Below are 228,761 nucleotides of genomic sequence, written 5' to 3'. Positions count from 1 at the left end.
GCGGCATGATGACGGCGATGGGCGTGAAGCCCGAGATCGAGGCCTTCGACACCGGCCATCTGTGGTTTGCCAAGCAGCTGGTGGAGGAGGGCGTGCTCGCGCCCGACGCGCTGGTGCAGCTGTGCATGGGCGTGCCGTGGGGCGCGCCCGACGACCTCAACACCTTCATGGCTATGGTCAACAACGTGCCGAAGAGCTGGACGTTTTCGGCCTTTTCGCTCGGCCGCAACCAGATGGCCTATGCGGCGGCGGCGGTTCTCGCCGGCGGCAATGTGCGCGTCGGCCTCGAGGACAATCTCTGGCTCGACAAGGGCGTGCTCGCCACCAACGCGCAGCTGGTCGAGAAAGCGGTGACAGTGGTCGAGACCTTGGGCGCACGGGTTATCGGGCCCGAAGAGGTGCGCAAGAAGCTCAACCTCGTCAAACGCGCGCCGCTGGCCGCCTGATCACCGCAAGTTCAAATCTGCCGGGAGGGGCTGTTCATGAGCACAATTTCCAAGGCAGCCGCCATTGGCGGCGGAGTGATCGGCGCGGGCTGGGTGGCGCGGTTGCTGCTCAACGGCATCGACGTGTCGATCTTCGATCCCGACCCGGAGGCGTCGCGCAAGGTCGGCGAGGTGATGAAGGGCGCGCGGCGTGCCTACAAGCAGATGGTGCCGGGAGGCCTGCCCAAGGAGGGCAAACTGACCTATGCCAAGACCATTGCCGAGGCGGTGGCAGACGCCGATTTCATCCAGGAAAGCGTGCCCGAGAGGCTCGACCTTAAGCACAAGGTGCTGGCCGAGATCGACATGCACGCACCCGCCAACGCGATCATCGGTTCGTCCACCTCGGGCATCAAGCCGTCCGACATGCAGGTGGCGATGAAGAAGCACCCGGAAAGGCTGGTGGTCGGGCATCCGTTCAACCCGGTCTATCTGCTGCCTATCGTCGAGATCGTCGGCGGCGCGCAAACTTTCCCTGAAGCCATCGAGGTCGCCAAGGAAATCTATTCCTCGATCGGCATGAAGCCGGTGGTCATCCGCAAGGAGATCGAGGCCTTCGTCGGCGACCGCCTGCTCGAGGCCGCCTGGCGCGAGGCGCTGTGGCTGATCAAGGACGGCATCTGCTCGGTCGAGGAGCTCGACGACATCATGCGCTATGGCTTCGGCCTGCGCTGGGCCCAGATGGGCATGTTCCAGGTCTATCGCATCGCCGGTGGCGAGGCGGGCATGCGCCACTTCATGGCCCAGTTCGGCCCGTGCCTGAAATGGCCGTGGACCAAGCTGATGGACGTGCCGGAGTTCAATGACGAGCTTGTCGACCTGATCGTCGGCCAGTCCGACGACCAGTCGTCGAAATGGTCGATCCGCGAGCTGGAAAAGATTCGCGACGACAATCTGGTCGCGATGATGGACGCGCTGTCGAAGCAGAACAAGGGCAAGGGCTGGGGCGCCGGCGCGCTGTACAAGGACTACACCAAACAGCTGGCGGCGCAGGCGAAGCCCAAGGTTTCGAAGGCGGCAGAGAAGGCCAAGGCGAGCAAGCCGGTGAAGAAGGCGGCGAAAAAGCCCGCCAAGAAGGGCTGAGACGATGCATTTCGGTCTGTCCGAGGAACAGCAGCTGATCGTCGACACGACGCGGGCCTTCGTCGAGAACGAGATCTACCCGCATGAGCAGGAGGTCGAGCGCACCGGGCATCTGCGGCGCGAGCTGATCGAGGAGATCAAGGCAAAGGCGATTGCCGCCGGGCTCTATGCCGCCAACATGCCGGCGGATGTCGGCGGCGCCGGGCTCGATACGCTGACCTGGCTGCTCTACGAAAAGGAGCTTGGCCGCGCCAATTATGCGCTGCACTGGACCTGCGTGGCGCGGCCGTCCAACATCCTGCTCGCCGGCACGCCGGAGCAGCGCGAGAAGTATCTCTTCCCCTGCATTCGCGGCGAAAAGTCGGACTGCCTCGCCATGACCGAACCGGGCGCCGGCTCCGACCTGCGCGGCATGAAGGCGAGTGCTGTCCAGGACGGCAGCGACTGGGTGCTGAACGGCACCAAGCATTTCATCAGCCACGCCGACATCGCCGATTTTGCCATCGTCTTCATGGCGTCCGGCGAAGAAGACACGCCGCGTGGCAAGCGCAAGAAGATCACGGCGTTTTTTGTCGACAAGGGCACGCCGGGCTTCACCGTGCGCGATGGCTATCGCAACGTCTCGCATCGCGGCTACACCAATTCGGTGCTGGAGTTCGACGATTGCCGCCTGCCGGCGAGCCAGGTGTTGGGCGAGGTGCACAAGGGTTTCGAGGTCGCCAACAGCTGGCTCGGCGCGACTCGCCTGCAGGTGGGCGCAACCTGCCTCGGCCGTGCCGAACGCGCGCTCGGCCACGCCATCGAATATGCCGCGAGCCGCGAGCAGTTCGGCCAGCAGATCGGCAAGTTCCAGGGCGTGTCATTCAAGCTCGCCGACATGGCGACCGAGCTCAAGGCCGCCGAGCTGATGGTGATGGAGGCCGGCTGGAAATACGACCAGGGCACCGTCACCGACCAGGACATGGCGATGGCCAAGCTGAAGGCCACCGAGGTGCTGGCCTTCGTCGCCGACGAGGCGATCCAGATCCATGGCGGCATGGGCCTGATGGACGACCTGCCGCTGGAGCGCATCTGGCGCGACGCCCGCGTCGAGCGGATCTGGGAAGGCACGTCGGAAATCCAGCGGCACATCATTTCGCGCGCGCTGCTCAGGGCGGTGGGCGGATGATGCGGCTGCTTTCAGGTTCGACCCTCCCCCTTGTGGGGAGGGTGGCCCGCAGGGCCGGGTGGGGGTGAAACAATGTCTTGCTCGACTTCTGACACCCCCACCCCGAAGCCTGCCGGGCGGGCGCGGCTCGAGCGCCTGCTGCGGCCGAAGTCGATCGCCGTGTTCGGTGGCTCGCAGGCGGCGGCCGTCGTCAAACAGTGCCTGAAGATGGGATTTGCCGGCGACATCTGGCCGGTGCATCCGACCAAGGATGAGGTCGAGGGTATCAGGACCTTCCGTTCGGTGGCCGAGCTGCCCGGTGCGCCCGACGCGGCTTTCGTCGGCGTCAACCGTTTCCTGACCATCGAGGTGATTGCGCAACTTGCCGCGCGCGGCGCGGGCGGGGCGATCTGCTTTGCCTCGGGTTTCCTTGAAGCCGGCAACGACGATGCCGACGGCGAACGGCTGCAGGCCGAACTGGTGACGGCGGCTGGCGCGATGCCGGTCATCGGGCCCAATTGCTACGGCCTGATCAACTATGCCGACGGCGCGCTTTTGTGGCCCGACCAGCATGGCGGCCAGAGGCTTGCATCGGGTGGGCGCGGCGTCGCCATCATCACGCAATCGTCCAACATCGCCTGCAATCTGACCATGCAGAAGCGCGGCCTGCCGGTGGCGTTCCTGATGACCGCGGGCAACCAGGCGCAAACCGGCTTGTCCGAGATGGCGCTGGGGCTGATCGAGGACGAGCGTGTGTCCTGCCTCGGCCTGCACATAGAAGGCTTCGACACTGTCTACGGCTTCGAGCGGCTGGCTGTGCGGGCGCGCGAACTGAACAAGCCGATCGTCGCCATGAAGGTCGGCCGCTCCGAGCAGGCGCGCAAGGCGACGATCTCGCACACGGCGTCGCTGGCGGGCTCCGACGCCGCCTCGGACGCCTTTCTCAAGCGGCTCGGCATCGCCCGCGTCGACACCATTCCGTCGCTGCTCGAAACGCTGAAGCTGCTGCATGCGGTAGGACCGCTGCCCGGTTTCACGCTGTCGTCGATGAGCTGCTCCGGTGGCGAGGCGTCGGTCATGGCCGATAGCGCCGAAGGCCGGCGGTTGCGTTTCCCCGCGCTCGCGCCCGAGCACTATGCGCGGATAAAGTCGACGCTCGGCGCCTTCGTGGCGGTCGCCAATCCGCTCGACTACCACACCTTCATTTGGAACGACGAGCCGGCGATGACGACCACCTTCACGGCGATGGCCTCCGGCGGCTTCGACCTTAACCTGCTGGTGCTCGACTTCCCGCGCAACGACCGCTGCTCGGACGCCGACTGGTGGCCGACCGTGCGCGCCTTCGAGGCGGCGCTGAAGGCCAATGGGGCGCGGGGTGCCGTGGTGGCGTCGATGTCGGAGAACCTGACCGAGGAGCACGCGGCGGATCTGTTTTCGCGCGGCATCGTGCCGTTGCAGGGGATTGCGGAGGCGATGGACGCGGCGGAGGCTGCGGCGGCGATCGGCGAGGCGTGGCGGCGCAATCCCTCCCCCTTGAGGGGAGGGTCGATCGGCGGAGCCGATCGGGGTGGGGTCGTGCGCGCCGCTTTGGCGGCGCCTTCTGAGACTACCCCCTCCACCCGCTTCGCGGGCACCTCCCCCTCGAGGGGGGAGGATATCCAGCTCGACGAGGCCGCCGCCAAGTCCCTGCTGCGCGACGCCGGCCTTGTCGTGCCGGCCGGCCGCCGCGCGGCGAGCGTGGCCGAGGCCATCGCGGCAGCCGAGGCGCTGGGTTATCCTGTCGCGCTCAAGGCGCTCGGCGTTGCCCACAAGAGTGAACTCGGCGCCGTCAGGCTCAATCTGATGACCAGCGAGGACGTGCGAGCCGCAGCCGCGGCCCTGCTGCCGCTCGGTTCCGGCCTCTATGTCGAGAAGATGATCTCAGGCGGCGTGGCCGAGCTGATCGTCGGCGTCATCAGGGACCCGCTGTTCGGCCCGGTCATGACCATCGGAGCAGGCGGCGTGCTGGTCGAACTGATCAAGGACAGCGCCACGCTGCTGTTGCCTGCCTCGCGCGACGAGGTGGAGGCGGCGCTGAAGAGACTGAAGATGTATCCGATGCTCGACGGCTATCGCGGTCGTGCCCGGGCGGATGTCGGCGCTGCCATTGATGCGATCATGGCAATTGCCGACTTCGTGTCGGATCATGCCGATGCGATCGAGGAACTCGACATCAACCCGCTGATCGTCTGCGGCGAAGGGCAGGGCGCCTGGATCGCGGACGCGTTGCTGGTCGTTTCAAATGGCCCCTCATCCCCTGCCGGACCTTCTCCCCGTGAAGGACGGGGAGAAGGAGGCTGGCCGCGAGGTTGACGCCTCCCTCTCCCCGTCTTTCACGGGGAGAGGGTAAGGGTGAGGGGCGATTCTGGCCGACGGTCTTTAAAGGTTGTCCGGGCTTAGGCTGGACAAGGCGCAATGGAGGAAAAAATGTCCGACGTCGTGAAAACCCGCAGGGAAGGCGTGATCCTCGAAGTCACGCTCGACCGGCCCAAGGCCAATGCCATCGACCTCGCGACGTCGCGGCTGCTCGGGCAGACTTTCAAGGCCTTCCGCGACGATGACGGCCTGCGCATTGCCGTCGTCAAGACGGCGGGCGAGAAGTTCTTTTCCGCCGGCTGGGACCTGAAGGCAGCGGCCAATGGCGACGCGGTTGACGGCGACTATGGCGTCGGCGGTTTCGGCGGGCTGCAGGAACTGCGCGACCTCAACAAGCCGGTCATCGCCTGCGTCAACGGCATGGCGGTGGGCGGCGGCTTCGAGCTGGCGCTGTCCTGCGACCTGATCTATGCCTCCGAGCATTCGAGCTTCGCGCTGCCCGAGATCAAGGCCGGGACGCTGGCGGATGCCGCGACCATCAAGCTGCCCAAGCGCATTCCTTATCACGTGGCGATGGACCTGCTGCTGACCGGCCGCTGGATGGACGTCGTCGAGGCGCATCGCTGGGGCCTGGTCAACGAGGTGCTGCCGGCCGACAAGCTGGAGGAGCGCGTCTGGGAGATCGCCCGCCTGCTGGCAGACGGCCCGCCGCTGGTCTTTGCCGCCATCAAGGAGGTGGCGCGCGCGGCCGAGGTGATGGGCTTCCAGGAAACCATGAACCGCATCACCAAGCGGCAATTCCCCACGGTGGACGAACTCTACGCCTCGGAGGACAATCTCGAGGGCTTCAAGGCGTTTGCCGAGAAGCGCGATCCGGTGTGGAAGGGGAAGTAGGGCGTTTGGCCGGGCACTTACCCTCCCCCCCTGTGGGGAGGGTCCGACCGCAGGTCGGGGTGGGGGTGGCTAGGTGTGAGCTTGAGGACCCCCACCCCGCTCCGCTGCGCGGATCGACCCTCCCCACAAGGGGGAGGGTAAGGGAGAGCCAATGACCGACTACACCAAACTCATCGACGCCGAGACCTGGGCCTTCATCGAGCGGACCAGTTCCTATTATCCGCCCGATACCATCGACTACACGATCGCCCAGCAGCGCGAGATCTATGACCGCATGTGCCGGGAGTTCTTCGCCGGCTATCCCGCGGGCGTTTCGGCCGAGACGACGGCAATCGCGGCTTCGGGGCGCGACGTGGCGATCCGCATCTATCGGATGGCCGGACAGTCTTCGGAGGCGGTGGTGCTCTATTTTCATGGCGGCGGCTTCATCCTTGGCGGGCTCGACAGCCATGACGACGTCTGCGCCGAGCTGTGCGGGCGCACCGGCTACGAGGTCGTTTCGGTCGACTACAGGCTGGCGCCCGAACACAGGCATCCCGCCGCCTTCGACGACTCCATGGCGGCATTCGAATGGGCGACAGGCAAGTACAGTCAGCCCATCGTGCTCGCCGGTGACAGCGCCGGCGGCAACATCGCGGCTGCGGTCAGCCATGCGACGCGGGGGCACAAGCGGCATCCGGCCGGGCAGCTCTTGGTCTATCCCGGCCTAGGCGGCGACCGCACGCGCGGTTCCTATGTCCGCCACGCCGAGGCGCCGATGCTGACGATCCGAGGCCTCGAATTCTACAAGGACATCCGCACCGGCGGCGAGGACCGTACCGGCGACATCACGTTGTCGCCGCTGGCCGACGCCGATTTCGCCAACCTGCCGCCGACCGTGATCATCACGGCCGAATGCGACCCGCTGTCGTCAGATGGCGAGGCCTACGGCGAAGGCATTGTCGCCGCCGGCGGCAAGGCGTTCTGGTTCGAGGAGCCGGGGCTGGTGCACGGCTATCTGCGCGCCCGCCACAGCGTCGGGCGGGCACGCGCCAGCTTCACGCGCATCGTCGATGCGGTTGCGGTGCTGGGGCGGGGCGAGTGGGTTTGGTGAAGCGCTAACCAAGAGACTCGTATCCCTTCGCACCCCCTCTGGCCTGCCGGCCATCTCCCCCACAAGGAGGGAGATTAGTCGCTCCGCCGGCGGTGCCTAACCTGCTCGTTTTGCAGAGGGCATATCTTGCGGCGTTGGCGCTTGGCCACGACTCGATGAAGGCGTGATCTCCCTCCTTGTGGGGGAGATGGCCGGCAGGCCAGAAGGGGGGCGAAGGAATGGAATAAGGGGTTGATATCCTCCCGCACCACACTCAAAGGCCAGAACTCAGTTCCCCGCGCTTGCCATCCGGCGCCCTCCGATGGCCTTTTCCAGCCAGCCGATCTCCATTTCCGGCACCGACGACAGCAGCAGGTCGGTGTAGGCGTCGAAAGGCGGTTTCAGCACCTCCGACTTCGGCCCGTACCGCACCACCTCGCCGCGGTACATGACGGCGATGGAGTCGGCGATTGACTTCACCGTCGCGAGGTCGTGGGTGATGAACAAATAGGCGACGCCTTCCTCGGCCTGGAGCCCGAGCAGCAGCTTGAGAATGCCGTTGGCAACGAGCGGGTCAAGCGCGCTCGTCACCTCGTCGCAGATGATCAGCCTGGGCTTGGCGGCAAGCGCACGCGCAATGCAGACGCGCTGCTTCTGGCCGCCGGAAAGCTCGGCCGGATAGCGGTCGATGAAGCCGCGCCCCATCTCGATCTTGTCGAGCAGCTCGGCAACCTTGGCATCGCGCTCACGTCCGCCCATGCCGAAATAGAACTCGAGCGGGCGGCCGATGATGGTGCCGACGGTCTGGCGCGGGTTCATCGCCACGTCGGCCATCTGGTAGATCATCTGCAACTCGCGCAGGTCGTCGCGGCTGCGGTCGACGAGGCGGTTGGACAGCGTGCGCCCGGCGAAGGTGATGCTGCCCTCTTCGGGCGGCAACAGGCCGGTGATGGCGCGCGCCAGCGTCGACTTGCCGGAACCGGACTCGCCGACCACGGCAAGCGTCTGGCCGGGCAGGATGTCGACCGAGACGTTCTTCAGCACCTTGATCTTGCCGCCGCCATAGGCGGCAGTGATGTTGCGGACCGAGAGGAACGGGCTCGCGCCCGGCTGCTTCTCCTGGTGCTCGATCTCGTGCACCGAGACCAGCGCCGAGGTGTATTCCTGCCGAGGCTCCTTGATGATCTGGCGCGTGCCGCCCCATTCGACCAGCCGGCCATGGCGCAGCACCATGATCTCGTCCGAGACCTGGGCGACGACGGCGAGGTCGTGGCTGATGTAGAGGGCGGCGACGCCGGTGTCGCGGATCGCTTCCTTGATGGCGGCGAGCACGTCGATCTGGGTGGTGACGTCGAGAGCGGTCGTCGGCTCGTCGAAGACGATCAGGTCGGGCTCGGAGCACAGCGCCATGGCGGTCATGACGCGCTGCAACTGCCCGCCCGAGACCTGGTGCGGGAAGCGCTGGCCGATTTTCTCCGGATCGGGAAGGCTGAGCTTCTTGAACAGCGCCACTGCCCGCCTTTCGGCTTCCTCGCGGGTCGCCACGCCATGCAGGATCGAGGCTTCCACCACCTGGTCCATCAGGCGATGGGCAGGGTTGAAGGCGGCTGCCGCCGATTGCGCGACATAGCAGACCTCGCGGCCGCGCAGGGCGCGCACGCCCTGGGTGCCGCCCTTCAGGATGTCGCGGCCGTTGAGCAGGACCTCGCCGCCGGTGATCTTCACGCCGCCGCGGCCATAGGCCATCGACGACAGGCCGATGGTCGACTTGCCGGCGCCGGATTCGCCGATAAGCCCAAGCACCTTGCCCTTTTCCAGCGACAGCGACACGTCGTGCACCAAGGTGATGGTGCGCGGCGCTTCGCCGGGCGGATAGACCCTGGCCTCGATCCTGAGGTTGCGGATGTCGAGCAGCGGGCTGGAGCCGTTCCTGGGTGCCTTAGCCATTGCCACGCCCTCCCTTGAGATCGGTGGTGCGGTTGAGCACCCAGTCGGCAACGAGGTTGACCGAGATCGCAAGGGCTGCGATCGCGGCGGCAGGGATCAGGGCTGCCGGGATGCCGAAGACGATGCCGTCCTTGTTTTCCTTGACCATGCCGCCCCAGTCGGCGTCCGGCGGCTGGACGCCGAGGCCGAGGAAGGACAGCGCCGACAGGAACAGCACGGCATAGATGAAGCGCAGGCCGAGTTCGGAGACCAGCGGCGACAGCGCGTTGGGCAGGATCTCTCGGAAGATGATCCAGCCCTTGCCTTCGCCGCGCAGCTTGGCCGCTTCGACGAAATCCATGACGTTGATGTCAACGGCGACCGCTCGCGACAGGCGGTAGACACGGGTGGCGTCGAGGATGCCCATGACGAGGATCAGGGTCAGCAAGGTCGAGGGCAGCACCGACAGCACGACGAGCGCGAAGATCAGCGTCGGGATCGCCATCAGGAGATCGACGAAGCGCGACATGCCCGTATCGAACCAGCCGCCGACGACGGCGGCGGTAAAGCCCAGGATCGCGCCGAGCGAAAACGACAATGCGGTGGCCATGACAGCGATGAAGATCGTCGTGCGCGCGCCGTAGATCATGCGCGAAAGCAGATCGCGGCCGAGATTGTCGGTGCCGAGCAGGAACTGGCCGGAGGCAGGCGCCCAGACGTCGCCAACGATCTCGCCGAGGCCATATGGTGCGATCAGCGGCGCGAAGATCGCCGCGATCAGGAACAGCGTCGTCAGGATCAGGCCGATCCAGGCGCCGATGGGGATGCGTTTCAGGTCAAGCATGGCGCGCCCCTCACTTCGGATGCCGGAGGCGTGGATTGGCGACGATGGCGGCAATGTCGGCGATGATGTTGAGGCCGATATAGACCGCTGCGAAGATCAGCCCCACGGCCTGGACCACCGGCACGTCGCGCTTGGCGACATGGTCGACCAGATATTGCCCCATGCCTGGATAGACGAAGATCACCTCGATCACGACCACGCCGACGATTAGGAAGGCGAGGTTGAGCATGACGACGTTGATGATCGGCGCGATCGCATTGGGGAAGGCGTGCTTGCGGATGATGTCGAAGGGCGACAGCCCCTTGAGTTCGGCCGTCTCGATATAGGCCGACTGCATGACGTTGAGGATGGCCGCGCGGGTCATGCGCATCATGTGGGCCAGCACCACCAGCGTCAGCGCGGTCGCCGGCAGGGCGATCGCCTTCATGCGTTCGAGGAACGGCATGCCGTCATAGACGGTGGAGATGCCGGGGAACCACTGCAGCTTCACGGCGAAGAAATAGACCAGGAGGTAGCCGATGAAGAACTCGGGCAGCGAGGTCGATGCCAGCGCCAGGCCGGAGATCGACTTGTCGATCCAGCCATTGCGGTAGCGCACGGCCAGCAGGCCGAGGACGATCGCCAGCGGGACGGAAACGACGGCTGCCCAGAAGGCGAGGAACAGGGTGTTCCAGAGGCGACCGCCGATCGAGGTGGCGATGTCCTGCCGGCTCGACAGTGCCGTGCCGAGGTCGCCGGTGAGGACGCCGCCGAGCCACCTGAAATAGCGAACGATGGCGGGGTCGTTGAGCCCCAGCTCCTCGCGCAGATTGGCAAGCGCCTGGGGCGTGGCCGACTGGCCGAGGATGGATTGGGCGACATCGCCGGGCAGGATCTGGGTGCCGGCGAAGATCAGGACCGAAACGGCCAGAAGCAGGAGAAGGCCCAGCGCAATGCGCTGGGCGATCAGTTTCAGGATTGGATTGGACATGTGCTCAACGCCCTTGTCAGGCGTTCAGCCAGCACTTCGACAGCGCGTAGCCGCCCATCATTTCCTGGTTGCCGTCATCGACCCAGCCGCCGACCTTGGCGCTGGTTGCGTCGATGAAGTCGTTGAACATCGGGGTGATGACGCCACCCTCGTCGCGCACGATCTGGCCCATGTCGGCGTAGAGCTTCTTGCGCTTGTCGTTGTCGAGCTCGGAGCGAGCCGTGAACAGCATCTTGTCGAAGTCCTCGCGCTGGAAGCGCGTGTCGTTCCATTCGGCCTTGGAATAGTAGGCGGTCGAATACATCTGGTCCTGGGTCGGGCGGCCGCCCCAGTAGGATGCCGAGAAGGGCTGCTTGTTCCAGACCTCGGACCAGTAGCCGTCGCCCGGCTCGCGCTTGACCTCGAGCGTGATGCCGGCCTTGGCCGCGCTCTGCTGGTAGAGCTGGGCAGCGTCGACAGCGCCGGGGAAGGCGACGTCGGAGGTGCGCAGCAGCACCGAGCCGGAATGGCCCGACTTCTTGTAGTGGAAGGCTGCCTTTTCCGGATCGTACTTGCGCTGCTCCATCTCGGTGAACAGCGGATAGGCCTTGTTGATCGGCGTGTCGTTGCCGACCGAGCCGTAGCCCATCAGGATCTTCTGCAGCATCTCCTCGCGGTCGAGCGCGTATTTCAGCGCCAGCCTGAGGTCGTTGTTGTCGAAGGGTGCGGTGTTGCAGTGGGCGATGAAGACATAGTGGCCGCGGCCGGCGACGTTGCGGATGACGACACCGGGAACGCGCTTGATCAGTTCGACGATCTTCGGCTCGACGCGGTTGATGATGTCAACCTGGCCGCCCTGCAACGCAGAGGTGCGGGCCGTGGCGTCGTTGATGACGATGATCTCGATCTGGTCGGCGAAGCCGCGGTCGTCACGCCAGTAGTTGGCGAACTTTTCGCCGCCGAGGCGCACGCCGGCCTCGTTGACCGTGATCTTGTAGGGCCCGGTGCCGATGCCGGCGTCGGGCTTGTCCTTGCCGCCATTGGGCTGGATCATCAGATGATAGTCGTCAAGCAGGAAGGGCAGGTCGGCGTTGGCCTCCTTGAGCTCGAAAACGACGTTCTGGCCGTCGGCCTTGACCGAGGCGATGCCGCCCATCAGGCCGAGGGCGCCGGACTTCGCCTTCTCGTCGGAATGGCGTTCGATGGTCGCCACGACGTCGGCGGGGGTCATCTCCTGGCCGTTGTGGAACTGCACGCCCTTGCGGATCTTGAAGGTCCAGGACTTGGCGTCGTCGGATGCGCCCCACTCCTCGGCCAGCGCCGGCTTGGGCTCGCCCTCCGGCGAGATCTGCACCAGCTGCTCGGCCCACTGGCGGCCGAAGAAATAGGGAACCTGGCTCGACCACGAGGCCGGGTCGAGGCTGTCGGTGGCAGCGCCACCCTGCATGCCGGCGCGAAGGATGCCGCCCTTGACGGGGCCCTCGGCCTTGGCGGCGCTGGCCAGCAACGAATTCGCGAAAGTTGCCGCGACACCCAGGGCCGCGGCGCGGCCCAGGAAGTCACGGCGGTTCATTTTGCCCGCAGCGACTCGGCGGCTCAGATATTCCAGTTCATTCGACATTGGAAAGGCTCCTCACTCTGGCGGTCGTTATTGCTCGACTTCTGGTGGCAATATTGACCGTAACGTAAGGGCATCGGCAAGGCCGAATGCGACATCATGTGGCGCAATCGACATGTCGCTTTTGGTACAAGGGCCTTTCGCTTCAGATGTGGTCGCGGGCGATGGTTTCGGCGAAATCGCGCTCGAAAACCAAGCTGCCGCCTTCATAGGCCTCGATCCGGCCGGTGAGATGGAAGTTTTGGCTGTCGGAGCGCATCGTGGTGAAGGCTTCGGTTCGGACAGCCCAGTCGTTTCTCGACAAAGTCTGCGTCCAGTGGGTCTCGCCATGGGCCGACAACGGGTCTGCGGGGTCGATTGTCCACGTCTCCCGAGCGACCTCGCCGACCGCCAGACCATGGTCGAGATCGCGGGTCTCGCCGAAGTCGTCGACGATGCGCAGCGTCACCTTGCCGTCCACGCGTTCGACCTTGCGGATGTGGCTGTCCTCGCGCAGCGTCTCGATCTGCCAGGGCGCAGCACCCTCCGGTTCCTCGAAGCTCCATTCGTCGCCTTCGCCCGAGGGGCGCACCGGCAGCTCGATCGAGCCGCCGTGGATCGTGAGCGTTACCTCGTCCGGCGACGGCCAGACGAGCGGCCAGTAGGTCGACGAGACGGAGACGCGCAGCCGGTTGCCTGGCGCGACGCGGTAGGCGATGTCATCGAGCTTGAACGCGATCTCCATCGTCTCGCCCGGCACCACGTCCTGGGGGAATTCGTGGCTGTTGCGGTGGCAGAGATTGAGCACGCCATAGGTGATGCGGGTCGAGGCGCCGTCCGGCTGGACGTCGCACAGGCGCACGGCGACCATCGCCCGCTTGCGGTCGGCGGCAAGCTTCAGGCGGATCAGCGGGCTGCCGACGATGTCGAGCGGGGCGTCGAGCACTGCGCCGTCGAAGCAGGCCGACTTGGCGTCGTCGGCGCGCTGGTCGCCGGGCAGTTCCGGCCCGAGCCAGATGGCGCAATATTCGCCGCCATCCATGCCGCAATCCTGGGGCGAGGCGATGGATACGGGACGGTCGAGCGTAGCGTTTTCGGCCAGGGTGCCGTTCGCGCCGAACGCCAAGGTGCGGGTGGCGATGTCAGGCGAGGGCCATTGCCGTTCCGCAATCCAGCGCCCCTGGCGTTCGAGATACCATTCGCGCGGCGGCTCGGAATCCATGACGTAGAGCCGCATTGCCGGGTCGTCCTCGACGCCGGTTTCCTTGCCCTTGAGCCAATGGTCCCACCAGCGCAGCGCCTCCTGCAGGAAGCCGATGGCCGGCTTGGGTACGGCGAAGTGCGGGTACTTGTGGACCCATGGTCCGGCAATGCCCTTGACCGGCGCCTTGAGGTTGCCGACCAGCCGCGCGACGGTGTTCTTGTAGGAATCGCCCCAGCCGCCGATGGCGAGCACCGCGGCCTTGATGGCGGAATAATCCTCGTTGACCGAGCCGCGCTTCCAATAGGCATCGCGGCGCTGGTGCTTCAGCCAGACGGCCGGCAGGAAGGGCTCGTGTTCGAGCCGGTCGAGCCACATGTCGCGCCAGGCGTCGCCGACGAGTGCCGGATCCGGCGGACGGGAGGAGTAGGACAGCATGGTTGCGCCCCAGCCCATGTTTTCGTTGAGCAACAGGCCGCCCTTGTAGTGGATGTCGTCGGCATAGCGGTCGTCGGTCGAGCACAGCGTGATGACCGCTTTCAGCGCCCTGGGCTGGAGGGCCGCGACTTGGAGGCCGTTGAAGCCGCCCCAGGAGATGCCCATCATGCCGACCTTGCCGTTGCACCAGGGCTGGGCTGCGGCCCAGGCGATGACGTCGCAGGCGTCCTGCCACTCCTGGCCGGTGTATTCGTCCGCCATCAGGCCCTCGGAATCGCCGTTGCCGCGCATGTCGACGCGGATCGAGGCATAGCCGTGGCCGGCGAAATAGGGATGGGTCAGGCAGTCGCGCGTCGTGGTGCCGTCGCGCTTGCGGTAGGGCAGGTGCTCGAGGATGGCCGGCACCGGGTTCTGGTCGGCGTCAGCCGGCATCCACACCCGCGCCGACAGCCGCGTGCCGTCGGGCATGACGATGCCCATGTCGGGAAACTCGACGATGTCGCGCGGAAACTCGGTGACGGTTTTCATTGGCATTCCAGTCTTGTGCTTCGCTATTTGTGCACGCCGGTGCCGCCGCTGGCTAGCGTGGAAACGTCATCGACGGGCTCTGGGCACAGCGGATTGAAAAGACCTGTTAAAGGTACTATTTATAGTTCTTGAAACGAGGTCGGGAAAATGCCGAATACCGTTCTTGCCGAAGTGACAGCCAGCGTCTCGGAGCTGAAGAAGAACCCGATGGGTACCGTGGCCGCAGGCGAAGGGTTCCCTGTCGCTATCCTCAACCGCAACGAACCGGCATTCTATTGCGTGCCGGCCAAGGCTTTCGAGGCGATGATGGAACGGCTGGAGGATATCGAACTCAATGCGCTTGCCGACGCCCGCAAGGGCGAAAAGCGCATTCGGGTCGATCTCGATGCCTTATGAGGTCGAGTTCCTCGAAACTGCACTGAAGGAATGGAAAGCGCTCGACGCCAACACGCGCGAGCAGTTCCGTAAGAAGCTGAAGGAGCGTTGCGACACGCCGCGCGTTCCCTCAGCCAAGCTGCACGGCGCCAAGGATCGCTACAAGATCAAGCTGCGCAGTGCCGGCTATCGCCTCGTCTATGAGGTAGAGGACGGCCGGCTGGTGATATTGGTCATCGCCGTGGGCCGGCGGGACCGCCTTGAGGTCTATGCCAAGGCGGCTAGGCGCTGAACTAGTTCAACGGGATGTCGTTGTCGCCCTTGCTGGCCTGATAGGTCCCCGACATGTCGTCGTAGAGCTTGGAGATTTTCGCCACGCGCTCTTCCAACCGCTTGCGGTCGGCTTCGGGCAGGTCGCGCACCAGCTTGCGCAGGGAAAAGCTCTTCCAGTAGGCGTTCTCGGCGTTGTAGCCGCCCGGTTCCAGCGTGAAGACCTCTTTCAGGATCTTGAGGTCGTGGGGAATGGCGAAGCTGTCGCGCGAATCCTCGTGGCTGAAGAGATAGTAGAAATTGTCGAAGCCGGCCCAGGTGATGGCCGACAGGCACAGCGAGCAAGGCTCATGGGTCGACAGGAAGATCAGGTCCTTCGTATCCGCACGGGTTGCCTTGGGCATCTCGTAGAAGCGCTTCAGGCAATGCATCTCGCCATGCCAGAGCGGGTTTTCGAGCTCGTTGTTGGTCTCGGCCAGCACCAGCGAGCGATCGTCTTTGGCGAGCAGCGCCGCGCCGAACAGCTTGTTGCCCCTGGTCACGCCTTCGGCCGTCTTGGGCACGATGTCGTGTTCGATGACGTCGAACAGGCGTTCGATAAGGGAGAGTTCGGCCATTCGCTCAGCAGCCTTCCGGGAGGACGATTTCGTATGGGTGCGAGAAGTGGAATTCTTCGAGATTGGGGCCGGTGCCGCCACGGTCGACGACGACGAAATCCTGGTCCTCGCCGATAGGCGTCAGCACGCCGTGCCAGAGATTGCGTGGATAGTTGACGCCCTGGCCGGGCGCGGTGACGAAGGCGTGCGGCTCGCCCGGTCCATCGCCGATGTCGTGGCAGACGACGACGAGATAGGGCCGCGGCGACAGCGGAATGAAGGCCTGGCTGCCGAAGGGGTGGCGCTCGACCATCGAGAGCTTCAGCGGGAACGGATAGGGCGTGCCCTTGAAGATGTTGATGATGACGTGGCCGTCGGGGCCTGCCGCCTCGGCGCGGGCGAGCGCATGGTAGCGCTCGCATTTGCCTGCGTTGATCGGGTAGTGGGTGTCGCAGTTGGTGTCGATCACCTCGCCGAATTCGGCGAAGTTCTCGCGCGTCAGGGGCCTGGCGACGATCCGTTTCATTTCACCCGACATGGGCTTGTCCTCAGCGACGGTGCGTGGCGTTGAAGGCGCCGAGCTGCATGTGGCGGTTGACGTCCTTGTAGAGCAGGTAGCGGAACTTGCCGGGACCGCCGGCGTAGCAGGCCTGCGGGCAGAAGGCGCGCAACCACATGAAGTCGCCGGCCTCGACCTCGACCCAGTCGTTGTTCAGCCGGTAGACCGCCTTGCCTTCGAGCACGTAGAGGCCGTGCTCCATGACATGGGTTTCCGGGAACGGGATGATGCCGCCGGGCTCGAAGGTGACGACGGTGACATGCATGTCGTGGCGCAGGTCGTTGGGGTCGACGAAGCGGGTGGTCGCCCACCTGCCGTCCGTGTCCGGCATCGCGTTCGGCTCGATGTCGTTGTCGTTGAGGAACAGCGGATCGGGCGCGTCGAGGCCGTCGACATATTCATAGGCCTTGCGGACCCAGTGGAAACGCGCGGTCTCCGAGCCTGCATTGCGCATCGTCCAGCCGCTGGCCGGCGGCAGGTAGGCATAGCCGCCCGGGGTCAGCACATGGCTCTTGCCGGCGATCGTCACGGTCACTTCGCCTTCGACGACGAAGAACACGCCTTCGGCGCCGGCGTCCGGCTCAGGCCGCTCGCTGCCGCCGCCCGGCTGCACTTCCATGATGTATTGCGAGAAGGTCTCGGCGAAGCCCGACAGCGGGCGGGCGATGACCCACAGCCGCGTCTTGTCCCAGTGCGGCAGGAAGCTGGTGACGATGTCCGAGAACTCGCGCTTCGGAATCACCGCATAGGCTTCGGTGAAGACGGCGCGATCGGTGATCAGGTCCGTCTGGGGAGGCAGGCCGCCTTTCGGCGCGTAGTAGGAGCGTTTTGTCATTGTTCTTAACGGGGCAGGAGGTCGTTGAGGCGATACCAGGCGATGCGTTCCACCTGCTTGCAGGCGGTGGCGAATTCCTGGTCGCGGCTGTTGGCGATGCGGGTCTCGAATGCCTTGAAGATGCTTGCCTTGTCATTGTCGCGCACGGCGATGATGAAGGGGAAGCCGAATTTCTCGACATAGGTGGCATTGAGCTCGGTGAAGCGGGCGCGCTCGGCGTCGGTCAGCGCGTCGAGGCCGGCAGAGGCCTGTTCCCTGGTCGACTCTTCGGTCAGGCGCTTGGCCTGGGCCAGCTTGCCGGCGAGGTCGGGGTGGGCGGTCAGCACGCCGAGCCGCTCTGTTTCGCTGGCCGAGCGGAAGGCGCGGCACAGCGCGTTGTGCAGGCCGCCGGCGCTGTCATGCGCCGGTCCGAGCTCGAATTCGAAGGCGCGTTCGGCGATCCACGGCGAATGCTCGAAGATCGAGCCGAAGCGCTGGACGAACTCCTGGCGCTCCATGCGCGAGGGGCGCAGCGCCTGCGGCTGGTATGGATGGTTGTCGCGCCAGTGCCTGGCGATGTCAGCGCGGCGGGCGATCCAGACCTTGTCGTGGCCCTGGACATATTCGATGAAGCGGCGCAGCGCCTCGGCGCGGCCGGGGCGGCCGACGAGGCGGCAGTGCAGGCCGATGCTCATCATGCGCGGCCGGCCGGCAGCACCCTCGCGGTAGAGCGTGTCGAAGCTGTCCTTGAGATAGGCGTAGAACTGGTCGCCCGAGTTGAACCCTTGGGCGGTCGCAAAACGCATGTCGTTGGCGTCGAGCGTGTAGGGGATGACCAGTTGCGGTGGTATCGCGTTGCCGTGGCCGTCATGGTCGAGCCAGTAGGGCAACTCGTCGTCATAGGTGTCGGAGATCCAGTCGAAACCGCCTTCGGCCGCCGCGAGGCGCACCGAATAGACCGAGGTGCGGCCGAGATAGAGGCCGGTGGGGCGCTCGCCGACGACTTCGGTGTGCAGGCGGATCGCTTCGACAAGGTCAGCGCGTTCGTCAGCTTCCGCGTGGTCGCGGTAGTCGATCCAGCGCAGGCCGTGCGAGGCGACTTCCCAGCCGGCGTCCTGCATCGCCGCGACATGGTCGGGTGAGCGGGCGAGGGCCGAGGCGACGCCATAGACGGTCACCGGCGCATTGGCTTCGGTGAACATGCGGTGGAGCCGCCAGAAGCCGGCGCGGGCGCCGTATTCGTAGATCGATTCCATGTTCCAGTGACGCTTGCCCGGCCATGGGGCCGCGCCCACGACCTCGGACAGGAAGGCTTCCGAAGCGGCATCGCCGTGCAGGACGTTGTTTTCGCCGCCCTCTTCGTAGTTGACCACGAATTGAACGCAGACGTTGGCGCCGCCCGGCCATTTCGGGTCTGGTGGGTTCGCGCCATAGCCGCGCATGTCTCTTACGTAACGCATGATCCCTCGAAAGCGGTCGATTACTGCCACTTGAGCAGGATAGCGAAAGGAGCGGCAGACATTCCCTCGAAAAATTTTGAAAGTCTTTTTGTAGCGGTGTTCTCGACCGCACCTTATGCAATGGCCTTAAATGGCGCAAAATCCAAGATGATGGCGCATGTCGCCAGTAGGGAGAGCGAATGACAAAGGCCGAAGGCGGACGCCTTACCACCCATGTCCTTGACACTGCATCCGGCAAGCCTGCCGAGGGGCTGTCGATTTCGCTGTTCCGTATCGAGGGCGATGTGCGGACGCTGCTGAAGAAGGTCGTGACCAATTCCGACGGCCGCTGCGACGCGCCGCTGCTCACCGGCGATGAATTCCTGACCGGCGAATACGAACTCGTCTTCGCGGCCGGCGACTATCTCCGCCGCCGGGGCACAGAGCTGGCGAAGCCGGCTTTCCTCGACATCGTGCCGATCCGCTTTGGCATGGCCGAGCGGACGCACTATCATGTGCCGCTGTTGATCTCTCCTTACAGCTATTCCACCTACAGGGGCAGCTGAGCCATGGCGACGGTCAAGACACGCAACCATATCCGCTTCATCCTCAACGGCGAGGACGTGAGGCTGTCGGAGGTCGCGCCCGACGAGACGCTGCTCGACTATTTGCGCCTGCGCCGGACGTTGCGCGGCACCAAGGAAGGTTGCGCCGAAGGCGACTGCGGAGCCTGCACCGTGCTCGTCGGCCGGCTTTCCGCCGGCAAGCTGGTCTATGAAAGCGTCAACGCCTGCATTCGCTTCGTGGCGTCGCTCGACGGCTGCCATGTCGTCACCGTCGAGCATCTGGCCGGGGAGGCCGGCAAGCTGCACCCGGTGCAGCAGGCGATGGTCGACTTCCATGGCTCGCAATGCGGCTTCTGCACGCCGGGCTTCGTGATGTCGCTCTATGGCCTGTGGATGGGTTCGCCCGAACCGTCGGACGAGGCGATCGAGAAAGCGCTGCAGGGCAATCTGTGCCGCTGCACCGGCTACGAGGCGATCATGCGCGCGGCGCGCGCCATCTCCGACTACGGCAAGGTGGCCAAGGATCCGCTGCTGGTCGAGCGCAAGGCGATCACCGCCCGCCTCGAAGCCTTCAAGGACGGCACTCGCGTCGAGGTCGGCGAGGGCAAGGACCGCTTCGTCATCCCGGCCACAGTAGATGACCTGGCCGACGTGCTCGAGGCAGAACCGACCGCAACCGTGGTTGCCGGCTCGACCGATGTCGGCCTGTGGGTCACCAAACACATGCGCAACATCTCGCCGGCCGTGTTCATCGCCAACATCGACGGCCTGCATGTGCTCGACGAAGACAAGGGCGTCATCTCGATCGGTGCCGGCGTCACCTACACCGAGGCATTCGAGATGCTGTCGAAGCGCATTCCGGCTCTCGGGCCGTTGATCGACCGCATCGGCGGCCAGCAGGTGCGCAACATGGGCACCATTGGCGGCAACATCGCCAATGGCTCGCCCATCGGCGATACACCGCCGCCGCTGATCGCGCTCGGGGCGCGGCTCACGCTGCGCAAGGGCAAGGCGCGGCGGACCATATCGCTCGAGGATTTCTTCATCGCCTATGGCAAGCAGGACCGTGCGCCCGGCGAATTCGTCGAGGCGGTCCATGTGCCGGTGCCTGACAAGGGCGATCACTTCGCCGTCTACAAGGTCACCAAGCGTCGCGACGAGGACATCACCGCCACGCTCGGCGCCTTCTGGCTGAAGGTCGCCAAGGATGGCACGGTGGCGGGTGTGCGCATCGCCTATGGCGGCATGGCGGCGACGCCGAAGCGTGCCAGCGCGGTGGAAAAGGCCCTTGTCGGCCAGCCCTGGAGCGAGGCTACGGTGGAGGCGGCAATGGCAAGATATGCCGAGGACTTCACCCCTCTGACCGACATGCGCGCCACCGCCGAATACCGCGCGCTGGCAGCGAAAAACCTGCTGCTGCGTTTCTACACGGAAACCACCGGCACCAAGGCACCGTTCACGGTGTCGCGATACGAGGCTGCGTGACATGACCCAGCACCAACCTAACCTCAAGGCGGCGAAGATCACCGGTGGCGTGCACACCGACCAGCGCCACGATTCCGCGCACAAGCACGTTGCCGGCGAGGCCGTCTATATCGACGACATGCCGGAACCTGCTGGCACGCTGCATGTCGGCCTCGGCCTGTCCAACGTCACCCATGGCACGTTGAAGTCGGTCGACCTGTCCGCCGTCCGTGCCGCACCCGGCGTCGTCGACGTGCTGACCCATGCCGACGTGCCGGGCGAAAACGACATTTCGCCGAGCGGCATGCATGACGACCCGGTCCTCGCCGAGGGCAAGGTGGAGTTCCACGGCCAGCCGATCTTCGCCGTCGTGGCCAATACCCGCGAGCAGGCCCGCCGCGCCGCGCGCCTGGCCAAGATCGAATATGACGAGCTGCCGGCCGTCATCAGCATCTGGGACCTCGACCCGGAGACGGACAAGCAGGTGACGTCGCCGCTGACGCTCAGCCGAGGCGATGCTGCGGCGGCAATAGCCGCGGCTCCGCGCCGGGTGAAGGGGCGGATGAAGCTCGGCGGCCAGGACCATTTCTATCTCGAAGGCCAAGTTTCGCTGGCGGTGCCCGGCGAGGACGACGAGGTCATCGTCTATTGCTCGACGCAAGGGCCGAGCGAGACCCAGCACCTCGTTTCGCATGTGCTCGGCGTGCCGAGCCACGCGGTGACGGTCGAGGTGCGGCGCATGGGCGGAGGCTTCGGCGGCAAGGAAACGCAGGCCAACCAGTGCGCGGCGATTGCCGCCATCGCGGCCAAGAAGCACAAGCGCGCTGTGAAGGTCCGCCTCGATCGCGACGAGGACATGACCGCCACCGGCAAGCGCCACGACTTCGCCATCGACTACGATGTCGGCTTCGACGACGCGGGCAACATCCTCGGCGTCGACTACATGTTCGCGCTCAATGCCGGCTTTTCGGCCGATCTGTCGGGGCCGGTGGGCGACCGGGCGCTGTTCCATTGCGACAACGCCTATTTCTATCCGAACGTGCATGCGAAGTCGGCGCCGCTCTACACCAACACGGTGTCGAACACGGCGTTCCGTGGCTTCGGCGGGCCGCAGGGCATGGTCGGCGCCGAGCGCGTCATCGAGGAGGTGGCGTTTGCGCTCGGCAAGGATCCGCTCGAGATCCGCAAGCTGAACTTCTACGACGCCATCGGCGTTGCCGGCGAACGCAACCTGACGCCCTATCACCAAAAGGTCGAGGACAACATCATCCACCGCATCGTGGCGGAACTGGAGGAGAGCGCGTCCTATGCGCGCCGCCGGCGCGAGATCGCGGCGTTCAACGCCAACAGCCGCTTCGTCAAGCGCGGACTTTCGCTGACGCCGGTCAAGTTCGGCATTTCCTTCACCAAGACCGAGTCCAACCAGGCCGGCGCGCTGGTGCATGTCTATGCCGACGGCTCGGTGCACATGAACCATGGCGGCACCGAGATGGGCCAGGGCCTGCATCTCAAGGTGGCGCAGGTGGTGGCGGAAGAGTTCCAGATCGACCTCGACCGGGTGAAGATCACGGCGACGACCACGGCCAAGGTGCCCAACACAGCGCCGACGGCGGCGTCCTCGGGCGCCGACCTCAACGGCATGGCGGCACAGGACGCGGCGCGGCAGATCCGCAAGCGGCTGACCGACTTCGCCGCCGAGAAGTACCAGGTGCCGGGCGACCAGGTGGTGTTCCTGCCCAACAGGGTGCGCGTCGGCAACCAGGAGATTTCGTTCAACGACATGGTCAAGCAGGCCTATCTCAACCGTATCCAGTTGTCGGCCGCCGGCCACTACAAAACGCCGAAGATCCACTGGGACCGGAGCAAGGGCAGGGGCCACGCCTTCTATTACTACTCCTATGGCGCGGCCTGCTCGGAGGTGTCGATCGACACGCTGACCGGCGAATACGTCATCGAGCGGGCCGATATCCTGCACGACACCGGCCGCTCGCTGAACCGGGCCATCGACATCGGCCAGGTCGAGGGCGGCTTCGTCCAGGGCACGGGCTGGCTGACTACGGAAGAGCTGTGGTGGGATGGCAAGGGCCGGTTGCGCACGCATGCGCCGTCGACCTACAAGATCCCGCTGGCTTCCGACCGGCCGAAGATCTTCAACGTGGCACTGACCGACTGGTCCGAGGCCTACGAGCCGACCATCCACCGTTCGAAGGCCGTCGGCGAGCCGCCGCTGCCGCTCGGCATCTCGGTGCTGCAGGCGCTTTCGGATGCGGTCGCCAGCGTCGCCGACCACAAGGTCTGCCCGCGCCTCGACGCGCCGGCTACGCCGGAGCGGGTGCTGATGGCGATCGAACGCCTCCGGGCCGAGGCGGCCCAGGCCAAGTGAGCAAGACCGCCAGGAGCCTGCGCGCATTCCTCGACACGGCGTCCTCGGCGGCGCTGGTCGAGGTGGCCGAGGCCAAGGGCTCGACCCCGCGCGAAAAGGGCGCGTGGATGCTGGTGTCGCCCGAGCGCATCTTCGGCACCATCGGCGGCGGGCAACTGGAATTCATGGCAATCGACGCGGCGCGCGCGATGCTGTCTGCGCCGGTGCTCTCCCCCCTCGAGGGGGAGATGCCCGCAAAGCGGACGGCAGAGGGGGTAACCTCAGGACGAAGTGCCCAAGGAGCGTTGAGCCCGGCCGCAACGACCCCACCCGACGGCTTCGCCGCCGTCCTCCCCTTGAGGGGGAGGGAAAACCTCACCCTCGACATTCCGCTCGGCCCCGAGATCGGCCAGTGCTGCGGCGGGCGGGTCGAGGTTGCCATCCGCCCTGTCGACGCGGCGATGGCGGCCGACCTGGTGGCATCGGCCGAGGCGTCGGACGCGGCCCTGCCGCAGGTGCTGGTCTTCGGCGGCGGCCATGTCGGACATGCGCTGGCATCGGCCTTCGCGTTGCTGCCGCTGAACGTCGTTGTCGTCGAGACTCGCGCCGATGCGCTCGACGGCATGCCCGGGGAGATCGACACCAGGCTGACCCCGGTACCGGAGGAGATGGTGCGCGAGGCGCCGGGAGGTTCGGCTTACGTCGTGCTGACCCACGACCACGCGCTCGACTTCCTGATCGTCGCCGAGGCGCTGAAGCGCGACGACACCGGCTATGTCGGCATGATCGGCTCGAAGACCAAGAAGGCGACGTTCAAGAGCTGGTTCCTCAAGACCGCCGGCGGCAGCGAGGCGCAGTTTGCGCGGCTGGTCTGCCCGATCGGCGGCGATGCGGTGAAGGACAAGCGACCCGCAGTCATCGCCGCCCTTGCCGCAGCCGAGATCATGACTGCCCTTGCGAACAGGCCAGCCTGAACGAAACGCCCTGAGCTATTCGCTTTCCTGGATGTGGGCCTCGAGGAACCACAGCGACTTGTCGAGGGCGCGCGAATAGGCGGTGAAGATGTCCGTGGTGTCGGCATCGCCGGCTTCGTCGGCCTCGTCGATGGCAGCGCGGACGCTCTTCGCCGCATCGGCATAGCGGTCGATCAGCGCGGCGATGTGATCCTTGGTCTTCGAGATGTCGGTCGGATAGGGCTTCAGCTTGCTCGTCTCGGCAACGACCTGCGTTGTGCCCAGGGCCGCGCCGCCGAGCTGTGCCGCGCGCTCGGCGATGGTGTCGACATGAACATCCAGTTCCTTGCGGAAGCCGTCGAGCATTTCATGGATGGCGATGAAATGCGGTCCCTTGACGTTCCAGTGCGCCTGCTTGGTCAGCAGGGCAAGGTCGATGGCATCGGCCAGCCTGGAGTTGAGCAGTTCGATCGAGACCTTCTTGGCATTGGACTTGAGGTCGTTGCGTGTCGGGTGGGAAATCATCGGCTGCTCCTTGATCCTCGGGTCGTACCGCCCGGCCGGGCCGGAAGGCACACGCAGCCTACAACAGCCACATGACGGTTCGGTTCCGGGCTGGACCAGTCGAAAATCAGCGAGCGGCGGCGTTGCGAGCGACGACTTCGAGATAGGCGGCCTGCAATTGCTCACGCACCGACAGGCGCTTTTGCGCGGCGTCCGACAGCGGTTCGCCGAGATGGGAGGCACGCAACTCCTCCATGAAGCGCTGCCACATCTCGGGGCCGCCCTTTTCCAGAAGCTCGGCGCGGATGCTGAGTTCCTCGCTGACCGGCAGCCACTTGCGGCCCCAGGCGCCGATACTGGCGAAAACCGGCAGCAACTCGATCGCCATCTCCGTCAGCGAATAGATCGCCTTCTGCTTGTGGCTGGGATCGTCGGCCTTGGTGATCAGGCCGTCCTCGACAAGCCGCTTCAGCCGGTCGGCGAGGATGTTGGAGGCGATGCCTTCCTCGGAGTTCGTCAGCAGTTCGCGAAAATGCCGGCGGTTGCCGAACATCATGTCGCGCAGGACGATCAGGCTCCATTTGTCGCCGACCACCTCGAGGGTGAGGTTGATCGGGCAGCCCGACCGTTGATGCTGGTTCATGCCGTGTCTCCAAAAACTGGTTGCAACATAAAATCAGTTGCGCTAGCCTGCAACTGGTTAGTAAATGCAACTGGTTTTAAATCTGGTTGCCATACCCACGGAGGAGGAACGACATGTCAGGCACATCGCATTCGACCTTCAGCAGCGACCGCATCTACCCGGTGGCACCGGCGGAGCTGTTTTCGGCATTCTCGCAGGCCGAGCGCAAGCGCCGCTGGTTCGTCGAGGGCGAGGGCTGGCAGGTAGACGAATTCGCAGCCGACTTCAGGCCCGGCGGCTCCGAGCGCAGCAGCTTCCGCTTCGGGGGCGGGGCCTCGTATTCCAACGACACGACCTATCTCGACATCGTCCCCGACAAGCGAATTGTCTTCGCCTATGTCATGGCGACGGAGGGCAAGCCGTTCTCCGCCTCGCTGGCAACCATCGAATTCGTGGCGGAAGGCAAGGGCACGCGCCTGGTCTATGCGGAGCAGGCGGCCTATCTCGACAGCGACAACGCCGAGGCCCAGACGGCCGACCGCAAGGCGGGCTGGGCCGAACTGCTCGAAGCGCTGGCCAGGCATCTGGACGAGACGGCGGGCTGACGGGCTGCCGCCGGCGCGGAGGACGCTCGAATGGGCACGATCTCGGGAATGGATCGCCGTACAGTCATGAAGGGCGCAGTGCTTGCAGCCGTGCTTGCCCCGGCAGGGGCAGCGGCGCAGCAGGGCGAACGGAAACGGGTTCAAGGCCAGGGAGCACGACGATGAGCACCGACAATTTCATACCCGACCGGCTTGAGCGGATGCGCAAGGTGATGGCCGGCCATGTCGAGCGCGGCGCGTTGCCGGGGCTCGTCTGGGCCGTCAGTCGCGGCGGCGAGACCCATGTCGAGGCCGTAGGCACTCTCGCGCTGAACGGTTCGGTGCCGATGCGGCGCGACAGCATCTTCCGCATCGCCTCGCTGACCAAACCGGTTACGGCAGTCGCGGCGATGATACTCGTCGAGGAGTCGCGGCTCCGGCTCGACGATCCGGTCGACAAATGGCTGCCCGAACTTGCCAACCGCAAGGTTCTCAAGTCCGTCGACGCTCAGCTCACCGACACGGCTCCCGCCAGTCGGGCGATCACCTTGCGCGACCTGCTGACCCTGCGTTTCGGGCTCGGCGCGATCATGGTCTATCCCTTCGCTTATCCGGTGCAGCATGCGATGGCGGAGGCTGGCATCGTGCCGAGCGCCGACCTGTTCCGTGGCTCGGCAGACGCCTTCATGCAGGCTGTCGGCTCCCTGCCGCTCGCCCATCAGCCGGGCGAGGGCTGGCTCTACCATACCGGCCTCGATGTCGCCGGCGCGCTGATCGCGCGTGCTGCCGGCCAGCCGCTGTCTGTCTTCATGCAGGAGCGCATCTTCGGCCCGCTCGGCATGAAGGACACCGGCTTCCATGTGCCAGCAGACAAGGTCGGCCGGCTCGCGACCGCCTATTCCAGGGATTTCCAGACCGGCAAGCTCGGCGTCTACGACGAGGCGAAAGGCGGATTGTTCGCCTCGTCGCCGAGCTTCGAAGCCGGCGGCGGCGGTCTGGTGTCGACGGCCGACGACTATCTTGCCTTCCAGCGGATGCTGCTCGGCAAGGGCAGGCTCGGCAGCGAGCGCATCCTGTCGCGCGCCTCGGTCGAGTTGATGACGACGGACCAGCTTACAGAGGAGCAGAAGGCGAGCGCGCCGATGTTCTTCAACGGCAATTCGGGCTGGGGCTTCGGCATGTCGGTGGCACTCAAGCGCGACAATCTCTGGCAGGTGCCCGGCCGCTTCGGCTGGGATGGCGGTTACGGCACCTCTGGATATGCCGATCCCGAAAACGACCTTGCCGGTATCCTGTTGTCCCAGCGGCTGATGGATTCGCCGCAGGCGCCGGCGCATTACACCGACTTCTGGACTTCGGCCTACCAAGCCATCGTCTAGGAGCTGGTGCGAGCGGACTACTTGCCGGCCAGGATTTCCTTGATCAGCTTGTGGCAGCGGTCGGCCATGAAGTCGAGCAGCAGCCGGACCTTTGGGTCCTGCAGCTTCTTGTGCGGGTAGACCGCGGCGAACTGCACCGGCGTCGGCGGTGTCTGCGGCAGGATCACCTGCAGCCGCCCGTCGCGGATGAAGGGTTCGACCTCGAAGCGCGGCTTGTTGATGATGCCGCGTCCGGCCAGTGCCCAGCCGGTCAGCACGTCGCCGTCGTCGGAATCGAACGGCCCGTGGACCTCGAACTTGGTCGGCCCGGCCGGCGTCTCCAGCATCCAGTAGAATTCGCGCGAGCCGGGATAGCGCAGCATCAGGCAGTCATGCTTCCTGCCGATCAGGTCGTTGGCGCTCTCGGGTTCGCCACGCTTTTCGAGATATTTCGGCGCGGCGACCAGCACGCGCTCGCATTCCATGATGCCGCGCATCCTGAGGCTCGAATCCTCGATGACACCGAGCCGGAAGGCGACGTCGATGCCTTCCTTGAGGATGTCGACATTGTGGTCGGACAGGCGCAGCCGGACCTCGATGTCGGGGTATTTGTCATGGAATTCGGGAATGCCCGAAGCCAGCAGCCGGCGGCCGAGGCCGAGCGGGGCGGTGACGCGGATGGTGCCGCGGGGCTGGCCGGAGAGCGCCGAGACCGCGGCCTCGGCCTCGGTGATCGCCTCCAGCACCTGCTTGGCACCGGCGTAGAAGACGTTGCCATGCTCGGTCGGCATCAGCTGGCGCGTCGTGCGGTTGAACAGGCGCACGCCGAGATGCTTCTCCAACTCCTTGATTCTGTTGGAGGCGACGGCAGGCGAAATGCGCATGTCGCGGCCCGCGGCAGAGAGATTGCCGAGTTCCACGACGCGAACGAAAACGGCGATGTTGTCGAGATATGCCATGCGATGCCGAGGTTCCATAGCCGGCTTTTGCCGCGCCGCGCTACGCTAGTATTTTCCAGATTTTTTTGAAAGTCATCGCGAATCCTTTCACTTCCCACATGCATCGGGCATCGTAAGATTGCTGCTGCTGCGGAAAAGGGACGGCGGATGTACGACTTGGCGTTTTTCATGGACTGGGCAAGCTTCGCCGTGCGGTGGCTGCATGTCATCACCGCGATGGCGTGGATCGGCTCGTCCTTCTACTTCATCGCCCTCGACCTCGGGCTGAGGAAGCATGATGGACTGCCTGCCGGCGCCCATGGCGAAGAATGGCAGGTCCATGGCGGCGGCTTCTACCACATCCAGAAATACCTGGTGGCGCCGGCGCAGATGCCGGAGCACCTGACCTGGTTCAAGTGGGAATCCTATGCCACCTGGCTGTCGGGCTTCGCGCTGCTCAGCCTGGTCTATTACGGCGGCGCCGAACTGTTCCTCATCGACCGCAATGTGCTCGACGTCTCGGCGCCGGTGGCGATCGCCATTTCGCTCGCCTCGATCGGCATCGGCTGGGTGATCTACGACCAGCTGTGCAAGTCAAAGCTCGGCGACCACGACACGCTGCTGATGATCATCCTCTATGTCATCGTGGTGTTCATGAGCTGGGGCTACACGCAGTTATTCACCGGTCGCGCCGCCTTCCTGCACCTTGGCGCCTTCACGGCGACGATCATGTCGGCGAACGTCTTCATGACCATCATCCCGAACCAGAAGATCGTCGTCGCCAATCTCATCGCCGGCCGCAAGCCCGATCCGAAATACGGCAAGATCGCCAAGACACGCTCGACGCACAACAACTACCTGACCCTGCCGGTCGTGTTCCTGATGCTGTCGAACCACTATCCGCTGGCGTTCGGCACCGAGTTCAACTGGGTCATCGCCGCGCTGATCTTCATCATCGGCGTGCTGATCCGCCACTACTTCAACACGATCCACAAGCGCGAAGGCAATCCGCACTGGACCTGGCTCGCCGCCGCGCTGCTGTTCATCGTCATCATGTGGCTGTCGACCGTGCCGAAGGTGCTGACCGGCGAGGACAAGAACGCCTCGGTCACGACCCAGCCCTACATCGCCGCGGCACAGTTCGAGAAGGTGCGCGACACCGTGCTTGGCCGCTGCGCCATGTGTCATGCCAACGAGCCGTCCTACGAAGGTGTCTATTATGCGCCCAAGGGTGTCGTGCTGGAGACCGACAATGCGATCGCCGAGCACGCCCGCGAGATCTACCTGCAGGCCGGCCGCAGCCATGCCATGCCGCCGGCCAATGTCACCCAGATAACGCCGGAAGAGCGGGCGTTGCTGGTCGCCTGGTACGAGCAGGCACGGAAGTAGCGCCTGCAGCATGATGCTGAAACGGGGCGGGCAAGAGCACGCTCCGGCCAAAAGACAGCGACACGCAGAGGTTCAGGGCGCAGCTCGTTGCGCCCATTTCGACGCGCGGCGACAGCCGCGGTTTCGCCACGCCAGAAAGCTTGTAGAGTCCGATCATGACCACCACTCTTCTTCGCGGCCGTACCTTGTCCTTCCTGCGCTGGCCCGACAGCGCCGACGACCATGGGTCCTACGCCTATGAGGAAGACGGCGCCGTGCTGATGCGCGACGGCAAGATTGCCGCCGTCGGCGCCTATGCCCAGGTTGCCGCCCAGGCCGGCGGCGCCAAGGTCGTCGACCATCGCCCGCACCTTATCCTGCCCGGTTTCATCGATGCGCATGTCCACATTCCACAGATGCAGATCATCGCCGCCTATGGCGCCGAGCTACTGGAATGGCTGAACAAGTATACCTTTCCCGAGGAAACGCGCTTCATCGACGCCCAGCACGGCCGTCGCATCTCGCGGCTGTTCCTCGACGAGATGGTGCGTCACGGCACGACGACGGTCGCTGCCTATTGCTCGGTGCACAAGCAGTCGGCCGAGGCTTTCTTCGCCGAGTCGCACGACCGCAACATGCTCAACATCGCCGGCAAGGTGATGATGGACCGCAACGCGCCGGACGGCGTGCTCGACACGCCGCAGACGAGCTATGACGACACCAAGGCGCTGATCGCCGAATGGCACGGCAGGGGCCGCCAGCACGTCGCGATCACCCCGCGCTTCGCCATCACGTCCTCGCCCGAGCAGATGGAAATGGCCGGCCAGCTGGCGCGCGAGCACCCCGACCTGCACATCCAGACGCACCTGTCGGAGAACCACGCCGAGATCGCCTTTACCCAGGAGCTCTATCCCTGGTCGCGCGACTACACCGACGTCTACGAGCACTACGGCCTGCTCGGCAAGCGCACGCTTCTGGGCCACTGCATCCATCTTAGCGAGCGCGAGTCCGACGCGATCTCCGAGCATGGCTCGATCGCGGTGTTCTGCCCGACCTCCAACCTGTTCCTCGGCTCGGGCCTGTTCGACTACCAGCGCTATCGCAAGCGCGACAAGCCGCTGCGCATCGCGACTGCGACCGACGTTGGCGGCGGCACCAACTATTCGATGCTGCGCACCATGGACGAGGCCTACAAGGTCATCGCGCTCAATGGCGAGAAGCTCAACCCGCTGGCCTCCTACTGGCAGCTGACGCGCGGCAACGCCGAATCGCTGTCGATTTCGGACAAGGTGGGCACGCTGGATGTCGGCACCGACGCCGACATCGTGGTGCTCGACGCCCGCGCAACGCCGGGCATGCGGCTCCGGATGGAACGCACTGCAACGCTGGCCGAAGAGCTGTTCCTGTTGCAGACGCTCGGCGACGACCGCGCCGTGGTGGAGGTTTATGTCGCAGGCAAAGCCGCCAAGACGACCATGGATCGCGCCGCCTGACCTTGCGTCATTGGCCCGGGTCTGCCATGTGAGCCGTGTCTGATGGAGGAACGGACGATGGCAGCAGCCGAGGATCTGAGCAAGATCGCCGAGCAGGAGGACCGACTGGTCTTCGACCGCTTCGACGAGGCGGTCGCCTTCGACATCGGCTCGGCCATCCGTGCGCGCGGGCTGTCGGAAAACTTCCCCGTCATCATCGACATCCGGCTTTGGGACCGTGCGCTGTTCTACTGCGCGCTGCCCGGCTCGACCGTTAACAACACCGAGTGGGCGCGGCGCAAGATCAACGTCGTCAGGACCTTCCACCGCAGCAGCTACCGCATGGTGCTGCAGAAGGCGCGGCCGGACCGCACCTTTGCCGTCGGCGAGGCTCTGCCGATCGACGACTACGTGCTGGCCGGCGGCGGCTTTCCAATCCGCGTCAAGGGTGTCGGCGTCGTCGGCGCCATCGCCGTTTCGGGCCTGCCCGAGCGCCAGGACCACGAAGTCGTGGTGGCGGCCATCTGCGACCATCTCGGCATTCCCAGATCGGAGCTTGCGCTCGGGCCGGCATGATTTGGAACTTTGCGCCGCCCCTCATCCCCCTACCGGGACCTTCTCCCCGCAGAAACGGGAGAAGGGACAAGCGGCAACGTTGCGGCCAGCCTCCTTCGCCCCGTTTACGGGGAGAAGGTCCCGGCAGGTGGGATGAGGGGCCATGCTGCATGAACAGACGAAGCGACTGATATTGAGAGTACCGATGGCCATGACCGACCCGAAGCAGTTTTTGACCAAGATTTTCGAGGCTGCCGTCGCGGCCGCCGATCCGGAACTCACGATCCGCCGCCATCTGCCGGAAAAGCCCAAGGGTCGGACTATCGTCATCGGCGCCGGCAAGGGTTCGGCGCAGATGGCGGCCGCCTTCGAAAAGGCCTGGGAGGGCCCGCTGGAGGGCGTCGTCGTCACCCGCTACGGATTTGCGGCACCCTGCGAACGCATCAGGATCGTCGAGGCGTCGCACCCGGTGCCCGACGCCAACGGCCTCGAGGCGGCGAAGCTTCTGCTTGAGACGGTTTCCGGCCTGACCGAGGACGACCTCGTCGTGGCGCTGGTCTCTGGTGGCGGTTCGGCCCTGCTGCCATCGCCGGCAGGCAGCCTGACGCTGGCCGACGAGATCGCCGTCAACGAGGCATTGCTCGCTTCTGGCGCGCCGATCTCGGCGATGAACACCATTCGCAAGCACATTTCCGGCATCAAGGGCGGCCGGCTGGCTGCAGCGGCGCATCCTGCCCGCGTCGTTTCGCTCGTCGTGTCCGACATCCCCGGCGACAACCCGGCGCTGGTCGCCTCGGGTCCGACCGTGCCTGACGAGGCGTCTCGCGCCGACGCGCTCCGGCTCATCGAGACCTACCGGATCGCCTTGCCGGAAAATGTCATGGCGCACATCAGTTCGACCGCAGCCGACGCGCCGCAGCCTTCCGACCCGCGCTTCGCCCGCAACGAGGTGCATGTCATTGCCTCCGCCGCCGTGTCGCTCGACGCGGCGGCCGAGGCGGCACGCAAGCAGGGCGTCGAGACGGTGATCCTGTCGGACGCCATCGAGGGCGAGGCGCGCGAGGTTGGCGGCGTGCATGCCGCGATCGCACGCGAGGTCGCCGTGCGCAACCGTCCGTTCAAAAAGCCGGTGCTGATCCTGTCCGGCGGCGAAACCACGGTCACGCTTCGCGCCAAGGGCAAGGGTGGTCGCAACAGCGAATTCCTGCTGGCGTTTGCCATTGGCATCGACGGCCTGACAGGCATCGACGCGCTCGCCGCCGACACCGACGGCATCGACGGTTCGGAGGACAATGCCGGCGCCTTCGCCGACGGCTCGACCGTTGCGCGGATGCATGGCGCCGGCGTCGATGCCAAGGCGATGCTTGCCGGCAACAACGCCTGGACCGCGTTCAATTCGGTGGGCGATCTCTTCGTCCCCGGGCCGACCGGCACGAACGTCAACGATCTCCGGGCGATCCTGGTTCGCTAGCCAGCCATTATCTGGCGCACCGTCCTGATGTCCTCGGCGAAGCGGGCGCGCTCCGCCGCTGCCTGTTGCGGGTCGTGAATGCGCAGGATGTAGGACGGATGGATCGTCAGAAACACGGCGAGGCCGTCGTCGCGGGTGATGGCCTGGCCGCGCTGTCTGGTGATCGCCACAGGCGCTTCCAGCAGCGACTGGGCCGCGGTCGCGCCGAGCGCCACCACCAGCTTCGGCTTCAGCAGCTTGAGTTCCTTTACCAGCCACCAGCGACAGGCCTGCACCTCGCCGGCATTCGGCTTGCTGTGGATACGGCGCTTGCCGCGCGGCTCGAACTTGAAGTGCTTGACGGCATTGGTGACGTAGACCGATGAGCGGTCGATGCCGGCTTCGCCGATCACGGCGTCGAAGATCTTGCCGGCGGGGCCTACGAAGGGCCGGCCCTGCAGATCCTCCTGGTCGCCGGGCTGCTCGCCGACGAACACCAGTTCGGCATCATCAGGACCTTCGCCGAACACCGTCTGGGTCGCCTCGCTCCACAGCGCGCAGCGCCGGCACTGACTTGCCTGCTGGCGCAAAGCGTCGATGCTTTGGGCCTCCGTCTCGGCAGCAGCTTCGGCTGCGGGCCAGTGCTTCGCCTGTATGGCCTGGTGATGCGGTGCGGGCATTGTCGGCATCCTTGCGATCATTTCCCTGGCGGCCTGGTCGGCGCCAGCGATCAGTCCCGGAATAAGCGAGGCCTCGGGAAGGTTCCGCCAGTATTTCTTGGGCATCTCCGATTGCATCGCCTTCACCTTCAGGCGCGCCGGGTTGAAGATGTTGACGAAATAGGTCCGCCACATCTCCTCGGACTGGTCTGAAGCGAATGCATCCTCCTTCGATGCCGCCGGGCCGAAGGCCAGTTGGTCACGGTCCCACTCGGCCGAGCCGTGCGGCGTCAGGATCGCCCAGTGCATGCCGGTGAAGCGGCGCACGAAGAAGGGCGCGGCAAGTTCGAGGATGAAGTGGTCGGGCTCGAACCAGGCGACGAAACGTTCGCCGTCGCCGATCTTCCGGAAGCGGACGAAGGCATGCATCTTGTGCTCGTCGCGCCGGACCGCCTTCTCCATCGCCTCGAAACGGCGCACGTCCGGGTCCGAGGCAATCCGAAACAGATGGGGCTCGCTGCGCTGCCGCCACAGCAGGCGGTAGAGCAGGGCGAAACGTTCGCCGTTGGAATGGCAGGCGACGATGGCCGCGCGGTCGATGAATTCTCTCGAGACCCTGAGCTCGACACCTGGGGTCGGGGCTGGCAATTCGGTCGCATCGCCGCCGACAAGCCACTCGATGTCCTCGGGCTTCACCTCGTTTGTGATCAGCCGCCGCGCGGCATCGCGCCAGCCGTCGAAGTCGGTCGGGTTGGCCAGATGCACGGCGTATGCGGCCAGTGAGAAAGCCCGCTGGCCGGCCATCAGAACAGCTCGAGCTGGCGCGGCTTCGGCGCGATTGTCTCGCGCAGGCGGGCGGCGTCGGTTGCAGCACCTGGCGACCAGCCTTCGGCGACGATGAACGGCCGCACCTTGGCGACGGACTGGCACAGCCGGCCGATGTCTTCGAGGCGCAGCCGCCTGAAGCGGCGGGTCTCGATGATGCGTTCGACGGCGCGCGTGCCAAAACCCGGGATGCGCAGCAGCATCTCCCTGTCGGCGCGGTTGACGTCTGCCGGAAACATGGCGCGGTTGCGCAGGGCCCAGGACAGCTTGGGATCGATGTCGAGATCAAGCATGCCATCGGGCTGGCCGTCGAGTATCTCGCCCTGGTCGAAGCCGTAGAAACGCATCAGCCAGTCGGCTTGGTAAAGCCGGTGCTCGCGCATCAGCGGCGGCCTTTTCAGGGGCAGGGCTGAGGAGGCGTCGGGGATCGGGCTGAAGGCCGAGTAGTAGACGCGGCGCAACTGGTAGCTGCCATAGAGCCGGGCGCTGGTCTTGAGGATGCGGGCATCTGGCGTGGCGTCGGCGCCGACGATCATCTGCGTCGACTGGCCACCAGGCGCGAAGCGTTCGCGCGTCTTCGTCCTCAGCGTCGGCTCCGCCTTCTCCTCGATCTTCGAGCGCAGTTTTGCCATCGAGACACGGATCGTCTCCGGCCGCTTTTCCGGCGCCAACCTTTTCACGCCCTCGTCGGTCGGCAGCTCGACATTGATCGACAGGCGGTCGGCATAGAGGCCGGCCTTCTCGATCAGCTCGGCCGATGCCTCGGGAATGGCCTTGAGATGGATGTAGCCGCCGAATTTCTCGTCGAGCCGCAGCCGCCGCGCCACCTCCGCCATCTCAGCCATGGTCTCGTCGGGCGAGCGGATGACGCCTGACGAGAGGAACAGCCCCTCGATGTAGTTGCGCTTGTAGAAATCCATGGTCAGCCGCACCACCTCGTCGACGGTGAAGCGGGCACGCCTGACATTGGAGGACGAGCGGTTGATGCAGTAGCTGCAGTCGTAGATGCAGAAATTGGTCAGCAGGATCTTGAGCAGCGAGATGCAGCGGCCGTCGGGCGCGTAGGAGTGGCAGATGCCCATGCCCTCGGTCGAGCCGATGCCGCCAGACTTCAGCGAGTTGCGCCCACCGGCGCCCGAAGAGGCGCAGGAAGCGTCATATTTCGCGGCGGCGGAGAGGATCGCGAGTTTCTCGCGGGTCGAAAGAACTGGCATCTGTTCATGGTATGTTCTTGCAGGATAAAAATCCAGAGCCTCAACTGCGTGATGAAGAAATGTGATCGGGTCACAATCCAGTAGGCTCGATCCTAGCCCAGCAAACAGGTGCAGGTGTAAACCATAGTTCACGTCGGCGTTGACTTCTGGATGTCTGTGAACTATGGTTCACATATGTTCGAGGTCCGTCAGACCGACATTTTTCGGGAATGGATTGATGGGCTTCGGGACGTGGCAGCCCGGCGCAAGATCGCCCAACGCGTGGTTCGGCTTGAGGCCGGTCTGTTTGGCGATGTCAAATTCTTCGACGGCATCGGCGAACTGCGCGTGGACTTTGGTCCCGGCTACCGCGTCTACTTCGTACAGCGCGGACGAATTCTGGTCATCCTGCTGTGCGGCGGAGACAAGTCGAGCCAAGGCCGCGACATCAAGCGGGCCTTGGAACTGGCCAAGGAGGTGTAAGCATGGTTCTCAAGACAACTCCATTCGATGCTGCGGCGTATCTCGATACGCCTGAGTCCCAGGCCGAGCTGATTTCCGACGCCTTTGAAACAGGTGATGCTGCCTACATTACGCATGCGCTCGGAGTCGTGGCGCGCGCGCGAGGCATGAGCCAGATCGCCAAGGATGCCGGAGTAACGCGTGAGGGCCTTTACAAGGCCCTCAGCGCCGACGGCGATCCGCGGTTGACGACGCTGCTCGGCGTCGTCAGGAGTCTCGGCCTGACTGTGACGGTGCAGGCGGCGCCCAAGTCTTAGCCAGCTTCTGCCGTCCTCACACCTCGTGCAGGTAGAGGTGGTAGTCGAGTTCGCTGACCGTGCGGGCAACACGCAGGTATTCGGCTTCCTTGATTGCCGTAAACGTGCGGTGCAGGTCGTGGCCGAGCGCTTCGCGCAGGAATTCCGATTGCTTGGCCACCTCGATCGCCGTGCGCCAGTCCGGCGGCATGACGCTTTCGGTGCCTTCGGCCTGTTCGTAGCCATTGCCCGAGGTCTCGGGGCCGGGATCGAGCTGTTCCTCCAGCCCTTTCGAGATGCCGGCGAGGATGGTCGCGGCGACCAGATAGGGGTTGGCGTCGACGCCCGAGGGGCGGTGCTCGATGCGGCGGTTCCTGGCGTCGCCCGCCGGCACGCGCAGCGCCACCGAGCGGTTGTTGACGCCCCAGGTCGGCGCCACCGGTGCGTAGGACTGCGAGACGAAGCGGCGCCAGGAATTGGCGTGCGGGGCAAACACCAGCATCGATTCCGCCATGGTGTCGGCGAGGCCGCCGAGCGCATGCAGCAGCTTCGGCTCCCAGATGCCTTCCCTCGCTTCGGCGAAGACGTTGGTGCCGTTGCTGTCGAGCAGCGAGGCGTGGAAGTGCATGCCCGAGCCGGCATATTTTTCGATTGGCTTGGCCATGAAGCAGGCGGTGACGCCATGTCGGCGCGCCTGCATGCGGACGATGCGCTTCAGCATGATCAGGTCGTCGGCGGCCTGCATCACGTCCTTGCGGTAGCGCAGTGTGAGCTCGTACTGGCCCGGGGCGTATTCCGAGATGACGGTTTCCGCCGGGATGCCCTGCAGCTTGGCGGCGGCATAGATGTCGGAGAACAACGGCTCCATGCCGTGCAGATGGTCGACCGAATAGACCTCGGTCTTGCCCGAGGCGCGGCCGTCGAGCACGGCGCGGGCCGGCTGCACCTTGCCGTCGCCGTCGCGCTCGTTGGCCAGCAGGAAAAATTCGAGTTCGAAGGCGCCGGCCGGATGCAGGCCCTTTGCCGCCAGCTTGTCGACCTGGCGCTGCAGCGCCAGCCTCGGGTCCGAAGTCATCGGCGCGCCGTCGAGATGGTACATCGACATCAAAAGCTGGCCGCGGGCGGGGCTGGTGGCATGCATCGGCTTCAGCGTGCCGGGGATCGGCCAGGCGCGCAGGTCGCCGTCGCCGGAATCCCAGATCAGGCCGGTCTCGTGCACGTCCTCGCCGGTGATGTCGAGGCCGAGGATGGAGATCGGCAGGTGGCGTCCGCCTTCGTAGAGGCCCATCAGCTCGTGGCGGCGGATGATCTTGCCGCGGCCGACGCCATTGGCGTCGGTCAGCACGATGTCGAAGGCTTCGACGTCTGGGTTCGCGTCGAGGAAGGCCCTGGCCTCGTCGACGGTCGAGCCGGAAGGTGATGTCATGATGTCACTCGATTGTCCTTGTGCCTTGTCTCATGCCGCAAGACGGGCGGCAATATCGCCGAAAGCTGCGACCAGCCTGTCGACCTGCCGCGCGGTCGTCACCGGCGAGACCAGCATCATGTTGTGGAACGGCGCGATCAGCACGCCGCGATTGACCAGCGCCACGTGCACGGCAGCCTCGAGCCGCGAGGCATGCGCGTGCTCGGCCTCGCCGCCATTGCGCAGCGGGCCTGGCGCGCAGATGAACTCGACACGGGCGCCGACACGCATCACGTGCCAGGGCAGCCTGCGTTTTCGGATCGCCTTGTCGAGGCCGGTGGCCAGCCGTTCTGCCAGCTTTTCCATGTGGGCGTAGTTCGCTTCCGTCATCACCTCTTCAAGCGTCGCCCGCATCGCCGCGAACTGGAGGGGATTGGCCGACAAAGTCGTGCCCATGCCGGAATAGCCCGGCTCCTTGGTGGCGTTGTAGGCGGTGTAGCGGGCGGCGAGCTCTTCGCTCATGCCCCAGACGCTCGCCGGCACGCCGCCGGCGACGGGCTTGCCGAGCACGAAAAGGTCGGGCTCGAGATCGTGCTTTTTGGTGTAGCCGCCTGGGCCGGTCGAGATGGTGTGGGTCTCGTCGATGAGCAGCAGCGTGCCGGCCTTGCGGGTCAGCGCACGCACGCCTTCGAGGAAGCCGGGTTCGGGCAGCACCATGCAGGAATTGGTCAGCACCGGTTCGGTGATGACGCAGGCGACGTCGTCATGGCTCAGCGCCTCTTCCAGCGCCAGCAGGTCGTTGAACTCGACGATGCGGGTGCGCTCGGTGAGGTCGCGGAACTCGCCGGCGAGGCCGGGCCGGTTGATCGGCTTGCCACCGTCCAGCCGCACCATCGTCTCGTCGACGGCGCCGTGGTAGCAGCCGTTGAAGACGAGGATCTTGTCGCGGCCGGTGACGGCGCGGGCGACGCGGAGGGCGAAGCGGTTGGCGTCGCTCGCCGTGGTGGCAATCTGCCAGTGCGGCAGGCCGAAGCGCTCGGCAAGCAGCAGCCCGAGGGTGAGCGAGTCCTCCGACGGCAGCATGTAGGTCAGGCCCCGGCCCGCCTGGCGGCGGATGGCGCGGGCGACCGGGGCAGGCGAATGGCCGAACATCGAGCCGGTGTCGCCGAGGCAGAAATCGGCGAGCCTGTTGCCGTCGACGTCGGTGATGGTGGCGCCGCTGGCCTTGTCGACCAGGATGGGGAACGGCGTCGGCCAGTCCTTCATCCAGTGCATCGGAACGCCGTTGAAGAAACCTGCCATGCCGTTGCCGAGGGAGGCCTGCGATTTCGGCCGCGCCCTGGTGAAGATTTCGGCCTCGGCGGCTGCAAGCTCGGCGATGCGCGACAGCGCCACGCCGCCTTCGGTGGCTTCCGGACGTTCGATGCGGTTCATCATGGCTCCCGACTGATACCGGGGCACTCTAGCCAGAGCGGATGCGAAACCGCAATTGGCCGTGCTTGCGGCGTCGATTGGCTCAGCCCTGGGGCACTTGACCATCCCCGGGCATCGGCGATCATGACACTGTGCTTTGGGGATGGATGCCGATGCGTGTTATGATGGTGCTTATGTCGATCCTGCTTGCGGCGGGCCCGGCCGTTGCCTCTGGCGGGCTGTCATGCGGTGCCAAGGATGAGGCAGTGAAACTGACCATCGAGAGTGGCGTCACTCGCGGCATGGGCAGTCCGGTGTTCGATTTTCGCGGCGAGATCGAGATTGCCAACAAGGCCATTGAGGCGGACCTGCGCAAGATTACCTTCGGGCGCGAGCACCTGGCGCAATACTGGCTCGATGGTGAAGAGCTGCGCATGGTGGTCTACCGCGAGCGCGACGGCGACAAGCCGCATGGCTATGTCGAGGTCACGATCAGGACCAAGTCGGGCGAAGAGGGCGACTACATCGGCCAGTATTCCGTCACGGTGTTCGACATGACGGGTGCTGCCGGCGGCGACGGCAGGACCTACAATTTCACCGGCCGGGCGACCTGCCTGGTCGAGTAGCCATCGAAACACGTTGAGTACGCGCGTCAATCCTTGTGCATGGAGGCGATCGCGCGTCGCATGAGCGCCAGGAATGCCTGGCGTTCGTCCTCGGAGAAGTCGGCCAGCGCCGCCTCGTTCTGCGCGCGGGCCGCAACGGTGGCGGGATCGCGCAGCGCTTTCGCTTTTGGCGTCAGGTGGATGGCCTGGGAGCGGCCATCGCCGGGATTGGCGCGCCGCTCGATCAGCCCGTCGCGCTCCATCCTCGTCAGCGTGTTGGCCATCGTCGCCTGCTCGACATCGAGACGCCGCACCAGTTCGCTCTGGGAAATCCCGTCCTCGTCCCACAGCGGCAGCAGCGTCATGAACTGCGCCGGCGCCAGCCCGAGGGGCCGGATGCGCTCGTGCAGGCCCTTGGCGAAGAGGCGCGCCATCTGGTTGGCGAGGTAGCCGGCGGAGCGTTCTTTCTGGAAAGCCATGGCCGAGAGATAGAGCTTGAATAGCATGCTATGCAATGATATATAGCTTGCTATCAAAATCGGAGGCTCGACAATGAAAGCGAAGCTCCATGCGGCGGCCGGGACGGTCGCCTTGATCACAGTCACCTGTTTCTGGATTTCCACGGCTGCAGCCGAACTCAGCGGCAACGCCGAAACCATAGCCATGGTCAAGGCAGCCATCCTTGGCGGCATGGTGGTGCTGATCCCGGCCATGATGATCGCCGGCGCCTCGGGCTTCTCGCTCGGCAGGGGTTGGAGAAGCCCGGTCGTGCAGCAGAAGAAGCGCCGCATGCGCATCATTGCCGCCAACGGGCTTCTGGTGCTGCTGCCCTCGGCCTATGTGCTCGCCGGCTGGGCCGAAGCCGGCCGCTTCGATGCGGGTTTCGTCGTCGTGCAGGGGCTGGAACTGATCGCGGGTGCGATCAACATTACGCTTCTGTCGCTCAACATGCGCGACGGCCTGGCGCTCCGGCGCAAGCCGGTGAGGGTTGTCCGCGCCGGCTGAATTGAGGGTGTCTGACGTTGCTTCGAACGGAAGACGTTTCACGGTCTCCCTGGAGTTTCTAGCCGGCGATGTCGATGACGCCGCAGTCGCCGGTGGCACTGCCGAAGGCGAGGCGGCGCTCGTCCTTGTCCCAGGCCATTGCGGTAATGGCGCCCTTGCCGGGGCGGCGCAACAGCACCTCCTTGGAGTCGGCGAAACGTACTGCCATCACCATGCCGTCGTCATAGCCGATGGCGACGATGTCTTCGCTGGGATGGCAGCAGACCGACGTCACCATGGAATTGCCGCGGGTGCCGAGTTCGAGCGGCGCCTTGCCCATCGGGCCGTCCTTGCCGCTGAACGGCCAGACGATGGCGGCGGGCGCGCCGGAGCTTGCCAGCCACTTGCCCTTGGCGCTCCATGACAGGCTCTTCACCTTGGCGGGGTAGCCGGTCATGCGCATGTGTTTGCCATCGACCAGCTTCCAGCCGTGCAGCGCGTTTTCCTGCATCGTGGTGACGAGGAAGGCGCCGTCGGGCGAAAACGTGATTCCGGTATGGGCGCCCGCCCATTCCAGTTCCACCGGCTTGCCCTCGGCGGCGGGGAAATGCAGCGTCGCGCCATTGTAGCGGGCAATGCCGATGCGCATGCCCTTGGGCGAAAAGGCGACGCCCTCGACAGAGCGCGGGTGAACGAATTCCTTGGTCTTGCCGTCGGCGAAGCGCACCCAGGCATTGCGACCGCTGGCATAGGCGACGGCGCCCTGCGGGCCCGAGGCGACAGCGGTGACCCACTTCTTGCCGGCGCTGGCGAGTTCCTGGGCGGTGCCCGACGATCCCAGCGACATCACCTTGCCGTCCTCGCCGCCCGTGATCAGCAGGTCGTTGCCGGCGCTGGTCGTCGCCGACAGCAGGCCGTCATGCAGCTTGACCGATTTCTGGCCGTGGTCGAGCCAGTGCACCATGCCGTCGGCGAGTGCGAAGAAGGGGATGTTGTCGATGAAGGCAGCAGCGATGCAATGGCCTTCGAGGTCAAACGGGGCGACTGTGGGCATGAGAAAGGCTGGTTCCGTCTTCGATGTATCTTTGCCCCTCACCCTTACCCTCTCCCCGCAAGCGGGGCGAGGGGGGCGTCGGCATTGCGGCCATCTTCCTTCTCCCCGTCATTTACGGGGAGAAGGTGCCGGCCCTTCGACAAGCTCAGGGTCGGATGAGGAGCAGAATATCCGGTAACTAGTTTGGCGGCCTTACGCCGCCTGGCAGGCCTCGAAGCTGCGCTTGAGGCGCTCGGCGTCGAGCTCGCGGCCGATGAACACCAGCCGGCTCTCGTGCTTCTCGTCGTCCTTCCAGGCGCGCTGGTGGTCGCCCTCGATGATCATGTGCACGCCCTGGATGACGTAGCGGTCCGGATCGTCCTTGATGGCGATGATGCCCTTCAGGCGCAGGATGTTCGGGCCTTCCATCTGGGTGATCTTCTCGATCCAGCGGAAGAATTTCTTGGAATCCATCTCGCCGCCGCGCAGCGACACCGACTGCACCGTCACGTCATGGATCGGCGACACGGCGCCATGGTCGTGATCGTGGTGGTCATGGTCATGATGGTGGTGATCATGATCGTGGTGGTGATGATGGTGGTCGTGGTCGCAGTTCGGGCCGCATTCATGGTCGTGGTCGTGATCGTGGGCATCGAGGAAATGCGGATCGTCGGCCAGCACGCGCTTCAGGTCGAAGGCGCCGCGGTCGAGTACCTGGTCGAGGGCAACGCCGGCGCGGGTGGTGCGATGGATCCGGGCCGAGGGGTTGATGGCGCGGACGGCGGCCTCGACGTCGCGCAGCTCGTCGGCATTGACCAGGTCGGTCTTGTTCAGCACCACGACGTCGGCAAAGGCGATCTGGTCCTCGGCCTCGCGGCTGTCCTTGAGGCGCAGCGGCAGGTGCTTGGCGTCGACCAGGGCAACGACGGCGTCGAGCTTGGTCTTGGCGCGCACGTCCTCGTCCATGAAGAAGGTCTGGGCGACCGGCACCGGGTCGGCAAGGCCGGTGGTCTCGACGACGATGGCGTCGAAGCGGCCGGGACGGCGCATCAGGCCCTCGACGACGCGGATCAGGTCGCCGCGCACGGTGCAGCAGACGCAGCCATTGTTCATCTCGTAGATTTCCTCGTCGGATTCCACGATCAGGTCGTTGTCGATGCCGATCTCGCCGAACTCGTTGACGATGACGGCATAACGCTTGCCGTGGTTCTCCGACAGGATGCGGTTGAGCAGGGTCGTCTTGCCGGAGCCGAGATAGCCGGTCAGCACGGTGACGGGGATTTGGGTCTGAGCTTCGGTCATGGTCGTCCTCGGGATCGAATAGAGGCTCCATATAGGATGCCGGAAAGGCTTTTGCACGTCTCAAACGGCATCGCGGCAGCGCGTTGCGCACATTACGGAAGTTTCATTGGGATGGCGGCCGGGCAGTGCCTAGATTGATGGCCGGGCAAGGGGCTTGCCGCCCCATTTTCGGAGACAGACGACGATGCCGAAAGCATCTTTTTCCAGCATACTGAGCCGCCGCCGGGCGCTCGGCCTGATCGCAGTGACCGCCGGTGGCGGCGCGCTGGTGCCGGTCCAGCTGTTCGCCCAGCAGGCTTCGCCGGCAGGCGGCGCCTCGTTGCTCATGCCCGAGGCCGGGGTGTGCGCGATCACGCCGGAAACGACCGAGGGGCCCTATTATTTCGATCCGGCGCTGGAGCGCGCCGAGATCACCGAAGGACGCGAGGGCGTGGCGCTGACGGTGCGCCTGCAGGTCGTCGACGAGGCCTGCGTGCCGATCGAGGGTGCGCGCGTCGACCTCTGGCATTGCGACGCGACCGGCCACTACTCCGGCTATCCCGGCCAGGGCGACGGCCGCGACGTCGACACTACCGGCGAAAAATTCCTGCGTGGCTGGCAGCGTACCGGCAAGGACGGCATCGCCGCCTTCAAGACAATCTATCCCGGCTGGTATCGCGGCCGCACCACGCATATCCATTTCAAGGCGTTCCCGAGCGAGGGCAGCGCGATGACCGGCCAGATGTTCTTTCCCGACGACCTCAGCGAGCATATCTTCACCACCGTCGCGCCCTACAATCAGCGCAGCGGGGCACGCGACACGACGAACGCCGACGACGGCATCCTGCGTCGCGCCGGCGAGGGCGTGCAAAGCGCGGTCCGGGAGGTTGCGTCGGCCTACGAGGCGCTGATGATCGTCGCGGTGAAGCGGGCGGGGTAAGGGCCGCATCCGGAAATTTGCCGGCGAAGGGTATCTGTCATCGAACTGTAACATCCGTCTGGCAATAGCGCTCATGCGGATGGGTTGCCGGCAAAGCGTGACGGCAACAATCTCCCGCAGGGTCGATTGCCAAGGGCTACGCAGCAACTATTCTCGGCCACTACGGCACGGGGGCGTGGCGCAGGAGAGGGCGGATGTCCAAGTCCAACAAAGGCGCGGCGATGAGCCGGCTTCACCAGGTGGCCCGGCTGGCGCGCACCTCGCTTGCCGCACGGCTGCTTGCCCACGGCTTCTATGCCGGCCAGGACCAGATCATGCTGTCGCTGCACGACGAGGACGGCCAGACACCCGGCCAACTCGCCTCGCGGCTCGGCGTGCGCCCGCCGACGATCACCAAGACCATCAACCGGCTGCAGGCCCAGGGATTCCTTGAGAAGCGCGCCTCGGACACCGATGCCCGCCAGGCCCACATCTTCCTCACCGAATCCGGCCACGATGCCATCCGCGCCGTCGAGAAATCGGTCAAGAAGACCGAAAAGCAGGCTCTCAAGGGCTTCGACAAGAAGGACCTCAAGCAGCTGTCCAAGCTTCTCCTGCGCATCGAGGCCAACCTGTCGGACCTGACGCTCATCGACGAAGAGGCGGCTGCCGACGTCGAGGGCGCTACCGAGGTCGAGCCCGAAGCGGAAGCCGAAGCGGCGGAATAGGCGCTTCATGCGCCGTACCCACGAATTTTGCCTTGCCGGGCGGCGCCTATTGGCGCAATAGCGAGGGATCCTCCGTCCTATCCGGCCTGCCAGCGTGACTCCTCAAAAACCAGCAGAGACTGCAACGCCGTCATCGGCGATCCTGCTGATATTCGCTTCCGGCCTGGTCTTTTCCTTCCTCGACACCAGCGCCAAGCACCTGGTGACGTCCGGCATGGCCGCTCCCTTCGTCACCTGGGTGCGTTTCGCGGTCCATGCGGTTCTCGTCATGGTGCTGTTCAGGGCCTGGAGGCGGCCCGAGCGCCTGGTGCCGCAGAGCATATGGCTGCAGATCCTGCGCGCCGTGTTCATGTTCGGCTCGACCATCTTCAACTTCATGGCGCTGCAGACGCTGCAACTCGCCGAGACGGTGTCGATCAACTTCGCCAGCCCGATGGTGATCACCGCGCTGGCGGGGCCGCTGCTCGGCGAATGGGCCGGCTGGCGGCGCTGGCTCGCCGTCTCTGTCGGCTTCATCGGCGTGATCGTCATCACCCGGCCGGGCTTGGGCGGTTTCGGCATCGGCCACCTGTTTTCGATCTGCGCGATGCTGAGTTCGTCGCTCTACACCATCATGACGAGGCAGATGGGCAGCCGCGAAACGGCCGAGAGCCTGATCCTCTATTCGGCTGTCGTTCCAGCGGTCTTCATGCTGCCCGCCGTGCCGCTCGCCGGCTCGATGCCTGCCCATCTCTACGACTGGCTGGTGCTGTTCGGCCTCGGCGTGTTCGGCGGTTTCGGTCACTGGCTGCTGATCAAGGCCTACCAGCGCGCCACCGCCACCGCACTTGCGCCATACCCCTATCTGCAGATGGTCTGGATGATCATCCTCGGCTGGCTGGTCTTCGACCAGTTGCCCGACCGCTACACGCTCGCCGGCGCTGCGATCATCGTCGGCAGCGGCCTCTACATCATCCACCGCGAGCACAAGCTGCGGGTCAGGAACCGCGCCGCGCCGAATGCGGAAGCCGAGGAGCTGGCAAAAAAGCTTTGATTTGCCGTTGAACAATGGCATACGGCTTTAAACGGTTTAAAAGACCGTCCGTTCACGCTTGCGGATGGAGGGCCCGCTGGCTCAGAAGATCAAGCTTTCGACGATTGCCGACGCGCTCGGCGTTTCGACCGCCACCGTGTCGCTTGCGCTGCGTGACAGTCCGCTCGTCGCCGATTCCACACGCGACCGCATCAAGCAGCACGCTCGCGAGATCGGTTACATCTACAATCGCCGTGCGGCCAGCCTGCGCACGTCGCGCTCGGGCATCGTTGGTGTCGTCGTGCACGACATCATGAACCCGTTCTACGCCGAGATCCTGCGCTCCATCGAGAGCGAACTCGACCGCAGCCGGCAGACCTTCATCCTGTCCAACCACTATGACGACCTGGAGAAGCAGCGCACCTTCGTCGACACGCTGCTGCAACTCGGCGCCGACGGCGTGATCATGTCGCCGGCCATCGGCACGCCGGCCGAGGACATCATCATGGCCGAGGAAAACGGCCTGCCGGCGGTGCTGATCGCGCGCTCGGTCGAGGGCGCGGAAGTGCCGGTGTTCCGCGGCGACGACGCCTATGGCACGGCGCTTGCCACCAACCACCTGATTTCGCTCGGGCACAAGCGCATCGCAATGATCGGCGGCACCGACCAGACCTCGACCGGCCGCCACCGCTACCAGGGCTATGTCAACGCCATGGAGGCGGCCGGGCTCGAAGTGCTGCCGTCGTGGCGCATCGCCGGCCCGCGCACCAAGCAGGGCGGCTTCGAGGCGGCCGGGCAGTTCCTGGCGCTCAAGGACAAGCCGACCGCGGCCTGCTGCTGGAACGACCTCGTCGCCATCGGCCTGATGAACGGCATCGCCCGCGCCGGCCTCGTGCCCGGCATCGACGTGTCGGTCACCGGCTATGACGACCTCGAGGAAGCGCAGATCGCGACGCCGGCCCTGACGACGGTGTGGAACGGCCAGCGCGAGGTCGGCCGCCGCGCCGCGAGCGCGCTGCTCGACAAGCTCAACGGCCAGTCGGTGCGGCCGTCGCAGGAACTGATCAAGCCCGAGTTGCATGTCCGGCAGTCGACCGGCAGGCCGAAGGAACGCGGCTAGTCCGGTCGTGTGATAGCTGGGGGGACGGAGCCGCATCGGGAGGCGCGGCCGAGTGCAATTGGCTGCGAATGGGATCGGAGCGCCGGCTCAAGATTCATGGTTCGACGGGCTCACCATGAGGGTTTCGGAGGGCATCGCCTGGACCAAGGTCAGGGCGGGTGCGGGCCAGCTTCAAGATACTGAAGTCGCACGATGTAGGCGCCACGCCTCCGTATCCCTCATGGTGAGCCTGTCGAACCACGAGGGCGCGCCGGGCGCGCCTGCCACGCTCCCAAAGTGCCGGGCCTTGCGAGCCTACTCCGCCGCCGTCCTCGCCGCCTGGCGGGCGACGGCATGGGCGCGGGCGGCATCGCCGAACGCCTTGAAGATGCGCTGCGAGACGTCGTCGGACTTCACCCAGTATTCGGGATGCCATTGCACGCCGACGGCGAAGGCCCTGGAATCGCGCACCGACACCGCCTCCACCGTGCCGTCGGGGGCGACGGCCTCGACCTGGAGCTTGGGGCCAAGCCGCTCGATGGCCTGGCGGTGGACCGAGTTGACCATGATATCGCCGGGTCCGAATACGCCTGCCAGGCAACTGCCCGGCTTGATCGTCGCCACCTGGCGGATGGCGAAGCGTTCGTCCTGGTTGTCGCTGACCGGCGCGCGATGGTCGGCAATGCCCTCACGCTCTTGGATCTCGGTGCCGAGCGAGCCGCCGAGCGCGACGTTGAGTTCCTGGATGCCGCGGCAGATGGCGAGCAGCGGCACGCCGCGCTCGATCGCCTTGCGGATCAGCGGCATGGTGGTGGAGTCGCGGGCGAAGTCGTAAGGGCCGTTGGCCTCGGTCGCCTCCTCGCCATAAAGGCGCGGGTCGACGTTCGACTTGGAGCCGGTCAGCATGACGCCGTCGACGGACGACAGAAGCTCGTCGAGGTCGAGCCGGTCGCCGAAGGACGGCACCAGCACCGGCAGCACGCCTGCCCCGGTGATCGCTGCCTCGAGATATTGCTGGGGCACCGCATGCCAGGTGTAGTTCTCGAACTGCTTGACGTCTGACGACACGGCGACGAGCGGCTGGTGCATGATGAGGTTCAAACCCTTGTGGGAAGCGAGCTGTTTCCTTGCCCGTAAAATAGGCGATCGGATGGCTGTTTTCCAACACAAGTTTGTGGGCCACGCATGCGGCCGGAAATCGGGATTAGACTATAGTTTTAGATGCTTGGGCTGCCGCAGCGTTTTCCTAGGCCAAACTCCGGGCGCCCCGCCGGGCGCGCTTTACTCGCACCCTTCGCCGTGTATTGTCGCGGGCGGCGTAGTGGTGGGAGGCCAAAATTTCCCCAGCGTCGCATAGGTTCTTTCGGTCCAGCATGGGAGGATTTTGATGGATCGCCGTTCATTTATCAGAAAAGCTGGCGCGACCGGCGTGGGGGCAGCGGCGGCTGCCGCGACGCTTGCCGCACCGGCAATTGCCCAGTCCAATCCAAAGGTCACGTGGCGCCTGGCGTCGTCGTTCCCGAAGTCGCTCTCCGACACGATCTTCGGCGGCGCACTGACGCTTTCGAAATATGTGTCCGACGTCACGGACGGCAATTTCCAGATACAGGTTTTCGCGGCAGGCGAAATCGTTCCCGCGCTGCAGGTGGCGGACGCCGTCACCGCCGGCACCATCGAAGCCGCGCACACGGTCTGCTACTATTTCTGGGGCAAGGACCCGACCTGGGCGCTCGGCTCGGCGGTGCCCTTCTCGCTCAACGCGCGTGGCATCAATGCCTGGCACTACCAGGGCGGCGGCATCGACCTGTTCAATGAGTTCCTCGGAACCCAGGGCATCGTCGGCTTCCCGGCCGGCAATACCGGCGTCCAGATGGGCGGCTGGTTCCGCAAGGAGATCAACACCGTCGCCGACCTCCAGGGCCTGAAGTTCCGCGTCGGCGGCTTTGCCGGCAAGGTTCTCGAACGCCTCGGCGTCGTTCCCCAGCAGCTCGCCGGCGGCGACATCTACCCAGCGCTCGAAAAGGGCACGATCGATGCTGCCGAGTTCGTCGGACCGTTCGACGACGAGAAGCTCGGCTTCGTCAAGGTTGCTCCGTTCTACTACTACCCCGGCTGGTGGGAAGGCGGCCCGACCGTGCACGCCCTGTTCAACAAGGCCAAGTTCGACGAGCTGCCGAAGCAGTACCAGTCGGTGCTCAAGGTGGCGGCGCAGGCGGCTGACGCCAACATGCTGTCCGCTTACGACTGGCTCAACACCGCGGCCCTGAAGCGCCTGGTCGCTGCCGGCGCGCAGCTCAGGCCATTCAGCCCCGAGATCATGTCGGCATCGTTCGACGCGGCGAACCAGACCTATGCCGAGATCGAGGCAGGCAATCCGACCTTCAAGAAGACCTGGGAATCGATCAAGGCCTTCCGCAAGGACTACTACCTCAACATGCAGGTCGCCGAATACAACTACGACACCTTCATGATGGTCCAGCAGCGCGGCGGCAAGCTCTGAGCTGACCCGCATCCATTGAGGAAACCCCGGGCTTCGACCCGGGGTTTTTCTTTGTCCGCAGCCAAGGCCGAAACAGGAAAGGGCACCCATCGGGGCGCCCTTTCTGCTTGTCTGCCTGGTCAGTTAAAGCTTGGCGGCTTGGACAGGTCCGGAGCCGCCGGCTGGGCCGGGGCGGGTGCCGTGCCTGGTGCCGTTCCCGGCTGGGCGGGTGCGCCGAGCGGTGGCAGGCCGAATCCGCCATCGAGGCTCGGCATGTCGGGCATCTTGATCTCGATGCTGCCCGGATCGACCGTCGGGCCCTTGTAGTGCATCACCATCTGCGGGAAGGCGATGGTCAGGCCGATCATGATGACCTGGATGCAGACGAAGGGAACGGCGCCCCAGTAGATCTGCCCCGTCGTCACCGGCTGGATGTTCTTGCCGGTGATCTTGTCGAGATAGGGCACGCGCGCCGCGACCGAACGCAGGTAGAACAGCGCGAAGCCGAAGGGCGGGTGCATGAAGCTGGTCTGCATGTTGACGCCGAGCAGCACGCCGAACCAGATCAGGTCGATGCCGAGCTTGTCGGCGGCCGGTGCCAGCAGCGGCACGACGATGAAGGCCAGTTCGAAGAAGTCGAGGAAGAAGGCGAGCAGGAAGACCAGCACGTTGACGGCGATGAGGAAGCCGACTTCGCCGCCGGGCAGCGACACCAAGAGGTGCTCGACCCAGAGATGGCCGTTGACGCCGTAGAAGGTGAGCGAGAAGACGCGGGCGCCGATCAGGATGAAGATGACGAAGGACGACAGCCGCGTGGTCGAGGCCAGCGCCTGCTTGACGACGTCGAAGTTGAGCCGGCCCTTGACGGCGGCCATGATGAGCGCGCCGACCGAACCCATGGCGCCGCCTTCGGTCGGCGTGGCGATGCCGAGGAAGATGGTGCCCAGCACCAGGAAGATCAGCGCCAGCGGCGGGATCAGCACGATGATGACCTGCTGGGCCAGCCGCGACATCATGTTGAACTTCAGGCCGCGGTCGGCGATGGCGACGACATAGATGAAGATGACGCCGACGCAGGCACCGAGGATGTCGGCGTTGGCGCCGTGGGTGGGCGACAGATAGACGTGCGCCGCATAGGCGATGACGGCAGCGACCGCCAGGGCCACGAACAGCGACATCACGCCATGGCCGAGCGTGCGGGCCTCCAGCGGCAGGGCCGGCATCGACTTCGGCCGGACGATCGACATGATCAGGATGTAGCCCATGTACAGGCTGGTCAGCACCAGGCCGGGGATCAGGGCGCCCTTGTACATGTCGCCGACGGAGCGGCCGAGCTGGTCGGCGAGCACGATGAGCACGAGCGACGGCGGGATGATCTGGGCCAGCGTGCCCGAGGCGGCGATGACGCCCGAGGCGAGGCGACGGTCGTAGCCGTAGCGCAGCATGATCGGCAGCGAGATCAGGCCCATGGCGATGACCGAGGCGGCAACCACTCCGGTGGTCGCGGCGAGCAGGGCGCCGACGAAGATCACGGCATAGGCCAGGCCGCCACGGATCGGTCCGAACAGCTGGCCGATTGTGTCGAGCAGGTCCTCGGCCATGCCGGATCGCTCGAGCACGATGCCCATGAAGGTGAAGAACGGAATCGCCAGCAGCGTCTCGTTCGACATCACCCCCCAGAAACGTTCCGGCAGGGCGTAGAGCAGTGGCCAGGACAGGTTGATGGTGCCGTTGGAGATCGGCGCCAGCTCGACGCCGATGAGGAAGAACAGCAACCCGTTGGCGGCAAGCGAGAAGGCGACGGGATAGCCGAGCAGCATGAAGATGATCAGCGAGAAGAACATGATCGGCGCCATGTTCTGGGCGATGAATTCGATCATGAGCGCACCTCGTCGGCGAGCGCCTTGCCTTCGAGCTCGGCGGCCTCGTGGGCGGAAATGAAGGGGTTGGGATCTTCCATGTCGCCGCGCATGATGGCGATCTTCTTGATGATCTCCGAAATGCCCTGGAAGCCGAGCTGCACGAAGCCGATCAGCAGCAGCGCCTTGGCCGGCCACAGGATCAGGCCGCCGGCGCTCGACGACACCTCGCCCGAGCGGAACGACAGGCTGACATAGGGGACGAAGTAGAAGATCATCAGCAGCACGAAGGGCATCAGGAACAGCAGGTGGCCGAGCAGGTCGATCCAGTGCTGCACGCGGCGCGAGAACATGCCGTAGACGACGTCGATGCGAATGTGCTCGTTCTGTTTGAGCGTGTAGGCGGCGGCCAGCATGAAGGCGGCGCCGAACAGGTACCACTGCAGCTCCAGCCAGGAGTTGGACGACATGTTGAACGCCTTGCGGACGATTGCGTTACCCGCACTGACGAGGATGGCGACCAGGATCGCCCAGGCGACCATCTTGCCGATCGCCTCGTTTATGCGGTCAATGGCTCTGGATAGAGCGAGCAGCCCTGCCATGCATTCCTCCCTGATTTTTGATGGGGCAGCCGTTGTCCCCCGACGTTCTTTTTCCGGCGTTCCCGTTGTCCATGGGTATGCCGGTCATGGGGGCCGCGTCAACATAACAGCGCTATGGCGTCAACCGCCGCGAAGGCGTGAAAACAGGGGAAAAGCTTCCGTGACGCTGCGGCATACAACCAAAGTCGCAGGCGAAATCCGGCGCTTTCAGACCGTGCCGGGCGCGTCCCGGCGATCGCCGGCCAGCACCAGCATGGCGGCCAGCAGGCCATACATCCAGGCGTCGCGCCATTCGATCGGGAAATAGCCGGCCCACAGCGCCTCGACCATGCCGAAGGCGGCGGCACCGAGTGCTGCCTTGCCGGGTGCGTAGTAGCCGCCGACGGCTGTGATGAACAGGATCTTCAGGCCGTAGACGAGGCCGGCGCCGAAACCGATATTGCCATAATAGAGCGCGGCCAGGATGCCGGCCGCGCCGGCGCAGAACCCGCCATAGAGTAGCGCGCGATGGAAGATGCGGCCGGTGTGGATGCCGCAAAGCTCGGCAGCGAGCGGATCGTCCGATACCGCGCGCCAGTGGCGGCCGAAGCGCGAACGCGCCAGATGGATCGCGCCGCCGGTGACGATCGTGGCTGCAATCGCCGTGTTGACCAGCTGAATGACCGTCAGGGTCGCCAGGAACCCGCCCTGGGCGGCGAAGACAACCGGCGTCGCCAGCATCGGCGGCAGCCAGTAGTCGTGGGTGTCGGCGGCGATGCGGCTGACCTCCATCAGGACGATGAGCAGGCCGAGCGTGGCGGCGACGATCGCATTGGGCGAACGGTTGGCAAGGGGGGCAAGCACGGCACGCGACAGCAGCCGGGTGACGAAACCGGCATAGGCAATTGCCACCAGGGTGCCGAATGCGATTGTCGCCGGCAGGGTCAGCCACAGTACCTGCCAGCCATAGACAGCGGCGAGGATCATGGTCTGGCCGCAGAAGGCAAAGATGCCGCCATAGGCGAGGTTGGTGCGCCGGAGCAGGCCGTTGCCGAGCGCATAGCCGAAGGCCAGCAAGGCGTAGATCGCTGCCGAATGCACGCCGTTGAGGAGTTGCTGCAGGAAATAGAGCATGCGCTGTCCGGCCGGGCGGTAGGTTCCGCACCGGCCAGACGTTGCGCTCTCGAATCTAACTTGTCAAACTGGCTTTACCAGTTAGATTTGAGGCATGTCAGTTTCCTGGACCCGACATCGGTTTTCCGGCGGCGTGCTTGCGCTCGATACCGCCAACACGGTCGTGCTGCGCGGCGACGCCGAGCGCGGCTTCGATCGCTTCGACGATCCGGTCGAGATCGCCCGCTTCGCAGTGGCGGCGACGACGTTTCGCGCCGACGAACTGAAGGGCAGGGCGCTTGCCGCAGTCGACCCGCACGCGATCGCCGGCAAGGTCATCGCCATCCGCGAGACAACCGACCGGCTTTTCCGCGGCGCTGCCGCGGCGGGCACGCTGGCATCAGCCGATTTGCCCGCGTTCCTCGACGCTTGTGCCCAAGGGCTCGCCGGATCGCATGAGATCCTGAGTTCCGCCGCGCCCTTTGGCCTCGCTGCGGAACCGCTTGCCTTCGAGGCCGCAATTGCCGTTTCGGCGCTGTCGCTGATGTCGTCCGATGCGCTTTCCCGGCTCAGGATATGTCCGAACTGCAACTGGCTGTTCGTCGACCGCAGCCGCAACGGCAGCCGGCTGTGGTGCGACATGGCCGTCTGCGGCAACCGCCAGAAGGCCAGGCGTCACTACAGCCGGCGCAAGGAGGAGGTGGAGAATGTCTGAGCGAAAATTCTTGCGCAGTGCCGCAGCGCTTGCCGGATTGGCACTTTTGGCGCTGGCCGGTTGCCGTGACAGCGGCGGCGAGGGCGAACATTTCGAACTGTCCGGCCGCCTGTTCGTGTTCAACTACCGTGTCGCCACTGTGCGCTACATGGTGACGTTGAGGCCGCTCAAGCCGGCCGGCGAGGGCGAAGTCGCGGTGGCGAGTTTCGAAAACCCCGCAGGCGGCCAGGCGATCGCCGTGCGCCAGAAGATCTGGCCGCTGAGCGAGAAGGTGACGATCGAAAGCCCGCCGCTCGAATGCGTGGTCAAGGACCGGCCCTACAAGGTGTCGATCGTCATCGAGGGCGCGAAGGGCGAGCAGATGCAACTGATCGAGACGACGATGGTCTCGTCTCAGGACCAGTCGATGGTGCCCGACAAGCCGCTGGTCGTCGGCCCGTTCTACGATCTCAATCCCGAGGTCAAGGGACATCCGGACGGTCGCCTGCCACAGGGGCGCGGCGTGAACTGCCCACCTCCGGCCTGAGCCGGGGCGGCAGCTCTAATATTCGCGCGCGGTAGCCCGTTGCGTTCAGATTGCTTCGCGGCAAGCCGCCAAAAGCATCTTTGATTGTTCTTTTCCCCGTGCAAAGAAATTCGTTTGACGCGACAGCCGTGCCCGGAAAAGCTATCCCTAAGCTACCCAAGGTCAGCCGCCCGAATCGGGGGCCGGTTCGGGCACAGGAAATGCTGATGACGCTTCACGACGTCGCTCTCGATGACAAGTTCGATCTCGGCAAGGAGCGGATCTTCCTCTCCGGCGCGCAGGCGGTCATCCGGATGCTGCTGATGCAGCGAGAGCGCGACCGGCTTGCCGGCCTCGACACGGCGGGTTTCGTCTCAGGGTATCGCGGTTCGCCGCTCGGTGGCCTCGACCTGCAGTTGTGGAAGGCCAAGAAGCAGCTTGCCCAGTCCAACATCGTCTTCCAGCCCGGCCTCAATGAGGAGCTGGCGGCGACTGCCGTGTGGGGCTCGCAGCAGACCGAACTGCTCGGCGAGGGCAAGCATGACGGCGTCTTTTCGATCTGGTACGGCAAGGGCCCGGGCGTCGACCGTTCGGGCGACGTGTTCCGCCACGCCAACCTTGCGGGATCGTCGAACAAGGGCGGCGTGCTGGCGCTGATGGGCGACGACCACACCGCCGAATCCTCGACCAACGCGCATGCTACCGAGTTCCTGTTCGTCGACACGATGATCCCGATCCTCAATCCGGGCGGGGTGCAGGAACTCATCGACTACGGCCTCTACGGCTTTGCGCTGTCGCGTTTCGCCGGTACCTGGGCGGCGATCAAATGCGTCAAGGACAACATCGAGTCGACCGCCTCGGTCGATGCGTCGCTCGACCGGCTCAACATCGTCATCCCTGAATTCGACATGCCGCCCGGCGGGCTCAACATCCGTCACGAGCTCGACCAGCTCGGCCAGGAAGCGCGGTTGCACGAATACAAGCGGGCCGCCGCCGCTGCCTTCATCCGCGCCAACGGCATCAACCGCATCGTCTATTCCGGCGGCCGCAAGCCGAAGATCGGCATCATGACCGTCGGCAAGAGCTTCCTCGACGTGCGCCAGGCGCTCGACGACCTCGGCATCGACGAGGCGCGGGCCAACCAGCTCGGCATCCGGTTGTTCAAGGTCGGCTGTCCCTGGCCGCTCGACATCGAGCACATCAGGGACTTCGCCAGCGGCCTCGAGATGATCGTCGTCGTCGAGGAAAAGCGCTCGCTGCTCGAGACCCAAGTGCGCGAGGAGCTGTATGGCACCTCGATGCAGCCGAAGGTGGTCGGCAAGCGCGACGAGCGCGGCGACTGGCTGTTTCCGGCCAAGGGCGCGCTCGACCCCAACGACATCGCCATCGCGCTGGGCGAGCGCATCCTCAAGGTTATCGGCCCGTCGGAAGAGATTGCCGCCCGCGTCAGCAGGCTGCGCCAGTACCAGGCGATGCTTGCTGACACCAAGGACGTGGCCTCGCGGACGCCGTTCTTCTGCTCGGGCTGCCCGCACAACACGTCGACCAAGGTGCCGGAGGGCTCGATCGCCGGCGCTGGCATCGGCTGCCACTTCATGTCCTTGTGGATGGACCGCAGCACCATCGGCTTCACCGCCATGGGCGGGGAGGGCGCGCAGTGGGTCGGCCAGGCGCCGTTCACCAAGCGCGGGCACATCTTCCAGAATCTCGGCGACGGCACCTACAACCATTCGGGCACGCTGGCGATCCGCTTCGCGCTCGCCTCGGATGCCAACATCACCTACAAGATCCTCTACAACGATGCCGTCGCCATGACCGGCGGCCAGCCGCACGAGGGCAGCCTGACCGTCGACATGATCGCCCGCCAGGTGCGCGCCGAGGGCGTCGAGCGCATCGCGGTGGTCACCGACGAGCCGGGTAAATATGACGGGCGTTCGCAGTTTCCCGTCGGTGCCACCTTCCATCACCGCGACGATCTCGACCTCGTCCAGCGCGAACTGCGCGACATCAAGGGCGTCACCGTCCTGCTCTACGACCAGACTTGCGCCGCGGAAAAACGGCGCCGGCGCAAGCGCGGCACCTTCCCCGATCCCGACAAGCGCGTGTTCATCAACGAACTGGTCTGCGAAGGCTGCGGCGACTGCGGCGTCAAGTCGAGCTGCGTCTCCATCCAGCCCGTCGAGACCGAGTTCGGCCGCAAGCGCAAGATCGACCAGTCGAGCTGCAACAAGGATTTTTCCTGCGTCAACGGCTTCTGCCCGTCCTTCGTGACGGTCCATGGTGCCAAGATCCGCAAGGCCGACGGCATCGCCGGCACCAGCGACCCGCTCGAGGGAGTGCCGGCGGCGAGGGAGTTCACGCTCGACCGCGACGGCTGGGCGGCGATCATCGATGGCGTCGGCGGCACCGGCGTCGTGACCGTGGGTGCCGTGCTCGGCATGGCCGCCCATCTCGAAGGCAAGGGCTGCGGCATGATCGACATGGCCGGCCTCGCCCAGAAGGGCGGCTCGGTGTTCACCCATGTCCGCATCGCGCGCACGCCTGAAGACATCAACGCCATCCGCGTTTCGGCCGGCAAGGCAGACCTGATCCTGGGCTGCGACCTCGTCGTTTCGGGCGCCAAGAAGGTGCTGGCGGCGGTCCGCGAAAATCACACCATCTTCGTTGCCAATACCGCCGAGATCATGCCCGGGGAGTTCACCCGGTCGGCCGATTTCTCGCTGCCCACCGAGCGGCTCAAGAAGACCATCAAGGAGGCGGCAGGGGATACCAGGGCGCACTTCTTTGACGCCACCCGCACGGCCGCCGCCCTGTTCGGCAATTCGCTCGGCGCCAACATGTTCATGCTCGGCTTCGCCTTCCAGCATGGCGGTTTGCCGCTGTCGTCCGAGGCGATCGAAAAGGCGATCGGGCTCAACGGCGAAGCGGTGGCGATGAACGTTGCCGCCTTCCGCTGGGGCCGACGTGCTGCGCATGAGCCGGAGTTCGTCCGCGCGATGATCGACCGTTCCGGCCGTGGCGCGGAACCTGCGGTGGCGCAAACCCTCGACCAGGTGATTGCGCGCCGCGCCGAATTCCTGACAGCCTATCAGAACGCCGCCTACGCCGAACGCTATGTCGGGCGCATCGCGTCGCTCCGCGCTGCCGAGGACAGGGCCAGACCCGGATCGACCGTTGTCGCGGAAGCGGCAGCGCGCTCCTTGTTCAAGCTGATGGCGATCAAGGACGAATACGAGGTCGCGCGGCTCTATACCGACGGCTCGTTCAAGCGCGAACTGGCCAGGCAGTTCCAGGATTACGACCGGCTCGAGTTCCATCTCGCGCCCCCGATCCTTGGCCGCAAGGGGGCGGACGGCGTGCCGCGCAAGTCGAATTTCGGTGCGTGGATGATGAAGGGCTTCAGGCTGCTTTCGGCGCTGAAGTGGCTGCGCGGCACCGCGTTCGACATCTTCGGCTACACCGCCGAGCGCCGCATGGAGCGGCAGCTGCTCGACCGCTACGAAGCCGATCTGGAGATGATCCGGGGCGCGCTGACGGGCGACAACATCGAGGCGGCAACGGGCCTCGCGTCGGTGCCGCAACTGATCCGCGGCTATGGCCACGTCAAGCACGCCAGCGTCGAAAAGGCTGCGGGCGAGCGCGAGCGTCTGGTCGCAAGATTGAACACGCCGCCGGCAAGAACTGAGCTTCAAGCCGCCGAATAGTTGATACCACTTGTTTACCTGAACCTAAGGTAGCAGCTCTATTCGGCGCCCGATGCGCAAGCAGACGCTGGCAGCGCGGGGTTTCTAAGCCTTTCTTAAGGCGGATGTGGCAGTCCTTGGCCTCCTAGGCAGGCCTCGGATGCGCAGAAGAAACAACGAGATACCGGTCGACGTCTACATACCATTCGTGGAAACGCTTTTCCGCGACGGCTCGACGCTGGCTATCGGTATGGTTGCGCAGACGCTGCTGATCGGCGTCGTGTGGTGGAAGACCGCTCATCCGCTCTATCTCGTGGTGGCGCTGCTGATGGTGCTGGTTGCCACCCTGCGGCTGCGAAACTTCCGCAAATACAACAGGCTGCCGTCTCCAACGACGTGGGAAGAAGCGCACCAGCGCGAGAACGACTACATTCTTTACGGCTCGCTTCACGGCGCAACGCTGGGCGCATTTTGTCTTGCGGGCATTTACTTTGCGTATGACACATTTGCCGAAATCGCCTCAGTTTGCGTGACGCTCGCCACGGCTACGTCCATCGCCGGTCGCAACTACGGCTCACCGCGTATGGTGATCATCCTGATCATCGCCCTGACGTGGCCAATCTCGCTCGGGTTCCTGCTGCGCGGCGACGCTTACCATGTCTTCCTGGGCCTGCTGTCGGCGCCGTTCCTCTTTGCGATCCGAAAATTCGCCAATACGGTCCGAGACGTGCTGTTCACCGCCGTTTCGGAAGAGAAGAAGGCCAATCGCCTGGCGCAGCGCTTCAACCGTGCGCTCAACACCATGTCGCATGGGCTGGTCATGCTTGGCCCGGACGGACGCGTGGCGGTCGCCAATGCCGAGGCCGCGCATCTGATGTCGGTCAAGTCGCCGGAGGCGCTGCTCGGCCGCTCGATACATGGCCTGCTGATGCGCGGCGTGGCCGGCGGCCAGCTTGCGCTGAAGGATTGCCGCTACATCGAGGCCCAGCTGACGAGGGCGCTGCGCGAAGGCAAGGACCGCAAGGTCCTGGTTGCTCTAGCCAATGGCCAATGCCTGGAGTTTTCCGCCCGCGAAGGCAGCCAGGAGCTCGGCGTCATCACCTTCGAGGACGTGACCTCCCGCGTCGCGGCGGAGGAGAAGATCCGGTTCATGGCGCGCTACGACAGCCTGACCGGCCTGCCCAACCGGGCCTATTTCCACGAGGTCGTCGCGGAATGCATCCATGCCGGCGACCGCGACCGGCTCTGCGCCCTTGCCGTCCTCGACCTCGACGACTTCAAGAGCGTCAACGACACGCTCGGCCATCCCGTCGGCGATGGATTGATCTATGCCGTGGCGGAACGGCTTGCAGCGTTTGCCAGCGACAATATCAAGGTCAGTCGCTTCGGCGGCGACGAATTCATGATCTATTTCGACAGGGTCGACGACGAGGCGCACCTAACGGCGGAGCTCGACCGGATCTTCGCCGAGATGCAGGGCGAGGTCGACGTCGCCGGCCATGCCCTGCGCATCCAGGCGAGCGGTGGCGCCGTCCTGGGACAGGTGCGCGACTCCGAGGTCGACGGGATGATCGTCAAGGCGGATCTCGCGCTCTACAAGGCCAAGGACCTTGGCAAGAACAGCTGGCACCTGTTCGAGGCGGTGATGGACGCTGCCTTCCGCAGCCGCCAGCTGATGAAGGCCGATCTGCGCAACGCCGTCGAGGCCGGCGCGCTGCGCGTCGTCTACCAGCCGATCGTTTCCATGGCCACGATGCGGATCGCCAGCTGCGAGGCGTTGTGCCGCTGGGATCACCCCGAGCTCGGGCCGGTTTCGCCGGCCACCTTCATTCCGCTCGCCGAAGAGATGGGCATCATCTCCGACATCAGCACGTTCGTGCTGCATGCGGCATGTGCGGAATGCGCCAAATGGCCGGCCAAGATCAGCGTCTCGGTCAATCTGTCTGCCAAGGACTTCCGCAGCCGCGACGTCATCGACAAGGTGAGGGACGCGCTGGCGGCCTCGGGCCTTGCGCCGCATCGGCTGGAGATCGAGGTCACCGAGACCGCGCTGCTCGACGACAAGTCGCTGACGCGCAGCTATGTCGAGGAACTGAAGAGCATCGGCGTGCGCATCGCGCTCGACGATTTCGGCACCGGCTATTCCAGCCTGAGCTATCTGCACAAGCTGCCGCTCGACAAGGTCAAGATCGACCGCAGCTTCCTCGCCGACGTCGGTCAGAACCCGCGCTCGCTGCAGTTGCTGAAGGGCATCGTCGACCTGTCGCGCCCGCTCGGGCTGACCGTCACCGTGGAAGGGGTCGAGACCTTCGAGCAGCTCAAGATCCTGGCCGTCGAGGTGCAGCCGGACCTCGTGCAGGGTTTCCTGTTCGGATCGGCGCTGTCCTCGTCCGGTATCGAGACGATGTCGAACACCGTCTGGCCCTTCGCCAAGGATATCGGTCTCGCCCGGATCACCGCCACTCGCTAAAATGGCTGCGGATACATCGCCGAAATCGCGAAACTTCTTAATTTTCCGTTAATTATTAACCTTAACGGAAGGTAAACAGGAACAGTTTGATTTTCATCTTTACATAACTCCGGCCTCCGCTACCCTTAAGTCGGGCGGAATTACGGGGAATACCATGACCATTCATCAGGCGACGTCCGGCGGCGACGCTGACGTCAAGAGTAGCAGTGCGTCCGAACCGGGGTCGTCATTTGCACGGCACGTTTCGAGCTTGCTCGAGCGCACCGAGTACCGCCGTTGCGACAAGGGCGAGGATCTCGAAGACATCTACCGTCTGAGGTACAAATCGTACCGGTCCAACGATATGGTCCCGGACAACGAGAGCCATACGATCAACGATGAGTTGGACGAGACCCCCAACGCGTATCGTTTCGGAGTCTATGTCGACCAGCACCTGGTAAGCACACTACGCATCCATCACGTCACCCTGGCGACGCCCTTGTCACCGTCGACCAAGGCATTCGGCGACATTGTCATGCCGATGCTGGCCAAGGGGCTGACGTTCATCTGCCCCAGCCGTTTCGCATCCGACCCCGAATGGTCGCGCGTCTACCCTCAGATCCCCTACATCACGCTTCGCCTCGCAGGAATGGCGTGTTTCCACTTCAACGCGCCTTATTGCCTGTCGACAGTTCGCGAAGATCACGCCGGCTTCTACAAGCGCATCTATTATTCCGAGCGGATCAGTGAGCCGCGCTCGTATCCGGGCGTGTTCAACAAGGTGGTTCTGTATCGAGCCGACGTGAACGCCATCCGCGAGCGCTCGTTCCAGCGCTTCCCCTTCTTCAAGTCGACGCCGATGGAGCAGCGGCTGATGTTCGGCAAGCCACCGCTGGGCGAGCTGGCGCCGCTGACCATCCTGCCGACGGCGAAATATTTTCGCGAAGCCGCCTGAGCTTCGCGTAAGGTCGCCGGGCAGGCGAGACCGACAGCAGGGAAGAATGACGACGTCGAGACACAGGTCCCTTCTTCCTGCGATCCTGCTGGCGGCGGGGCTGGCAGCGCCGGCATTCGCCGAGGACGCCATCGGCATTACCAACCTTGCCTTCCGCACCGGCCCGTTCGCCACCGCGGGCACGCCACTGGCTGACGGCCAGCGCGACTACATGCTGATGCTCAACGAGCGCGACGGCGGCGTCAACGGCATCAGGCTGGACTACAGCGAGTGCGAGACCGGCTTCAACACCGACAAGGCAGCCGAGTGCTACGAGCGCACCAAGGCTGCCAGCCTCGTCACCCAGCCCTCGTCGCCCGGCGCCACGCTGGCGATCCTGCCGAAGGCAGCCGCCGACAAGCGGCCGATGCTCGCCCCCGGCTACGGCTTCTCGGCGTTGTCCGAGGGCAAGGTGTTTCCCTGGGCGTTCAATCCGCCGGTCACCTATTGGGACGGCGCTTCGATGATGCTGAAGAGCATTTCGGGGGGCGATCTCGACAGTCTGCGCGGCAAGAAGATCGTGCTTCTCCACCTCGATGCCCCCTATGGCGAAGAGCCGATCCCGTTGCTGCAGGAATATTCCGACACGTTCGGCTTCACCCTGCTGCCGATCCCGGTCGGCGTGAAGGAGATGCAGAGCCAGTCGGCCCAATGGCAGAAGATCGAAAGCGAGCGTCCGGATTTCGTGCTGTTGTGGGGCTGGGGCGCGATGAATGCCGGTGCCTTCGCCGAGGCGATCAAGACCGGCTTTGCGATGGACAGGCTGGTCGGCATCTGGTGGGCGGGCCATGACGAGGACCTGAAGGCGATCGGCGACGCCGGCAAGGGGTATCGCACGCTGTCATGGAACCTGCCGGCGCCGAACGCCGGGGCCATGCAGGACATCCGCAAATATGTCGTCGAGGCCGGCAAGTCGCCGACGCCGCCGGAACAGCTCGACCAACTGTTCTACCAGCGCGGCGTGCTGATCTCGATGCTGTCGGTCGAGGCGATCAAGGCGGCCCAGGAGCACTTCGACGCCAGGATCATCACTGCCGAGCAGCTGCGCTGGGGGCTGGAAAACCTGAAGCTCGACGCCGACAGGCTCGCCTCGATCGGCGTGGAAGGGATGATCGGGACGTTCTCGACCTCATGCGGCGACCATGCCGGCCATGCCTCCGCATGGATGCTGTCGTGGGATGGCGCAAAATTCGTCAAGGCGTCCGACCCGCTGACCGCAGATCGCGAGATGATCGCGCCGCTGGCCGATCTGGAGGCAAGGAAGTACGCCGAGGCCCACGCGCCGTGGGCGATGAACGAAGAGTGCAAGATGTAAGGCGGAACGCTCTTCCGGGGAACGCGGGAGGCCGGACGGAAGCAGCGAATCGAAACACAGGCCGATGCCGTGCGGTCGACGCGCCATGACGGATTGGGGTGGCGCGGCCGATTTCTCTTTTGATTGATTATCTTGTCGCAGCCTGTGGGCAATCTTACCATTGCCCTGCAGCGCGCATTTCGCTATGTGCGCTTGAACTTGTTTTCCGGAGGGACTCTCATGGCTGACAACACGCCGACCGGCCCGGTCGAACTTGGCGCGCAGATGGACTACGCCGAGCATGAAGGCACCTACAATCTTTTCATCAAACTCTCCAAATACGCCACGCTCGTTTGCGTCGCGCTGATGGTCGCCATGGCGTTCGGCTTCTTTACCCCGGCCGGCTTCTTCTCCTCGACTGTGCTGTTCCTGGTGCTCGTCGCCGTTGGCGGCTTCCTGCTCCGCGACCTGCCTGCCCATATCAGCTGATTCTGATTTCTACGGCAGCGAGGCCTTCGCGGTCGTCATAGTTCCAGCCTAGGGGGAGTTGGAACCGGTGATTTTCGCTTCAGATAATACAGACGCGAACGCGCCGCACGCAGCAGCCTTGCCGGTCATTTGTCTGGCAAGGGCAGGCTTTGGCATAGCCAAAGGGACGGGTGCGTCGGCGGTTTCAGCCTCCGTTAGTGTCCAGAGTATTTTTCGTTGGTAAGGCGCCGACGCGTTTATCTGCGTCCGGCACCTTACGTTTGGTAAGGTTCCAGCCGAAAGGATCTAGCGGTGGGCCAGACGATATTCATACCGAGAGAGATTGACGCGATTGAGAGCCGGGTTGGGGCTTCGCCGGAGACGGTGAAACGCCTTGTCGGGCTTGGCTTCGAGGTCGTGGTGGAGAGCGGGGCGGGGACGTTGTCGCGCATTCCCGATGCCGAGTTTGCCGCGGTCGGGGGCAAGATCGGCAAGGCGTCGGATGTTGCCAAGGCAGATGTCGTGCTGAAGGTGCGCCGTCCCTCCGAGGCCGAACTCAAGGGCTACAAGTCAGGTGCCGCGGTGCTCGCCACCATGGATCCCTATGGCAACGACGCCGCGGTGGCGGCGATGGCCAAGGCCGGGGTGACGGCATTCGCCATGGAGTTCATGCCGCGCATCACGCGTGCCCAGGTGATGGACGTGCTGTCGTCGCAGGCGAACCTCGCCGGCTACCAGGCGGTGATCGACGGCGCCGCCGAATATGACCGCGCCTTGCCGATGATGATGACGGCGGCGGGCACGGTGCCGGCGGCCAAGGTGTTCATCATGGGTGTCGGCGTCGCCGGCCTGCAGGCGATCGCCACCGCGCGCCGCATGGGCGCGATCGTCACCGCCACCGACGTGCGCCCGGCGGTCAAGGAACAGGTGGCGTCGCTCGGCGCCAAGTTCCTCGCCGTCGAGGATGAGGAGTTCAAGGCGGCCGAAACCGCCGGCGGCTACGCCAAGGAGATGTCCAAGGAGTACCAGGCCAAGCAGGCGGCACTCACCGCCGAGCACATCGCCAAGCAGGACATCGTCATCACCACCGCGCTGATCCCGGGCCGTCCGGCGCCGAAGCTGGTGTCGGCCCAGATGGTCGCCTCGATGAAGCCGGGTTCGGTGCTCGTCGATCTCGCCGTCGAGCGCGGCGGCAATGTCGAAGGTGCGGTCGCGGGCAAGGTGGTCACGACAGCCAACGGCGCCAAGATCGTCGGCCACCTCAACGTGCCCGGCCGTGTCGCGGCGTCGGCCTCGCTGCTCTACGCCAAGAACCTGTTCGCCTTCCTCGAGACCATGGTCGACAAGACGAGCAAGCAGATCGCCATCAACCGCGACGACGAGCTGGTCAAGGCAACGATGCTGACCGACGCCGGCAAGGTGGTCCACCCCAACTTCGCCAACGCGGCAGCGGCTGCGGCCGTCGCCGATAAACCAAAACCGGTCGTTGCCGGCCACAACCGCGGCGACGACCCGGCGGCAGATGGTGCGGCTACCAAACCGGCCAAGTCCGCCGCCAAGAAGCCCGCCGCCGAGAAGCCCGCCGCGCCGAAGGCCAGCGGGAAGAAGTCGTCCAAGCAGGGAGACGCGTGATGGAAGGTCTTCAGAAAGCCCTCGACCAGCTCGACCAGGCGGTCGCCGCCGTCCGGCTCGGCATCCAGGATCTCGCCACCAGCCAGGGCGCGGCGGAAGCCGCGGGCGACGCCGCGCATGCGCTGAGCGGCGGGGCGATCGACCCGTTCGTGTTCCGCTTCGCCATCTTCGTTCTGGCGATCTTCGTCGGCTACTACGTCGTCTGGTCGGTGACGCCGGCGCTGCACACGCCCTTGATGGCGGTGACCAACGCCATCTCCTCGGTGATCGTGGTCGGCGCGCTGCTCGCCGTCGGCATCGCCGCTTCCGGGCTTGCCACCGGCTTCGGCTTCGTTGCCCTGGTGCTCGCCTCGGTCAACATCTTCGGCGGCTTCCTCGTCACCCAGCGCATGCTGGCGATGTACAAGAAGAAGGACAAGTGACGTGACCCTGAACCTCGCTTCCTTCCTCTATCTGGTCTCCGGCATCCTGTTCATCCTGGCGCTGCGCGGCCTGTCGCATCCGACCACGTCGCGCCAGGGCAACACCTACGGCATGATCGGCATGGGCATCGCCATCGCCACCACGCTGGCGCTGGCCAAGCCCACGCTCGCAGGCCTCGGCCTGATCGTGCTCGGGCTCGCCATCGGCGGCGGCGTCGGTGCGGTCACCGCCCGGCGCATCGCCATGACCTCGATGCCGCAGCTGGTCGCGGCCTTCCACAGCCTCGTCGGCATGGCCGCCGTGATGGTGGCTGCGGCCGCCGTCTATGCGCCGGAAAGTTTTGGCATCGGCACCGTCGGCGCCATCCACGGCCAGGCGCTGGTCGAGATGAGCCTCGGCGTCGCCATCGGCGCCATCACCTTCACCGGCTCGGTCATCGCCTTCCTCAAGCTCGACGGCCGCATGTCGGGCAAGCCGATCATGCTGCCCGGCCGCCACGTCATCAACGCCGCACTGGGCATCGCGCTGGTGGTGCTGATCGTGCTGCTGGTGACGACCCAGTCGACGACCATCTTCTGGCTGATCGTCGCCGTGTCGCTGGTGCTTGGCGTGCTGCTGATCGTGCCGATCGGCGGCGCCGACATGCCGGTGGTCGTGTCGATGCTCAACTCCTATTCGGGCTGGGCGGCAGCCGCTCTCGGCTTCACGCTCGGCAATCTGGCGCTGATCATCACCGGTGCGCTGGTCGGCTCCTCGGGCGCGATCCTCAGCTACATCATGTGCAAGGGCATGAACCGCTCGTTCATCTCGGTCATCCTCGGCGGCTTCGGCGGCGAGACCGCTGCGGTAACCGACGACGGCATCGAGCGCACCGTCAAGCAGGGTTCGGCCGACGACGCCGCGTTCCTGATGATGAATGCCCAGAAGGTCATCATCGTGCCGGGCTACGGCATGGCGGTGGCCCAGGCCCAGCATGCGCTGCGCGAGATGACCGACAAGCTCAAGGCCAATGGCGTCGAGGTGAAGTACGCCATCCACCCGGTCGCCGGCCGCATGCCTGGCCACATGAACGTGCTCTTGGCCGAGGCCAACGTGCCCTATGACGAGGTCTTCGAGCTCGAAGACATCAACTCGGAGTTCGCCCAGGCCGACGTCGCCTACGTCATCGGCGCCAACGACGTCACCAACCCGTCGGCGCGCGACGACAAGGCCTCGCCGATCTACGGCATGCCGATCCTCGACGTCGACAAGGCCCGCACCTGCCTGTTCGTCAAGCGCAGCCTCGGCTCCGGCTATGCCGGCATCGACAACACGCTGTTCTACAAGGACGGCACCATGATGCTGCTCGGCGACGCCAAGAAGATGACCGAAGAGATCGTCAAGGCCATGGACCACTGAGCCGCAAGCTCGGAGCGTCAAGCCAAAAGCAACTCGGAAAAGCCCGGCTCACGCCGGGCTTTTTTGCATATCGGGACGTTTCTGCTGTTGCGCGACGTGTCAGTGCGTTCCGTCGTGCCATGCCCCTCATCCGCCTGCCCGCACTTTCTCTCCGTGAACGGGGCGAAGGAGGCTGGCCGCGACTCTGGCGCCTCCCTCCCCCTTGTGGGGAGGGTAAGGGTGAGGGTGGACGATGGGCGGAACGGGTCTGTCCGTGGAAAGGCGGTTACCCCCACCCCTAACCCCTCCCCACAAGGGGGAGGGGAATCGCTACCGCTGTGCTTCCGTCGCCATCTTCACGGCAAGGCCGGCCAGCACCGTGCCCATCAGCCAGCGCTGGACGGCTACCCAGCCGGGATTGCCGGCTAGGAAGGTCGAGATCGAGCCGGCCGAAATGGCGATGATGGCGTTGACGGTGATGCTGATGGAAATCTGGATGGCGCCAAGGACCAGAAGCTGGGTGAGCACGCTGCCGTCGGCGGGGTCGATGAACTGCGGCAGCAGCGACAGATAGAGTACGGCGACCTTGGGGTTCAGCAGGTTGGTCAGGAAACCCATGGCAAACAGCTTGCGCGGCGTGTCGCGGGGCATGTGGCGCACCTGGAACGGCGAGCGGCCGCCGGGGCGCAGGGACTGCCAAGCGAGCCACAGCAGGTAGGCGGCACCGGCGAAGCGGATGACGTCGTAGGCATAAGGCACGGCAAGCACGAGGGCCGTGATGCCGAAGGCGGCGCAGAGCATGTAGACGACGAAGCCGAGGGCCACGCCGCCAAGCGAAATCAGCCCGGCTTTCGGGCCCTGGCTGAGCGAGCGCGACACGAGGTAGATCATGTTCGGCCCCGGCGTCAGCACCATGCCGAGGGCAATTGCTGCAAAGGCAATGAGGCTTGCGGTGTCGGGCATGCGCGTTCTCTCCGGGACTGGCCATCCAGTTGGTGAAGAGATGCCGGGAAATGGTCAGGCGCGACAGGGGCAGGTGACGGCAGTCAATTGCGGCAGCCAGCCTCGACATTGTTGCCGTCGGGATCGAGGACATAGGCGCCGTAGTAGTTCATCTCGGCCGGGCCGCGCGGTCCGGGTGCGCCATTGTCGGTGCCGCCATGGGAGAGAGCGGCCTTGTGGAAGGCGTCCACCTGCGCGCGCGTCGCGGCCTTGAACGCCAGGTGCAAGGGGCTTGCGGAGGTAATGTGACCGTCAGTCCAGAAGGCCGGCCGGTCGGTGCCCACCCACAGGAACGGGATGTGGTCCCGGGCGCTCCGGCAGACCAGGAACGACGTTTCGGAGTTGTCGATCGTCGACAGGCCAAGGCTCTGCGCCACCGCGTCGTAGAAGCGGCGGGAGGCTTCAAGGTCGCGAACGCGAAAGCCGAGATGGTCGAACATCGACGATGTCCTCAAGCGAAAAATCCGCGCCCGAAGCACGAGGCCCGGGCGCGGATGGATGGCGCCGGTGCGCTTACTTGAGCGGCGCCGTCAGCTGCAGTGCGCCGATCGCCAGGGCGGCGTTCAGGCCGGTCTGGTTGGTCACGCTGAGCGGCTGCAGGGCGATCGAGCGCGCCGAGCCGCCGACGAGCACATTGGCGCCAAGGCCGACGGCGATGGTCGCTTCCGCGGTTGCGCCGACATAGTTGCCGGCGAGGCCGCCCGGGTCATAGACGTCGCGGCTCGGTGCCAGCACCAGCCACTCGAGGGCACCGCCGGTGGTGGTGCCGATGTCGACGCCGTATTTGTTGATCCGGCCGGAATAGATCTCCTGCGTGCGGCTGCCGAAAGCCGGCGTGAACGTGCACTGCATGTCCTTGCTCGAGCCGATGATGAAGCCGGTGCCGCCATTGACGGTGCAGCTCAGCATGCCGAGCTTGGCGCCGAACTGTGCGTGCGCAGGCACTGCCAGCGGCACAAGGGCGAGAGCGGCGAGGAGGGCGAGTTTTTTCATGGGAGAATCCTTTCAGGCATGAAGCGATATCAACCGGATAGCCGCTGAAAGGTTCCCTCTGGCGCGGCTAGGCGATCTTGCGCATTTGCCGGCGAATCGCGTCGGCGAAGCGCATGACGCGCGCCGGCTGCGGCTTTTCTGCGGCATGGAAAGACAGCATGGCAAAGCTGGCTTTCGGCGCGCAGGCCTTGAACACGCCCCATTTCAGGATGCGGCGGACTGGGCGGCGCATCACCAGGCGGTCGACCCACCAGGGGCTGCCCAGCGTAGTGACGGCGACGACATGGCGGAGCCTGTAGAGCAGCGGCCTGATCGGGCCGAAATCGGTGCCGTGGTCGAAGGCGATGCCGGGTGAAAACACCCGGTCGACCCAGCCCTTCAGCATCGCCGGAAGGCCGAACCACCATGTCGGGAAGACCAGCACCAGGATTTCCGCCTCGCGCAGGGCGGCGGCATGGCTCATCAGCGCGCCGGCCTCGAAGCGTTCGCCATAATAGGAGCCGCGTTCGGCCTCGCTCAGCCGCGGGTCGAAGCCGCTGGCGTAGAGATCGAGCAGCGTGACTTTGTGGCCGGCGGCTTTGAGTTCCTCGATGGCCGCGTCGGCGAAATGCCGGTTCAGGCTTTCGGGCAGCGGGTGCGACAGGACCACGAGGCAGTTCAAGGCGAAGCCCTGTCTTTGCGCCGGTGCGGAGATCAGGCGCCGCGTGTGCGGGCCAGACCGTCGACAGCCGGCTTGTAGTTGGGGTCGAGGCGAACCGCCTCGGCATAGGCCTTGGCGGCCTTGGCCTTGTCGCCGCGACGCTCGTAGATCAGCGCCTGGTTGGCCCAGCTCTCGGCGATCTTGCCGTCGAGCTTGATCGCCATGTTGATGTCGGTGAAGGCATTCTCGTCGTCGCCGGTGGCGAGATAGGACAGGCCGCGGCCGTTGTAGGGCTCGGCGGCATCGGGCGACAGCGAGATCGCCTTCGAGAAGTCCTCGATGGCGAAGGCGTGCTGGCCCTGCTGCTGATAGATCAGGCCGCGGTTGTGGTAGGCGCGCGGGTCGGTGGTGTCGAGCTCGATCGCCTTCTGGAAGTCGTTGAAGGCGTCCTGGGTGCGGCCGGCCTTGCGGTAGAGATTGCCGCGGCCGATATAGGCGGCGTCGTAGGAGGCGTTGAGCTGGATGGCCTTGTTGTAGTCGGCCAGCGCCGCCGGCTGGTTGCCCATGAAGCGGTGGATCAGCGCCCGGTTGGAATAGGCCTGGTAGAAGTTCGGGTTGAGCTGCAGCGCCCGGTCGAAGTCCTGGAGCGCCTCGCGGTACTTGCCGCCGCGGCCATAGGCTGAGCCGCGCACATTGTAGGCCTCGGGGTCGTTCGGGTTGCTGGAGACGACGGCGCTCAGCGAGGAGATGTTTTCGCTCGAACCCTGCATCGTGTCGATGCGGGTCAGCTCGCCGGCGGGACCCGACGACTGGCAGCCCGCAACGGCCATTGCGACGAGCAAGAGAGCGGTCATGGTGCCGCCGCGCAGGAGGGAGTTGCGGTTGCTCATGACTGCATTCATCGCGGTATCCCTCGCATGCGCCCCGGGCAGGTGGCGCGGCGTCCGGCGGGAAGCCGAACAAAACAAAAAGGTGGCGGCGATGTTTAGTCGCCCCACCTTGTCGTTATCCTCCGAAAAGGACCAAAAATTGGCAGATCAACGTGCCGGACGAGCACCAGCGCCAGCAGCAGCTGCCGGGCGCGGCGTGCTGGGCAGCAGGCCTTCGCGCTGGGCGCGCTTGCGGGCCAGCTTGCGGGCGCGGCGAACGGCTTCTGCCTTTTCGCGGGCGCGCTTCTCGGAAGGCTTCTCGTAGTGACCGCGCATCTTCATTTCACGGAAGATGCCTTCGCGCTGCATTTTCTTCTTCAGCGCGCGAAGCGCCTGGTCAACATTGTTATCGCGGACGAGTACCTGCACGTGTGATCCTGTCTTTCGGGTTCGAAATCCTAAGGCTAGCGGCAATAGCCACGATGCCTCCGCGATGGTTCCACCGCGAATTGTGGGCGGCTGATAGCAGAATCAGGCCTGCTTGTCCACTGCAAAGGCCGCATTTCCTGCGCTGCGTGGGAAAACGGCGCCGGGCTGTGCCCACTTCCGCCGCAATCGTTGTCGACGAAGCCTGTCCCATCTTCCGGTCCCACATGCAAGGCATTCCATGCGCTCCCTGATTTTCGCCCTGGCGCTCGCCGCCGCCATCCCGCAGGCACATGCCGCCGATCTCATCGGCTTCTGGGACCAGCCGCAGCATGGCGGCAACAGCTTCAACCGGCTGCCGCCCGACCAGGCCTATTTCGATGCGCTGCGCGGCTATGGCGCGACCTGGGTGCGGCTGTCCTATGACAAGTGGAAGCCGGAGAAGCGCGATTTCCTGATCGGCAGCGCCGACAAGTACGAGGGGCTGGTGGCTGCCGATGTCGAGACGCTGAAGCAGGTGCTCGACCGCGCCGACAAGGCCGGGCTCAAGGTGGTGATCGCGCCGCTGTCGCTGCCGGGCATGCGCTGGGCCCAGAACAACGACAACACGTTTGACGGCCGGCTGTGGGCGGACAAGGCCCGGTGGACCGAGGCCGCCGCCTTCTGGCGCGATCTTGCCGCCGAGCTCAGGGATCATCCGGCGGTCGCCGCCTACAACATCGTCAACGAGCCGGCGCCGGAAAAGGAGGGCGGGCTCGCCGAGCACGCCTCTGTCGCCGAGATGCGCTCGTGGTACACCGGGAACGCCGGCAGCTCGCGCGATCTGCTCGCCTTCTACGAAACGGTGATCAAGGCGATCCGCGAGGTCGATCCGGTGACGCCCGTCATGGCCGACGCCGGCTGGTATGCCGCGGCCGACGCCTTTTCCTACTGGCCGGCCAAGCTGACAGACCAGCGCGTGCTTTATTCCTTCCACATGTACGAGCCCTACGCCGCCACCAGCGCGCCGAACATGAAGCGCGACAAGCCCTTTGCCTATCCGGGCAACGTGCCCTTCGGCGACGGCGAGCCGCAGAAATGGGATGCCGAACGGGTAAAGGCCTATCTCGGTCAGCCGGTCGAATGGGCTGACAGCCGCGGCATCGCCCGCAACCGCGTCGTCGCCGGCGAGTTCGGCTGCATGCGCCGCCTGCCGTTCTGCACGCAGTATCTCGAGGACGTGTTGACCAGTCTCGACGCCGAGGGGCTACACTGGGCGTTCTACAGCTTCCGCGAGGACGCCTGGGACGGCATGGATTACGAGCTCGGTTCGGCCAAGGTGAACTGGAAGTACTGGGAAGCGATGGAGAACAATGCGCCCGATCCGGTCAAGCGCAAGCCGACGCCGGAGTTCGAGCCGATCTCCAGGCGCCTGGCTGCCGGCAAGTAGACGCCGCCGGGCAATCGCGGACGGCGATCTCGTATCTGAGCGCTCAGGCCAGGAACTTCAGGCCGTTGACGATCTTGTCGACGAGCTTGCGCTCGCCATGCAGGCCGAGCCCGACAAGATCCAGCTCGGCCGTCGGCGTGGCCGCAACCGAGGCGCGGTTGTCGGCGTCGTTGCTGGTGGCAAACAGGGGCCGCGTGTAGATCGAAAACGGGATGCCGCGCGAGCGCGCCCGCTCGAAAGTGCGCCGCATCGTCTGGGCGTCCGCGCCGTAGACGAAGACCGGTTCGCGGATCGTGGCGAGATAGTAGTGGTCGTCGCGGTCGCGATAGGCCTCGCCCGCCATTTCGGGAAAACCGTGCATCAGCCCTCCGGTCAGGAAGGCCGCGATGTTGACCTTCTGCCAGGCGGCGAGGTCGTCGAGGAGGATCAGGGCGGTCTTGGTCGGATACATCATCGCCGGAGGCTAGCCGGCGCCGGCTCTTGGGGTCTTGAACGTTTGTGCAAGGCCCACGACATTGCATCGACGGCACCAGGATCCGCGCATCGATGATCACTGACTTCATCGCCACCGACGAACCGGCCCAGGGGCTCCAGCGCCTGGTCGCGCGTTTCGGGGGCCATGCCTACGACCCGCACCGCCACGAGACCTATGCCGTCGGTCATACCCTGTCGGGTGCGCAGGCATTTCGCTATCGCGGCAGCGATCGGATCAGCGTCCGGGACGAGTGCATGGTCATTCATCCCGACGAGGTGCATGACGGCCATGCCGGTGCGCCTGAAGGCTTCACCTACCGCATGCTCTACGTCGAGCCGTGGCTTGTCTGCCGGGCGCTCGGACGCGAAAGTCTCTTGCCCTTCGTGCCTGGCGTGGTCGAGCACGATGCCGAACTCGCGGCCCTGATCGACGATGCCTTTTCCGACTTTCCCAACCCGATGGAACCGCTGCAGGCCGATGCCTTCGTGGCCGATGTCGCTGCGCATCTTGCCCGGCGCAGCGACGATGCCAGGCCTTTGCGCGCAGCCCCCATGCCAATGGAACAACTGGCGAGGGCGCGTTCGTTCCTGTCGGAGGAGTTCGATCGACCCATTTCCTCCGGCGATCTCGAGCGCATCACCAGTCTCGACCGCTTCGAACTGGCGCGCGCCTTCCGCCGGCTCCTCGGGACTTCGCCACATCGCTATCTCGTCGGGCGAAGGCTCGCCCATGCGCGCTCCCGCATGGCTGCGGGCGAGGGATTGGCCGAGGCTGCTGCGGCCTCGGGCTTCGCCGACCAGAGCCACATGACACGCCATTTCCGTGCCCGGTTCGGCATCACGCCGGGGCGGTTCGCCGCGCTCGCGGGTGCTGCCAAGGCCTGACAACTGGACCGCACAGTACCGCATCGTGCACCATGAAAGCGGTGTCTCCGGGGTTTATGTCAGCCGGAAGACCAGCCGGAGTGACCGCCGTTGACCGACACAGCCATGCCCAGCCGCCCATCGGGTGCCGATGCAACCGTGTTCGCGATCCTGCTTGCGGTCAGCTTCAGCCACTTCGTCAACGACGTGATGCAGTCGCTGCTGTCGTCGCTCTATCCGATGCTGAAGACCGACTACCAGCTCGATTTCTGGCAGATCGGGCTCTTGACCATGACCTTTCAGGTCACCGCGTCGATGCTGCAGCCGCTGATCGGCATGTATGCCGACAAGAAGCCGCTGCCCTATTCGCTGCCCGTCGGCATGGGGTCGACGCTGGTCGGGCTCTTGATGCTGGCCTTCGCCCACAGCTACACCATGCTTCTGGTCGGCGCTGCCTTCATCGGCTTCGGCTCGGCGATCTTCCATCCTGAGTCGTCGCGCGTTGCGCGGATGGCCTCGGGCGGGCGCTACGGTCTGGCGCAGTCGCTGTTCCAGGTCGGCGGCAATTTCGGTTCGGCGATCGGGCCGCTGCTCGCCGCCCTGATCGTCGTGCCGCAGGGCCAGACCGGCATCGCCTGGTTCGCGCTCGGCGCCATCGTCGGCATCATCGTGCTGACGCGTGTCAGCGGCTGGTACAGCCGCCATCTCATCGCCACGGCCCGGCCGGCTTCCTCGACGCTGTTTCCGCCGCTGCCGCGCCGCACGGTGATGGTGGCTCTGGTCGTGCTGGCGCTGCTGGTGACGACCAAGAACATCTATACGGCGAGCCTGTCGAGCTTCTACACCTTCTATGTCATCGAGCGCTTCGGCGTCTCGGTGCAGGAATCGCAGTACCTGCTGTTCCTGTTCCTCGGCGCTGCCGCGCTCGGCACCTTCCTGGGCGGCCCGATCGGCGACCGTTTCGGCGCCAAGACGGTGATCTGGTTCTCGATCCTCGGCGTGCTGCCGTTCACGCTGATGCTGCCCTATGCCGACCTGTTCTGGACCAAGGTGCTGACGGTGGTGATCGGCCTGATCCTCGCGTCCGCCTTCTCGGCCATCGTCGTCTTTGCGCAGGAACTGGTGCCGGGCCGCGTCGGCTTGATCGCCGGCATCTTCTTCGGCTTCGCCTTCGGCGTCGGCGGCATCTCGGCTGCCGTGCTCGGCGTCGTCGCCGACAGCCACGGCATCGCGTTCGTCTACAAGATCTGCTCCTACCTGCCTTTGCTCGGGCTGCTCACCATCTTCCTGCCCAACATGAAGGCCGCGCGCGCAGGCGCGGCCTGACATGCCGTGCCCGGTCAGACGCGGTTGATCGAGACGCCACCGTCGGCAAGCAGCGCGGCACCGGTGGTGAAGCTCGACGCCTCCGAGGCGAGATAGAGCGCCGAGCGGGCGATCTCCTCGGGCCTGGCGATGCGCTTCAGCGCATGCAGCCCCTCGATGAAGGCGCGCTCGTCGGCGGTCTTGAAGGTGGCCATCGGCGTGTCGGTGCCGCCGGGCAAAAGCGCGTTGACGCGGATGCCTCGCGAGCCGTACTCCGCCGCCAGAACCTGGGTGAGGCCGATCAGCCCGGCCTTGCTCGCGGCATAGGCGGCCATGCCGGGCATGCCCACCGTGTGGCCGACGAAGGTCGAGGTGAAGATCAGCGAGCCTGAGCCGCGCCTCAGCATTGCCGGGATCTGGTGCTTGGCGCCGAGATAGGCGCTGGTCAGGTTGGTCTCCATGACCTCCGTCCAGCTTGACAGTTCCAGTTCCGTGACCGGGCCCATCTCGCCGACGAGGCCGACATTGTTGAAGGCGATGTCGAGGCCGTCGAAATGGGTCTCTGCTTTTTCTACCAACGCGCGGGCAAAAGCCTCGTCCCTGACGTCGCCGGAAACCGCGACCACTTGACCCCCGTCGGCGCGGATTTCCGTGGCGAGCGCTTCCAATGCGGGGGCGCCGCGCGCGGCAAGAACCAGGCGCGCGCCCTGCCGTGCAAACAGCCGCGCCGTTTCCCGGCCGATGCCGGAACTGGCCCCCGTGACGATCGCGACCTTTCCGTTCAAATCAAACATGCGTCTTGCTCCTGTGCGCTCAGCGGCGTCTGCCGGCTGCGCTGGCACAGGTCGCAATTCGGCGGTCGGCGGGCCACCCGATACATGCGGCACAAACGGGCGGCACAAAACGGCAGGCCCCGTCGCAAACAGCGCAAGGCTGGTCGTCGGATTTCGCTAGTGCTACACCTCGCGCTCTGACGCTTCCGGCATCTGCGAGGCCCTGAAAAAATGCGGAAATATTCGGTTTTTGCCATAGCCCGCGAGGCGATGCGCGGACACAAGGGCTGGGAGGAGCAGTGGTCCTCGCCCGAGCCGAAGAGCGAATACGACGTCATCATCGTCGGCGCCGGCGGCCATGGCCTCGCCACCGCCTATTATCTCGCCAAGGAACACGGCATCACCAATGTGGCAGTGCTGGAAAAGGGCTGGCTCGGCGGCGGCAATACCGGCCGCAACACCACCATCATCCGCTCCAACTATCTCTACGACGAATCGGCCGGCATCTACGACCATGCGCTGAAGCTGTGGGACGGGCTGAGCCAGGACCTCAACTACAACGTCATGTATTCGGCACGCGGTGTCATGATGCTGGCGCACAATGTCCATGACGTGCAGGTGCTGAAGCGCCACGTGCATGCCAACCGCCTGAACGGCATCGACAATGAATGGCTGACGCCGGAGCAGGCGAGGGAATTCTGCCCGCCGCTCAACATTTCCGCTTCTGCGCGCTATCCGGTCGTCGGCGCCTCGCTGCAGCGCCGCGGTGGCACCGCCCGCCACGACGCTGTCGCCTGGGGCTATGCCCGCGGCGCGTCGGACCGCGGCGTGCACATCATCCAGAACTGCGAAGTGACGGGCGTGCGCCGCACCCCCGACGGCCGCGTCTCGGGTGTCGAGACCTCGAAGGGCTTCATCGGCGCCAAGAAGGTCGGCGTCGTTGCTGCCGGCCACACCTCGGTGATCATGAACATGGCCGGCGTGCGCATGCCGCTGGAGAGTTACCCGCTGCAGGCGCTGGTGTCGGAGCCGGTCAAGCCGGTGTTCCCTTGCGTGGTGATGTCCAACACGGTGCACGCCTACATTTCGCAGTCCGACAAGGGCGAGCTGGTGATCGGCGCCGGCACCGACCAGTACATCTCCTATTCGCAGACCGGCGGCCTGCACATCATCAACCACACGCTCGACGCCATCTGCGAGATGTTCCCGATGTTCACGCGCATGAAGATGCTGCGGTCGTGGGGCGGCATCGTCGACGTCACGCCGGACCGGTCGCCGATCCTGGCCAAGACGCCGGTACCGGGCCTCTACGTCAATTGCGGCTGGGGCACGGGCGGCTTCAAGGCGACGCCGGGCTCGGGCAACGTCTTTGCCCACACCATCGCGCGCGACGAGCCGCATCCGATCAACGCGCCCTTCACCATCGAGCGCTTCCGCACCGGCCGTCTCATCGACGAGGCGGCAGCGGCTGCGGTGGCGCACTGAGCGGAGGGGCCGACATATGTCCGAAAGGCCGGTCAACCTCGCCGAGAAGCTCGGGCTGTTTTCCGAGCACTGGACGCCGAAGATCGTCGCCGGTTTCAACGGCAACGACATCATGGTCGTTAAGGTCAAGGGCGAGTTCAACTGGCATTCACACCCGGATACCGACGACTTCTTCATGGTGCTGAGCGGCAGGCTGCGGATCCAGATGCGGGACGGCGATGTCGTTCTCGGACCGGGCGAACTCTATGTCGTGCCGAAGGGCATCGAGCATTGCCCGCTTGCCGAGGAAGAAACCCACCTGTTGCTGATCGAGCCCGCCGGCGTGCCCAACACCGGCGACCCGACGACCGCCGTGATCAAGAACCGGATCTGACCCCTATGGTTCCGACGCATTGCCATCCCAGCGACCTGCACGCCGCCCGTGCCGCGGTCGCCTGTGCCATGGTGCGCCGATGACCATGCTCGCGACCACACTGGCCGCTGTCGCTGCCCCCTTCGTCCTCGCCGAGGAAAAGGGCATGTTCCACATGCCCGACGCCAGCGAGGTGCGGCTTCAGGCGATCAGCCGCACCGGCAACGAGGACGAATGGCCGTTCTCGGTCGCCTCGGGCATTCTCGCCTGCGTGTGGAGCGGCGGCCGCAGGGTCGTTTCGTTCATCGAGCAGCCCGAAGCCCCCGACGACGAGCACGAGCCGGCGCCCGGACGTCATGTCATCGTTTCGGCCAACCCGTTCGAACTGACCTTCCTCAACATATCGAGCCGCGACCTGTTCTTGCCGGCGGACACGGTGGAGGCGCTGATCAAGCGCGTCGCCCCGTTCGAGGCATTGGGGCGACGGCTCTGCGACCAACCCCAAGGCTCCAACATCGGCCCCGGCGAACTCTAGGGATCATCCAGATGCTTCTCATTCACTGCCCCTATTGCGAGGAAGAGCGCCCCGAGCTCGAGTTCCGCAACGCCGGCGAGGCGCATATTGCGCGCTCCACCAACATCGCCGCCGAAAGCGACGAGGATTTCGAGAAGTTCTTCTTCATCCGATCGAACCCCAAGGGCGTGATCTTCGAGCGTTGGCGCCACATCCATGGCTGCGCGCGCTTCTTCAACGCGGCCCGTGACACCATCACCGACCGGTTCCTGCTCACCTACAAGGCCGGCGAGCCGAAGCCCGACGTCTCGACCCTGTCGAGCGAAGGCGGGCCTGCGGCATGGGCGAACCGGCCGCCGGACCAGCTCAACGAAAAACCCAAGAGCAAGCGCTCGACCAAGGGAGAGGCATGATGGCCGGTTCCTACCGCATTTCCGGCCAGGGCCGCCTGACGCCTGCCAAGACCGCGCGCTTCACCTTCGACGGCAAGGCGATGACCGGTCTCGCCGGCGACACCGTCGCCTCGGCGCTGCTTGCCAATGGCGTGCATCTCGTCGGCCGCTCGTTCAAGTATCATCGTCCGCGCGGCATTCTTTCGGCCGGCGCCGAGGAACCCAATGCGCTGGTGACCGTCACCCGCGATGCCGCGCGCAAGACGCCCAACGTCCGCGCCACGGTGCAGGAGCTCTATGACGGGCTCAACGTCGCCTCGCAGAACCGCTGGCCGTCGCTCTCCTTCGACGTCGGTGCCGTCAACGACATCGCCTCGCCGTTCTTCTCGGCAGGCTTCTACTACAAGACGTTCATGTGGCCGAAGGCGGCGTGGAAGAACTTCTACGAGCCCAACATCCGCTCGGCTGCCGGCCTTGGCGTCGCGCCCGACCAGCCCGACCCCGACCACTATTCGGCGCGCTACGCGCATTGCGAAGTGCTGGTGCTCGGCGGCGGTGCCGCGGGCCTCGCGGCGGCGCTTGCGGCGGCCGAGACCGGCGTGCGGGTCATCATCTGCGACGAGCAGGCCGAATTCGGAGGCGCGCTGCGCTTCGAGAAGGGCGCGGTCATCGACGGCCAGGACGGCTGGAGCTGGGCGCAAGGCGCTGCCGCAAGACTCGCCGCGATGGACAATGTCACCGTGCTGCCGCGCACGACGGCCTTCGGCTACTACGCGCAGAATTTCGTCGGCCTCGTCGAACGAGTCACCGACCATGTCGCGCGCCCCGGCCGCGACGAGCCACGCGAGCGGCTGTGGCAAGTCCGCGCCCGGCGCGTGGTCATCGCCACCGGTGCCATCGAGCGCCACATGGTGTTTGCCAACAACGACCGCCCGGGCGTCATGCTGGCCTCGGCCGCACGCACCTTCCTCAACCACTACGGCGTCGTCGTCGGCAAGAATGTCGGCGTCTACACCGCCAATGACAGCGCCTATGGCGCGGCGATCGACCTCAAGAAGGCCGGCGTCGGCGTTGCGGCGATCGTCGACCTGCGCGACAACCCCACCGGACCGCTGGTCGACGAGGCGCGCGCACTGGGCATCGAGGTCAACCATGGCCGCGCCGTCACCAGCGCCAATGGCAGCCAGCGCATCAAGTCGATGACCGTGCAGGCCAAGGGCGGCGGTGCCGAGCGCACCATCGCCGTCGACGCGCTCCTGATGTCGGCAGGCTGGACGCCGTCGGTGCACATGTTCTCGCAGTCGCGCGGCAAGGTCGCCTTCGACGACGCCACCAAGCGCTTCCTGCCCGGCACCTACGCCCAGGATTGCGTCTCGGTCGGCGCCTGCAACGGCTCCGACTCGCTGGAAGACACCGTCGGACAGGCGCTCGAGGCTGGCGCTGCCGCGGCGCGCGCCTCCGGGGCCAAGTCGGCGAGCGCCGTCACGCTCAAGATCGACGCCTCGGAAGGCTGGCACGGCGGCATGCTGGGTTCGGGCCCGGGCGCCGGCGCCGGCACCACGGTCAAAGCCTTCGTCGACTTCCAGAACGACGTCACCGCCAAGGACATCCGCCAGGCGGTGAAGGAGGGCATGCGCTCGATCGAGCACGTCAAGCGCTTCACCACCAACGGCATGGCCACCGACCAGGGCAAGACCTCCAACATGCATGGCCTGGCCATCGCCGCCGAGGCGCTGGACAAGGACATTCCGCAGGTCGGCCTGACCACCTTCCGCGCGCCCTACACGCCGGTGACCTTCGGCGCCATCGTCAACCACGCCCGCCACGGCCTGTTCGACCCGACGCGCAAGACAGCGACCCATGCCTGGGCGGAAGCGCATGGCGCCGTGTTCGAGGATGTCGGCCAGTGGAAGCGCGCCTGGTATTTCCCGCGCGCCGGCGAAGACATGCATGCCGCGGTCAACCGCGAATGCGTGACCGTTCGCAAGTCGGCCGGCCTGTTCGACGCCTCGACCCTCGGCAAGATCGAGGTCGTCGGCCCGGATGCGGCGAAGTTCATGGAGTTGCTCTACACCAACCCGTGGGAGAAGCTCGAGGTCGGCCGCTGCCGCTATGGCATCATGCTGCGCGAGGACGGCTTCATCTATGACGACGGCGTGGTCGGGCGCCTGGCGCAGGACCGCTTCCATGTCACCACGACCACGGGCGGTGCCGCGCGCGTCATGAACCACATGGAGGACTACCTCCAGACCGAGTTCCCCGACCTCGACGTCTGGCTGACGTCCGTTTCGGAGCAGTGGGCGGTGATTGCCGTGCAAGGTCCCAATTCGCGGAAGATCATCGAGCCGCTGGTCGAGGGCATCGACATGTCGGACGAGGCGATGCCGCACATGTCGGTGCGCGAGGGCAAGGTCTGCGGCGTGCCGACCCGGCTGTTCCGCATGTCGTTCACCGGCGACCGCGGCTTCGAGGTCAACGTCCCGGCCGACTACGGCCGTGCCGTCTGGGAGGCCCTGTGGGCCGAGGGCCAGAAGCACGGCGCCTGTGCCTATGGCACCGAGGCAATGCACGTGCTGCGCGCCGAGAAGGGCTACATCATCGTCGGCCAGGACACCGACGGCACCGTCACGCCCAACGACGCCGGTCTCGACTGGGCCGTCGGCAAGAAGAAGACCGACTTCGTCGGCATTCGCGGACTGATGCGCCCGGACCTTGTCGCCAAGGGCCGCCGCCAGCTCGTCGGGCTCAAGACCAGGGATCCGCGCACCGTGCTCGAAGAGGGCGCCCAGATCGTCGAGAACCCCAAGCAGGCGATCCCGATGAAGATGATCGGCCACGTCACGTCGAGCTACTGGTCCGAGAATTGCGACCGCTCGATCGCCATGGGCCTGGTTGCCGGCGGCCGCGACCGCATCGGCGAAACGCTCTACGTGCCGATGCCCGACGGCGTCATCGAGGTGGAAGTTACCGGCACCGTGTTCTTCGACGAGAAGGGAGACCGCCTCAATGGCTAAGGTCGCAACCGCCATCCGCAACCCCGCCCTTGCCGGCCACAGCGTCGGCGGCCACGGCGTGTCGCTCAAGGTGCTGGGGCCGGCCAGCCGCATGTCGTTGCGCGCCCGCCCGGCTGCCGTCGCCGCGCTCTCCAAGGCGCTGGGCGTGAGCCTGCCGGACAGGGCCAAGACCTCCGCGGCGAAGAGCGGCCGCACGATACTCTGGCTCGGCCCGGACGAATGGCTGGTCATCGACGAGGCTGGCGGCGATCCCGTTGGTGACTGCGCGTCGGTCAAGGGCCTGCACTCGGCGGTCGACGTGTCGCATCGCAACGTCGCCATCGCGGTGACCGGCCCGAATGCCGCGGCAACCGTCAATGCCGGCTGCCCGCAGGACCTGTCGCTTCAGGCTTTCCCGGTCGGGGCCGCCTCGCGCACCGTGCTCGGCAAGGTCGAGATGGTGCTGCTCAGGACCGGCGAGGACGCCTTCCGCGTCGAGTGCTGGCGCTCGTTCTCCGACTACGTCTATGGCTTCCTGTCGGAGGCCGCGCGCGACTAGTCCGGGCCCGGATGAGGTGGTGGAAGGTGCCATGCCCCGGAACCCACGGGGCAGGGCAGGCGTTTGTTCTCGACATCGACGAGAGGACAATGCGATGCCATCCATGCCCAATCAAAGCCCCGGGCAGATGCGGCCGAAGCGCGAAAGACGCGCCCGGCGCAGCGACGCCAGGCCCAAGGACCAGGATATCCTGCAGGAAGAACTCGACGAAGGTCTGGAAGACAGCTTCCCGGCGAGCGACCCTGTTTCGGTGACTTCGACGACGATTTCCGGGGCGCCTAAGCCTGCCGGCGAAAAGTGACCGTCCCGATTATCAATGAAAAAGCCGCCCCTTTCGGGCGGCTTTTTCATTGATATCGCTCAATCAATCAGTTGAAGCTGGGCACGATCCAGGGATTGATGTCGATGCCGACCCTGGGCTTGTCGCTGGTTCGGATGCTGTTCGTGGTCAGCGGTCCCCGATCGTCCTTGATCCCACCGGTTGCGCCGCAGTCCAGCTTGCCCGCCATCTCCGTGCATGCGGCGGGGGCGTGCGGTTTGGTCGTGTGCGTGTCTTTTGCCATTGCAAGGCCGCTCGTCGCGAGCAACGCCGCGAGCGCCAGTACAGTCCGTTGCATTGTCCATCTCCGTAAAATTTTATCCGTACATGTACGGTATGCCTTACAGATACGACCGCACCTCACGCATCGCAAGGGGTATTCCGTACGTGTACGGAGATTTTGTTGTCGAGGCACTGAAAGCACTGAATGCTGCCCCGGCAGGCGCTAGCAATTGCCGGGTTCGTCGGTGAGCGGGGTCACCTCGGTCGCTGCCAGTCCGGCAAGGGCGAGGTCGCCGATCCGCAATACATAGGCCTTCGGGTCGCCGAACGGATAAAAGGGAAACGTGATCAGCAGCGAGATCGCGCCATGGGCCACCGTCCACAGGGAGGTGGCTATGGCGCGCGCGTCGCCCTTCAGCTTGCCCGCCGTGATGCAGGCTTCGACCCGTTCCGTGATCACCTGGAAGGCCGGGTTTCCGCGTTCCATCTCGGCAAAGGTTTCTTCGACCGGCGGCTTCTGCTTCTCGGTCATGAATACGGTCCGGTATTCATTCGGATTGCCAAGGCCGAACTCGGCATACTCGACAAGCGCCGCGCGGACCGCTTCGAGTGGATCGCGAGGCCGGTTCTGCCGCATCCGTCGCGCAAGGTCGATGAAGGCATTCTCGGCGAGCGCCATCAGGATCTCTTGCTTGTCGGCGAAGTAGGAATAGACCGACATCGGCGCATAGCCGACCCTGGTGGCGAGCTTGCGGATCGTCAGGCCTTCATAACCTTCTTCCCGCACCAGCGCGTGAGCGGCTGCCACCAGTTCGGCCCTGAGTTCGGCCTTCTGGAGCTCACGTCGGTTTGCGGCAATAGTGGACAAGGATACGCCCTGCTGACTTCACGTACTCGAAGCCAGCGACTCTATACGCCGCTCCCAAGGGCAGCAAGGTAACCGGCCATAGCTCATCAGGACTAATCCCAGGAGGAGAGGGCCGGGGCGAATGAGGACGGTGTCAGGCGGTCTCGCGCTTCGGCTCGACGAATGTCAGTGTCAGCCAGCGCGCGGTCAGCGCGGGCTTCTTCTGGTCCTCGATCTCCATGGTCACGTCGTGCGTCGCCTGGATCCAGCCCGACGGGCGGATCTTGAGGTCGGCGAGCACGAAGCGGGTGCGGATGCGGGATCCGGTCTTCACGGGGGCCGCGAACTTCAGCGATTCGAAGCCCTGGTTGATGCCCATGTCGCCGCCCTCGACAGGCGGGACTGTCTCGAACGTCATCGCCGACAGCAGCGACAGCGTCAGGAAGCCATGCGCGATGGTGCCGCCGAACGGCGTTTCCCTGGCCGCCCGCTCGGGGTCGCAATGGATGAACTGATGGTCGTCGGTGGCGTCGGCGAACTTGTCGATCATCTCCTGGGTGACGGTGCGCCAGGGCGATACGCCGATCTCCTTGCCGACGGTGGCCTGAAGTTGCTCGAGATTGATTGGTTTCAGGCTCATCGCATCCCGTCCTGCATAAGAAAAAGTCATGCACCGCGCACCAGCGACAGACTGATACAGAATCAGACAGGCCCTGTCATCGCTTGCAGCGGCAAATCCGTCGCAGATTGGCCAACCAAATAACCGACAACTATTCCGCAGGTTCCACGCCGGTGTAGGCGGCTTCCTCGAGCTCGCGCTTGAGGCGGCTTTCCTCGGCGACCTTGGGCGTGATGAAGCGGCCGAGCAGCAGGTAGGCCACAGGGGTCAGGAACAGCGTCGAAACGGTCGCCAGGCCGAGGCCGCCGACGATCACCCAGCCGAGCGCGATGCGCGCCTCGGCGCCTGCGCCTTGCGCCAGCACCAGCGGCAGGCCGCCGAGCACGGTACAGATCATCGTCATCAGCACCGGCCGCAGGCGGATGCTCGCCGCGTCTTCAATGGCCTGGCGCACGCCCATGCCGCGGTCGCGCAACTGGTTGGCGAACTCGACGACGAGGATGCCGTTCTTGGCCATGACGCCGACAAGCAGCACCAGCCCGATCTGGCTGTAGGCGTTGAGCGAGGTGCCGGTCAGGATCAGCGCGAAGACGGCGCAGGCGAGGCCCAGCGGCACGGTCGCCATGATGATGACCGCCGAGACGAAGCTCTCGAACTGCGCCGCCAGCACCAGGAGGATGATGACGATGGCGAAGCCGAAGATCGTCAGCATGCTGCCGCTGGTCTCGTTCAGCGTGGCGGCCTCGGCGAGCGGCAGCAGGCGGCTGCCGGCGGGGAGCACGGGTGCGGCGATTTCCTCGACCCGGTTCAGCGCGTCTCCGAGCGCGAAATCGTCGGCCAGGCTCGCCGTGATGGCGATCGAGCGCTGCTGCTGTTCGCGCGACAGCGACGGCGCGACAGCGCGCTCGGTCAGCGAGGCAATGGTCGAGACCGGCACGAAGCGTCCGTCATTGGCCCGGATGAAGATGTTTTCGAGGTCGGTCGAATCGTTGATCGGGTTGGTCGTCGAGACCAGCTTCACGTCGTAGCTGCGGTCTTCGATGAAGACGCTGGCGATCTTGCGGCCGTCGAGCATCGCCTGCAGCGCCGGCGATAGCCCGTTGATGTCGATGCCGAGGTCGGAGGCGCGGTCGCGGTCGACGGTGACGAAGAGCTGCGGCTGGTTGGCGTCGGTGGAGAGGCGCGGCTGGCGGAAGCGCGGGTCCTTTTCCATCTCGGCCAGCACCTTGGCGGCGGCGACGCCGAGATCGGCATAGCTGTTGCCGACGAGGGCGAATTGCAGGCCGTTACCGGCGCCGCGGATGCCCAGGCTGTTGGGCTGGCCGACGGTGGTGCGCACGCCCGGCACGTCGCGCGTCCGCGACAGGATGTCGGCGGCGATCTGCTGCTGGGTGCGGCTGCGTTCGCTCCAGGGTGCCAGCGACAGCACCATGAAGCCGCTGTTGTTGTTGTTGCCCATGCCGGCGCTGACGAAGGTGCTCTCGATCTCGCCCGACTTGCGCAGCGGCTCGATCAGTCCTTCGATGCGGCGCAACTGCGAAGCGGTGTAGTCGAGGCTGACGCCTTGCGGGGCGGAGATGCGCAGCATCACCATCGAACGGTCTTCGGTCGGCGTCAGTTCCTGGCGCACGCTGCCGAAGGCGATGTAGGCGGCGCCGGCAAACAGCACGGAAACGACGATGACGATCCATGGTGCGTTGAGGCAGGCGCGCAGGCAGCGCGCGTAGATGGCGGCGAGCTTGCTGCCGAGCTTGCCGAGCGCGCCGCCATGGCTGTGCTCGATGCTCTTCTCGGTCAGCATGCGCGAGGCCAGCATCGGACACAGCGACAGCGCCACCACCGACGACAGCAGCACGGCGATCGCCAGCACGAAGCCGAATTCGCGGAACAGGCCGCCGGTCTGGCCGGGCAGGAACGAGATCGGGATGAACACGGCGGCGAGGGTGGCGGTGGTGGCGACGACGGCGAAGAACACTTCCTGCGTGCCGAGCACGGCTGCGGCGCGCGGGCCCATGCCTTCGTTGCGGCGGCGGACGATGTTTTCGAGCACCACGATGGCGTCGTCGACGACGAGGCCGGTCGCCAACACCAGCGCCAGCAGCGTCAGGATGTTGACCGAGAAGCCGGCGAGATAGATGCCGGCGATGGTGCCGATCATCGCCACAGGCATGGCGAAACCGGGGATCAGCGTCGCGCGCCAGTCCTGCAGGAACACGTAGATGACCAGCAGCACGATGGTCACTGCCAGGACCAGGGCGATCTCGACCTCTTCGATGGCGCCCTTGACGAAGGTGGCGTCGTCCGAGGTGACGCGGATGGTCATGCCCTCGGGCAGGGTCTGCTGGATCTTTTCCGCTGCCGCGCGCACGCCTGTCGAGATGTCGAGCGTGCTGGACTGGGCCTGGCGCACGATGCCGATGCCGATGCCGGTCTTGCCGTCGGAGCGCAGCGAGGTCGAGCCGGGATCGCCGCCCAGCGTCACCGTCGCCACGTCGCCGAGCCGGGTCTTGCCGTTGATGATGATGCTCTCGAAGGCTTCAGGCGTCGTCACCGCCGCGCTGGCGCGCACGATGATGTCCTGGTTGCCGACGGTCAGCGACCCCGCCGGCGCGTCGAAGGAGACGCTCGCCAGCGCGTTGGAGATGTCGGCCAGCGTCAGACCGAGGCTGGCGACCCGGGCCTGGTCGATGTCGACACGGAACACCTTGGCGCGGTCGCCATAGGTCTGCACGTCGGCAACGCCGTCGACGGCGGCGAGCGCGTCGACGATCTGGTCCTCGACCAGGATGGTCATGTCCTCCACGGGCATGGTGTCGGAGGTCACGGCCAGGCGCATCACCGCGTCGGCATTGGCGTCGGCCTTGACGATGCGCGGCGCATCGGCGTCGTCAGGCAGCGTGTTGGTCACCCGGCCGACGGCATCGCGCATGTCTGATGCCGCGACGTTGAGGTCGACGCCGTCGTTGAACTCGACGGTGACGCGGCTGTTGCCGTAGGACGAGCTCGACGAGATCGATTTGACGCCGGTGACGCGCGCCACCGCGCCCTCGACCACCGCCGTCACCTCGCGGTCGACGATTTCGGCGGCGGCATCGGAATAGGTGGTCGACACGGTGATGACCGGGCGGTCGACGTCGGGCAGTTCGCGCACCTCGACGCCGTAGAGGGCGGCGAGGCCGGCCACCACGATCAGCGTATTGATGACGAAGGCCAGCACCGGCCGGCGCACGAAGAGTGCGGTGATGCCTTTCTCGGCGTTCTCGTTATGGACGGTGCTCATGTGCCGCGCTCCGCTCAGGAGCCGCTGCGCGTGGCAGCTTCGCTGCCGGCGATGAGAAGTTCGGCGCCCTCGCGGACGGTATGGATGCCTTCGGTGACGACCTGGTCGCCCGGCACCAGTGCTGCCTCGACCAGCACGCTGTCGGTGTTGCGCTGGATGATGCGCACGGGCACGCGCTTGGCCTTGCCGCTGGCCAGCGCCCAGACGAAGGCGCCGTCGCCGCCCCACTGGATCGCCAGAGGATCGACGGAGGGGAAGGTGTCGCCGGGAAACTGCATCACCACCTGGAACGACATGCCGGCCCGCAACTGGTCGCCGTCATTGTCGAGGCGGGCCTGGATGCGCAGCGTCCGGCTCTGCTCTTCGAGCCTGTTGTCGATGGCGCTGACGACGCCGTTGAATATCTGGCCGGGGCGCGCGACCGAATTGGCGGTCAGCGGCGCGCCGACCGCGATCAACCCGGTGAAGCGCTCGGGCACCCAGAAGTCGACGATGATGCGCGAGCGGTCGTCGATGGTGGCGATCGTCGTCTGGCTGGTGACGTAGTTGCCGGCCTCGACCGGCAGGATGCCGACGATGCCGGCGATGGGAGCACTGATGGTGCGGCGGTCGAGCGCAAGGGCCGCGTCGCGCACGGCGAGGCGGGCGTTCTCGACGGCGAGTTCCGCTTCCTTGAGCTGGACTGTGGTCGCGGTGTTGGTGGCGCGCAGGGCCTTGATGCGTTCCAGCGAGGCCTCGGCGTCGCCTTGCGCGATGCGGGCGCGCTCGAGCGCGATCTCTTCGGAATCGGCATCGAGCCTGGCCACCACCGCGCCGGCCTCGACCTTTTCGCCGGCTGCGACGGCGATCTCGGTCAGGCGTCCGGAGGCGTAGGGGTTGATCACCACCGAGTTCAGCGCGCGGCCGGTGCCGATCGCAGACAGCCTGTCGTTGATGGTGCCCGTGGTGACCGGCTGGGTGACGACGGGCGTCTGTGCCTGTCCGCCGCGGCCGCCGCCGCCCTGGCGGCCAGCACCGTTGCCGCCGTTTGGCTGTGCAGTGTTTTCCGTCGCGGCCCGGGCCCAGTCGATGCCCCAGCTCGCCAGCACGTCGCGCGAACCCGGCACGAACAGCACCCAGCCGGCGGCGGCTGCGAGCACAATGACGGTTGCCAAGACAATCTGCTTCCAGGCGGCCATGCGTACTCCGGTCTGCTGCGTTTCGTTCCGCTTCGGGAACACGTGGCGTTTCGTTCGTTGCGATGGCGCAGCCTTCGCCGCGCGGCGCACACAAATCGCTCTTCGGCGTCAGGCCTGCTCAGCCGCGTAGTATAGCCTAGTTCGATAGCGGAGACTTATGGCAATTCTCCACCTGTCGCACATTAAATCTGCGTAATCTTTGCAAGAATGGCGCTCGGCCTCAGCGCAGATCCTCGATCGCGCGGATGCGCTTGGCGCCCTCGGTTTCGAGCTTTCGCGTCAGTGCGCCGATCAGCGTCTCGGCGGCGACGAACAGGGCCGCGGACGAGTCCCACGCCGAAGGCACGGCGGTGCGGCCAGCAACGACATGGCGGGCAAAACGCGCGATCGGCGACAGCCACTGGTCGGTGAACAGGATGATCGTCGTGCCCCTGTCGTGCGCCTTCTCGGCCAGCCGGATCAGGCTGTCCTGGTAGCGGCGGATGTCGAAGATCAGCAGCGTGTCGCGCTTGCCCATGTCGATCAGGCGGTCGCGCCACAGGATTTCCTGGCCGACGAGGTGGCTGACGTTCGGCCGGATCAGGTTGAGATGGGCGGCCATGTAGCGTGCCAGGGGATCGGTGAAGCGGCCGCCGACCAGGTAGACATGCGCCTTCGGATTGGCGAGCTGGGCGACGATGTCGGTCAGTTGCCGATCCGAAATATGCCGAAAGGTCTCGCGGATGTTTTCGAGCACGGCTTCGAGGATCGGCGCGGTCGAGGCGGGCAGGGGCGACTGCGCCGCTGTCGTGCGCGAGGCCGGGGACTGCAACTGCGCAGCCAGTTCGTCCTGCAGGGCGGACTGGAACTCAGGATAGTTCTGGAAGCCGAGCCGGGCGACGAAGCGCAGGATCGTCGGCGACGAGACACCGGCCTGCTGGGAAAACTCCGCCACCGTCTTGAGCCCGATCAGCGGGTAGGAGGCGATCAGGGTCTGCGCCGCGCGGCGCTCGCCGGCAGGCATGGTGTCGATCTTTTCGGTGATCAGTTCGGCAATGCTCGAAACCATTCGTCTCCCCGTCTCGGTCCTGCACCGGTCAGCTCTGTTCTGGCACAGCGCTTGGGCCGGTGCATGCCTTAAAATGGCATTTGACAAACTCTCATGATGTGTATGAAATCATCCATACGGGCGCAATGAACAAAAATACGTAACATACGATACGTCCCGGGGATGAACGAATGGGAACTGCCAAGGCCGCCGCGCGCGCCATGTCGAATGCCGTCCGGGTGACAAACCGGGACGGGCGCAGTCCTTACGTCATTCTCTGCGACCACGCCTCCAACCATCTTCCCGCGAGCGTCGGCACGCTCGGGCTCGACGCAGCGGAAATGCTGCGCCACATCGCCTGGGACCCGGGCGCGCTGCCGGTGTCGCAGCGCGTGGCCGAGGGCCTCGACGCGACGCTGGTCGAGTCCTGCGTCTCGCGCCTCGCCATCGACTGCAACCGCCCGCTCGGCGCGCCCGACCTGATTCCCGAGATCAGCGAGACCACCATCATCCCCGGCAATGCCGGGCTTTCGGCCACTCAGCGGCAGGCGCGAATCGCGTTATCATGGCAGCCGTTCCACGATGCGATCGACGACATCGTTTCGGAGCGGCGCCGCGAAGGGCGGGAGACGAGACTGGTGTCTGTCCATTCCTTCACTCCGGTCTACAAGGGCGTTTCGCGCCCCTGGCACATTGGCATCATCCATGACGAGGACAGCCGTCTCGCCGCGCCGCTGGTGACAGCGTTGCAGCAACTCGATGGCGTCACCGTCGGCGTCAACGAGCCTTACTCGCCAGCCGACCGCGTCTACTTCACCCTGGAACACCACGGCAGGTCGCGCGGCCTGCCGTGCGCGATGATCGAAATCCGCAACGACGAAATTTCGGCTCCGGCCGGGCAGCGGAGATGGGCGGATCTGCTCACGGGCATCTTTGCCGAACTCAAACCCGAAGCGGGCGAAGCGGCCGCGTTCGGGCTGGGCAACGGTCGCGCAGCACAGACAAAGGCATAACAACAAGGGGACATTCACATGACATCGCCTGGTTATTCCGATCACGACAAGAGCGAGGACGTCAAAGTCCTGCACAGCATGGGCTACGCCCAGGAACTCGAACGGCGAATGAGCCAGTTCTCCAATTTCGCCGTTTCCTTCTCCATCATCTGCATCCTGTCCGGCGGCATCAATTCGCTGGCGCAGGCGACGTCCGGCGCCGGCGGCGCGGCGATCGGCATCGGCTGGCTGATCGGCTGCTTCGTGTCGCTGGTGTTCGCAGTGGCCATGGCGCAGATCAGCTCGGCCTATCCGACGGCCGGCGGCCTCTATCACTGGGGTTCGATCCTCGGCAACCGCTTCACCGGCTGGCTGACCGCATGGTTCAACCTGCTCGGCCTCGTCACCGTGCTCGGCGCCATCAATGTCGGCACCTACTACTTCTTCATGGGCGCCTTCGGCACGACCTATCTCGGGCTCGAGGACACCACCACCACGCGCATCATCTTCCTGGCCATCATCACCGGCCTGCAGGCGCTGGTGAACCACATGGGCATCGGCTTGACCGCCAAGCTCACCGACTTCTCCGGCTACCTGATCTTCGCAACGGCTATCGCTCTGGCACTGGTCTGCCTGGCTGCGGCCGACAGCTACGAGATCGGCCGCCTCTTCACCTTCGCCAACTATTCGGGCGAGGCGGGCGGCAATGTCTGGCCTGCAAACTCGTCGATGTGGGTGTTCATGCTCGGCCTGCTGCTGCCGATCTACACCATCACCGGCTACGACGCCTCGGCGCACACCTCGGAGGAGACGCTGAAGGCCGCACATTCGGTCCCGCGCGCCATGGTCGGCTCGGTGCTGTGGTCGGCCTTGTTCGGCTACATCATGCTGTGCTCGTTCGTGCTGATGCTGCCGAACATGGACGAAGCCGCCAAGCAAGGCTGGAACGTGTTCTTCTGGGGCATGGAACAGCAGGTCAATCCAGTGGTGAAGGACATCCTGTACCTCGCCATCTTCGTCGCGCAGTGGCTGTGCGGCCTGGCGACGGTGACGTCGACCTCGCGCATGATCTTCGCCTTCTCGCGTGACGGCGGCCTGCCGGGCTCGAAGGCTCTGGCCAAGGTCAGCCCGACCTACCGCACTCCCGTCGCGGCGATCTGGACCGGCTCGATCCTGGCCGTCCTGTTCGTCTGGGGTTCGTCGCTGGTCTCCATCGGCGACACGCCGGTCTACACCATCGTCGTCGCCTGCACCGTCATCTTCCTGTTCTTCTCCTTCACCATTCCGATCGCGCTTGGCCTGATGGCCTGGGGCACTTCGAAGTGGGACAAGATGGGTCCGTGGGATCTTGGCGAAGGCGTCTTCAAGCTGTTCGCCGTGCTGTCGATCATCGCCATGGTGCTGATCTTCGTGCTCGGCATCCAGCCGCCGAACGACTGGGCGCTCTACATCACCGTCGGCTTCCTGGTCGTCACCGGCATCGTCTGGTTCGCGTTCGAACGTGGCCGCTTCCAGGGCCCGCCGATCGGCGACGAGGTGGGCAAGCGTGCCGCCGAGATCGCTGCTGCCGAGCGCGCCGTGGGCGAAACCGGACACTGACAGTCCCCGACATGGCCGTGGCCGGCCAAGCGCCGGCCACGTCTCGTTTGAACCCTAGAACGATCGTCCAAAACCTGAAGCGGCATTGCCCGGAGCGGAACAAAAATGGCTGGAAATCTCTCATTCGATCAGTTGAAGAAGGCTGTCGCCGCAGGCGAGATCGACACGGTCCTCGCCTGCGCCGTCGACATGCAGGGCCGTCTGGTCGGCAAGCGCTTCCTGGCCAGGTATTTTGTCGAATCCGCCTATGACGAGACGCATGGCTGCAACTATCTGCTTGCCAACGACATCGATATGGAGCCGGTGCCCGGCTACAAGGCGGCAAGCTGGTCGAAAGGCTATGGCGACTTCGTCATGAAGCCGGACCTGAACACGATCCGGAACGTGCCGTGGCTGGAAAAGACGGCGCTGCTGCTCTGCGACCTGCAGGACCATCACACCCATGAGGACCTGCCGCATTCGCCGCGCGGTATCCTGCGCAAGCAGGTCAAGCGGCTGCAGGATCGCGGCTATCTCGCCTATTTCGCATCCGAGCTCGAATTCTACCTGTTCTCCGAAACCTACGATTCCGCCCGCGCAAAACACTGGCAGAACCTCGACACCGCCTCGCCCTATATCGGCGACTACCTGATCGGCATTACCACCAAGGAAGAAGGCGTCATGCGCCGGCTTCGCAACGAGATGGAAGCCGCCGGCATTCCGATCGAGAACTCCAAGGGCGAGTGGGGCCCGGGCCAGGAAGAGATCAACGTCCGCTACGCCGAAGTGCTCGAGATGGCCGACCGGCATGTCATCCTGAAGAACGGCGCCAAGGAGATCGCGGCCTCGGAAGGCAAGTCGATCTCGTTCATGTCGAAGTACAATTACGGCTTGGCCGGCAACTCCAGCCACATCCACAACTCGCTGTGGAGCGCCGACGGCAAGACGCCGCTGTTCTATGACAAGGGCAGCGAATGGACGCTGTCGAAGCTTGGCCAGCAATGGGCCGCCGGACAACTCAAATACGCCAAGGAGTTCACCTGGTTCCTGGCGCCCTACATCAATTCCTACAAGCGCTTCCAGGCCGGCACGTTCGCGCCGACCAAGATCATGTGGAGCGAGGACAACCGCACCGCCGGCTTCCGCCTGTGCGGCGAGGGCACCAAGGGCATCCGCATGGAGTGCCGCATCGGCGGCGCCGATCTCAACCCGTATCTCGCCTTCGCCGCCCTGATCGCCGCCGGCCTCGCCGGCATCGACGAAAAGCTCGAGCTGCAGAAGCCCTTCGTCGGCGACGCCTATCAGGCCGCCAGCCTGCCCGAAATTCCCAAGACCCTGCGCGATGCCACCGAGACCCTGGCGTCGTCCAAGATGCTGATCGAGGCGCTCGGGGAGGACGTCGTCGAGCACTACGTCCACACCGCGCGCTGGGAGCAGTTCGAATACGATCGCCGCATCACCGACTGGGAATTGCATCGCGGTTTCGAGCGATACTAAAGTCGTCACCACCCGCCAGGACCCTCTGGCCGATGGCCGGAGGGATTTGAAATATTGGAAGGACCCAGAAAAATGACCGAAACGGTCAAGCTCAAATCCCCCATCGACGGTTCGATCTATGTCGAGCGCCCGTTTGCCGAGGACAAGGCGGTTGGCGCCGCCGTCGAGCGCGCCCGCGCAGCCCAGGTTGCCTGGGCCCAGACGTCGATCGCCGAGCGCGGCAAATACATGCTTGCCATGCTCGAAAACCTCGTGGCGATGAGCGACGACATCGTGCCCGAGATCGCCTGGCAGATGGGCCGCCCGGTGCGCTACGGCGGCGAGTTCGGCGGCGTCAAGGAACGCACCAACTACATGGTCGAGATCGCCGAGCGCGCGCTCGCGCCGGTGCCTGCGTCCAACCCCAAGGATGGCTTCCGCCGTTACGTCCGCAAGGATCCGCTCGGCGTCGTCATGGTGATCGCGCCATGGAACTATCCGTACCTCACCGCCGTCAACACCATCGTGCCGGCGCTGATGGCCGGCTCCACCGTCATCCTCAAGCATGCCGCGCAGACGCTGCTCGTCGGCGAGCGTTTCCAGCAGGCCTTCGACAAGGCCGGCCTGCCCAAGGGCGTGTTCCAGAACCTGGTGCTGAACCACGCCCAGACTGAGAAGCTGCTCGGCTCGGGCAAGATCGACCACGTCAACTTCACCGGCTCGGTCGCCGGCGGCCGAGCCATCGAGAAGGCGGCTGCGGGCACCTTCATGACGCTCGGCCTCGAGCTCGGCGGCAAGGACCCGGCCTATGTGCTGGCCGACGCCAAGCTCGACCATGCGGTCGCCAATCTCGTCGAGGGCGCGTTCTTCAATTCGGGCCAGTGCTGCTGCGGCATCGAGCGCGTTTATGTCCACGAGAAGGTCTACGACCAGTTCGTCGAGGGCTTCATCGCCGAGACCAGGAGCTACGTGCTCGGCAATCCGCTGGAGCAGGCGACCACCATGGGGCCGATGGCCCAGGCGCGGTTCGCCGACTTCATCCGCGAGCAGAAGGCCGAAGCCCTGCGCAAGGGCGCTGTGGCGCACATGAACACCCGCGACGCCCAGGACAAGGAAGGCTCGCCCTATCTGCCGGCCGAAGTGCTGACCAATGTCGACCACCAGATGTCGGTGATGCGCGAGGAAAGCTTCGGCCCCATCGTCGGCATCATGAAGGTGCGCAACGACGAGGAGGCGATCGCGCTGATGAACGACAGCCCCTACGGCCTCACCGCCTCGATCTGGACCGCCGACACCGAGCACGCCATCTCGATCGGCGACCGCGTCGAGACCGGCACGGTGTTCATGAACCGCTGCGACTATCTCGACCCGGCGCTGGTCTGGACCGGCGTCAAGGACACCGGCAAGGGCGCAGCCCTGTCGCAGATCGGCTACGACAACCTGACCCGGCCGAAGTCGTATCACCTGCGCGAGAAGATCTGACCATTTCCATCCGTCCCCGCCAGATGTGTGCGGGGACGCTCCCAACTTTTTTCGGAAAGCAAAAATGTCCAAACTCGTTTCCAAGTGGAACTACCCGACCACCGTTCGTTTCGGCGCCGGCCGCATCGCTGAGCTGCCCGACGTGCTTGCCGCCACCGGCATCAAGAAGCCGCTGTTCGTCACCGACCCAGGCCTCGCCAAACTGCCGGTCGTTGCCAGCACACTGAAGATCCTCGACGACGCCAAGATCCCTTACGGCGTCTTCTCCGAGGTCAAGCCGAACCCGGTCGAATCGAACCTCACCGCCGGCATCGCCGTGTTCAAGAAGGGCAAGCATGACGGCGTCATCGCCTTTGGCGGCGGCTCGGCGCTCGATCTCGGCAAGCTGATCGCCTTCCAGGCCGGGCAGACGCTGCCGGTCTGGGATTTCGAGGATGTCGGCGACTGGTGGACCCGCGCCAACTCCGACGCCATTGCGCCGATCATCGCCGTGCCCACCACTGCCGGCACCGGTTCCGAGGTCGGCCGCGCCGGTGTCATCACCAATGAAGAGACCCACACCAAGAAGGTCATCTTCCATCCCAAGCTGCTGCCGGCGATCGTCATCGCCGATCCGGAGCTGTCGGTCGGCATGCCGTCCTTCATCACAGCCGGCACCGGCATGGACGCACTTGCCCACTGCCTCGAAGCCTATTGCGCGCCGGGCTACCACCCGATGGCCGATGGCATCGCCGTTGAGGGCGTCCGCCTGGTGTTCGAGAACCTGCCCAAGGCGTTTGCCAACGGCAAGGACCTGACCGCCCGCGCCCACATGATGAGCGCTGCCGCGATGGGTGCCGCCGCCTTCCAGAAGGGCCTCGGCGCGATCCACTCGCTGTCGCACCCGATCGGTGCGCTCTACGACACGCACCACGGCATGACCAACGCCGTCTTCATGCCTTACGTGCTCGCCTTCAACCGCGACGCCATCGAGGAGAAGATTGCCCGTCTGTCGGCCTATTGCGGCATCAAGGGCGGCTTCGACGGTTTCGCCAAGGCGGTGATCAAGCTGCGCAAGGAACTCAAGGTGCCGCATGCGCTGCCGGGCCTGATCAAGGGCCTCGACATGGACAAGAAGCGCAAGACGCTGATCGCCGACATGGCCGTTGTCGACCCGACCGCCGGCGGCAATCCGGTCAAGCTCACCAAGAAGGCAGCACTCGGCTTGCTTGAAAACGCCATCGAAGGGACGGTTTGAGACTAGTGCAGGAAGGTATTCCTGCTTTCTATAGTCGGCAAAATAGAGGGAGGGGCTTGGGGAGGGATGCGAAATTTAATTAGCCGGTAAACAACGGCGACGATTGCGACAACCGATTAAAAGTAGTTAACTTTTTGCACTGCGGGCGCGGGCTTCACGTAACCTTCATGCGACTGTCACATGCAGCCATTACCGCATCGCAGGCGTCTCATGGCGTCAGTTCAACGGAGAGAACAACATGTTCAAGTTTGCAGGGAAGGTGCTTTCCCTAAGCGCGGCGTCGCTGATGGTGACGACGGCTATCGTCTCGGCCCAGGATATGGCCGCGCTCGAGGCTGCCGCGAAGGCGGAGGGCCAGCTGACCACCATCGCGCTGCCGCATGACTGGTGCGGCTACGGCGCCGTGATCGAGGGCTTCAAGAAGAAGTACCCCGAGATCACCGTCAACGAACTCAACCCCGACGCGGGTTCGAGCGACGAGATCGAGGCCATCAAGGCCAACAAGGACAACAAGGGCCCGCAGGCGCCCGACGTCATCGACGTCGGCCTCTCCTACGGCCCGCAGGCCAAGGCCGACGGCCTGATCCAGCCCTACAAGGTCGCGACCTGGGATTCGATCCCCGATACCGCCAAGGACGCCGACGGCTTCTGGTATGGCGATTATTACGGCGTGCTGTCCTTCGAAGTGAACAAGGACCTGGTGCCGAATGCGCCGACCGACTGGGCCGACCTGCTCAAGGACGAGTACAAGAACTCGGTTGCCCTCGCCGGTGATCCGCGTGCGTCCAACCAGGCGATCCAGGGCGTCTACGCTGCCGGTCTCGGCACCGGCGGCACCGACGCCGCTTCGGCTGCCGAGAAGGGCCTCGCCTTCTTCAAGGAGCTGAACGCCAAGGGCAACTTCGTGCCGGTCATCGGCAAGTCGGCCACCCTTGCACAGGGCCAGACCCCGATCCTGATCACCTGGGACTACAACGCCCTTGCGGGTCGCGATACCCTCAACGGCAACCCGCCGGTCGAGGTCGTGGTGCCGAAGTCCGGCGTCGTCGCCGGCGTCTACGTCCAGGCGATCAGCGCCTACGCGCCGCATCCGAACGCTGCCAAGCTGTGGATGGAGTACCTCTACTCCGATGAAGGTCAGCTCGGCTGGCTGAAGGGCTACTGCCACCCGATCCGCTTCAACGATCTCGCCAAGAACGGCAAGATCCCGCAGGAAATGCTCGACAAGCTGCCGCCGGCTGCTGCCTACGAACAGGCCGTGTTCCCGACGCTTGACGACCAGGCCAAGGCCAAGGAAGCGATCACCAAGCAGTGGGATGCCGTGGTCGGCGCCAACGTTCAGTAATTGAGCAATTGCCATCGCGGGCGGCTTAGCGGCCGCCCGCATTTTCTCTCCAGACGGCGGCCCGATGACCCAAGCCAGCATATCCACCACGGCTGATGCCGCGCGCTCCGCGCCGCCGGAGGCGAAGAGCGGTTTCCGACTGCCGACCCATTGGCTCGGCGTGGCACCGTTCTTCATCTTCGCCCTGATGTTCCTGATCCTGCCGACGCTCTATCTCGTCGTCGGCGCCTTCCAGAACGACCAGGGCCAGTACACACTCGACAACATCCGCCAACTCTTCGCCGACCAGTCGATCCGCGATTCCTACTGGGTCTCGATCAAGATCAGCTTCTGGTCGGCCACCATCGGGGCGCTTGTCGGCCTCGCCATGGCGATTGCCATCGTCCGCGGCGGCCTGCCTGCCTGGGTGCGCTCGTCAACGATGACGTTCTCGGGCGTCGCTTCCAATTTCGCCGGCGTGCCGCTGGCCTTCGCGTTCCTCGCGACGCTCGGCCGCCTCGGCCTCGTCACCGTCATCCTGCGCGACGTGTTCGGCATCAACATCTACGCGATGGGCTTCAACGTGCTCACCTCGTGGGGCCTGATCATCGTCTACCTGTTCTTCCAGATCCCGCTGATGATCGTTATCATCACGCCGGCGATCGACGGGCTGAAGCGGGAGTGGGGCGAGGCTGCCGCGACGCTCGGCGCCACCACCTGGCAGTATTGGCGCATGGTCGTCATCCCGGTGCTGTGGCCGAGCTTCCTCGGCACGGTGATCCTGCTGTTCGCCAATTCCTTCGGCGCCATCGCCACGGCCTATGCCTTCACCGGCTCGTCGCTCAACATCGTGCCGATCAAGCTCTACGCGCAGATCCGCGGCGACGTGCTGCACAATCCGCATCTCGGCTACGCACTGGCCTTCGGCATGATCGTCGTCACCGGCCTCGCCAATATCTTCTACATCTGGTTCCGCACCCGCTCGGAGAGGTGGCTCAAATGAAGACCGGTCGCTTCTGGGCCTGGCTCGTCTTCGGGCTTGGCACCGCCTACTTCTTCATCCCGCTGATCGCGACCTTCGAGTTCTCGCTGCGCATGCGGCGCGGTGAATATTCCTTCGACGCCTATCGCGTGGTGCTCGGCGACAGCCGCTTCCAGGAAACCTTCGCCTATTCGGTGACGGTGGCGGTGTTCACCATCCTGCTCGGCGTCCTGCTCGTGGTGCCGACCGCCTACTGGATCCGGCTGCGCATGCCGCATCTCAGGCCGGTGGTCGAATTCATCACGCTCTTGCCGCTGGTCATCCCGGCGATCGTCATCGTCTTCGGCTACATCAGGATGTACGGCTCGAACTCGCCGCTGCCGTTCCTCGGCTCGGCGCGCGGCACCGATGCACTTCTGGTCATCGGCTACGCCACGCTGGCGCTGCCCTACATGTACCGCGCCGTTGACACCGGCCTGCGCACCATCGACGTGCGCACGCTGACCGAGGCGGCGCAGATCCTCGGCGCTGGCTGGACCACGATCATCGCCCGTGTCATCCTGCCCAACGTGCTGATCGCCGTGCTGTCGGGCGCGTTCCTGACATTCGCCATCGTCATCGGCGAATTCACGCTGGCCAGCCTGCTCAACCGTCCGGCCTTCGGTCCCTACCTGCAGAACATCGGCGCCAACCGCGCCTACGAGCCGGCGGCGCTTGCGGTCATCGCCTTCGCCATCACCTGGGGCTGCATGTCGGTGATCCAGATCCTCGCCCGTTTCGCGCCGAAGTCGGCAAATCGCCCGAACTGAACAAGAAGAGCAAACGCCAATGGCCGATCCCTTCCTTTCCATCCAGAACGTCAAGAAGTCGTTCGGCAACGTCGCCGTGGTCAAGGACTTCAACCTTGACGTCGGCGCCGGCGAGTTCGTCTCGTTCCTCGGGCCGTCGGGCTGCGGCAAGACCACAATGCTGCGCATCGTCGCCGGCTTCGAGGAACCCAGCGCCGGCAAGGTTATGATCGGCGGCAAGGACGTCACCGGCCTCAAGCCCAACCAGCGCAACATCGGCATGGTGTTCCAGGCCTATGCGCTGTTCCCCAACCTGACGGTGGCGCAGAACATCGGCTTCGGCCTCAAGGTCGCCGGCATGCCCAAGGCCGAGGCCCAGGCGCGCATCGCCGAGATGCTCAATATCATCAAGCTGCCCGATTTCGGCGACCGCTATCCCTACCAGCTGTCGGGCGGCCAGCAGCAGCGCATCGCACTTGCCCGCGCGCTTGCGCCCAAGCCCAAGCTGCTTTTGCTCGACGAGCCGCTGTCGGCGCTCGACGCCAAGGTGCGCATCTCGCTGCGCGAGGAAATCCGCTCGATCCAGAAGAAGCTCGGCATCACCACCATCTTCGTCACCCACGACCAGGAAGAGGCGCTGTCGATGTCCGACCGCATCGTCGTGATGAACGAGGGCCGCGCTGACCAGACCGGCACGCCGTTCGAGATCTACAACCGCCCCTCGACCAAGTTCGTCGCCAATTTCGTCGGCACGCTCAACGTGCTCGAAGGCACGGTCAGCGATGCGACGACCGGCACGGTCAAGATCAATGCCGAGGAGATCGGCCTCAAGGGCAAGCTCAACGGTTCCAAGTCGGGCGACACGCTGTCGCTTGCGCTGCGTCCCGAGGCGATCTCGCTCGGCCGCCGGCCCGGCAACGATGCCAACCTCACGGGCCAGATCGCCGACGTGCATTTCCTCGGCTCGGTCATCCGCGTCCGCGTCGGTGTCGGTCAGAACTTCGTCTCGCTCGACACCTTCAACAATTCCTCGACCCCGCCGCCGGCTGTCGGCGAAAAGACCGAAATCAGTTTTTCCTCCGGCGACGTGCTGGTGCTGCACTAGGCGGCGCCGGGCGGCTGCGGCCGGATCACGGTCCATCGAACTGGGCTTGGCTACGAGGCGGGACTTTCCCGCCTCGTATGCGTTTTTGGGGCGTGTTTTTGCGGCCGACCTTTGCCGGTGCGACGGATCGGGAGGTTGAACATCTGCCTGCCGTCAACGAGAGAGAATCCCAACGTCACGACGATGGATCTGTCTTCTCTCGCAAGGGAACGCCACCCCTTCCCAAACACCCTGCCGCCCTGTCTACTCCGGCCATGGCCTTCACGCTTCGCCAGCTCCAGTTCTTCGTCGCCGTCGCCGAGCAGGGCACGATCTCGCGCGCGGCGCAGAACCTGTCGATCTCGCAGTCGTCGGTCACCGAGGCGATCAAGGAACTGGAGGGCGATCTCGGCGTCGAGCTGTTCGAGCGCCATCCGCGCGGGCTCAACATCACCCACAAGGGCCACCAGTTCCTGCGCCACGCCACCAAGATCCTGGCCGACGTCTCCGACGCGCGGCGCACCTTCTTCGGCGGGCAGGCAACCGCCACCGGGCAGCTCAAGCTCGGCGTCACCTCGCTGGTGGCTGGCTATGTCCTGTCCGACCTGCTGGCGCGCTACCGCCGCGCCCATCCTGCGGTCGAGATCTCGGCGATCGAGGACAATGGTGACTACCTCGAGCACCTTCTTGTCGGCGGCAAGCTCGACCTCGCCGTCATGGTCACCTCCAATTTGCGCGACCGCATGGCGCTGCAGTCGGAAATCCTGGAGGTCTCCGCCTATCGCCTGTGGCTGCCGCTCGGCCATCCGCTGGCGTCTGCCGAGATCATCGGCGTCGGCGACATCGCGTCCGAGCCGCTGATCATGCTCTCGGTCGATGAAATCGAGGAGAACACCGGCAAGCTGCTTTCGGCCATCGGCGCCAAGCCGCATGTGGCCTTCCGCACGCGCTCGGTCGAAGCGGTGCGTTCGCTGGTGGCGACCGGGGCAGGGGTGGCACTGCTGCCCGACCTCGTCTACCGGCCGTGGTCGCTCGAAGGCGACCGGATCGAATCCCGCGACGTCTCCGGCTCGCTGCCGGTGGTGCAGGTCGGCATGGTGTGGCGGCGCGGCTCGTCGCTGCCGGCGGCGGCGCGCGATTTCATCGGCATCGCCCAGGCGCAACGGACAGTCCGCCAAAGGCTTTGACGTGCCCGTTAGATATCGGAAAAACCGATATCACCCATCTTTCGAATGAAATTGCGAAACCTGCGCTTTCGCCGCACCTTTCGTTCCAGGGCAACACCGCCGATGGGAGAGCGGTTCCTGCACATGGGAGGATCGAGATGAAGGCATTTCTGAAGTCCTGCACGGCAATCGCCTTGGCCTGCAGCTTTTCCGGCCAGGCTGTTGCGCAGGTCAAGGAAATCGGCGCTGGCGAGGGCCAGGTCAACATCATCGCCTGGCCGGGCTACATCGAGCGCGGCGAGACCGACAAGAATTACGACTGGGTCAGCGATTTCGAGAAGGCGTCGGGCTGCAAGGTCAACGTCAAGACAGCCGCGACCTCAGATGAAATGGTGGCGCTGATGAACGAGGGCGGTTTCGACCTCGTCACCGCCTCGGGCGACGCCTCGCTCCGCCTCGTTGCCGGCAAGCGCGTCCAGCCGATCAACACCGACCTGGTCAAGAGCTGGTCGACCGTCGACGATCGCCTCAAGGATGCGCCGTGGTTCACCGTCGACGGCCAGCACTATGGCGTGCCCTACCAGTGGGGCCCGAACGTGTTGATGTACAACACCAATGTCTTCAAGGAAGCGCCCAAGAGCTGGAGCGTCGTGTTCGAGGCGATGGACCTGCCCGACGGCAAGCCCAACAAGGGCCGCGTCCAGGCCTATGACGGCCCGATCCACATCGCGGATGCCGCCAACTACCTGATGGCGCATAAGCCCGACCTCGGCATCAAGGATCCCTACGAGCTCAACGAGGACCAGTACAAGGCCGCGCTCGATCTGCTGCGCGTTCAGCGCACGCTGGCCGGCCGCTACTGGCACGATGCCATGATCCAGGTCGACGACTTCAAGAATGAAGGCGTCGTCGCTTCCGGCTCGTGGCCGTTCCAGGTCAACCTGCTCAAGTCGGAAAAGCAGCCGATCGCCTCGACCATTCCGGAAGAGGGTGCCACGGGCTGGGCCGACACGACGATGATGCATGTCGAGGCGGCCAACCCGAACTGCGCCTACATGTGGCTCGAGCACTCGCTGAACCCCAAGCTGCAGGGCGATCTCGCCTCCTGGTTCGGTTCGAATCCGGCAGTGCCCGCCGCCTGCAAGGGCAACGCGCTACTCACCGACAAAGGTTGCAAGACCAACGGCTTCGAGGACTTCGCCAAGATCAAGTTCTGGAAGACGCCGGTGTCGAAATGCGCCAGCCAGAACGACCAGTGCGTGCCCTACTATCGCTGGGTGTCGGACTATATCGGCGTGATCGGCGGCCGCTGAGGTTCTTACCCTCCCCCTTGTGGGGAGGGTCGACTCGCAGCGTCGGGGTGGGGGTGCTGACGCGCGTCCACCAACCCCACCCGCGCCTTCGGCGCGACCTCCCCACAAGGGGGAGGTGGGCCGCGACCGCGGCCGTGCCAGCCTGCCTGAATTGCAGGCAAGTTACTCGATTTTCCAAGGTCGAAAGCACAATGACCCCAGCAGTCGCCTTTCAGAAGACCTCCCGCCACTTCGGCACGGTACGCGCGGTCGATGCCGTCGACCTCGAGATCAAGCCCGGCGAGTTCTTCGCCATGCTGGGGCCGTCGGGTTCGGGCAAGACCACATGCCTCAGGCTGATCGCCGGCTTCGAACAGCCGACCTCGGGCAGCATCTCGATCTTCGGCGAACGTGCCGAAGGCGTGCCGCCCTACCGGCGCAACGTCAACACGGTGTTCCAGGACTACGCGCTGTTTCCGCATCTCAACGTGCTCGACAATGTTGCCTACGGCCTGATGGTCAAGGGCGTCGGCAAGGACGAGCGCCACCGCGCCGCCGAGGATGCGCTCAGGCTGGTGCAACTGCCGGGTTATGGCGGGCGCAAGCCGGGCCAACTGTCGGGCGGTCAGCGGCAGCGCGTGGCGCTGGCCCGTGCGCTGGTCAACAAGCCCAAGGTGCTGCTGCTCGACGAGCCGCTCGGCGCGCTCGACCTCAAGCTGCGCGAGAGCATGCAGGAAGAGCTCAAGCAATTGCAGAAGGCGCTCGGAATCACCTTCGTCTTCGTCACCCACGACCAGGGCGAGGCGCTGTCGATGGCCGACCGTGTCGCCGTCTTCAACGACGGCCGCATCATGCAGGTCGGTGCGCCGGAGGAGATCTACCAGCGGCCGGCCTCGCGCTTCGTCGCCGATTTCGTCGGTTCGTCCAACGTGTTGCCGCCCGATTTCGTCCAGCGCCATGCCGGCCAGCGCCGCTGGGGCAGCCTCAGGCCGGAGCAGATCCGCGTCGGCCGAGACAAGAGCGGCGACGGCGTCGCCGCCCGCGTGCTGTCCCGCCATTATCTCGGCGCCGCCACCAAGCTGGCGCTCGATGTCGAGGGATTGAGGCTGCACGCCACGGTGCCCTCGGGCACGGCGGTGCCCGAGGATGGCGAGCACGTCGTGCTCAGTTTCAACCGCGACCAGCTCCACCTGATGGAGGAGCAGGCATGAGCGTCCAGGCCGTCACCGGGACGTCCGACGTGACTGCTGCTATCCTGCCGAGGCGCGGCGGTTTCGCCGGCTCGCTGTCGGACCTGTTGTGGCGCCGGCCGGGCCTGCTGCTGTTCGTCATGCTGGCGCCGCCGCTGCTCTGGCTCGGCGTCGTCTATATCGGCTCGCTGATCGCGCTTTTGGCACAGAGCTTCTTTTCGATCGACGAATTCTCCGGGCTGATCAGCCGCGAGCTGACGCTCAAGACCTATGGCGACCTGTTGCAGCCGGCCAATCTCGACATCATCATCCGCACGGTGACGATGGCCGCGATGGTTACGCTGGCCTCGGCGGTCGTCGCGTTTCCCATCGCCTACTATGCGGCGCGCTATGCCCGCGGCAAATGGAAGGCGCTGTTCTATCTCGGCGTCATGCTGCCCTTGTGGTCGAGCTACCTGGTGAAGGTCTATGCCTGGAAGCTGATCCTCGCCAAGGAAGGCATCCTGACCTGGCTGTTCGCCAAGCTGCATCTGTCGTGGCTGCTCGACAGCTGGCTGTCGCTCCCCGTCGTCGGCGGCAACTCGCTGTCGGTGTCGTTCACTGGCACCTTCATCGTCTTCGTCTATGTCTGGTTGCCGTTCATGATCCTGCCGATCCAGGCCGCGCTCGAACGCGTGCCCGGCAATCTGGTCGAGGCGTCGTCCGACCTTGGCGCGTCGCCGGGACAGACGTTCCGCAACGTGCTGTTCCCGCTGGCGCTGCCCGGCATCGTCGCCGGCTCGATCTTCACCTTCTCGCTGACGCTTGGCGACTACATCATCCCGCAGATCATCGGCACGTCGCGGCTGTTCATCGGCCAGGCCGTCTATGCCCAGCAGGGCACCGCCGGCAACATCCCGCTCGCCGCCGCCTTCACCGTGGTGCCCATCGTCATCATGGGCTTTTATCTCTGGGGCGCCAAACGCATGGGGGCCTTCGATGCGCTGTGATGTAGTAGGTCGGCGCTGCCCCTCGACCTTACCCTCTCCCCGAAATGACGGGGAGAGGGGGGCTTGGATGTCGCAGCAGCGCATCCTCTCCCCGTTGTTACGGGGAGAGGATGCCGGCAGGCAGGTGAGGCGCGGCGCAAGCCCGGCAGCAGGAGACGCTCATGCGCTCTGACCGTTCGCAATCGGCCCCGCGCGGCCTGAAGATAGCCGCTGCCACAGGACTTGCCTTTCTGCACCTGCCGATCCTGCTGATCTTCGTCTATGCCTTCACCACCGAGGAGAAGAGCTACCAGTGGCCGCCGCCCGGGCTGACGACGCAATGGTTCGCGGCCACCTGGGCGCGACCCGATGTCTGGCAGGCGCTCGGGCTGTCGGTGCAGGTGGCGGCAATCTCCACGGCGATCGCGCTCGTGCTCGGCACGCTGTGCGCCGCCGCCGTCAGCCAGACGCGCTTTTTCGGCCGCGAGGCGATCTCGCTGCTGGTCATCCTGCCCATCGCGCTGCCCGGCATCATCACCGGCATCGCCTTGCGCTCGGCCTTCAGCCTGGCGGAAATCCCGTTCTCGTTCTGGACGATCGTGCTGGGACACGCGACCTTCTGCGTTGTCGTCGTCTACAACAACGCGGTGGCGCGGTTCCGCCGCACCTCGGGCTCGCTGATCGAGGCGTCGATGGACCTCGGCGCCGACGGCTTCCAGACCTTCAGGCACGTGATCCTGCCCAATATCGGCACGGCACTTCTGGCTGGTGGCATGCTCGCCTTTGCGCTGTCGTTCGACGAGGTCATCGTCACCACCTTCACCGCGGGGCAGCAGCAGACGCTGCCGATCTGGATGCTGGAGGAACTGGTGCGGCCGCGCCAGCGCCCGGTCACAAACGTGGTCGCCATGGTCGTGGTTCTCGCGACCCTGCTGCCCATCCTCGCCGCCTACTACCTGACCCGCGAAGGCGACCAGATCGCCGGGGCGGGGAAATGAAAACAGCGAATAGGGAGTAGCGAGTAGCGAATAGGGGCCGATCGATCTGTTTCTACTTGCTATTCGCTACTCCCTATTCGCTCTCTTGAGACACACAGGGAGAGCTTACATGGACACCCAAATGCTGATCGGCTCGAAGTTCGAGCGCGGAACCGAGACGGAAGAAGCGATCCTCAACCCGCGCACAGGCGAGACGATCCTCAGCCTGCCGGAGGCCTCGCCGGCGCAGATCGAGGCAGCGGTTGCGGCGGCACAGGCGGCGTTCGTGACCTGGTCGAAGACCACGCCGGCGCAGCGCTCGGGCTACCTGCTCAAGATCGCCGACCGCATCGAGGCGGAGGCGGAAGGCTTCGCCAGGCTCGAGGCGCTCAATTGCGGCAAGCCGATCAACGCCGTGCTCAACGACGAGATCCCGGCCATTGTCGACTGCTACCGCTTCTTCGCCGGTGCGGTGCGCTCGATGCCCGGTCTGGTGGCGGGCGAATACCTGCCCGGCCATACATCGATGATCCGCCGCGACCCGGTCGGCATCGTCGCCTCCATCGCGCCGTGGAACTATCCGCTGATGATGATGGCGTGGAAGCTGGCACCGGCGATCGCGGGCGGCAATACGGTCGTCTTCAAGCCTTCCGAGCAGACGCCGCTGACGGCGCTGAAGCTGGCGAAGATCCTCGCCGACGTGTTGCCCGAGGGCGTGGTCAATGTCGTGCTCGGCCGCGGCGAGAGCGTCGGCAATACGCTGATCAATCATGCTGCGGTCAGCATGATCTCGATCACCGGCGACGTTGCCACCGGCAAGAAGGTGCTGCAGGCGGCGGCCAAGTCGGTCAAGCGCACCCATCTCGAACTCGGCGGCAAGGCGCCGGTCATCGTCTTCGACGACGCCGACATCGATGCGGTGGTCTCCGGCCTGCGCGCCTTCGGCTACTACAATGCCGGGCAGGATTGCACCGCAGCCTGCCGCATCTATGCCGGCAGACGCGTCTACGACAAGCTCGTCGCTGATCTGTCGTCGGCGGTGTCGACAATTCGCTTCGGCCAGGCAGACGACACCGAAAACGAGATCGGGCCGTTGATCTCAAGGCGCCAGCGCGACCGCGTCGCCTCCTTCGTCGAGCGCGCCTCGGAGCTCAAGCACATCGAGATCACCACCGGCGGCAAGCCGGGCGAGGGCGGCGGTTTCTACTACCAGCCGACTGTCGTTGCCGGCGCACTCCAGGAAGACGAGATCGTGCGTCGCGAGGTGTTTGGGCCTGTCGTGTCGGTGACGCGCTTCTCCGACGTCGACGAGGCGGTGAACTGGGCCAACGACAGCGACTACGGCCTGGCATCGTCGGTGTGGACCAAGGACATCTCGCGCGGCATGTCGACGGCGGCGCGGCTGCAATATGGCTGTACCTGGATCAACACGCACTTCATGCTGACCAACGAGATGCCGCATGGCGGCCTCAAGCAATCAGGCTACGGCAAGGACATGTCGGTCTATGCGCTGGAGGATTACACCGCCGTGCGGCATGTAATGATCGCGCATGGGTGAGCCCGACGCCCTTGCCTTCTCCCCTTGTGGGAGAAGGTGCCCCGAAGGGGCGGATGAGGGGTGTTGGAAGGAATGAAGAGGCTCAGGATGGGGAGCGACAAGACGTCCTCGGATGTCGCACTCCTGCCAACACCCCTCATCCGACCTCGCTTCGCTCGGTCACCTTCTCCCACAAGGGGAGAAGGGAAGGTCGTTCAACTCGGGAGGAAAAGACATGCATCGCCGTCAGTTTCTCGCATCTGCAGCCGTTGCAGCATTTCTCGCAGCGGTCCCATCCGTTGCGCTGGCGCAGGACACGCCACAGGTCGTGGTCGAGGCCTATCTCGCCGCCTGGAACGCGCATGATTCAGCCAAGGCGGCCGAGCATTTTGCCGACAATGTCACCTATTACGACGCGTCGGTCGGCAAGCCGGTCGAAGGCAAGGACGCTGCCAAGACCGGCGTCATCGACAATTTCCTCACGGCCGTGCCCGATGCCGTCTGGACGATGAAGGGTGCGCCCGTGGTGCAGGACGACCGCGTGTCGTTCGAATGGGAATTCTCCGGCACCAACAGCGGCGACTGGGCCGATGGCACCAAGGCGACCGGCAAGAAATTCTCGTTCACCGGGGCCTCGATGTTCTCGGTCAAGGACGGCAAGATCGCCAGCCAGAGCGACTATTACGATGCGCTCGGCTTCTACAAGCAGCTTGGGCTGATGTAGCCGCTCAGGCGCAGCCGTATTGCGTCATCAGCGCCGTCGTGCGTCCGACGGCTAGGTCGGGCTCGTCGAGCACATTGGCTTGGTCGGCGAGGCGGAAGATGTCGGCGTAGTGCAAGGCACCACGCGCCGACTGCATGCCGGCGGGCATGGTGAAATGGCTCTGGTGGCCGTTGAGCCAGGCGAGGAAGACGACGCCGGCCTTGTAATACTGCGTAGGCGCCTCGAAGATTTTCCTCGACAACGGCACCGTCGGTTCGATGGTGTCGCGGAAGGCGGCGAGATCGCCTTTGGCCAAGGCAGCCAGCGCCTTTGACGCCTGCGGTGCCACGGCATCGAAGATGCCGAGCAGGGCGTGGCTGTGCCTTGTGCCGTCGCCCTCGATCAGGGCGGCATAGTTGAAGTCGTCGCCGGTGAAGCAGATCACGCCCTCCGGCAGGCGGCGGCGAAGCTCGATTTCGCAGGCCTGGTCGAGCAGCGAAATCTTGATGCCTTCGACCTTGTCCTTGTGCTCGGCGATGATGGACAGCACCGTTTCCAGCGTCTTCTCGAAGCGGTCGCCGCCCCAATAACCCCTGAGCTCGGCGTCGAACATGTCGCCCAGCCAGTGCAGGACGACCTTGTCCCTGGCCTGGCCGAGCAGGCGGCCATAGACCTTGCGATAGTCGTCAGGGGATTTCGCCACATGGGCGAGTGCGCGGCTGGCCATCATGATGGTGCGGCCGCCGTGCTTCTCGATGAAGCCGAACTGTTCTTCATAGGCCGCGATCACGTCGTCGAGCGACCTGGCATCCTGCTTGGACAGTTGGTCGGTGCCAGCGCCGCAGGCGAGGTCGGCGTCCGGAACCGTCCGCGCCTCGGCCAGAGAGCGGCGGATCAGCTCCTGCGCGCCGGCCCAGTCGAGCCCCATGCCGCGCTGCGAGGTGTCCATCGCCTCGGCGATCCTGAAGCCGAGCGACCAGAGATGATGGCGGAAGGCCATGGTCGCGTCCCAGTCGATGGCCGGCTTGTTCCATGGCATCGAATCCGCCCACGGGTCGGACACGACATGGGCAGCCGCGTAGGCGATGCGGTTGAAGATGGGGGCGTTTGCCGGCCGTTCGGTGGGCGTGCCGACAAGCGTGTAGGTTTCGACCGTGCGGTCCGCTCGCGGAAGTTTCACTGACCTTGCCATGGGTTCCTCCCCTGATCGGCTGCATCTCGTAATTTAGATCGTTCCAAATTTCAAGTCGGAAACTCGCCCGACTGCGCGCAGGTGCCGAGCAATATAGGGACGAGGCAATGAATCGAAGGGTTTTCTGGTGCATCTGGCGGGATAAATCGTTTGAAGCGCCGAGATGTGTACAGTTGCGTCATTCCGGGTGCTGTGAATTGCAGGTCCTGCCCGGCGAGGGATAGCCAGCGATTGGGTTCTTCCGCGCTTGACAGTTTGGAACGTTCCAATTATTGGACTCGGAAACGGGAGCCAGAAAGACGCTCCCTCGGGAGGATCGTCTTGAAGCAGCCGAAGGTGACAGTCGTCGATGTTGCGCACGCCGCCGGCGTGTCGAAGTCGACCGTGTCGCTGGTGCTGCAGGGCAGTTCGCTGGTCAACGAGGCGACCCGCGCCAAGGTGGGCGCCGTCATTCGCGAGCTCGGTTATGTCTACAACCGCAGTGCCGCCAATCTGCGCCAGTCCAAGTCGAAGATCGTCGGCATCGTCGTCAACGATTTGACCAACAGCTTCTTTGCCGAGCTGGCCGTCGGCATGGACATGGTGATGCAGTCGGCCGGCTACATCCAGTTCATGGCCAATTCGGCCGAGAATGCCGATCGCCAGGCCGAGGTGATGGCCTCGATGCGCGAGCACGGCATGGCCGGCCTGATCCTGTCGCCGGCGCGCGGCACGAGCGCCGCCGACCTGCGGCCGCTGGTCGACAGCGGTATCCCCGTCGTGCTGGTGGCGCGCAACGTGCCGGGGCTCAAGGTTTCGTCGGTCGTTTCCGACGGGCATGCCGGCGCCATGGCTGCCGTCCGCCATCTCATCGACCTCGGGCATCGACGCATCGCTTTCCTCGGCGGTTTCAACGACACGGCCGTGTTCGACGAGCGCATGCGCGGTTGCCGCGACGCTCTGCTGGAAGCCGGCCTCGATGCCTCGGACGATCTGGTCATCAGTTCGGCGCCGTCTCGCGCCGGTGGCGTGGCGGCGGTCGAGCGGCTGCTGTCGATGGCCGACCGGCCGACGGCAGCGCTTTGCTTCAACGATGCCGTGGCCTTCGGCGCCTGCGACGGGCTGCGCAGCGCCCGCATCGAGCCGGGCGTCGATTTCGGCGTCATCGGCTTCGACGACGTGATCGAGGCAAAGACGGCGGTGCCGGCGCTGACCACGGTTTCCGTCGATCCGCAGGGCATGGGCCGGCGCGCGGCTCAGCTTTTGCTCAAGCAGATCAATGCAGGACATTTCGAGCCCGAGGCGCTGGTCGCCTCGGCGAGGCTGGTGGTGCGCGAGAGCTGCGGTGCGCCGCAACGGGTCAAGGAGTTGATGGCATGACACGCTGGGGTCTGGTCGGGGCGAGCACCATCGCCAAGGAGTGGGTCATCGGCGCCATCCGCGCGACCGGCGGCGAGGTGGTGTCGGTGATGAGCGCCAATGCCGAGCGCGGACGCGCCTATGCCGAAGCGAACGGCATCGCCAGGTCGGTGACGTCGCTCGAAGAGATCGTCGGCGATGCCGGCATCGACGCCGTCTACATCTCCACCACCAACGAGTTGCATCGCGAGCAGGCGATTGCGGCGGCGAAGGCCGGCAAGCACGTGCTGTGCGAGAAGCCGCTGGCGCTGACCCTCGACGATGCGTTGGCGATGGTGAAGGCAGCGCGCGACGCCGGCGTGGTGACGGGCACCAACCATCACCTGCGCAATGCGGCGAGCCACAGGGCGATGCGCGATGCGATCGCGGCCGGCCGCATCGGCAAGCCGCTGGCGGCGCGCGTGTTTCATGCCGTCTATCTGCCGCCGCACCTGCAGGGCTGGCGCCTCGACAAGCCCCAGGCCGGCGGCGGCGTCATCCTCGACATCACGGTGCATGACGCCGACACGCTGCGTTTCGTGCTGGGCGACGATCCGGTCGAGGCCGTTGCCTTCAGCCAGAGCGGGGGCATGGGGCAGGCGGGGCTGGAAGATGCCGTGATGGGCGTGCTGCGCTTCAAGTCGGGCGTCATCGCCCAGTTCCACGACGGCTTCACGACCAAGTTCGCCGAGACGGGTTTCGAGGTGCACGGTACCGAGGGCTCGCTGATTGCGAAGAACGTCATGACGCAGAAACCGGTCGGATCGGTGGTGCTGCGCAACGCCGAGGGTGAGCACGAGCTCAAGCTCGACCAACTCAATCTCTATGAGGCGGGACTGCAGGCGTTCCACGACGCCATAGCGGGCAAGGGCCAGCCCTCTGCGACGGGCGAGGACGGCGTGTGGTCGCTGGCGACGGGGCTTGCCGTGGTCAAGTCTGCCTCGACCGGCAAGGCCGTCGCCATCGAGGCGGGGCTCTGACCATGGGCAAGCACATCACGCCTGCCCAAGCGGCAAGCCTGATCCCGGACGGTGCAATCGTCTCGGTGTCGTCGTCGAGCGGGCTCGGCTGCCCCGATTTGATGCTGAAGGCGATCGGCGAGCGCTTCGAGGCGACCGGCCATCCGCGCGAGCTGACCACGCTGCACCCCATTGCCGCCGGCGACATGAGCGGCATCAAGGGCGTCGATCACATCGCCAAGAGAGGCCTGCTGAAGAAGATCATCGGCGGCTCTTATCCCTCGGGTCCGTCGAGCGCCGAGCCGCCGCTGATCTGGCAGATGATCGGCAACGAGGAGGTGGCGGCCTACAACGTGCCGTCGGGCATCATGTTCGACATGCACCGCGAGGCGGCGGCCAAAAGGCCGGGCGTGATGACCAAGGTCGGGCTCGACACCTTCGTCGATCCGGAACAACAGGGCTGCGCCATGAATGCGCGCGCCGCGGCCGAGCCGCTGGTCAAGAAGGTCAGCTTCGAGGGCGAGGATTGGCTTTTCTTCCCTGTCATCAAGCCGCAGGTGGCGATCATCCGGGCAACCACGGCGGACGAGCGCGGCAACCTGACCTACGAGCATGAAGGTGCCTATCTCGGCGGGCTCGACCAGGCGCTCGCCGCCCGCAACAATGGCGGCATCGTCATCGCCCAGGTCAAGCGCATCACCAAGGACGGCTCGCTTCGTCCCCATGACGTGCGGGTGCCCGGCATGCTTGTCGACTACATCGTCGTCGACCCCGAGCAGAAGCAGACGACGCAGACGGCCTACGACCCGGCGATCTCGGGTGAGATCATGCGGCCGCTCGACAGTTTTCGCGTGCCCGAATTCAATATCCAGAAGGTCATCGCGCGCCGCGTGGCGCAGGAGCTTGAGGCGGGCAGTGCGGTTAATCTCGGCTTCGGCATCTCGGCCAACGTGCCGCGCATCCTGCTCGAAGAGGGACTGCATGGCGACGTCACCTGGGTGATCGAGCAAGGTGCGGTCGGCGGCGTGCCGCTGCTCGACTTCGCCTTCGGCTGCGCGTCGAATGCCGACGCCTTCATGCCGTCGCCCTACCAGTTCACCTATTTCCAGGGCGCGGGCTTCGATGCCTCGCTGCTGTCGTTCCTTGAGATCGACCGTAGCGGCTCGGTCAACGTCTCCAAGCTTAGCTTCCGGCCGCATGTGACGGCGGGGGCGGGCGGCTTCGTCGACATCACGGCGCGGGCGAAAAAGATCGTGTTCTCCGGCATGTTCAATGCCGGCGCCAGGCTCGGCATCGAGGCCGGCAAGCTGGTGGTCGAGAAGGAAGGCAAGCTCAAGAAGCTGGTCAACGAGGTCGAGCACGTCACCTTCTCGGGCCGCCGCGGCGTCGAGCAGGGACAGGACATCACCTATGTCACCGAGCGATGCGTCATGAAGCTGACGCCCCGAGGCATCGTGCTGACCGAGATCGCGCCGGGTGTCGACCTGCAGGCACATATCCTCGACCAGTCGGAGTTCCCGCTGATCGTTTCCGACAAGCTCAAGCAGATGGATGCGGCGCTGTTCGCCGAGGCGCCGATCGGCCTCAAGCTGCCGCGCAGGCCGGTGCGAAAGCTGGAGGTCGTCCATGGCTGACCAGCGCATCAAGGTCGAATTCGACGGGCAGATTGCGGTCATCACGGCGGCCCGGCCGGACAAGCTCAACGCCTTCGACATCGACATGCTGAAGGCGCTGTCGGCAGCCTGCGACGAGGTCGAGGCCAATGCGGAGATCCGCGTCGCCATCCTCACCGGCGAGGGCAAGGCATTCTCGGCCGGAGGCGACATCAAGGCCTGGGGCGGCATGACGGCCAATGAATTCGGCCATGCCTGGGTGCGCTTCGGCCATCGTGTGTTCGAGCGCCTGGCGACTTTGCGCGTGCCGCTGATCGCCGCCATCAACGGCCATGCGCTGGGCGGCGGGCTGGAACTCGCGATCGCCGCCGACATCCGCATCGCCGAGCGCCACGTCAAGATCGGCCTGCCTGAAACCGGGCTCGGCATGGTGCCGGGCTGGTCGGGTACGCAGCGGCTGGTGCGCCGAACCAGTGCACAAGTGGTGCGGCGCATGGCGCTGGGCGGCGAGGTGTTTTCCGCCGACGAGGCGGCGGCGCTCGGGCTGGTCGACCATGTCGTCGAGACCGGCGGGGCAGTGGCTGCTGCGCGCGACTATGCGGCGCGGATCGCGGTCCGCGGTCCAGCGGCAGTCGAGGTCGCAAAACTGATGATCGCGACCGCCAGCGGCGAAGACAATGGCACCGCCGTCGAGGCGCTGGGTTCGATCCTCGTGGCCAAGACCGGCGACCTCAAGGAAGGGCTTGCGGCTTTCAGCGAGAAGCGTGCCGCCAAATTTGCAGGAGAATGGTGATGACGGTCCTGATGCGCCCCAAGCCGCTCGTCGGCTTCAAGGTCCGCGAGTTCCAGATGCTGATCGACGGCAAATGGACCGCCGGTGCCGAAGGCAGGACCATCGAGCGCGCCAGTCCCGGCCATGGCGCTGTGGTCAGCCGCTATCAGGCCGCGACCGCCGTGGACGCGAACCGCGCCATCGCGTCGGCGCGCAAGGCCTTCGACGACGGCCACTGGTCGCGCATGACCGGCGCCGAGCGCTCACGCATCCTGCTGCGCGCCGCCGACATCATCGACGAACGTGCCGACGAACTCGCCTTCCTCGACTGCATCGAATCCGGCAAGCCGATCTCGCAGGCCAAGGGCGAACTCGGCGGCGCTTCCGACATCTGGCGCTATGCTGCGGCGCTCGCCCGCGACTTGCATGGCGAAAGCTACAACACGCTGGGCGACGGCACGCTGGGCGTCGTGCTGCGCGAGGCGGTCGGCGTGGTGTCGATCATCACGCCGTGGAATTTCCCGTTCCTGATCGTCAGCCAGAAACTGCCATTTGCGCTCGCCGCCGGCTGCACGGCGGTGGTCAAGCCGTCGGAGCTGACGTCGGGTTCGACGCTGGTGCTGGGCGAAATCCTGGAGGCCGCCGGCGTGCCGGCAGGCGTCGTCAACATCATCGTCGGCACCGGCCCGGAGGCGGGCGCACCGCTGACCAGCCACCCCGACATCGACATGGTGTCGTTCACCGGCTCGACCGGCATCGGCAAACTGACCATGGCCAACGCAGCGCAGACGCTGAAGAAGGTATCGTTGGAACTCGGCGGCAAGAACCCGCAGATCGTGTTTCCTGACGCCAATCTCGACGACTTCGTCGATGCGGCGGTGTTCGGCGCCTACTTCAACGCCGGCGAATGCTGCAATGCCGGCTCGCGTCTGATCGTGCATCGCGACATCGCCGACGAGGTGACGGGCCGCGTCGCGGCCCTGTCGGCCAAGGTCAAGGTCGGCGATCCGCTCGACCCGGCGACGCAGGTTGGTGCTATCATCACGCCGCAGCATCTTGCGAAGATCGTCACTTACGTGAAAGGTGCGAGCGCGAACGGCGCGAATGTCGCCATCGGCGGGTCTGCCGCCGATCTCGGCCTCGGCCAGTTCATGGAGCCGACGATCCTGTCGTCGGTCGCCCCCGACATGGCGGTGGCGAAAGAGGAGGTGTTCGGACCGGTGCTTTCGGTGCTTGCCTTCGAGACCACGGACGAGGCGATCCGCATCGCCAATTCGATCGACTATGGCCTGTCGGCGGGCGTATGGAGCCGCGACTTCGACACCTGCCTGACGGTCGGGCGGAAAGTCCGCGCGGGCACCGTCTGGATGAACACCTTCATGGACGGCGCCTCGGAGCTGCCCTTCGGCGGCTACCGCCAGTCGGGCATCGGCCGCGAACTCGGCCGCCACGCGGTCGAGGACTACACCGAGACCAAGACGCTCAACATGCATATCGGACCGCGCACCGGCCACTGGATGCCGAAGGAGGCGCGGACCTGAGGAGGAATTCCCCGAGGCGGGGCCAAGGGGAACTTATGTCACGCAATGATGCGTGAGGAACTTGCAACCCGGGAGGAACTGGAATGCGTAAGTTTTTGATGAGTACGGCAGCTGTTGCGGCACTGTTTGCCGCGCCGATGCCGATGGCGCATGCCGAGGAAAGCGTCGAAGTGCTGCACTGGTGGACGTCGGGTGGTGAGGCTGCCGCCCTCGACGTTCTCAAGAAGAACCTCGAAAGCCAGGGCGTGACCTGGAAGGACATGCCGGTGGCCGGCGGCGGCGGTGAAGCGGCGATGACCGCGCTGCGCGCCCGCGTCACCGCAGGCGATCCGCCCACCGCCGTGCAGGCGCTTGGATTCGACATCACCGACTGGGCCAACCAGGGCGTCGTCGGCGATCTCGGCGAAGTGGCCGACAAGGAAGGCTGGGACAAGGTCGTTCCGGCGGCGCTGCAGAACTTCGCCAAGCATGACGGCAAGTGGATCGCAGCACCGGTCAACGTGCACTCGACCAACTGGGTCTGGATCTCCAAGAAAGCGCTCGATGCTGCCGGCGGCAAGGCGCCCGAGACCTGGGACGAACTGGTCGCCGTGCTCGACAAGATGCAGGCCAACGGCATCACGCCGCTCGGCCATGGCGGCCAGGCCTGGCAGGATGCCACCATCTTCGACGCCGTCGTGCTGTCGCTCGGCACCGACTTCTACAAGTCGTCGATGATCGACCTCGACCCGGCGGCGCTGGGCGGCGACAAGATGGTCGAGGCCTTCGACCGCATGACCAAGCTCAAGAGCTATGTCGACAAGGACTTCTCAGGCCGCGACTGGAACCTTGCCTCGGCGATGGTCATCGAGGGCAAGGCCGGCATGCAGATGATGGGCGACTGGGCCAAGGGCGAGTTCCTGAAGGCCGGCCAGAAGCCGGGCACCGACTTCGTCTGCATCCGCTTCCCCGGCACGCAGGGCGCTGTCACCTTCAACTCGGACATGTTCATGATGTTCAAGGTCGGCGACGACAAGAAGAAGGCGCAGCTGCAGATGGCTGCCGACATCGAGGACCCGGCCTTCCAGTCGTCGTTCAATGTGGTCAAGGGCTCGGTGCCGGCGCGCACCGACGTGCCGGACACCGCCTTCGACGATTGCGGCAAGAAGGGCATCAAGGACCTGGCCGAAGCCAGTTCCGGCGGCAAGCTGTTCGGCTCGATGGCCCATGGCTATGCCGCACCGGCCGCGGTGAAGAACGCGCTCTACGACGTCGTCACCCGCCACTTCAACGGCGAGCTCGACTCCAAGGCTGCCGCCACGGCGCTGGCCGAAGCGGTTGCCGCTGCCAAGGGCTGAGACGGCGCCAAACTGCCCCTCACCCTTACCCTCTCCCCGTGAACAACGGGGAGAGGGGGCATCAACGCCGGAGCCTACTCCTTCTCCCCGTCTTTCACGGGGAGAAGGTCCGGCCCTTCGATGAACTCAGGGCGGATGAGGGGCGGCGCTACCAGGGAATGATTGGAGATCGACGCATGGCCGAACTCACCACGACCGCACCCCGCGCGGTAACGAACCCGCGCGCGACGCTGCAGGACCTTCTGCCGAAGATCGTCCTGGCGCCAAGCTTCGCGTTGATCCTCATCTTTGTCTACGGCTTCATCGTCTTCACGGCATTCCTGTCGTTTTCCGGTTCGAAGCTCTTGCCCGACTTTTCGACCTGGGTCGGCCTGAACAACTATGTCAGGCTGTTCAACCATCCCAACTGGATCACGGCGCTGAAGAACCTCGCCATCTTCTCGGTGCTGTACATCGTCATCTGCAGCTTCATCGGACTGGCGCTGGCGATCTTCCTCGACCAGAAGATCCGCGGCGAGGGTTTCCTCAGGCCGATCTATCTCTACCCGATGGCGCTGTCCTTCATCGTCACCGGCGTGGCGTGGAAATGGTTCCTCGACCCCGGCATCGGCCTCGAGCACGTGATGCAGTCATGGGGCTGGGAGAGCTTCTCGTTCCGTTGGATCAAGGAGGGCCAGATGGCGATCTACACCATCGTCATCGCGGCGGTTTGGCAGTCGTCCGGCTTCGTCATGGCGATGTTCCTCGCCGGCCTGCGCGGCGTCGACAACGAGATCATCAAGGCGGCCCAGATCGACGGCGCCTCGACGCTGACCATCTACCGCCGGATCATCATCCCGCTGATGCGGCCGGTGTTCCTGTCGGCCTTCGTGGTGCTCGCCCACCTCGCCATCAAGTCCTACGACCTAGTGGTGGCGATGACCGACGGCGGACCCGGCACGGCAACGTGGACGCCGGCGCTGTTCATGCAGAAATTCACCTTCGGCCGCAACGAAATGGGCATGGGTGCCGCGTCCGCGATCATCATGATGATGATGATCTTCGCCATCATCGTGCCCTATCTCTACTCCGAACTCGGGGGGAAGAAGAAATGAGCGCCGCTTCTCAGGACGTCGCCACCCGCAACGGCATTTTCGTCCGCGCGCTGATCTATGCCGTGCTCATCCTGTTTGCGGTCTACTACCTGCTGCCGCTCTATGTGATGGTCGTCAATTCGCTGAAGCCGCTGGACGAGATCCGCCAGGGCAACATGCTGGCGCTGCCGCAGCAATGGACCATCGCGCCCTGGCTGTCGGCATGGTCGACGGCGCAGATCGGCGTGCAGCCGACGGGCCTGAAGCCGTATTTCCTGAACTCGGTGATGATGGTCGTGCCGGCGGTGGCGCTGTCGACGATCCTCGGTGCGCTCAACGGCTATGTGCTGACCAAATGGCGCTTCAAGGGCGACAACATCGTCTTCGGGTTGATGCTGCTTGCCTGCTTCATCCCGTTCCAGATCGTGCTGATCCCGTCGGCGCGCATCCTCGGCATGACCGGGCTTGCCGGCACCATCACCGGGCTGGTGCTGATCCACGCCATCTACGGCCTCGGCTTCACCACGCTGTTCTTCCGCAACTACTATGAGGCGTTCCCGACCGAACTGGTGCGGGCGGCGCAGATCGACGGCGCCAGCTTCTTCCAGATCTTCCGCCGCATCCTGCTGCCGTCGTCGGGCCCGATCATCGTCGTCACCGTCATCTGGCAGTTCACCAACATCTGGAACGACTTCCTGTTCGGTTCGTCATTCTCGGGCTTCAATTCGATCCCGCTCACGGTGGCGTTGAACAATCTCGTCAACTCGTCGACCGGCGTGAAGGAATACAACGTCCACTTCGCCGGGGCGATCCTCGCCGCCCTGCCCACCCTCATCGTCTACATCGTCTCCGGACGCTACTTCGTGCGCGGCCTGATGGCCGGCGCGGTCAAGGGGTAAGCCCATGTCGTTTCTCAAGATCAGCAATCTCTACAAGAATTACGGCCAGGTGGAGATTCTCAAGGACATCAACATCGAGATCGACAAGGGCGGCTTCCTGGTGCTCGTCGGCCCGTCGGGCTGCGGCAAGTCCACGCTGCTCAACACGATCGCCGGGCTCGAGCCGATCACCTCGGGCGACATCGCCATCAACGGCAATTCGGTCGCCGGGCTGCATCCGTCGAAGCGCGACATCGCGATGGTGTTCCAGTCCTATGCGCTCTACCCGAACATGACGGTGGCCGGGAACATCGCGTTCGGCATGGAAATCCGCGGCGTGCCCAAGGACGAGCGCGAGAAGGCGATCAAGCAGGTGGCCGACATCCTGCAGATCGGGCACCTGCTCGACCGCAAGCCGAGCCAGCTCTCCGGCGGCCAGCGCCAGCGCGTCGCCATGGGCCGGGCGCTGGTGCGCAACCCGCAGGTGTTCCTGTTCGACGAGCCGCTGTCCAACCTCGATGCCAAGCTGCGCGTCGACATGCGCACCGAGATCAAGCGCCTGCACCAGCGCATGAAGACGACGATCGTCTACGTCACCCACGACCAGATCGAGGCTATGACGCTGGCGACCAAGATCGCCGTGCTCAAGGACGGCCTGCTGCAGCAGTTCGGCACGCCGGCCGAGATCTACAACAGCCCGGCCAACATGTTCGTCGCCGACTTCATGGGGTCGCCGGCGATGAACCTTCTGAGCGCGCGCCTCGAAGGCGGCGAGGGCGGGCTCAACGTCGTGCTCGACCGGCCGAGCGACAAGCCGCTGGCACTGCCGATCAAGATGGCCAATGGCGCGCTCGGCGCCTATTCGGGCAAGGAGATCATCTTCGGCGTGCGCCCGGAAGCGCTGACCGACCCTGACGGTGCCGACCGCAACGCCAAGTCGCTGGCCGAGGGCGAATGCCTGATCGAGGTGGTCGAGCCCGCCGGTTCCGACACGTTCGCCGTCACCAAGCTCGGTGGCAAGGAAGTGGTGGCGCGGCTGCGTGCCGATGCGGCGATTCATGCCGGCCAGAAGACCAGGCTCGCCTTCAACCTGGACAAGGCGGTGTTCTTCGACCCCAAGAGCCAGTTGCGCATCGCCTGACATGTCCCGACAGCCTGACATCGTCATCATCGGTTCGGGGGTCGGCGGGGCGACGGTGGCCGCCGGGCTCGCCGCGACCGGTGCCGAAATCCTGATCCTCGAAGCCGGCGGCCATATCGAGGACCGGCCGGAGAACCGCGACCAGCGCGCCATCTTCCAGCGCGGGCACTTTCGCCCCGACGAAACCTGGTACGAGGCCGACGGCACCGGCTTCAACCCCGGCAACTACTACAATGTCGGCGGCAACTCGAAGTTCTACGGCGCCGTGCTGACGCGCTACCGGCGCGAGGACTTTGACGAGATGCAGCATCTCGACGGTGTGTCGCCGGCATGGCCGATCGCCTATGAGGAACTGGAGCCGTGGTACGGGCTCGCCGAGACCCTGTACCAGGTGCACGGCACGCTCGGCGAGGACCGGACCGAGCCGGTGCATTCGCAGCCCTATGGCCTGAAGCCGGTTGCCGACGAGCCGGCGATCTCGAAGGTGCGGGCGAGGCTGAAGGCCAAGGGCGTGCACCCGTTTTCGCTGCCGCTTGGCGTCGACATCGAGCGCTGGCTGGCCAAGGGCAAGACGCCGTGGGACGCGCAATCCCAACAGCTTCGACGGCAAGATGGACGCCGAGACGACGGCACTGGCGGCGGCGCTGAAGTATCAGAATGTGAAGCTGCAGACCGGCTCGCGCGTGACGCGGCTGGAGGCGGGCCCGGACGGGCGCATAGCTGCCGTTCACTACATGCGCAACGGCGAGGCAGCTGTGTTGCGGCCGAAGCTGGTGATCCTGTCGGCGGGCGCGGTGCAGTCGGCCGTGCTTTTGCTGCGCTCGGCCAATGACAGCAACCCCAACGGGCTCGCCAATCGCTCCGACCAGGTCGGGCGCAACTTCATGAACCACAACTCGACGGCGGTGATCGCCATGAGCCCCTGGTTCCGCAACGACTCTGTCTACCAGAAGACTTTTGGCTTCAACGATTTCTACCTCTCCGACGGCGAGGGCGGGCCGCCGTTGGGCAACGTGCAACTGCTCGGGCGCATTTCGGGAACGATCCTGAAGGGCTCGATGCCTGCCGTTCCGGAATGGCTGCTCAACCGCGTGACCGCGCATTCGATCGACTTCTACGCCATGAGCGAGGACCTGCCATCGCCCGAAAGCCGCATCATGGTCGACGGGAACCGCATCGTGCTGAAATGGGTGCGCAGCAACTGGGAGGCGCATGAGCGGCTGGTGGCCAAGCTCAAGCAGGTGCTGCGCAGCGCCGGGTTTCCGGTGGTCGTCTCCCGCGCCTTCGACAAGCGCACGCCGTCGCACCAGTGCGGCACGGTCCGTATAGGAACCGACCCCAAGCAGGCGCCGCTCGACGTCTTCTGCCGCGCCTTCGACCACCAGAACCTGTTCGTCGTCGACGCCGGTTTCCTGCCGACCTCGGCGGCGGTCAATCCGGCGCTGACGATCGCCGCCCAGGCGCTGCGCGTCGCCGACCACATCGCGCGGAAGGACCTGGCGGCATGAGCGCGGAGGCGAAACCCGTGGCGCTGGTGACCGGCGCGCGCCGGGGCATCGGGCTTGCCGTGGCGAAGGCGTTGGCCGAAGCGGGCTTCGACCTCGCCATCACCGACCGCGAGGAAGACGAGGCCGCCGCCGAGGCGGTGTCGGGGCTGGAGAAGCATGGGGCAAAAGTGCTGTTCGTTGCCTCCGACCTCGCCGACATCACGGGGCAAGCCGGTACGGTCGAAAGGATCGTCGAGCATTTCGGGCGTCTCGACTGCCTGGTCAACAATGCCGGCATCGCCTCGAAAGTCCGGGGCGACTTCCTCGACCTCACGCCCGAGAATTTCGATGCCATCATGGCGGTCAATCTGCGCGGCACGGTGTTCTTCACCCAGGCCGTGCTGCGCGCGATGCTGGCCATGTCGCAGCCGGGCCAGCGGCGTTCGATCATCAACATCACCTCGATCTCGGCCGAGATGACCTCGCCGGAGCGGCTCGACTACTGCATGTCGAAGGCCGGCCTCGCCGCGTTCACCCAAGGCCTGACGCTCCGGCTGGCGAGCTCCGGCATCGACGTGTTCGAGATCCGCCCCGGCATCATCCGCTCCGACATGACGGCCAAGGTCCAGGACAAATACGACCGGCTGATCGGCGACGGGCTGGTGCCGGCCGGGCGCTGGGGCGAGCCCGACGACATCGGCCGCATCGCGGCAGCCCTTGCCGGCGGCAGCTTCGGCTTTGCCACGGGCACCATCATCAAGGCCGACGGCGCATTGTCCGTCGCGCGTCTCTGAGAGTTTTCGGGATGACCTACGACTACATCATCACAGGTGCAGGCCCCGCCGGCTGCGTGCTGGCCAACCGGCTGAGCGAGGACGCGGATGTGCGCGTGCTGCTGCTCGAAGCGGGCGGCGGCGACTGGAACCCGCTGTTCCACATGCCGGCGGGCTTTGCCAAGATGACCAAGGGCGTGGCCAGCTGGGGCTGGGAAACCGTGCCGCAAAAGCACATGAAGAACCGCGTGCTGCGCTACACCCAGGCCAAGGTGATCGGCGGCGGCTCCAGCATCAACGCCCAGCTCTACACGCGCGGCAACGCGGTGGATTACGATCTCTGGGCCCAGGAGGACGGCTGCACCGGCTGGGACTACCGCTCGGTGCTGCCCTATTTCAAGCGCTGCGAGGACAACCAGCGCTTTGCCGACGACTACCATTCCTATGGCGGGCCGCTGGGCGTGTCGATGCCGTCGGCGGCGTTGCCGATCTGCGATGCCTATATCCGCGCCGGGCAGGAGCTGGGCATCCCCTACAACCACGATTTCAACGGCCGCCAGCAGGCCGGCGTCGGCTTCTACCAGCTGACCCAGCGCAACAAGCGCCGTTCGTCCGCCGCGATGGCCTATCTTTCGCCGATCAAGGATCGCCGCAACCTGACCGTCCGCATGGGCGCGCGGGTCAATCGCATCGTGGTCGAAAAGGGTAGGGCCGTGGGTGTCGAGGTGGCGCGTGGCACCGGTACCGAGATCATTCGTGCCGAGCGCGAGGTGCTGGTGTCCTCGGGCGCCATCGGCTCGCCGAAGCTCCTGCTGCAGTCGGGCATCGGCCCGGCCGACCACCTGAAGAGCGTCGGCGTGCCTGTCGTGCACGACCTCAAGGGCGTCGGTGAGAACATGCAGGACCATCTCGACCTGTTCGTCATCTCCGAATGCACCGGCGACCACACCTACGACAACGTCGCCAAGCTGCACCGCACGCTGTGGGCCGGGCTGCAATATGTGCTGTTCCGCACCGGCCCGGTGACGTCGAGCCTCTTCGAGACGGGCGGATTCTGGTATGCCGATCCCGAAGCGCGTTCGCCCGACATCCAGTTCCATCTTGGCTTGGGCTCCGGCATCGAGGCCGGTGTCGCCCGGCTCAAGAATGCCGGGGTGACGCTGAATTCGGCCTATCTGCACCCGCGTTCGCGCGGCACGGTGCGGCTGGCTTCAAGCGATCCGGCGGCGGCTCCGCTGATCGACCCGAACTACTGGGCCGACCCGCACGACCGCAAGATGTCGATCGAAGGCCTGAGGGTCGCGCGCGAGATCATGCAGCAGGCAGCCCTCAAGCCGTTCGTGCTGGCCGAGCGGCTGCCCGGGCCGAATGTGGTGACGGAAGACCAGCTGTTCGACTATGGCTGCGCCAACGCCAAGACCGACCATCATCCCGTCGGCACTTGCAAGATGGGCACCGACGGCATGGCCGTCGTCGACCTCGAGCTCAAGGTGCACGGCATCCAGGGTTTGCGCGTCTGCGACAGCTCGGTGATGCCGCGCGTGCCGTCCTGCAACACCAACGGGCCGACGATCATGGTCGGCGAAAAGGGCGCCGACATCATCCGCAACCGCGACCCGCTGCCGGCTGCGATCTTCGCCCACGAGCGCAACGATATCAGGCCAAGGGCGCGCGCCGAGGTGCGGTAAGGCGGTGCGGCTCCGGCATGCGCCGGGCGATGCCTAGCCCGAAACGCGGGCGCTATCTTGCAGGGGGGCTTGGGTTGCCTTGTCGCGCTCGACCAGACGCGACATCTGCGCGAGAAGCTCGTCCTGCTCGAAAAAGGCGATGCGTCCGCGGCCAAGGTCCTTGGCACGATAGAGGGCCTGGTCGGCGCGCTTGAGATAGGTCCGGATATCCTTGCGCTCGCCGTCCAGCAGCGTGATGCCGACGCTGGCGCCAATGACGATCTCGTGGCCGTCGATGTCGTAGGGCTCGCACAGCGCTTCGACCAGCCTGGTGCCAAGCGCTCCGGCGGCCTCTGGCTGGTTGGCGTCCATCTGAACGATCGAGAATTCGTCGCCGCCGATGCGGGCGACGCAATCGGCAGCGTCGGTGCAGTTTCGCAATCTGTCGGCGACCACGCACAGGAGGGCGTCGCCGACAGGGTGGCCAAGCGTATCGTTGACCTGCTTGAACCTGTCGAGGTCGAGGCAGAGCAGGGCGCTTTGCATCGTGCCGGCTGCCTGTTCCGCCGCGGCCTTGAGCCGCTGCCGGAACAGGGTGCGGTTGCCGAGCCCGGTCAGCCCGTCGTGATGGGCCATGTGGGCGATGCGGGCCTCGTCGCGCTTGCGCGCATCAATGTCCTCGATGACCCCGACCCATTCGCTGACATTGCCATCGTCGCCGATGACCGGAGAGCCCTGCGAGCGCACCCAAAGCCAGCGGTCATCTTGCACCTTCAGGCGGAACTCGACATCCAGCGGCGTCGTCTCGGCCATGGCCTTGCCCCAGGCGGCCGACGTCACCGGCCTGTCCTCGGGATGGATGGCATCGACCCAGTCCTGACCCACGACCTCGCTTGCAGGCCTGCCGGTCAGTTGCTCCCAGCCGGTGGCCGAGCCGACCCCGTCTGCCATCGAGCGCCGCCAAAGCACGATGGCGCCGGCCTCGGCGATGACGCGGTAGCGATGCTTTTCGTTGCGCAGGGCCTTTTCGGCCCTTTCGAAGCTGAGCCTCAGGATCTCGAACTCGCGGATGGATGACGGCGGCACCGGATTGCCGGGTTGGGAGCCTTCGGCGATGGCATTGCTGTGCGCGACCAGCGCCTGCACCGGCTGGAGGATGCGGCGGCCGAGCCAGACGGCGATGGCCAGCGCCAGGCAGATCGCCACGGTTGCGCCGAGCAGGAGTCCCATGATCGGGTCGCGCCAGCGCGCGGTGAAAACGCCGACAGGCTCGCCGACGACGACCACCCAGCCCGGGGTGCCCTGCAGCTTGTGATACGACAGCACGATCGGAAAACCTTCGATCGTCTTTGCCTCGAACAGCCCGGAATCGGTGCTCTTCGCCTCAACCTTCGGCCAGTCGGGAACGAGCTCGCCGACGTACTTCTCCGGATTTCGCGAGCGGGCGACGATGCGGCCGTTGCCGTCGGTCACGGCAACGAGGATGTCGGTCAGCGAGCGCTCCCCTCGCTGAAGTGTCTGCACGAGCTCGGTGGGGGAGGTCGAGAGGACGAATGCGGCACGGTCGCCGTTGGCGCCGGCGACGGGCAGGGCCAGCGACAGCACTGGCTTGTTTTCCTTGATGACGATGTTCGAGATGACAGGTGCCTGGCTCTGCAAGGCGGCCAGGGCAGCCCCCGCCACGGTCGGTGCGACCGCCGGCAGATAGTCCGCCCGTTCCTCCTCGACCAGCGCCACGTCCCCGCCAAAGCCGATCCTGGAGGCGACGTCTGCAGGCATCGGCGACGAATCTGCGGGAGCCTGCTCCCAGGACGAAGCCAGGGCCGCAAAGGTGGCGATGCGCCCTTGCAATTCGCCTTCGATGGCGCCGGCGAGCGTGCGGGCGGTGTCGTTCAGCCTGGCGACGGCCGTCTTCTTGTAGGCGTGTCCGGCGTGCCAGACCGCGAGACCGGAGATCGCGACGACGGGGAGGAGGCAGACCAGCGCCAGCGCAAAGAGATGGCCGTTCAGACCGCGTTGCCCGACCTGTCTTGCTTGCATGGCCAACTTGCACGTACTCCCGAGAATGCAACCCAGTTTGCGCCGCTACCAGAAGTGGCAATGGACCGAAAAAGCCTTCCAAATTGTCAACGTCTGCAGCCGTGGAAGCCGATGCGTTGGCCGTCCTGCACAAAGAGTTGGGCCAGCCGGCACGGACGCCGACAGGGCCGGACGGGGCGACAATTGCGTTTGTTTGGGCTATCGACATATTGACATAAAGATGTCTTTATGTGACCTGACGGCTTTGTCGCCGAAAGGACTTAAAATGTCGCAAAACGCTTCCCCCCTCGACGCTCTTTTCGGAGCCGTGTCCGCCAAGTCGGATGGGGCGGAGGTGATGGCTGCGCTCAAGGCGGCGGCACGCGAACGCATACTCGTCCTCGATGGCGCCATGGGCACCCAGATCCAGGGCCTGGGCTTCAATGAGGACCATTTCCGCGGCGACCGCTTCGGCGGTTGCGCCTGCCACCAGCAGGGCAATAACGACCTCTTGATCCTGACCCAGCCCAGGGCGATCGAGGAGATCCACTACAAATACGCCAAGGCCGGCGCCGACATCATCGAGACCAACACGTTTTCGTCGACCTCGATCGCCCAGGCCGACTACGGCATGGAAGACATGGTCTACGAGCTCAATCGCGACGGTGCGCGGCTGGTGCGCCGCGCGGCGATCCGCGCCCAGCAGGAGGACGGCAAGCGCCGCTTCGTCGCCGGCGCGCTCGGGCCGACCAACCGCACCGCCTCGATCTCGCCCGACGTCAACAATCCCGGCTACCGCGCCGTCAGCTTCGACGACCTGCGCATCGCCTATGGCGAGCAGTTGCGCGGCCTGATCGACGGCGGCTCGGACATCATCCTGATCGAGACCATCTTCGACACGCTGAACGCCAAGGCGGCGATCTTCGCCTGCGAGGAGATCTTCATCGAAAAGGGCGTGCGCCTGCCGGTGATGATCTCCGGCACCATCACCGACCTTTCCGGCCGAACGCTGTCCGGCCAGACGCCGACAGCGTTCTGGAACTCGGTGCGCCACGCCAACCCGTTCACCGTCGGCTTGAACTGCGCGCTCGGCGCCAATGCCATGCGGCCGCATCTGTCCGAATTGTCCGACGTCGCCGAGGCCTTCACCTGCGCCTATCCCAATGCCGGCCTGCCCAACGCCTTCGGCCAGTATGACGAGAGCCCGGAATTCATGGCCGCCCAGGTCGAGGAGTTCGCCAGGGAAGGCCTGATCAACGTCGCCGGCGGTTGCTGCGGCTCGACGCCGGAGCACATCCGGGCCATCGCCGAAGCGGTGGCCAAGCATCCGCCGCGGCAATTGCCGGAACTGAAGCCGCAGATGCGGCTGTCGGGCCTCGAGCCGTTCACGCTCACCGACGAGATCCCGTTCGTCAATGTCGGCGAGCGCACCAACGTCACCGGCTCGGCCAAGTTCCGCAAGCTGATCACGGCGGGCGACTATGCGGCGGCGCTCGAAGTCGCGCGCGACCAGGTCGCCAACGGCGCCCAGATCATCGACATCAACATGGACGAGGGCCTGATCGATTCGAAGAAGGCGATGGTCGAGTATCTCAACCTGATCGCCGCCGAACCTGATATCGCGCGCGTGCCGGTCATGATCGACAGCTCCAAGTGGGACGTCATCGAGGCCGGGCTGAAGTGCGTGCAGGGCAAGGCGATTGTCAATTCCATTTCGATGAAGGAAGGCGAGGAAGCCTTCCTGCATCACGCACGCCTGTGCCGCGCCTATGGTGCAGCCGTGGTCGTCATGGCCTTCGACGAGCAGGGCCAGGCCGACACCAAGGCGCGCAAGGTCGAGATCTGCACCCGCGCCTACAAGCTGCTGACCGAGCAGGCCGGATTCGCGCCCGAGGACATCATCTTCGATCCCAACATCTTCGCGGTGGCCACCGGCATCGAGGAGCACGACAATTACGGCGTCGACTTCATCGAGGCGACGCGGGAGATCACCCGCACCCTACCGCACGTCCACGTGTCGGGCGGCGTGTCCAACCTGTCCTTCTCGTTCCGCGGCAACGAACCCGTGCGCGAGGCGATGCATGCCGTGTTCCTGTACCACTGCATCCAGGCAGGCATGGACATGGGCATCGTCAATGCCGGCCAGCTGGCGGTCTATGAATCGATCGATCCGGAACTGCGCGAAGCCTGCGAGGACGTCGTGCTCAACCGGCTGCCCAAGGCCGGCGGCACGGCGACCGAACGCCTTCTCGAACTGGCCGAGCGCTACAAGGGCACGGCCGGCAAGGAAGCCAAGGAGCGCGACCTCGCCTGGCGCGACTGGGCGGTCGAGCAGCGCATCAGCCACGCGCTGGTCAACGGCATCACCGAGTTCATCGACGCCGACACCGAAGAGGCCAGGCTGAAGGCGGAGCGTCCGCTGCATGTCATCGAAGGACCGCTGATGGCCGGCATGAACGTCGTCGGCGACCTGTTCGGCGCCGGCAAGATGTTCCTGCCCCAGGTGGTGAAGTCGGCCCGCGTCATGAAGCAGGCGGTGGCCGGGCTGCTGCCGCACATGGAGGCAGAAAAGGCCGCCAACGCCGCCAAGGGCATCGACACCGGCGAGCGCCGGAGCGCCGGCAAGATCCTGATGGCGACGGTCAAGGGCGACGTCCATGACATCGGCAAGAACATCGTCGGCGTGGTCCTTGCCTGCAACAACTACGAGATCATCGATCTCGGCGTCATGGTGCCGGCAACCAAGATCCTGCAGGTCGCGAAGGACGAGAAGGTCGACATCATCGGCCTCTCCGGCCTGATTACGCCGTCGCTCGACGAGATGGCGCATGTCGCCGCCGAAATGGAGCGCGAGGGCTTCGACATTCCGCTGCTGATCGGCGGCGCCACCACCAGCCGCGTCCACACGGCGGTGAAGATCCATCCGCGCTACGAGCGCGGCCAGGCAGTCTATGTCACCGATGCCAGCCGGGCGGTCGGGGTGGTCTCCAACCTGCTTTCGCCGGAGGCCAGGGGCGGCTACGTCGAAACCGTGCAGGCGGAGTACAAGAAGGTCGCCGACGCCCATGCCCGCTCGGAGGCCGACAAGCAGCGGCTGCCGCTGGCAAAGGCCCGCGCCAATGCGCACAAGGTCGACTGGACCGGCTACGCGCCGCCGAAGCCGCGCTTCCTCGGAACCAAAGTGTTCGAGAGCTGGGACCTCGCCGAGCTCGCCCGCTACATCGACTGGACGCCGTTCTTCCAGACTTGGGAGTTGAAGGGCCGCTATCCGAAGATACTCGAAGACGAGCATCAGGGCCCGGCGGCGCGCCAGCTGTTCGAAGATGCCCAGGCGATGTTGAAGAAGATCATCGATGAGAAGTGGTTCGCACCCAGGGCGGTGATCGGCTTCTGGCCGGCCAATGTCGTCGGCGACGACATCAGGCTGTTCACGGATGACAGCCGCAAGCAGGAACTTGCGAGCTTCTTCACCCTGCGCCAGCAGCTGACCAAGCGCGACGGCAGGCCGAATGTCGCGCTGTCCGACTTCGTCGCGCCGCTCGACAGCGGCAAGGCCGACTATGTCGGCGGCTTCGTGGTGACCGCGGGCATCGAGGAAGTGGCGATTGCCGAGCGCTTCGAACGCGCCAACGACGACTATTCCTCGATCCTGGTCAAGGCGCTGGCCGACCGCTTCGCCGAGGCCTTTGCCGAGCGCATGCACGAGCGCGTGCGCAAGGAGTTCTGGGGCTATGCCACAGACGAAAACCTGTCGGGCGACGAACTGATCGGCGAGGCCTATCACGGCATCCGCCCTGCGCCGGGCTACCCGGCGCAGCCGGACCACACCGAGAAGACGACGCTGTTCAGGCTGCTCGATGCCGAAAGCAACGCCGGCGTGGCGCTGACCGAAAGCATGGCGATGTGGCCGGGCTCGTCGGTGTCGGGCCTCTATCTCGCGCACCCCGAGAGCTATTATTTCGGCGTCGCCAAGGTCGAGCGCGACCAGGTCGAGGACTATGCCAGGCGCAAGGGCATGTCGCTCCAGGAGGCCGAGCGCTGGCTCGCGCCGATCCTCAACTACGTGCCGGCGGCCTTCGCCGAGGCTGCCGAATAGCCGCTTGACTTGGCGGCGCGCGCCTATAGCTTGCCGCACGGTTATGGTTCTCCCGCCTCCGGGCGGGAGCTAAGAGGGAATTCGGTCAAAGCCGAAGCTGCCCCGCAACTGTGAGCGGTCGGGACATGTTTTTCGGAAAGCGGTGTCCGCTTTCGGGAAAGTTTATGCCCCAATGGTGAATAGCCACATTGCCCACCACGTCACTGGCATGGATGCCGGGAAGACGGGCGATGAAGCAACGACCCGCGAGCCAGGAGACCTGCCTGACCATGTGAGGTTCCGTGGGCGGGGTGTACCACTGGAGCGCGGTTGAAACGGTTGCCATCCCGGCGCCGGCTTCTGCCTGCGTTGCCGCAATCCCGCCACGGCTGGTCAGGGATTGCAGGTGTCGAACACAACCGAAAACAATGCCGCGCCGCAAAGGCACGTGCTGCTGGTCGCCAAATCGGCCTTTGCCGCCGCGCCCTACAGGCAGATGCAACAGCTTGCCGATCTGGTAGCCGCGCTGCGGGGCGTCGCCGGTGCCAGTTTCGGCTTCACCGAGCAAGGCACGCCGTCGCTGCGCGAGGCGCTTGGTTCATTGCGCGCGGCCGGCGCCTCCGATGTGCTCATTTTGCCGCTGATGCTGCCCATCGAGCCGAGCTTCACCGCCTGGCTCACCAAGTCGCTGCGCCGTTGGCAGGCCGAGGACGGCGTGGCGTGGCCCCAGGTCAGGATCGCCCAGGGCCTCGCCGACAGTCCGCTTCTTGCCGCCCTCATGGCCGGGCTCGTCGAAGGCGCGCAGGCTGCCGCTCCCGTGCCGCCCGCCGAAAGGCTGGTGCCGGAAGGTTCGCTGGTCCCGGCGCAGAAGCGCCGCGTGCTGGTCTGCCAGGGCGGGCCGTGCAACGCCGCCGGCGCCGATCTCATCTGGGGCCATCTGCGCAACCATCAGGACCGCCAGAAGCTGCGCACGACCGGCGACGGCACCATGAGCTGCAAGTCGACCTGCCTCGGCCCGTGCAACTTGGCCCCTGTTATCCAGGTCTATCCCGAAGGCACTTATTACGGCGGCGTCACGGAGGCGGCCATCGACCGCATCGTTGCCGAGCACCTGCTCGGTGGCCGCGTCGTCGACGCGTTCGCCTACGAGCCTACCGGTCGCAAGCAGACGCTGCGCCCGGCCGCTTCCGCCGAACCGGCCAAAACCTAGCGGGGCGGAGGTTCAGGCCAGTTCATGCCCGGCACGGCCCAGGCCGTGCCGCGCCTGCCGCGTCTCGCGCGGAAGCTCTCCGAACTCATGGCGGTATTCGGCGGCGAAGCGGCCGAAATGGGTGAAGCCCCATTTCAGCGCGACATCGGTGACGGTGGCTTCGGTTGCCACCAGGTCGAAGCGGGCGCGGCGCATGCGCTCGCGCGTCAGCGCGCGCAGCGGCGAGATGCCGAAGGCGTTCCGGTAGGCGAGTTGCAGCGTCCGCGGCGCCACGCCGGCGGCCCCGGCGATCTCGTGCAACCCGATCGGCAGGGCGGCATGGGCGCGGATGAATTCCTCGGCGCGCTTGAGATGGCGGGGGGCGGCTCCCTGCCTGTGGTCATCGAAGAACAGGCTCATGTTGCTGGGCTGGCTGCGCAGGAACAGCTCCAGCAGATGCTGTTCGTAGAGCACGTTCTGGATGCCTGAACCGGCCGAGGCTGGCCTCATCTCCGCGGCCTGGAACAGCGAGTTGGCCAGGCGGCGCCATGCCTGCATCTCGGGCCGCGAAAAATCGACGAGCGGATCGAAGATCAGCGGCCCCGGTATATCGCGGTCGAGCAGGCGCATGGCGAAAGCATGCAGCGGCGCCTTGCGCACCTGGATGAGCAACTGGGCGCAGCCCTGCCACCACTTCATCCTCGTCGCCAGGTCGGCGTTGAGCACGGAGGCGATGCTGCGGTCGGTGAGGAATTCTTGGCTGCCGTTGCGGACGGTCGCCGTGCCCGAAACCGGCATCTGGATCAGATAGAAGTCGCCAAGTTCGCCCGGGTCGATCAGCACGTCGGCGCCGTAGCTGATGTAGTTCAGCGAGATCATCTCGCCGGGGGCATGATTGTGCGTGACGCGAAACGGTTTTCGATCACCGATGATGTCCAGTCGGTGATTGCAGAACTTCTGGGCGACCCGCTCCCTGGCGCAGTCGAGATCGTTCGACTGAAACAAGACATGATCGGAAAGCGGGACCCTTCGAACGGACGCCTCTTCCATCAGCATGCGGCAGACTAGCACCGATCTTGCGGCTGCCAATGAAAATGAAGGGCAATGCATCCGCGCTGCCGCATTTTTGCGTTTTGTGGATAGTCGCCGCGCATTCCGGCTAGTGTCTCTGCGATCTCTGCAGCACTCTTTGGGGTGGAACAAATGAAAGGGCCGCCCTGGGCAGGTCCTTCGAACAGAGGGAACATGAAATGAGCAAGGAACTCGCCAAGGGCATCACGCGCAAGGGCGACGGCTATGCCGGCAAGACCTGGAACATCCTTGGACAGGTCTATTTTCCCAAGGCGGTGTGCGATTCCACCTTCGCCTTCGAGACCAACAGCGAGCCGGGCCAGTTCGTGCCCGTGCACATTCACCCGACCCAGGAAGAGTTCATCCTGGTGCAGGAAGGCGAACTCGACCTGAAGCTCGACGGCGAATGGGTCAAGGCCAAGGCGGGCGACCTTGTGCGCATGCCGCGCGGCATCCCGCACGGCTATTTCAACAAGTCCGACAAGCCTACCAAGGCCCTGTTCTGGGTGTCGCCGGCGGGCATGCTGGAAGAGCTGTTCAATAAGCTCGACAACCTCGCCGACCCGGCCGAGGTGGTGAAGGTCTCGGCCCAGCACGAAGTTAACTTCCTGCCGCCGGAAGCCAACGACTAAACCACCGGATCACACGCCGCCGCTCGTTCGGGCGCACGCGACATCTGTCGCGTGCGCGGGCGAGCCCGCGTCCTGACGACAAGGAAAAGCAAATGGTCGAGAAGAAGAAAGTCTGCGTCGTCGGCGCGGGCGTGAGCGGGCTCGCGGCTGCGCATGCCTTCAGGCTACGTGGCCACGAGGTCCACATCGTCGAACGCGGCGACGACCTGGGTGGTGTCTGGGAGCCGTCGCGCTCCTATCCCGAGGTCCAGACGCAAAGCCCCAAGGATCTTTATCGCTACACCTCGATGCCGATGCCGGACGACTATCCGGAATGGCCCAAGGGCACGCAGGTCCACGCCTATCTCAGGACCTATGCCGAGCGGAACGGGCTGGTGCCGCTCATCCGCTACCGCACCAAGGTGGTTTCGATGCAGCGGCGGCAAGGAGCCAGGGGCTGGAGCGTCGAGCTTGCCGCAGGCGGAAACGTGGCGAGCGAGGATTTCGACTTCGTCGCGGTCTGCACCGGCAATTTCAGCGAAAAACGCGAACTCGTGCATCCGGGCCAGGATGATTTCACCGCAGCCGGCGGCCAGGTGCTCCACTCCTCGGAATACACCGATTCCGCCACCGTGAAGGGCAAGCGCGTCGTCGTGCTCGGCTTTTCGAAGTCCGCCACCGACATCGCCGTCAATGCGGTCCATTCCGGGGCCAGCGGCGTCACCATCGTCTATCTCGAGCCGGTCTGGCGCATCCCGTATTTCATCGGCGGCCTGATCAACTTCAAGCGCATCCTCTATGTCCGTGCCCAGGAGGTGATGTTCCCGAACTGGGACCAGCCGCTGCTGGCGCGGCTCGCGCACAGCGTCGCCAAGCCGTTCGTCTGGGCCAACTGGCGGGCGCTCGAAAGCCTGCTCTCGCTGCAGCTCAAATTGAAGAAGACCGGGCTCAGGCCGACCAAGCCGATCGAATCGACCATCAACTGCTCGGTCCCGATCGTCACGCCGGGCTTCTTCGACATGGTGGCGGACGGGCGAATCAAGGCGATCCAGGGCACGATCGCGAGCTACGAGCCGGGTACGGTGATTCTGTCGGGCGGCGAGCGCGTGGCGGCCGACATGGCGCTCCTTGCGGTGGGCTGGAAATCCGGCGTGCCGTTCCTGCCGGAAGAGTACCGGCGCAAGCTGGTCGAGCCCGACGGGCAGTACAGGCTCTACCGGGTCATCGCCAATCCCGATCTGCCCGACATGGGCTTCGTCGGCTTCAACTCGTCGTTCTGCACGGTGCTGAGCGCCGAGCTCGCCGGCACCTGGCTGGTGCGCTACGCCGACGGCATGCTGGGGCGCCAGCCGACGCGCCAGGAAATGAACGACAACATCGACATGATGCTGCACTGGAAACGCAACGACCGGCCGGCGGCCGGCGTCTATGGCGGCCTGTGCGTGGCGCCGTATCATTTCAAGCACTTCGACGAGTTGTTGGCCGACATCGGCGCCAGAAAGCGGCGACGCAACGCACTGGCTGAAAACTTTACCCCGCCAAACGCCGACGCCTATGCAGGCTACCTGGCAAGCGCGCCGGACTATCGGGCGGCATAGGACTGAAGCGTCGGGCAACAGGCGAGCGCCAGCCGGCGCTTGCCGGATCGCGGCCATGCGGACATCGGCGTTGGCTTGTGCCGTTTTGAGTTTGGATGGTGGGCGTGACAGGGATTGAACCTGTGACCCCTGCAATGTCAATGCAGTGCTCTCCCGCTGAGCTACACGCCCATCCGATGGGGGCGCCTCCAAAAGACCTAAGAATTCAGCTGCTTATGCGCTTCTACAGGTTATTGCGGGTTGGCGCAAATGCCCAACGCAACCGCAGATCCTAAGTCGAGTGTGACCAGAGTGTGACCGCTAGGCAGTACTCGATATGCGCGTGGGCACACCAGCTTTTCGCACAACATCGGCGATATGGCTTGTCAGTCCCACGTCTCCAATGAACGACAGGCCTTCATTCGGCGAAAGGCCTTCAATGGTCGTCCTCAAGGCAGCGAGCCCCCTGCTGACGTCAAAAAGCACCCAGTGTCCTGCTTCACCTGGCACAATCGTGCTAGCTAGGCTCTGCGTAACACCGCGGTGTAATTGTACGACCCAAACTTGCTGCCCGTCATATACCCATTCAAATCTGACTGGTCCGAGTACTCGCTCTGCGCTGGCATACAGTTCAAGCACAGCATTTTTTACATCCGTAGGTAGAAGTTGGGGGCGGTTTTCTCCCATCATGAAGCGGTCACCCTCGCCTTCATTTCCCTCGATTATCAAACGCCCGTCTGAGCCTACTATGGCAGCGCCAGAATAGACCGCGCCGATAGCAGCTTGGGACAGCACTGAGGCAATACTGCTATTTTCCGGATCCTCAGCTTGGAGCAATGCGAACGGATCCATCCATCCCTTGATAGTGGTGTACTTCCCTGGAACCTGTTCGCGAGGGCTCGTGCGTAACCAGTGTTCGAGGTGACCGGTGCGTCGGCCAAACGCGAAAGGCGCTATACGTCGACTGATAACTTCGGTGTATGGGACTGGAAGTCCTGCTAGATTGGCAATAAGCAATCCATACGTCTTGTCACCAATCATCCGACTGAAGTTGTTTGGCCAAGTGAGCCTTGGGGAGAGTTCGACGGTAGGGTCGGCGCCCAATTCCCATCCTAGGGTGTGGGATGCGCGCCATCCCCTCGGCTTTGGATGTACGCTGAACTCGAGCCGAAAGCCGTCCGGAACTGCGATGTCGGGAACGAAGCCGTAGACGGTCGCTAAAAGATCATTCGCCCACCCAAAAGGAAGTGATGCGGTGCCGGGCTTCTCAACACCCCGAGGCGTGTCGTCAGGTGTGAATTCTACAACTTCTGCCAGAGCGACGCCAGAAACGCCCCCGTCGCTGACGTCTACCGTTTCATTGGCGATGACATACAGGCCCTCACTGCCGAGTCGCTCTGCGGAGCCGACGGCTTCTTCAAGCGAACGAATGCCATAAATAAACTCGCGGCTCTGGGGACTGTCCGGAGTGTAGCTGCGCAGGTTGATGGATCCATCCGGGCTTCGTTCAAGGAGCGTGCCGAGAGCATGTCGGGTACTGGCAAACTTTTTGTTCGGTGAGTACCCAATCACGCGGGAGTACTCCTGTTGAAGTTTTCCGCGGTCGGGGGAGAAACTAACGAACTGGGCTACGTTAATAAGGTCGGCAAGTCTGTCGAGGGATTGATCTTTTCGTACTGTTTGCAGGTTCCCCAAGATATTCTGGGTGCGATTTTTAGAAATCGCCTCTATACTATCAGCAAAATCGGCGATGGAAGACCGAAGAGGATCAAGTGATGTGCTTTTTAGTTCATGTGCTGCAACTTGTAATAAATTTCTAGCTTTGCGGGGTGTGATATGAATTCCATCGATTGTGGTAACTGGTATACCCGCTCGAAAAGCACTGGCTATTTCAGTTGCGCATCCAAAGCTGTACTGCCAACCCGGCATCATGATCATACGTGCCACGAGCGTCTCGATGACTTTGTTCCAGAGCGAAAGGTAATCGTTCTGCCGCCAGCCTGAGACGTTCAAGGTCGCAGGCTCTAAGACCGGAACTCTGTACTGTCGACGCAGACGACCTGCTTCCTTCTGAATATCTGCGCTATTCGGAGCAATTACATGATGTCCAAGTTCTTTGCGGTACTCTTCCCCTGTACTGTCGAGCAGATGCCCTTCGAGAGCGTGCCACTGGACGAATCGTGGCCCAGTTGTAATTGGTCCACTCAAATAGATGGCCGAAGACTTCTCCATCACGCTTTCCCAAGCGCTTAGCAGCAAGCCCTGCTGGGTAGCCAGTTCAACGGTGCGATTTTCGCTTGGTTTGGTCACTAGCAACGCTCACACTTCTTAGATGGACTCTAGATAACTGGCTACAGCCGCTCGGACCTCAAGTTTGATGTCGGGAGCTGCCATTTCGACCATTTCCGAAATGTTCGTTAGCCCGAAGTATTTGCCTGCCCGAATAAAATTCTCACAGGCACTTTTGTCTACAAAGCCGTTATGATGGGCGGCGTCTGGGCCTTCTAGGGCCAGCGCCAAAAGGCAGATAAACTCCTCCAGGGGCCATTTTCCCTTCTCTTCGCCGCTTTTAAAATCACGACCAGTAGGAAGCCGATTTGTGAAGGACGCGATGCGAGTCGTTCGACCCATACTTTTCATATTCTGAGCGACCTGGACCGCGTTCTCTTGGGTGATCTTGCTAGGTACGGCATTGCGAAGATCGCCGTAGCCCAAGAACAATGAGCTTTCGGCAATTTCGTCGGATACTGAGTTGGCCGACTGCTCCCCTGCCAAGGAACGGATTGTTCTGCTACGTCCCCCTTTGTCGTACGGGAGTAGCAGGTACTTCCTATCGATCCTGCCGGTTCTCTTTATGGCTGGGTCAATTCGGTTCTCATAATTCGTCGCGATTACAAAAATAAGACGCTCAGCTTTGCGCAGGTCATTGATTTTGGTCAACATGCCGGGCGTCATGAACTGAAAGACGGTATCTTGCGCTGAGTACCGTTCAGTGTCGCGGTCTAACAGGAAGGCGTCGATTTCATCAAAAAGCACAACGGAATTTGATTGGGAGTCAAGGACTTCAAATATCGCCTTTGCCCGTGCTTCAACTTGGCCGCCACCTCCAACGAGGAAATCGGCTACCGTGATAGTAATGAGGGGGAACCCCAAGGCTTCAGCCAACTTCTCTGCGGCGGTTGTTTTGCCGGTCCCTGGAGGACCGTAAAGCAGCATTGAGTAGCTTTTCGGCGAAACTTTATCTAACCACCCTTTAACGAAATCCTCGCCTATGCGGTTGTATACTTGGTACGGTTGACCGAGCATTTTGGCTGGCTCATACTGTTCTTCAATCGCTTCCCACGAGGGACGCTTTGTAGGTGGCGCTCGGAAGGTAAATTTTGACAGCGTTAGTGTTGTTCTGGCGATATGCGCCTTTAGTAATCGGTGATAGGCCAGCAGGAATTCTAGTACCTGACTGGTCTCCCAGACGTGTATCACGTCAATCTGGTTGACGTGCTCAGAGTCCCATCCGACGTATCCGGTTGCTCCGTCAGACGTTGCTTGGAACGTGACCTTTCGCGCGTTGAGCCATTGCCAATACCTGCGGAAGAGGCCGACATTTGCCGAGCCAACAGTATTCCGCAGCGCTGAGCCATCAAACAGTTCGCATGACCGTAGAATCGAGTTTGCAACCTCAACGCTTACTGGAAAGAGGGTCATTCCCCGGGCCGTGGCTAAAAACGGCTTTGTGGGGCGCCAAAAGGCACTGTGCTTTTGAGCTGATTCTAGGACTTCCAAAGTTCGTTCAAGAAGCGGACGGTCAACAACGTTGGCTTGTGTCAATAAGAGCCCTTCCAAGCAGAACGCCAACTCTGCAGGGTCAAAGCGGCTGTCCGGAATCGAGCTAAAGGACAACTGGTCGTGCAACGTCGTTTCAAAGTACCGGCGGAAAGGGGTGAGATCAGGCGGCGATGGGAGCCCCGCATCGCGTACCGTCTGGACTACCCTGAGGGGAATCAGTGCGTTAGGAACGGGATCATTAGCCTCCCCGTTTTTAAGTGCGCTGAAGTCAAACATATTTGCGAATTCATCCAACGGTGGGAGACCGCTTCGAATTTTCGCATGGTGTTGGATTAACTTCTTGTGCGGCTCCCAGTCGCCAGCAAGGCCGGTAGTGCCTTCGATAAGTGCTGACAAAAAGGCCGAGGTTATTGGATCATTTGAACCATAGGTTCCGGAGGCGGTACTGGCCTTGCCCTTGCCATCAAGGGTAGCTTTCCGGAGAAGCTCCGCAGCCAACTTCGCTGTTTTGAGGCTTTTGTCGCGCGTGACTTTTCCGTCCTGGCTCTCATCGAAGTAAGATCCACTTTGGGCCACGCCCGCTAGTTGACCAGGGTTCCAACTTCCCGCTGCCTTGAAGAGGGATAGAGCGACCATGGCCGTGGTGCTGTGGGAAATTGTGTCGCTATAAGAAGGTGCTATGCCTCGTACTATCCGGTAAGGCCACCCATTCGTCCCATCAAACACGGAGACCAAAGTTTGGCAGGTCTTCAGGATCGTCTCTTCGAGGCTTATTACCTCCTGCCGATCAACATGGAACTGTCCCGTCAAGTAGTCGTCCAGGGTCGTCAACGCTTTCTCTCCCTCGGCTCACCTTAAGCCACGCACTTAAAATCACGAGAATCGCGATCGGGCAATCTCGGAACAAGGCATCTTGCGCAACGTGCGCGCTATGCCTCACCCGTCCCCTCCGACGCCAACCAATATTCCCGCGTGAGTCGCTAAGGCTATACCGAGGAGTGTCTCCTCCAAAATGGGCCCTTGCTGAAAACGGCAGGGGGCCTTTCCGCGAGGGCTTGACTTGATCCAGCCTGCTCGCCGCTCAACCCTGCGAATTCTAAGTGTCACCCAGGTGACTTTCTCCAAAAAATTTGTATCCCACTTACGAGTATATCCTACCAAGCTCAGCCCCCCCGTACCCCTCTCCATAATGCAGCTACGTAGGCTTCCATCGGAGGCAGAGGCTCCTTCCGCTAACGACGGACCACTTCTAGGTTTGGGTACGGGGAAGTATCTTCTGCACCGATGCCTTGGATACACCGATCTCGGCGGCGATTTTGCGGATGCTGAGGTTCCCTTGGCGTAGCTCGGCAATTCTCTCTTCCATCGCCCCATCGATCATTTTCGGCCTTCCTCCCATGCGTCCCTCCGCCCTGGCCCTGGCGATCCCTTCCATTTGGCGTTCGCGGCGGATGTCCGTCTCGAACTCAGCGATCAGCGCGAGGATACCCATCACCAGCTTGCCGGTGCGGGTGGTGGTATCGACGAGGTCATCGTCTAGCACCTTGAAGGCAACGCCCTTGTCCGCGAGCTGGCTCACGATGCGGTAGAGGTCAGCGGTGCTTCGCGCCAAGCGATCCAGCTTTGTGACGACCAGCGCGTCACCCTCGCGGATGTACTCCAGGCAGCGGGAGAGTTCGGGTCGCTTGCCGTCCAGCCCGGACTTCTTCTCGCTGAATATCTTGTCGGCCCCGTGGGCGCTCAGTCGCGCCACCTGCGTCTCGTAGTCCTGACCGCTGGTGCTCACCCGCGCATATCCAACAATCGCCATGCTGTACCTTTTCCTTTAAAAGAATTGCGGACACATGGTTATTGGACGCAATGTGTACGGTCAAGCTGTCTGTGCTGGAAACCTATACCTTTGTGGACATTCGGGGGCTTGCTGCTGTTTCTGCCGTTCGCTATCTCGGCAACGGATCGCACGGGGTGCTACGAATGAATCTTGGAGAGATGAAGGCTGTCATCCTTAAGCGGCGCCGTCAGCGTGTGCGACGATCCACCTACGCATACGTTGCCGCACTCATGCTGGAGGATACGGCATTTGCTCATCCATATCGCGACCGGATGATCATCGATTGGTGGGCACGAGTTATCGATCCATTGGACGCTGAGAGCTTTGACGAGGGACCAAAGGGACGGCTGAAGTATTTCAGAGATCGACTGAAGGAGCACGGCAAGGCACCTGCGGTGAACGCCGCGATCCGGCAAGGGCTCCACGCAGGGAAGCCGTTACGTCGTATGAGTACGCAGAAGATGGGATATTTGAAGCATCAGGTTCGGCGGCTTGCTGATCGCCGTCTGAACTATGTCGCGACGGACGCGGTGCTGTCGGCAAATGATGACATCTTCGAACAGATGACCATTGGTCTCATAGCGCTCCCTGCGCTACGACCCGGGCGGGATGGGGGATTGCTTGACCGGGCAGCGCGTAGAGCCTCCGATGATCCGCGCTTCCTGCCGTTGACGGCGAGGATAAACGAAGCTCCGAATACCCTGTTGCCGGGCCACGATGAGCGTGAGATCGAAAGGCGGATCGAACAGCTATCGAATCCCTATGATTCGGTGTGGCTGTTTGAGGAGAGCTACCTCTCGCTAAAAAAGAGGCAGGGTCTCATGCGGAAGTTGGAAGAAGAATATCTAAGTAAAATCTGATACTTAGATGGTGTCTCCTATTAGGTACAACTAAGCTCGTTCTTAGTGTCCTTCTTCCTATGCCGCCTTCGCGCGGCCCCTGAGCCCACCATCAAATTTGAGGAATACAAATGGCTGCACGAAACATCGTGGCACCGATCGACTTCGCACGTCGCATGAAAATCCACTGGGAGACCGTTCTCGGCAACACATCCGCCAACTCCCTCGAACAACTGTGGCAGGTCACGGCGCGAACCTTCAATGAAGCAATCATTACCAGCGATCAGCGCTGGCGGGTGCTTGAACCAGCCACCGGCACCGGCAAGACCCAAGGCCTGATCGTCTACAGCGCCATGATGGCGGAACTCAACGCGGTCTGCGGCCTGTCCAACCGCACCGGCATCCTTGTCGTCGTCCGGACGATCGCTCAGGCCGATGAGATCGTAGTGTCGATCAACGAACTCGCGGGGAGACCGGTGGCAATCGCGCGGCATTCCGACAACAAGGTCGTCGTTGAAAGGTGCGGCGACAGGGATGTGCTGGTGATCACACATTCTGCCTATCAGAGGGCGGTCGAGGCGATCTATCGCAACCAGCAGGGCAAGTGGGAAGAGTTCGTCATGTGGGAGGGCGGTCGACGCTGCCTCACCATCATCGACGAGGCAATCGCTAACATCATCGAGCACTATCAGGTCACGGCCCAGGACATCAGCAACGTTCTTGCCGTGATCGACCAGCCGACGCGGCTGCGTCACAATGCGGCCGTTCAAGCTGTTGAGTCGCTGAAGGGAAAGTTGGAGTTCCTGGAGTTCGAGCGCCCCGACGAGCAGCAGGGTTTGCTTTGGCGCGATCCAAACGGCAGCGAGATTGAATGGACTGACAATCATTTCCTGGCCGAACTAATCGACGAAGTCACACGGCTTCCCCTCGACATGATGGTGCTGCGAAAGGACAGCCCACTGGATCGTCAACGCCTCGCCGATCAGTACAGTACCACGTTGCGGTCGTGCGAAAGCATCCTGACCAAGTGGGCCTACTACCAGCGGTCGGGCGACTGGGACACGATCAACAATTCGGAGTTGCTGATTCCGGTGGAACTCCCTGGTCCCGTGGTCCTTGACGCCACGGCCTCGCACAACATGCTCTGGGAGTTGCTTGGGGAGCGCGTGGATCGCCCGCTCCTCCCGTCGAAGGCGCGGAACTATCGCAACGTCCGGCTGCATGTCGCCTACGCCATCGGCCTCGGCAAGGGCAGCATGAAGGAGAAGGGCGGCGCTCGGGTCGCCCGGGTCATCAAGGAACTAGAGAAATCGTGCAAGGAGAAATCCGTACTCGTCTGCCTCCATCAGTTACTCGAGCCCAAGGCGCTCACGCTTGACCCCAAGTTCTCGCGGTATGCGGTGGCGCACTGGGGGGCGATCGATGGCAAGAATGACTGGCAGGACTACGACACCGCCGTCATCCTCGGCCTTCACTATCGTGGCGACCTGTGGGCGGTCGGCACCTTCATCGCCCTGCAAGGGTTGCCTGAGGACGAGTGGTTCGCATCGCCTTCGTGGAAGGGCTACGACAATGTCCGCAAGGTAATGGAGCAGAAACAGGTGACCGTCTCCGTCATTCAGGCAATCAATCGCATCCGCTGCCGCAAAGTCATCAACGCCGAAGGTGACTGCCCACCCGCCGACGTTTACATCATCCTTCCGGGCAACAGGCAAGGAGCGTCCATCTTGCAAGACATCACCGCCGAGATGCCGGGAATCGAGGTGGTGCAGTGGGCTTTCGAACTCGACGGCGATGCAGTCCAGGTTCGCTTGGCCGATGGCTACGACGCACTCATTTCTTACATGGCGCATCGTCCGTCAGGAGAGGCGTCGATGAAGTCGATCAGGTCGGAACTTGGCTGGTGCTCGTCCAAGATGAAGGAATTAGGTCGTCTGCTGCGAGATAGCGGGCATCGAATCACGGCAATGCTTGCTGAGATGGGCGTCACGTTCCGCCACAACGGCAAGATGGGCAGGGGGGCGAACGGCTGGCTGGTCAAGGCCTAATGGTGGGTGGCCCCTATACTGGAAGATAAGCGCCCACCAAAGGGCGAGGCCAGTATGCCTTGGTTGAACTTGGGTAGGAGACACGCTTCGCTGCGCTTGTTGCGTACTCAAGCTCACCAAGGTTGACCGGCTCCGTGCCGGGTGCCGGTTACGGGAAGACAAAGGGATTCGTCGCCCTGTGTCTTCCCACATTTTTCGCTGCCTGGGCTCAGGGTTATTCGATGAGGCCTGTCATCCTATGCTGGAGGCGGAAGCCAGCTTCGCTCTGATTGATGCGTGGCTGGCGTGGGCATATCTGAACAGCATCCTCATGTCCCGATGTCCACTGATGGACGCCACCTCGGGCACCGTAAGGCCAAGCTCGAACAGTCGTGAGATGGCTTCATGCCGGAGGTCATGGAAATTCAGATCATTGATACCAGCCCTCGCGGTGAGCCTGTCCCAGCTAAGCCTGAGCGCAATCGCGGACAATGGAAACACCAGAGTGCCGCCTTCCCGTCCTCTGGTTGCCGCCAGCGACCTCAAAACCTCAAGAGCGCCGGGCGTCAGCGGAATGGTTCGCGAGAAGCCGTTCTTCGTTTCCAGAATACATGCGGTTTCGCGTCCCTCTTCGATGTCGCGCCACCGGAGGTTCAGGATCTCCCCCCGCCTCATCCCCGTTTCGATGGCAAAGCGGATAATTGGGACGACAAGCGGGTTCCGGGTCTTCTTTCCAGCCTTCAAGAGAAGGCCAAGCTCGCCGTCGCGCAATCGCCTCTCGCGCTTGTTATCGTTCGCCTTTAGGGCCAGGTCGGCCAATGGATTCTGCTTTAACGGGATGTTCCATTCGGCCCGAGCAACTTCGAACATGTTGTTGATTGGCGCCAACTGCCTTTTGAGTGACTTGGCGGTGATGGTCTTGAGCCGTTCATCACGATAGGCTGCAAAATCCGAGGCATTTAGGTCAGCAAGGCTCCGCTTGCAGATGGAGTGACGGAGGAAGGCGCCGAGGACGATCGTCTCTATCTCTGCGCCCTTCTTGGAGATCACGACCTCGTCCTTGTATCGGTGAACGAGTTCCCCCAAGGTGATCTTGGCGAGTTCCTTGCGGTTCGGCGCAAGCTCTTGCCTGTCTGCTTGCGTCTCCATATGCCTCGCCCATTCCTTGGCATCAGCCAGCTTGTGGAATGAGCGCGAGACAGGAGGGAAACCCTTCCTGCGAACCTGAACCTGATACTTGTCCCTGTGTTTGCGTATCGTCGCCATGACGGACCCTTTGCTGTGACCAGAGTGTGACCAGCAGCGAAATCAAAGGGTCTTTTGGGAAGCTCTGGAAGCCGATTTTCTCAAGAGTTTGGATGGTGGGCGTGACAGGGATTGAACCTGTGACCCCTGCAATGTCAATGCAGTGCTCTCCCGCTGAGCTACACGCCCATCCGATGGGGGCGGATACACCATTTTTGATCCGGCGCGTCAATAGCGTGTTTGGCGGAAAAATGCGCCGGATCATCAATTCCCCTGGCGACGCAAGGGAAACGCCTCAGGCGGCGTGCAGCATCTTCTCGACCTCGTTGACGAGATCGCGCAGATGGAAGGGTTTCGACAGCACCTTGGCGTCGCGCGGTGCCTTCGAATCAGGGTTGAGCGCCACCGCGGCAAAGCCGGTGATGAACATCACCTTGAGATCGGGATCGATCTCGGTGGCGCGGCGCGCCAGCTCGATGCCGTCCATCTCCGGCATGACGATGTCGGTCAGGAGCAGCGAAAAGGGTTCCTCGCGCAGCCGCTCGTAAGCGCTCGCGCCATTGTCGAAGTCGCTCACCTGGTAACCGGCGCGTTCCAGCGCCTTGACCAGGAAGCGGCGCATATCGTCGTCGTCTTCTGCCAGAAGAATGCGTGCCATCAGTTTCCCGTCCGAAATTAGCGGTCGAAGCCGCCCCCCAGCAGGGGCTCCGTTAACCATCTTGTATATGAGTTCGGGACGGTAAACATCAAGTGAATGCCGAACCGGCATGGTGACGCAAAGGCACGATCGGGGCGGCTTTTCCACATTTCGAAATGCTGGACACCAGCGGCCGCAGGTGGCACCTTCGAGCGATGAGTGAGTGCATGTCGCAGGTCCGTCAGCAAAGATGACGCCAGCCGAAGATTTCTCGGTGCTGCCGCCGTTCGAGGTCCGGACGAGCGCGGAGCAGCGCGTGCCGTTCGTGTTCAATTCGCCGCATAGCGGGCGGTGCTATCCCGAACGCTTCCTGGCCATGACGCGGCTCGATTCGACCTCCATCCGCCGCTCCGAGGATTGCTACGTCGACGAGCTGTTCGGCGCTGCGGTAGCCCTCGGCGCGCCGATGCTGACGGCGCATTTTCCCCGCGCCTATCTCGACGTCAACCGCGAACCGTGGGAACTCGACCCCAGGATGTTCGCGGAGCCGGTGCCGCCCTTCGCCAATGTCCGCTCGGCCCGTGTCGCCGGCGGGCTCGGCACCGTGCCGAAGCTGGTGGGCGAGGGGCTCGACATCTATCCGGGCCGGTTGCCGCTGTCGGAGGCGGTCGGCCGCATCGAATGCGTCTACAAACCCTACCACGAGACGCTGAAGCGGCTGGTCACGCGCACCCATGCGCGCTTCGGCTATGCGGTGCTGGTCGACTGCCATTCGATGCCGGCCTCGGTCCGCATCGGCGACAGCGGCATGCGGCCGGACTTCATCGTCGGCGACCGTTTCGGCACATCGGCCGCGTCGGAGCTTTCCGAACGCGCCATCGGGCTGCTGGCGGCGATGGGTTATACCGTGGCGCACAATAAACCCTATGCCGGGGGCTTCATCACCGAGCACTATGGCCGGCCGGCGCGCAAGCTTCATGCGCTGCAGATCGAGATCAATCGCGGCCTCTACATGGATGAGCGCACGTTTAAGAAATCGGCGGGATTTTATGCGCTGGCAGACGATTTGGCGCGGTTTTCCGCCGATCTGATGGCGGTTCCGGATCATCATTTCCTCGACCTGCCGCTGGCCGCGGAGTAGCGCTGCAGGCCAATCAGGTTAAAAAAAGACCGCTCCGGAGAGCGGTCGAAGTCTAGGGAGGAAACGCCCAAGGAGGGCATGGACAGGAAACCCTGTCCGAAGTCGAGATTATTGTGCGCTGCACAAAAGTCAAGTCGCCTTGGGATTCTTTAAATCAGGTTGATGTGGTTATTGCCGACGAGGGCCGCGGCGTGTCATCCACGCAACAGTCAGGAATGGGGTGAATGATGGTCGACGCCGAATTCATGCGACGGATCGCACGGGCTGCCGCAGCCGAAACACTGCCGCGCTTCCGCCGCCAGGGGGCGGTGGCCAACAAGCTCGCCGGCGGGTTCGACCCCGTCACCGAGGCCGACCAGGAGGCCGAGCGCGCCATCCGCGCGCTGATCAACGCCGAATTCCCCGATCATGGCATCCTCGGCGAGGAGCATGGCAGCGAAAACACCTCCAACAGCCATGTCTGGGTGATCGATCCGATCGACGGCACGCGCGCCTTCATCTCCGGCCTGCCGGTCTGGGGCACGCTGGTCGGGCTGACCGTCGATGGCGACGCGGTGGCCGGGCTGATGTCGCAGCCCTTCACCGGCGAGCTGTTCTACGCCGACGGCGATGGCTCGCATTACGAGGGGCCGGGCGGACCGCGCACGCTTTCGGTGCGCAAGACGACCAGCCTGGCGGACGCGACGATGTTCACCACGACGCCGGCCTTGTTCAAGGGCGAGATGCGCAAGCGCTACGACGATCTGGAGAGCAAGGTGCAACTCGCCCGCTACGGTACCGACTGCTACGCCTTCGCCATGGTGGCGGCGGGGCAGGTCGACATCGTCGTCGATCCCGGCCTCAAGCCCTACGACATCGTGGCGCTGATTCCGATCATCGAGCAGGCCGGCGGCATCGTCACCACCTTCGACGGCGGCCCGGCGGAGAATGGCGGCGACGTCATCGCGGCGGCGACGCCGGAGCTGCACAGGGCTGCGATGGCCGCTCTCGCGGGATAGCTCCTTACGCGTCGGCCGTTGCCGGCGTTCCCGGCACGAAGGCGGAGAAGGCGGCGAGCAGTTGCTCGCGGTAGATATCCGCTTCCTGCAGGATTTCGTGGCGGGCGCCGTCGATGGTCAGCAGCGAAGCCACGCGGCACTGGCTGGCGAACTGCTCGACGTCGCGCGACGACACCACTTCGTCGGCACCGGCGTTGACGATCAGCATAGGCACCTTGAGCGCTGCCATGAATTGCGGATCGCGCACGGTCTGGGACGCCTGTGCCGCGGCGCGCAGCCAGGCAATGGTCGGCCCCCCGACCGACAGTTCTGGATAGGTCTCGTAGAGCAGCATGTTGCGGCGATAGCGGCGTTCGTCGCTGGTCAGCTTGTTGACGGCGAAGGGCGTGCCTTCGCGCGGGCGCGGCCCCCATGCTGCGTAGAGCCGGCCGAGCCCCAGCCAGCAGGCGAGGGTGCCCAGGCGCCGGATCGATGTCATCGACAGCGGCACGCCGATGACCGAGAGGAACGGCGCCACCAGCACCATGCGCTGGACCCGGTTGCTCATCGAAGGCGCGGCCAGAAGCGCGATCAGCGCCCCGCTCGAATGGGCGAGCAGGAAGAAGGGACCGCGGCAGTCGGGCAGCACGATCTGCTCGAAGAACGCCTCGAGGTCGCGGACATAATGGTCGAAGCTCCTGACGTAGCCGCGATGGCCGTCGCGCAGCAGCCGCTCGGACCCGCCCTGGCCGCGCCAGTCGAAGGTGGCCACGGCGTGGCCGCGCACGGTCAGGTCGCGAATGGTCTCGAAGTACTTCTCGATGCATTCGTTGCGGCCGTTGAGCAGGATCACCGTGCCCTTGAAGGGATGGGATGTCGCAGGAAACAGCGCATAGCGCAGGCGCTTGCCGTCATGGGCGACAAAGTCGCCGGAGGTGGCCCTTTCGGGAACCGGATTGCCGGGGATTTCGTGGAACAGGTCCGTCATCAGGCGCTCGGAACTCGCTGCCGCAGGATCAGGCGATAGGAGGGTGATAGAAAGGCGGGCCGGGAAAATCAAAGGAATTCCGCCGCGGCGGAATCGAATGAGGCCGGAGGCAGCTTGCGGGATGCCTCCGGCCTCTGTCGCTCCGGGAGGAAGGGACGTTACAACCCGGCTCGGCCTCGTCGGCGGCATTCTGTGGTGCCGCCTGTTCTTGAACTTGGATGCACTCTAGTCGGGGCGACCTGAACGGATGCCGAAGGCCCGGTTCATCTTCGGTTCATCGAAGATCATTGCGAAAAGCCGTTGGGACAATGTCTTGAAATGGCTTCGGACGGCACCCAAATGTCTTCTGCGGCGCCCAATATCGGGGCCGCTGATCACCGCCGGAGCGCCAGAACGGGCTTCGGCACAGGTCATGCGCAAAACCTTGTTGCTCACTGGAGAACACCCATGCGTCACGTTGATTTTTCCTCGCTCCACCGCTCGACCGTCGGCTTTGACCGGCTCTTCAACATGCTCGACGGCCTCGGCCAGCCCGAAGTCGGCACGAGCTATCCGCCCTACAACATCGAGCGCACCGGCGAGGACGCCTACCGCATCAGCATGGCGGTTGCCGGCTTCTCGGAAACCGAGATTTCGATCGAAGCCCATCGCAACGTGCTGACGGTCAAGGGCGAACGCGGCAATGAAGGCACCGGCGAAGGTTCGGAGCTGCTTTATCGCGGCATCGCCTCGCGCGCCTTCGAGCGACGCTTCCAGCTCGCCGACCATGTCGAGGTCGTCGGCGCAACGCTCAAGAACGGCCTGTTGCACATCGATCTCAAGCGTAACATTCCCGAAGAGCACAAGCCTCGCAAGATCGAGATCTCCGCTGCGCCGGCCAAGGCGAAGCAGATCGAGGCCAATACCGTCAACTAAGACAGCTCCTCCCAAGGAGAAAAGGCGGCGCCCCCGGGTGCCGCCTTTTTCGTGTTCGGCAGGATTCGCCACCGCGATCGCGTGGGCGTTGCCGGGTGTCAGCGCTTAATGTCGGGGATCAGGTCGGCGAGCGTGATGTTGCCGTATCGCGACGTCACCCTTGTCTCGGCATCGTCGAAAATCTCGCCGAGCGTCGCATTGACCGACCGTTCGACCGGGCAGTCGGGGTGATCCACCGCCAGGCCCACCGCAAAAAGAGACGGGCTGCCCAGCGCGTTGTGGACGTCGAGGACGGTGATGTCCGCCAGATCGCGCGCCAGCTTCCAGCCACCATGCGGACCCCTGACGGCTTCGACGTAGCCCTGTTCCCGCAGGCCGGCCATCATCCGCCGCACCACGACGGGGTTGGTGCCGAGCATCTGCGCGATGGTTTCCGACGTGGCCCTGCCGTCGTGCAGGTCGATGTGGATCAGCATGTGCAGCATGCGGGACAGGCGGCTGTCTTGTGTCATTGGCGGATCCGGACCGAACGCTCACGAAAAATCATAACAGTATGGGTTACATTCTCTGCTTCCCCGATATAATGTAACTTCATGAGTTACCTTCTGCAAGCCAAGGACATGAACAGGCGAACCTTCGCCCGGCATGCCGTTGCGCTGGCAGCTGTGACCTTGCTCCCGCAGCGATCCCTTGCCGGATCACCAGGACCCGAGAAGGAGAGTGCCATGCCGCAACTGCCGTATCGCTTTGTCGAGGTGAATGGCCTCCGCATGCGAATCGCCGACCAGGGCCAGGGGCCGTTGGTGCTGCTTTGCCATGGCTTCCCCGAAACCGCCTATTCCTGGCGCCACCAGATCGCCGCGCTTGCAGCGGCGAACTATCGTGTCGTCGCCCCCGATCTCCGCGGGTTCGGCGGCACCGAAGGGCCTGCCGATGTCGGCCAGTATTCGATCCTGCATCTGGTCGCGGACATGGTCGGCCTGCTCGACGCGCTTGGCGAAGAGAAGGCGGTTATCGTCGGCAACGACTGGGGAGCGACATTGGCCTGGCAAGCGGCCCTCCTGCGCCCGGACCGGTTCCATGCGGTGGCCGCATTCGGCGTGCCGATGATGGGACAACCTCCCGTGCCGCCGACGCGTATCTTCCCGCAAACCGACGATGCCCTCTTCTACACGCTCTATTTTCAACAGCCCGACCTGGCCGAAGCCGAGTTCGAACGCGACGTCGGCCTGACGCTGCGCAAGATCCTGTCTGCTGCGTCGGGCGATGCGGGGGCGAGGCGCGAAGGCGACGGAACGCCCAATCCCTTCGCCATGGTGAGCCGTGACAGGGGTCTGCTGGCGCCGCTGCCGACGCCCGATGCCCTGCCGTCATGGCTGAGCGAGGCCGACCTCGACGCCTATGTCGGCGATTTCCAGGCCAGCGGGTTCCGGGGCGGGTTGAACCTCTATCGCAATCTCGACCGCAACTGGGAAATGCAGCACGCGTTTTCGGGACTCAAGGTTGCGGTGCCGGCGCTCTATCTCGTCGGCGAACGCGACGTCGGGCTGCAGATCCCGGGCATGCGCGACATCATCGCGGCGATGCCCGCGCTCGTGCCGCAGCTCAGGCAGCCGATCTACCTGGAGGGCTGCGGCCATTGGCCCTCGCAAGAGCGGCCGGTGCTTGTCTCGGACGCGCTGCTTTCGTTCCTGAGGGCTCTTTGACCAAGGGCCCGGTCACCACTTTACGTTACCTCCGCAGCAGCTCGCCAAAACGGTCGACCTCTTCGGGCGACGTGGCGAAGCTGGTGACGAAGCGGTAGAGCGTTTCGTCCTCGCCCAGCTGTCCGTCGAAACCGGCCGGCGCGTGCCAGTCGTAGAAGGCGGCACCCGCGGCAAGCGCCGCGTTGGCGACTTCCGTCCTGATAACCGCGAACACCTCGTTGGCCTGGGGCTGCCAGGCAAGGCGGGCGACAGACGAGCCCGAGATGGCCGCGGCCAGCCTTGTCGCCATCGCATTGGCGTGGCGGGCGGTGTCCAGCCACAGGCCGCCGTCGAAATAGGCGTCGAACTGGGCCGAGATGAAGCGGGACTTGGAGAACAGCTGGGCTGAGCGCTTGCGCAGGAAGGCCATTTCCTTGGCGCGGTCGAGATCGAACAGCACGATCGCCTCGGCGCACCAGCAGCCGTTCTTGGTGCCGCCGAAGGAGACGATGTCGACGCCGCGTTTCCAAGTCATCTCGGCCGGCGTGGTGTCGAGCGAGACCAGCGCATTGGCGAAGCGCGCGCCATCCATGTGCAGAGGCAGCGAATATTGCCTGGCGATGGCCGAAATGGCCTTGATCTCGTCGAGTCCGTAGACGGTGCCGACCTCGGTCGACTGCGTCATCGAGATCGCCATCGGCCGGCCGGCATGGACGAATTCGGGCGCGAAACGGGCGACCGCGCGTTCGAGGTTGCGGACGTCCATGCGGCCCAGCGTTCCGTCGATGGCATGAAGCCTGGAGCCGCCGGTGAAATATTCGGGCGCGCCGCATTCGTCCTCGATGATGTGTGCTTCGCGATGGCCGAAGGAAATGCCGCCGGGGCGATTGTAGGCAGCCAGTGCCAGGGAGTTCGCCGCGGTGCCGGTGGCGACGAAGAACACCGCCACCTCGCGTTCGAACATCTCGCTGAAACGCGCGTAGACAGCCTGGTCGAGATCGCCGTCGCCATAGGCCCGGCTGAAGCCTGCCGCACTGGCGTGCAGCCGTTCGGCGATCCTGGGGTGCGCGCCGGCCCAATTGTCTGATGCGAAAAACATGTTATCCGTCCGTGATATGGCTGTCGGAGACTGCGTGGCAGGGATGCCCGAGCTAGAGCGGGTTTTGGCGTTTTCGGCAAGTCCGGGGCCTGGAAATCGATTGAGACAGCGGGCAGGGCGCTTTTGACCAGTTGTTCAAAAGTTACGCCAGGCATGAGTTCGGCGAAATTTTCTGTCTTTCCGGATGCGGAAAATTCGTGAATCGGTCTTGTGCGTATTCAAGAATTCTGTCATACGAAATTTAGGACAGCAGTGCTGTCTTATTTATCTGCCCAAAGCGGAACGGATTTGGCGTATGATGACGCCACGTCCGTCTGCCGCCGCGAGCTGGGGTCAGAGGCCGTCCGGAGCGAATCCGGGCCCTGCCTGCCCGACTGGCGGTTCGGTGCCGGCCAAACGGCACTGCGCCGCAAGCATATCGAAAGCATATCTGAAGGTGAGCGGACCGGCACGTTGCCGTCCCAAAGCGAACTGCCCGGATCGGGCCGGAATGGAGAGAGATGATGACGGAGTTGACGCCATCTGTGACGACGGGTTTTGTGCCGGCCGCGCAGACGAAAGCGGCCAACAAGAAAACCGATCATCTCCGAACCACCACCGGCTATGCAGCGCATGGCCTTTACGATCCGCGCAACGAGCATGACGCCTGCGGCGTCGGCTTCATCGCCCAGATGAAGGGCATCAAGTCGCACCAGATCGTCAAGGACGGGCTGTTCATGCTCGAGAACCTGACGCATCGCGGTGCCGTCGGTGCCGACCCGCTGATGGGCGACGGCGCTGGCGTGCTGGTGCAGATCCCTGACAGCTTCTTCCGCGAAGAGATGGCCAAGCAGGACATCGAGCTGCCGGCTCCCGGCCAGTACGGCGTCGGCCACTGGTTCATGCCGCAGGACGCCGCGACGCGCGAACATGTCATCGACATCATCCGCGAGTCGGCGCAGTCGGAAGGCTTGCCGCTGATCGGCTTCCGCGACGTGCCGGTCGACAACTCCTCGCTGTCGAAGGCACCTGAAATCGCGGCTTCCGAGCCGTTCCACTGCCAGGTGTTCATCGGGCGCACGCCTGAGATCGATGACGACGAGGAATATGAAGCGCGGCTTTATCTGCTGCGTAAGGTCATTTCCGGGCGCATCTATGCCGAGCACAACAACCGCGATGTCGGCGCCTATTGCGTGTCGCTGTCGGCGCGTACCATCGTCTACAAGGGCATGTTCCTGGCCTTCCAGGTCGGCGCTTATTACAAGGACCTCAATGATCCGCGCTTCGAGACCGCGCTGATCCTCGTCCACCAGCGCTTCTCGACCAACACCTTCCCGTCGTGGAAGCTGGCGCATCCGTACCGTATGGTCGCCCACAATGGCGAAATCAACACGGTGCGCGGCAACAACAACTGGATGGCGGCGCGCCAGGCCTCGGTCGACAGCGAGCTGTTCGGCAACAACATCTCCAAGCTCTGGCCGATCTCCTATGAGGGGCAGTCGGACACGGCCTGCTTCGACAACGCGCTCGAGTTCCTGTTCCAGGGCGGCTACAAGCTGGCGCACGCCATGATGATGCTGATCCCGGAAGCCTGGGCCGGCAACAAGTCGATGGATGCCGACCGCAAGGCCTTCTACGAGTATCACGCAGCGCTGATGGAGCCGTGGGACGGCCCGGCGGCGGTGTGCTTCACCGACGGCCGCCAGATCGGCGCGACGCTCGATCGCAACGGTCTGCGTCCGGCCCGCTACATCGTCACCGACGACGACCGGGTGATCCTGGCCTCGGAGGCCGGCGTGCTGCCGGTCGCCGAAAAGCACATCGTCAAGAAGTGGCGCCTGCAGCCCGGCAAGATGCTGCTGATCGACCTGGTCGAGGGCCGCATCATCTCGGACGAGGAGATCAAGTCCGAGATCGCCACCAAGCACCCCTACAAGACGTGGCTGGCTAACACCCAGCTGATCCTCGAGGAGCTGAAGCCGGTCGAGCCGCGCGAGCTGCGCAAGGACGTCTCGCTGCTCGATCGCCAGCAGGCCTTCGGCTACACCCAGGAAGACACCAAGCTGCTGATGTCGCCGATGGCGACGACAGGCCAGGAAGCCGTCGGCTCGATGGGCACCGACACGCCGATCTCGGCGATGTCGGACAAGGCCAAGCTGCTCTACACATACTTCAAGCAGAACTTCGCCCAGGTCACCAACCCGCCGATCGATCCGATCCGCGAGGAGCTGGTGATGAGCCTGGTGTCGTTCATCGGCCCGCGCCCGAACATCTTCGATCTGGTCGGCTCCTCCCGCCGGAAGCGGCTCGAGGTGCGCCAGCCGATCCTGACCAATGGCGATCTCGAGAAGATCCGCTCCATCGGCCACACCGAGGACCGCTTCGATACCAAGACGATCGATATCACCTATGCGGCGGCCGAAGGCGCTGCCGGCATGGCGGGTGCCATCGAGCGGCTGTGCGAGCGTGCCGAAGCGGCGGTCGCCGGCGGCTACAACATCATCATCCTGTCCGATCGCCAGATCGGGCCCGATCGCATCGACATCCCGACGCTGCTGGCAACGGCGGCCGTCCACCACCACCTGATCCGCAAGGGCCTGCGCACTTCGGTCGGCCTCGTGGTGGAATCGGGCGAGCCGCGCGAAGTGCACCACTTCTGCTGCCTGGCCGGCTACGGCGCCGAGGCGATCAACCCGTACCTGGCCTTCGACACGCTGACCGACATGCACAAGCGCGGCGAATTCCCGCCGGAAGTCGACGGCTCGGAAGTCGTCGGCCGCTACATCAAGTCGATCGGCAAGGGCATCCTCAAGGTGATGTCCAAGATGGGCATCTCGACCTACCAGTCTTATTGCGGCGCGCAGATATTCGACGCCATCGGCCTCAAGACCGATTTCGTCGAGAAGTACTTCACCGGCACGGCGACCAATATCGAAGGCGTCGGCCTCGATGAGATCTCGGCCGAGACGGTGGCGCGCCATGCTTCCGCCTTCGGCGAAGACCCGGTGCTGCGCAACGCGCTCGACGTCGGCGGCGAGTACATGTACCGCATGCGCGGCGAAGCCCACATGTGGACGCCTGACGCGGTCGCATCGCTCCAGCATGCCGTTCGCAGCGGTTCGTGGTCGACCTTCAAGGAGTTCTCGGCCCAGATCGACAGCGAGACGGCGCGTGCCCAGGCCATCCGCGGCATGTTCCATATCAAGTCTGCCGAGGAGAGCGGGCGCAAGCCGGTTTCCATCGACGACGTCATGCCGGCGGCCGAGATCGTCAAGCGCTTCTCGACGGGGGCGATGTCCTTCGGCTCGATCAGCCGCGAGGCGCATTCGACGCTCGCCGTCGCCATGAACCGGATCGGCGGCAAGTCGAACACCGGCGAGGGCGGCGAGGAGCCGGACCGCTACCTGCCGCTGCCCGACGGCTCGGTGAACCCGGAACGTTCGGCGATCAAGCAGGTGGCCTCGGGCCGCTTCGGCGTGACGACCGAATATCTGGTCAACTCCGACATGATGCAGATCAAGGTGGCGCAAGGTGCCAAGCCCGGCGAGGGCGGCCAGCTGCCCGGCCACAAGGTCGACGCGACGATCGCCAAGACCCGCCATTCGACGCAAGGCGTGGGCCTGATTTCGCCGCCGCCGCATCACGACATCTATTCGATCGAAGATCTGGCGCAGCTGATCTATGACCTGAAGAACGTCAACCCGGCGGCCGACGTGTCGGTCAAGCTCGTGTCGGAAGTGGGCGTCGGCACGGTTGCGGCTGGTGTCGCCAAGGCGCGCGCCGACCACATCACGATCTCCGGCTATGACGGCGGCACGGGCGCTTCGCCGCTCACCTCGCTCAAGCATGCCGGCAGCCCGTGGGAGATGGGCCTTGCCGAGACGCACCAGACGCTGGTGCTGAACGGCCTGCGTTCGCGCGTCGCGCTCCAGGTCGACGGCGGCTTGCGCACTGGCCGCGACGTCGTCATAGGCGCTCTGCTGGGCGCCGACGAGTTCGGCTTCTCGACAGCGCCGCTGATCGCGGCGGGTTGCATCATGATGCGCAAGTGCCATCTCAACACCTGCCCGGTTGGCGTCGCCACCCAGGATCCGGTGCTGCGCAAGCGCTTCAAGGGCACGCCCGAGCATGTCATCAACTACTTCTTCTACGTCGCCGAAGAGGTGCGCGAGCTCCTGGCCAAGATGGGCTTCACCCATCTCGACCAGATCATCGGCGACGCCGACCTGCTTGAGAAGCGCGAGCTGATCAACCACTGGAAGTCGCGCGGCCTGGACTTCTCCAAGGTGTTCTACAAGCCGGATGCGCCTGCCTCGGCAACGCACTGGACCGAGCGCCAGAAGCACCCGATCGACGACGTGCTCGACCGCAAGCTGATCGCGGAAGCCAGGCCCGCGCTCGAGTCACGGCAGCCGGTGAGGATCGAGGCAACCATCCGCAACGTCGACCGCTCCGCCGGTGCGATGCTGTCGGGCGAGGTCGCCAAGCGCTTCAAGCACAAGGGCCTGCGCGAAGACACCATCTCGGTGAAGCTGACCGGCACTGCCGGCCAGTCCTTCGGCGCCTTCCTGACGCGCGGCGTTTCGTTCGAACTGGTCGGCGACGGCAACGACTATGTCGCCAAGGGCCTGTCGGGCGGCCGCATCGTCATCCGCCCGCCCGAGGATTCCAAGATCGTCGCCGAGGACTCGATCATCGTCGGCAACACCGTGCTCTACGGCGCCATCGAAGGTGAGTGCTACTTCCGCGGCGTGGCCGGCGAACGCTTCGCCGTCCGCAACTCGGGTGCCGTCACCGTCGTCGAAGGCGTCGGCGACCATGGCTGCGAGTACATGACTGGCGGCGTCGTCGTCGTCATCGGCAAGACGGGCCGCAACTTCGCGGCGGGCATGTCGGGCGGTGTCGCCTATGTGCTCGACGAGGAAGGCGATTTCGCCGAGCGCTGCAACATGGCGATGGTCGAGCTCGAGCCTGTCCCCGAAGAGGACGACATGCTGGAGAAGCTGCATCATCACGGCGGAGACATTGCCCACAAGGGCCGTGTCGATGTGTCGGGCGACATGACCCGCCACGACGAAGAGCGCCTGGTACAGCTGATCTCGAACCACATGCACTACACCGGTTCGACCCGCGCCAAGCAGATCCTGGACGACTGGGCGAGCTACCGACCCAAATTCCGCAAGGTCATGCCGGTGGAGTATCGCCGCGCGCTGATCGAGATGGAGCGCATGAGGATGAACGTCGCGGCAGAGTGACCGCGACCGTCCTGCCGGCGGCGCCCGAGAGGGCGCCCGCCATCGCATGCTTCATTTGAAGTGGTGGAATTTTACGCCCGCGCCGAGGTGCTGGGCATGACTGACGAGAGCGACGATGGGTAAGGTTACAGGTTTTCTCGAGATCGACCGGCAGGTGCACAAGTACCAGCCGGCTTCCGACCGCATCCGGCATTTCCGCGAATTCACGCTGCCGATGTCGGACAAGGAAGTGGAAAAGCAGGCTGCGCGCTGCATGGATTGCGGCATCCCGTTCTGCCATGGGCCGACCGGCTGTCCGGTCCACAACCAGATCCCCGACTGGAACGATCTGGTCTACAATGGCGACTGGGACAACGCGATCCGCAATCTCCATTCGACCAACAACTTCCCCGAATTCACCGGCCGCATCTGCCCTGCGCCTTGCGAGGAAGCCTGCACGCTGAACATCGAGGACATTCCGGTCGCCATCAAGACGGTCGAACAGGCGATCGCCGACAAGGCCTACGAGACGGGCTACATCAGGCCTTATCCGCCGGAGAAGAAGACCGGCAAGCGCGTCGCCGTCATCGGCTCGGGCCCCGCCGGCATGGCAGCGGCCCAGCAGCTCGGCCGCGCCGGCCATGACGTCCATGTCTACGAGCGCGAGAGCCGCCCCGGCGGCCTGCTGCGCTTCGGCATCCCGGACTTCAAGATGGAGAAGCACTATATCGACCGTCGCGTCGAGCAGATGGCGGGCGAGGGTGTGACCTTCCATTGCGGCGTCAATGTCGGCGTCGACAAGAAGGTCGCGGAACTGCTCGGCGAGTTCGACGCCGTGCTCTATTGCGGCGGCTCGGAAACGCCGCGTCCAGCGGGCATCCCCGGCGACGACCTCAAGGGCGTGCATGACGCGATGCCCTACCTCGTCCAGCAGAACAAGCGCGTCGGCGGGGAGGACATCCAGTCGGTCGCCTGGCCGTCCGAGCCGATCGTTGCCGGCGGCCAGCATGTCGTCGTCGTCGGCGGCGGCGACACCGCCTCCGACTGCGTCGGCACGGCATTCCGCCAGGGCGCGGTGCGCGTGACCCAGCTCGACATCCGCCCGCAGCCGCCGGAGAAGGAAAACAAGCTCGCCGTGTGGCCCTATTGGGCGACCAAGATGCGGACCTCGTCGTCGCAGGCCGAAGGCGCGCAGCGCGAGTTCCAGGTGGCAACGCTGGAGTTCATCGGCGAGGAAGGCCAGCTGACCGGCGTGAAGTGCTGCGAGGTCGACGAGAAGCGCAAGCCGATCCCGGGCACCGAATTCGTCATCCGCGCCGATCTCGCCTTCATCGCCATCGGCTTTGCCGGCCCGATTTCCGGCGGCCTGGTCAAGGAGCTCGAAGGCAAGCTCGACATCGCCTCCGACAGCCGCCGTTCGACCAATGTCGCGGCCAACGAGCAGGACTACAGGACCAACGTCGACAAGCTCTACGCTGCCGGCGACGTCCGCCGCGGCCAGTCGCTGGTCGTCTGGGCGATCCGCGAGGGACGCCAGGCGGCGCAGTCGATCGACCTGGCGCTGATGGGGGCGAGCGTCCTGCCGCGCTGAACCGATGCGGGTGCGTCCTTCGGGGCTCGCCCGCAGACCCAAGAGCTGCAATGACAACGAGGGCTCGCACCTCTGATCAGGACCGTAACGCTGCGGGCCTGATCAGAGGTGCGAGCCCTTGTTTTGTCTGGTGGATGGATCAATACCCTTTGCGGGCGGGCCTCGAAGGACGCACGGCGGGTCCTGCGTCCTACCGCCTGATCGCGGTCGTCGTTTCGGTGCCTTGCGCTGCCGGAAGCGGCTTGGGCGGCCAGGAAAAATCATCGGCGCGTCCGGGCGGCGCGGCAGGTGCTATGCCTTGCACGGCGAGTTTTTCGCCGGGCGAGCGTGGGTCGCCCTTGGGTGCCGCCTGCGCCCCCATCAATTCGGTGCCGCCATCGAGTTCGGGATCGGAAAGCGAGACCGGCACGGTGCGGTCGATGTTGACCGGCACGTTCAGTTCGCCCGGAGTCGCCTGCGGCAGGCTGGCGGGAACGACGGCCTCCATTCCCTGCGGGGTGATGCCGAGCAGCTTGTTGAGCGGTTTTTCGGCGAAGAAGGCGAGCTTGCGCTTGCCGGCGCGGGTGACGTTGATGCCGTCGTCGGAACGCAACCGCACCGGCTGGCCGTTGATGTCGGGGCCTGACGTGACGAAAGCGCCGTTCTCGTCGACGAAACCGTCCCAGACGTCGACGAATTCGCTGCCGGCTGCCTCGGTCGCGGCACGGTAGATGTCGTTGAAGGCAAGCATGTCGGTGCTCATCTTCGACGATTTGAACGCCGGCATGCCGACCCACAGGAACGGCACCTTGGTCTCGGCGATGGCCTTGGCGAGCTTTTCTGTGCGGGCGGCGTATTCCTTGGTCCACGCCGGGCTCATCGGCGGTTCGCGGTTGTCGGCGACCCGCATCTGCTGGCGGTCGTTGGAGCCCATCATGACGATGATGGCTGCCGGCTTTTCCTGCTCGATCAGTGCCTTGGCCTGCTCGGGCCAGTTGTAGTGGTCCTCGCGCACGAAGCCCGACGAACCGTTGGTCCTGTCGACGACACGGATCTTGGCATTCTCGGCAAAGACGGTGCCCAGCCCCTCCGCAAGGCCGCCGCCGAGGAAGTCGCCGATGACCAGCACGACGCGTGCGTCGGCCGCTTTCTCGATCACCGGCACGACGGGCTCGGCCGGGCGGCTGACGTTGCCGGCGGTCGCCTTCGGCTTGCGCGGCGTCTTGCGGATCTTCTTGCGCGGCTGATCCTGCGGCTGTTCGAGGATATAGGGGTCGACGCGCTCGCGGCGCGGCATGAACAGGTCACGCAGCGACCAGCGCCGCAATATGCCCTCCTGGGCAATGGCCGGGGAGGGCGCGGTGCTGGCAATCGCGGTCAACGCGATCGCCGCGACCAGCGGCATCGTCAGGCGCAGAGCGACTTTTCCCGAACGCGACGATGCCAACAGCAACCTCCGATTGCTAATTCCGCCTCAGCCTGTTGAGCACTTCCATGCTCGGATGGCCGTCCTGCGTCAAGCCCAGCTGTGCCTGGAAAGTCTTGATCGCCGAGCGCGAACCCTCGCCGATCTTGCCGTCCGCCTTGCCGTCGTAATAGCCATGCGCCGACAGCCGCTTCTGCAGCTCCTGCTTCTCCTCGAAGCTGAGCTTTGTGAAGGGGCGCTTCCAGTCCTGCACCAGACCGCCATAGCCGGCGATTTCGTCGGCAAGAAGACCAACGGCGAGCGCATATTTGTCGGCGTTGTTGTAGCGCTTGATGACCGAAAAATTCTTGGTCATCAGGAAGGCCGGGCCGCCGCGGCCGTCCGGCACCTTGAGCGTCGCCACGTCGGAGCCGCGCTTGAAGGCCTTGCCATTGGCGCGTTCGACGCCGAGCGCTGCCCATTTGTCGAGCGTCATCGAGCCGGACGGGAACTTGCGGCCCTCGGGCAGCACGACCTCGTAGCCCCAGGTCTTGCCGCCCTGCCAGCCGTTCTTCTTCAACAGGTTGGCGGCGGTTGCGAGCGCGTCGGGCACCGAATTCCAGATGTCGCGCTTGCCGTTGCCGTCGGCGTCGACGGCATAGGCCTGGTAGCTGGTCGGGATGAACTGGGTGTGGCCCATGGCGCCGGCCCAGGAGCCGACGAGGTGGCTCTCGTCGATGTCGCCGCGCTGCAGGATCTTGAGCGCCGCTATCAGCTGTGTCCGGGCGAACTTCGCGCGCCGCTTGTCGCCATAGGCGAGCGTCGACAGCGAGCGCACGACATTGCGCATCACCTTGTCGTTCTTGAGAATCTCGCCGTAGTTCGATTCCATCGACCAGATGGCAAGCAGGATGTAGCGGTCGACGCCAAACTTGGCCTCGATGCGGTCGAGCCACGGCTTCCACTTGCGGGCCATCTCGCGGCCGACCGTGATCGACTGGTCATGGACGCGATTGTCGAAATAGTCCCAGACGGGGGCGGTGAATTCGGGCTGGAAACGGGCCTTTTCCAGCACTTCGGGGTCGGCCGAGGTCACACCGCGAAAGGCGCGGTCGTAAGTCGAGCCGGAAATCCCGTTGTCTGCGGCGACCGAGCGGAAGCTCGCTACCCAGCGCTGGAAGCCGGCTTCGGCCGCCGCCGGGCCGGCCGGCAGCATGAATGCCAGCGAAAGGCCGGCGATTGCAGCGGCGCTTGCGAGGCCTCTGGCGGTCTTGCGAAGGGGCATTCTTTCCTCCTTGGAGAGATCAGAAATACGATTCATCGCCGATGCCGGTTATCAATCAGTTTACCATAGCCCCCTTGGGGAACGAAAAGCGGTTCTGGCGATTGTTTCCCGACTGGTTTCGACAATCAAGATCGCGTGATCGATCCTCTTGCCGGCTGCCGGCGAATATGTGAACGCATTCAGTATTCATCAATTCCGCTATGGCAGTGTGCCTGCCCGATACTCGTAATCCTCCATCGGATGAACCAAGCAATGAAAAGAGTTCGCAAGGCAGTTTTCCCGGTCGCGGGCCTCGGCACGCGTTTTCTGCCTGCCACCAAGTCGATCCCCAAGGAAATGCTGACGGTCGTCGATCGTCCAGTGATTCAATACGTGGTCGACGAAGCACGCGAGGCGGGTATCGAACACTTCATCTTCGTCACCGGCCGCAACAAGGCCGTCATCGAAGATCATTTCGACGTCCAGTTCGAACTCTACGACACGCTGGCCCAGCGCGGCAAAAGTGAACAGCTCGAGCGTCTGCAGCGCCTGCAGCCTGCGCCCGGCCAGACCTCGTTCACCCGCCAGCAGGTCCCGCTCGGCCTTGGCCATGCGGTGTGGTGCGCGCGTGAGCTGGTCGGTGACGAGCCCTTCGCGCTGCTCCTGCCCGACATGATCATGCAGTCGGAAAAGAGCTGCATGCGCGAGATGGTCGAGCTTTATGCCGAGACCGGCAACAACATCATCGCGGTGCAGGAATGCGATCCTGCCGAGGCGCACAAATATGGCATCGTCGGCAAGGGCAAGGCGGTCCACACCGGCTTCGAGATCGAAGGCATGGTGGAAAAGCCGAAGCAGGGAACCGCGCCGTCGAACCTGTTCATCAACGGCCGCTACATCCTGCAGCCGGAGATCTTCGACATCCTGGCCAAGCAGGAGCGCGGCGCCGGCGACGAGATCCAGCTCACCGATGCGATGCTGAAGCTGGAGAAGCAGCAGTCCTTCTACGGCTATCATTATCGCGGTCGCACATTCGACTGCGGTTCGCCGGAAGGCTTCGTCGAGGCCAACGTCGCCTTTGCGCTGTCGCGCGCCGACATCAACGAGCGCATGGCCGGCGTCATCGAGGGCTTGCTCGGCGAGATGAAGCCCGGCCGCTGATCCCTGTCGAAATGTCGCCCGCGCGCCAGCTTTGGACGCGCGGAGCGATGGCCATCGGCATCGCAGCCGTATAGACATCTCCTGCCAGGTGCCCGCAGCGATGCGGGAGAATCGGGAACACGGTGCAAATCCGTGGCGTGCCCAACGCTGTAAGAGGGACCGCATCGGCAATAGCCACTGTTCGTAGAACGGGAAGGCGCCGGAGGCGGGCTGAACTCGAGCCAGAAGACCGGCCCGGCAGAAATCGTCCACCGCATGGTCAGGCGGGGGAAACCGATTTGCTCGCCAGGGGACACGCGATGCCGGCCGACCATGCCCATGCCGATTCAGGCTGTTTCGACCTTGCTGCCCAGGATGCCGTCTATCGCGCCATCTTCACGCGGCGCGACGTGCGCAGCCATTTTTTGCCCGATCCGCTCGACGACGAAATGCTGGCGCGCCTGCTGATGGCGGCCCATCACGCGCCGTCGGTGGGTTTCATGCAACCGTGGAACTTCATCGTCATCCGCGATCAACGGCGCAGGCAACAGGTGCGCGACCTGTTCCTGGCCGCCCGCCAGCAGGAACTGCCGCATATCGCCGAGGAGCGGCAGGCGCTGTACCGCAAGCTCAAGCTCGAGGGCATCTGCGAGAGCCCGCTCAACCTCGTCGTCACCTGCGACCGCAGCCGGTCGCGGAACTCGCCGCTGGGGCGATGGCACAATCCCGAGATGGACCTCTACAGCACCGTTTGCGCGGTCCAGAATTTCTGGCTGGCGGCGCGGGCCGAAGGCGTCGGCGTCGGCTGGGTCAGCATCATCGACCGAGAGGCGCTGAAGCGGATGCTCGCCATTCCCGAACATGTCGTGCCGGTCGCCTATCTCTGCGTCGGCCGGGTGTCGGAATTCGCCGCAAGACCCGATCTCGAACGCCATGGCTGGGGCAGCCGGCTGCCGCTTGCCGACCTGATCATGAGCGAGGAGTATTGCGGCGACGGCGAAACGGAGCTGAAAGACGCCGCAGCCAGGCTGGCCGGTACTCCGGTTGGCGCCTAGCGCTGCACCCTCAACCCGACAAAGACGCTGTTGGTCTTGCTGTCGCGGCCGGCCAGGGTGCTGTCGAAGGTTTCGTGGCGCAGCCTGCCGGTGAGGCCGGCATAGCGGTTGAGCCACCAGGTCAGGCCGGCTTCGGCGCTGAGCCTGAGTTCATGGTCGTCCCTGCCAGCATAATCGCGCCAGCCGACGCCGGCCGCGGCAAAGCCGGTGAGGTTGGCGCGAATCTGACGCTCGACGCCGAGGCGGCCGGTGTAGAGCACCGAGCCGCTTTCGCCCGGCGTCGTCGAACCTTCGACCTGCGTCGTCCCGTTGAGCGTAACGATGGTGCCGCGCATCGGCGACCAGCGCAGATCCGCGGCGATCGTCGCCGCCGAAATCGTCTCCAGCCGGTCGTCGTCGAAGTCTTCCGAAAGCCAGCCTGCGGAAATCTCGCCGCCGAACTTCTCGCCCATGTCGAGCTCGACGCCGGCGCGGGCGCCGATCCGGTTGGACGAGCGTTCGAAGCCGGCCGTGTCGAACCTGAGATCGTAGACGCGGCGCCCGTATTCGATCTCGCCGAAGGGTGTCAGCGCCGGGGAAATCTCATATCCGGCACGGAAACGGCCGGTATAGAGCGTCGAGTTCCTGTCTTCCTGCGAAAGCGTGCCGCCGCCCGACAGGTCGGCGTCGCTGAAACTCTCTTTGGCGGCTTCGCCGGTCACGGCAAAGCGCAGCTTGCCGACGTCCTTCTCGACACCGATGCTGCCGTCGAGGGTGTGGCGCACCGGGCGCGACGCGGTGCCGACGATCACCACCGGCGAACTCGCCGATTCCGGGCGGATGTCGTAGCCGAGGGTGGCGATGGTGCGGATATCGTCGGCGAAGTCGAGCTGCAGCCGGCCGTCGATGCCGGCCTCGACATCCTCGACCTCCTGGCCCGAGACGGACTTGCGGACATTGCCGTAGGCGTCGATGGTGGCCGAGTGGCTGTCCCAGTCTGAGGCCGCATTCAGGCGCAGCGTGGTTTCCGACAGCACCGCCGACTTGCCGTCCGAACTCGAATCGGCGTTGGAGGTGGCGGTGACGCCCTGTTCGAGGCTCGGCTTGAGCAGGAAGGTGCCGAAGCGGATGCCTGTCGGCTCGAACGGGTTTTCGTCCGGCACCGGCCTGCGGCCCTCGATCGCTCGCTGACGCTCCGATTCCGGGCCGTTTTCTTCCGCGATCAGCGAATCGACGGTTCCCTGCCGCACCGTGCCGGTGGTCAATTCTTCATCCTGCTCCGGCGTGGCAGCTGTCGTTGCGGCTGCCCTAGCGGGGGCGGCGCGTCTTTCGCGTGCTTCCCTGGAGCGCTGGATTGCGGTCGTCGTCGGACGGCTGGACGGGTTGGCGGCATCGGCCGCATAGGCGTTGGGTGGTTCGCTAAACAGGTCGTCCGTGCCGGCCGGGTCGGTTTGCTCCGGCACGGCGCCAGGGCTGATGGGCTGGTAGGTGGCCGCCTGGTCCTGGATTTCGGGGGCAGGCTGCTGTGCCGGTCGCCGGCGCAACAACTGTGCGGTCGTGTCGGCCTCGTTGACCGCGCCGCGCAGGCCGGCTTCCTGGGCATGCACCGGCAGGGCGCAAAGCAGGGTTGCTGCGCTTGCCGTTGCCAGCAAGAAGCGCAATCCCGCACCGCTCATTCGCCTGTTTTGCCCTGGCCTGACCTGCGCCATCTTCACCACTGCTTCGCCGGCGCAAGGGGCCGCACTTACCAACTGGTAAATCGCCATGGTTAACGGAGCGTTTCCAGCCGCCGCCAGGGCCGGCCGTGCCGGGCGGATAATCATGGACAGAGGCGGTACGACGCGCTAACGCATGCGCCATGCACGCTGGATCGCTGAAAAAAGAGCCGGACCCGCAGGCGTCGATCGCCTCGGCGCTCCGCACCGTCGCTACCGAGCAGGTCGGCATCGCCGCGCTTGCCGCCGCGCTCGATGGCCCCTTGGCGGACCCCTTCGCCAAGGCTGTCTCGATCCTGGGCCAGCTCAGCGGCCGGGCGATCATCACCGGCGTCGGCAAGAGCGGACATATCGGCTCCAAGCTGGCGGCGACCTTCGCCTCGACCGGAACGCCGGCCTATTTCGTGCACCCCTCGGAAGCCATCCATGGCGACCTCGGCATGATCACCAAGGACGACGCCATCGTCGCGCTGTCCTGGTCGGGCGAGACCGCCGAGCTCAAGGGCATCGTCGCCTATTCGAGGCGCTTTTCGATCCCGCTGATCGCGCTTACCGCAGGCGATTCTTCGGCGCTGGCGCGCCAGGCCGACGTCGTCCTGTCGCTGCCGCGTGCGCCGGAGGCCTGTCCGCACGGCCTTGCGCCCACGACCTCGACGCTGCTGCAACTCGTCATCGGCGATGCGCTGGCGGTGGCCCTGCTCGAGGCACGCGGCTTCACCGCCGACCATTTCCGCACCTTCCATCCCGGCGGCCAGCTCGGCGCGAGCCTGATGCCGGTCGGCGACCTGATGCACAAGGGCGACGAAATGCCGATCGTCGCGATCGGTACCAAGATGCCCGAGGCGGTGAAGACGCTGTCGAAGAAGCGCTTCGGCTGCGTCGTCGTCGTCGACGCGCAGGGCAGGCTGGCCGGCATCGTCACCGATGGCGACCTGGCTCGCAATCTCGACCGCAACCTCGCCGAGACCAATGTCGAGGACATCATGACCCGGCAGCCCAAGACAGTGCCGCCCGAGATGCTGGCGGGCACAGCGACGGCGATGCTCAACGAGCACAATATCAGCGCCATACCGGTGGTCGAAGGCGACAGGCCTGTCGGCATCGTCCATTTCCACGATCTTCTGAGGATCGGCGCGGCTTAGGACCTTTGGTTCTGGAGTCGACTGTCTTCGTCTTCCAACGACTTGCCGAAACGCCCCCAGTAGCCCTCATGGTGAGCCTGTCGAACCACGAGGGCGCCAGGCTATGGCGCGTGCCTGTCGTTCGACAATCCGATTTACAGCGGGGTTTTTGGGTAGTCCGAGCTGGCGCATGGGGTTGCGCTGACGCCCTCGTGGTTCGACAGGCTCACCATGAGGGCTTCTGCGAGGCCTGCGATCTGCGGCCAGGGCAAGCACTTGCTGCCTGCGTCTCAACGAGGCTTCAGACAGCCTCCACCACCAGCTCCAGGTCGGTGTCGGCGACAGCGGTGACGCGCACCTGCGTTCCCACGGGCAGGTCGGGTCCCGACACACGCCAAGTCGTGTCGCCGAGCTTGATGCGGCCGCGTCCTTCCTTGATCGGCTCGGTCAGCGTCGCGGTGCGGCCGATCATCTGGGCGCCGCGCCGGTTGAGCAGCGGCTGGTCGGAGGGGTCCTCGCGGTCGCGGACGATCTTCTTGCCGACATAGGCCGAGGCGAGGGCGAGCACGAGGAAGACCAGCACCTGCACCTGCCAGATCCACAACGCGACGTCCCAGAGCAGCAGCGAGGCCGAGCCGACGATGAGTGCGGCAATGCCGATCCACAGCAGGAACACGCCGGGCGCGAAGATCTCCAGGCAGAGCAGGATGAAGCCGAGCAGCATCCAGTTCCAGGGACCGAGTTCGGCAACGACGCTTGCGATCATGTGCGGCTCCTCACTTCACCTCGTGCCAGTGGCAGGTTCAGTTCTGCTCCGGCGGAATTCTCGGCGTCCGCGAGGCCTGGCGCTGCGCTCCGGCGGTGCCTTCGGCGCGGAACACCTCCTTGGCGATCTCGCCGATACCGCCAAGCGTGCCGATCAGCGACGACGCCTCCATCGGCATCAGCACGACCTTGCTGTTCGACGCCGAGCCGATCTTGGCCAGCGCTTCGGTGTATTTCTGGGCGACGAAGTAGTTGATCGCCTGGACGTCGCCCTTGGCGATGGCTTCCGACACCACCTGGGTAGCGCGGGCTTCCGCCTCGGCGGCGCGTTCGCGCGCCTCGGCATCGCGGAAGGCGGCCTCGCGGCGGCCTTCGGCCTCCAGCACCTGTGCCGCCTTCAAGCCCTCGGCCTCGAGGATCTGGGCGCGCTTGTTGCGCTCGGCCATCATCTGGCGGGCCATCGATTCCACCAGGTTGGCCGGCGGGTTGATGTCCTTGATCTCGACGCGGGTGACCTTGATGCCCCAGGGGTGGGCGGCTTCGTCGACGACGCGCAGCAGGCGCTCGTTGATGGCGTCGCGGTTGGACAGCAGCTCGTCAAGGTCCATCGAGCCCATCACCGTGCGGATGTTGGTCATCGTCAGGTTGAGGATGGCATTCTGCAGGCCGGCAACCTGATAGGCGGCCTGGGGCGCGCTCAGCACCTGGTAGAAGGCGACGCCGTCGACCGCCACGATGGCGTTGTCGCGGGTGATGACTTCCTGGGTCGGCACGTCGAGCACCTGCTCCATCATGTTCATCTTGGCGCCGACGCGGTCGATGAAGGGGATGATCAGGTTGAGGCCGGGCGTCAGGGTCTTGGTGTAGCGGCCAAAGCGTTCGACCGTGTAGTTGTAGCCCTGCGGGATGGTCTTGATGCCGGCAAACAGCAGCAAAAGCACCAGTACGACAAGGACCGGGATGACCAGATCGAAACCGCTGAAGTCCATTCGAAACACCCCCGCAAGTTGAGTGCGCGATTCACAGGTCGCGCCGCATGCGCGAAAGACTTAAGGGCGTTTCGGCAGCGTTACAACAAGGGAGCGGTGAAATGCTCCCGGCTCAGCGCGGGAAGCGGAACAGATCGGCGTCGCTGTCCCGGTTGCCGCACAGGGCGGCACGGACGATCTCGGCGGCGATGCGCGAATAGGTGATGCCATTGCCGCCATATCCCATCACCGCGTGCACGCGCGGCAGGCGGGGAAGCGTGCCGATACAGGGAAGGCCTGTCGCGGTGGTGCCGAACGAACCGGTCCAGGCGAATTCCGGCGCGGTGTCGAGCCGGGGCAGGAGCCGCTTCAGCTTGGCGGCGATGCGATCCGATTTCTCGGCGATCAGCGCATCGCGGCGCGTTTCGTCGGTGAAGTCCTCGTCCTCGCCGCCGCAGATCACCCGGCCGTCGGTTGTCGCGCGCAGATAGAGATACGGATCGGAGGCCTCCCAGATCAGGGCGGCGCCCGGCCAGAGCATGCGTTTCTGCGGCTGCGTGGCGATGGCCCAGGTCGAGATCACCTGATGGTCGGGCACCTGAGGAAAGCCGGGGACGAGCTCGTAGCCGGTGGCGAGTATCGCATGGCTGGCGGTGATGGTCGGGCCGCCGCGTGTCGCGACCGTCACCTCGTCGCGGCTCTCGGCGATGCCGGTGGCCTCGGCCGGGGCGTAGAAGCGGGCCTTGCGTTGGCGTGCCGTCAACAGCAGCCCGGCCGTCAGCTTGCGCGGATCGAGCGCCAGGTTGCCGTGGCTCAGGATCGCACTGTTGCGGGCGATGCCGAACCGTTCGCGCAGTTCTGCCTTGGGGAGATAGGTGGCATGGATGCCGGCGAGCCGCCGCGCCTCGGCCTCGGTGCGTAATCCGCTGGCATCGAGCACATCTCCGGCCAGGTAGAGCGATTGCCGGGTCTCGACGTTGCAGCGTATGCCGAGTTCGTCGATGCGGGCCATGAGGTTCACCACCGCAAGCCGGGAGCGCCGCCAGGCGCGCTCGGCGCGGTCCTTGCCGATGCCGGGCACCAGCTTGGACAGCGGCTTGTCGATCTCGTACTGGACCAGTGCGGTGGTTGCCGAGGTCGAGCCCAGGAGCGGGCCGCGGCGGTCGATGCAGGCGACGGACATGCCGGCATCCGTCAGCGCTTCCGCCACCATGGCCCCGCTGATGCCCATGCCAACGATGGCGACGTCTGCCTTGATGTCGCGCGTCAGCCTGCCGGTCGGAACCGTCGGCGCGCGGTAGGCATACCAGACGGGCCGTCCGGTCCTGAGGTCGAGCTTGCGGGTCACGATTGGCGGGTCTCCCTGGCCCGCGTTCAACGCCGCTCGCCAGTGGAGGTTCCGCCTAGGCGGTCAGACCCAGCCCGACAGTTCGCGCCGGGCGATCGCCTCGATCACCGCCATGCCTTCGGCGCTGTCGTTGAGGCAGGGGATGTGGGAGAAGTTCTTGCCGCCGGCATGGTGGAAGATCTCGGCGTTCTCGCCGGCGATCTCCTCCAGCGTCTCGATGCAGTCGGCGGAGAAGCCGGGGTTGACGATGGCGATCGACTTCACGCCCTCCTTGGCCAGCCGTTCGACCGTCTTGTCGGTGTAGGGTTGCAGCCATTCCTGGGCGCCGAAGCGCGACTGGAAGGTGGTCATCAGCTTCTTGTCGTCCATGCCGAGCCGCTCGCGCAGCAGCCGCGTCGTCTTCACGCAATGGCAGTGATAGGGGTCGCCGCGCTCGAAATAAGGTTTTGGAATGCCGTGATAGGAGGCGAGGATGACCTCCGGCTCGAAAGCGAGCGAAGCCAGATGCTGTTCGATCGAGCGCGCCAGCGCCTCGACATAGACGGGCTCGTCGTAATAGGCCGGCACCGTGCGGACCGACGGCATGGCGCGGATTTTCATCAGCGCGCGGAACAGCTGGTCGCTGGCGGTCGCCGTCGTCGTCGCCGAGAACTGCGGATAGAGCGGGAACATGACGATGCGGTCGCAGCCCTGGGCGATCATCTTGTTGACCGCGCTTTCCGTCGAAGGATTGCCATAGCGCATGCCCCAGTCGACGATCACGTCGGGAAGGTCGCGCAAGGCCTCGGAGAGCTTTTCCGCCTGGGCGCGGGTGTAGGTGCGCAGCGGAGATTCGTCGCGTTCGGTGTTCCAGATCTTCTTGTAGTTCTCGCCCGATTTCTTCGGGCGCGTGTTGAGCACGATGCCGTAGAGGATCGGGTACCACAAAAGCTTCGGCATCTCGATGACGCGCGGATCGGAGAGGAATTCGCGGAGATAGCGCCACATCGACTTCGTATCGGTGCCGTCGGGGGTGCCGAGATTGACCAGGAGAACGCCGACCTTGCCCTTGCGCACCGCCGGATGGCCATGGGGAAATGGGCCGAACGCCTTGGCCGATTTTTCGTCGATGGTCGTGGTCAGGTTCATTCGGTGTCTCCGTTATGCGGGATACCTAGTTGAATGGGGCAGCCGATCAATGTCGCGTCTGGCCGCACCCCGGGAGGGAGTAGCGAATAGGGAATAGCGAATAGTGAGTAGGGCGTAAGATAGTATGAGGCCCTTGGGCCCAAAGGGTGCCCGAGGGGCCACGCACGCTTCTATTCGCTATTCGCTATTCCCTATTCGCCTTTCTCCAAATGCAAAGCCCGCCCGGCATGCCGGGCGGGCTCGTGGGGCAGATGAGCCCTATCAGTTCGTCGACGGGATCGAAAGCGTTCCGCCGATGTGCAGATCCTTGGCCTTGGCGTCGGGATTGGCGTCGGCGATCGCCTGCCACTTGGTGGGGTCGCCGAGATAGGTCTTGGCAAGATCCCAGTAGGTGTCGCCGGCGGCGATGGTGTGCGTCTTGCCGCCGGTGGCGGCGGCACCGGCCGCCGGTTCCGCCGCTGCGGGTGCTGCCGCAGTGTCGGCGGGCTTGGCCGGTTCGGCTGCCGCGGGGGCAGGTTCGGCGGGCGCAGGTGCTGCTGCGACTGTCGCTGCAATCTCGGTGATGCGGCCGTCGAGCTTGGGCGTGTAGGGCCGGTTCTTGGCGAGGTAGTCGGCGACCACCTGTTCGAGGCTCGGACCGTAGTCATAGGCATTGGCGCCATTGTCGGCGAACAGCTTGTAGCCGTCGCCGCCCTGGCGGACGTAGTTGTTGGTGGCGACCGTGTAGACCTTGGCCTCGTCGATCGGCTTCCAGGCGCCACCGTCCATCACCTCGACCGACTTGATGCGGCCGGCATTGGCGGCGACCGACTTGTCGAAGGCGTATTTCAGGCCGGCGACCTGCGGGAACTTGCCCTTGCCTTCCTCGATCTCGCTGACGCCGGCCTCGAGCGAGGCGACGATGTCCTTGCCGGAGAGCTGGAAGGTGGCCAGCGTGTTCTGGAACGGCAGTACGGTCAGCACTTCGCCCATGGTGACGACGCCTTGGTCGATCGAGGCGCGGATGCCGCCGCCGTTCTGGAAGACGATGGTCACGCCCTGGTCCTTGACCCGGTCGAGGATGGCGTCGGAGATCAGGTTGCCCATCTCGCATTCGCGGGCGCGGCAGGTTTCGCGGCTGCCGTCGATGAGCGCGGTGGTCTCGGCGACCTCCTTGTTCTTGAGTTCCTCGATGGGGGCGCCGAGCTCCTTGATGCGGGCGAGCACGGCCTCGTCGGGCTTGATCGAATTGTCGAGATAGATCGGGTCGCCCTTGGCTTCCTTGACGATGCCGTTGTCGTCGAAGGTGACGGTGAACTCGCCGAGATACTTGGAATAGGAAGCGGCCTGGGTGACCGGCACCTTGTAGCCCTCGGGGTTGTCGATCATCGTCGGGTAGGGCCCTTCGGCCTTGGGGTCGGTGTTCGACAAAAGCGAGTGCGAGTGGCCGCCGACGACGACGTCGACGCCGGGAATCTTGGCGATCATTTCCTTGTCGCGCGGATAGCCGACATGGGTGAGCGCGATGATCTTGTTGACGCCCTCGGCCTTCAGCTTCTCGACTTCGGCGGTGATGTTCTTGACGTCGTCCTCGATGGCGATGTTGGGGCCGGGGGAGGCGACCTCGGGCGTGTCGTTGGTGACGGCACCGACGATGCCGATCTTCTGGCCGCCGACCTCGAGCACGAGCGACGGCTTGATGCGGTCGCCGACCTTCGACTGGGCATTGGGATGGACGTTGGCGGAAAGTACCGGGAACTGGATCTTCTCCAGGAACGGCACCAGCGCCTCTTCGCCGTCGTCGAACTCGTGGTTGCCCACGGTCATGGCATCGAATTTCATCTGGTTCAGGAATTCGGCTTCGGCCGCACCCTTGTAGGTGGTGTAGAACAGCGAACCCTGGAAATTGTCGCCGCCGTTGAGCAGCAGCACGTTCTGGCCTTCGAGCTTCTTGCGCTGGTCGGCAATCGCCGTCACCAGGCGCGCGGCGCCGCCGATGCACTCGCCCTTGCCCTCTTCCTCGGCAGAGCAGGTCGATTCAAACTTGTTGTTGCTCTCAATGCGGCTGTGCCAGTCATTGATGTGCAGAATGGTCAACGTGTAGTCGGCGAATGACGGTGCGGCGGAATAACCGAACGCCGAAGCCGACAAAGCCGCAATGGCAGCCAATCTCTTCATGTTGAAATCTCCCGAATGACCCCCGCGAGACGTTTAGCGTCTTCGCTTGACCGGAATGTTACACATTCCTTGGGGCCATGTTCACATTCCGATTTTTCGGATGCAAGGGAGATTCTGAAGCCGAATGGCGGCGCGATCGACTTGCCAATCGAGAGAGCCGGCCAATGCGTGGCAGCAGCGCTCTGCTGTCGAGCTGGAGCGTCAGCGCAAGTGTTGCGCCCGCCTTGGCGGGCGCAAAGCCAGGATCAGGCCGAGCGCCTGGTCAAGGTGAACTGCTGGTTGGTGCCGCTGGTGCAGTTGAGCTGGTTGGCCGAGATCAGCAGGCAATTGAAGCTGATCGGCGACTGGCGGATCAGCGACGTGCCGTTGATCTGCACCGAGTTGGCGCCGGTCAGGATGTAGGTGCCATCGGACAGCTTCTGGCCGGTGTCGGTGGCGACCGTCTGGAATGCGCCAGCCTGGAAGGTCGACAGTCCGGTGCCCTTGGCGTCAAGCCAGGCGCCTTCGACGCCCGTCGGCGCGGGCCGCGAGCCGCCACCCGAAGATCCGCCGCTGGTCGAACAGCCGGCGATGGCGGCCGCAAGCAGGGCGAGTACTCCGGCCGAAGCAATTTTGCGCGAAGTCGTCATCAAGAATCCTCTCCTCAGTCCGCCTGTCTTCAATCGCCCGATTTGGAGATGAAGGCAAGGCTCAGAACAAAATCCCGAAAAGCCATCGGCATTTTCGGGATCGTGTTTCTATAAGGAAATAGAACGCCATTCCGTTCCAGGAATGGCGTTCGGTTGTGCCTTAGCGAACCAGCACGTTGCGGAACTGCCAGGGATCGTCCTTGTCGAGATCCTCCTCGAACAGGCCGGGGCGGCCTTCGAGCGGCGTCCAGTCGGTGTAGTAGCCGTTGACCGGTCCGAGATACGGAAGCTGCACTTCCAGGCAGCGCCTGTAGTCGGTTTCATCGGCCTCGACGATGCCTGCCTCCGGGTTCTCGAATGCCCAGACCATGCCGGCGAGCACCGCCGACGAGACCTGAAGCCCGGTTGCGTTCTGGTAAGGCGCGAGCTTGCGGGCCTGTTCCAGCGACAGCTGCGAGCCGAACCAGTAGGCGTTCTTGTCGTGGCCGTAGAGCAGCACGCCGAGTTCGTCGATGCCGTCGACCAGTTCGTCCTCGTCGAGAACGTGGTGAACCGGCTGCGGCTTGCCGGCGGCGCCGAACATCTCGTGCATCGACAGAACCGCGTCGTTGCAGGGATGGTAGGCGTAGTGGCAGGTCGGCCGGTAGGTCACCTTGCCCTTCTTCGAGCGCACGGTGAAGAAGTCGGAGATCGAGATCGCCTCGTTGTGGGTGACGAGGAAGCCGTACTGCGCGCCCGGCGTCGGGCACCAGGTGCGGACGCGGGTGTTGGCGCCGGGCTGCTCGAGATAGATCGCGCCCTTGTTGCCGTGCTTGAACTTCTTGGCGTTCTTGGGCTTCCACTTCTCGTGCGTGCCCCAGCCGAGCTCGGACGGCTGCAGGCCTTCCGAGATGAAGCCCTCGACCGACCAGGTGTTCCAGAACACGTTCATCGGCTTGGGGTTCTTGGTGCGCTGGGTGTCGCGCTCGGCGATGTGGATGCCCTTGACGCCGGCCTTCTTCATCAGCGCAGCCCAGCCTTCGCGGTCATGCTGCGCCGGCTCTTCGAATTCGATGCCGAGGTCCTTGGAGAGGTTGACCAGCGCCTGCTTGACGAACCACGAGACCATGCCCGGGTTGGCGCCGCAGGTGGAGACGGCGGTGGTGCCGCCGGGATGCTTGCGCCGTTCGGCCAGGAGCGTCTCGCGCAGCGCATAGTTGGTGCGCTCGTCATTGCCGGCGTTGTTGTCGAAGTAAAAGCCGAGCCAGGGCTCGATCACGGTGTCGACATAGAGTACGCCAAGCTTGCGGCAGAGATGCATGAGGTCGACCGAGCCGGTGTCGACCGACAGGTTGACGCAGAAGCCCTGGCCGCCGCCGTTGGTCAGGAGTGGCGTCAGCAGGTCCTTGTAATTGTCCTTGGATACCGCCTCCTGGATGAATTTGATGCCGCGCTCATCCGCGATCTTCCGGTTTTCGTCGCTGGGATCGATGATCACCATGCGCGACTTGTCGAACTTGAAATGGCGTTCAATGAGGGGGAGCGTTCCGCGGCCGATCGAGCCGAAGCCGATCATCACTACAGGTCCAGTAATCTCACCGTAAACGGGCCATTTTTCATTCGCCATTTTTTATGGCACTCCTTCTCACACTAAAAGAGCCGGGCCCCAATTGACCCGGCTTCAACGGCTAAACCATACATGCTTGTCACAATAAAGCGAATCCTCAGCCCCAGATGCTGTGGATGCTGGACGTTATGCCGCTATTAGCCGGCTTTCGCGACGTCGCCGAGGAAGCCGACGAGCCTGTCGCGGTCGGCGGCGAGGCCCTTGTAATCGAGCTGGTCGCGGTCGAGGCTCATCAGCTGTTCGGCGAAGGACGCGGCCAGTCTGGCCCGGTCCTCGTGGCGGGCGAGCACCGCCAGCGGATCTAGATGGATGCGGATCGTGAACAGCACGTCGCCGGAGACGGGCAGCTTGCGCAAGGTCTGCCGCTCGACGCGGATGAAGGCGTGAGCGGCGACGTCGGCGCCGGGAAACGTCGTCGCCGTCTCGGCCGAGCGGGCGAGGCGCTGGCGGTCGGAAAGCGGGTGATAGAGCGAGCCATCCGCCTGGATCGACCAGTTGAAACGTTCCACAAGCACGGCAAGCTTGTCGAACATGCGCGCGATCAGCTCCGCCATGCGGGTGCCGGGGCCGAAGCCGGGCACGGGGCCGTGGATGTCGTGCATCGGCAGGCCGAACTTTTCGGTCAACCTCCAGGACGAGGGAAAGCACAGCGAACCGGCGGCCAGCCGCCAGCCATTCCCGCCCTGCCGCATCAGGATCAGGTCTTCCTGCACCAGCTTCGAGGCGGCGATCAGCGGGTTGTCGCCGGGGTTTTCGACGTCGACCGTGCGGCCCGTGCCGGCAATGGTGCAGCGGCCGTTCTCCAGACTGTAGGTCTCGGGAAAGCGTTCGGTCAGGTGCGCGACCAGAAGGTCGAGCACTTCCCGCTGGGCCGGGCGCGTGTCCGGCTCGGCGACGAAAACCTTGTCGGGCAGTTCGGCATAGAGCCGGTCCTTCTCCGCGAGATAGGCGTCGAGATGGCCGTCGAGCTCGATCCAGTCGCGTGGGTCGGCCTGCTTCAGGCCGATGGCGAAAGGCTTCGAGCTGCCGTCATAGGGCGTGTGGGTGGGGGTCATAGCCAATGTGGTGGACGCATTCGGCTGGTATGGAACAGGCGGATTATCTCGACCGCATCATCTGCAATCCGATAGGGGATGAGAAACGGCAGGCCGGGAACGGACCATTCGCGTATGGCCTTTTCGGACGTGGGCCGGCCGATGGTCGGTTTCTCCCCGGGCAGGGTGATGGCCCTGTCCAGCCGCAGCACAAGTTGACGTGCCGCTTCCTCGCTATCTGCGGCAATATGCGTTTGCGCCTCGCGCAAATCCCTGATCGCGGCTTTCGTCAGCCGGATTTTCATTTGGCGTTCTTGGTGAAGACATCCGGTTCGGGAGGCGGCAGTTCATCCGCAGTTCCCCATGAGCGAAGCCATTTCGACGTCGCTTCCCATGAAATGAACTCACCGCTTTCGTCGGCCTCGTCGACCGCTTCCCGGATCGCAGCCAGATAAGCACGGCGCTCGGCCAGATGGGCCTCGACGGCTTCCTTGACGATGAAGGCGCTCGAACGCTGCGTGGACTTGGCGTAGTCCTCCAACTCCTGCCTGGTTTCAGGAGGAAGCCGCACGGAAAATGTGTTGCTGTTCGTCATTGTCATCTCCGCGAACACACATGAGCACAATGTATGCGCTGGTCGATGAGTGCGTCAAGCCAAGCGAGCCTCGGGGACCCGAGCTCCAATCAGCCCGCGCAGGGAGTTGCCGACGAATATCCTCGGCGCGGCTGCGAGATCGTGGACGGTCACCTTGGCTTCCACGGCCTCGCCCCTGTCGATCATCTCGCCGCGCAGCACGCCTGCCAGCAGGCCGCAGGCGAGGGGTGGCGTCCTGAGCGGGCCGCCGTCGCCCATGTCGATGAAGAGATTGGTGATGGTGCCTTCGCAGACTTCGCCTCCCTCGTTGAGCAGGAGCACCTCGTCGGCATCGTCGCGCGGGAATTCGGCGCGTGCCGCATCGTAGGCCTCGCGGCGCGTGGTCTTGTGGCGAAGCAGCGGGTCGGTCGAGGCGAGGCGCGTGGACGCGATACGCAGCGTCCATGCGGCGTCGGGCACCAGCGGAACGAAGGGTTGGCTCGTAACTTCGGCCTTGCCGTTGAACCCAAGCACGAGCCGGATCCTGAGCGGCGTGTCACCGCCTGTGGCCCCGGCCAAGGCCTGTTCGATCGTCGCCCCGTCGAAGCCGAAGCCGAGCGTCTCGGCCGAGGCCGCGAGCCGGGCAAGGTGCCGGCCGCCGCGCAGGAAGCCGCCTTGCGGCTCCCAGCGCATCGTCTCGATCAGTTCGAAGCCGGAACCGAGCCCGTCGCGAACCGCGCTTTCAGAAGACATTCGGCATACTCCGCTTCGGCGGTCGAATCGAACACCACGCCGCCGCCGACATTGTAGACGGCCTCGCCGTCGGGAAAGAGCGTGATGGTGCGGATCGCCACGTTGAAGCGCATGGTGCCGCCCGGCGCGATCCAGCCGATGGCGCCGCAATAGACGTCGCGCGGCGTGCCTTCGAGATCGTGCAGGATCTCCATCGCCCGGATCTTGGGCGCGCCGGTGATCGAGCCGCAGGGGAAGAGGGCGGCAAACACCTGCTCGATGCTGAGGCCGGGCAGGAGCTTCGCCCTGACGGTGCTGACCATCTGGTGTACCGTCGGATAGCTCTCGATGCGGAACAGTTCGGGCACGTCGAGCGAGCCGACTTCGCTGATCAGCGAGATGTCGTTGCGCAGCAGGTCGACGATCATGCGGTTTTCCGCCTGGTTCTTCTCGTCGTTGCGCAGGAACTCCCTCAGCGCCGCATCTTCTTCGGGCGTCTTGCCGCGCGGGGCGGTGCCCTTCATCGGGTGGGTCTCGATCCAGCCCTCGCTGTCGATGTCGAAGAACAGTTCGGGCGAACGCGACAGTACGACGGGCCCGCCGAGCGAGACCAGCGAGCCGTATTTCACCGGCTGCCGGGCGATCAGCGCGTCGAAGGCGTCGAGCGGCGTGCCGGACCATTGCGCATGCACGGGAAAGGTCAGGTTGGCCTGGTAGCAGTCGCCCTGGCGCAAATGCTGGTGCAGCTTGCTGAACTGGCGCCCATAGTCGGCCTCCGACCACGTCGCCCGCGCATCGAAGATCGGCCCGTTGGTCGCAGGCTCGCGCGACGGCGCGCGATCCCGGTCCGACGGCTGGTCGAACACGCCGAGGCAGACCAGCGGCGTGCGCCGCCCCTCGGGCAACAGCGGCCGCAGCTTCGGCTCCAGCAGGTAGCCGGCCTCGTAGGAGAAATAGCCGGCAAGCCACTTGCCCTGCTCATGCGCCGCCTGGGCTGCCTGCAAGGCCGGGAAGAAATCCGCCGCGTCATGCGCAAGGATGATCTCGCGGGGCGCTTCGAACAGCACCTCGCGGCCAGCGGGGTCGTCCCGGAACAGGACGAATGGAGATGTGGGACCAGTCATGATGTCAGCGTGCTTGCGATAGAACCGGGCTCAGTCCAGCGCTTCCAGTTCGTCGATGAGGTTGCTGATCACGGCAAGCCCCTTCTGCCAGAAGGCGGGATCGGTGGCATCGAGCCCGAACGGCTTCAGGAGTTCGGAATGATGCTTGGTGCCGCCGGCGCGCAGCATCTCGAAATACTTGTCCTGAAAACCGCGCTCGGCATTCTGGTAGACCGCGTAGAGCGAGTTCACCAGGCAGTCGCCGAAGGCGTAGGCATAGACGTAGAACGGCGAATGGATGAAGTGCGGGATGTAGGACCAGAACACCTCGTAGCCGTCGCGCAGCTTGATCGCGGGCCCCAGGCTCTCGGCCTGCACTTCGAGCCAGAACTGGCCGAGCTGGTCGGAGGTAAGCTCGCCGTTCTTGCGCTCGGAATGCACCTTGCGCTCGAACTCGTAGAAGGCGATCTGGCGCACGACCGTGTTGATCATGTCCTCGACCTTCTGGGCCAGCATCGCCTTGCGCTCGCGCTTGTCGGTGGTGCGTTCAAGTAGCGAGCGGAAGGTCAGCATCTCGCCGAACACGCTTGCCGTTTCGGCCAGCGTCAGCGGCGTCGAGGCCATCAGCGCGCCCTGGCCGCCGGCCAGCACCTGGTGCACGCCGTGGCCGAGCTCGTGGGCAAGGGTCATGACGTCGCGCGGCTTGCCCATGTAGTTGAGCAGCACGTAGGGATGCGCCGACGGCACCGTCGGATGGGCGAAGGCGCCGGGCGCCTTGCCGGGTCGCACCGGCGCATCGATCCAGCGGCGGTCGAAGAACGAGCGGGCGATCTCGGCCATTTCCGGCGAGAAGCGCTGATAGGCGGTCAGCACCGTGTCCTTGGCCTCGTCCCAGCCGATGACCGCCTGCGGCGTCTCGGGCAGCGGGGCGTTGCGGTCCCAGTGGTTCATCACCTCGGTGCCGAGCCACTTGGCCTTCATCGCGTAATAGCGGTGCGACAGGCGCGGATAGGCCTCGCGCACGGCGGCGGCCAGCGCGTCGACGACCTCGCGCTCGACACGGTTGGCGAGGTGGCGGGAATCGGCGATGTCCTCGAAGCCGCGCCAGCGGTCGGAAATCTCCTTGTCCTTGGACAGGGTGTTGGTGATCAGCGTGAAGACGCGCAGGTTCTTGCGGAACGTCGCGGCCAGCGCATCGGAGGCTGCCTTGCGCACCTCGCCATCGGGGTCCTGCAGCTTGTTCAGCGCCGGTTCCAGCGTCAGTTCCTCGCCGCCGATGTCGAAACGCAGGTCGGTCATCGTCTCGTCGAAGAGGCGGTTCCAGGCGCCGCGCCCGGTGATCGACTTTTCGTGGAACAACTGCTCGACGCGATCCTCGAGCTGGTAGGGCTTGTCCTTCCTGAGGTCGAGCACCCAGGGCCGGTAGTGGCCGAATTCAGGATCGGCATCGAGCGCCTTGAGGATCAGCGCGTCGTCGACGAGGTTGAGTTCGAGCGCGAAGAACAGCAAATGCGCGCTGGCATCGGTCATCTTTTCCTGGACGTCGCCGTAAAGCTTGGCGCGCTTGGGGTCGGAGGTGTCGCCGGCATAGACGAGCCCGGCATAGGAGACCACGCGCCCGACCAGCTCTTCCAGCGCCTCGTAGGTCTGCATGGCCTGGCCGAGCTTGCCGGCCGTGCCCCGTTCGGCCTCGATGGCCAGGGTGCCTTTCCAGCGCGCCTCGAAAGCCACCGCATCGACTGACGCCTTGTCGAGATCGCGTGCGAGCTCGGGCGCGTCCATGCCGGCATACAGGTCGGCGAGATCCCATTCGGGCAGCTCGCCAAACCCCGCCGCGCCCCTGGCGGAAGCGGTGGCTGACATCTCTTGCCCGGAATTCCAACGCATTGCGTCTTCCTTTTCACGTCCCTGGGCCAGTCGATTCAAATCCTAAGGGATTCGTTCACCGGCTTTTTTGAAACCTTATTTAGAACCCTGTGCCAGGATGATCCACATCCAATCAGCAGCTACGGGCATATACCGGACATTCATGGCAGGTTCGATTCTTATAGTCGATGACGATCCCGTCCAACGTCGCCTGGTCGACGCCGCGGTGACGAAATTTGGCCATACCGCGATCGCCGTCGACGGCGGCGAGGCTGCCTTGCGCATGCTCGACGGCGCGCGCGGCGGCGAGATCGGTGCGCTCATCCTCGACCTGTCGATGCCCGGGCTCGACGGGATCGGTGTGCTCAAGGCGATGCGCGAACGCGACATCACGCTTCCGGTCATCGTCCAGACCGCGCAGGGCGGCATCGACACGGTGGTATCGGCGATGCGCAACGGCGCCTTCGACTTCGTCGTCAAGCCGGCATCCCCGGAAAAGCTCCAGGCGGCGATCGCCAACGCGCTCAAGGTGGAAGCGGTCGAAAATACGGTTCGGCGCACGGCCCGCCGCAGCGGCGGGCTGCTCACCTTCCGCGACATGATCACCAGAAGCCCTGCCATGGACCGGGTCATCCGGCTTGGCCAGAAGGCTGCGGCATCGAACATCCCGATCCTGATCGAGGGCGAATCCGGTGTCGGCAAGGAACTCGTCGCCCGCGCAATCCAGGGCTCGGGCGACCGCCGCTCGAAACCCTTCGTCACCGTCAATTGCGGCGCGATTCCCGACAATCTCGTCGAGAGCATCCTGTTCGGCCACGAGAAGGGCTCGTTCACCGGCGCGACGGAAAAGCATCCGGGCAAGTTCGTCGAGGCCAACAACGGCACGCTGTTCCTCGACGAGATCGGCGACTTGCCGCTCGACGTGCAGGTCAAGCTGCTGCGCGCCGTGCAGGAGGGCGAGGTCGATCCGGTGGGCGGCCGCAGCACCGTCAAGGTCGACATCCGGCTGATCTCGGCGACGCACCGCAACCTGTTGCAGCAGGTCAAGGACGGCAAGTTCCGCGAGGACCTGTTCTACCGCCTCAACGTCTATCCGATCTTCGTGCCGCCGCTGCGCGACCGCCGCGACGACATTCCGCTCCTGGTCGGCCATTTCATCTCGCGGGTCGCACCGGCGAGCGCGCATGGCAGGATCCCGGCGATCTCGGAAAATGCCCTGGCGCTGCTCCAGGCCTATGACTGGCCGGGCAACATCCGGCAACTCGAGAACGCCGTCTTCCGTGCCTGCGTGCTTTCCGAAGGCGACGTGCTGACCGAAGACGAGTTCCCGCAGATCCGCGCCCAGGTGGAAGGGGTCGTCGACCTTGGCGGCCAGGCGAGGCAGGGGCTTGCCGATGTTCCAGCCGACAGGCCCGCGCCGGTCGCGCCGCTGGCCGCCGTGTCGGAAAAGCTGCGTCCGGGCATGCTGCGGGCGCTCGACGAGCGCGGCAATGTCCGTCCGCTGGCCGACGTGGAATTCGAGATGATCCGGCTCGCCATCGAGCACTACAACGGTCAGATGAGCGAAGTGGCGCGGCGCCTCGGCATCGGCCGCTCGACGCTCTACCGCAAGCTCAAGGAATACGGGATCGATCCGGAAACCGGTCGCAGCGAACGACTCGCGTCGTGATGTTTTCCTCGCCGATCTGGAATTAAAGCTTGCGTGTCGCTTGCGGGACGCAGCCAATTGTGGCCGCGCGCCGATTTGTTCAGCGACATTTTTGTCGTATAAACCAGCGGTTTACCATGAAATTCTGAGATTCCCTTTTGCTGGGATATCGCCATGGTGTTACCGCATTTTGCCTTCAATAAGCAGTGATTAACCATTAGGATCGATATTCGGACACGAATCCGTAACAGTGTCCGGGCTTCAAATCCGGGGACAGATGGCAGCCTAACAGGGCCTTTTGATTTGAACAGGATCGAGAACACCGAAGGGCGTCGCTCGAAATCGAATAATTGGCAAAAGTGGCTTACGGCCGCGATGCTAACGTTTGGTTTCCTGACAGCTTCTCAAGCGACAGCCTCCGCCGAAACGCGGACCCTCAAGCTTTATTACACCCATACGGGTGAGCGGGCTGAGATCACGTTCAAGCGCAACGGCAGATACGACGCTGCCGGGCTCAAGAAGCTCAATCAGTTCCTGCGCGACTGGCGCCGCAACGAGCCGACCAAGATGGACCCGCGACTGTTCGACGTGGTCTGGGAGGCCTATCGTTCCGCCGGCGGCCGCGACTATATCCATGTCGTGTCTGCTTATCGGTCGCCCGCGACTAATTCGCTTCTGCGCAGCCGTTCGAGCGGCGTTGCCGAAAAAAGCCAGCACATGCTCGGCAAGGCGATGGATTTCTTCATTCCCGGCGTGCCGCTGAAGAAGCTGCGTGACTCGGGCCTGCGCGTGCAGGCCGGTGGCGTCGGCTACTATCCGCGCTCCGGTTCGCCCTTCATCCACATGGATGTCGGCAATGTGCGCCACTGGCCGCGCATGAGCCGCAAGGAACTCGTCGCGGTGTTCCCATCCGGCAAGACGCTGCACGTGCCGAGCGACGGCAAGCCGCTGCCCGGTTTCGAGCAGGCGCTGGCCTCCTATCAGTCGCGCAAGAAGAGTGGCGAGATGGTTCTTGCCAGCGCTTCGTCGTCGCCGTCCAAGCGCAGCGGCGGCCTGTTTGCCGCGCTGTTTGGTGGCGGCGGTGCCGACGAGGAAGAGGATACCGGCGAAATCGCCGTGGCCGCCGTGGCGCCGAAGCCGAAGGCGACCGCCAGGGCCGTTGCCGAATCTCCCGCTGCCAAGACTCTGCCCGGCATCCAGATCGTGGCGCCGGAAAACGCCCAGCGGGCAGAACTGCCGCAGATGGCCGACGAGGCTCCTGCCGAGGACGCGCCGGAGACCATTCTCGCGGCACTTCCCGCCCGCAGCGTGCCGCTGCCCGGCATCGCGCCGCGGCCGCAGGCCGAAGTCGGCATGGCGACCGCAGAAAACGTGCCGTTCGGTGCCGCATCCGCGCCGCTGGCCGAAGGCGAGCAGCCGACCGCGGTCGAACAGCAGATTGCGGCCAATGTGCCGCTGCCGACCAGGCGTCCCAACTACAATCCGCCGGCCGAGCTCGCGCCCGAGAACCAGAACGTCCTGATGGCGCTCGCCTCCACCGACGACATGCCGGCTGTGGCAAGCGGCGCGCCGCTGCCTTCGGCCCGTCCGCAGGACATGACGGTGGAAGCGGCGCTCGCAGCGGCCGACGACATTCCAGCCGAGGAAGCTGCCGACGACGAGTTCGAGGTTGCAGCTCTCGCGCCGGTGCCGGAGCAGCGGTCGGTGTTCGACCAGCCCGAGGTCGTGGCCACCGCCGCGCCCAAGGCTGCGACGCCGAAGACTGCCATTGCCTCGCTTTCGGCGGGCCAGGACCCGGCCGCGGCGATCGGCGGCAGCGTCAAGACCACCCGCAAGTCGGCGCGTCCCGTTGCCGAGGAAGCCAAGCCCGATCCCAAGGCCGTCGTGGTCGCAGCAGCGCCCGATGCCGCACGCTGGGCCCTGCGCAGCGGCGAGCAGGTGACGACGGTCACGACCAATACCAAGGCTCCGGGCTTTGCCTACAACATGGTCCGCACCGCGCCGAAGGAGGTCTATACGGCCGGCTTCCAGCAGGGCAGCCAGTCGGCGGATGCCAACCGCTTCTCCGGCAGCGCCGTGAAGTTCCTGTCGGTGGCTCGCTTCGAGAACAACTGACCGGACGACGAGACAAACAAAAAAAGCCGCGCTGGTAACCAGCGCGGCTTTTTTGTTTGCAGCGACCGCGCGTCAGCTCTTGCGCAGCTTGTTGGCCTCCGCCGCCAGCGCCTCGATCCCGGCCCAGTCGCCGGCCTTGACCATCTCGTCCGGGGCAACCCACGAGCCGCCGACGCAGACGACGTTCGGCAGGCTGAGATAGTCCCTGGCGTTCTTGGCCGAGATGCCGCCGGTGGGGCAGAACTTGACGTCGGCGATCGGCGAGGCGAGGGCCTTGAGGAACGGCGCGCCGCCGGCCTGCTCGGCGGGGAAGAATTTCAGGAAGTCGAGGCCGGCCTCGAGCGCGCCCATGATCTCGCCCGGCGTGATGGTGCCCGGCAACAGCGGCACGTCGCTTTTGGCGGCATGGGCGGCCAGTTCGCGGGTCAGGCCGGGGCTGACGATGAACTTCGAGCCGGCGGCAACGGCCTCGTCGAAATGGCGGGCGTTGAGGATCGTGCCGGCGCCGACGATGCAGTCCTCGACCTCGGCGGCGACGCGGCGGATGCATTCCAGCGCTTCGTCGGTCCGCAAGGTGATCTCGATCGCCCGGAGGCCGCCGCGGGCCAGGGCGCGGGCCAGCGGCACGGCATCGGCGGCACGCTCGATCTTCAGCACCGGAATGACCGGCTGGCCATCCAGCAGCGCAAGCAGTTTCTGGGTTTTGCTGGTCATGGCACTCGCTCCGTTCTCAATTTTCAACCGATTTAACAGACCCGGCGGATCAAGTCCACGAAGCCTGCAGCGACATGGTGCCCGGGTGTCGTCAGGAGGTCTGGGCTGCTCTGCGTGTCATACAGGTCCAGCCTTCTAAGATCGACCGAAAATCCCGGCCAGCCAGGATCTGAGCGCCGGCCACAGCCCGCCGGTCGCAGGCTGCAAGGCTGTGCGTATCGCGCCTTGCGTGCGTTCGCCGGCGATGCCGTCGGCGGCAAGGCCGTGCTCGGCCTGGAACGTCCTGACCGCAGACGCGGTTCCCGGGCCATAGATGCCGTCGGTGTCGACGGGGTAGCCCAGCGCGACGAGCGTTTCCTGCAATTCGGTGACCAGTTCGCCGCGCGAGCCGACCTGCATCGTCAGGTCGCCGGGTGCCGGCCCGTCGATCTGCCTGCGATAGGCTTCTGCCAGCTTGGTATGGTAGTTGTTCTTGCGGAAGCCAGGGCCGTTGTAGCCGTGCCCGACGGCTTCCCAGTCATGGCCGTTGAGCGCGTCCTTGAGCCCGGCCTTGTTGATGTAGCGGGCCATCAGCCGTGCCTGGCCGGCAGCCCCGGAGCGGGCCTCGGCGACGAGCCCGTCGACATTGTCGAAGCCGAGCCACAGCCAGTGCGCCCCCATCACCTGCCCGAGGCCCCACGAGGTCGATTCATGGGCGGCCTGGTGGTCGATGCCGGCCGCCTGTTCGAGCATCTGCCAGCGTGCCGCCTGGCCGCGCGGGTTGGCGACGGCGCCGGCCGTCGGCGAGGCCAGGCCCGCCGCGCGTGCCCTTGCCTGCCTGTCGTCGGAAAGCCTGCGGTCGAAATAGTGCCCCTCGAAGCGGATCAGCGGTTCGTTGCGGCCGTCGACCCTTGCGAAGACCTGGCCGGCGCTCTCGATCTCGGCAATGGCGAGCAGCGCGGCCGGCTCCAGCCCGAATTCGCTCGCCGCCTTCTCGATTTCATCGGCCGTCTGCTTGCTGAACATGCGCGACACTCTCCGTTTCGTCGCAACCATTGTCGCCGGAATTCGGCAGGCGTGGAAAAGGCAGCCCGAGGTTTCGCCCGTCTTTTCCGGCACGAGGCCCGACCCGAATCAGGAACCGCCTGTAATCGCTCCACTTTCAGCTGCACGTTGAAAAAAATGAGGCGAAGCGCTAGTGGCTCACGCCATGAATCTTTCCACGCCTCATTTCGAGTACCGCGTCGTCGCCCTCTACCGCTTCTGCCGGCTGGAGCGCTTCGAGGATCTGCGCGCCCCGCTTGCCGCCTTCTGCTGCGGCAAAGGCATCAAGGGCACGCTGCTGCTGGCCCGCGAGGGCATCAACGGCACGGTCGCGGGGACCGAGGAGGCGATTGCCGAGCTGGTCGCCCATCTCGAAGCGATTCCCGAACTCGCCGGTCTCGAAGTCAAGTACAGCACGGCGAGCGAAATGCCGTTCCACCGCATGAAGGTGCGGCTGAAGAGCGAGATCGTCACTATGGGCGTCGAGGGCATCGACCCGCTCGCCAGCGTCGGCGCCTATGTCGAGCCGCAGGACTGGAACGCCCTCATTTCCGACCCCGGCACGATCGTCGTCGACACGCGCAACGACTACGAGGTTTCTATCGGCACGTTCTCCGGCGCGGTCGACCCGCAGACCAAAAGTTTCCGCGAGTTCCCGGGCTGGGTCGAGAACCATCGCAGCGAGCTCGAAGGCCGCAAGGTGGCGATGTTCTGCACCGGCGGCATCCGCTGCGAAAAGGCGACGGCCTATGTGAAGTCGCTCGGCATCGACGAGGTGTTCCACCTCAAGGGCGGCATCCTTAGATATCTCGAGGAGGTGCCGGCCGAGGACAGCCTGTGGCAGGGCGAGTGCTTCGTCTTCGACGAGCGCGTCTCTGTGGCGCACGGCCTTGCCGTCGGCGAGGCCGAGCTCTGCCGTGCCTGCCGGCATCCGCTCATGCCCGAGGAATTGCAGTCGCCGAAATTCCTGTCGGGCGTTTCCTGCCCGCATTGCCACGACAGCCGCAGCGAGGCGGATCGCGCCCGCTATGCCGAGCGTCACCGCCAAGTAGAACTGGCAGAACAACGCGGCGACGCCCCTCACATCGGCAGTTGAACGGCTGTATCCGGATTGCATCGCCAAATTGGCCGGCGTCATTGTAATGTCGCGATCGTCCGCCTACCTCTCGGCGACCGACATTTCCAACCGGAGGCATCCATGTTCGACCCCAAGAAGCTGCTCGACGATCTCCTCGGCTCCAAGATCCCTGGCACCGGCTCCACCGTGCGCGACAAGGCCGGACAGGCGACGCAAATGGCCAAGGACAATCCGCTTGCTGCAGGTGCGCTGGTCGCGGTGCTGCTCGGGACCGGTGCCGGCCGCCAGGTCACGGGCACGGCGCTGAAGGTCGGCGGTCTCGCGGCCATCGGCGGCCTCGCCTACAAGGCCTACCAGAACTACAAGGCCGGCAATGCCCCCGAGCAGACCGCCGCCGCCCCCGAAGCCGAGCCGCAGCTTCTGCCGCCGCCGGCCGACAATTCCTTCCATCCCTCGCAGGCGCCCCAGGGCGAGACCGAATTCGCGCTGACCCTGATCCGCGCCATGATCGCCGCCGCCAAGGCCGACGGCCATATCGACGACGACGAGCGCAAGAAGATCGGCGACAAGCTCAGCCTGTCCGGCATCGGTTCCGAGGCGGAGCAGTTCCTGATGGCCGAGCTCGATGCGCCGCTGGATCTCGATTCGATCGTCGCCGCAGCCCAGACCGACGCCCAGAAGGTCGAGCTCTACACGGCCTCGCGCCTTGCCATCGATCCCGACACGCGCGCCGAACGCGGCTATCTCGACCTGCTCGCCGGCCGGCTGAAGCTGCCGGACGCGTTGGTCGACCATGTCGAGGCGACGGTGTCGAGCGTCAAGGTGCCGGTCGAGGCAACGGCCAATCCGCAGGTCAACCCACGCTGGTAGGTGCCGGGCGGGAGGCCCGGGAAAAGCGGCTAAAAGGCCGTTTTTCACGTTAAGGATTTGTTAACCGAGCAGGCGCATCCTTTTCTTACTCGGATCGGCTCTCCTCCTCCCAAGCACGGTTCGATGAAAAACTGGGCGGTCGCCAATGACCGCCCTTTTTCTGTGCCCGCATCCTTTGCGCCATCGCTACAATCGAGACGCCCGATCTGGTTTTGCCTGGGTCGGCGCTCTAGATTGTCGACGCTAAATGATCGTCCGCCGGCGATTGGTCATGCGCATGGAGGAGCTTCATCATGGCAAGCAACAGGGTTGCAGTGGTCACCGGTGCTGGCAAGGGCATAGGCAAGGCGGTGGCGACCGCGCTGCTGAGGGACGGCTGGAACACCGTCTTCTGCGGCCGTAGCAAGGCACCGCTCGATGCGGCGATAGCGGACGCCGGCAAGACCGACGCCAGCGCCCTGGCCGCGGTCTGCGACGTCACCAGGCCCGATCAGGTCGACGACATGTTCGAGACCATCACCGAGGCGTTCGGGCGGGTCGATCTGCTCTTCAACAATGCCGGCATGGGCTACAAGGCCTCCACCATCGACGAGATTCCCGTCGAGGCCTGGAACGATGTCGTGGCGGTCAACCTGACCGGCTCGTTCCTGTGCTCGCGCGCGGCGTTCGCGGCGATGCGCAGGCAGGAGCCGATGGGCGGCCGCATCATCAACAACGGTTCGGTGTCGGCCCATGCGCCGCGCCCGGGTTCGGTGCCCTACACCGCGACCAAGCACGCCATCACCGGCCTGACCAAGACGCTGGCGCTCGACGGGCGCCCCTTCGACATCGCCTGCGGCCAGATCGACATCGGCAACGCGCTGACCGAAATGGCCGTGCCGATGACTGTCGGCGTGCAGCAGGCCGACGGCTCGATCGCCGCGGAAGCGGTGATGGACGTCGAGCGCGTCGCCGAGGCGGTGGTCTACATGGCCGGCCTGCCGCTCGACGCCAACGTGCTGTTCATGACCGTGATGGCGACCAAGATGCCCTATGTCGGGCGCGGGTGAGCCTCGGCCCTATTTCGCGAGGAACGCCTCGATCCGCTCCAGTGCGCGCAGGATGTTCTCTTCCGAGTTGGCGTAGGACAGCCTGATGTAGCCTTCGCCCAAGATGCCGAAGTCGGGGCCGCCGATCAGGGCCACGCCGGCGTCCTCGAGCAGTGCAGATGCCAGTTTCTTGGCCTTCCAGCCGGTCTTTTCGATGTTGGGGAAGGCGTAGAAGGCGCCCTTGGGCGAGATGCAGGAAATGCCGTCGATGGCGTTCAGCCCCTCGACGACGATGCGGCGGCGGCTGTCGAAGGCGCGCATCATCCTGTCGACGTCGTCCTGCGGGCCGTCGATCGCAGCGATGCCGGCATACTGGCTCGGCGCGTTGACGCATGACCAGCAGTTGACCGCCAGCTTGCGTACCTTGTCGTATAGATTGCCGCTCTGCGGTCCGTTCGGCCAGATCGACCAGCCCATGCGCCAGCCGGTCATCGCCCAGGTCTTGGACCAGCCGTTGAGGATGATCAGCCGGTCGCGGATCTCGGGGAAGGCAAGCAGCGAGCTGTGGCTTTCGCCGTCATAGGTCATGACGTCGTAGATCTCGTCGGACATGATCGCGACGTGGGGATGGGCTTCCAGTCCCTTGACCAGCTTGGCGATCTCGGTGCGCGGAGTCACCCCGCCCGTCGGGTTGGCCGGCGAGTTGAGGATCAGCAGCCGCGTCTTCGGGGTGATCAGCGACAGCGTCTCCTCGGCCGAGAAGGCAAAGCCGTTGGCCTCGCGCATCGGCACCGGAACCGGGGTCGCGCCGGTGAACTCGATCATCGAGCGGTAGATGGGAAAGCCCGGGTCGGGGTAGAGGATCTCTGCCCCCGGTTCGCCGAACATCAGGATCGCGGCGAACATCGTCGGCTTGCCGCCGGGCATGATCATGACGCTTTCCGGGGAAACCTCGACGCCGGTGGTGGCCAGCGTTCGCCGTACCACCGCCTCGCGTGTCGCCAGCAGCCCGTTGGCGGGGGTGTAGCCGTGGTGGCCGTCGCGCAGCGCCTTGATGGCCGCTTCCACGATATGTTCCGGCGTGCGGAAGTCGGGCTGTCCGATGCCCAGGTTGACGATATCGCGCCCCTCGTGGAGCAGGGCCGTGGCACGGGCCAATACGGCAAAGGCATTTTCCTCGCCGAGGCGGTCGAAAGCGGCAATCGTGTGGAGCATTCCGGCTGTCCGTCTGGTTCTGTTGGGGGCAGGTGATTTTTGCGAGACTTGGGGCGACCATGTCAAACGAATTGGAGACGTCCTTGTCCGAGAACCTGCAGGACTGGAAGCCGCGGCCGCGCCCCGAGCGCGTCAACCTTGAGGGGCGCTATGTCCGCCTCGAGCCGCTTGACGCGGCAAAACACGGCGAACGCCTGTACGAGATGGCGACGGCACAGGATGCCGAAGGCCGTTTCCGCTGGCTGTTCGACACCAAGCCGCAGAGCCGCGCAGACTTCCAGCCCTGGCTCGACAAATCGGCGGCGAGCGAAGACCCGCTGTTTTTCGTCGTCATCGACAAGGCGAGCGGCAGGATGGCAGGCCGCCAGACGCTGATGCGCATCGATCCGGCCCATGGCGTCATCGAGATCGGCAACATCTACTGGAGCGACATCGTCGCCCGCAAGCCGGCGGCTACGGAGGCGCAGTTCCTGTTTGCGCTCTATGCCTTCGACCTCGGCTACCGCCGCTATGAATGGAAGTGCAACAACAACAACGAGCCGTCCAAGCGTGCCGCCGAGCGCTTCGGCTTCAAGTTCGAGGGCATCTTCCGCCAGCACATGGTCGCCAAAGGCGAAAACCGCGACACAGCCTGGTATTCGATCATCGACAGTGAATGGCCGACATTGCGACGGGCCTACGAGGCCTGGCTCGACCCGGCCAATTTCGATGCTGCGGGCCAGCAGAAACGGCGGCTGGAGGATTTCCGAGCCGAGTTCGGCGCCTGAGAGCACCGGCGCCCGCAATCAGCGGGCTCGCTCGGAACAGGCATGCGACAAAGGAACCGTCCCTGGCGCGTTGGCTGATGCGCCGGCTGGCGCTATGAGGGGTAAGCCACACCGGGACCGGACCCGGCAACATCAGGAAGCTGGGGCGATAGCCGATGGATACCAAGACGCGAAATTCCGCTATTGCCGCAGCCATCTTCCTGGGCGGCTTCGGCCTGTTTGCCTATTTCCTGCCCAAGATCATGCTGGCCGTCGGCAACTATTCGACGGTGGCCGCGAGCGTGATCGCGGTGTTCTTCGTATTGGCCTTCTTCGGCGTGTTCTGGCTGCGCGGCCGCAGCCAGCGCAAGAAGGGCCTCTGACCAGACCGGCCGGCCGGGTCAGGCGCTCAGGCTGGCTGCCAGCAGCACCAGGCCGAGCAGCATGACGAGTGCGGCGCCGCCGATCTCGATGACATTGTGAACGCGGTTGCCGGCGCGCCCGTCGCCGGCAATGGCGACGGCCCAGTTCTTGGCCGTGACCGCAAGCACGGCGAGCGCCGAAACGGTGATCGCCGTTCCCAGCGCCATGGCGAATACCGACAGGATGCCGCCGGCCCACAGGCCGTTGAGGAAGGCGAAGCTGAGCACGATCAGCGCGCCGGAGCAGGGGCGGATGCCGACTGCGGCCACTGCCGACCATGCGGTGCGCCAGTCGAAATGCCTGCCTTCCAGCATCTTCGGGTCGGGCGCGTGCGAATGGCCGCAGGTGGCGCAGACCTCGCCTGCATAGTGATGGTGGTGGGCATGGCCATGGTGGCTGTGGCCGTGATGCGCGTGGCCGTCATGTCCATGATCGTGGCCGCAGTCGGCATGGTCATGGTCATGCGCAGGGCCGGCATGCGCCGCCGACAGGCTGTGGCCCGGGGCCGCGCCGGCCAGGCCGCGGACCATCGGGCGCAGCTTGCGCCAGAGCAGCCAGGCGCCGAAGGCGGCGATCAGCGCGTAGCTCACCGTTTCCAGGAACCAGGTGGCGTTGGTCATCGACACCGAGGTGCCGCGCAGCACGAGGAACACCAGCGTCATCAGCACGATCGCGGTCACGCCCTGCAGGAAGGCCGAGACGAAGGACAGCATGATGCCGCGCTTCAGCGCCACCTCGTTGGCCAGCATGTAGGACGAGATCACCGCCTTGCCATGGCCGGGACCGGCGGCGTGGAAGACGCCATAGGCGAAGGACAGGCCGACGAGCAGCCAGATGCCGCTGCCTTCGCCGTCGCGCATCGCCTTCAGCGCGCCGGTCAGCGAGCGGTAGAACTGCTGCTGGTGGACGTTGATCCAGTTGAGCAGGCCGGCAAACAGCCCGGTCGACGGGGCGATGGCCTCGTTGGTGCCGATGCCGAGCGAGCTCTGGGCATGGGCGTGGCCGGTGAAGAAGTGGCTGAGCACGTAGCTGATCAACAGCAGGGCGAAGATCGCGCGGACGGTCAATTTCTTCACGGCGTCAGCCCTTTGCCTGGCAGTTCAGTTCCAGCCGGGTGGCGAAGATCTTGCTCATGTCCGTTCCCGCCGGGTCGTTGAAGAAGGCGTCGGTCAGCTTGGTCTGGTTCTGCGCGATCGCCTCGTCGGGATCCGGGCGGATCACCTGGCGCGTGCAGATCGCCGGCAGCGAGGCGACATTGAGGTTGGTGTCCTCGGTGAAATCGATCGCCGTGTAGAAAGTCGGATCGTAGACGCCGAAATCGATCCTGCCAGACAGCTTCAGCGGCTCCTTCGGCTCCGCCTCGAACAGGATGATCAACTGCTGGTCCTCGAAATCGGCGATCAGGCCGGCCGGCGGCTTCATGGCCACGTCCTTGCCGTCGAGCGTGACGACCTGGAAGTAATTGTACTCGCCGATGGATTCGAACACCGTCTTGGAGACCTCTGCCAGTTCGCTGTCGTCGAGCTTGAGGTCGGAATTCTTGTCGAACTCCATCAGCACGGTGCTGGAGAACAGGTCGTCGAAGCGCCAGAGGTGGCGCAGCGACTTCACCGTGTTGTCGGGGTTGAGCTGGACGTCGAGCCGGGCCTCGGCGAAGACGTGCGGATGAACGCTCGCCGGCGCCGTCGTTGCCAGCAGGGCTGCTCCGGCCGCGGCCATCATCGACGTTCGCATTTTCAGAATCATGGCACTGCGGTCCGGCGGTTCGAATGAAGCCGACCATTATCAGAAACAGGGCGAAAGTGGGACGTCAGCCTTTCAATTCTGCGGGATGGTCGCACGGATTGATCTTGAACCACTGCACCAGGAAATCGACGAAGACGCGGATCTTGGCCGGCAAATAGCGCCTGTGCGGGTAGACCGCGAAGATGCCGCCGGCGGACGGGCGGTTGTCGTCGAGCACCGGCACGAGCCGTCCGGCTTCGATGTCGGGTGCGGCGATGAAATCCGGCAGGATGGCGAAGCCGAGGCCGGCGACCGCCGCGGCCCGTGCCGCCAGCGGGCTGTTGACTTCCATCGGCCCGCTCACCGAAACGGTCATGGCCTCGCCGGTGTCGCTGGTGAACGGCCAGTTCGACAGGTAGCGGCCGTTGGTATCGATGATGCAGGGGATGCTGGTGAGGTCGGTCGGGCGCTGCGGCATGCCGTACTTGGCGATCAGCTCAGGGGAGGCGCACAGCCTGATGCCGAAGGGTGCCAGCCGGCGCGCGATCAGCGACGAGTTCTCCAGCCGCGAGATGCGGATGGCAAGGTCGAAGCCTTCTTCCACCAGGTCGACGAAGCGGTCGTCGAGATGGATCTCGAGCACGATGTCGGGGTGTTCCTTGGCGAAGTCGATCAGCGACTGGCCGATCGGCGCGTCGGCAAAGGTGCGCGGCGCCGACAGCTTGATGCGGCCGCGCACGTCGCCGGAGGATTCGCGTACGGCATCGGCCAGGCTGTCGACCTCGCGGACGATCTCGGACGCGCGCCGGTAGTAGGTGTGCCCGGCCTCGGTCAGCGAGAACTGGCGGGTGGTGCGATTGAGCAGCAGGGCGCCGAGCTCGTCCTCCAGTTCGCGGACATATTTGGACAGCAGCGCCTTCGAGCGGCCGATCTTGCGCGCCGCCGCAGAGAAGCCTTCGGCCTCGACGACGTCGATGAAGGCGCGCATCCGGGTGAGTGTGTCCATGTGCCTGCGGTCTCGTTCAAAGAAAATCTACGTTCGTGCGAAGATTGTTCACACCGGGCGAGGGGTCAAGGGCAACCAAACAAAGCGTGATGCGTCAGGGCCGAAAGTGCCGGCTAGTTGGAGACCTGGGTCCTGACAGCGTCGAACCTGCCCGCCGCTAGGTCCTTTTTGCTGATCGTCAGCACCAGCGTTTCGACGTCGCCGAACATCCAGCCCATCAGGTTGCTTGTGGGCAGTTCGAGCAGGGTCACGTCCTTGTCGAGGTCGAACTGGCGGACATAGAGGAATGGAATGTGGCCCATGCCTGCCATTTCGTGCACGGCCTCGTCCTTCCAGATGGCCTCGAAGTAGCCGCGCATCGCCGGAGGCAGGGCATCCGGCGATCTGGAGTAGGCGTGCCGCGCCCGGTCAAGACGCAGGCATTCGAAGTCCCAGGTCCACAGGGAGCCGTCGCCGTTGTGGGTGGTCAGCGGCGCCTGCTGCGTTCGCGGATAGATGATGTCGTACTTTGCCAGTTCGGCCACGATCGCGGCGATTTGGTCTTGCGACAACTGCGTCTGGTCCGATGTTGCCCTGACCCGCTCGGCCACTGAGCGCACCTGTGCCAGCGCGGCTTCGAGCATGGGTTGCCCCTTCGTCCTTGCGTCGATCAACGCCGGCAAGGTAACCGCGCGTTCGCGCAGTTCGGCGAGGTTGCCGGGCTGCTCTGCGGCAGCTTCCGCAAGCGCGAGGCTTTTCGATACCTGTTCGAGCTGCTGCCGGATCGGCGTGATCAGGTCCTTGGTCACATATTCGGCGAGGCGTGCCTCGGCGATTTCGAGCATGGCGAGGGTGGTGTCGCGATCGAAGGGGCGATGCTCCGGCGATGCCACGTCGAAACCCTGCCTGTAGATCTCGTGGATCGCCTCGCTATGACCTTCCAGCTTGGGGTCGGGATCACCGGAGCGCAGCGGCATCAGGTCGACGGGCCAGCGTGGCCAGTCGTTGATCGGCATCAGCCGCGACTTGCCATAGGGCAGGCTGGTGGACCAGCCTGCTATGCTGAGGTCGTCGGGTCCCTGCCGCCATGGTCCCATCTCGCCGAGATGCAGCACGCGTACGGCGTAGTCGGTCGGGTGGATGAAGAAGGCGAGCCAGCCTTCGCGCGGCCCCAGCCCGTCCCAGAGATCGTCAGGCAAATCGGCGCAGCAGATCTGGCCAAGGAAATTGGCGTTGCGGCCGTCTATCTGGGGCCAGGGGATATGTTCGGCCATCGCCGGTTCGCCGCCCAGCCAGCTTCTCGGGCGTTCGACGTCGCGCAGCGGGATCTGCGGCACCAGCCGGACGACCAGGGGTTCGGTGCCCTTGGCGTCGATGAGTTGCTTTTCATGCACGAGCTGGGCGGACAAGTCCTCCCGAAGCTTGATCAGGAACTGGCGGTCGGCCTCGGTCAGCGGCCTGTCCGGCACTTTGAGATTGGTCCTTGCGACCGCCTTGGCCATGCGTTCCGCGGAGGGAGCTTGCATGACCGGCGCTGCTGTTTTGGCCGTTCGTTGCCGGACGGCAGGGCGTGCAGTCGGTTGCTGACCGCTATGTTGCCTGCGATAGGCCTGTATCGTGAACACGATGGTCAGCAGGGCGAGCACGGCGGCAGAAGGAACCATGCCGATCCGCGACACCAGCACGAAGTCGAGGAGGGTATTGATGCCCTGGACGCCGTTGGAGACACCGCCGCCGGGCAGGCCGTCGAGGAAACGCGTAAGCGTCTGCGCAACCAGCGTGGCCATGACAACAAATACCAGCAACGGGCGCGTGTATGGGCTCATGCGCGGCAAACTAGCGGCACAAGACTAATCATTGGTGATTGCTGGCAGTAGTTTGTCTGCGGTGCGGCGCGGGTTTCTACTTGCCGGCAGCTTCCAGGATCTTGCGTCCCAGCTTTATCAGCGCGAGGTCGCTGCCGGCGGGGCCGAGCAACGACAGGCCGAAGGGCGCGCCTTCGACCGCGCCGATGGGCAGGGTGATCTGCGGGAAGCCCGACAGGCCGGACAGGCAGAGCAGCATGAGTGCCCGCTCGCGGTAGGCCAGCAATTCGTCATGCGTGCCATAGGCGAGCGGGGCCGCGCCGGGCACCGTCGGCAGGACCAGGATGCCGTCGTTGCCCAGCAAGGCGCCGAGCGCGCTGCGGAAAGCATCGCGCCTGGCGATCTCGGCCTGGTAGGTTGCGGCGTCGATGGTGGCGCCGAACTCGAAGCGCTCCTTGACGCCTGGGCCGAGGCCGCGGTCTGCGGACGAGATCCATGCGCCGTGCTGCTGCCAGGCTTCATATGCCTGGACCTTGCGGAAGCACCAGTAGAGCTCGTCGGGGGTGAAGGCGAGGGGGGCTGCCTTGGCGACCGGGCCAAGGACGCTTTCGGCGACGCCGCGTATGCGCCGGTATTCGGCGGTCTCGGCGGGGCCGGAGGGCAGCGCGTCGAGCCAGTCGAGCGCCAGCGGCCGGGCCAGTTCGCCACGATGGGCATCCTTGCCGATGAGCAGCTTGGCGACGGTCTCATAGATGTCGATGTCGCGCGCGAACCAGCCGAACACGTCGAGGCTGGGGGCGAGCTTCATCGCGCCGTCGAGCGGGATCAGGCCATGGGTCGCGCGCAGGCCGACAAGCCCGCAGAAGCTGGCCGGCGCCCGGATCGAGCCGCCGGTGTCGGAACCCACCGCGATGTCGGCAAGCGCGCCGGCGACAGCGGCGGCCGAACCCGACGAAGAGCCGCCGGTAACGCGGCCGGGCGCTGCCGGATTGATCGGGTGCGGGAAGTGCGCGTTCTGGCCCATCAGCGAGAAGGCGAGTTCGTCGGTCTGGGTCTTGCCGGCGAATCGCGCGCCGGCATCGAGAAGCGCCTGCACCGACACGGCGGTATCGGTCGCCGGAAGGCCGCTGCTGGCCTTGCCGGGGTTGCCGCAGCCGGTGACGAGGCCGGCAACGTCGTAGATGTCCTTGACGGCCAGCCGCAGGCCGGCCAATCGGCCATTTTCTGCATTCGAAACAGGCACTTGCGGCGTATCGACAAATGCGTTGAAAGGGTCGGGCATGCCAGTCATCGTTCGAAGCCTGTTTACGATATCTCCAGCATTGTTCGACGTTTGAATTTTTTCAACCCACCGTCCGATTTTAATTGATTGTGACGGTCGTGGTGCATATATCCCGGCTTGCCCAAAGTCGCACGTGCCTGTGGGTGTCCGCCGATCCCTCGAATGGCGAGGAAATCGGTAAGGTAACTGGAGCTAACCCCTCCAGTCGGTTTGGCGGCCAACCGCGAAATCGAGGACACCTTGAAGCAACGACGGTGCGGGCCTTTCTGGTTCTCTTCCGGCTGTCCAAAAGCCGGGGTTACTGAAGAGGCACACCTTCATTGCCGGCAGTGCGGAACGGGTCTTCCCATTTCCAAGCCAAGGCAGACAAAGCGAACCGAAGCCGGGCTGGCTCAGGTTCACCGCCGCGTGAAGCGCATTTATGGATCCAGGGTCTCCACAGGCTGGTTCCATCAAATAGCGGTCATGTCTTTGTCCACCGCGGGATACCGCGGCCGGGAACGGCCGTCCCGCAGCTTGATGATCTTGCGCGGCAGGACCGCGCGATGGAGAGACCTATGGCCACTCAGCGCATCCTCGACTTCCTTGCCACCCGACGTCCGTCCGGCCCCTGCCTCGTCGTCGACCTCGATGTCGTGCGCGACAATTTCCGCGCCTTCGAAAAGGCCATGCCGGAGTCCAAGATCTACTACGCGGTGAAGGCAAACCCGGCGCCCGAGATCCTGCGCCTGCTTGCTTCGATGGGCTCGTCCTTCGACACCGCGTCGGTCGCCGAGATCGAGATGGCCATGGATGCCGGCGCGCCGGCCGAGCGCATCTCCTTCGGCAACACGATCAAGAAGGAGCGCGACATCGCGCGTGCCTTCGAACTGGGCATCCGCCTGTTTGCCGTCGACAGCGTCGAAGAGGTCGAGAAGATCGCGCGTGCCGCCCCCGGCGCCCGCGTGTTCTGCCGCGTTCTGACCGATGGCGAAGGTGCCGAATGGCCGCTGTCGCGCAAGTTCGGCTGCGTGCCTGCCATGGCGGTCGACGTGCTGCGTCAGGCCAAGGTGCTCGGCCTCGACGCCTATGGCGTGTCGTTCCACGTCGGTTCCCAGCAGGTCGATCTCTCCGCCTGGGACCGTGCGCTGACCGACGCCAAGAAGGTGTTCGCGTCGCTTGCCGAAGAGGGCATCACCCTTGGCATGGTCAACATGGGCGGCGGTTTCCCGACGCGCTACCTGCGCGACGTGCCGGCGGCCCAGGCCTATGGCCAGGCCATCTTCGAGGCGCTGTCCAAGCATTTCGGCAACAATATCCCGGAGACGATCATCGAGCCGGGCCGCGGCATGGTCGGCAATGCCGGCGTCATCAAGTCGGAAGTCGTGCTGATCTCCAAGAAGGCCGACAACGACAATGTGCGCTGGGTGTTCCTCGACATCGGCAAATTCGGCGGTCTCGCCGAGACGATGGACGAAGCCATCCGCTACCCGATCGTCACCGAGCGCGATGCCGACGAAAAGTCGCCCTGCGTGCTCGCCGGCCCGACTTGCGATTCGGCCGACGTGATGTACGAAAAGACGCCGTACCCGCTGCCCTTGTCGCTGACCATCGGTGACGAGGTGCTGATCGAGGGCACCGGCGCCTACACGACGACCTACTCGTCGGTCGCCTTCAACGGCTTCGAGCCTCTCCGATCCTACGTGATCTGACGGCTCGAAACGGCGCCTGGCGCCGGAGCCGTTCAGATCACCCCGGCGGGCGTGCACCTGGTGCGCCCGACGGGTTCGCTTGTGGAACAGATCTCCGCTCGTGAAGGATCGCGGAAATGAACATCGAAGAAATTGCCAAAACCTCGCCCGACATCGTGATCGTGGCTGAAACCTTTGCCGACATTCCGGCACGTGAAGCCCTGCTTGACCGGGCCATGGGCCCGAAACGGCGCAAGAAGTCGTCGGAGAAGCTGCGCCGAGGGCGCCGCCCTTCCGAGGGCCTGGCGCTGATCGCGCGCACTGCCGAGGGTTCGGTGGTCGGCACCGTGCGGCTGTGGGACGTGCGTCTGGGCGAGGGTGGTCCGGCGGGGCTCCTGCTCGGCCCGCTTGCCGTCGACCAGGCGATGAAGAGCGCTGGCATCGGCTCGGCGCTGATGCGCCATGCCATCGCGGAGGCTGCGCGCCTCGGCCATCGCGCCATCCTGCTGGTCGGCGATGCGCCCTATTATGCGCGCTTCGGCTTTACCGCCGACAAGACGGGGCAGTTGGCAATGCCTGGCCCCTACGAGCGCGAACGCTTTCTCGCGCTGGAACTTGTTTCGGGCGTCCTGGACGGTACCAAGGGCGTCCTGAAGGCTGCCGGCCGCAAGCTCAAGACCGAGCGTGCGCGGCTGGCTGCCTGATCGTGACCTTCCCGTGCCTGGCGGTGACGGGAAGGTCCATTAGGCCTCTGAGGCTTAGCCGAGAAGGCTGCTGAGGCCCATGGCCACGGACATGTCGCCTTCGACCTTGATCTTGCCGGTCATGAAGGCCATCGTCGGGTTGAGGTCGCCGGCAATGAGCGACTCCAGGTCGTCGAGCGACAGCTTGATGGTGCAATCGGCGGGGCCGTCGGTGGTCGACAGCGTCGCGCCGTCGATGACGATGACGCCGTCGGCGCCGGTGTCGAACTTGACCGAACGGTCGAAGCCGGAGCTCTCGACCTTCGACTTGATCTGGTCTGCGACTGTCTGAATGCTCATGGCTGTCTCCTGATCTTTCCTGAAAGGCGCTTTGCGCCCGGCCTCCCCGGACCAATCCGGACAAGCCGGCCGCGTCACAGGACTGCAAAGCCTATAGCGGCCAATTGACGTTTACGTCAACGTAGATTTGAGAAACGGCACGTCAAGTGGCTGGCTCGCGTCGGGCTCAGTGGGCGGGGGCCGGTGCCTCGCCGGCGGCTTCGGCCTCGGCCGATTTTGCGGCCGCCGTCGCGGCTGCAGAACGGCGACGCACCGCATTGTCGCGAACGTCGTCCGGCGTCAGGAAGTCGATCTGCTCGACCATCACCTCATGCACCAGCTTCTCGCCGATGCGGGCGTTGATGCTGTCGCGCAGGCCGTTGCGGAAGCCGTCGAGGTCGAGCTTGTCGTACTGGGTGAAGTCGATCTGCGGATTGCCGTAGAGATAGGAATAGACCTGGTCGACGAGCAGCGCGTCCATCGGCACCGACATCTTGGCGACCTGCTTGGGCTCGACCGTGTAGACCAGGCGCGTCAGGAAATAGCCCTCGACGCGCTCGCCCTTGAGCAGCGGCACCGAGATCACATCCGTCTTGACGTAGTCGAGACCGCCGAGCAGCGGCTTCTTTTCGTCGACCGCGGGCAGGTTGGCCGCGGCCTGGAACGAATAGAAGACCGCGCCGAGCGTCACGGCGACGATCCACAAGGCCGCCGCGATGAACTTGATCACCGCGCCCATCCGAATTCGTTGGCGGAATAGGTGCCGTCGGTCTCGGAGCGCTGGATGGCATCCTTGAGCAGGTTGGCGACTTCGCTGACCGCGCTGAGATGGGCGAGGATGGCGCGTTCGTTGGCGGCGAGCTTGTCGCGCAGGCGCTCGACGCCGACCTTGAGGTCGCCCGGGAAGTCACCTTCGACCAGGCCCTTGGTGGCGCGCGTCAATTCGTAGAGATAGCGGCTCTTGCGTGCGTTCGACGCCTTGATGTCGAACCGGATGTCGGTCCGGATCGAGGCGGTTTCTTCCTCGACCGCCTCTTCGATGCGGCTGATGATGGCGCCGATGTTGCCCGGCTGCGTCGACTGGACGAGTTCGATCGGCTCGGCCTTGGCCGGGAGGTTCGGCCTGTATTCGGAGAGATCCGACATATCTTACCCTCTAGGATTTGGTGTCAGTGACGGAGGAGGCTGTGTCGCGTCCCAGCGACTGGACCATCTTCCGTTGTATTTCCTGGATGACCGCGGTCGCCTGGCTTTCCTGCTGGTCGAGCGCTGCCCGATCCGGGCCGCCGCCAGCCGGTCCGACCGGCATCGCCTGCTCGTCCTTGATGTAATGGTCGCGCATGAGCGCCTTGGCGATGCCGATGCCGCCGGCTTCTGCGGTCTGGCCGGCCAGATGCTCGGCCATCATCGACTTCCACATGTCGCCGGCCATGCCCTTGCCGTAGACGCTGTCGGTGTTCTTGGGCAGCATGTTCTCGATGAAGGTCTGCAGCACCATGGCTTCGAAGCGCTTCATGCTGGCGTCGGGGCTTGCCGTGTCGGGCTGCCGCGAGATGCCGCCGGTGACGGCTGCCTCGGTGAGCGAGAAGGCGCCCGCGGTGCTGGCCGTCCGGTTGGCGAGCGCGGCACGCGCGGCCTGGATGCCGGCCGGCTCGACGGCCTTGGCAACGTCCAGAACGATGTCGCTGGGTGGGGAGATCGCCAAAGCTGGCTCGCCTTTCCGGGGTTTCTGTTACTGCTGATTGTGGAGGGTCAAGCTTGCGGCAACCTTACTTGTCGTCGCTCGGCTTTCTTTCAATGATTTCGAGACGTTCGCGGTCGGCGCTGTCGCGCTCGTCCTGGCGGCGGACGTCGCGATAGGCGCGCTCGACCATGTTGGTGCGGGCGGTGGCCGCGGCGATCTTTCCGACCTCGAACCTGGCGAGGCCGAGGTTGAGCTGCTGCCGGTTGATCGCCGCCGAGATGCGGCGGTGATAGAGCTCCGGGAAAAGCTGGGGCATGCCTTCGGCGCTGTCGAAGCTTTCCGCCAGGGCCTGCGCCTCGCTCTCCGCCGCGATGGCCTGGGCGACAAAGCCGGCGTGACGTGTCTCGTGCAGCGCCTTGAGCTGTTCCTGCACCACGACCAGCTTCTTCAGCCGCTCCCTGCGCGACGCCATGTCTACCTCCCCACCGTGATGTCGACGAAGCCGTCGGCGAACAGGCTGAGCATGGTGGCGATGCCGAAATACATCATGATCAGGCCGCCGGCGACGACGAAGGGCAGCGAGATGAAGTAGACCGGGATCTGCGGCGTCAGCTTGTTGACGAAGCCGATCGTCAGGTTGACCAGGAGGGCATAGGCGATGAACGGGCTGCCCAGCCGGAGCACGACCATGAAGCTCTCCGACAGCGTGTCGGCGATGTCGACCAGGGCTGCCTGCGGGTTGAAGAACAGGTTGACCGGCGCGACCTGATAGGAGGCGACCAGCGCGCGCACGATCTCATGATGGAAATTGAAGGCGAAGAGCAGGATCAGCGCCGAAATAGAGATGATCGACGCAAGCGGGGCCTGCGGTTCGTTTTCCTCGATGGCGTGGCCGCCGACGCCGCCATAGCCGATCAGCATGGCGATGGCCGAGCCCATGAACATCAGCGCCAGGATGTAGAGGCGCGCCATCAGGCCGATGAGGCCGCCGATCAGCAGCTCCGAGGCGATCATCGGCATCAGAACGCCCGGGCGCGCATCGACATAGGGAAAGATCTGGTCCCAGAGATGGACCATGAGCCCGCCGGTCGCGGCGACGGCGACGAACAACCTGACATGCATCGGCACGCGCACGCTCGAAATGCCGGGCATCAGCATGAAGCAGCTGCCGATGCGGCAAAAGGCGAGGAACGCCGCAAGGATGAACCCTTGCGCGGCAACATTCATGAGATGGTTCCAAGCACGCGGAGCTCGACGCCCTTGGCGATCTCGACATGGCTGAGCACCGGCAGGGTCGGGAACAGACGCTCGATGATCATGCGGACGTAGGGCCGGGCGTCGGGGGCGGTGACCAGCACGAAGCGCTCGCCGGTTTCCAGGTGGGTGCGGATCGCCTTGGAGGCGTCCTGGCCGAATTCCTCGAGCTGGCGTGGGTCGATGTCAAATTCGCGGACCTCGCCCTTGGCGTCGCGCTTGAGGCTCTGGTGGAAGGCGAGGTCCCAGCGGTTGCCGAGACGCAGCACCTTGAGCACGCCGCTCTCGCCGAGGTCGCCGCAGATCTGCTGGGCCATGCGGATGCGGACATGCTCGACGATCTGCTCGGTGCGGCGGACATGCGGGGAAATCTCGGCGATGGCCTCGATGATGAGGTGGAGATTGCGGATCGAGACGCGCTCGGCGAGCAGCAGCTTGAGCACCGCCTGCAGGCCCGGATAGGTGATGTGCGAGGTGCAGATCTCGTCGGCAAGCTTGCGGTATTCCGGGTCCTGGCGGTCGAGAAGCGCCTTCATGTCCTTGTAGGACAGCAACTGCGGCAGGTTGTTGCGGATCACCTCGGAGAGATGGGTGAGCAGCACCGACATGTTGTCGGCGAAGGTGAACTGCTCGCGCTTGAGGTCCTCGGCGAAGGAATCGAGTACCGAAAAGGCGCGCATGCCGAAGGCGGGTTCGCGCACTTCCTCGCCCGGAATGTCGGGCAGTTCGCGCGAGCCGAGCAGCACCATGATCTCGCCGACGCGCATCTGGTATTCGGCGACCACCGTGCCGTGGATCTTGATCTGGTAGCTCTTGGGCGGGATCGAGTAGTCGTCGGTCATCCTGACTTCAGGCACGACGAAGCCGTACTGGGTGGCGAACTTCTTGCGCATCTTCGACATGCGGAAGGCGAGTTCCTGGTGCGTGGCGAGCAGGCGCGTCGACAGCTGCTTGCCGATCAGGAGCTCGATCTCGGCTGTGGCGAGCGACGCCTTGACCGAATTCTTCTCCTCCTCGACCTTGTCGACCTCCGCCTGCTTCTTCTCGGCATCGGCCTCGGCGATGCGGCGGTTGTGGCGCATCGGGATGATGTAGCCGAGTGCTGCCATGCCGGCGGCGAGGGTGACGAACGGGAACATCGGCAGGCCCGGCATCAGGGCGAGCAGCAGCAGCAGGCCGGCGGCGACGTAAAGGGCGCGCGGATAGGCGCCGAGCTGGCCGAACACCGCCTGGTCGGCCGAGCCGCGGGTGCCGCCCTTGGAGACCAGCAGGCCGGCGGCGAGCGAGACGATGAGGGCCGGGATCTGGGTGACAAGGCCGTCGCCGACGGACAGCTTGATGAACACGTCGGCGGCTTCGCCCATGCCCATGTCGTGGCGGAAATAGCCGATGGCGATGCCGCCGACGATGTTGATGGCGGTGATCATCAGGCCGGCGATGGCGTCGCCGCGGACGAATTTCGAGGCACCGTCCATCGAGCCGAAGAAGGAGCTTTCCTCCTCCAGTTCACGGCGGCGGAGCTGGGCGGTCTTGTCGTCGATCATGCCGGCGGCGAGGTCGGCGTCGATCGACATCTGCTTGCCGGGGATGGCGTCGAGGGTGAAGCGGGCGCCGACCTCGGCGATACGCGTCGCGCCCTTGGTGATGACGATGAAGTTCACCACGATCAGGATCAGGAAGACGATCAGGCCGATGACGAAATCGCCGGACATGACGAGGTTGGAGAAACCCGAGATGACGTAGCCGGCGGCGTGGGTGCCTTCGTTGCCGTGCGACAGGATCATGCGCGTGGTGGCGATGTTGAGCGACAGGCGCAGCATGGTGGCGATCAGCAGGATCGTCGGGAACGAGGAGAAGTCGAGCGGCCGCTGGATCCACAGGGCGACCATCAGGATCAGCACCGAGATGGCGATGGAGAAGGCGAGGCCGACGTCGATCAGGAAGGCCGGGATCGGCAGGAACAGGACGGCGAGGATGACGACGATGCCGAGCGCGAAGAAGACGTCGCGTCCGCTCTTGTTGGGAGCGCCTATGCCCGAAATGGTTTCACTGATCGCCATGGCTTACCCGACCGAATTCCGCCGCGACCCATGCCACGGCCCGTTGACCCTATTGCTTCAAGCTTGCGCGAGGGTGGGAGGAGGGGACGCACGGCCTGCGTTGGCGGATGCCAAGCCTTTTCACCGCCACGCTCGCTTTCGCGCCTGGCCATTGTCATCCCTCGACAAGCTCATCCCTCGACAAGCTCATCCTTCGACAAGCTCATCCTTCGACAAGCTCATCCTTCGACAAGCTCATCCTTCGACAAGCTCAGGATGAGGGAAACCGGGAAGCGGGGCGCGAGGCCGTGCCTTCCGATAGTTTAGTAATGGCGCGACGTCCGCGCCCCGCCGGCGATATCGTCCAGCGCACCCGGGCCGTAGTGCCCGAAGGGGAACCCTTGGACGGAACCTCCCCGGACCGCGAACCACGTTAGCCCACGAGCGGAGGCGCCGGTTCCTCCCCGCATGCCACCGTCGCGACCGGCGTTCCCGCGGGAGAAACTGGCATGGATTGTATGGGAGGTTTTCAGGGCGTGGAAAAACACGGCCGGCTATCCACGCGGACTGCTGACAGATGGTGACACGGCTTTGCCGGCATCGGGCGGCAGCGGTTGCCGTGCCGTGGCCGAGCAGCCCGACGGACGGAACCCGCAGCCATCTCGATGTGGAAAGACTATCCCCTCAAGGACGAAGTCTGCCGGCTCACAGCCATCGCCGCACGCGTCGCCTGTAGTCGAGATAGGCATCGCCGAAGCGCCGCTCGAGGTAAGCCTCCTCGCGGGCAACGACGCCGTAGCGGATGACGAACGCAAGCGGCAGGACGAGGACAAGGACCCATGTGCTCTGCGCGGCGATGCCGATGCCGCCATAGAACAGAAACATGCCGAGATAGATCGGGTTGCGCGTCCAGCCGTGAATGCCCGAGGTGACGAGCGCGCGGGTTGGCTCGTTCGTCGGCACCGGCGTGGCGGCCCGGGAGAAGTTGCGGATGCCTGCGGCGACCAGCGCAATGCCGGCAAGGACCAGGCCGCCGCCGACCAGCGTGAGGATCGGACCGCTCGTCGGGACGACGAACGCCAAGGGCAGCAGCCGGTCGGCGACCAGACCAAGCACGAGCGTGCCAAGAAAGAGGATGGGCGGCCGGGCAATGACGCCTGCCGTGCCGTGATCGGGCTGTTGTGCAGGTGGGTGACGCATGAATGCTCCCGCAGATGCTGGAGGGCGAAATTCAATGCAAATGACAACCAAGGTGTCATTCTATAAATTGACAACCTTGGTGTCAATAACGGAGGCTGTGCAGGTAACGGTGAAGGTCAGCAGGACAGGGGACCGGGATGGCGGCTGAGACGGGAACGGGTGCAGTTGCCGGCAGCAAGGCGGAGGCGATTGCCGAGCTGATGCTCGAAGTGGCGCAGTGCTTCTTCAGGATAAGGGCGATCGGCCAGAAGACCGGGCTGATCACCAGCTGGGGCGGCGGCGCGTTCGGCTTCATGCGAAGCCTGGCGGTGCTCGGTCCGCTGACGGTGCCGCAGATCGCGCAGATGCGGCCGACGAGCCGCCAGCGCATGCAGAGGCTGGCGGACGAGCTTGCAGCCGAGGGGTTGGTGGAGTTCGCCGACAATCCGAAGCACCGGCGTTCGAAGCTCGTGCAACTGACACCGCAGGGCACTGCGCGCTATCGCGAGATGGACGCCCAACTCCTGGCTATCGCCTCGACCATGGGCGGCGCCCTTGGCGAAGCGGACATCCTCAGAACCACCGAGGTCTTGCGGCAGGTGAGCGCCGAAGTGACAGCGCGGACGGCGCGGCTGCCATAGCAGGCGGCTCCTGGCCGGTTCATGCGCGACTAAAGCGGGAACCGGGTGTTCTCGACTGGATCGTGCGGAGAGACACTCGAAATTATCGTTGGGCCGACAGGTGCTTTTCCAGGCCGATCTTGTCGAGCGAGATTTCCAAGATGGGGTCGAAGGCCGTTTCGCGCGAGACCTCGACGTAGCCAAGATGCTCGTACAGTCCAAGCGCGCGCGTGTTGGCGGCGGCTACGTGAATTCGAGCCTTCGAAAAGCCTCGTCCCGAGATTTCCCGTTCAAGTGCTCCGATCAACGCGGACGCAACGCCGCGTCCCTCGAACTCGGGCGCGACCCAGACATCGCTGATGTAGTCGTCGGAGTGTTCGCAGGCGACGATGCCGGCGGCCCGATCATCGATGACCGCGACCAGCACCCGCGCCCCCATGTCTTCGAGGAACGGGACGAACGGGTTGTCTTTCTCGATTTTGTCCGACGTCGCCGAAGGCACGAGCGGTTGTATGCCCTTGCACCATGCGGCCAAACCGACCCGGGCCAGCACATGAACTTCATCATGCACGGCATGTCTTATCTCGATCATGGGGTATTCCGGAAAAACGATTCCCTGACTTGTTGCCTGCCGTCCTATGCCATGGCAGCCGGTGCCACAACCGATGGATTGCGGAAGCGGCAAGCGTAGCGCGGATGCCCAATTCGCGACCCAGGCCCATCGCGCCGACCCGGCGCCGGTCACGGACCAGGAGGCCGCTCAGGCGCCCTCAGGCCGCTTCGGGGCGCGCTTCTGCGCGCGGGCGGCGAGCACCGAGGTGTTGAGGGCGACGGCGGCGCGGATGAGCGTCTTCAACGCCTCCTCGTCGATGGTGTCGCCCTCGTGGATGTCGATGGCGCGGCGGGTGTTGCCTTCGAGGCTCGAGTTGAAGAGGCCCTTCGGGTCCTCGACCGAGGCGCCCCTGGCGAAGGTCATCTTCACGGCGCCCTTGTAGGTCTCGCCGGTGCAGACGATGCCGTCATGCGACCAGACCGGAACGCCGCGCCACTTCACCTCCTCGACGATATCGGGATCGGCCTGGCGGATCAGGGCACGGATTCGGGCCAGCACCTGGCCGCGCCAATCGCCGAGGGCAGCGATCTTGTCGTCGATCTGCTTGGACGGCGCAGTTCCGCTGTCTGCTTCATTCGAGACGGTTTTCTTGTCCATTCTTGTCTCCTCTCGATGATGCGGGGCCGAGCCGGTCAGCGGTGTCCTGCCGATTGCCGGCCGGGCGTCAATGCAGGTCGATCGGGCCCTTGGGCGTGACGATGGCGGCGGCAAGGCTGGTCGGGCGCTCGATCAGGCGGTGTACGCGCGGCGGCTGGGCGCCACTGTGCAGCGACCTGAGCTTCTCGCCGATCTCGGCGTCGGCATGGGTGGCGCGCTGGTTGTGGCGGACATATTCGAGCCAGGTCGGTGTGTGGTAGCTCTCGACCCAGATTTCGGGGTTTTCGAGGTCGCGCGCGAGCGTCCAGTTGCGGGCGCCGTCGCGGCGGCGGATGCGGCGGCGCTCGGCCATGGCGTCGAGGAAGGCGGGCACGTCCTCCTCGCGGATGATGAACTCGATGATGATGGCGATGGGACCGCTGCGCGGCTGGACGTCGAGCGCCAAATGCGGTTCGCGGAAGCGGTTGAGCGGGTCGAGGTTGAGCGCGGTGTGCTCTGGCAGGGGCAACAGGAAACCGATGGCGGCGCCGGCGAGCATGACGACGCCGGCGACGATGAGCGCGGTCGCCGGGCCATGGCCCTCGGCGATCAGGCCCCAGACCCAGCTGCCGAGCGCCATGCCGCCGAAGGTCGCCATCTGGTAGATCGACAGCGCGCGGCCGACGACCCAGCGCGGCGTCGACATCTGCACGGTGATGTTGAAGTGCGACAGCGCCAGCACCCAGCAGGCGCCGCCGATGAGCAGGCCGGCGCTGGTGACCCAGGCGTTCGAGCTCCCGGCGGCGATCCAGCTGCACAGGGCGAAGCCGAGGAAGGCCGAGCGCACGATCGCCTCGCTCGACATGCTGCTGCGGATGCGGCCGCTGATCAGCGCGCCGCCGACGGCGCCGACGCCGAAGGCGCCGAGCATGATGCCGTAAGTGAGCGGGCCGCCGGCGACGAGGTCGCGCGCCACCAGCGGCAGCAGCGCCTGCAGCACGACGGCGGTGAAGCCGAAGGCGAAGCTGCGCAGCAGGACCTTGCCGATGTTGGGCGACATGGCGATGTAGCGCAGCCCGGCGGCCATGGCGTGGCCGAGGGTTTCGCGCGGCAGCGGGTTGGCGGGATAGGTCGGGCGCCAGCGAAACAGCACGAAGATGATGGCGAAGTAGCTCAGCGTGTTGACGGCGAAGGCGGCGGCGGCGCCGGCGGCGGCGACGATGATGCCGCCGATGGCCGGGCCGACGCTGCGCGTCATGTTGAAGCCCATCGAGTTGAGCGCGACGGCCGCCGGCATGACCGGGCGGGGAACCATGTCGCCGACGGAGGCCTGCCAGGACGGGTTGTTGAGCGCGGTGCCGCAGCCGATGAGGAAGGTGAAGGCGAGCAGCAACCAGGGCGTGATCAGGCCGAGATAGGCGACGAGCGTCAGCAGCGCCGACACCGCCAGCATGAAGCACTGGGCGGTGAGCATGACGCGGCGGCGGTCGAAGCTGTCGGCGAGCGCGCCCGAGACCAGCGAAAACAGCATGATGGGCAGGGTGATCGAGGCCTGGACCAGCGCCACCATGTCGGACGAGGTGGCGATCGAGGTCATCAGCCAGGCGGCACCGACCGACTGGATCAGGCTGCCGAAATTCGACGCCAGGCTGGCGAACCAGACGGAACGGAAAATGCCGTGCTTGAACGGCTCGAGTGCAGAACCTCGCTCGTACTGGTGGTCGTCGTCCATGCGCCAAGCCGGCCGAGCCGGATGCCCTCGTGTGAATCGTCGCGGTCGACTAGACCATGATCGGTGAGCGGGGTGAACCCAAATTGTCGGAAGCCGGCAGGGCCAAGGCCGGTTCGCGGGCGGTCCAGTCCGGCGACGACCAGCGGGGTGATCAGAAGCCGGTTTCGATGCGCTCGAAGATGACGTTGGTGAAGGAGGAGATCTGGGCGCCGATGAACGGGCCGGTGAGCGCCACGACCAGGAAGATGGCGACGATCTTGGGCACGAAGGTGAGGGTGATTTCCTGGATCTGGGTCAGCGCCTGGATGAGCGCGATGCCGACGCCGACCAGCATGGCCGCGGCCACGGCGGGCGCCGAGGCGGTCAGCACCGTCCAGATGGCGAACTGGACGAGGTCGAGGGCATCGGCCTCGTTCACGCCGGCGTGGCCTTGATCGAAACGCCGGGGTTGATGACGACCTGCTTGCCGTCGGTCAGGACGGCGACGACGCCGTCCTTGAACAGGCGGACTTCGGCGACGACGCCCGAGGTCTTGCCGTCGGGCGAGGTGACGGTCCGGCCGATCAGCGCGTCGGCCTGGGCCAGCGCCGAGCCCTGCAGGATCTGGTCGAGGCGGGTGTTCATCTGCACCGACTGCTCGACCTGCGAGAAGGTGGCGAGCTGCGCCACGTACTGGGTCGAGTCCATCGGCTTGGTCGGGTCCTGGTTCTTCATCTGCGCGACGAGCAGCTTGAGGAACGAGTTGTAGTCGACCTGGGTCTTGGACGGCGCGGGCGTGCCGGTGGCCGTCTTGTTGGCGCTGGAGGTGCCCGGCACCGAGGTGGTGTAGTCGATGGCCATCAGAATGTGCCTCCGGCTGCGATGGCGAGCTCGGCCGGCTGCTGCTGGTCGTTGCCGGCCATGGCGCGCTTTTCCAGGGGATAGAGCGAGCGGATGGTCTTCAGCGCTTCGTAGACATGGTCCTCGGCGACGAGGCGGTCGATGTGCTTGAGGCTCGACAGGATCTCGGGATTGTCGAAGGTGGCGAGCAGCAGCGGCAGCGACCGGCGGAACATGTCGCGGGCCTCGACGGCGCCGACCGGGTCGACCAGCATCACCTGCAGGATGAAGTAGAGCTGGCGCAGCGGCGTCGATGCCTGCTCGGGCTGCAGCACGTGGCTTTCGAGCAGGAACTGCACGTCGTTGAGCAGTTCGAGCGAGACCTTGCGGTCGACGCGGACGACCGCGCCGTTGATGTAGATCTTCTCGTTGGCCTTCAGCGAAATCTTCAGCGTGTTTTTCATTGGATGCCGTCGCGGATGATCTGCGAGACCTCGATCAGGCCTTCGAAGCTGTCGCTGCGGCCCTGGCGGATGTCCTCGGCCTCGCGCAGCAGCCACAGGCCGATGGAGATGAGGTTGGCGCGGAGTTCCTTCGGCAGCTCGTTCTCCGGACTGCCGAGGTCGTCGAGCAGCGACGTCCACACGCGGTTGGTGAAGTTCAACGCGGCGATGGCCTCGTTGGAATCGGTCCCGACCTCGCTGGCCGTGGTCAGCATGTCGATCGAGCGCGTGAGAAGCTGACGTTCGCGATCCCGCGCGTCGGCGACGGAGTCGGTCTGGATATCGGCATAGGAGAATTGATACATATGCGTCCCGTGTGTTGCCGGTCAGGTCAGAGATACTTCATCAGGCTGAGCTGCTGGATGCGCGCGGTCAGCGCGTAGGATCTGTCGATTTGCGAAACCAGGTCGGCGACGCGCGCCGAAGCCACGTAGTAGTCAACGCCTTCGGTATCGAGGATGTAGCGCTCGTACAGATCGACCTGCACGTTGATGCGGTCGGTGGCGTTCTTGACGCGCTGCTCGATGATGCCGGTCTGGGCTTCCAGCTGGCCGATGTCGCTGATGGCCTCGCCGATGCTCGAGACGGCGTGCGTGACCAGGGCGCCGCGCGCGGCGTTGCCGACATTGCTGTCGAGCAGGTCGCTGATGATGGCGGCCGACATGGCGATCTTGCGGATGCCCTCGTTGTTGGCGCTGACCGAGGTCTCGGTGGTTTCGTTGAGCGTGATGCGGCTGGTGATGCCCTGGTTGGTGGCGTTCGACCAGGGGCTGCCGGGTGCCTGCCAGCCTGCGCCGAGGAACATCGGCTCGACGACGGTGGACATGAAGTTGGTCATGTCGGCGGCGGTGATGTCCTGCGCGTCGGCATGGTTCTGGTTGAAGCCGAAATAGCCGGCGAAGGCCGCGTCGAAGGCCACCTTGGTCGCCGAGCCCGGCTTGAAGTCGTTGATCGGCTTGACGTCGGTGTTGGTGCCGGAGAACAGGTATTCGCCGTTGAGGCTGGTGTTGAGCACCGAGGTCAGCGTGTCGAGTGTGGCACGTCCGCTCTTCTGGGTGAGCGCGTAGGCGGCATCGCCCGAGGCACTGCTGGTCAGGCTCGAGAGGAAGGCCTGGGCCGCGCCGCCGACCTGGTTCAAGGCCTTCTGCGTCGCCGAAAGCCGGGCCGACACCAGCCCGTTGGAATCGACGATGCCGCCGAGCCGTTCGAGGTCGCGATGCAGCGTGACCGACTGCGCGGTGCGGGCGCCGAGCGCCAGTCCGGTGTCGGCGACGAAGCCGGTCGAGGCTTCCTTCTGTGCCTTGGCCAATTCCGACTGCTGGCGCAGCAGCGAATAGCGCAGTGCGTTGGTTACGGCGGCGGAAGAGACGAAGGTGGTTTTCATCGCCTACCTCACCGCCGCAAGCAGCGCCGACAGCATCTCGTCGACCGCTTTGATGAGCCGCGCCGAGGCCTGGTAGGATTGCTCGAGTTCGAGCAGGAGCGACATTTCGACGTCGACATTGACCGACGTCTCGTTGGACAGCGCCTCGGCCGTGCGCACGGCGAGCGCTTCCTTGGACTCGGACGCGCTGGCGGCCTGCTTGCGCATGCCCTCGAACCAGCCGACCGAGTTGGTGGTGAAGCTGCTGAGGCTCGACGAGGCGCTGATGCCAGCGGCCGGATCGAAACTCATGGTCTGGTCGATGCGGTCGCCATAGGAGATCAGCAGTTCGGCGTAGGAGGCGCTGGCTCCGGGGTTCTTGTTGTAGGCAGCGCCGTTGATGCCGCCGTCGCGCAGCAGCTTGGGATCGCCGCCGGCAGCCGGGTCGACGGCCGGATTGAGGCGGATCGAACGGGCGAGGCCGTTGACCATCGTACCGGGGACCGCCGGTCCGCCGGACCAGGTGAACAGGCCGGCCTGGTCGGCAAGGGCGGGCGCGGTTTCGGAGAATGCGGTGATCAGGCCGCGCGCCGTCTCGTCAAGCTGGGCCTGCATCGTGACGGCGACGCTGTCGCGCAACTGGACGAGGCCTGCAAGCTTGCCCGCCGCGTCGGTGTTGGCGCCGGTGCCGGGCTGGACCGGTACGCCGTCGATGTAGATCTTGTTGCCGGCGGCGCCCGGGGCGTAGCCGGGCGAAGGCGAGAAGCTGACGACGCGCGGTACGGTTTCGAACAATGTCGAACCGTCGGCCGTCGTGATGACCATGTCATTGTCGCTACGCTTGAAGGTCGAGATCGGCACGATCTCGGAGATCTTCTTCAGGATGGCGTCGCGCTGGTCGAGCGAATCGTTGACGTCGCGGCCGGTGCGGGTGCCGGCGATGATTGCCTTGTTGGCCTGCTCGAAGTCGGCCAGCAGCCGGTTCAGGTCGTCGACGGTGGTGGCGATTTCGCTGTCGGTCTCGGTGCGGAAACGCTGGATCGCGCTGGAGCCGTCGTTGAGCGTGCGGACCACCTGGCGGGCGGCGTCGATAGCGGCCACGCCGAGGTTCTGGTTGGACGGCGAGGCGGCGTAGAATTGCAGCGCCTGCTGGAACTTGCCGAGCGCGGTCGCCGGCGAGCCGGCGTTGTCGCTGCCGTTGACGTCGAGGGCGAGCTTCTGCAGGCCCTCGAAGAGCGTGTTCTGGCCCGAGAAGGAGGCGAGCGCCGACAGGTTCTGACGGAACAGAAGTTCGTTGGTCGCCCGCTGTATCTCGACGACGCGCGCACCGGGGCCGGTGCTTGCCAGCATGGCGGAGCGGCGCGCGTAGTCCGGATTCTGCGCTTCCGAGACGTTGCGGGAAACGGTGCTGGTCTGGCGCGACGTGTGGAGAAGCGCAGATTGGGCGATGTTGAGGGCAGACGTCAGGGACATGCGGGATCTTTCGCGGGCTAGGGCCCGTCAGTCCTATCTCTTCAGGTTGACGAGGACGTCCATGAGGTCGGCGCCGGTTTGGAAGACCTTGGAATTGGCCGTGTAGTTGCGCTGCGACTCGATCATGGCGGTGAGTTCTTCGGCAATGTCGACGTTGGAGTTCTCGACCGCGCCGGAGACAACCTTGCCGTTCTTGCCTTCGGTCGGCCAGCCGATGGTGACGGCGCCGGATTCCGCGCCCTGGGCGAAGACGTTGCCGGAGATGACGGTCAGCTTGTCGGGGCTCGGCACGTTGGCCATGGGGATGGAGAACAGCGCCTTCATCGAGCCGTTGGCATACTGGGCGTAGACGGTGCCGTCCTTGTCGATCTCGATGCGCTCGATCTTGCTGGGCGGGCTGCCGTCGAGGACGGCCTTGGAAACGCTGTAGTCGGCATCGGCCTGAGACATCTTCGACAAGTCGATGGTCAGCGAGGCGCCGCCCGGCACGGTCAAGGTGATGTCGGTGGCGCTCGTGCCGGTCAGCTTGCCGGTGGCGTCGAAGTCGAGCGTCTCGGTGGAAAGCGCGCCGCCCGTGTAGGGGAAGCCGCCGGCCGTTGCCTGCGACTGATCGAAGACCGCGACTTCCCAGGTGCCTGCGGCCGTCTTGGTCATGTAGACATCGAGGATCATCTGTCCGCCGGCGCTGTTGTAGGCGACAAGCGAAGATTTTGCGGTGTAGGCCGCGGTGGCGGCGTTGGCCGACGGCAAGTTGGCCGCCGGGACGATGACCGCATCGCGCGGCAGGTTGGCCGTGAACGTGCCGTTCTCGCTCGGCGCCCACTGGAGCGTCGTGTCGTCGATCTTGATCGCGTCGATCTGGCTGGGGTCGATCGGCGCGCCCGGCCGGGGCCCCTGGCTCAGATCCCAACCCTGGAGCCTGTAGCCCGCGGTGTTGACGAGATAGCCATCCTTGTCGGGCACGAAGGCGCCGGCACGGGTCAGGAAGGTGGTGCCGCCGGCATCCTCGACAACGAAGAAGCCGTCGCCGTCGATGGCGAGGTCGGTGACCGAGGTGGTGTACTGCAGGGCGCCCTGCTTGCTGATCGAGTTGATCACCGTGGTGGTGACGCCGCCGGAATTGTAGCTGCCGGCCGTGCTTGGCAGGACCAGGGACGAGAATTCGGTCGAGGCCCGCTTGTAGCCGGTGGTGCTCGAATTGGCGATGTTGTCAGCGACCGTCGACAGACGGTTCGCCTGGGAGTTCATCCCCGACACGCCAGTCCGCATCATTCCATAGAGGCTCATCGGTGGTCTCTCCAAATCTCATGCCACGAAACAAAACTACGCAACATGTCTTGCGCGAGGCTGGTCAGACGACGAGCCGGTAGCCAAGAAAGCGTTTTGAATCGATCGGATCGTGGCCGAGACGCTCGCGCAGTTTCTTGCGCAGCTTGGAGATGTGGCTTTCGACGACATTTTCTTCGACTTCTTCGTCGAAGACACCATAGATGGCGTTGAAGACCTGGGTCTTGGTGACGCGGCGGCCGCTGTTGCTTGCGAGATACTCGAGGATGCGGCGCTCACGGCGCGGCAGCGGCATTGGCTGGCCGTCGATCTCGGGATCGCGGCCATCCATGAAGATGCGCATGGCGCCGATCTGGGTGAAGCCGGTGTCTTCCTGGGCGCGGCGGCGGATCGCCGAGATGCGGGCCAGGATTTCGCGAATGTGCACCGGCTTGCGAATGACGTCGTCGACGCCGGATTCGAAAAGCTTGAGCGTGTTTTCGAGATTGTTCTGCTCGGAGAGCGCGATCACCGGCGCCTTGGAGCGGTCGCGCAGCTGGCGCGGAGAGATGGAACCCTCGTTGCAGTCGCCGATGAGAAAGGCGCGCACCGAGCGCAGATCTTCTTCGGGAGCGCTTTCGACCCATTCGCCGAACTCGCCCGAACGGAAGCCCGCGCAAGCCACGCCTTCCCTGTCGAAAAGTGAATTATAGCCCTTGGTGACGAGCTCGCGCTCGTCGACAACAACAATCATCGGCCCCGCCTCCGAATCAGAAAAAATGCCCCGTTAACCAATCGGTAATGGGTCGAGACCAAGGCGACCAATCGTGAATTCTTGCCGCTATTTTTTTGGGAGTCCGGACTCGCATGGGTTGAAACGGTTGCACGACATGCGTGCATCCGGGCTTCAGGTCGGCGATGTGGGCGGGGTCTCGGTTCGTGGCCGGTTCAGCGTGGCGCGAAACCGCCTAGGGGTTGCAGAAGGACCTGGCGTTTTCGGTCCAGCGGCCGAAGCCGGTGGCGACCATGTTGGCGATGACGCGGCAGACGTAGCGCTTCTGCGCGGGGTCGTTGTCGGGGCCTGCGTGATAGCGCGCGACGGCCATCGACCAGGACTCGTGGCGGCTGTGCAGGCTGACCAGGAAACGCGCGGCATAGTCGACGTTGCGGCGCGGGTCGAGCATGTCGCGCACGCTGCGAAACTCGGCGGCGTGATAACGGTGGTTGATCTGCATGCAGCCGAGGTCGATGAGCGTCTTGCCTTCGCCGCGGGCAGCCTCGAAGGCGGCAACGGCTTCGGCAGCACTTCCCGGAAAGACGGCTTTTCCTTCTATATTCAATGCGTTGGGCTGCAAGCTTCCCTTCCTGCCGGTTTCGGTGAGGCCGACGGCATAGAGGATGCCGACCGGCACGCCATAGCGGTCGGCGGCGCGCAGGATCTCCGGCTCGCAAGGATTGGCAGCCGCAGCGGCCAGGCCGGTCGCGGCACTAGATATAGCGGCTGCTGCCAGGACGATCCGTGCGAGGCGACGAGATGTTGCGTACATTGGCTTCTTCATTTGCCGCTCTCCCGCCGGGACGTCCATTGCCTGAGTTGCCACCTTCACCGCCCATTCCGTCCGACTGGAAGGCCGGCTGCTCGCGGCCACCGGAACCGGAGGAAAGGCCGCTGCCGTCGCTGCGTGCCTGCGCCTGGGCGGGCGACTGGGGCTGCATGATGGTGACGCGGTCGACGTCGAAACCGAGGCCGCGAAGGGCGTTGCCGATCGCTTCGCGGTCGGCCGAGAGACGGTGATAGGCCTCGGCGTTCTCGACTTCGATTTCAACCGAAAGTTGTTCTCCGGCGAGGTGCAGGCTGGCCGTCACCATGCCCAATTCGACGGGCCGCAGCTGGATCTTCAGGACCTGGGCGGCAGGTGCGTTTGCGGCGCTGGCCTGGAGCTGCTGGACGGTGGCGGCGGCAGCGGTGTGGCGCGGCGCGGAGGAGGCGATGTCCATCGCCAGCGCGCCAGCCGTGCCGTTGGCGACGGAGGTGGCCGGGGCGGGGATCGCCTGCTCGGAAATGACGCTGACGCGGTTGGCGGCGGTCGCCTGGTCGGGCTGCCGGGAGGCAACCGGGCGCGCCGGCTTTTCGGTTTCGGCATCGCCGATTGCCGATCCGGCGGGAGCGGACGATGCGGACGACGCATCGGCAAGCGCCGGTGTTTCGGCGGCGGCCGACATGCCGGGCGGCAATGCGGTGCCGGAGGCCGCAGCCCGCGACGGTGCGTTGCCGACGAGGCGCGGCTCGCTGTCCGGAGCGTCGGCGGCGAGGCTGGCCTGTTCGAGGCCGGTTCCGGCCTCGGTGGCGGGTGCATCGGCCGGGCCGGCGCTGGCCGCCTGGCTGCCTGCCTTGCGCAGTTCGCTCAGAGCAAGCACCAGCGGCAAGGCCGTTTCGGCCGGCTTGTCGGAGCTGGCGGGTTCCTTGGGCGATGCCTCGGCAAGCGGCGGTTCGGGGGCTTCGGCTTGTTCTCCATGCATGGTCGGCCTGGCGTCGGTTGCGTCGTCGCCGGGCTCCGCCACGCGCGGGTCGCGCGCGGCCAGCCGCTCGGCCAGCTTGTGCCAGCGCTGCTCATGCGGCGGCCCGGCGGCGTGGCGTTTGTCCTCGGCCTTCTGGTCGCCCTTTTGCGGGGCTGCCAGGGCACGGTCGAAATCGCCCTGGTCGTCGTTGCCGGCGAAGGCGTTGCGATCGGCGGCGGATGATTGCGAGGCGAGCGGGCCCGCCAGTGCCGAGCGGATGGCGTCGGTCATTTGGGGGAGACTCCGAGCAGTTGGTCTATGGCTTCGAGCGTGCGGCGCGCTTCGATGACCTTGGGGTTTTCGGCCTCTGTGGGCGCTGTGTCGGCCGTCGTCGGTTCGGCGGCTGCCGGTTGCGGCGATGCCGTAAGCGGCACCACCCTGGGGCCGACCCTCGGCGCGGCCGCAACGGCGGGCGCCACTGCGGGCTGCTGGACCGTGGTCGCCGGCTGCGTTTCGGGCGCGGGCGCTTCGGCGGCGTCGGGCACCATCGGATCGGCCGGGGGCGGTGCGATGTCGATCGAAGCCGGCGGCAGGTCGCCGATGTCGACCGGTTTTGGCTTGGCATCGGGCGCGGCGGGCAGGGCCGAGGTCAGTTCGGACGCGACCGCCTCGACGGCGTCGAGCAAGGCGCGGTCGCCCTTGGACAGCTTGTCGCGGTCGATGCCGCCAAGCTTGCCCAGCATGTCGTCGGCCGAGCCGGAGGTGACCGACGACAGGCCGGAATAAAGCTGGGTGCGGGGATCGGCGTCGTTGCGCTGGCCGTCGCGCCCCTGCTCGGCCCTGGCGGCGGCGAAGGCGGAGAGTTCGGTCAACCCGTCGATCGCGGCGCGCCGGGCGACGCGGAGGTAGACGACCTTCTCCTGCTCGGCATCCATCATCGCGGTGATCTCGCCCACGGTGTCGAGGCTGATCGAGGCATGCAGGGTGACGATGCCGGCGACGAAGGCGTCGGCGAACTGGCTGGCATAGGGCGAGCGCAGGTAGTAGCGGACGTACTGGGTCGAGCTGCGCAGGAAGCGAGCGCCGTCCTCGAGCCGGGGGGCGAGCGCCACCGAGCGGCGCAGGGCGGCTTCCTCGACGAGCGTGCCGGGGCTGAGCAGCCGGGCCTGGTCGAACAGCTTCATCGCCCGCTCGGGCTCCTGGGCGATGCTGACCGAGCCCTTGACCAGCGCCAGGAAGGCGCCGAGTTCGGAGATCTGGGTCAGCGGATCGACCGAGGCGAGAGCTTCGACGGTGCCCTTGGGCTTGCCCCTGAGATAGTCGATGATGCCTTGCGCGAGCGCCTGGTCGGCCTCTTCGAGGGTGAGGCGGGAGACGACCTGCTCGATGGTCAGCGGGTTGCCGCCGCTCATGGCGTAGATCAGCAGGGCGCGAAAGTTCTTCGGCTCCTTGAATGCGGCGGGGCTGGCGGCGCGCATGTTCTCGTCGGTCATTTCGAGCAGGCGGCGCTGCATCGGCAGCGAGGCCTGGTCGCCGGCGGCGATGCGGTCCTGAACCAGCTGCAGGCAGCGCACCATCTGGTAGGGCTCGAGCGCCGGCGCCTCGGCGGCGCGTGCGTGCTCCGGCGCCGTCGCCACAAGCAGGGCGATCAGCGCTGCGCCGGAGAGGGTCGCCGCGAGCCTCATTCAGAGCGCTCCAGCAGGATCTCGATGCGGCGGTTGGTGGCCGAGAACGGCTCCGCCGTGTCCTTCAGCTTGCGGTCGGCGAAGCCGGCGACCTCGACGATGCGCTTCTCGTCGAGCCCTGCACGCACCAGCATGTAATAGGCCGAATGGGCACGCGCGGTCGACAGCCGCCAGTTGTCGTAGCCGCCGCCGCGGAAGGGGCGGGCGTCGGTGTGGCCGTTGATCGAGACGTTGCCTTCGTGGGCGGTAATCGTCCTGGCGATCTTTTCCATGGCCAGCACGAGCTGCTTGCGCGGCACGGCCGAGCCGATCTCGAACATGCCGAAGTCGAACTGCTCGGTGACCGAGATGACGACGCCCTTGTCGGTGGCGACGACGGACAGGCCGTCGGGCAGGTTGGTGCCCGACTTGATCGCCTCGGCGAGTTCGCGCCGGATGGAGTCGGCTTCGCCGATGGTGTGCTGGCTCGGCGCGTCGCTTGGCTTCGGCCTGTCGGCCGGCGCCTCGGCCTCGACGGTCTCGGCCTTCGGTGCTTCGCCCGGCTTGGTGCCCTCGGCGACTGGGTTGCCGGGCGCGATGTCGAGCGGCGACCGATGCTCGGCGACCTCGGCCTGGGGTTCGGTCCTGGATTCTGGCGCCTTCACCGGTTCCGATCTGGCGGAACGCTCGGTCTTGTCGCCGGGCTTGGCCGGCTCGCCCTCGATGGCCGCGCGCTCGGCGCTTGCCTCGGCGATGGGCGTGGCGACCTGCTCGGTCCAGAAATCCGGCGCGAAGGGATCGCGATAGGCTTCGCCGCCGGAGGCGCCGCTGGACGGGCCGGCGATCTGCATGCCGCCTTCGCCGCGTTCCGAGACGTTGGCCTTGGTGCCGGTGTCCTGGGCGATCTCGGCCAGCACGGCATACGGGTCGTTGAACAGGTGTTCGTCGGAGCGCTTGATGACGGCGGCGGAATCCTGCGAATTCTGTTCCGTCGCGGGGCCGGCATTGCCGCGCCCGTCGGCGCCGGCCTTGCCGCTGACTTCCTGCGGGTCCTCGGCGGTCAGGCCGACCGAATTGGGGCCGTCGCCGAGTTCTTCGAGGCCCTTGCGGCTGGCGTTGCGGTCGACGAGCTTGACCGGGTTGAAGTAGCTCGCCACGGCAGCCTTGGTCTGCTCGTTGGCGGCGCTGATCAGCCACATGACGAGGAAGAAACACATCATCGCCGTCATGAAGTCGGCGAAGGCGATCTTCCAGACGCCGCCGTGATGGGCTTCGTCGTGGTCGGAATGGGCGCGCCGGACGATGACTATCTCGTGGCGCGGCTCGGAGCCGTCGGCAACGCTCATGGCAAGGTCTCGGTCAGGGCGGACGACCACTCGCCGAGGCGGGTCTCGAACAGGTTGTCATCGATCGAGACGCTGAGGTCGAAGCCGACCGCCTCGCTGAAGTCGATGTTTTCGGCACGGTCGCCGATGGCGGTGGCCAGCGCGTCGAACAGGAATTGCGGGCCGCTGACCTTGATGCGCACGGCGTCGCGGTCGGCGGTGGCCGACAGGATCGCGGCGGCAAGGGCATCGATCGAACGGGTGGCGATGTCGTCGCTGACGAGGCCGGCGACGACGCGGGCAGCGGCGTCGGTGGCGAGGTGGACGACACGGGTCTCCATCTCGGCGATGCGGGCGCCGATGACGGCGCCGATGTCGGTGCCGAAGCGGGCGCCCAGGCCCGCCAGTTCGGAAGCATGGCGCTGGCGCTCGGCCTCGAGGGCGGCCTGATGCTCGCTGTCGAGGCGCATCGCCAGCTCGGTCTCGGCGGTGGCGACCGCAGCGGCGACGATGGCCGGGATGTCAGGCTCGGGAACGGCCTTGGGATAGGCGCTGGGGGCCGGGGCCACGGCGTCGGGGGCATTTGCGGCCAGCGGCGCGAAGTCGGTCAGCCTTTCGAAAAGTGCGGCAATCGACATCAGGCGGCGACTTCCTGGGCAGCCCACTTGCGCAGGATCAGTGCGGTGCGTTCTTCATTGATGTCGACCATGCGGGCGAGGCGATCCTGCGGGGCGGGACGCAGCTTGTTGCGCAGGTCGTCGATGGCGGTGGGCCGCGCGCCGGGCAGCGCGGGAGGCGCCTCGGCGGTGGCGGAACCGGCATCCGGCGTCGGCAGCGACCGCTGCACTTCGTCGAAGCTGGGGCCGGCGATGGCTGCGGGGACCGGCTTCGACAGGGCCGTCGCCAGCGGGCGCAGGCCGAAGAAGGCGACGAGGAAGACGACGACGATGAAGGCGGCTGCGTTGATCAGCGTGCCGGCGTGCTGGCCGACGGAAGCGAGGACGCCGGGGCTGTCGATTTCCACTCCGTCGAGGCCGTCGATGAACTCGACCGCCGAGACGTTGATCAGGTCGCCGCGCTTTTCGTCGAAGCCGGTGGCCGAGATCACCATCTTCTGGATGTCGGCGACGCGGGCAGCGATGGCTTCCGGCGTGGCGTCCTTGCCGAGGATGGTGGCGAGGCGTTGCTGGTTGACGACGACGGCGATCGACATCTTGGTCACCGAATAGCCGTTCGAGACGGTCGCGATGCGCTTCGAGTTCATCTCGTAGTTGGTGATCTCTTCCTTGCGGTCGCTGGCCGAGGTCGATTGCGGTCCGTCGGTGGCGGTGGCTTCGGCATCGGGCAGGTTCTGCTCGACGGTGGCCGGGGTGGCGGACTGCTTCTGGTTGGAGTTCTCGTTGGCGCGGACGACCTGGACGGAGCGTTCGACGCGCGATTCCGGATCGAAGATGGTTTCTTCGGTCTGGCGCGAGTCGGTGTTGACGTCGGCCTTGACGCTGGCGCGGAAATTGTCGGGTCCGAGATAGGCAGCGAGCGCGCGGCGGATGTTGTCCTCGATCTGGGTCTCGACGGTGCGCTCGACGCCGATGGAGCGGGCGGCACTCGAATTGTTGGGGTCGTCGCCCGCCGCAAGCAGGTTGCCGCTCGAATCAAGCACGGTCACGCGTTCGGCGTCGAGGCCGGGCACGGCGGCAGCGACGAGGTGGCGGATCGACATCGCGCTCTTGTCGGCGTCGAGGCTGGAGGCGCGGATGACGACGGAGGCCGAAGGTTTCTGCTCGTCGCGGCGGAAATTGGCGCGCTCGGACATGACGATGTGGACGCGGGCGGCCTTGATGCCGGTGATCGACTGGATGGTGCGGGCGATCTCGCCTTCCAGAGCACGGACGCGGGTGACCTGCTGCATGAAGGAGGTGAGGCCGAGCGAGCCGACATTGTCGAAGAGCTCGTAGCCGGCATTGGCGCTGGTGGGCAGGCCCTTTTCAGCAAGCAGCATGCGCGCCTGCGCGGTCTGGCCGGCAGGTACCAGGACGGTGGTGCCGTCGGAGGCGACGTCGAAGCCGATGCCGGCTTCGCCGAGTACCATGCCGATCTGGTTCACGTCGGAACGTTCGAGCCCGACATAGAGCGTCTCGTAGGCCGGCCGGTTGAGATAGACCGACGCCACGCCGACGACGGCGAGGACCAACGCCGCGATGCCGCCCAAAATGGCGAGCCGGCGCGGGCCAAAGCTCCTGAAGTTGGCGACTATGCTCTGTAGCTGTTCGGGCACGTGCGTAGGTTCCCCGCAATATCTTCCGGGGAGACCCTAGACCTCGAAGCTTGTGCGAAAATGATATGGGCCGCGCACGAGGCGCGGCCCATCGAAGAAGAAGGGGTGTTTCAGAAGCCGATCAGCTCTTGAACAGCGCCAGGATGTTCTGCGAGTTCGAATTGGCGATCGACAGCGCCTGGATGCCGAGCTGCTGCTGCACCTGCAGCGCCTGCAGGCGGGTCGATTCCTTGTTCATGTCGGCATCGACGAGCTGGCCGACGCCACGGTCGATGGAGTCCATCAGGCTGGTGGTGAAGCCTTTCTGCAGGTCGATCTGCTTCTTGGCCGCGCCGAGCGTGGTGGCGACATCGGTCAGATCCTTGAGCACTTCGTCGACCTTGGAGATCATCTGGTTGATGATGTCGTTGGTCACGCCGGTCGCCATGATGTCAAGATTGTGGACCGAGACGTTGTCGACCCTTGCCGGCGTGCCGGTGACGGCGGCCAGGCCTGCGGTGTGCGCCGCGATGTCGGTGCCGCCGCCGGCGATCGAAGCGGCGTAGGCCGTGTCGTACTGGGTCTGGGCCGCAGCGGTTGCATAGACCGAGGTCTTGCGGTCGAGATGGCCGGCATTCTTGACCTCGGCGGCCAGGCCGGAATCGAACAGCTTGACGCCCTCGATATCGACGTCGATCGTGCCGAGCGTGACCTTGCCGTCGGCGGCGCGGTTGAAGGCCGAGACGATCTTGGCGTCGGCCTGCACGCCGTCATTGGCGGCGGCGACCTGCTTCGACGTCACCGACAGGAAGTTGGTGCCGGAGAAGGTGGCGGCATCGGCGTAGGACTTGATCTGGCCCTGGAGCGCCTCGATCTCGGTCTGGATCTTGGCCTTGTCGGAATCGCTGGCGCTGTAGGCGGCGACGAGCTTGATCTTGATCTGGTCGACGGTCTCCAGAACCTTGTTCATGCCGGTGTAGGCGGTGTCGACCTTGGAAGCGCCGAGACCGAGCGCGTCCTGCACGGTGGAGAGCGCCTGGTTGTCGGAGCGCATCGTGGTGGCGATGGACCAGTAGGCGGCGTTGTCCATCGCTTCGGCAACCCGGTAGCCGGTCGAGATGCGGGCCTGCGTGGTCTGAAGCGCCTTGTTGGTGGTGTTGAGGCTCTGAAGCGCGGTCAGGGCCGAAGCGTTGGTCATGATACTGGACATCGAAATACCCCCTCTGAAACCCGCGTGCCGCGCAGGATCGCCCTAGCAATTGGTTAACCATAACTAGCGTTTCATGGTTAACGACCGATTAAGGCTGGCGTGGCCGATGCGTGGAAGCGCGGCCGATGACGCGGCGGAACTTATCCCGGAGGGAGCTTGCGCGGGGCTCGCGTCGTCGCGACGGCGGCCCTGGGCAGGGGAGAAAAGCAATCGGGCCGCATCTTACGATGCGGCCCGAGCTTCAGATCGACGGATGCGATCGGATCAGCGGAACAGCGACAGGATGGTCTGCGAGTTGCCGTTGGCGATCGACAGGGCCTGGATGCCGAGTTGCTGCTGGACCTGGATGGCCTGCAGGCGCGTCGACTCCTTGTTCATGTCGGCGTCGACGAGCTGGCCGACACCGCGATCGATGGAGTCCATCAGGCTCGAGGTGAAGGTCTTCTGCAGCTCGATGCGGTTCTTGGCNCAGAGCCTGGATGCCGAGCTGCTGCTGGACCTGGATGGCCTGCAGACGGGTCGACTCCTTGTTCATGTCGGCGTCGACGAGCTGGCCGACACCGCGATCGATGGAGTCCATCAGGCTCGAGGTGAAGGTCTTCTGCAGCTCGATGCGGTTCTTGGCAGCGCCGAGGTCGGTGGCGGCGGTGTTCATTTCCTTCAGCGCCGCTTCGACGCGCTGCAGGTGTTCACCGACAACGGTGTCGGTGGTGGCAGCGGTCAGGGCGATGCCGGAAACGGCCGTTCCTGCCGCTGCGGCGCCGGTCGCGTCGCGGGTCTTGTCGAGGATGCCCTTGGGGGCAGCACCGGCTTCGAACAGCTTGATGTTCTCGACCTTGACGTCGATGGTCGAGATCGAAGCCGAACCGGCCGCGTCGCGGTTGAAGGCCGAGACGATCTTGACGTCGGCAGCGGCAGCCGCACCGTTGGTCGAGAGCATGTTGGTGCCGGAGAAGGTCGCGCCGTCAGCATAGGCCTTCAGCTGGCTCTGCAACGCCTGGATCTCGGTGTTGATCTTTTCCTTGTCGGCACCCGAGGCGCCGTTGGCGGCGACGAGCTTGACCTTGATCTCGTTGAGGGTGTCGATGGCCTTGTTCATGCCGGTGTAGGCGGTGTCGACCTTCGAGGCGCCGAGACCGAGCGAATCCTGGACCGTCGAGAGTGCCTTGTTGTCCGAACGCATGGTGGTGGCGATCGACCAGTAGGCAGCGTTGTCGGAAGCTTCGGCGACGCGGAGACCCGTGGCGATGCGGCCCTGGGTGGTGTTCAGCGCCTTGTTGGTGGCGGCGAGGGTCTGCAGCGCGGTCATTGCCGACGCATTGGTATTGATGCTGGACATGGGAATAACGCCCCTAGGAAAATGCAAAATACAGGGACATACCGGATCGGCCGGTATGACGGAGAGGCATCATGCCCATGACCAGAAGGTCACCCGTCATGCCCGGTAACCTGTAGGAGACTCGCTACCAAAGCTCTAAGCGGCATGGTTAACCCCCGGACGGGGTGTCGTTTTGCTTGGATATTCCACAGATAGACTGTGCAAAAGCAATCGGGCCGCATCTTGCGATGCGGCCCGACCCGGGAAGTCTTGTTGCCTGAAACGGTTCGGGCGTTAGCCGCGGAACAGCGACAGGATGGTCTGCGAGTTGCCGTTGGCGATCGACAGAGCCTGGATACCGAGCTGCTGCTGGACCTGGATGGCCTGCAGACGGGTCGACTCCTTGTTCATGTCGGCGTCGACGAGCTGGCCGACACCGCGATCGATGGAGTCCATCAGGCTCGAGGTGAAGGTCTTCTGCAGCTCGATGCGGTTCTTGGCGGCGCCGAGATCGGTGGCAGCCGTGTTCATCTGCTTGAGCGCGGTCTCGACCTTGCCGAGCAGGCCGGCCATGAACTGGTCGCCGACAGTGGTGATGTCGAAATTGACGACTGAAACGCCCGCGGTCGAGGTTGCACCGACGACGCCGCCCGATGCAGGCAGCACGGCGGCAGCCGCACCGGCCGTGTGCGCGGCCGTATCGGCACCGCCGCCGGCCACCGATGCGGCATAGGCCTTGTCATAGGCAGCCTGTGCGGCAGCCGAATCCCAGATCGCTGTCTGGCGGTCGAGGATGCCGGCATTCTTGACGTAGGTGGGGTTTGCGGTGTTGGTGTCGAACAGCTTGATGTTCTCGACCTTGACGTCGATGGTCGAGATCGAAGCCGAACCGGCCGCGTTGCGGTTGAAAGCCGAGACGATCTTGGCATCGGCCTGAACCGCGGTGCCGGCAGCGGCGGCAGCGGCACCGGCCGCGGTCTTGTCCGAGGACACGGACAGGAAGTTGGCGCCCGAGAAGGTGGCGCCGTCGGCATAGGCTTTGAGCTGCTTCTGCAGCGCCTTGATCTCGGTGTTGATCTTGGCCTTGTCGGCAGGGGAGGCGCCGGTGGCGGCGACGATCTTGACCTTGATCTCGTTGAGGGTGTCGATCGACTTGTTCATGCCGGTATAGGCGGTGTCGACCTTCGACGCGCCGAGACCGAGCGAATCCTGGACCGTCGAGAGCGCCTTGTTGTCCGAACGCATGGTGGTGGCGATCGACCAGTAGGCGGCGTTGTCGGAAGCCTCGGCGACGCGGAGGCCGGTGGCAATGCGGCCCTGGGTGGTGTTGAGCGCCTTGTTGGTGGCGGCAAGGGTCTGCAGCGCCGTCATTGCGGCGGCATTGGTATTGATGCTGGACATGGGAAAATACGCCCCTAGGAAAATGCAAAAAGTACAGGGACATACCGGGTTGGCCGGTATGGCGGAGCGGCATCATGCCCATGATCCAACGATCACCCGCCATGGACATGAGTGTTCACGATAATCCCTACCAAATTGTGTATATTTCAAAGATGAGCGGAAGCTCTCTAGATTATATACTTGGTATACTTTGGAAAGCGGAGATGGAGCGTAGTTTTCGTGCAAGGAGGCGAATGCCAAAAAGCAAACGGGCCGCATCTTGCGATGCGGCCCGTTCTTCAGATCGACGGATGCGATCGGATCAGCGGAACAGCGACAGGATGGTCTGCGAGTTGCCGTTGGCGATCGACAGGGCCTGGATGCCGAGCTGCTGCTGGACCTGGATGGCCTGCAGGCGGGTCGACTCCTTGTTCATGTCGGCGTCGACGAGCTGGCCGACACCGCGATCGATGGAGTCCATCAGGCTCGAGGTGAAGGTCTTCTGCAGCTCGATNTGTGGCTACCAAATTGCTAACAATTGTAGTTAATTTCAATTAACTTGTTGGAATCGCTTATTTTTATACCGACAAAAGCAATCGGGCCGCATCTTGCGATGCGGCCCGACCCGGGAAGTCTTGTTGCCTGGAACGGTTCGATTAGCCGCGGAACAGCGACAGGATCGACTGCGAGTTGCCGTTGGCGATCGACAGRGCCTGGATGCCGAGCTGCTGCTGGACCTGGATGGCCTGCAGRCGGGTCGACTCCTTGTTCATGTCGGCGTCGACGAGCTGGCCGACACCGCGATCGATGGAGTCCATCAGGCTCGAGGTGAAGGTCTTCTGCAGCTCGATGCGGTTCTTGGCGGCGCCGAGATTGGTGGCGGCCGTGTTCATGTCCTTGAGAGCCGCTTCGACGACGCCGAGCATGTCACCGATCTGGGTGTCGCTCGCCGCCGTTGCACCGCTGACCAGCGCCATGGTGGCGACGCTGTAGGTGTCGCCGGCAGCCGAGGCGACGCCAAGGGTCGGCGCCTGGATGTCGGCTTCGGCGACCCGCGCGCCGTCGCTGGTGCGCTGGGCGTCGAGCAGGCCGGCATGGGCGTTGTCGGCAGCGCCGGCAGCGTCATAGAGCTTGAGCGCGTTGACGTCGACGTCGATGGTCGAGATCGAGGCCGTGCCTGCGGCGCTGCGGTTGAAGGCGGAGACGATCTTGACCGGTGCGGCGGTGCCGACCGTGGCGGCAGCCGAGGAGTCGACCGAGAGCATGTTGGTGCCGGAGAAGGTGGCGCCGTCGGCATAAGCCTTGAGCTGCTTCTGCAGTGCCTTGACCTCGGTGTCGATCTTGGCCTTGTCGGCAGCCGACGCGCCGGTGGCGGCGACGAGCTTGACCTTGATCTCGTTCAGGGTCTCGATCGACTTGTTCATGCCGGTGTAGGCGGTGTCGACCTTCGAGGCGCCGAGACCGAGCGAATCCTGGACCGTCGAAAGCGCCTTGTTGTCGGACCGCATGGTCGTTGCGATCGACCAGTAGGCGGCGTTGTCGGAAGCTTCGGCGACGCGAAGGCCCGTGGCGATGCGGCCCTGGGTGGTGTTGAGCGCCTTGTTGGTCGCTGCAAGCGTTTGCAGCGCCGTCATTGCCGACGCGTTGGTATTGATGCTGGACATGGGAAATACGCCCCTAGGAAATGCAAAATACAGGGACATACCGGGTTGGCCGGTATGGCGGAGCGGCATCATGCCCATGACCAGAAGGTCACCCGCCATAGCGGACAACCTGTCGGAGACTCGCTACCAAAGCTCTAAGCGGCATGGTTAACCCCCGGCCGGAGCGCCGCTTTGCCTGAATTTTCCCCAGATAGACTGTGCAAAAGCAATCGGGCCGCATCTTGCGATGCGGCCCGATGCCGGAAATCATGTTGCCTGGAACGGTTCGGGCGTTAGCCGCGGAACAGCGACAGGATGGTCTGCGAGTTGCCGTTGGCGATCGACAGAGCCTGGATGCCGAGCTGCTGCTGGACCTGGATGGCCTGCAGGCGGGTCGATTCCTTGTTCATGTCGGCGTCGACGAGCTGGCCGACGCCGCGATCGATGGAGTCCATCAGGCTCGAGGTGAAGGCTTTCTGCAACTCGATGCGGTTCTTGGCGGCGCCGAGGTTGGTGGCGGCCGTGTTCATGTCCTTGAGCGCGCTTTCGACGACGCTGAGCATCTGGCTGATCTGGGCGTCGTTGGCGAACAACGTGCCGTTGGTCAGCTCCATTGCCGCCACCGTGAAGGTGTCGGTCTGGCTGAAGGTGCCGAGCACGACTGCGTCAGCCGCAGCAACCTCGGAGACAGCACCGGCCACGCTGACGACGCGGTTGGAATCGAGGATGCCCTTGTTGACGCCGGCAGCGGTGCCGGCTTCGTAAAGCTTGATGTTCTCGACGTTGACGTCGATGGTCGAGATCGAGGCCGTGCCGGTCGCGTCGCGGGTGAAGGCGGAGACGACCTTGACGTCGGACGCGGTGGTGGCGGTGGTGCCGCTGTTGACCGAGAGCATGTTGGCGCCGGAGAAGGTGGCACCGTCGGCATAGGCCTTCAGCTGCTTCTGCAGCGCTTTGACCTCGGTGTCGATCTTGGCCTTGTCGGCGTCCGAAGCGCCTGTGGCGGCGACGAGCTTGACCTTGATCTCGTTGAGCGTGTCGATGGTCTTGTTCATGCCGGTGTAGGCGGTGTCGACCTTCGAGGCGCCGAGACCGAGCGAATCCTGGACCGTCGAGAGTGCCTTGTTGTCCGAGCGCATGGTGGTGGCGATCGACCAGTAGGCGGCGTTGTCGGAAGCTTCGGCGACACGGAGACCCGTGGCGATGCGGCCCTGGGTGGTGTTCAGCGCCTTGTTGGTGGCGGCGAGGGTCTGCAGCGCCGTCATTGCCGACGCATTGGTGTTGATGCTGGACATGGGAAATACGCCCCTAGGAAAATGCAAAATACAGGGACATACCGGATCGGCCGGTATGACGGAGCGGCATCATGCCCATGACCGCTTCAAGGAGGTCATCCGCCATGCAGCAGATGTAGCTTCGGTGTGGCTACCAAATTGCTAACAATTGTAGTTAATTTCAATTAACTTGTTGGAATCGCTTATTTTTATACCGACAAAAGCAATCGGGCCGCATCTT

At 64.8% G+C, this 228,761-nt stretch carries 203 protein-coding genes, 2 tRNA genes, 2 pseudogenes and 2 riboswitches (1 of these 209 cut by a window edge); of the genes and pseudogenes, 100 read left to right on the top strand and 107 right to left on the bottom strand.

Translation table 11 applies throughout. From position 1 onward, the window contains the following. The 6 genes from ASC75_RS21390 to ASC75_RS21365 form a co-directional block, all read left to right on the top strand. A protein-coding gene (locus ASC75_RS21390; RefSeq protein WP_055980054.1) for a 3-keto-5-aminohexanoate cleavage protein crosses the window boundary here: on the top strand, positions 1-446 show its end. 472 nt of this gene lie to the left of the window's left edge; 446 of the gene's 918 nt are visible here — the last part of the coding sequence; its start codon lies off the left edge, out of view; its stop codon occupies positions 444-446. Between the two features lie 36 nt (positions 447-482). After that, positions 483-1,568, top strand: coding sequence for a carnitine 3-dehydrogenase (locus ASC75_RS21385; protein ID WP_055980051.1), 1,086 nt, complete (start codon positions 483-485; stop codon positions 1,566-1,568). A 4-nt stretch (positions 1,569-1,572) separates the two neighbouring features. Further along, positions 1,573-2,736: an acyl-CoA dehydrogenase gene (locus tag ASC75_RS21380; RefSeq protein ID WP_055980048.1), complete on the top strand. Its 1,164-nt coding sequence runs from the start codon at positions 1,573-1,575 to the stop codon at positions 2,734-2,736. A gap of 72 nt (positions 2,737-2,808) precedes the next feature. Then, a complete protein-coding gene (locus tag ASC75_RS21375; RefSeq protein ID WP_055980045.1) occupies positions 2,809-5,067 on the top strand; it encodes an acetate--CoA ligase family protein in 2,259 nt (752 codons plus the stop codon). 114 nt (positions 5,068-5,181) lie between these two features. After that, positions 5,182-5,964, top strand: coding sequence for a carnitinyl-CoA dehydratase (locus tag ASC75_RS21370; protein WP_055980321.1), 783 nt, complete (start codon positions 5,182-5,184; stop codon positions 5,962-5,964). 151 nt (positions 5,965-6,115) lie between these two features. Continuing rightward, positions 6,116-7,057 carry an alpha/beta hydrolase gene (locus ASC75_RS21365; protein WP_055980042.1) on the top strand — a complete coding sequence of 314 codons (942 nt, stop codon included), beginning with the start codon at positions 6,116-6,118 and terminating at the stop codon, positions 7,055-7,057. A gap of 267 nt (positions 7,058-7,324) precedes the next feature. Here ASC75_RS21365 and ASC75_RS21360 read toward each other — a convergent pair whose 3' ends face one another. The 5 genes from ASC75_RS21360 to ASC75_RS21340 all read right to left on the bottom strand — a co-directional run bounded on the left by ASC75_RS21360 (position 7,325) and on the right by ASC75_RS21340 (position 14,519). After that, positions 7,325-8,983, bottom strand: a complete 1,659-nt coding sequence (locus ASC75_RS21360) for an ABC transporter ATP-binding protein (protein ID WP_055980039.1) — start codon at positions 8,981-8,983, stop codon at positions 7,325-7,327. Then, positions 8,976-9,806, bottom strand: a complete 831-nt coding sequence (locus tag ASC75_RS21355; protein ID WP_055980037.1) for an ABC transporter permease — start codon at positions 9,804-9,806, stop codon at positions 8,976-8,978. Before ASC75_RS21355 ends, ASC75_RS21360 begins: the two co-directional genes overlap by 8 nt. Positions 9,807-9,816: 10 nt before the next feature. After that, positions 9,817-10,776 carry an ABC transporter permease gene (locus tag ASC75_RS21350; protein WP_055980034.1) on the bottom strand — a complete coding sequence of 320 codons (960 nt, stop codon included), beginning with the start codon at positions 10,774-10,776 and terminating at the stop codon, positions 9,817-9,819. Between the two features lie 16 nt (positions 10,777-10,792). Next, positions 10,793-12,376, bottom strand: coding sequence for an ABC transporter substrate-binding protein (locus tag ASC75_RS21345; RefSeq protein WP_055980030.1), 1,584 nt, complete (start codon positions 12,374-12,376; stop codon positions 10,793-10,795). Positions 12,377-12,518: 142 nt separating this feature from the next. Beyond that, a complete protein-coding gene (locus ASC75_RS21340; RefSeq protein WP_055980027.1) occupies positions 12,519-14,519 on the bottom strand; it encodes a CocE/NonD family hydrolase in 2,001 nt (666 codons plus the stop codon). A gap of 147 nt (positions 14,520-14,666) precedes the next feature. Between ASC75_RS21340 and ASC75_RS21335 the strand changes: the two genes are divergently transcribed. Both ASC75_RS21335 and ASC75_RS21330 read left to right on the top strand, forming a co-directional pair. Then, complete coding sequence (locus tag ASC75_RS21335; protein WP_055980024.1) at positions 14,667-14,915, top strand: type II toxin-antitoxin system Phd/YefM family antitoxin; 249 nt, start codon at positions 14,667-14,669, stop codon at positions 14,913-14,915. Beyond that, entirely contained in the window at positions 14,905-15,186 is a 282-nt protein-coding gene (locus ASC75_RS21330) for a type II toxin-antitoxin system RelE/ParE family toxin (RefSeq protein ID WP_055980020.1), read from the top strand. The genes ASC75_RS21335 and ASC75_RS21330 overlap by 11 nt, the downstream gene beginning before the upstream one ends. A gap of 1 nt (position 15,187) precedes the next feature. Here the strand turns inward: ASC75_RS21330 and ASC75_RS21325 are convergent, their stop codons facing one another. Genes ASC75_RS21325 through puuE form a run of 4 tightly spaced genes read right to left on the bottom strand, consistent with a single transcriptional unit; the run spans position 15,188 to position 18,593 of the window. Next, on the bottom strand, positions 15,188-15,781 hold the full coding sequence (locus ASC75_RS21325) for a nucleoside deaminase (protein WP_055980017.1): 594 nt from the start codon (positions 15,779-15,781) through the stop codon (positions 15,188-15,190). Between the two features lie 4 nt (positions 15,782-15,785). Next, entirely contained in the window at positions 15,786-16,286 is a 501-nt protein-coding gene (locus tag ASC75_RS21320) for an ureidoglycolate lyase (protein ID WP_055980318.1), read from the bottom strand. A gap of 22 nt (positions 16,287-16,308) precedes the next feature. Next, positions 16,309-17,154 carry a bifunctional allantoicase/(S)-ureidoglycine aminohydrolase gene (locus tag ASC75_RS21315; protein ID WP_055980014.1) on the bottom strand — a complete coding sequence of 282 codons (846 nt, stop codon included), beginning with the start codon at positions 17,152-17,154 and terminating at the stop codon, positions 16,309-16,311. Between the two features lie 5 nt (positions 17,155-17,159). Then, complete coding sequence (puuE, locus tag ASC75_RS21310) at positions 17,160-18,593, bottom strand: allantoinase PuuE (RefSeq protein WP_055980011.1); 1,434 nt, start codon at positions 18,591-18,593, stop codon at positions 17,160-17,162. Positions 18,594-18,772: 179 nt separating this feature from the next. On the opposite strand from puuE, the gene uraH reads away from it, so the two are divergent. The 4 genes from uraH to xdhC are packed head-to-tail and all read left to right on the top strand — an operon-like array spanning position 18,773 to position 23,938. Further along, positions 18,773-19,138 (top strand): hydroxyisourate hydrolase, encoded by a 366-nt coding sequence (uraH, locus tag ASC75_RS21305; protein ID WP_055980009.1) that lies wholly within the window; start codon positions 18,773-18,775, stop codon positions 19,136-19,138. A 3-nt stretch (positions 19,139-19,141) separates the two neighbouring features. After that, a complete protein-coding gene (gene xdhA / locus ASC75_RS21300) occupies positions 19,142-20,623 on the top strand; it encodes a xanthine dehydrogenase small subunit (protein ID WP_055980006.1) in 1,482 nt (493 codons plus the stop codon). Between the two features lies 1 nt (position 20,624). After that, a complete protein-coding gene (gene xdhB, locus ASC75_RS21295; protein WP_055979994.1) occupies positions 20,625-22,985 on the top strand; it encodes a xanthine dehydrogenase molybdopterin binding subunit in 2,361 nt (786 codons plus the stop codon). Continuing rightward, positions 22,982-23,938, top strand: coding sequence for a xanthine dehydrogenase accessory protein XdhC (xdhC, locus tag ASC75_RS21290; RefSeq protein WP_055979991.1), 957 nt, complete (start codon positions 22,982-22,984; stop codon positions 23,936-23,938). Before xdhB ends, xdhC begins: the two co-directional genes overlap by 4 nt. Before the next feature lie 15 nt (positions 23,939-23,953). Here xdhC and dps read toward each other — a convergent pair whose 3' ends face one another. Both dps and ASC75_RS21280 read right to left on the bottom strand, forming a co-directional pair. Then, positions 23,954-24,442 (bottom strand): DNA starvation/stationary phase protection protein Dps, encoded by a 489-nt coding sequence (dps, locus tag ASC75_RS21285; RefSeq protein ID WP_055979988.1) that lies wholly within the window; start codon positions 24,440-24,442, stop codon positions 23,954-23,956. 106 nt (positions 24,443-24,548) lie between these two features. After that, positions 24,549-25,064, bottom strand: a complete 516-nt coding sequence (locus ASC75_RS21280) for a helix-turn-helix domain-containing protein (RefSeq protein WP_055979986.1) — start codon at positions 25,062-25,064, stop codon at positions 24,549-24,551. A 113-nt stretch (positions 25,065-25,177) separates the two neighbouring features. Here ASC75_RS21280 and ASC75_RS21275 point away from each other — a divergent pair, with 113 nt between their 5' ends. Both ASC75_RS21275 and ASC75_RS21270 read left to right on the top strand, forming a co-directional pair. Further along, positions 25,178-25,648, top strand: coding sequence for an SRPBCC family protein (locus tag ASC75_RS21275; protein WP_055979984.1), 471 nt, complete (start codon positions 25,178-25,180; stop codon positions 25,646-25,648). Positions 25,649-25,809: 161 nt separating this feature from the next. Continuing rightward, positions 25,810-27,006 (top strand): serine hydrolase domain-containing protein, encoded by a 1,197-nt coding sequence (locus tag ASC75_RS21270; protein ID WP_055979982.1) that lies wholly within the window; start codon positions 25,810-25,812, stop codon positions 27,004-27,006. A 17-nt stretch (positions 27,007-27,023) separates the two neighbouring features. On the opposite strand, the gene ASC75_RS21265 is transcribed toward ASC75_RS21270, so the two are convergent. Further along, the gene (locus ASC75_RS21265) at positions 27,024-27,944 is read right to left on the bottom strand and encodes a LysR family transcriptional regulator (protein ID WP_055979979.1); all 921 of its coding nucleotides are present in this window, start codon (positions 27,942-27,944) and stop codon (positions 27,024-27,026) included. A gap of 147 nt (positions 27,945-28,091) precedes the next feature. On the opposite strand from ASC75_RS21265, the gene ASC75_RS21260 reads away from it, so the two are divergent. The 4 genes from ASC75_RS21260 (at position 28,092) to ASC75_RS21245 (ending at position 32,789) form a co-directional block, all read left to right on the top strand. Next, positions 28,092-29,312, top strand: coding sequence for a urate hydroxylase PuuD (locus ASC75_RS21260; protein WP_055979975.1), 1,221 nt, complete (start codon positions 28,092-28,094; stop codon positions 29,310-29,312). A 155-nt stretch (positions 29,313-29,467) separates the two neighbouring features. After that, complete coding sequence (guaD, locus tag ASC75_RS21255; protein ID WP_055979972.1) at positions 29,468-30,784, top strand: guanine deaminase; 1,317 nt, start codon at positions 29,468-29,470, stop codon at positions 30,782-30,784. A 57-nt stretch (positions 30,785-30,841) separates the two neighbouring features. Further along, complete coding sequence (locus tag ASC75_RS21250) at positions 30,842-31,339, top strand: heme-degrading domain-containing protein (protein ID WP_055980315.1); 498 nt, start codon at positions 30,842-30,844, stop codon at positions 31,337-31,339. A 184-nt stretch (positions 31,340-31,523) separates the two neighbouring features. After that, positions 31,524-32,789 (top strand): glycerate kinase, encoded by a 1,266-nt coding sequence (locus ASC75_RS21245; RefSeq protein ID WP_055979969.1) that lies wholly within the window; start codon positions 31,524-31,526, stop codon positions 32,787-32,789. On the opposite strand, the gene ASC75_RS21240 is transcribed toward ASC75_RS21245, so the two are convergent. Both ASC75_RS21240 and ASC75_RS21235 read right to left on the bottom strand, forming a co-directional pair. Further along, entirely contained in the window at positions 32,786-34,231 is a 1,446-nt protein-coding gene (locus tag ASC75_RS21240; protein ID WP_055979965.1) for a UdgX family uracil-DNA binding protein, read from the bottom strand. The genes ASC75_RS21245 and ASC75_RS21240 overlap by 4 nt on opposite strands. After that, positions 34,231-35,466, bottom strand: a complete 1,236-nt coding sequence (locus tag ASC75_RS21235) for a putative DNA modification/repair radical SAM protein (protein ID WP_055979962.1) — start codon at positions 35,464-35,466, stop codon at positions 34,231-34,233. The genes ASC75_RS21240 and ASC75_RS21235 overlap by 1 nt, the downstream gene beginning before the upstream one ends. Positions 35,467-35,640: 174 nt before the next feature. On the opposite strand from ASC75_RS21235, the gene ASC75_RS21230 reads away from it, so the two are divergent. Next, positions 35,641-35,928, top strand: a complete 288-nt coding sequence (locus ASC75_RS21230; protein ID WP_055979959.1) for a type II toxin-antitoxin system RelE/ParE family toxin — start codon at positions 35,641-35,643, stop codon at positions 35,926-35,928. Positions 35,929-35,930: 2 nt separating this feature from the next. Further along, entirely contained in the window at positions 35,931-36,224 is a 294-nt protein-coding gene (locus ASC75_RS21225) for an addiction module antidote protein (RefSeq protein ID WP_055979956.1), read from the top strand. 16 nt (positions 36,225-36,240) lie between these two features. On the opposite strand, the gene ASC75_RS21220 is transcribed toward ASC75_RS21225, so the two are convergent. Beyond that, entirely contained in the window at positions 36,241-37,629 is a 1,389-nt protein-coding gene (locus tag ASC75_RS21220) for a glutamine synthetase family protein (RefSeq protein WP_055979953.1), read from the bottom strand. A 30-nt stretch (positions 37,630-37,659) separates the two neighbouring features. Continuing rightward, positions 37,660-39,042, bottom strand: coding sequence for an aspartate aminotransferase family protein (locus tag ASC75_RS21215; protein ID WP_055980312.1), 1,383 nt, complete (start codon positions 39,040-39,042; stop codon positions 37,660-37,662). A 152-nt stretch (positions 39,043-39,194) separates the two neighbouring features. Between ASC75_RS21215 and ASC75_RS21210 the strand changes: the two genes are divergently transcribed. Beyond that, the gene (locus ASC75_RS21210) at positions 39,195-39,647 is read left to right on the top strand and encodes a hypothetical protein (protein WP_156381342.1); all 453 of its coding nucleotides are present in this window, start codon (positions 39,195-39,197) and stop codon (positions 39,645-39,647) included. A 26-nt stretch (positions 39,648-39,673) separates the two neighbouring features. Here ASC75_RS21210 and ASC75_RS21205 read toward each other — a convergent pair whose 3' ends face one another. After that, positions 39,674-40,132, bottom strand: a complete 459-nt coding sequence (locus tag ASC75_RS21205) for a MarR family transcriptional regulator (protein WP_244487900.1) — start codon at positions 40,130-40,132, stop codon at positions 39,674-39,676. A 46-nt stretch (positions 40,133-40,178) separates the two neighbouring features. Here ASC75_RS21205 and ASC75_RS21200 point away from each other — a divergent pair, with 46 nt between their 5' ends. Then, entirely contained in the window at positions 40,179-40,631 is a 453-nt protein-coding gene (locus ASC75_RS21200) for a hypothetical protein (RefSeq protein WP_055979947.1), read from the top strand. 58 nt (positions 40,632-40,689) lie between these two features. On the opposite strand, the gene ASC75_RS21195 is transcribed toward ASC75_RS21200, so the two are convergent. Beyond that, positions 40,690-41,664, bottom strand: coding sequence for a WD40 repeat domain-containing protein (locus tag ASC75_RS21195; RefSeq protein WP_055979944.1), 975 nt, complete (start codon positions 41,662-41,664; stop codon positions 40,690-40,692). 192 nt (positions 41,665-41,856) lie between these two features. After that, entirely contained in the window at positions 41,857-42,945 is a 1,089-nt protein-coding gene (locus ASC75_RS21190) for a GTP-binding protein (protein ID WP_055979941.1), read from the bottom strand. A 184-nt stretch (positions 42,946-43,129) separates the two neighbouring features. Between ASC75_RS21190 and ASC75_RS21185 the strand changes: the two genes are divergently transcribed. The 4 genes from ASC75_RS21185 (at position 43,130) to ASC75_RS21170 (ending at position 46,703) form a co-directional block, all read left to right on the top strand. Then, positions 43,130-43,864 (top strand): intradiol ring-cleavage dioxygenase, encoded by a 735-nt coding sequence (locus tag ASC75_RS21185; protein ID WP_055979938.1) that lies wholly within the window; start codon positions 43,130-43,132, stop codon positions 43,862-43,864. A gap of 194 nt (positions 43,865-44,058) precedes the next feature. Beyond that, positions 44,059-44,571, top strand: a complete 513-nt coding sequence (locus ASC75_RS21180) for a MarR family transcriptional regulator (RefSeq protein ID WP_055979935.1) — start codon at positions 44,059-44,061, stop codon at positions 44,569-44,571. A gap of 94 nt (positions 44,572-44,665) precedes the next feature. Beyond that, positions 44,666-45,604, top strand: a complete 939-nt coding sequence (locus tag ASC75_RS21175) for a DMT family transporter (protein ID WP_156381341.1) — start codon at positions 44,666-44,668, stop codon at positions 45,602-45,604. Between the two features lie 64 nt (positions 45,605-45,668). Further along, entirely contained in the window at positions 45,669-46,703 is a 1,035-nt protein-coding gene (locus ASC75_RS21170) for a LacI family DNA-binding transcriptional regulator (protein WP_055979932.1), read from the top strand. A 294-nt stretch (positions 46,704-46,997) separates the two neighbouring features. Here ASC75_RS21170 and ASC75_RS21165 read toward each other — a convergent pair whose 3' ends face one another. After that, the gene (locus tag ASC75_RS21165; RefSeq protein ID WP_055980298.1) at positions 46,998-47,771 is read right to left on the bottom strand and encodes a gamma-glutamyl-gamma-aminobutyrate hydrolase family protein; all 774 of its coding nucleotides are present in this window, start codon (positions 47,769-47,771) and stop codon (positions 46,998-47,000) included. 298 nt (positions 47,772-48,069) lie between these two features. Here ASC75_RS21165 and ASC75_RS21160 point away from each other — a divergent pair, with 298 nt between their 5' ends. Next, on the top strand, positions 48,070-49,182 hold the full coding sequence (locus ASC75_RS21160; RefSeq protein ID WP_055979929.1) for a TRAP transporter substrate-binding protein: 1,113 nt from the start codon (positions 48,070-48,072) through the stop codon (positions 49,180-49,182). A 119-nt stretch (positions 49,183-49,301) separates the two neighbouring features. On the opposite strand, the gene ASC75_RS21155 is transcribed toward ASC75_RS21160, so the two are convergent. From ASC75_RS21155 to ASC75_RS21145, 3 genes are all read right to left on the bottom strand, one after another. Continuing rightward, positions 49,302-51,041, bottom strand: a complete 1,740-nt coding sequence (locus ASC75_RS21155; RefSeq protein WP_055979926.1) for a TRAP transporter large permease subunit — start codon at positions 51,039-51,041, stop codon at positions 49,302-49,304. Next, on the bottom strand, positions 51,038-51,622 hold the full coding sequence (locus tag ASC75_RS21150) for a TRAP transporter small permease subunit (RefSeq protein WP_055979923.1): 585 nt from the start codon (positions 51,620-51,622) through the stop codon (positions 51,038-51,040). Before ASC75_RS21150 ends, ASC75_RS21155 begins: the two co-directional genes overlap by 4 nt. 207 nt (positions 51,623-51,829) lie before the next feature. Further along, positions 51,830-52,735: a branched-chain amino acid ABC transporter permease gene (locus ASC75_RS21145; protein ID WP_055979920.1), complete on the bottom strand. Its 906-nt coding sequence runs from the start codon at positions 52,733-52,735 to the stop codon at positions 51,830-51,832. A gap of 94 nt (positions 52,736-52,829) precedes the next feature. Here ASC75_RS21145 and ASC75_RS21140 point away from each other — a divergent pair, with 94 nt between their 5' ends. From ASC75_RS21140 to ASC75_RS21095, 10 genes are all read left to right on the top strand, one after another. Further along, positions 52,830-53,429 carry a CGNR zinc finger domain-containing protein gene (locus ASC75_RS21140; protein WP_055979917.1) on the top strand — a complete coding sequence of 200 codons (600 nt, stop codon included), beginning with the start codon at positions 52,830-52,832 and terminating at the stop codon, positions 53,427-53,429. Next, positions 53,422-53,955, top strand: a complete 534-nt coding sequence (locus tag ASC75_RS21135) for a hypothetical protein (protein ID WP_055979914.1) — start codon at positions 53,422-53,424, stop codon at positions 53,953-53,955. The genes ASC75_RS21140 and ASC75_RS21135 overlap by 8 nt, the downstream gene beginning before the upstream one ends. Positions 53,956-54,161: 206 nt before the next feature. Beyond that, a complete protein-coding gene (locus ASC75_RS21130; protein ID WP_055980295.1) occupies positions 54,162-57,638 on the top strand; it encodes an indolepyruvate ferredoxin oxidoreductase family protein in 3,477 nt (1,158 codons plus the stop codon). A gap of 139 nt (positions 57,639-57,777) precedes the next feature. Continuing rightward, positions 57,778-60,087 (top strand): EAL domain-containing protein, encoded by a 2,310-nt coding sequence (locus ASC75_RS21125; protein WP_055979912.1) that lies wholly within the window; start codon positions 57,778-57,780, stop codon positions 60,085-60,087. Positions 60,088-60,241: 154 nt separating this feature from the next. After that, positions 60,242-61,021, top strand: a complete 780-nt coding sequence (locus ASC75_RS21120) for a hypothetical protein (protein ID WP_055979909.1) — start codon at positions 60,242-60,244, stop codon at positions 61,019-61,021. Positions 61,022-61,067: 46 nt separating this feature from the next. Beyond that, positions 61,068-62,375 carry an ABC transporter substrate-binding protein gene (locus ASC75_RS21115; protein ID WP_055979906.1) on the top strand — a complete coding sequence of 436 codons (1,308 nt, stop codon included), beginning with the start codon at positions 61,068-61,070 and terminating at the stop codon, positions 62,373-62,375. Positions 62,376-62,594: 219 nt separating this feature from the next. Beyond that, positions 62,595-62,843, top strand: coding sequence for an aa3-type cytochrome c oxidase subunit IV (locus ASC75_RS21110; RefSeq protein ID WP_055979903.1), 249 nt, complete (start codon positions 62,595-62,597; stop codon positions 62,841-62,843). Positions 62,844-63,134: 291 nt separating this feature from the next. Continuing rightward, positions 63,135-64,454: a Re/Si-specific NAD(P)(+) transhydrogenase subunit alpha gene (locus tag ASC75_RS21105; protein ID WP_055979900.1), complete on the top strand. Its 1,320-nt coding sequence runs from the start codon at positions 63,135-63,137 to the stop codon at positions 64,452-64,454. Then, positions 64,454-64,876: a proton-translocating transhydrogenase family protein gene (locus ASC75_RS21100; RefSeq protein ID WP_055979896.1), complete on the top strand. Its 423-nt coding sequence runs from the start codon at positions 64,454-64,456 to the stop codon at positions 64,874-64,876. The genes ASC75_RS21105 and ASC75_RS21100 overlap by 1 nt, the downstream gene beginning before the upstream one ends. 1 nt (position 64,877) lies before the next feature. After that, entirely contained in the window at positions 64,878-66,275 is a 1,398-nt protein-coding gene (locus tag ASC75_RS21095; RefSeq protein WP_055979893.1) for an NAD(P)(+) transhydrogenase (Re/Si-specific) subunit beta, read from the top strand. A gap of 309 nt (positions 66,276-66,584) precedes the next feature. Here the strand turns inward: ASC75_RS21095 and ASC75_RS21090 are convergent, their stop codons facing one another. The 6 genes from ASC75_RS21090 to rpsU all read right to left on the bottom strand — a co-directional run bounded on the left by ASC75_RS21090 (position 66,585) and on the right by rpsU (position 70,187). Continuing rightward, positions 66,585-67,217, bottom strand: coding sequence for a LysE family translocator (locus tag ASC75_RS21090; RefSeq protein ID WP_055979890.1), 633 nt, complete (start codon positions 67,215-67,217; stop codon positions 66,585-66,587). Between the two features lie 83 nt (positions 67,218-67,300). Continuing rightward, a complete protein-coding gene (locus ASC75_RS21085; protein ID WP_055979887.1) occupies positions 67,301-67,696 on the bottom strand; it encodes a VOC family protein in 396 nt (131 codons plus the stop codon). A gap of 73 nt (positions 67,697-67,769) precedes the next feature. Beyond that, on the bottom strand, positions 67,770-68,249 hold the full coding sequence (locus ASC75_RS21080; protein ID WP_055979885.1) for a DUF992 domain-containing protein: 480 nt from the start codon (positions 68,247-68,249) through the stop codon (positions 67,770-67,772). Between the two features lie 67 nt (positions 68,250-68,316). Beyond that, positions 68,317-68,910 carry an NAD(P)H-dependent oxidoreductase gene (locus ASC75_RS21075; RefSeq protein WP_055979882.1) on the bottom strand — a complete coding sequence of 198 codons (594 nt, stop codon included), beginning with the start codon at positions 68,908-68,910 and terminating at the stop codon, positions 68,317-68,319. A gap of 32 nt (positions 68,911-68,942) precedes the next feature. Further along, positions 68,943-69,791, bottom strand: a complete 849-nt coding sequence (locus tag ASC75_RS21070) for a tetratricopeptide repeat protein (RefSeq protein ID WP_055979879.1) — start codon at positions 69,789-69,791, stop codon at positions 68,943-68,945. A 135-nt stretch (positions 69,792-69,926) separates the two neighbouring features. Then, positions 69,927-70,187 carry a 30S ribosomal protein S21 gene (gene rpsU, locus ASC75_RS21065; RefSeq protein ID WP_055979876.1) on the bottom strand — a complete coding sequence of 87 codons (261 nt, stop codon included), beginning with the start codon at positions 70,185-70,187 and terminating at the stop codon, positions 69,927-69,929. 238 nt (positions 70,188-70,425) lie between these two features. Between rpsU and ASC75_RS21060 the strand changes: the two genes are divergently transcribed. Continuing rightward, positions 70,426-71,613, top strand: a complete 1,188-nt coding sequence (locus ASC75_RS21060; protein WP_055979872.1) for a cellulase family glycosylhydrolase — start codon at positions 70,426-70,428, stop codon at positions 71,611-71,613. A gap of 43 nt (positions 71,614-71,656) precedes the next feature. Here the strand turns inward: ASC75_RS21060 and ASC75_RS21055 are convergent, their stop codons facing one another. Further along, the gene (locus tag ASC75_RS21055) at positions 71,657-72,067 is read right to left on the bottom strand and encodes a DUF2000 domain-containing protein (RefSeq protein WP_055979869.1); all 411 of its coding nucleotides are present in this window, start codon (positions 72,065-72,067) and stop codon (positions 71,657-71,659) included. A 92-nt stretch (positions 72,068-72,159) separates the two neighbouring features. Here ASC75_RS21055 and ASC75_RS21050 point away from each other — a divergent pair, with 92 nt between their 5' ends. Together ASC75_RS21050 and ASC75_RS21045 are read left to right on the top strand one after the other, a co-directional pair. After that, a complete protein-coding gene (locus ASC75_RS21050) occupies positions 72,160-72,972 on the top strand; it encodes an AraC family transcriptional regulator (RefSeq protein ID WP_055979865.1) in 813 nt (270 codons plus the stop codon). Between the two features lie 105 nt (positions 72,973-73,077). Continuing rightward, positions 73,078-74,277, top strand: coding sequence for an MFS transporter (locus ASC75_RS21045; RefSeq protein WP_055980293.1), 1,200 nt, complete (start codon positions 73,078-73,080; stop codon positions 74,275-74,277). Positions 74,278-74,291: 14 nt separating this feature from the next. Here ASC75_RS21045 and ASC75_RS21040 read toward each other — a convergent pair whose 3' ends face one another. Then, positions 74,292-75,050, bottom strand: coding sequence for an SDR family oxidoreductase (locus ASC75_RS21040; protein ID WP_055979861.1), 759 nt, complete (start codon positions 75,048-75,050; stop codon positions 74,292-74,294). Positions 75,051-75,260: 210 nt separating this feature from the next. Between ASC75_RS21040 and ASC75_RS21035 the strand changes: the two genes are divergently transcribed. The 7 genes from ASC75_RS21035 to ASC75_RS21005 all read left to right on the top strand — a co-directional run bounded on the left by ASC75_RS21035 (position 75,261) and on the right by ASC75_RS21005 (position 81,625). Continuing rightward, positions 75,261-76,514: a sarcosine oxidase subunit beta gene (locus ASC75_RS21035; protein WP_055979858.1), complete on the top strand. Its 1,254-nt coding sequence runs from the start codon at positions 75,261-75,263 to the stop codon at positions 76,512-76,514. Positions 76,515-76,530: 16 nt separating this feature from the next. Then, positions 76,531-76,887 (top strand): cupin domain-containing protein, encoded by a 357-nt coding sequence (locus tag ASC75_RS21030; RefSeq protein ID WP_055979855.1) that lies wholly within the window; start codon positions 76,531-76,533, stop codon positions 76,885-76,887. Positions 76,888-76,966: 79 nt separating this feature from the next. Next, positions 76,967-77,401: a hypothetical protein gene (locus tag ASC75_RS21025; protein ID WP_082496688.1), complete on the top strand. Its 435-nt coding sequence runs from the start codon at positions 76,967-76,969 to the stop codon at positions 77,399-77,401. An 11-nt stretch (positions 77,402-77,412) separates the two neighbouring features. Continuing rightward, a complete protein-coding gene (locus ASC75_RS21020) occupies positions 77,413-77,793 on the top strand; it encodes a sarcosine oxidase subunit delta (RefSeq protein WP_055979851.1) in 381 nt (126 codons plus the stop codon). Beyond that, entirely contained in the window at positions 77,793-80,786 is a 2,994-nt protein-coding gene (locus tag ASC75_RS21015; protein WP_055979848.1) for a sarcosine oxidase subunit alpha, read from the top strand. The genes ASC75_RS21020 and ASC75_RS21015 overlap by 1 nt, the downstream gene beginning before the upstream one ends. Further along, positions 80,779-81,324: a sarcosine oxidase subunit gamma gene (locus ASC75_RS21010; RefSeq protein ID WP_055979845.1), complete on the top strand. Its 546-nt coding sequence runs from the start codon at positions 80,779-80,781 to the stop codon at positions 81,322-81,324. The genes ASC75_RS21015 and ASC75_RS21010 overlap by 8 nt, the downstream gene beginning before the upstream one ends. 103 nt (positions 81,325-81,427) lie before the next feature. Further along, entirely contained in the window at positions 81,428-81,625 is a 198-nt protein-coding gene (locus ASC75_RS21005; protein ID WP_082496687.1) for a hypothetical protein, read from the top strand. Between the two features lie 67 nt (positions 81,626-81,692). On the opposite strand, the gene ASC75_RS21000 is transcribed toward ASC75_RS21005, so the two are convergent. The 6 genes from ASC75_RS21000 to ASC75_RS20975 all read right to left on the bottom strand — a co-directional run bounded on the left by ASC75_RS21000 (position 81,693) and on the right by ASC75_RS20975 (position 88,837). Next, entirely contained in the window at positions 81,693-81,941 is a 249-nt protein-coding gene (locus ASC75_RS21000; RefSeq protein ID WP_082496686.1) for a hypothetical protein, read from the bottom strand. Positions 81,942-82,088: 147 nt separating this feature from the next. After that, the gene (locus tag ASC75_RS20995; RefSeq protein ID WP_055979837.1) at positions 82,089-82,733 is read right to left on the bottom strand and encodes a TetR/AcrR family transcriptional regulator; all 645 of its coding nucleotides are present in this window, start codon (positions 82,731-82,733) and stop codon (positions 82,089-82,091) included. 133 nt (positions 82,734-82,866) lie between these two features. After that, positions 82,867-83,352 (bottom strand): MaoC family dehydratase, encoded by a 486-nt coding sequence (locus tag ASC75_RS20990; RefSeq protein WP_280137972.1) that lies wholly within the window; start codon positions 83,350-83,352, stop codon positions 82,867-82,869. Positions 83,353-83,482: 130 nt separating this feature from the next. Further along, positions 83,483-86,611 (bottom strand): efflux RND transporter permease subunit, encoded by a 3,129-nt coding sequence (locus ASC75_RS20985; protein ID WP_055979833.1) that lies wholly within the window; start codon positions 86,609-86,611, stop codon positions 83,483-83,485. Between the two features lie 14 nt (positions 86,612-86,625). Then, positions 86,626-87,789 (bottom strand): efflux RND transporter periplasmic adaptor subunit, encoded by a 1,164-nt coding sequence (locus tag ASC75_RS20980; RefSeq protein ID WP_055980278.1) that lies wholly within the window; start codon positions 87,787-87,789, stop codon positions 86,626-86,628. A gap of 220 nt (positions 87,790-88,009) precedes the next feature. Continuing rightward, positions 88,010-88,837, bottom strand: a complete 828-nt coding sequence (locus ASC75_RS20975; RefSeq protein ID WP_055979830.1) for a MurR/RpiR family transcriptional regulator — start codon at positions 88,835-88,837, stop codon at positions 88,010-88,012. Between the two features lie 200 nt (positions 88,838-89,037). Between ASC75_RS20975 and ASC75_RS20970 the strand changes: the two genes are divergently transcribed. The 16 genes from ASC75_RS20970 to ASC75_RS20895 all read left to right on the top strand — a co-directional run bounded on the left by ASC75_RS20970 (position 89,038) and on the right by ASC75_RS20895 (position 107,613). After that, positions 89,038-89,829 carry an N-formylglutamate amidohydrolase gene (locus ASC75_RS20970; RefSeq protein WP_244487904.1) on the top strand — a complete coding sequence of 264 codons (792 nt, stop codon included), beginning with the start codon at positions 89,038-89,040 and terminating at the stop codon, positions 89,827-89,829. Positions 89,830-89,847: 18 nt separating this feature from the next. Next, positions 89,848-91,407, top strand: a complete 1,560-nt coding sequence (locus ASC75_RS20965) for an amino acid permease (protein ID WP_055979827.1) — start codon at positions 89,848-89,850, stop codon at positions 91,405-91,407. 105 nt (positions 91,408-91,512) lie between these two features. Continuing rightward, positions 91,513-92,883, top strand: coding sequence for a glutamine synthetase family protein (locus tag ASC75_RS20960; protein ID WP_055979825.1), 1,371 nt, complete (start codon positions 91,513-91,515; stop codon positions 92,881-92,883). Between the two features lie 72 nt (positions 92,884-92,955). Continuing rightward, positions 92,956-94,344, top strand: coding sequence for an aldehyde dehydrogenase family protein (locus ASC75_RS20955; RefSeq protein ID WP_055979822.1), 1,389 nt, complete (start codon positions 92,956-92,958; stop codon positions 94,342-94,344). A 64-nt stretch (positions 94,345-94,408) separates the two neighbouring features. Further along, positions 94,409-95,581, top strand: coding sequence for an iron-containing alcohol dehydrogenase (locus ASC75_RS20950; protein WP_055979819.1), 1,173 nt, complete (start codon positions 94,409-94,411; stop codon positions 95,579-95,581). Between the two features lie 238 nt (positions 95,582-95,819). Beyond that, positions 95,820-96,926, top strand: a complete 1,107-nt coding sequence (locus ASC75_RS20945; RefSeq protein WP_055979816.1) for an ABC transporter substrate-binding protein — start codon at positions 95,820-95,822, stop codon at positions 96,924-96,926. Positions 96,927-96,990: 64 nt separating this feature from the next. Further along, entirely contained in the window at positions 96,991-97,908 is a 918-nt protein-coding gene (locus ASC75_RS20940; protein ID WP_055979813.1) for an ABC transporter permease subunit, read from the top strand. Further along, complete coding sequence (locus ASC75_RS20935; protein WP_055979809.1) at positions 97,905-98,696, top strand: ABC transporter permease; 792 nt, start codon at positions 97,905-97,907, stop codon at positions 98,694-98,696. The genes ASC75_RS20940 and ASC75_RS20935 overlap by 4 nt, the downstream gene beginning before the upstream one ends. Positions 98,697-98,715: 19 nt before the next feature. Beyond that, entirely contained in the window at positions 98,716-99,780 is a 1,065-nt protein-coding gene (locus tag ASC75_RS20930) for an ABC transporter ATP-binding protein (RefSeq protein WP_055979807.1), read from the top strand. 254 nt (positions 99,781-100,034) lie between these two features. Further along, on the top strand, positions 100,035-100,946 hold the full coding sequence (locus ASC75_RS20925; RefSeq protein WP_055979803.1) for a LysR substrate-binding domain-containing protein: 912 nt from the start codon (positions 100,035-100,037) through the stop codon (positions 100,944-100,946). 137 nt (positions 100,947-101,083) lie between these two features. After that, positions 101,084-102,238, top strand: a complete 1,155-nt coding sequence (locus ASC75_RS20920) for an ABC transporter substrate-binding protein (RefSeq protein ID WP_055979801.1) — start codon at positions 101,084-101,086, stop codon at positions 102,236-102,238. 191 nt (positions 102,239-102,429) lie between these two features. After that, a complete protein-coding gene (locus ASC75_RS20915; RefSeq protein WP_055979798.1) occupies positions 102,430-103,428 on the top strand; it encodes an ABC transporter ATP-binding protein in 999 nt (332 codons plus the stop codon). Next, positions 103,425-104,396, top strand: a complete 972-nt coding sequence (locus ASC75_RS20910; RefSeq protein WP_055979794.1) for an ABC transporter permease — start codon at positions 103,425-103,427, stop codon at positions 104,394-104,396. Before ASC75_RS20915 ends, ASC75_RS20910 begins: the two co-directional genes overlap by 4 nt. A gap of 161 nt (positions 104,397-104,557) precedes the next feature. Then, on the top strand, positions 104,558-105,373 hold the full coding sequence (locus ASC75_RS20905; RefSeq protein WP_055979791.1) for an ABC transporter permease: 816 nt from the start codon (positions 104,558-104,560) through the stop codon (positions 105,371-105,373). A 109-nt stretch (positions 105,374-105,482) separates the two neighbouring features. Further along, positions 105,483-106,910, top strand: a complete 1,428-nt coding sequence (locus tag ASC75_RS20900) for a gamma-aminobutyraldehyde dehydrogenase (protein ID WP_055979788.1) — start codon at positions 105,483-105,485, stop codon at positions 106,908-106,910. Between the two features lie 214 nt (positions 106,911-107,124). Then, on the top strand, positions 107,125-107,613 hold the full coding sequence (locus ASC75_RS20895) for an ester cyclase (protein ID WP_055979785.1): 489 nt from the start codon (positions 107,125-107,127) through the stop codon (positions 107,611-107,613). Positions 107,614-107,617: 4 nt separating this feature from the next. Here the strand turns inward: ASC75_RS20895 and ASC75_RS20890 are convergent, their stop codons facing one another. After that, entirely contained in the window at positions 107,618-108,784 is a 1,167-nt protein-coding gene (locus ASC75_RS20890) for a dihydrodipicolinate synthase family protein (protein ID WP_055979782.1), read from the bottom strand. A 321-nt stretch (positions 108,785-109,105) separates the two neighbouring features. On the opposite strand from ASC75_RS20890, the gene ASC75_RS20885 reads away from it, so the two are divergent. From ASC75_RS20885 to ASC75_RS20830, 12 genes and pseudogenes are all read left to right on the top strand, one after another. Beyond that, positions 109,106-110,143, top strand: a complete 1,038-nt coding sequence (locus ASC75_RS20885; RefSeq protein WP_055979780.1) for a LacI family DNA-binding transcriptional regulator — start codon at positions 109,106-109,108, stop codon at positions 110,141-110,143. Then, positions 110,140-111,141: a Gfo/Idh/MocA family oxidoreductase gene (locus tag ASC75_RS20880; RefSeq protein WP_055979777.1), complete on the top strand. Its 1,002-nt coding sequence runs from the start codon at positions 110,140-110,142 to the stop codon at positions 111,139-111,141. The genes ASC75_RS20885 and ASC75_RS20880 overlap by 4 nt, the downstream gene beginning before the upstream one ends. 2 nt (positions 111,142-111,143) lie before the next feature. Next, positions 111,144-112,754 (top strand): acyl CoA:acetate/3-ketoacid CoA transferase, encoded by a 1,611-nt coding sequence (locus ASC75_RS20875; protein ID WP_055979772.1) that lies wholly within the window; start codon positions 111,144-111,146, stop codon positions 112,752-112,754. Next, positions 112,747-113,526 (top strand): enoyl-CoA hydratase/isomerase family protein, encoded by a 780-nt coding sequence (locus ASC75_RS20870; protein ID WP_055979769.1) that lies wholly within the window; start codon positions 112,747-112,749, stop codon positions 113,524-113,526. The genes ASC75_RS20875 and ASC75_RS20870 overlap by 8 nt, the downstream gene beginning before the upstream one ends. Then, positions 113,526-115,046: an aldehyde dehydrogenase family protein gene (locus tag ASC75_RS20865; RefSeq protein WP_055980275.1), complete on the top strand. Its 1,521-nt coding sequence runs from the start codon at positions 113,526-113,528 to the stop codon at positions 115,044-115,046. The genes ASC75_RS20870 and ASC75_RS20865 overlap by 1 nt, the downstream gene beginning before the upstream one ends. A gap of 83 nt (positions 115,047-115,129) precedes the next feature. Continuing rightward, positions 115,130-116,383, top strand: coding sequence for an ABC transporter substrate-binding protein (locus ASC75_RS20860; protein ID WP_055979766.1), 1,254 nt, complete (start codon positions 115,130-115,132; stop codon positions 116,381-116,383). 176 nt (positions 116,384-116,559) lie between these two features. After that, the gene (locus ASC75_RS20855) at positions 116,560-117,477 is read left to right on the top strand and encodes a sugar ABC transporter permease (protein ID WP_055979763.1); all 918 of its coding nucleotides are present in this window, start codon (positions 116,560-116,562) and stop codon (positions 117,475-117,477) included. Beyond that, on the top strand, positions 117,474-118,355 hold the full coding sequence (locus tag ASC75_RS20850; protein ID WP_055979759.1) for a carbohydrate ABC transporter permease: 882 nt from the start codon (positions 117,474-117,476) through the stop codon (positions 118,353-118,355). The genes ASC75_RS20855 and ASC75_RS20850 overlap by 4 nt, the downstream gene beginning before the upstream one ends. A gap of 4 nt (positions 118,356-118,359) precedes the next feature. Continuing rightward, entirely contained in the window at positions 118,360-119,475 is a 1,116-nt protein-coding gene (locus tag ASC75_RS20845; RefSeq protein WP_055979756.1) for an ABC transporter ATP-binding protein, read from the top strand. Between the two features lies 1 nt (position 119,476). After that, positions 119,477-120,983 (top strand): annotated as a pseudogene (locus tag ASC75_RS20840) (GMC family oxidoreductase). Continuing rightward, a complete protein-coding gene (locus ASC75_RS20835; protein WP_055979751.1) occupies positions 120,980-121,756 on the top strand; it encodes a 3-ketoacyl-ACP reductase in 777 nt (258 codons plus the stop codon). The pseudogene ASC75_RS20840 and the gene ASC75_RS20835 overlap by 4 nt, the downstream one beginning before the upstream one ends. 11 nt (positions 121,757-121,767) lie before the next feature. Continuing rightward, positions 121,768-123,423 carry a GMC family oxidoreductase N-terminal domain-containing protein gene (locus ASC75_RS20830; RefSeq protein WP_055979748.1) on the top strand — a complete coding sequence of 552 codons (1,656 nt, stop codon included), beginning with the start codon at positions 121,768-121,770 and terminating at the stop codon, positions 123,421-123,423. Between the two features lie 33 nt (positions 123,424-123,456). Here the strand turns inward: ASC75_RS20830 and ASC75_RS20825 are convergent, their stop codons facing one another. Next, positions 123,457-125,442, bottom strand: coding sequence for a diguanylate cyclase (locus tag ASC75_RS20825; RefSeq protein WP_055979744.1), 1,986 nt, complete (start codon positions 125,440-125,442; stop codon positions 123,457-123,459). A gap of 265 nt (positions 125,443-125,707) precedes the next feature. Here ASC75_RS20825 and metH point away from each other — a divergent pair, with 265 nt between their 5' ends. Together metH and ASC75_RS20815 are read left to right on the top strand one after the other, a co-directional pair. Beyond that, entirely contained in the window at positions 125,708-129,517 is a 3,810-nt protein-coding gene (gene metH / locus ASC75_RS20820; RefSeq protein ID WP_055979740.1) for a methionine synthase, read from the top strand. A gap of 27 nt (positions 129,518-129,544) precedes the next feature. Further along, positions 129,545-129,799, top strand: a riboswitch (cobalamin riboswitch). A gap of 103 nt (positions 129,800-129,902) precedes the next feature. After that, positions 129,903-130,706: a (2Fe-2S) ferredoxin domain-containing protein gene (locus ASC75_RS20815; protein WP_244487899.1), complete on the top strand. Its 804-nt coding sequence runs from the start codon at positions 129,903-129,905 to the stop codon at positions 130,704-130,706. A gap of 12 nt (positions 130,707-130,718) precedes the next feature. On the opposite strand, the gene ASC75_RS20810 is transcribed toward ASC75_RS20815, so the two are convergent. Continuing rightward, entirely contained in the window at positions 130,719-131,690 is a 972-nt protein-coding gene (locus tag ASC75_RS20810; RefSeq protein WP_244487898.1) for an AraC family transcriptional regulator, read from the bottom strand. Positions 131,691-131,935: 245 nt separating this feature from the next. Between ASC75_RS20810 and ASC75_RS20805 the strand changes: the two genes are divergently transcribed. Both ASC75_RS20805 and ASC75_RS20800 read left to right on the top strand, forming a co-directional pair. Continuing rightward, positions 131,936-132,388 (top strand): cupin domain-containing protein, encoded by a 453-nt coding sequence (locus ASC75_RS20805; RefSeq protein ID WP_055979729.1) that lies wholly within the window; start codon positions 131,936-131,938, stop codon positions 132,386-132,388. 92 nt (positions 132,389-132,480) lie between these two features. Further along, a complete protein-coding gene (locus ASC75_RS20800) occupies positions 132,481-133,965 on the top strand; it encodes an NAD(P)/FAD-dependent oxidoreductase (protein ID WP_055979725.1) in 1,485 nt (494 codons plus the stop codon). 96 nt (positions 133,966-134,061) lie between these two features. Here the strand turns inward: ASC75_RS20800 and ASC75_RS20795 are convergent. The 4 genes from ASC75_RS20795 to ASC75_RS20785 all read right to left on the bottom strand — a co-directional run bounded on the left by ASC75_RS20795 (position 134,062) and on the right by ASC75_RS20785 (position 139,537). Further along, positions 134,062-134,136: transfer RNA gene (locus tag ASC75_RS20795), tRNA-Val, on the bottom strand. 129 nt (positions 134,137-134,265) lie between these two features. Continuing rightward, the gene (locus ASC75_RS25690; RefSeq protein WP_244487897.1) at positions 134,266-136,254 is read right to left on the bottom strand and encodes a hypothetical protein; all 1,989 of its coding nucleotides are present in this window, start codon (positions 136,252-136,254) and stop codon (positions 134,266-134,268) included. Positions 136,255-136,272: 18 nt separating this feature from the next. Further along, positions 136,273-138,558, bottom strand: a complete 2,286-nt coding sequence (locus tag ASC75_RS20790) for an ATP-binding protein (protein ID WP_055979722.1) — start codon at positions 138,556-138,558, stop codon at positions 136,273-136,275. A gap of 418 nt (positions 138,559-138,976) precedes the next feature. After that, on the bottom strand, positions 138,977-139,537 hold the full coding sequence (locus tag ASC75_RS20785; protein WP_055979719.1) for a recombinase family protein: 561 nt from the start codon (positions 139,535-139,537) through the stop codon (positions 138,977-138,979). Positions 139,538-139,587: 50 nt separating this feature from the next. On the opposite strand from ASC75_RS20785, the gene ASC75_RS20780 reads away from it, so the two are divergent. Further along, entirely contained in the window at positions 139,588-140,418 is an 831-nt protein-coding gene (locus ASC75_RS20780; protein WP_055979716.1) for a hypothetical protein, read from the top strand. A gap of 110 nt (positions 140,419-140,528) precedes the next feature. Then, positions 140,529-142,445: a hypothetical protein gene (locus tag ASC75_RS20775; RefSeq protein WP_055979713.1), complete on the top strand. Its 1,917-nt coding sequence runs from the start codon at positions 140,529-140,531 to the stop codon at positions 142,443-142,445. Between the two features lie 231 nt (positions 142,446-142,676). On the opposite strand, the gene ASC75_RS20770 is transcribed toward ASC75_RS20775, so the two are convergent. From ASC75_RS20770 to ASC75_RS20760, 3 genes are all read right to left on the bottom strand, one after another. After that, positions 142,677-143,690, bottom strand: coding sequence for a site-specific integrase (locus ASC75_RS20770; RefSeq protein ID WP_055979710.1), 1,014 nt, complete (start codon positions 143,688-143,690; stop codon positions 142,677-142,679). A gap of 93 nt (positions 143,691-143,783) precedes the next feature. Continuing rightward, a tRNA-Val gene (locus ASC75_RS20765) sits at positions 143,784-143,858 on the bottom strand. 106 nt (positions 143,859-143,964) lie between these two features. Beyond that, entirely contained in the window at positions 143,965-144,327 is a 363-nt protein-coding gene (locus tag ASC75_RS20760) for a response regulator (protein WP_018429348.1), read from the bottom strand. A 229-nt stretch (positions 144,328-144,556) separates the two neighbouring features. Here ASC75_RS20760 and ASC75_RS20755 point away from each other — a divergent pair, with 229 nt between their 5' ends. Beyond that, on the top strand, positions 144,557-145,447 hold the full coding sequence (locus ASC75_RS20755; protein WP_055979706.1) for an N-formylglutamate amidohydrolase: 891 nt from the start codon (positions 144,557-144,559) through the stop codon (positions 145,445-145,447). Positions 145,448-145,671: 224 nt separating this feature from the next. Further along, positions 145,672-146,445, top strand: coding sequence for a histidinol-phosphatase (hisN, locus tag ASC75_RS20750; protein WP_055979703.1), 774 nt, complete (start codon positions 145,672-145,674; stop codon positions 146,443-146,445). Positions 146,446-146,449: 4 nt separating this feature from the next. Here the strand turns inward: hisN and ASC75_RS20745 are convergent, their stop codons facing one another. Both ASC75_RS20745 and ASC75_RS26205 read right to left on the bottom strand, forming a co-directional pair. Next, a complete protein-coding gene (locus ASC75_RS20745) occupies positions 146,450-147,412 on the bottom strand; it encodes an alpha/beta hydrolase (protein WP_055979700.1) in 963 nt (320 codons plus the stop codon). Positions 147,413-147,637: 225 nt separating this feature from the next. Beyond that, positions 147,638-147,847, bottom strand: a complete 210-nt coding sequence (locus ASC75_RS26205; RefSeq protein WP_156381339.1) for a hypothetical protein — start codon at positions 147,845-147,847, stop codon at positions 147,638-147,640. 12 nt (positions 147,848-147,859) lie between these two features. On the opposite strand from ASC75_RS26205, the gene ASC75_RS20740 reads away from it, so the two are divergent. Further along, positions 147,860-148,327, top strand: coding sequence for an Hsp20 family protein (locus ASC75_RS20740; RefSeq protein WP_055979697.1), 468 nt, complete (start codon positions 147,860-147,862; stop codon positions 148,325-148,327). A gap of 98 nt (positions 148,328-148,425) precedes the next feature. On the opposite strand, the gene ASC75_RS20735 is transcribed toward ASC75_RS20740, so the two are convergent. Further along, complete coding sequence (locus ASC75_RS20735) at positions 148,426-148,839, bottom strand: Rrf2 family transcriptional regulator (RefSeq protein WP_055979693.1); 414 nt, start codon at positions 148,837-148,839, stop codon at positions 148,426-148,428. A gap of 222 nt (positions 148,840-149,061) precedes the next feature. Between ASC75_RS20735 and ASC75_RS20730 the strand changes: the two genes are divergently transcribed. Beyond that, entirely contained in the window at positions 149,062-150,033 is a 972-nt protein-coding gene (locus ASC75_RS20730; RefSeq protein WP_200943472.1) for an alpha/beta hydrolase, read from the top strand. A gap of 25 nt (positions 150,034-150,058) precedes the next feature. Here ASC75_RS20730 and ASC75_RS20725 read toward each other — a convergent pair whose 3' ends face one another. Beyond that, entirely contained in the window at positions 150,059-151,111 is a 1,053-nt protein-coding gene (locus ASC75_RS20725; RefSeq protein WP_055979688.1) for a low specificity L-threonine aldolase, read from the bottom strand. 503 nt (positions 151,112-151,614) lie between these two features. On the opposite strand from ASC75_RS20725, the gene gltB reads away from it, so the two are divergent. Both gltB and ASC75_RS20715 read left to right on the top strand, forming a co-directional pair. After that, positions 151,615-156,345: a glutamate synthase large subunit gene (gene gltB / locus ASC75_RS20720; RefSeq protein ID WP_055980267.1), complete on the top strand. Its 4,731-nt coding sequence runs from the start codon at positions 151,615-151,617 to the stop codon at positions 156,343-156,345. Between the two features lie 115 nt (positions 156,346-156,460). Further along, positions 156,461-157,915: a glutamate synthase subunit beta gene (locus ASC75_RS20715; protein WP_055979685.1), complete on the top strand. Its 1,455-nt coding sequence runs from the start codon at positions 156,461-156,463 to the stop codon at positions 157,913-157,915. A 190-nt stretch (positions 157,916-158,105) separates the two neighbouring features. Here the strand turns inward: ASC75_RS20715 and ASC75_RS20710 are convergent, their stop codons facing one another. Together ASC75_RS20710 and ASC75_RS20705 are read right to left on the bottom strand one after the other, a co-directional pair. Beyond that, on the bottom strand, positions 158,106-159,344 hold the full coding sequence (locus ASC75_RS20710) for a DUF459 domain-containing protein (protein ID WP_055980263.1): 1,239 nt from the start codon (positions 159,342-159,344) through the stop codon (positions 158,106-158,108). Between the two features lie 13 nt (positions 159,345-159,357). Continuing rightward, complete coding sequence (locus ASC75_RS20705) at positions 159,358-160,584, bottom strand: lytic murein transglycosylase (RefSeq protein ID WP_055979682.1); 1,227 nt, start codon at positions 160,582-160,584, stop codon at positions 159,358-159,360. A 252-nt stretch (positions 160,585-160,836) separates the two neighbouring features. Between ASC75_RS20705 and galU the strand changes: the two genes are divergently transcribed. Continuing rightward, a complete protein-coding gene (galU, locus tag ASC75_RS20700; RefSeq protein WP_055979679.1) occupies positions 160,837-161,724 on the top strand; it encodes a UTP--glucose-1-phosphate uridylyltransferase GalU in 888 nt (295 codons plus the stop codon). A 69-nt stretch (positions 161,725-161,793) separates the two neighbouring features. Next, a riboswitch (cobalamin riboswitch) is annotated at positions 161,794-161,977 on the top strand. A gap of 46 nt (positions 161,978-162,023) precedes the next feature. Then, positions 162,024-162,758 (top strand): 5,6-dimethylbenzimidazole synthase, encoded by a 735-nt coding sequence (gene bluB, locus ASC75_RS20695; protein ID WP_055979675.1) that lies wholly within the window; start codon positions 162,024-162,026, stop codon positions 162,756-162,758. Here bluB and ASC75_RS20690 read toward each other — a convergent pair. Continuing rightward, complete coding sequence (locus ASC75_RS20690) at positions 162,755-164,413, bottom strand: outer membrane beta-barrel protein (RefSeq protein WP_244487896.1); 1,659 nt, start codon at positions 164,411-164,413, stop codon at positions 162,755-162,757. The two genes, bluB and ASC75_RS20690, sit on opposite strands and share 4 nt — an antisense overlap. A gap of 182 nt (positions 164,414-164,595) precedes the next feature. On the opposite strand from ASC75_RS20690, the gene ASC75_RS20685 reads away from it, so the two are divergent. Beyond that, on the top strand, positions 164,596-165,594 hold the full coding sequence (locus ASC75_RS20685; protein WP_055979671.1) for a KpsF/GutQ family sugar-phosphate isomerase: 999 nt from the start codon (positions 164,596-164,598) through the stop codon (positions 165,592-165,594). Between the two features lie 280 nt (positions 165,595-165,874). Here the strand turns inward: ASC75_RS20685 and ASC75_RS20680 are convergent, their stop codons facing one another. The 13 genes from ASC75_RS20680 to ASC75_RS20620 form a co-directional block, all read right to left on the bottom strand. Continuing rightward, complete coding sequence (locus tag ASC75_RS20680) at positions 165,875-166,339, bottom strand: NfeD family protein (protein WP_055979666.1); 465 nt, start codon at positions 166,337-166,339, stop codon at positions 165,875-165,877. 37 nt (positions 166,340-166,376) lie between these two features. Further along, positions 166,377-167,327, bottom strand: a complete 951-nt coding sequence (locus ASC75_RS20675) for an SPFH domain-containing protein (protein ID WP_055979663.1) — start codon at positions 167,325-167,327, stop codon at positions 166,377-166,379. Between the two features lie 112 nt (positions 167,328-167,439). Then, positions 167,440-168,654: an FAD-dependent oxidoreductase gene (locus ASC75_RS20670; protein WP_055979661.1), complete on the bottom strand. Its 1,215-nt coding sequence runs from the start codon at positions 168,652-168,654 to the stop codon at positions 167,440-167,442. Between the two features lie 63 nt (positions 168,655-168,717). Continuing rightward, positions 168,718-169,782: a ferrochelatase gene (gene hemH / locus ASC75_RS20665; RefSeq protein WP_055979658.1), complete on the bottom strand. Its 1,065-nt coding sequence runs from the start codon at positions 169,780-169,782 to the stop codon at positions 168,718-168,720. 261 nt (positions 169,783-170,043) lie between these two features. Continuing rightward, on the bottom strand, positions 170,044-171,939 hold the full coding sequence (locus ASC75_RS20660; protein WP_055979654.1) for a 5'-nucleotidase C-terminal domain-containing protein: 1,896 nt from the start codon (positions 171,937-171,939) through the stop codon (positions 170,044-170,046). Positions 171,940-172,184: 245 nt separating this feature from the next. Next, the gene (locus ASC75_RS20655; protein WP_055979651.1) at positions 172,185-172,568 is read right to left on the bottom strand and encodes a hypothetical protein; all 384 of its coding nucleotides are present in this window, start codon (positions 172,566-172,568) and stop codon (positions 172,185-172,187) included. A gap of 160 nt (positions 172,569-172,728) precedes the next feature. Next, positions 172,729-174,174, bottom strand: coding sequence for a homospermidine synthase (locus ASC75_RS20650; RefSeq protein WP_055979650.1), 1,446 nt, complete (start codon positions 174,172-174,174; stop codon positions 172,729-172,731). A 137-nt stretch (positions 174,175-174,311) separates the two neighbouring features. Continuing rightward, positions 174,312-175,229, bottom strand: a complete 918-nt coding sequence (locus tag ASC75_RS20645; RefSeq protein ID WP_055979644.1) for a DUF3445 domain-containing protein — start codon at positions 175,227-175,229, stop codon at positions 174,312-174,314. Beyond that, on the bottom strand, positions 175,226-175,513 hold the full coding sequence (locus ASC75_RS20640; protein ID WP_055979642.1) for a type II toxin-antitoxin system RelE/ParE family toxin: 288 nt from the start codon (positions 175,511-175,513) through the stop codon (positions 175,226-175,228). Before ASC75_RS20640 ends, ASC75_RS20645 begins: the two co-directional genes overlap by 4 nt. Continuing rightward, positions 175,510-175,803 (bottom strand): transcriptional regulator, encoded by a 294-nt coding sequence (locus tag ASC75_RS20635; RefSeq protein WP_156381338.1) that lies wholly within the window; start codon positions 175,801-175,803, stop codon positions 175,510-175,512. Before ASC75_RS20635 ends, ASC75_RS20640 begins: the two co-directional genes overlap by 4 nt. A 54-nt stretch (positions 175,804-175,857) precedes the next feature. Further along, a complete protein-coding gene (locus ASC75_RS20630; protein WP_055980257.1) occupies positions 175,858-176,535 on the bottom strand; it encodes an aminotransferase class IV family protein in 678 nt (225 codons plus the stop codon). Further along, on the bottom strand, positions 176,484-177,638 hold the full coding sequence (locus ASC75_RS20625) for an aminodeoxychorismate synthase component I (RefSeq protein WP_055979635.1): 1,155 nt from the start codon (positions 177,636-177,638) through the stop codon (positions 176,484-176,486). The genes ASC75_RS20630 and ASC75_RS20625 overlap by 52 nt, the downstream gene beginning before the upstream one ends. A gap of 30 nt (positions 177,639-177,668) precedes the next feature. After that, positions 177,669-179,504 (bottom strand): M3 family oligoendopeptidase, encoded by a 1,836-nt coding sequence (locus ASC75_RS20620; protein ID WP_055979632.1) that lies wholly within the window; start codon positions 179,502-179,504, stop codon positions 177,669-177,671. A gap of 142 nt (positions 179,505-179,646) precedes the next feature. Between ASC75_RS20620 and ASC75_RS20615 the strand changes: the two genes are divergently transcribed. Both ASC75_RS20615 and ASC75_RS20610 read left to right on the top strand, forming a co-directional pair. Continuing rightward, positions 179,647-181,152 carry a sigma-54 dependent transcriptional regulator gene (locus ASC75_RS20615; protein WP_055979629.1) on the top strand — a complete coding sequence of 502 codons (1,506 nt, stop codon included), beginning with the start codon at positions 179,647-179,649 and terminating at the stop codon, positions 181,150-181,152. 354 nt (positions 181,153-181,506) lie between these two features. After that, positions 181,507-183,246 carry a DUF882 domain-containing protein gene (locus tag ASC75_RS20610; protein ID WP_055979624.1) on the top strand — a complete coding sequence of 580 codons (1,740 nt, stop codon included), beginning with the start codon at positions 181,507-181,509 and terminating at the stop codon, positions 183,244-183,246. Positions 183,247-183,318: 72 nt separating this feature from the next. Here the strand turns inward: ASC75_RS20610 and ASC75_RS20605 are convergent, their stop codons facing one another. Both ASC75_RS20605 and ASC75_RS20600 read right to left on the bottom strand, forming a co-directional pair. Further along, entirely contained in the window at positions 183,319-183,960 is a 642-nt protein-coding gene (locus tag ASC75_RS20605) for a 2-dehydro-3-deoxy-phosphogluconate aldolase (protein ID WP_055979621.1), read from the bottom strand. Positions 183,961-184,095: 135 nt separating this feature from the next. After that, positions 184,096-184,965, bottom strand: a complete 870-nt coding sequence (locus ASC75_RS20600; RefSeq protein ID WP_055980254.1) for an N-acetylmuramidase domain-containing protein — start codon at positions 184,963-184,965, stop codon at positions 184,096-184,098. A gap of 184 nt (positions 184,966-185,149) precedes the next feature. On the opposite strand from ASC75_RS20600, the gene ASC75_RS20595 reads away from it, so the two are divergent. The 3 genes from ASC75_RS20595 to ASC75_RS20585 all read left to right on the top strand — a co-directional run bounded on the left by ASC75_RS20595 (position 185,150) and on the right by ASC75_RS20585 (position 187,980). Then, the gene (locus ASC75_RS20595; protein WP_055979618.1) at positions 185,150-186,079 is read left to right on the top strand and encodes a rhodanese-related sulfurtransferase; all 930 of its coding nucleotides are present in this window, start codon (positions 185,150-185,152) and stop codon (positions 186,077-186,079) included. Positions 186,080-186,181: 102 nt separating this feature from the next. Then, a complete protein-coding gene (locus ASC75_RS20590) occupies positions 186,182-186,931 on the top strand; it encodes a tellurite resistance TerB family protein (protein ID WP_055979615.1) in 750 nt (249 codons plus the stop codon). Positions 186,932-187,224: 293 nt separating this feature from the next. Then, a complete protein-coding gene (locus tag ASC75_RS20585) occupies positions 187,225-187,980 on the top strand; it encodes an SDR family oxidoreductase (RefSeq protein WP_055979612.1) in 756 nt (251 codons plus the stop codon). Positions 187,981-187,989: 9 nt separating this feature from the next. Here the strand turns inward: ASC75_RS20585 and ASC75_RS20580 are convergent, their stop codons facing one another. Then, on the bottom strand, positions 187,990-189,174 hold the full coding sequence (locus ASC75_RS20580; RefSeq protein ID WP_055979609.1) for a pyridoxal phosphate-dependent aminotransferase: 1,185 nt from the start codon (positions 189,172-189,174) through the stop codon (positions 187,990-187,992). An 83-nt stretch (positions 189,175-189,257) separates the two neighbouring features. Between ASC75_RS20580 and ASC75_RS20575 the strand changes: the two genes are divergently transcribed. Together ASC75_RS20575 and ASC75_RS20570 are read left to right on the top strand one after the other, a co-directional pair. Next, a complete protein-coding gene (locus tag ASC75_RS20575) occupies positions 189,258-189,941 on the top strand; it encodes a GNAT family protein (protein ID WP_055980250.1) in 684 nt (227 codons plus the stop codon). Positions 189,942-190,096: 155 nt separating this feature from the next. Beyond that, complete coding sequence (locus tag ASC75_RS20570; RefSeq protein ID WP_055979606.1) at positions 190,097-190,303, top strand: hypothetical protein; 207 nt, start codon at positions 190,097-190,099, stop codon at positions 190,301-190,303. An 18-nt stretch (positions 190,304-190,321) separates the two neighbouring features. Here ASC75_RS20570 and ASC75_RS20565 read toward each other — a convergent pair whose 3' ends face one another. The 5 genes from ASC75_RS20565 to ASC75_RS20545 all read right to left on the bottom strand — a co-directional run bounded on the left by ASC75_RS20565 (position 190,322) and on the right by ASC75_RS20545 (position 196,149). Beyond that, positions 190,322-191,419, bottom strand: a complete 1,098-nt coding sequence (locus ASC75_RS20565; RefSeq protein WP_055979603.1) for a nickel/cobalt transporter — start codon at positions 191,417-191,419, stop codon at positions 190,322-190,324. 4 nt (positions 191,420-191,423) lie between these two features. Beyond that, positions 191,424-192,089, bottom strand: coding sequence for a DUF1007 family protein (locus tag ASC75_RS20560; protein WP_055979600.1), 666 nt, complete (start codon positions 192,087-192,089; stop codon positions 191,424-191,426). Between the two features lie 64 nt (positions 192,090-192,153). Further along, positions 192,154-193,074 carry a LysR family transcriptional regulator gene (locus tag ASC75_RS20555; RefSeq protein WP_055979597.1) on the bottom strand — a complete coding sequence of 307 codons (921 nt, stop codon included), beginning with the start codon at positions 193,072-193,074 and terminating at the stop codon, positions 192,154-192,156. Between the two features lie 113 nt (positions 193,075-193,187). Beyond that, on the bottom strand, positions 193,188-194,840 hold the full coding sequence (locus tag ASC75_RS20550) for a DUF1963 domain-containing protein (RefSeq protein ID WP_055979594.1): 1,653 nt from the start codon (positions 194,838-194,840) through the stop codon (positions 193,188-193,190). A 115-nt stretch (positions 194,841-194,955) separates the two neighbouring features. Further along, positions 194,956-196,149, bottom strand: a complete 1,194-nt coding sequence (locus ASC75_RS20545) for an amidase (protein WP_055979591.1) — start codon at positions 196,147-196,149, stop codon at positions 194,956-194,958. A 548-nt stretch (positions 196,150-196,697) separates the two neighbouring features. Here ASC75_RS20545 and odc2 point away from each other — a divergent pair. Both odc2 and ASC75_RS20535 read left to right on the top strand, forming a co-directional pair. Further along, positions 196,698-197,831 carry an ornithine/lysine decarboxylase gene (gene odc2 / locus ASC75_RS20540; protein WP_055979588.1) on the top strand — a complete coding sequence of 378 codons (1,134 nt, stop codon included), beginning with the start codon at positions 196,698-196,700 and terminating at the stop codon, positions 197,829-197,831. A 116-nt stretch (positions 197,832-197,947) separates the two neighbouring features. Then, the gene (locus tag ASC75_RS20535) at positions 197,948-198,514 is read left to right on the top strand and encodes an N-acetyltransferase (RefSeq protein WP_055979585.1); all 567 of its coding nucleotides are present in this window, start codon (positions 197,948-197,950) and stop codon (positions 198,512-198,514) included. Positions 198,515-198,568: 54 nt separating this feature from the next. Here ASC75_RS20535 and ASC75_RS20530 read toward each other — a convergent pair whose 3' ends face one another. The 8 genes from ASC75_RS20530 to ASC75_RS20495 form a co-directional block, all read right to left on the bottom strand. Continuing rightward, on the bottom strand, positions 198,569-198,931 hold the full coding sequence (locus ASC75_RS20530) for an SCP2 sterol-binding domain-containing protein (protein WP_343065558.1): 363 nt from the start codon (positions 198,929-198,931) through the stop codon (positions 198,569-198,571). An 88-nt stretch (positions 198,932-199,019) separates the two neighbouring features. Beyond that, positions 199,020-199,571 carry a hypothetical protein gene (locus ASC75_RS20525; protein ID WP_082496684.1) on the bottom strand — a complete coding sequence of 184 codons (552 nt, stop codon included), beginning with the start codon at positions 199,569-199,571 and terminating at the stop codon, positions 199,020-199,022. Beyond that, entirely contained in the window at positions 199,559-199,978 is a 420-nt protein-coding gene (locus tag ASC75_RS20520; RefSeq protein ID WP_055979579.1) for a hypothetical protein, read from the bottom strand. Before ASC75_RS20520 ends, ASC75_RS20525 begins: the two co-directional genes overlap by 13 nt. Positions 199,979-199,988: 10 nt before the next feature. Then, complete coding sequence (locus ASC75_RS20515; RefSeq protein WP_055979576.1) at positions 199,989-200,537, bottom strand: rod-binding protein; 549 nt, start codon at positions 200,535-200,537, stop codon at positions 199,989-199,991. A gap of 64 nt (positions 200,538-200,601) precedes the next feature. Next, the gene (locus tag ASC75_RS20510) at positions 200,602-200,988 is read right to left on the bottom strand and encodes a hypothetical protein (protein ID WP_055979573.1); all 387 of its coding nucleotides are present in this window, start codon (positions 200,986-200,988) and stop codon (positions 200,602-200,604) included. Between the two features lie 2 nt (positions 200,989-200,990). Next, positions 200,991-201,743, bottom strand: coding sequence for a flagellar biosynthetic protein FliR (fliR, locus tag ASC75_RS20505; protein ID WP_055979570.1), 753 nt, complete (start codon positions 201,741-201,743; stop codon positions 200,991-200,993). Next, positions 201,740-203,830 carry a flagellar biosynthesis protein FlhA gene (gene flhA, locus ASC75_RS20500; RefSeq protein ID WP_055979566.1) on the bottom strand — a complete coding sequence of 697 codons (2,091 nt, stop codon included), beginning with the start codon at positions 203,828-203,830 and terminating at the stop codon, positions 201,740-201,742. The genes fliR and flhA overlap by 4 nt, the downstream gene beginning before the upstream one ends. A gap of 684 nt (positions 203,831-204,514) precedes the next feature. Continuing rightward, a complete protein-coding gene (locus tag ASC75_RS20495; protein WP_055979564.1) occupies positions 204,515-205,009 on the bottom strand; it encodes an isoprenylcysteine carboxylmethyltransferase family protein in 495 nt (164 codons plus the stop codon). A 137-nt stretch (positions 205,010-205,146) separates the two neighbouring features. Here ASC75_RS20495 and ASC75_RS20490 point away from each other — a divergent pair, with 137 nt between their 5' ends. Further along, entirely contained in the window at positions 205,147-205,629 is a 483-nt protein-coding gene (locus ASC75_RS20490; protein WP_055979561.1) for a MarR family transcriptional regulator, read from the top strand. 82 nt (positions 205,630-205,711) lie between these two features. On the opposite strand, the gene ASC75_RS20485 is transcribed toward ASC75_RS20490, so the two are convergent. From ASC75_RS20485 to ASC75_RS20380, 24 genes and pseudogenes are all read right to left on the bottom strand, one after another. Continuing rightward, positions 205,712-206,200, bottom strand: coding sequence for a GNAT family N-acetyltransferase (locus tag ASC75_RS20485; protein ID WP_055979559.1), 489 nt, complete (start codon positions 206,198-206,200; stop codon positions 205,712-205,714). A 168-nt stretch (positions 206,201-206,368) separates the two neighbouring features. Next, positions 206,369-206,818 (bottom strand): DUF1801 domain-containing protein, encoded by a 450-nt coding sequence (locus ASC75_RS20480; protein WP_055979556.1) that lies wholly within the window; start codon positions 206,816-206,818, stop codon positions 206,369-206,371. Between the two features lie 67 nt (positions 206,819-206,885). Further along, complete coding sequence (locus ASC75_RS20475; protein ID WP_055979554.1) at positions 206,886-208,529, bottom strand: MFS transporter; 1,644 nt, start codon at positions 208,527-208,529, stop codon at positions 206,886-206,888. Between the two features lie 151 nt (positions 208,530-208,680). Further along, entirely contained in the window at positions 208,681-208,947 is a 267-nt protein-coding gene (gene fliQ, locus ASC75_RS20470; RefSeq protein WP_055979551.1) for a flagellar biosynthesis protein FliQ, read from the bottom strand. Beyond that, positions 208,944-209,369, bottom strand: a complete 426-nt coding sequence (gene flgD / locus ASC75_RS20465) for a flagellar hook assembly protein FlgD (RefSeq protein WP_055979549.1) — start codon at positions 209,367-209,369, stop codon at positions 208,944-208,946. The genes fliQ and flgD overlap by 4 nt, the downstream gene beginning before the upstream one ends. After that, the gene (gene flbT, locus ASC75_RS20460; protein ID WP_055979546.1) at positions 209,369-209,812 is read right to left on the bottom strand and encodes a flagellar biosynthesis repressor FlbT; all 444 of its coding nucleotides are present in this window, start codon (positions 209,810-209,812) and stop codon (positions 209,369-209,371) included. The genes flgD and flbT overlap by 1 nt, the downstream gene beginning before the upstream one ends. Beyond that, positions 209,809-210,156, bottom strand: coding sequence for a flagellar biosynthesis regulator FlaF (flaF, locus tag ASC75_RS20455; protein WP_055979543.1), 348 nt, complete (start codon positions 210,154-210,156; stop codon positions 209,809-209,811). Before flaF ends, flbT begins: the two co-directional genes overlap by 4 nt. 26 nt (positions 210,157-210,182) lie before the next feature. Beyond that, complete coding sequence (locus ASC75_RS20450) at positions 210,183-211,235, bottom strand: flagellar hook-associated family protein (protein ID WP_055979539.1); 1,053 nt, start codon at positions 211,233-211,235, stop codon at positions 210,183-210,185. Positions 211,236-211,238: 3 nt separating this feature from the next. Continuing rightward, on the bottom strand, positions 211,239-212,687 hold the full coding sequence (gene flgK, locus ASC75_RS20445; protein WP_055979536.1) for a flagellar hook-associated protein FlgK: 1,449 nt from the start codon (positions 212,685-212,687) through the stop codon (positions 211,239-211,241). A gap of 33 nt (positions 212,688-212,720) precedes the next feature. Next, positions 212,721-213,974, bottom strand: coding sequence for a flagellar hook protein FlgE (locus ASC75_RS20440; RefSeq protein ID WP_055979533.1), 1,254 nt, complete (start codon positions 213,972-213,974; stop codon positions 212,721-212,723). 64 nt (positions 213,975-214,038) lie between these two features. Beyond that, positions 214,039-214,707, bottom strand: a complete 669-nt coding sequence (locus ASC75_RS20435) for a response regulator transcription factor (protein ID WP_055979530.1) — start codon at positions 214,705-214,707, stop codon at positions 214,039-214,041. A 214-nt stretch (positions 214,708-214,921) separates the two neighbouring features. Continuing rightward, positions 214,922-215,500, bottom strand: a complete 579-nt coding sequence (locus tag ASC75_RS20430; RefSeq protein WP_082496683.1) for a transglycosylase SLT domain-containing protein — start codon at positions 215,498-215,500, stop codon at positions 214,922-214,924. Continuing rightward, on the bottom strand, positions 215,442-216,743 hold the full coding sequence (locus ASC75_RS20425) for a flagellar hook-length control protein FliK (protein WP_055979512.1): 1,302 nt from the start codon (positions 216,741-216,743) through the stop codon (positions 215,442-215,444). Before ASC75_RS20425 ends, ASC75_RS20430 begins: the two co-directional genes overlap by 59 nt. Continuing rightward, positions 216,740-218,137: a hypothetical protein gene (locus ASC75_RS20420; RefSeq protein WP_055979509.1), complete on the bottom strand. Its 1,398-nt coding sequence runs from the start codon at positions 218,135-218,137 to the stop codon at positions 216,740-216,742. Before ASC75_RS20420 ends, ASC75_RS20425 begins: the two co-directional genes overlap by 4 nt. After that, positions 218,134-219,462: a MotB family protein gene (locus ASC75_RS20415; RefSeq protein WP_055979506.1), complete on the bottom strand. Its 1,329-nt coding sequence runs from the start codon at positions 219,460-219,462 to the stop codon at positions 218,134-218,136. Before ASC75_RS20415 ends, ASC75_RS20420 begins: the two co-directional genes overlap by 4 nt. Continuing rightward, complete coding sequence (locus ASC75_RS20410; RefSeq protein WP_055979503.1) at positions 219,459-220,079, bottom strand: hypothetical protein; 621 nt, start codon at positions 220,077-220,079, stop codon at positions 219,459-219,461. Before ASC75_RS20410 ends, ASC75_RS20415 begins: the two co-directional genes overlap by 4 nt. Continuing rightward, positions 220,079-221,716, bottom strand: coding sequence for a flagellar basal-body MS-ring/collar protein FliF (fliF, locus tag ASC75_RS20405; protein ID WP_055979501.1), 1,638 nt, complete (start codon positions 221,714-221,716; stop codon positions 220,079-220,081). Before fliF ends, ASC75_RS20410 begins: the two co-directional genes overlap by 1 nt. Before the next feature lie 121 nt (positions 221,717-221,837). Further along, positions 221,838-222,905 carry a flagellin gene (locus ASC75_RS20400; protein WP_055979498.1) on the bottom strand — a complete coding sequence of 356 codons (1,068 nt, stop codon included), beginning with the start codon at positions 222,903-222,905 and terminating at the stop codon, positions 221,838-221,840. A 264-nt stretch (positions 222,906-223,169) separates the two neighbouring features. Continuing rightward, the gene (locus tag ASC75_RS26575; RefSeq protein WP_280137973.1) at positions 223,170-223,328 is read right to left on the bottom strand and encodes a flagellin; all 159 of its coding nucleotides are present in this window, start codon (positions 223,326-223,328) and stop codon (positions 223,170-223,172) included. A 46-nt stretch (positions 223,329-223,374) separates the two neighbouring features. Then, a partial coding sequence (locus tag ASC75_RS20395) for a flagellin (RefSeq protein ID WP_055980242.1) occupies positions 223,375-224,244 on the bottom strand: 870 nt, incomplete at its 3' end. Between the two features lie 273 nt (positions 224,245-224,517). Continuing rightward, positions 224,518-225,624: a flagellin gene (locus tag ASC75_RS20390; RefSeq protein ID WP_055979495.1), complete on the bottom strand. Its 1,107-nt coding sequence runs from the start codon at positions 225,622-225,624 to the stop codon at positions 224,518-224,520. Between the two features lie 301 nt (positions 225,625-225,925). Then, positions 225,926-226,117, bottom strand: a pseudogene (locus ASC75_RS25685) (flagellin); the annotation flags it as partial. Between the two features lie 142 nt (positions 226,118-226,259). Then, positions 226,260-227,267, bottom strand: coding sequence for a flagellin (locus tag ASC75_RS20385; RefSeq protein WP_055979492.1), 1,008 nt, complete (start codon positions 227,265-227,267; stop codon positions 226,260-226,262). Positions 227,268-227,539: 272 nt separating this feature from the next. After that, complete coding sequence (locus ASC75_RS20380) at positions 227,540-228,541, bottom strand: flagellin (RefSeq protein WP_055979487.1); 1,002 nt, start codon at positions 228,539-228,541, stop codon at positions 227,540-227,542. Positions 228,542-228,761 lie beyond the last annotated feature (220 nt).

It is taken from the genome of Aminobacter sp. DSM 101952 (assembly GCF_001424795.1).
GTDB classification, from domain to species: Bacteria; Pseudomonadota; Alphaproteobacteria; order Rhizobiales; family Rhizobiaceae; genus Aminobacter; species Aminobacter aganoensis.
The sequence above is the reverse complement of the archived record's forward strand: the minus strand, read 5'-3'. Positions and strand labels throughout refer to the sequence as shown.

Bases quoted from the DNA above. Each gene is read 5' to 3' on its own strand.
- ASC75_RS21385 (WP_055980051.1), top strand. From the start codon at position 483: ATGAGCACAATTTCCAAGGCAGCCGCCATTGGCGGCGGAGTGATCGGC.
- ASC75_RS21380 (WP_055980048.1), top strand. From the start codon at position 1,573: ATGCATTTCGGTCTGTCCGAGGAACAGCAGCTGATCGTCGACACGACG.
- ASC75_RS21375 (WP_055980045.1), top strand. From the start codon at position 2,809: ATGTCTTGCTCGACTTCTGACACCCCCACCCCGAAGCCTGCCGGGCGG.
- ASC75_RS21370 (WP_055980321.1), top strand. From the start codon at position 5,182: ATGTCCGACGTCGTGAAAACCCGCAGGGAAGGCGTGATCCTCGAAGTC.
- ASC75_RS21365 (WP_055980042.1), top strand. From the start codon at position 6,116: ATGACCGACTACACCAAACTCATCGACGCCGAGACCTGGGCCTTCATC.
- ASC75_RS21360 (WP_055980039.1), bottom strand. From the start codon at position 8,983: ATGGCTAAGGCACCCAGGAACGGCTCCAGCCCGCTGCTCGACATCCGC.
- ASC75_RS21355 (WP_055980037.1), bottom strand. From the start codon at position 9,806: ATGCTTGACCTGAAACGCATCCCCATCGGCGCCTGGATCGGCCTGATC.
- ASC75_RS21350 (WP_055980034.1), bottom strand. From the start codon at position 10,776: ATGTCCAATCCAATCCTGAAACTGATCGCCCAGCGCATTGCGCTGGGC.
- ASC75_RS21345 (WP_055980030.1), bottom strand. From the start codon at position 12,376: ATGTCGAATGAACTGGAATATCTGAGCCGCCGAGTCGCTGCGGGCAAA.
- ASC75_RS21340 (WP_055980027.1), bottom strand. From the start codon at position 14,519: ATGAAAACCGTCACCGAGTTTCCGCGCGACATCGTCGAGTTTCCCGAC.
- ASC75_RS21335 (WP_055980024.1), top strand. From the start codon at position 14,667: ATGCCGAATACCGTTCTTGCCGAAGTGACAGCCAGCGTCTCGGAGCTG.
- ASC75_RS21330 (WP_055980020.1), top strand. From the start codon at position 14,905: ATGCCTTATGAGGTCGAGTTCCTCGAAACTGCACTGAAGGAATGGAAA.
- ASC75_RS21325 (WP_055980017.1), bottom strand. From the start codon at position 15,781: ATGGCCGAACTCTCCCTTATCGAACGCCTGTTCGACGTCATCGAACAC.
- ASC75_RS21320 (WP_055980318.1), bottom strand. From the start codon at position 16,286: ATGAAACGGATCGTCGCCAGGCCCCTGACGCGCGAGAACTTCGCCGAA.
- ASC75_RS21315 (WP_055980014.1), bottom strand. From the start codon at position 17,154: ATGACAAAACGCTCCTACTACGCGCCGAAAGGCGGCCTGCCTCCCCAG.
- puuE (WP_055980011.1), bottom strand. From the start codon at position 18,593: ATGCGTTACGTAAGAGACATGCGCGGCTATGGCGCGAACCCACCAGAC.
- uraH (WP_055980009.1), top strand. From the start codon at position 18,773: ATGACAAAGGCCGAAGGCGGACGCCTTACCACCCATGTCCTTGACACT.
- xdhA (WP_055980006.1), top strand. From the start codon at position 19,142: ATGGCGACGGTCAAGACACGCAACCATATCCGCTTCATCCTCAACGGC.
- xdhB (WP_055979994.1), top strand. From the start codon at position 20,625: ATGACCCAGCACCAACCTAACCTCAAGGCGGCGAAGATCACCGGTGGC.
- dps (WP_055979988.1), bottom strand. From the start codon at position 24,442: ATGATTTCCCACCCGACACGCAACGACCTCAAGTCCAATGCCAAGAAG.
- ASC75_RS21280 (WP_055979986.1), bottom strand. From the start codon at position 25,064: ATGAACCAGCATCAACGGTCGGGCTGCCCGATCAACCTCACCCTCGAG.
- ASC75_RS21275 (WP_055979984.1), top strand. From the start codon at position 25,178: ATGTCAGGCACATCGCATTCGACCTTCAGCAGCGACCGCATCTACCCG.
- ASC75_RS21270 (WP_055979982.1), top strand. From the start codon at position 25,810: ATGAGCACCGACAATTTCATACCCGACCGGCTTGAGCGGATGCGCAAG.
- ASC75_RS21265 (WP_055979979.1), bottom strand. From the start codon at position 27,944: ATGGCATATCTCGACAACATCGCCGTTTTCGTTCGCGTCGTGGAACTC.
- ASC75_RS21260 (WP_055979975.1), top strand. From the start codon at position 28,092: ATGTACGACTTGGCGTTTTTCATGGACTGGGCAAGCTTCGCCGTGCGG.
- guaD (WP_055979972.1), top strand. From the start codon at position 29,468: ATGACCACCACTCTTCTTCGCGGCCGTACCTTGTCCTTCCTGCGCTGG.
- ASC75_RS21250 (WP_055980315.1), top strand. From the start codon at position 30,842: ATGGCAGCAGCCGAGGATCTGAGCAAGATCGCCGAGCAGGAGGACCGA.
- ASC75_RS21245 (WP_055979969.1), top strand. From the start codon at position 31,524: ATGGCCATGACCGACCCGAAGCAGTTTTTGACCAAGATTTTCGAGGCT.
- ASC75_RS21240 (WP_055979965.1), bottom strand. From the start codon at position 34,231: ATGGCCGGCCAGCGGGCTTTCTCACTGGCCGCATACGCCGTGCATCTG.
- ASC75_RS21235 (WP_055979962.1), bottom strand. From the start codon at position 35,466: ATGCCAGTTCTTTCGACCCGCGAGAAACTCGCGATCCTCTCCGCCGCC.
- ASC75_RS21230 (WP_055979959.1), top strand. From the start codon at position 35,641: ATGTTCGAGGTCCGTCAGACCGACATTTTTCGGGAATGGATTGATGGG.
- ASC75_RS21225 (WP_055979956.1), top strand. From the start codon at position 35,931: ATGGTTCTCAAGACAACTCCATTCGATGCTGCGGCGTATCTCGATACG.
- ASC75_RS21220 (WP_055979953.1), bottom strand. From the start codon at position 37,629: ATGACATCACCTTCCGGCTCGACCGTCGACGAGGCCAGGGCCTTCCTC.
- ASC75_RS21215 (WP_055980312.1), bottom strand. From the start codon at position 39,042: ATGAACCGCATCGAACGTCCGGAAGCCACCGAAGGCGGCGTGGCGCTG.
- ASC75_RS21210 (WP_156381342.1), top strand. From the start codon at position 39,195: ATGCGTGTTATGATGGTGCTTATGTCGATCCTGCTTGCGGCGGGCCCG.
- ASC75_RS21205 (WP_244487900.1), bottom strand. From the start codon at position 40,132: ATGCTATTCAAGCTCTATCTCTCGGCCATGGCTTTCCAGAAAGAACGC.
- ASC75_RS21200 (WP_055979947.1), top strand. From the start codon at position 40,179: ATGAAAGCGAAGCTCCATGCGGCGGCCGGGACGGTCGCCTTGATCACA.
- ASC75_RS21195 (WP_055979944.1), bottom strand. From the start codon at position 41,664: ATGCCCACAGTCGCCCCGTTTGACCTCGAAGGCCATTGCATCGCTGCT.
- ASC75_RS21190 (WP_055979941.1), bottom strand. From the start codon at position 42,945: ATGACCGAAGCTCAGACCCAAATCCCCGTCACCGTGCTGACCGGCTAT.
- ASC75_RS21185 (WP_055979938.1), top strand. From the start codon at position 43,130: ATGCCGAAAGCATCTTTTTCCAGCATACTGAGCCGCCGCCGGGCGCTC.
- ASC75_RS21180 (WP_055979935.1), top strand. From the start codon at position 44,059: ATGTCCAAGTCCAACAAAGGCGCGGCGATGAGCCGGCTTCACCAGGTG.
- ASC75_RS21170 (WP_055979932.1), top strand. From the start codon at position 45,669: ATGGAGGGCCCGCTGGCTCAGAAGATCAAGCTTTCGACGATTGCCGAC.
- ASC75_RS21165 (WP_055980298.1), bottom strand. From the start codon at position 47,771: ATGCACCAGCCGCTCGTCGCCGTGTCGTCAGACGTCAAGCAGTTCGAG.
- ASC75_RS21160 (WP_055979929.1), top strand. From the start codon at position 48,070: ATGGATCGCCGTTCATTTATCAGAAAAGCTGGCGCGACCGGCGTGGGG.
- ASC75_RS21155 (WP_055979926.1), bottom strand. From the start codon at position 51,041: ATGATCGAATTCATCGCCCAGAACATGGCGCCGATCATGTTCTTCTCG.
- ASC75_RS21150 (WP_055979923.1), bottom strand. From the start codon at position 51,622: ATGGCAGGGCTGCTCGCTCTATCCAGAGCCATTGACCGCATAAACGAG.
- ASC75_RS21145 (WP_055979920.1), bottom strand. From the start codon at position 52,735: ATGCTCTATTTCCTGCAGCAACTCCTCAACGGCGTGCATTCGGCAGCG.
- ASC75_RS21140 (WP_055979917.1), top strand. From the start codon at position 52,830: ATGTCAGTTTCCTGGACCCGACATCGGTTTTCCGGCGGCGTGCTTGCG.
- ASC75_RS21135 (WP_055979914.1), top strand. From the start codon at position 53,422: ATGTCTGAGCGAAAATTCTTGCGCAGTGCCGCAGCGCTTGCCGGATTG.
- ASC75_RS21130 (WP_055980295.1), top strand. From the start codon at position 54,162: ATGACGCTTCACGACGTCGCTCTCGATGACAAGTTCGATCTCGGCAAG.
- ASC75_RS21125 (WP_055979912.1), top strand. From the start codon at position 57,778: ATGCGCAGAAGAAACAACGAGATACCGGTCGACGTCTACATACCATTC.
- ASC75_RS21120 (WP_055979909.1), top strand. From the start codon at position 60,242: ATGACCATTCATCAGGCGACGTCCGGCGGCGACGCTGACGTCAAGAGT.
- ASC75_RS21115 (WP_055979906.1), top strand. From the start codon at position 61,068: ATGACGACGTCGAGACACAGGTCCCTTCTTCCTGCGATCCTGCTGGCG.
- ASC75_RS21110 (WP_055979903.1), top strand. From the start codon at position 62,595: ATGGCTGACAACACGCCGACCGGCCCGGTCGAACTTGGCGCGCAGATG.
- ASC75_RS21100 (WP_055979896.1), top strand. From the start codon at position 64,454: ATGGAAGGTCTTCAGAAAGCCCTCGACCAGCTCGACCAGGCGGTCGCC.
- ASC75_RS21090 (WP_055979890.1), bottom strand. From the start codon at position 67,217: ATGCCCGACACCGCAAGCCTCATTGCCTTTGCAGCAATTGCCCTCGGC.
- ASC75_RS21085 (WP_055979887.1), bottom strand. From the start codon at position 67,696: ATGTTCGACCATCTCGGCTTTCGCGTTCGCGACCTTGAAGCCTCCCGC.
- ASC75_RS21080 (WP_055979885.1), bottom strand. From the start codon at position 68,249: ATGAAAAAACTCGCCCTCCTCGCCGCTCTCGCCCTTGTGCCGCTGGCA.
- ASC75_RS21070 (WP_055979879.1), bottom strand. From the start codon at position 69,791: ATGAATGCAGTCATGAGCAACCGCAACTCCCTCCTGCGCGGCGGCACC.
- ASC75_RS21060 (WP_055979872.1), top strand. From the start codon at position 70,426: ATGCGCTCCCTGATTTTCGCCCTGGCGCTCGCCGCCGCCATCCCGCAG.
- ASC75_RS21055 (WP_055979869.1), bottom strand. From the start codon at position 72,067: ATGATGTATCCGACCAAGACCGCCCTGATCCTCCTCGACGACCTCGCC.
- ASC75_RS21050 (WP_055979865.1), top strand. From the start codon at position 72,160: ATGATCACTGACTTCATCGCCACCGACGAACCGGCCCAGGGGCTCCAG.
- ASC75_RS21045 (WP_055980293.1), top strand. From the start codon at position 73,078: ATGCCCAGCCGCCCATCGGGTGCCGATGCAACCGTGTTCGCGATCCTG.
- ASC75_RS21040 (WP_055979861.1), bottom strand. From the start codon at position 75,050: ATGTTTGATTTGAACGGAAAGGTCGCGATCGTCACGGGGGCCAGTTCC.
- ASC75_RS21035 (WP_055979858.1), top strand. From the start codon at position 75,261: ATGCGGAAATATTCGGTTTTTGCCATAGCCCGCGAGGCGATGCGCGGA.
- ASC75_RS21030 (WP_055979855.1), top strand. From the start codon at position 76,531: ATGTCCGAAAGGCCGGTCAACCTCGCCGAGAAGCTCGGGCTGTTTTCC.
- ASC75_RS21025 (WP_082496688.1), top strand. From the start codon at position 76,967: ATGACCATGCTCGCGACCACACTGGCCGCTGTCGCTGCCCCCTTCGTC.
- ASC75_RS21020 (WP_055979851.1), top strand. From the start codon at position 77,413: ATGCTTCTCATTCACTGCCCCTATTGCGAGGAAGAGCGCCCCGAGCTC.
- ASC75_RS21015 (WP_055979848.1), top strand. From the start codon at position 77,793: ATGGCCGGTTCCTACCGCATTTCCGGCCAGGGCCGCCTGACGCCTGCC.
- ASC75_RS21010 (WP_055979845.1), top strand. From the start codon at position 80,779: ATGGCTAAGGTCGCAACCGCCATCCGCAACCCCGCCCTTGCCGGCCAC.
- ASC75_RS21005 (WP_082496687.1), top strand. From the start codon at position 81,428: ATGCCCAATCAAAGCCCCGGGCAGATGCGGCCGAAGCGCGAAAGACGC.
- ASC75_RS21000 (WP_082496686.1), bottom strand. From the start codon at position 81,941: ATGCAACGGACTGTACTGGCGCTCGCGGCGTTGCTCGCGACGAGCGGC.
- ASC75_RS20990 (WP_280137972.1), bottom strand. From the start codon at position 83,352: ATGAGCCTGAAACCAATCAATCTCGAGCAACTTCAGGCCACCGTCGGC.
- ASC75_RS20985 (WP_055979833.1), bottom strand. From the start codon at position 86,611: ATGAGCACCGTCCATAACGAGAACGCCGAGAAAGGCATCACCGCACTC.
- ASC75_RS20980 (WP_055980278.1), bottom strand. From the start codon at position 87,789: ATGGCCGCCTGGAAGCAGATTGTCTTGGCAACCGTCATTGTGCTCGCA.
- ASC75_RS20975 (WP_055979830.1), bottom strand. From the start codon at position 88,837: ATGGTTTCGAGCATTGCCGAACTGATCACCGAAAAGATCGACACCATG.
- ASC75_RS20970 (WP_244487904.1), top strand. From the start codon at position 89,038: ATGTCGAATGCCGTCCGGGTGACAAACCGGGACGGGCGCAGTCCTTAC.
- ASC75_RS20965 (WP_055979827.1), top strand. From the start codon at position 89,848: ATGACATCGCCTGGTTATTCCGATCACGACAAGAGCGAGGACGTCAAA.
- ASC75_RS20960 (WP_055979825.1), top strand. From the start codon at position 91,513: ATGGCTGGAAATCTCTCATTCGATCAGTTGAAGAAGGCTGTCGCCGCA.
- ASC75_RS20955 (WP_055979822.1), top strand. From the start codon at position 92,956: ATGACCGAAACGGTCAAGCTCAAATCCCCCATCGACGGTTCGATCTAT.
- ASC75_RS20950 (WP_055979819.1), top strand. From the start codon at position 94,409: ATGTCCAAACTCGTTTCCAAGTGGAACTACCCGACCACCGTTCGTTTC.
- ASC75_RS20945 (WP_055979816.1), top strand. From the start codon at position 95,820: ATGTTCAAGTTTGCAGGGAAGGTGCTTTCCCTAAGCGCGGCGTCGCTG.
- ASC75_RS20940 (WP_055979813.1), top strand. From the start codon at position 96,991: ATGACCCAAGCCAGCATATCCACCACGGCTGATGCCGCGCGCTCCGCG.
- ASC75_RS20935 (WP_055979809.1), top strand. From the start codon at position 97,905: ATGAAGACCGGTCGCTTCTGGGCCTGGCTCGTCTTCGGGCTTGGCACC.
- ASC75_RS20930 (WP_055979807.1), top strand. From the start codon at position 98,716: ATGGCCGATCCCTTCCTTTCCATCCAGAACGTCAAGAAGTCGTTCGGC.
- ASC75_RS20925 (WP_055979803.1), top strand. From the start codon at position 100,035: ATGGCCTTCACGCTTCGCCAGCTCCAGTTCTTCGTCGCCGTCGCCGAG.
- ASC75_RS20920 (WP_055979801.1), top strand. From the start codon at position 101,084: ATGAAGGCATTTCTGAAGTCCTGCACGGCAATCGCCTTGGCCTGCAGC.
- ASC75_RS20915 (WP_055979798.1), top strand. From the start codon at position 102,430: ATGACCCCAGCAGTCGCCTTTCAGAAGACCTCCCGCCACTTCGGCACG.
- ASC75_RS20910 (WP_055979794.1), top strand. From the start codon at position 103,425: ATGAGCGTCCAGGCCGTCACCGGGACGTCCGACGTGACTGCTGCTATC.
- ASC75_RS20905 (WP_055979791.1), top strand. From the start codon at position 104,558: ATGCGCTCTGACCGTTCGCAATCGGCCCCGCGCGGCCTGAAGATAGCC.
- ASC75_RS20900 (WP_055979788.1), top strand. From the start codon at position 105,483: ATGGACACCCAAATGCTGATCGGCTCGAAGTTCGAGCGCGGAACCGAG.
- ASC75_RS20895 (WP_055979785.1), top strand. From the start codon at position 107,125: ATGCATCGCCGTCAGTTTCTCGCATCTGCAGCCGTTGCAGCATTTCTC.
- ASC75_RS20890 (WP_055979782.1), bottom strand. From the start codon at position 108,784: ATGGCAAGGTCAGTGAAACTTCCGCGAGCGGACCGCACGGTCGAAACC.
- ASC75_RS20880 (WP_055979777.1), top strand. From the start codon at position 110,140: ATGACACGCTGGGGTCTGGTCGGGGCGAGCACCATCGCCAAGGAGTGG.
- ASC75_RS20875 (WP_055979772.1), top strand. From the start codon at position 111,144: ATGGGCAAGCACATCACGCCTGCCCAAGCGGCAAGCCTGATCCCGGAC.
- ASC75_RS20870 (WP_055979769.1), top strand. From the start codon at position 112,747: ATGGCTGACCAGCGCATCAAGGTCGAATTCGACGGGCAGATTGCGGTC.
- ASC75_RS20865 (WP_055980275.1), top strand. From the start codon at position 113,526: ATGACGGTCCTGATGCGCCCCAAGCCGCTCGTCGGCTTCAAGGTCCGC.
- ASC75_RS20860 (WP_055979766.1), top strand. From the start codon at position 115,130: ATGCGTAAGTTTTTGATGAGTACGGCAGCTGTTGCGGCACTGTTTGCC.
- ASC75_RS20855 (WP_055979763.1), top strand. From the start codon at position 116,560: ATGGCCGAACTCACCACGACCGCACCCCGCGCGGTAACGAACCCGCGC.
- ASC75_RS20850 (WP_055979759.1), top strand. From the start codon at position 117,474: ATGAGCGCCGCTTCTCAGGACGTCGCCACCCGCAACGGCATTTTCGTC.
- ASC75_RS20845 (WP_055979756.1), top strand. From the start codon at position 118,360: ATGTCGTTTCTCAAGATCAGCAATCTCTACAAGAATTACGGCCAGGTG.
- ASC75_RS20835 (WP_055979751.1), top strand. From the start codon at position 120,980: ATGAGCGCGGAGGCGAAACCCGTGGCGCTGGTGACCGGCGCGCGCCGG.
- ASC75_RS20830 (WP_055979748.1), top strand. From the start codon at position 121,768: ATGACCTACGACTACATCATCACAGGTGCAGGCCCCGCCGGCTGCGTG.
- ASC75_RS20825 (WP_055979744.1), bottom strand. From the start codon at position 125,442: ATGCAAGCAAGACAGGTCGGGCAACGCGGTCTGAACGGCCATCTCTTT.
- metH (WP_055979740.1), top strand. From the start codon at position 125,708: ATGTCGCAAAACGCTTCCCCCCTCGACGCTCTTTTCGGAGCCGTGTCC.
- ASC75_RS20805 (WP_055979729.1), top strand. From the start codon at position 131,936: ATGAGCAAGGAACTCGCCAAGGGCATCACGCGCAAGGGCGACGGCTAT.
- ASC75_RS20800 (WP_055979725.1), top strand. From the start codon at position 132,481: ATGGTCGAGAAGAAGAAAGTCTGCGTCGTCGGCGCGGGCGTGAGCGGG.
- ASC75_RS20785 (WP_055979719.1), bottom strand. From the start codon at position 139,537: ATGGCGATTGTTGGATATGCGCGGGTGAGCACCAGCGGTCAGGACTAC.
- ASC75_RS20780 (WP_055979716.1), top strand. From the start codon at position 139,588: ATGTGTACGGTCAAGCTGTCTGTGCTGGAAACCTATACCTTTGTGGAC.
- ASC75_RS20775 (WP_055979713.1), top strand. From the start codon at position 140,529: ATGGCTGCACGAAACATCGTGGCACCGATCGACTTCGCACGTCGCATG.
- ASC75_RS20770 (WP_055979710.1), bottom strand. From the start codon at position 143,690: ATGGCGACGATACGCAAACACAGGGACAAGTATCAGGTTCAGGTTCGC.
- ASC75_RS20760 (WP_018429348.1), bottom strand. From the start codon at position 144,327: ATGGCACGCATTCTTCTGGCAGAAGACGACGACGATATGCGCCGCTTC.
- ASC75_RS20755 (WP_055979706.1), top strand. From the start codon at position 144,557: ATGACGCCAGCCGAAGATTTCTCGGTGCTGCCGCCGTTCGAGGTCCGG.
- hisN (WP_055979703.1), top strand. From the start codon at position 145,672: ATGATGGTCGACGCCGAATTCATGCGACGGATCGCACGGGCTGCCGCA.
- ASC75_RS20745 (WP_055979700.1), bottom strand. From the start codon at position 147,412: ATGACGGACCTGTTCCACGAAATCCCCGGCAATCCGGTTCCCGAAAGG.
- ASC75_RS20740 (WP_055979697.1), top strand. From the start codon at position 147,860: ATGCGTCACGTTGATTTTTCCTCGCTCCACCGCTCGACCGTCGGCTTT.
- ASC75_RS20735 (WP_055979693.1), bottom strand. From the start codon at position 148,839: ATGACACAAGACAGCCGCCTGTCCCGCATGCTGCACATGCTGATCCAC.
- ASC75_RS20725 (WP_055979688.1), bottom strand. From the start codon at position 151,111: ATGTTTTTCGCATCAGACAATTGGGCCGGCGCGCACCCCAGGATCGCC.
- gltB (WP_055980267.1), top strand. From the start codon at position 151,615: ATGACGGAGTTGACGCCATCTGTGACGACGGGTTTTGTGCCGGCCGCG.
- ASC75_RS20715 (WP_055979685.1), top strand. From the start codon at position 156,461: ATGGGTAAGGTTACAGGTTTTCTCGAGATCGACCGGCAGGTGCACAAG.
- ASC75_RS20705 (WP_055979682.1), bottom strand. From the start codon at position 160,584: ATGCCCCTTCGCAAGACCGCCAGAGGCCTCGCAAGCGCCGCTGCAATC.
- galU (WP_055979679.1), top strand. From the start codon at position 160,837: ATGAAAAGAGTTCGCAAGGCAGTTTTCCCGGTCGCGGGCCTCGGCACG.
- bluB (WP_055979675.1), top strand. From the start codon at position 162,024: ATGCCGGCCGACCATGCCCATGCCGATTCAGGCTGTTTCGACCTTGCT.
- ASC75_RS20690 (WP_244487896.1), bottom strand. From the start codon at position 164,413: ATGAGCGGTGCGGGATTGCGCTTCTTGCTGGCAACGGCAAGCGCAGCA.
- ASC75_RS20685 (WP_055979671.1), top strand. From the start codon at position 164,596: ATGCACGCTGGATCGCTGAAAAAAGAGCCGGACCCGCAGGCGTCGATC.
- ASC75_RS20680 (WP_055979666.1), bottom strand. From the start codon at position 166,339: ATGATCGCAAGCGTCGTTGCCGAACTCGGTCCCTGGAACTGGATGCTG.
- ASC75_RS20675 (WP_055979663.1), bottom strand. From the start codon at position 167,327: ATGGACTTCAGCGGTTTCGATCTGGTCATCCCGGTCCTTGTCGTACTG.
- hemH (WP_055979658.1), bottom strand. From the start codon at position 169,782: ATGAACCTGACCACGACCATCGACGAAAAATCGGCCAAGGCGTTCGGC.
- ASC75_RS20660 (WP_055979654.1), bottom strand. From the start codon at position 171,939: ATGAAGAGATTGGCTGCCATTGCGGCTTTGTCGGCTTCGGCGTTCGGT.
- ASC75_RS20655 (WP_055979651.1), bottom strand. From the start codon at position 172,568: ATGACGACTTCGCGCAAAATTGCTTCGGCCGGAGTACTCGCCCTGCTT.
- ASC75_RS20650 (WP_055979650.1), bottom strand. From the start codon at position 174,174: ATGGCGAATGAAAAATGGCCCGTTTACGGTGAGATTACTGGACCTGTA.
- ASC75_RS20645 (WP_055979644.1), bottom strand. From the start codon at position 175,229: ATGACCCCCACCCACACGCCCTATGACGGCAGCTCGAAGCCTTTCGCC.
- ASC75_RS20640 (WP_055979642.1), bottom strand. From the start codon at position 175,513: ATGAAAATCCGGCTGACGAAAGCCGCGATCAGGGATTTGCGCGAGGCG.
- ASC75_RS20635 (WP_156381338.1), bottom strand. From the start codon at position 175,803: ATGACGAACAGCAACACATTTTCCGTGCGGCTTCCTCCTGAAACCAGG.
- ASC75_RS20630 (WP_055980257.1), bottom strand. From the start codon at position 176,535: ATGTCTTCTGAAAGCGCGGTTCGCGACGGGCTCGGTTCCGGCTTCGAA.
- ASC75_RS20625 (WP_055979635.1), bottom strand. From the start codon at position 177,638: ATGACTGGTCCCACATCTCCATTCGTCCTGTTCCGGGACGACCCCGCT.
- ASC75_RS20620 (WP_055979632.1), bottom strand. From the start codon at position 179,504: ATGCGTTGGAATTCCGGGCAAGAGATGTCAGCCACCGCTTCCGCCAGG.
- ASC75_RS20615 (WP_055979629.1), top strand. From the start codon at position 179,647: ATGGCAGGTTCGATTCTTATAGTCGATGACGATCCCGTCCAACGTCGC.
- ASC75_RS20610 (WP_055979624.1), top strand. From the start codon at position 181,507: ATGCTAACGTTTGGTTTCCTGACAGCTTCTCAAGCGACAGCCTCCGCC.
- ASC75_RS20605 (WP_055979621.1), bottom strand. From the start codon at position 183,960: ATGACCAGCAAAACCCAGAAACTGCTTGCGCTGCTGGATGGCCAGCCG.
- ASC75_RS20600 (WP_055980254.1), bottom strand. From the start codon at position 184,965: ATGTTCAGCAAGCAGACGGCCGATGAAATCGAGAAGGCGGCGAGCGAA.
- ASC75_RS20595 (WP_055979618.1), top strand. From the start codon at position 185,150: ATGAATCTTTCCACGCCTCATTTCGAGTACCGCGTCGTCGCCCTCTAC.
- ASC75_RS20590 (WP_055979615.1), top strand. From the start codon at position 186,182: ATGTTCGACCCCAAGAAGCTGCTCGACGATCTCCTCGGCTCCAAGATC.
- ASC75_RS20585 (WP_055979612.1), top strand. From the start codon at position 187,225: ATGGCAAGCAACAGGGTTGCAGTGGTCACCGGTGCTGGCAAGGGCATA.
- ASC75_RS20580 (WP_055979609.1), bottom strand. From the start codon at position 189,174: ATGCTCCACACGATTGCCGCTTTCGACCGCCTCGGCGAGGAAAATGCC.
- ASC75_RS20570 (WP_055979606.1), top strand. From the start codon at position 190,097: ATGGATACCAAGACGCGAAATTCCGCTATTGCCGCAGCCATCTTCCTG.
- ASC75_RS20560 (WP_055979600.1), bottom strand. From the start codon at position 192,089: ATGATTCTGAAAATGCGAACGTCGATGATGGCCGCGGCCGGAGCAGCC.
- ASC75_RS20555 (WP_055979597.1), bottom strand. From the start codon at position 193,074: ATGGACACACTCACCCGGATGCGCGCCTTCATCGACGTCGTCGAGGCC.
- ASC75_RS20550 (WP_055979594.1), bottom strand. From the start codon at position 194,840: ATGGCCACGCTGGTTGCGCAGACGCTTACGCGTTTCCTCGACGGCCTG.
- ASC75_RS20545 (WP_055979591.1), bottom strand. From the start codon at position 196,149: ATGACTGGCATGCCCGACCCTTTCAACGCATTTGTCGATACGCCGCAA.
- odc2 (WP_055979588.1), top strand. From the start codon at position 196,698: ATGGCCACTCAGCGCATCCTCGACTTCCTTGCCACCCGACGTCCGTCC.
- ASC75_RS20535 (WP_055979585.1), top strand. From the start codon at position 197,948: ATGAACATCGAAGAAATTGCCAAAACCTCGCCCGACATCGTGATCGTG.
- ASC75_RS20525 (WP_082496684.1), bottom strand. From the start codon at position 199,571: ATGGGCGCGGTGATCAAGTTCATCGCGGCGGCCTTGTGGATCGTCGCC.
- ASC75_RS20520 (WP_055979579.1), bottom strand. From the start codon at position 199,978: ATGTCGGATCTCTCCGAATACAGGCCGAACCTCCCGGCCAAGGCCGAG.
- ASC75_RS20510 (WP_055979573.1), bottom strand. From the start codon at position 200,988: ATGGCGTCGCGCAGGGAGCGGCTGAAGAAGCTGGTCGTGGTGCAGGAA.
- fliR (WP_055979570.1), bottom strand. From the start codon at position 201,743: ATGAATGTTGCCGCGCAAGGGTTCATCCTTGCGGCGTTCCTCGCCTTT.
- flhA (WP_055979566.1), bottom strand. From the start codon at position 203,830: ATGGCGATCAGTGAAACCATTTCGGGCATAGGCGCTCCCAACAAGAGC.
- ASC75_RS20495 (WP_055979564.1), bottom strand. From the start codon at position 205,009: ATGCGTCACCCACCTGCACAACAGCCCGATCACGGCACGGCAGGCGTC.
- ASC75_RS20490 (WP_055979561.1), top strand. From the start codon at position 205,147: ATGGCGGCTGAGACGGGAACGGGTGCAGTTGCCGGCAGCAAGGCGGAG.
- ASC75_RS20485 (WP_055979559.1), bottom strand. From the start codon at position 206,200: ATGATCGAGATAAGACATGCCGTGCATGATGAAGTTCATGTGCTGGCC.
- ASC75_RS20480 (WP_055979556.1), bottom strand. From the start codon at position 206,818: ATGGACAAGAAAACCGTCTCGAATGAAGCAGACAGCGGAACTGCGCCG.
- ASC75_RS20475 (WP_055979554.1), bottom strand. From the start codon at position 208,529: ATGGACGACGACCACCAGTACGAGCGAGGTTCTGCACTCGAGCCGTTC.
- flgD (WP_055979549.1), bottom strand. From the start codon at position 209,369: ATGGCCATCGACTACACCACCTCGGTGCCGGGCACCTCCAGCGCCAAC.
- flbT (WP_055979546.1), bottom strand. From the start codon at position 209,812: ATGAAAAACACGCTGAAGATTTCGCTGAAGGCCAACGAGAAGATCTAC.
- flaF (WP_055979543.1), bottom strand. From the start codon at position 210,156: ATGTATCAATTCTCCTATGCCGATATCCAGACCGACTCCGTCGCCGAC.
- ASC75_RS20450 (WP_055979539.1), bottom strand. From the start codon at position 211,235: ATGAAAACCACCTTCGTCTCTTCCGCCGCCGTAACCAACGCACTGCGC.
- flgK (WP_055979536.1), bottom strand. From the start codon at position 212,687: ATGTCCCTGACGTCTGCCCTCAACATCGCCCAATCTGCGCTTCTCCAC.
- ASC75_RS20440 (WP_055979533.1), bottom strand. From the start codon at position 213,974: ATGAGCCTCTATGGAATGATGCGGACTGGCGTGTCGGGGATGAACTCC.
- ASC75_RS20435 (WP_055979530.1), bottom strand. From the start codon at position 214,707: ATGATTGTTGTTGTCGACGAGCGCGAGCTCGTCACCAAGGGCTATAAT.
- ASC75_RS20430 (WP_082496683.1), bottom strand. From the start codon at position 215,500: ATGTACGCAACATCTCGTCGCCTCGCACGGATCGTCCTGGCAGCAGCC.
- ASC75_RS20425 (WP_055979512.1), bottom strand. From the start codon at position 216,743: ATGACCGACGCCATCCGCTCGGCACTGGCGGGCCCGCTCGCCTCGCAA.
- ASC75_RS20420 (WP_055979509.1), bottom strand. From the start codon at position 218,137: ATGAGGCTCGCGGCGACCCTCTCCGGCGCAGCGCTGATCGCCCTGCTT.
- ASC75_RS20415 (WP_055979506.1), bottom strand. From the start codon at position 219,462: ATGAGCGTTGCCGACGGCTCCGAGCCGCGCCACGAGATAGTCATCGTC.
- ASC75_RS20410 (WP_055979503.1), bottom strand. From the start codon at position 220,079: ATGTCGATTGCCGCACTTTTCGAAAGGCTGACCGACTTCGCGCCGCTG.
- ASC75_RS20400 (WP_055979498.1), bottom strand. From the start codon at position 222,905: ATGTCCAGTATCATGACCAACGCTTCGGCCCTGACCGCGCTTCAGAGC.
- ASC75_RS26575 (WP_280137973.1), bottom strand. From the start codon at position 223,328: ATGGACTCCATCGATCGCGGTGTCGGCCAGCTCGTCGACGCCGACATG.
- ASC75_RS20390 (WP_055979495.1), bottom strand. From the start codon at position 225,624: ATGTCCAGCATCAATACCAATGCCGCCGCAATGACGGCGCTGCAGACC.
- ASC75_RS20380 (WP_055979487.1), bottom strand. From the start codon at position 228,541: ATGTCCAGCATCAACACCAATGCGTCGGCAATGACGGCGCTGCAGACC.